This window comes from Janthinobacterium sp. RA13 (genome assembly GCF_000745325.1).
Taxonomy (GTDB): Bacteria; Pseudomonadota; Gammaproteobacteria; order Burkholderiales; family Burkholderiaceae_D; genus Janthinobacterium; species Janthinobacterium rivuli.
In genome coordinates this window covers 5,493,996-5,724,681 of record NZ_JQNP01000001.1, presented here as the reverse complement: position 1 = coordinate 5,724,681, position 230,686 = coordinate 5,493,996, and the positions used below count along the sequence as shown (strand labels likewise).

Annotated in this window: 193 protein-coding genes and 2 tRNA genes (2 of these 195 only partly in view); 79 read left to right on the top strand and 116 right to left on the bottom strand. The window is 61.9% G+C overall.

Annotated elements, in window-relative coordinates:
• Together pncB and FG13_RS25325 are read right to left on the bottom strand one after the other, a co-directional pair.
• Positions 1 to 433: the start of a nicotinate phosphoribosyltransferase gene (pncB, locus tag FG13_RS25330; protein ID WP_035825508.1), read on the bottom strand. Its footprint begins 758 nt before the window's first position; 433 of the gene's 1,191 nt are visible here — the first part of the coding sequence; it begins with the start codon at positions 431 to 433; its stop codon lies beyond the left edge, outside the window.
• Between the two features lie 79 nt (positions 434 to 512).
• Complete coding sequence (locus FG13_RS25325) at positions 513 to 1,376, bottom strand: cysteine hydrolase (protein WP_035825506.1); 864 nt, start codon at positions 1,374 to 1,376, stop codon at positions 513 to 515.
• Between the two features lie 72 nt (positions 1,377 to 1,448).
• On the opposite strand from FG13_RS25325, the gene FG13_RS25320 reads away from it, so the two are divergent.
• A complete protein-coding gene (locus FG13_RS25320) occupies positions 1,449 to 1,688 on the top strand; it encodes a TIGR02450 family Trp-rich protein (RefSeq protein ID WP_035825504.1) in 240 nt (79 codons plus the stop codon).
• Here FG13_RS25320 and FG13_RS31015 read toward each other — a convergent pair.
• The 3 genes from FG13_RS31015 to FG13_RS25310 form a co-directional block, all read right to left on the bottom strand.
• Entirely contained in the window at positions 1,670 to 1,813 is a 144-nt protein-coding gene (locus FG13_RS31015; RefSeq protein ID WP_217916871.1) for a hypothetical protein, read from the bottom strand. The two genes, FG13_RS25320 and FG13_RS31015, sit on opposite strands and share 19 nt — an antisense overlap.
• A 360-nt stretch (positions 1,814 to 2,173) precedes the next feature.
• The gene (locus tag FG13_RS29180) at positions 2,174 to 2,680 is read right to left on the bottom strand and encodes a hypothetical protein (protein WP_161784210.1); all 507 of its coding nucleotides are present in this window, start codon (positions 2,678 to 2,680) and stop codon (positions 2,174 to 2,176) included.
• A 153-nt stretch (positions 2,681 to 2,833) separates the two neighbouring features.
• On the bottom strand, positions 2,834 to 3,439 hold the full coding sequence (locus FG13_RS25310) for an FMN-dependent NADH-azoreductase (protein ID WP_035825501.1): 606 nt from the start codon (positions 3,437 to 3,439) through the stop codon (positions 2,834 to 2,836).
• Positions 3,440 to 3,574: 135 nt separating this feature from the next.
• Between FG13_RS25310 and FG13_RS25305 the strand changes: the two genes are divergently transcribed.
• Together FG13_RS25305 and FG13_RS25300 are read left to right on the top strand one after the other, a co-directional pair.
• Positions 3,575 to 4,489 (top strand): LysR family transcriptional regulator, encoded by a 915-nt coding sequence (locus tag FG13_RS25305; protein ID WP_035825498.1) that lies wholly within the window; start codon positions 3,575 to 3,577, stop codon positions 4,487 to 4,489.
• Between the two features lie 111 nt (positions 4,490 to 4,600).
• A complete protein-coding gene (locus FG13_RS25300; protein ID WP_035825496.1) occupies positions 4,601 to 4,828 on the top strand; it encodes a hypothetical protein in 228 nt (75 codons plus the stop codon).
• Positions 4,829 to 4,831: 3 nt separating this feature from the next.
• Here FG13_RS25300 and FG13_RS25295 read toward each other — a convergent pair whose 3' ends face one another.
• The 5 genes from FG13_RS25295 to FG13_RS25275 form a co-directional block, all read right to left on the bottom strand.
• Complete coding sequence (locus FG13_RS25295) at positions 4,832 to 5,143, bottom strand: MerR family transcriptional regulator (protein ID WP_034759737.1); 312 nt, start codon at positions 5,141 to 5,143, stop codon at positions 4,832 to 4,834.
• A 3-nt stretch (positions 5,144 to 5,146) separates the two neighbouring features.
• Complete coding sequence (locus tag FG13_RS25290; RefSeq protein ID WP_035825494.1) at positions 5,147 to 6,067, bottom strand: DnaJ C-terminal domain-containing protein; 921 nt, start codon at positions 6,065 to 6,067, stop codon at positions 5,147 to 5,149.
• 96 nt (positions 6,068 to 6,163) lie between these two features.
• On the bottom strand, positions 6,164 to 6,844 hold the full coding sequence (locus tag FG13_RS25285; RefSeq protein ID WP_035825493.1) for a beta/gamma crystallin-related protein: 681 nt from the start codon (positions 6,842 to 6,844) through the stop codon (positions 6,164 to 6,166).
• A gap of 159 nt (positions 6,845 to 7,003) precedes the next feature.
• Positions 7,004 to 8,008 (bottom strand): beta/gamma crystallin-related protein, encoded by a 1,005-nt coding sequence (locus FG13_RS29175; RefSeq protein ID WP_051959445.1) that lies wholly within the window; start codon positions 8,006 to 8,008, stop codon positions 7,004 to 7,006.
• A 242-nt stretch (positions 8,009 to 8,250) separates the two neighbouring features.
• The gene (locus FG13_RS25275) at positions 8,251 to 8,916 is read right to left on the bottom strand and encodes a beta/gamma crystallin family protein (protein WP_051959443.1); all 666 of its coding nucleotides are present in this window, start codon (positions 8,914 to 8,916) and stop codon (positions 8,251 to 8,253) included.
• A gap of 189 nt (positions 8,917 to 9,105) precedes the next feature.
• Here FG13_RS25275 and FG13_RS25270 point away from each other — a divergent pair, with 189 nt between their 5' ends.
• The 3 genes from FG13_RS25270 (at position 9,106) to FG13_RS25260 (ending at position 13,756) form a co-directional block, all read left to right on the top strand.
• Positions 9,106 to 10,497, top strand: a complete 1,392-nt coding sequence (locus FG13_RS25270; protein WP_035828726.1) for an MATE family efflux transporter — start codon at positions 9,106 to 9,108, stop codon at positions 10,495 to 10,497.
• 20 nt (positions 10,498 to 10,517) lie between these two features.
• Complete coding sequence (locus FG13_RS25265; RefSeq protein WP_035825491.1) at positions 10,518 to 11,357, top strand: PhzF family phenazine biosynthesis protein; 840 nt, start codon at positions 10,518 to 10,520, stop codon at positions 11,355 to 11,357.
• A gap of 191 nt (positions 11,358 to 11,548) precedes the next feature.
• A complete protein-coding gene (locus FG13_RS25260; RefSeq protein WP_035825489.1) occupies positions 11,549 to 13,756 on the top strand; it encodes a S9 family peptidase in 2,208 nt (735 codons plus the stop codon).
• 68 nt (positions 13,757 to 13,824) lie between these two features.
• Here the strand turns inward: FG13_RS25260 and FG13_RS25255 are convergent, their stop codons facing one another.
• The 3 genes from FG13_RS25255 to FG13_RS25245 form a co-directional block, all read right to left on the bottom strand.
• Positions 13,825 to 14,010 carry a CsbD family protein gene (locus FG13_RS25255; protein WP_035825486.1) on the bottom strand — a complete coding sequence of 62 codons (186 nt, stop codon included), beginning with the start codon at positions 14,008 to 14,010 and terminating at the stop codon, positions 13,825 to 13,827.
• A gap of 184 nt (positions 14,011 to 14,194) precedes the next feature.
• Positions 14,195 to 14,830 carry a class I SAM-dependent methyltransferase gene (locus tag FG13_RS25250; protein WP_035828723.1) on the bottom strand — a complete coding sequence of 212 codons (636 nt, stop codon included), beginning with the start codon at positions 14,828 to 14,830 and terminating at the stop codon, positions 14,195 to 14,197.
• A 68-nt stretch (positions 14,831 to 14,898) separates the two neighbouring features.
• Positions 14,899 to 16,968, bottom strand: coding sequence for a M13 family metallopeptidase (locus FG13_RS25245; RefSeq protein ID WP_051959667.1), 2,070 nt, complete (start codon positions 16,966 to 16,968; stop codon positions 14,899 to 14,901).
• Between the two features lie 138 nt (positions 16,969 to 17,106).
• Here FG13_RS25245 and FG13_RS25240 point away from each other — a divergent pair, with 138 nt between their 5' ends.
• The gene (locus FG13_RS25240; protein WP_035828720.1) at positions 17,107 to 17,934 is read left to right on the top strand and encodes an HDOD domain-containing protein; all 828 of its coding nucleotides are present in this window, start codon (positions 17,107 to 17,109) and stop codon (positions 17,932 to 17,934) included.
• Between the two features lie 223 nt (positions 17,935 to 18,157).
• Positions 18,158 to 18,409, top strand: coding sequence for a flagellar protein FliT (locus tag FG13_RS25235; RefSeq protein ID WP_235211804.1), 252 nt, complete (start codon positions 18,158 to 18,160; stop codon positions 18,407 to 18,409).
• Positions 18,410 to 18,824: 415 nt separating this feature from the next.
• On the opposite strand, the gene FG13_RS30240 is transcribed toward FG13_RS25235, so the two are convergent.
• Positions 18,825 to 19,955 carry a type IV pilus assembly protein FimV gene (locus FG13_RS30240; RefSeq protein WP_152598856.1) on the bottom strand — a complete coding sequence of 377 codons (1,131 nt, stop codon included), beginning with the start codon at positions 19,953 to 19,955 and terminating at the stop codon, positions 18,825 to 18,827.
• A gap of 171 nt (positions 19,956 to 20,126) precedes the next feature.
• On the opposite strand from FG13_RS30240, the gene fumC reads away from it, so the two are divergent.
• The 3 genes from fumC to FG13_RS25215 all read left to right on the top strand — a co-directional run bounded on the left by fumC (position 20,127) and on the right by FG13_RS25215 (position 22,232).
• On the top strand, positions 20,127 to 21,521 hold the full coding sequence (gene fumC, locus FG13_RS25225; RefSeq protein WP_035825479.1) for a class II fumarate hydratase: 1,395 nt from the start codon (positions 20,127 to 20,129) through the stop codon (positions 21,519 to 21,521).
• Between the two features lie 96 nt (positions 21,522 to 21,617).
• Positions 21,618 to 21,839 carry an RNA-binding S4 domain-containing protein gene (locus FG13_RS25220; protein WP_035825476.1) on the top strand — a complete coding sequence of 74 codons (222 nt, stop codon included), beginning with the start codon at positions 21,618 to 21,620 and terminating at the stop codon, positions 21,837 to 21,839.
• Between the two features lie 108 nt (positions 21,840 to 21,947).
• Entirely contained in the window at positions 21,948 to 22,232 is a 285-nt protein-coding gene (locus tag FG13_RS25215; RefSeq protein WP_035825472.1) for a hypothetical protein, read from the top strand.
• Positions 22,233 to 22,236: 4 nt separating this feature from the next.
• Here FG13_RS25215 and bufB read toward each other — a convergent pair whose 3' ends face one another.
• The 9 genes from bufB to FG13_RS25170 form a co-directional block, all read right to left on the bottom strand.
• The gene (gene bufB, locus FG13_RS25210) at positions 22,237 to 23,859 is read right to left on the bottom strand and encodes an MNIO family bufferin maturase (RefSeq protein WP_035825470.1); all 1,623 of its coding nucleotides are present in this window, start codon (positions 23,857 to 23,859) and stop codon (positions 22,237 to 22,239) included.
• Between the two features lie 17 nt (positions 23,860 to 23,876).
• On the bottom strand, positions 23,877 to 24,179 hold the full coding sequence (locus FG13_RS25205) for a BufA1 family periplasmic bufferin-type metallophore (RefSeq protein ID WP_035825469.1): 303 nt from the start codon (positions 24,177 to 24,179) through the stop codon (positions 23,877 to 23,879).
• A 266-nt stretch (positions 24,180 to 24,445) separates the two neighbouring features.
• Positions 24,446 to 24,646: a YjfB family protein gene (locus tag FG13_RS25200; protein WP_034781856.1), complete on the bottom strand. Its 201-nt coding sequence runs from the start codon at positions 24,644 to 24,646 to the stop codon at positions 24,446 to 24,448.
• A 57-nt stretch (positions 24,647 to 24,703) separates the two neighbouring features.
• Entirely contained in the window at positions 24,704 to 25,240 is a 537-nt protein-coding gene (gene mobB / locus FG13_RS25195) for a molybdopterin-guanine dinucleotide biosynthesis protein B (protein WP_035825466.1), read from the bottom strand.
• A 95-nt stretch (positions 25,241 to 25,335) separates the two neighbouring features.
• Positions 25,336 to 26,787, bottom strand: a complete 1,452-nt coding sequence (locus tag FG13_RS25190; RefSeq protein WP_081922708.1) for an alkaline phosphatase family protein — start codon at positions 26,785 to 26,787, stop codon at positions 25,336 to 25,338.
• Positions 26,788 to 26,887: 100 nt separating this feature from the next.
• Positions 26,888 to 27,589: a general secretion pathway protein GspB gene (locus tag FG13_RS25185; protein WP_035825460.1), complete on the bottom strand. Its 702-nt coding sequence runs from the start codon at positions 27,587 to 27,589 to the stop codon at positions 26,888 to 26,890.
• A 1-nt stretch (position 27,590) separates the two neighbouring features.
• Entirely contained in the window at positions 27,591 to 29,222 is a 1,632-nt protein-coding gene (locus FG13_RS25180; protein ID WP_035825458.1) for an AAA family ATPase, read from the bottom strand.
• Positions 29,223 to 29,273: 51 nt separating this feature from the next.
• On the bottom strand, positions 29,274 to 29,798 hold the full coding sequence (locus FG13_RS25175; protein ID WP_035825456.1) for a hypothetical protein: 525 nt from the start codon (positions 29,796 to 29,798) through the stop codon (positions 29,274 to 29,276).
• Positions 29,799 to 30,028: 230 nt separating this feature from the next.
• A complete protein-coding gene (locus FG13_RS25170; RefSeq protein ID WP_035825453.1) occupies positions 30,029 to 30,316 on the bottom strand; it encodes a hypothetical protein in 288 nt (95 codons plus the stop codon).
• Between the two features lie 347 nt (positions 30,317 to 30,663).
• On the opposite strand from FG13_RS25170, the gene FG13_RS25165 reads away from it, so the two are divergent.
• The 11 genes from FG13_RS25165 (at position 30,664) to FG13_RS25115 (ending at position 42,770) form a co-directional block, all read left to right on the top strand.
• On the top strand, positions 30,664 to 31,536 hold the full coding sequence (locus FG13_RS25165) for a BadF/BadG/BcrA/BcrD ATPase family protein (protein ID WP_035825451.1): 873 nt from the start codon (positions 30,664 to 30,666) through the stop codon (positions 31,534 to 31,536).
• Between the two features lie 2 nt (positions 31,537 to 31,538).
• Entirely contained in the window at positions 31,539 to 32,273 is a 735-nt protein-coding gene (locus tag FG13_RS25160) for a GntR family transcriptional regulator (RefSeq protein WP_046685618.1), read from the top strand.
• Positions 32,270 to 33,382 (top strand): N-acetylglucosamine-6-phosphate deacetylase, encoded by a 1,113-nt coding sequence (gene nagA, locus FG13_RS25155; protein ID WP_035825449.1) that lies wholly within the window; start codon positions 32,270 to 32,272, stop codon positions 33,380 to 33,382. The genes FG13_RS25160 and nagA overlap by 4 nt, the downstream gene beginning before the upstream one ends.
• Positions 33,372 to 34,385, top strand: a complete 1,014-nt coding sequence (locus FG13_RS25150; RefSeq protein ID WP_035825448.1) for an SIS domain-containing protein — start codon at positions 33,372 to 33,374, stop codon at positions 34,383 to 34,385. The genes nagA and FG13_RS25150 overlap by 11 nt, the downstream gene beginning before the upstream one ends.
• Positions 34,386 to 34,514: 129 nt before the next feature.
• A complete protein-coding gene (locus FG13_RS25145; RefSeq protein ID WP_035825445.1) occupies positions 34,515 to 35,774 on the top strand; it encodes an ABC transporter substrate-binding protein in 1,260 nt (419 codons plus the stop codon).
• A gap of 7 nt (positions 35,775 to 35,781) precedes the next feature.
• Complete coding sequence (locus FG13_RS25140; protein ID WP_035825441.1) at positions 35,782 to 36,651, top strand: carbohydrate ABC transporter permease; 870 nt, start codon at positions 35,782 to 35,784, stop codon at positions 36,649 to 36,651.
• A 12-nt stretch (positions 36,652 to 36,663) separates the two neighbouring features.
• Positions 36,664 to 37,500, top strand: a complete 837-nt coding sequence (locus tag FG13_RS25135) for a carbohydrate ABC transporter permease (RefSeq protein ID WP_051959441.1) — start codon at positions 36,664 to 36,666, stop codon at positions 37,498 to 37,500.
• Between the two features lie 26 nt (positions 37,501 to 37,526).
• Positions 37,527 to 38,855 carry an MFS transporter gene (locus FG13_RS25130; protein ID WP_051959439.1) on the top strand — a complete coding sequence of 443 codons (1,329 nt, stop codon included), beginning with the start codon at positions 37,527 to 37,529 and terminating at the stop codon, positions 38,853 to 38,855.
• 14 nt (positions 38,856 to 38,869) lie between these two features.
• The gene (locus tag FG13_RS25125; protein WP_035825439.1) at positions 38,870 to 40,015 is read left to right on the top strand and encodes an ABC transporter ATP-binding protein; all 1,146 of its coding nucleotides are present in this window, start codon (positions 38,870 to 38,872) and stop codon (positions 40,013 to 40,015) included.
• A 160-nt stretch (positions 40,016 to 40,175) separates the two neighbouring features.
• Positions 40,176 to 41,486 (top strand): tetratricopeptide repeat protein, encoded by a 1,311-nt coding sequence (locus tag FG13_RS25120; protein WP_035825436.1) that lies wholly within the window; start codon positions 40,176 to 40,178, stop codon positions 41,484 to 41,486.
• 81 nt (positions 41,487 to 41,567) lie between these two features.
• Positions 41,568 to 42,770, top strand: coding sequence for a DUF5009 domain-containing protein (locus FG13_RS25115; RefSeq protein WP_081922707.1), 1,203 nt, complete (start codon positions 41,568 to 41,570; stop codon positions 42,768 to 42,770).
• On the opposite strand, the gene FG13_RS25110 is transcribed toward FG13_RS25115, so the two are convergent.
• The 3 genes from FG13_RS25110 to FG13_RS25100 all read right to left on the bottom strand — a co-directional run bounded on the left by FG13_RS25110 (position 42,767) and on the right by FG13_RS25100 (position 47,984).
• The gene (locus tag FG13_RS25110) at positions 42,767 to 43,879 is read right to left on the bottom strand and encodes an acyltransferase family protein (RefSeq protein ID WP_035825431.1); all 1,113 of its coding nucleotides are present in this window, start codon (positions 43,877 to 43,879) and stop codon (positions 42,767 to 42,769) included. The two genes, FG13_RS25115 and FG13_RS25110, sit on opposite strands and share 4 nt — an antisense overlap.
• Positions 43,876 to 45,201: a glycoside hydrolase family 18 protein gene (locus tag FG13_RS25105; RefSeq protein ID WP_035825429.1), complete on the bottom strand. Its 1,326-nt coding sequence runs from the start codon at positions 45,199 to 45,201 to the stop codon at positions 43,876 to 43,878. Before FG13_RS25105 ends, FG13_RS25110 begins: the two co-directional genes overlap by 4 nt.
• Positions 45,202 to 45,323: 122 nt before the next feature.
• A complete protein-coding gene (locus FG13_RS25100) occupies positions 45,324 to 47,984 on the bottom strand; it encodes a TonB-dependent receptor (RefSeq protein WP_081922706.1) in 2,661 nt (886 codons plus the stop codon).
• A 388-nt stretch (positions 47,985 to 48,372) separates the two neighbouring features.
• On the opposite strand from FG13_RS25100, the gene FG13_RS25095 reads away from it, so the two are divergent.
• The gene (locus FG13_RS25095; protein ID WP_035825427.1) at positions 48,373 to 49,113 is read left to right on the top strand and encodes a GntR family transcriptional regulator; all 741 of its coding nucleotides are present in this window, start codon (positions 48,373 to 48,375) and stop codon (positions 49,111 to 49,113) included.
• A 193-nt stretch (positions 49,114 to 49,306) separates the two neighbouring features.
• Here the strand turns inward: FG13_RS25095 and FG13_RS25090 are convergent, their stop codons facing one another.
• The 10 genes from FG13_RS25090 to rpsP form a co-directional block, all read right to left on the bottom strand.
• The gene (locus tag FG13_RS25090; protein WP_035825426.1) at positions 49,307 to 50,782 is read right to left on the bottom strand and encodes a nitrilase-related carbon-nitrogen hydrolase; all 1,476 of its coding nucleotides are present in this window, start codon (positions 50,780 to 50,782) and stop codon (positions 49,307 to 49,309) included.
• Positions 50,779 to 51,597 carry an AraC family transcriptional regulator gene (locus tag FG13_RS25085; protein WP_035825424.1) on the bottom strand — a complete coding sequence of 273 codons (819 nt, stop codon included), beginning with the start codon at positions 51,595 to 51,597 and terminating at the stop codon, positions 50,779 to 50,781. The genes FG13_RS25090 and FG13_RS25085 overlap by 4 nt, the downstream gene beginning before the upstream one ends.
• 78 nt (positions 51,598 to 51,675) lie before the next feature.
• Positions 51,676 to 52,125 carry a CBS domain-containing protein gene (locus FG13_RS25080; protein ID WP_035825422.1) on the bottom strand — a complete coding sequence of 150 codons (450 nt, stop codon included), beginning with the start codon at positions 52,123 to 52,125 and terminating at the stop codon, positions 51,676 to 51,678.
• An 81-nt stretch (positions 52,126 to 52,206) separates the two neighbouring features.
• A complete protein-coding gene (locus FG13_RS25075; protein ID WP_029496213.1) occupies positions 52,207 to 52,542 on the bottom strand; it encodes a DUF3579 domain-containing protein in 336 nt (111 codons plus the stop codon).
• A gap of 224 nt (positions 52,543 to 52,766) precedes the next feature.
• Entirely contained in the window at positions 52,767 to 53,726 is a 960-nt protein-coding gene (locus FG13_RS25070; protein ID WP_035825418.1) for a CobD/CbiB family protein, read from the bottom strand.
• A 97-nt stretch (positions 53,727 to 53,823) separates the two neighbouring features.
• A complete protein-coding gene (locus FG13_RS25065) occupies positions 53,824 to 54,483 on the bottom strand; it encodes a CoA pyrophosphatase (RefSeq protein ID WP_035825416.1) in 660 nt (219 codons plus the stop codon).
• A 77-nt stretch (positions 54,484 to 54,560) separates the two neighbouring features.
• Positions 54,561 to 54,944: a 50S ribosomal protein L19 gene (rplS, locus tag FG13_RS25060; RefSeq protein ID WP_035825414.1), complete on the bottom strand. Its 384-nt coding sequence runs from the start codon at positions 54,942 to 54,944 to the stop codon at positions 54,561 to 54,563.
• Between the two features lie 131 nt (positions 54,945 to 55,075).
• The gene (gene trmD / locus FG13_RS25055) at positions 55,076 to 55,822 is read right to left on the bottom strand and encodes a tRNA (guanosine(37)-N1)-methyltransferase TrmD (protein ID WP_035825412.1); all 747 of its coding nucleotides are present in this window, start codon (positions 55,820 to 55,822) and stop codon (positions 55,076 to 55,078) included.
• A 50-nt stretch (positions 55,823 to 55,872) separates the two neighbouring features.
• Positions 55,873 to 56,430, bottom strand: a complete 558-nt coding sequence (rimM, locus tag FG13_RS25050; RefSeq protein WP_034759867.1) for a ribosome maturation factor RimM — start codon at positions 56,428 to 56,430, stop codon at positions 55,873 to 55,875.
• Between the two features lie 13 nt (positions 56,431 to 56,443).
• Entirely contained in the window at positions 56,444 to 56,695 is a 252-nt protein-coding gene (rpsP, locus tag FG13_RS29675; RefSeq protein ID WP_010395524.1) for a 30S ribosomal protein S16, read from the bottom strand.
• Between the two features lie 277 nt (positions 56,696 to 56,972).
• Here rpsP and FG13_RS25040 point away from each other — a divergent pair, with 277 nt between their 5' ends.
• Positions 56,973 to 57,407 carry an NINE protein gene (locus tag FG13_RS25040; RefSeq protein WP_035825406.1) on the top strand — a complete coding sequence of 145 codons (435 nt, stop codon included), beginning with the start codon at positions 56,973 to 56,975 and terminating at the stop codon, positions 57,405 to 57,407.
• Positions 57,408 to 57,532: 125 nt separating this feature from the next.
• Positions 57,533 to 58,159 (top strand): glycine zipper 2TM domain-containing protein, encoded by a 627-nt coding sequence (locus FG13_RS25035; RefSeq protein WP_035825403.1) that lies wholly within the window; start codon positions 57,533 to 57,535, stop codon positions 58,157 to 58,159.
• Positions 58,160 to 58,298: 139 nt separating this feature from the next.
• Here FG13_RS25035 and FG13_RS25030 read toward each other — a convergent pair whose 3' ends face one another.
• From FG13_RS25030 to FG13_RS25005, 6 genes are all read right to left on the bottom strand, one after another.
• Positions 58,299 to 60,089 (bottom strand): acyl-CoA dehydrogenase, encoded by a 1,791-nt coding sequence (locus FG13_RS25030; RefSeq protein ID WP_035825400.1) that lies wholly within the window; start codon positions 60,087 to 60,089, stop codon positions 58,299 to 58,301.
• Between the two features lie 92 nt (positions 60,090 to 60,181).
• Complete coding sequence (locus tag FG13_RS25025; RefSeq protein WP_035825398.1) at positions 60,182 to 61,114, bottom strand: electron transfer flavoprotein subunit alpha/FixB family protein; 933 nt, start codon at positions 61,112 to 61,114, stop codon at positions 60,182 to 60,184.
• Between the two features lie 42 nt (positions 61,115 to 61,156).
• Positions 61,157 to 61,906 (bottom strand): electron transfer flavoprotein subunit beta/FixA family protein, encoded by a 750-nt coding sequence (locus tag FG13_RS25020; protein WP_034759884.1) that lies wholly within the window; start codon positions 61,904 to 61,906, stop codon positions 61,157 to 61,159.
• 243 nt (positions 61,907 to 62,149) lie between these two features.
• Entirely contained in the window at positions 62,150 to 62,377 is a 228-nt protein-coding gene (locus FG13_RS25015) for a sulfurtransferase TusA family protein (RefSeq protein ID WP_010395510.1), read from the bottom strand.
• A 237-nt stretch (positions 62,378 to 62,614) separates the two neighbouring features.
• Positions 62,615 to 65,227 (bottom strand): alanine--tRNA ligase, encoded by a 2,613-nt coding sequence (gene alaS, locus FG13_RS25010; protein ID WP_035825396.1) that lies wholly within the window; start codon positions 65,225 to 65,227, stop codon positions 62,615 to 62,617.
• Between the two features lie 121 nt (positions 65,228 to 65,348).
• Positions 65,349 to 65,789 (bottom strand): Fur family transcriptional regulator, encoded by a 441-nt coding sequence (locus FG13_RS25005; RefSeq protein WP_035825393.1) that lies wholly within the window; start codon positions 65,787 to 65,789, stop codon positions 65,349 to 65,351.
• Between the two features lie 158 nt (positions 65,790 to 65,947).
• On the opposite strand from FG13_RS25005, the gene FG13_RS25000 reads away from it, so the two are divergent.
• Positions 65,948 to 68,005 (top strand): TonB-dependent receptor domain-containing protein, encoded by a 2,058-nt coding sequence (locus tag FG13_RS25000; protein WP_035825384.1) that lies wholly within the window; start codon positions 65,948 to 65,950, stop codon positions 68,003 to 68,005.
• A gap of 103 nt (positions 68,006 to 68,108) precedes the next feature.
• On the opposite strand, the gene ugpQ is transcribed toward FG13_RS25000, so the two are convergent.
• Positions 68,109 to 68,852, bottom strand: coding sequence for a glycerophosphodiester phosphodiesterase (ugpQ, locus tag FG13_RS24995; RefSeq protein ID WP_035825382.1), 744 nt, complete (start codon positions 68,850 to 68,852; stop codon positions 68,109 to 68,111).
• A gap of 198 nt (positions 68,853 to 69,050) precedes the next feature.
• Here ugpQ and FG13_RS24990 point away from each other — a divergent pair, with 198 nt between their 5' ends.
• Positions 69,051 to 70,169: a sensor histidine kinase gene (locus tag FG13_RS24990; protein ID WP_035825380.1), complete on the top strand. Its 1,119-nt coding sequence runs from the start codon at positions 69,051 to 69,053 to the stop codon at positions 70,167 to 70,169.
• Positions 70,166 to 71,050 (top strand): LytR/AlgR family response regulator transcription factor, encoded by an 885-nt coding sequence (locus FG13_RS24985; RefSeq protein WP_035825377.1) that lies wholly within the window; start codon positions 70,166 to 70,168, stop codon positions 71,048 to 71,050. The genes FG13_RS24990 and FG13_RS24985 overlap by 4 nt, the downstream gene beginning before the upstream one ends.
• Before the next feature lie 13 nt (positions 71,051 to 71,063).
• Here the strand turns inward: FG13_RS24985 and FG13_RS24980 are convergent, their stop codons facing one another.
• Positions 71,064 to 71,390: a hypothetical protein gene (locus FG13_RS24980; protein ID WP_035825374.1), complete on the bottom strand. Its 327-nt coding sequence runs from the start codon at positions 71,388 to 71,390 to the stop codon at positions 71,064 to 71,066.
• Positions 71,391 to 71,470: 80 nt separating this feature from the next.
• Positions 71,471 to 72,745, bottom strand: a complete 1,275-nt coding sequence (locus FG13_RS24975) for an MFS transporter (RefSeq protein WP_035825372.1) — start codon at positions 72,743 to 72,745, stop codon at positions 71,471 to 71,473.
• Positions 72,746 to 72,853: 108 nt separating this feature from the next.
• Between FG13_RS24975 and FG13_RS24970 the strand changes: the two genes are divergently transcribed.
• A complete protein-coding gene (locus FG13_RS24970) occupies positions 72,854 to 73,756 on the top strand; it encodes a LysR family transcriptional regulator (protein ID WP_035825370.1) in 903 nt (300 codons plus the stop codon).
• A gap of 72 nt (positions 73,757 to 73,828) precedes the next feature.
• On the opposite strand, the gene FG13_RS24965 is transcribed toward FG13_RS24970, so the two are convergent.
• From FG13_RS24965 to FG13_RS24950, 4 genes are all read right to left on the bottom strand, one after another.
• Positions 73,829 to 74,701: a hypothetical protein gene (locus tag FG13_RS24965; protein WP_035825366.1), complete on the bottom strand. Its 873-nt coding sequence runs from the start codon at positions 74,699 to 74,701 to the stop codon at positions 73,829 to 73,831.
• Positions 74,702 to 74,720: 19 nt separating this feature from the next.
• Positions 74,721 to 75,509: a hypothetical protein gene (locus FG13_RS24960; RefSeq protein ID WP_035825364.1), complete on the bottom strand. Its 789-nt coding sequence runs from the start codon at positions 75,507 to 75,509 to the stop codon at positions 74,721 to 74,723.
• Positions 75,499 to 76,011, bottom strand: a complete 513-nt coding sequence (locus tag FG13_RS24955) for a hypothetical protein (RefSeq protein WP_035828715.1) — start codon at positions 76,009 to 76,011, stop codon at positions 75,499 to 75,501. Before FG13_RS24955 ends, FG13_RS24960 begins: the two co-directional genes overlap by 11 nt.
• 94 nt (positions 76,012 to 76,105) lie before the next feature.
• The gene (locus FG13_RS24950; protein ID WP_010395442.1) at positions 76,106 to 76,399 is read right to left on the bottom strand and encodes a DnaJ domain-containing protein; all 294 of its coding nucleotides are present in this window, start codon (positions 76,397 to 76,399) and stop codon (positions 76,106 to 76,108) included.
• A 161-nt stretch (positions 76,400 to 76,560) separates the two neighbouring features.
• Here FG13_RS24950 and FG13_RS24945 point away from each other — a divergent pair, with 161 nt between their 5' ends.
• From FG13_RS24945 to FG13_RS24935, 3 genes are all read left to right on the top strand, one after another.
• The gene (locus FG13_RS24945) at positions 76,561 to 78,327 is read left to right on the top strand and encodes a glutamine--tRNA ligase/YqeY domain fusion protein (RefSeq protein ID WP_035825362.1); all 1,767 of its coding nucleotides are present in this window, start codon (positions 76,561 to 76,563) and stop codon (positions 78,325 to 78,327) included.
• A 217-nt stretch (positions 78,328 to 78,544) separates the two neighbouring features.
• Positions 78,545 to 80,404, top strand: a complete 1,860-nt coding sequence (locus tag FG13_RS24940; protein ID WP_235211803.1) for a CHASE domain-containing protein — start codon at positions 78,545 to 78,547, stop codon at positions 80,402 to 80,404.
• 188 nt (positions 80,405 to 80,592) lie between these two features.
• Positions 80,593 to 81,306, top strand: a complete 714-nt coding sequence (locus FG13_RS24935) for a glycine-rich domain-containing protein (RefSeq protein ID WP_035825357.1) — start codon at positions 80,593 to 80,595, stop codon at positions 81,304 to 81,306.
• Positions 81,307 to 81,393: 87 nt separating this feature from the next.
• Here FG13_RS24935 and FG13_RS24930 read toward each other — a convergent pair whose 3' ends face one another.
• The 4 genes from FG13_RS24930 to FG13_RS24920 all read right to left on the bottom strand — a co-directional run bounded on the left by FG13_RS24930 (position 81,394) and on the right by FG13_RS24920 (position 83,574).
• Positions 81,394 to 81,633 (bottom strand): hypothetical protein, encoded by a 240-nt coding sequence (locus FG13_RS24930; RefSeq protein WP_029496207.1) that lies wholly within the window; start codon positions 81,631 to 81,633, stop codon positions 81,394 to 81,396.
• Positions 81,634 to 81,875: 242 nt separating this feature from the next.
• Complete coding sequence (locus tag FG13_RS30745) at positions 81,876 to 82,145, bottom strand: hypothetical protein (protein WP_081922705.1); 270 nt, start codon at positions 82,143 to 82,145, stop codon at positions 81,876 to 81,878.
• 167 nt (positions 82,146 to 82,312) lie between these two features.
• A complete protein-coding gene (locus FG13_RS24925; protein ID WP_035825355.1) occupies positions 82,313 to 82,573 on the bottom strand; it encodes a hypothetical protein in 261 nt (86 codons plus the stop codon).
• A gap of 83 nt (positions 82,574 to 82,656) precedes the next feature.
• Positions 82,657 to 83,574 (bottom strand): SDR family oxidoreductase, encoded by a 918-nt coding sequence (locus tag FG13_RS24920; RefSeq protein ID WP_035825352.1) that lies wholly within the window; start codon positions 83,572 to 83,574, stop codon positions 82,657 to 82,659.
• 12 nt (positions 83,575 to 83,586) lie between these two features.
• Here FG13_RS24920 and FG13_RS24915 point away from each other — a divergent pair, with 12 nt between their 5' ends.
• The 5 genes from FG13_RS24915 to FG13_RS24895 all read left to right on the top strand — a co-directional run bounded on the left by FG13_RS24915 (position 83,587) and on the right by FG13_RS24895 (position 88,446).
• Positions 83,587 to 84,612 carry a CDP-6-deoxy-delta-3,4-glucoseen reductase gene (locus tag FG13_RS24915; RefSeq protein ID WP_035825350.1) on the top strand — a complete coding sequence of 342 codons (1,026 nt, stop codon included), beginning with the start codon at positions 83,587 to 83,589 and terminating at the stop codon, positions 84,610 to 84,612.
• A gap of 83 nt (positions 84,613 to 84,695) precedes the next feature.
• Positions 84,696 to 85,946: an MFS transporter gene (locus FG13_RS24910; protein ID WP_035825344.1), complete on the top strand. Its 1,251-nt coding sequence runs from the start codon at positions 84,696 to 84,698 to the stop codon at positions 85,944 to 85,946.
• A gap of 38 nt (positions 85,947 to 85,984) precedes the next feature.
• Positions 85,985 to 86,650 (top strand): DUF1345 domain-containing protein, encoded by a 666-nt coding sequence (locus FG13_RS24905; RefSeq protein ID WP_035825341.1) that lies wholly within the window; start codon positions 85,985 to 85,987, stop codon positions 86,648 to 86,650.
• A 190-nt stretch (positions 86,651 to 86,840) separates the two neighbouring features.
• Positions 86,841 to 87,218 carry an HPF/RaiA family ribosome-associated protein gene (locus FG13_RS24900; RefSeq protein ID WP_034781728.1) on the top strand — a complete coding sequence of 126 codons (378 nt, stop codon included), beginning with the start codon at positions 86,841 to 86,843 and terminating at the stop codon, positions 87,216 to 87,218.
• A gap of 262 nt (positions 87,219 to 87,480) precedes the next feature.
• The gene (locus tag FG13_RS24895; RefSeq protein ID WP_035828712.1) at positions 87,481 to 88,446 is read left to right on the top strand and encodes a GGDEF domain-containing protein; all 966 of its coding nucleotides are present in this window, start codon (positions 87,481 to 87,483) and stop codon (positions 88,444 to 88,446) included.
• 1 nt (position 88,447) lies between these two features.
• Here FG13_RS24895 and FG13_RS24890 read toward each other — a convergent pair whose 3' ends face one another.
• Positions 88,448 to 89,077, bottom strand: a complete 630-nt coding sequence (locus tag FG13_RS24890) for a DUF5610 domain-containing protein (RefSeq protein ID WP_235211802.1) — start codon at positions 89,075 to 89,077, stop codon at positions 88,448 to 88,450.
• 147 nt (positions 89,078 to 89,224) lie between these two features.
• On the opposite strand from FG13_RS24890, the gene sbcB reads away from it, so the two are divergent.
• Positions 89,225 to 90,673 (top strand): exodeoxyribonuclease I, encoded by a 1,449-nt coding sequence (sbcB, locus tag FG13_RS24885; RefSeq protein WP_035825340.1) that lies wholly within the window; start codon positions 89,225 to 89,227, stop codon positions 90,671 to 90,673.
• Positions 90,674 to 90,806: 133 nt separating this feature from the next.
• Here sbcB and pyrF read toward each other — a convergent pair whose 3' ends face one another.
• Positions 90,807 to 91,631, bottom strand: coding sequence for an orotidine-5'-phosphate decarboxylase (gene pyrF, locus FG13_RS24880; protein WP_035825338.1), 825 nt, complete (start codon positions 91,629 to 91,631; stop codon positions 90,807 to 90,809).
• 157 nt (positions 91,632 to 91,788) lie between these two features.
• On the opposite strand from pyrF, the gene FG13_RS24875 reads away from it, so the two are divergent.
• From FG13_RS24875 to FG13_RS24855, 5 genes are all read left to right on the top strand, one after another.
• Positions 91,789 to 92,403 carry a LemA family protein gene (locus FG13_RS24875; protein WP_034781723.1) on the top strand — a complete coding sequence of 205 codons (615 nt, stop codon included), beginning with the start codon at positions 91,789 to 91,791 and terminating at the stop codon, positions 92,401 to 92,403.
• A gap of 1 nt (position 92,404) precedes the next feature.
• Positions 92,405 to 93,250, top strand: a complete 846-nt coding sequence (locus tag FG13_RS24870) for a TPM domain-containing protein (RefSeq protein WP_035825337.1) — start codon at positions 92,405 to 92,407, stop codon at positions 93,248 to 93,250.
• Positions 93,250 to 93,771 carry a TPM domain-containing protein gene (locus FG13_RS24865; RefSeq protein ID WP_035825334.1) on the top strand — a complete coding sequence of 174 codons (522 nt, stop codon included), beginning with the start codon at positions 93,250 to 93,252 and terminating at the stop codon, positions 93,769 to 93,771. Before FG13_RS24870 ends, FG13_RS24865 begins: the two co-directional genes overlap by 1 nt.
• Positions 93,772 to 93,842: 71 nt before the next feature.
• The gene (locus FG13_RS24860) at positions 93,843 to 94,607 is read left to right on the top strand and encodes an SDR family NAD(P)-dependent oxidoreductase (RefSeq protein ID WP_035825332.1); all 765 of its coding nucleotides are present in this window, start codon (positions 93,843 to 93,845) and stop codon (positions 94,605 to 94,607) included.
• 548 nt (positions 94,608 to 95,155) lie between these two features.
• Positions 95,156 to 95,569 carry a VanZ family protein gene (locus tag FG13_RS24855; protein WP_035825329.1) on the top strand — a complete coding sequence of 138 codons (414 nt, stop codon included), beginning with the start codon at positions 95,156 to 95,158 and terminating at the stop codon, positions 95,567 to 95,569.
• Here the strand turns inward: FG13_RS24855 and FG13_RS24850 are convergent, their stop codons facing one another.
• Complete coding sequence (locus FG13_RS24850; RefSeq protein ID WP_035825327.1) at positions 95,570 to 95,869, bottom strand: hypothetical protein; 300 nt, start codon at positions 95,867 to 95,869, stop codon at positions 95,570 to 95,572.
• Between the two features lie 445 nt (positions 95,870 to 96,314).
• Between FG13_RS24850 and FG13_RS24845 the strand changes: the two genes are divergently transcribed.
• The gene (locus FG13_RS24845) at positions 96,315 to 96,815 is read left to right on the top strand and encodes a hypothetical protein (RefSeq protein WP_152598855.1); all 501 of its coding nucleotides are present in this window, start codon (positions 96,315 to 96,317) and stop codon (positions 96,813 to 96,815) included.
• A 551-nt stretch (positions 96,816 to 97,366) separates the two neighbouring features.
• On the opposite strand, the gene FG13_RS24840 is transcribed toward FG13_RS24845, so the two are convergent.
• The 5 genes from FG13_RS24840 to galT form a co-directional block, all read right to left on the bottom strand.
• On the bottom strand, positions 97,367 to 101,203 hold the full coding sequence (locus FG13_RS24840; protein WP_035825322.1) for an NAD(P)-binding protein: 3,837 nt from the start codon (positions 101,201 to 101,203) through the stop codon (positions 97,367 to 97,369).
• A 53-nt stretch (positions 101,204 to 101,256) separates the two neighbouring features.
• Positions 101,257 to 102,996 carry a glycoside hydrolase family 2 TIM barrel-domain containing protein gene (locus tag FG13_RS24835; protein ID WP_035828710.1) on the bottom strand — a complete coding sequence of 580 codons (1,740 nt, stop codon included), beginning with the start codon at positions 102,994 to 102,996 and terminating at the stop codon, positions 101,257 to 101,259.
• Positions 102,997 to 103,173: 177 nt separating this feature from the next.
• A complete protein-coding gene (galK, locus tag FG13_RS24830; RefSeq protein WP_035825320.1) occupies positions 103,174 to 104,241 on the bottom strand; it encodes a galactokinase in 1,068 nt (355 codons plus the stop codon).
• Positions 104,238 to 105,353 carry a M24 family metallopeptidase gene (locus FG13_RS24825; RefSeq protein WP_035825317.1) on the bottom strand — a complete coding sequence of 372 codons (1,116 nt, stop codon included), beginning with the start codon at positions 105,351 to 105,353 and terminating at the stop codon, positions 104,238 to 104,240. Before FG13_RS24825 ends, galK begins: the two co-directional genes overlap by 4 nt.
• Entirely contained in the window at positions 105,350 to 106,453 is a 1,104-nt protein-coding gene (galT, locus tag FG13_RS24820) for a galactose-1-phosphate uridylyltransferase (RefSeq protein ID WP_035825315.1), read from the bottom strand. Before galT ends, FG13_RS24825 begins: the two co-directional genes overlap by 4 nt.
• A gap of 260 nt (positions 106,454 to 106,713) precedes the next feature.
• Between galT and FG13_RS24815 the strand changes: the two genes are divergently transcribed.
• Together FG13_RS24815 and FG13_RS24810 are read left to right on the top strand one after the other, a co-directional pair.
• Positions 106,714 to 107,712, top strand: coding sequence for an LLM class flavin-dependent oxidoreductase (locus FG13_RS24815; protein ID WP_035825313.1), 999 nt, complete (start codon positions 106,714 to 106,716; stop codon positions 107,710 to 107,712).
• A gap of 147 nt (positions 107,713 to 107,859) precedes the next feature.
• Positions 107,860 to 109,074: an MFS transporter gene (locus tag FG13_RS24810; RefSeq protein WP_051959429.1), complete on the top strand. Its 1,215-nt coding sequence runs from the start codon at positions 107,860 to 107,862 to the stop codon at positions 109,072 to 109,074.
• A 176-nt stretch (positions 109,075 to 109,250) separates the two neighbouring features.
• Here the strand turns inward: FG13_RS24810 and FG13_RS24805 are convergent, their stop codons facing one another.
• From FG13_RS24805 to FG13_RS24780, 6 genes are all read right to left on the bottom strand, one after another.
• Positions 109,251 to 110,867: a M28 family peptidase gene (locus FG13_RS24805; RefSeq protein WP_035825311.1), complete on the bottom strand. Its 1,617-nt coding sequence runs from the start codon at positions 110,865 to 110,867 to the stop codon at positions 109,251 to 109,253.
• Positions 110,868 to 111,003: 136 nt separating this feature from the next.
• Entirely contained in the window at positions 111,004 to 111,840 is an 837-nt protein-coding gene (locus tag FG13_RS24800) for an HDOD domain-containing protein (RefSeq protein ID WP_035825309.1), read from the bottom strand.
• 121 nt (positions 111,841 to 111,961) lie between these two features.
• Entirely contained in the window at positions 111,962 to 113,038 is a 1,077-nt protein-coding gene (locus tag FG13_RS24795; protein WP_035825306.1) for a BMP family ABC transporter substrate-binding protein, read from the bottom strand.
• A gap of 21 nt (positions 113,039 to 113,059) precedes the next feature.
• Positions 113,060 to 113,989, bottom strand: coding sequence for an ABC transporter permease (locus tag FG13_RS24790; RefSeq protein ID WP_081922703.1), 930 nt, complete (start codon positions 113,987 to 113,989; stop codon positions 113,060 to 113,062).
• Positions 113,982 to 115,058, bottom strand: coding sequence for an ABC transporter permease (locus tag FG13_RS24785; RefSeq protein WP_035825304.1), 1,077 nt, complete (start codon positions 115,056 to 115,058; stop codon positions 113,982 to 113,984). The genes FG13_RS24790 and FG13_RS24785 overlap by 8 nt, the downstream gene beginning before the upstream one ends.
• The gene (locus tag FG13_RS24780) at positions 115,051 to 116,565 is read right to left on the bottom strand and encodes an ABC transporter ATP-binding protein (RefSeq protein ID WP_035825301.1); all 1,515 of its coding nucleotides are present in this window, start codon (positions 116,563 to 116,565) and stop codon (positions 115,051 to 115,053) included. Before FG13_RS24780 ends, FG13_RS24785 begins: the two co-directional genes overlap by 8 nt.
• 389 nt (positions 116,566 to 116,954) lie before the next feature.
• Between FG13_RS24780 and FG13_RS24775 the strand changes: the two genes are divergently transcribed.
• From FG13_RS24775 to gluQRS, 8 genes are all read left to right on the top strand, one after another.
• Complete coding sequence (locus FG13_RS24775; RefSeq protein WP_402720379.1) at positions 116,955 to 117,818, top strand: outer envelope protein; 864 nt, start codon at positions 116,955 to 116,957, stop codon at positions 117,816 to 117,818.
• A 78-nt stretch (positions 117,819 to 117,896) separates the two neighbouring features.
• Positions 117,897 to 119,750 carry a type VI secretion system baseplate subunit TssF gene (tssF, locus tag FG13_RS24770; RefSeq protein ID WP_035825299.1) on the top strand — a complete coding sequence of 618 codons (1,854 nt, stop codon included), beginning with the start codon at positions 117,897 to 117,899 and terminating at the stop codon, positions 119,748 to 119,750.
• Positions 119,714 to 120,760 (top strand): type VI secretion system baseplate subunit TssG, encoded by a 1,047-nt coding sequence (gene tssG, locus FG13_RS24765; RefSeq protein WP_035825296.1) that lies wholly within the window; start codon positions 119,714 to 119,716, stop codon positions 120,758 to 120,760. Before tssF ends, tssG begins: the two co-directional genes overlap by 37 nt.
• 77 nt (positions 120,761 to 120,837) lie before the next feature.
• Entirely contained in the window at positions 120,838 to 122,979 is a 2,142-nt protein-coding gene (locus tag FG13_RS24760) for a type VI secretion system Vgr family protein (protein ID WP_035825293.1), read from the top strand.
• Positions 122,980 to 122,981: 2 nt separating this feature from the next.
• Positions 122,982 to 124,286: a DUF2169 family type VI secretion system accessory protein gene (locus FG13_RS24755; RefSeq protein WP_051959427.1), complete on the top strand. Its 1,305-nt coding sequence runs from the start codon at positions 122,982 to 122,984 to the stop codon at positions 124,284 to 124,286.
• Positions 124,276 to 129,237, top strand: coding sequence for an RHS repeat-associated core domain-containing protein (locus FG13_RS24750; protein WP_035825290.1), 4,962 nt, complete (start codon positions 124,276 to 124,278; stop codon positions 129,235 to 129,237). Before FG13_RS24755 ends, FG13_RS24750 begins: the two co-directional genes overlap by 11 nt.
• Positions 129,234 to 129,863 (top strand): hypothetical protein, encoded by a 630-nt coding sequence (locus tag FG13_RS30235; protein ID WP_152598854.1) that lies wholly within the window; start codon positions 129,234 to 129,236, stop codon positions 129,861 to 129,863. The genes FG13_RS24750 and FG13_RS30235 overlap by 4 nt, the downstream gene beginning before the upstream one ends.
• A 217-nt stretch (positions 129,864 to 130,080) precedes the next feature.
• A complete protein-coding gene (gene gluQRS, locus FG13_RS24740; protein ID WP_035825285.1) occupies positions 130,081 to 131,001 on the top strand; it encodes a tRNA glutamyl-Q(34) synthetase GluQRS in 921 nt (306 codons plus the stop codon).
• A gap of 191 nt (positions 131,002 to 131,192) precedes the next feature.
• On the opposite strand, the gene FG13_RS24735 is transcribed toward gluQRS, so the two are convergent.
• Positions 131,193 to 133,418 (bottom strand): TonB-dependent receptor, encoded by a 2,226-nt coding sequence (locus FG13_RS24735; protein ID WP_051959425.1) that lies wholly within the window; start codon positions 133,416 to 133,418, stop codon positions 131,193 to 131,195.
• Between the two features lie 531 nt (positions 133,419 to 133,949).
• Between FG13_RS24735 and FG13_RS29170 the strand changes: the two genes are divergently transcribed.
• The gene (locus FG13_RS29170; protein ID WP_051959423.1) at positions 133,950 to 136,625 is read left to right on the top strand and encodes a hybrid sensor histidine kinase/response regulator; all 2,676 of its coding nucleotides are present in this window, start codon (positions 133,950 to 133,952) and stop codon (positions 136,623 to 136,625) included.
• Positions 136,618 to 137,511: a class A beta-lactamase gene (gene bla / locus FG13_RS24725; RefSeq protein ID WP_035825283.1), complete on the top strand. Its 894-nt coding sequence runs from the start codon at positions 136,618 to 136,620 to the stop codon at positions 137,509 to 137,511. Before FG13_RS29170 ends, bla begins: the two co-directional genes overlap by 8 nt.
• A 117-nt stretch (positions 137,512 to 137,628) precedes the next feature.
• On the opposite strand, the gene FG13_RS29165 is transcribed toward bla, so the two are convergent.
• The 12 genes from FG13_RS29165 to FG13_RS24665 all read right to left on the bottom strand — a co-directional run bounded on the left by FG13_RS29165 (position 137,629) and on the right by FG13_RS24665 (position 152,649).
• Positions 137,629 to 138,069 (bottom strand): DUF695 domain-containing protein, encoded by a 441-nt coding sequence (locus FG13_RS29165; RefSeq protein WP_051959421.1) that lies wholly within the window; start codon positions 138,067 to 138,069, stop codon positions 137,629 to 137,631.
• 44 nt (positions 138,070 to 138,113) lie between these two features.
• Complete coding sequence (locus FG13_RS24715; protein ID WP_152598853.1) at positions 138,114 to 138,761, bottom strand: hypothetical protein; 648 nt, start codon at positions 138,759 to 138,761, stop codon at positions 138,114 to 138,116.
• Between the two features lie 100 nt (positions 138,762 to 138,861).
• Positions 138,862 to 139,128: a PAAR domain-containing protein gene (locus FG13_RS24710; RefSeq protein ID WP_035825279.1), complete on the bottom strand. Its 267-nt coding sequence runs from the start codon at positions 139,126 to 139,128 to the stop codon at positions 138,862 to 138,864.
• 13 nt (positions 139,129 to 139,141) lie between these two features.
• Positions 139,142 to 140,758 (bottom strand): type VI lipase adapter Tla3 domain-containing protein, encoded by a 1,617-nt coding sequence (locus tag FG13_RS29665; RefSeq protein ID WP_081922701.1) that lies wholly within the window; start codon positions 140,756 to 140,758, stop codon positions 139,142 to 139,144.
• 58 nt (positions 140,759 to 140,816) lie between these two features.
• Positions 140,817 to 143,108, bottom strand: coding sequence for a T6SS effector phospholipase Tle3 domain-containing protein (locus FG13_RS24700; protein ID WP_035825275.1), 2,292 nt, complete (start codon positions 143,106 to 143,108; stop codon positions 140,817 to 140,819).
• A gap of 18 nt (positions 143,109 to 143,126) precedes the next feature.
• Positions 143,127 to 145,922: a type VI secretion system Vgr family protein gene (locus FG13_RS24695; protein WP_035825272.1), complete on the bottom strand. Its 2,796-nt coding sequence runs from the start codon at positions 145,920 to 145,922 to the stop codon at positions 143,127 to 143,129.
• Between the two features lie 199 nt (positions 145,923 to 146,121).
• Positions 146,122 to 147,117, bottom strand: coding sequence for an extracellular catalytic domain type 1 short-chain-length polyhydroxyalkanoate depolymerase (locus FG13_RS24690; protein ID WP_051959419.1), 996 nt, complete (start codon positions 147,115 to 147,117; stop codon positions 146,122 to 146,124).
• Positions 147,118 to 147,201: 84 nt separating this feature from the next.
• A complete protein-coding gene (locus tag FG13_RS24685) occupies positions 147,202 to 149,406 on the bottom strand; it encodes a TonB-dependent receptor (protein WP_035825270.1) in 2,205 nt (734 codons plus the stop codon).
• Positions 149,407 to 149,554: 148 nt separating this feature from the next.
• The gene (locus FG13_RS24680) at positions 149,555 to 150,349 is read right to left on the bottom strand and encodes an alpha/beta fold hydrolase (RefSeq protein WP_035825268.1); all 795 of its coding nucleotides are present in this window, start codon (positions 150,347 to 150,349) and stop codon (positions 149,555 to 149,557) included.
• A gap of 116 nt (positions 150,350 to 150,465) precedes the next feature.
• Positions 150,466 to 151,104 carry a TetR/AcrR family transcriptional regulator gene (locus FG13_RS24675; RefSeq protein WP_035825265.1) on the bottom strand — a complete coding sequence of 213 codons (639 nt, stop codon included), beginning with the start codon at positions 151,102 to 151,104 and terminating at the stop codon, positions 150,466 to 150,468.
• 83 nt (positions 151,105 to 151,187) lie between these two features.
• A complete protein-coding gene (locus FG13_RS24670; protein WP_035825262.1) occupies positions 151,188 to 152,153 on the bottom strand; it encodes a bifunctional helix-turn-helix transcriptional regulator/GNAT family N-acetyltransferase in 966 nt (321 codons plus the stop codon).
• Positions 152,154 to 152,226: 73 nt separating this feature from the next.
• Entirely contained in the window at positions 152,227 to 152,649 is a 423-nt protein-coding gene (locus FG13_RS24665) for a hypothetical protein (protein ID WP_035825260.1), read from the bottom strand.
• Positions 152,650 to 152,783: 134 nt separating this feature from the next.
• Here FG13_RS24665 and FG13_RS24660 point away from each other — a divergent pair, with 134 nt between their 5' ends.
• Positions 152,784 to 153,062, top strand: coding sequence for a DUF1993 family protein (locus FG13_RS24660; RefSeq protein ID WP_051959413.1), 279 nt, complete (start codon positions 152,784 to 152,786; stop codon positions 153,060 to 153,062).
• 3 nt (positions 153,063 to 153,065) lie between these two features.
• Here the strand turns inward: FG13_RS24660 and FG13_RS24655 are convergent, their stop codons facing one another.
• Positions 153,066 to 153,782 carry an SDR family oxidoreductase gene (locus FG13_RS24655; RefSeq protein WP_035825256.1) on the bottom strand — a complete coding sequence of 239 codons (717 nt, stop codon included), beginning with the start codon at positions 153,780 to 153,782 and terminating at the stop codon, positions 153,066 to 153,068.
• Between the two features lie 152 nt (positions 153,783 to 153,934).
• Here FG13_RS24655 and FG13_RS24650 point away from each other — a divergent pair, with 152 nt between their 5' ends.
• The gene (locus tag FG13_RS24650; protein ID WP_035825254.1) at positions 153,935 to 155,239 is read left to right on the top strand and encodes an MFS transporter; all 1,305 of its coding nucleotides are present in this window, start codon (positions 153,935 to 153,937) and stop codon (positions 155,237 to 155,239) included.
• A gap of 53 nt (positions 155,240 to 155,292) precedes the next feature.
• On the opposite strand, the gene FG13_RS24645 is transcribed toward FG13_RS24650, so the two are convergent.
• Positions 155,293 to 155,718, bottom strand: coding sequence for an SMI1/KNR4 family protein (locus FG13_RS24645; protein WP_161784209.1), 426 nt, complete (start codon positions 155,716 to 155,718; stop codon positions 155,293 to 155,295).
• A 376-nt stretch (positions 155,719 to 156,094) separates the two neighbouring features.
• Here FG13_RS24645 and FG13_RS24640 point away from each other — a divergent pair, with 376 nt between their 5' ends.
• Positions 156,095 to 157,675 (top strand): isocitrate lyase, encoded by a 1,581-nt coding sequence (locus FG13_RS24640; RefSeq protein WP_035825249.1) that lies wholly within the window; start codon positions 156,095 to 156,097, stop codon positions 157,673 to 157,675.
• A 327-nt stretch (positions 157,676 to 158,002) separates the two neighbouring features.
• Positions 158,003 to 158,179, top strand: coding sequence for a type II toxin-antitoxin system HicB family antitoxin (locus tag FG13_RS29660; RefSeq protein ID WP_081922699.1), 177 nt, complete (start codon positions 158,003 to 158,005; stop codon positions 158,177 to 158,179).
• Positions 158,180 to 158,225: 46 nt separating this feature from the next.
• Here FG13_RS29660 and FG13_RS24630 read toward each other — a convergent pair whose 3' ends face one another.
• The gene (locus FG13_RS24630) at positions 158,226 to 158,660 is read right to left on the bottom strand and encodes an STY0301 family protein (protein WP_035825247.1); all 435 of its coding nucleotides are present in this window, start codon (positions 158,658 to 158,660) and stop codon (positions 158,226 to 158,228) included.
• Between the two features lie 10 nt (positions 158,661 to 158,670).
• The gene (locus FG13_RS24625; protein WP_035825244.1) at positions 158,671 to 159,057 is read right to left on the bottom strand and encodes a BPSL0067 family protein; all 387 of its coding nucleotides are present in this window, start codon (positions 159,055 to 159,057) and stop codon (positions 158,671 to 158,673) included.
• A gap of 142 nt (positions 159,058 to 159,199) precedes the next feature.
• Between FG13_RS24625 and FG13_RS24620 the strand changes: the two genes are divergently transcribed.
• Positions 159,200 to 159,514 (top strand): type II toxin-antitoxin system RelE/ParE family toxin, encoded by a 315-nt coding sequence (locus FG13_RS24620; protein ID WP_035825241.1) that lies wholly within the window; start codon positions 159,200 to 159,202, stop codon positions 159,512 to 159,514.
• 31 nt (positions 159,515 to 159,545) lie between these two features.
• Positions 159,546 to 159,950, top strand: coding sequence for an addiction module antidote protein (locus FG13_RS24615; protein WP_200880311.1), 405 nt, complete (start codon positions 159,546 to 159,548; stop codon positions 159,948 to 159,950).
• A 369-nt stretch (positions 159,951 to 160,319) separates the two neighbouring features.
• On the opposite strand, the gene FG13_RS29655 is transcribed toward FG13_RS24615, so the two are convergent.
• The 4 genes from FG13_RS29655 to acs all read right to left on the bottom strand — a co-directional run bounded on the left by FG13_RS29655 (position 160,320) and on the right by acs (position 166,340).
• Positions 160,320 to 163,079, bottom strand: a complete 2,760-nt coding sequence (locus tag FG13_RS29655; protein WP_081922698.1) for a KGGVGR-motif variant AAA ATPase — start codon at positions 163,077 to 163,079, stop codon at positions 160,320 to 160,322.
• Complete coding sequence (locus FG13_RS30230; protein ID WP_152598852.1) at positions 163,079 to 163,564, bottom strand: hypothetical protein; 486 nt, start codon at positions 163,562 to 163,564, stop codon at positions 163,079 to 163,081. The genes FG13_RS29655 and FG13_RS30230 overlap by 1 nt, the downstream gene beginning before the upstream one ends.
• A gap of 488 nt (positions 163,565 to 164,052) precedes the next feature.
• Positions 164,053 to 164,143, bottom strand: a tRNA-Ser gene (locus FG13_RS24605).
• 190 nt (positions 164,144 to 164,333) lie between these two features.
• Positions 164,334 to 166,340 (bottom strand): acetate--CoA ligase, encoded by a 2,007-nt coding sequence (acs, locus tag FG13_RS24600; protein ID WP_035825236.1) that lies wholly within the window; start codon positions 166,338 to 166,340, stop codon positions 164,334 to 164,336.
• Positions 166,341 to 166,648: 308 nt separating this feature from the next.
• On the opposite strand from acs, the gene FG13_RS24595 reads away from it, so the two are divergent.
• The 6 genes from FG13_RS24595 (at position 166,649) to FG13_RS24570 (ending at position 170,810) form a co-directional block, all read left to right on the top strand.
• Positions 166,649 to 167,266 carry a YqhA family protein gene (locus FG13_RS24595; RefSeq protein WP_035825234.1) on the top strand — a complete coding sequence of 206 codons (618 nt, stop codon included), beginning with the start codon at positions 166,649 to 166,651 and terminating at the stop codon, positions 167,264 to 167,266.
• Positions 167,267 to 167,337: 71 nt separating this feature from the next.
• A complete protein-coding gene (locus FG13_RS24590; RefSeq protein ID WP_034784516.1) occupies positions 167,338 to 168,879 on the top strand; it encodes a fumarate hydratase in 1,542 nt (513 codons plus the stop codon).
• A gap of 66 nt (positions 168,880 to 168,945) precedes the next feature.
• Positions 168,946 to 169,791 (top strand): glutamate racemase, encoded by an 846-nt coding sequence (murI, locus tag FG13_RS24585; RefSeq protein ID WP_035825232.1) that lies wholly within the window; start codon positions 168,946 to 168,948, stop codon positions 169,789 to 169,791.
• 144 nt (positions 169,792 to 169,935) lie between these two features.
• A tRNA-His gene (locus tag FG13_RS24580) sits at positions 169,936 to 170,011 on the top strand.
• A 203-nt stretch (positions 170,012 to 170,214) separates the two neighbouring features.
• Positions 170,215 to 170,514 (top strand): type II toxin-antitoxin system RelE/ParE family toxin, encoded by a 300-nt coding sequence (locus tag FG13_RS24575; protein WP_035828697.1) that lies wholly within the window; start codon positions 170,215 to 170,217, stop codon positions 170,512 to 170,514.
• Positions 170,514 to 170,810, top strand: a complete 297-nt coding sequence (locus FG13_RS24570) for an addiction module antidote protein (protein WP_035825229.1) — start codon at positions 170,514 to 170,516, stop codon at positions 170,808 to 170,810. The genes FG13_RS24575 and FG13_RS24570 overlap by 1 nt, the downstream gene beginning before the upstream one ends.
• Positions 170,811 to 170,838: 28 nt before the next feature.
• Here FG13_RS24570 and FG13_RS24565 read toward each other — a convergent pair whose 3' ends face one another.
• The gene (locus FG13_RS24565; RefSeq protein WP_081922697.1) at positions 170,839 to 171,285 is read right to left on the bottom strand and encodes a response regulator; all 447 of its coding nucleotides are present in this window, start codon (positions 171,283 to 171,285) and stop codon (positions 170,839 to 170,841) included.
• A gap of 288 nt (positions 171,286 to 171,573) precedes the next feature.
• On the opposite strand from FG13_RS24565, the gene FG13_RS24560 reads away from it, so the two are divergent.
• From FG13_RS24560 to FG13_RS24550, 3 genes are all read left to right on the top strand, one after another.
• Complete coding sequence (locus FG13_RS24560) at positions 171,574 to 173,679, top strand: TonB-dependent receptor family protein (RefSeq protein ID WP_035825226.1); 2,106 nt, start codon at positions 171,574 to 171,576, stop codon at positions 173,677 to 173,679.
• Between the two features lie 299 nt (positions 173,680 to 173,978).
• Positions 173,979 to 174,638, top strand: a complete 660-nt coding sequence (locus FG13_RS24555; RefSeq protein WP_035825223.1) for an FxDxF family PEP-CTERM protein — start codon at positions 173,979 to 173,981, stop codon at positions 174,636 to 174,638.
• A gap of 259 nt (positions 174,639 to 174,897) precedes the next feature.
• On the top strand, positions 174,898 to 175,347 hold the full coding sequence (locus tag FG13_RS24550; protein ID WP_035825219.1) for a hypothetical protein: 450 nt from the start codon (positions 174,898 to 174,900) through the stop codon (positions 175,345 to 175,347).
• Positions 175,348 to 175,664: 317 nt separating this feature from the next.
• Here FG13_RS24550 and FG13_RS24540 read toward each other — a convergent pair whose 3' ends face one another.
• The 20 genes from FG13_RS24540 to FG13_RS24445 all read right to left on the bottom strand — a co-directional run bounded on the left by FG13_RS24540 (position 175,665) and on the right by FG13_RS24445 (position 201,321).
• Positions 175,665 to 176,048, bottom strand: coding sequence for a hypothetical protein (locus tag FG13_RS24540; protein ID WP_035825214.1), 384 nt, complete (start codon positions 176,046 to 176,048; stop codon positions 175,665 to 175,667).
• Between the two features lie 149 nt (positions 176,049 to 176,197).
• On the bottom strand, positions 176,198 to 176,770 hold the full coding sequence (locus FG13_RS24535; RefSeq protein WP_035825212.1) for a hypothetical protein: 573 nt from the start codon (positions 176,768 to 176,770) through the stop codon (positions 176,198 to 176,200).
• Positions 176,771 to 176,937: 167 nt separating this feature from the next.
• Positions 176,938 to 177,285, bottom strand: coding sequence for an energy transducer TonB (locus tag FG13_RS24530; protein WP_035825210.1), 348 nt, complete (start codon positions 177,283 to 177,285; stop codon positions 176,938 to 176,940).
• A gap of 60 nt (positions 177,286 to 177,345) precedes the next feature.
• Positions 177,346 to 179,085: a methyl-accepting chemotaxis protein gene (locus FG13_RS24525; protein ID WP_035825209.1), complete on the bottom strand. Its 1,740-nt coding sequence runs from the start codon at positions 179,083 to 179,085 to the stop codon at positions 177,346 to 177,348.
• Between the two features lie 534 nt (positions 179,086 to 179,619).
• Positions 179,620 to 180,084: a hypothetical protein gene (locus tag FG13_RS24520; RefSeq protein ID WP_035825207.1), complete on the bottom strand. Its 465-nt coding sequence runs from the start codon at positions 180,082 to 180,084 to the stop codon at positions 179,620 to 179,622.
• Positions 180,084 to 181,079, bottom strand: a complete 996-nt coding sequence (gene dusA / locus FG13_RS24515) for a tRNA dihydrouridine(20/20a) synthase DusA (RefSeq protein WP_035825205.1) — start codon at positions 181,077 to 181,079, stop codon at positions 180,084 to 180,086. The genes FG13_RS24520 and dusA overlap by 1 nt, the downstream gene beginning before the upstream one ends.
• Before the next feature lie 118 nt (positions 181,080 to 181,197).
• Positions 181,198 to 183,030 (bottom strand): translational GTPase TypA, encoded by a 1,833-nt coding sequence (typA, locus tag FG13_RS24510; RefSeq protein ID WP_035825203.1) that lies wholly within the window; start codon positions 183,028 to 183,030, stop codon positions 181,198 to 181,200.
• Between the two features lie 207 nt (positions 183,031 to 183,237).
• A complete protein-coding gene (gene truB, locus FG13_RS24505; protein ID WP_051959407.1) occupies positions 183,238 to 184,173 on the bottom strand; it encodes a tRNA pseudouridine(55) synthase TruB in 936 nt (311 codons plus the stop codon).
• A 2-nt stretch (positions 184,174 to 184,175) separates the two neighbouring features.
• Positions 184,176 to 184,592, bottom strand: a complete 417-nt coding sequence (gene rbfA / locus FG13_RS24500) for a 30S ribosome-binding factor RbfA (protein ID WP_035825200.1) — start codon at positions 184,590 to 184,592, stop codon at positions 184,176 to 184,178.
• Positions 184,593 to 184,706: 114 nt separating this feature from the next.
• The gene (gene infB, locus FG13_RS24495) at positions 184,707 to 187,565 is read right to left on the bottom strand and encodes a translation initiation factor IF-2 (RefSeq protein ID WP_035825196.1); all 2,859 of its coding nucleotides are present in this window, start codon (positions 187,563 to 187,565) and stop codon (positions 184,707 to 184,709) included.
• Positions 187,566 to 187,611: 46 nt separating this feature from the next.
• Entirely contained in the window at positions 187,612 to 189,177 is a 1,566-nt protein-coding gene (gene nusA / locus FG13_RS24490) for a transcription termination factor NusA (protein ID WP_035825194.1), read from the bottom strand.
• Positions 189,174 to 189,662 carry a ribosome maturation factor RimP gene (gene rimP / locus FG13_RS24485; protein WP_035828693.1) on the bottom strand — a complete coding sequence of 163 codons (489 nt, stop codon included), beginning with the start codon at positions 189,660 to 189,662 and terminating at the stop codon, positions 189,174 to 189,176. The genes nusA and rimP overlap by 4 nt, the downstream gene beginning before the upstream one ends.
• A gap of 343 nt (positions 189,663 to 190,005) precedes the next feature.
• Positions 190,006 to 192,105, bottom strand: coding sequence for a 23S rRNA pseudouridine(2605) synthase RluB (rluB, locus tag FG13_RS24480; protein WP_035825192.1), 2,100 nt, complete (start codon positions 192,103 to 192,105; stop codon positions 190,006 to 190,008).
• Entirely contained in the window at positions 192,098 to 192,892 is a 795-nt protein-coding gene (gene scpB / locus FG13_RS24475; protein WP_035825189.1) for an SMC-Scp complex subunit ScpB, read from the bottom strand. The genes rluB and scpB overlap by 8 nt, the downstream gene beginning before the upstream one ends.
• Positions 192,893 to 193,304: 412 nt before the next feature.
• Positions 193,305 to 194,324 (bottom strand): glucokinase, encoded by a 1,020-nt coding sequence (locus tag FG13_RS24470; RefSeq protein WP_035825187.1) that lies wholly within the window; start codon positions 194,322 to 194,324, stop codon positions 193,305 to 193,307.
• Between the two features lie 384 nt (positions 194,325 to 194,708).
• A complete protein-coding gene (locus FG13_RS24465) occupies positions 194,709 to 195,671 on the bottom strand; it encodes a VTT domain-containing protein (protein WP_035825185.1) in 963 nt (320 codons plus the stop codon).
• Between the two features lie 27 nt (positions 195,672 to 195,698).
• The gene (locus tag FG13_RS24460) at positions 195,699 to 197,390 is read right to left on the bottom strand and encodes an ABC transporter ATP-binding protein (protein ID WP_035825183.1); all 1,692 of its coding nucleotides are present in this window, start codon (positions 197,388 to 197,390) and stop codon (positions 195,699 to 195,701) included.
• A gap of 9 nt (positions 197,391 to 197,399) precedes the next feature.
• Positions 197,400 to 198,509 carry an ABC transporter permease gene (locus tag FG13_RS24455; protein WP_035825181.1) on the bottom strand — a complete coding sequence of 370 codons (1,110 nt, stop codon included), beginning with the start codon at positions 198,507 to 198,509 and terminating at the stop codon, positions 197,400 to 197,402.
• 9 nt (positions 198,510 to 198,518) lie between these two features.
• Complete coding sequence (locus FG13_RS24450) at positions 198,519 to 199,457, bottom strand: ABC transporter permease (RefSeq protein WP_034782513.1); 939 nt, start codon at positions 199,455 to 199,457, stop codon at positions 198,519 to 198,521.
• 28 nt (positions 199,458 to 199,485) lie between these two features.
• Complete coding sequence (locus tag FG13_RS24445) at positions 199,486 to 201,321, bottom strand: ABC transporter substrate-binding protein (RefSeq protein ID WP_081922696.1); 1,836 nt, start codon at positions 201,319 to 201,321, stop codon at positions 199,486 to 199,488.
• A 696-nt stretch (positions 201,322 to 202,017) separates the two neighbouring features.
• Between FG13_RS24445 and FG13_RS24440 the strand changes: the two genes are divergently transcribed.
• The 3 genes from FG13_RS24440 (at position 202,018) to FG13_RS24430 (ending at position 210,786) form a co-directional block, all read left to right on the top strand.
• Positions 202,018 to 204,729 carry a TonB-dependent receptor gene (locus FG13_RS24440; RefSeq protein WP_235211800.1) on the top strand — a complete coding sequence of 904 codons (2,712 nt, stop codon included), beginning with the start codon at positions 202,018 to 202,020 and terminating at the stop codon, positions 204,727 to 204,729.
• Positions 204,730 to 204,906: 177 nt separating this feature from the next.
• Entirely contained in the window at positions 204,907 to 207,582 is a 2,676-nt protein-coding gene (locus FG13_RS24435; RefSeq protein ID WP_035825175.1) for a TonB-dependent receptor, read from the top strand.
• A 357-nt stretch (positions 207,583 to 207,939) separates the two neighbouring features.
• Entirely contained in the window at positions 207,940 to 210,786 is a 2,847-nt protein-coding gene (locus FG13_RS24430; RefSeq protein WP_035825173.1) for a TonB-dependent receptor, read from the top strand.
• Positions 210,787 to 210,860: 74 nt separating this feature from the next.
• On the opposite strand, the gene aroG is transcribed toward FG13_RS24430, so the two are convergent.
• The gene (gene aroG, locus FG13_RS24425) at positions 210,861 to 211,925 is read right to left on the bottom strand and encodes a 3-deoxy-7-phosphoheptulonate synthase AroG (protein WP_035828690.1); all 1,065 of its coding nucleotides are present in this window, start codon (positions 211,923 to 211,925) and stop codon (positions 210,861 to 210,863) included.
• Between the two features lie 462 nt (positions 211,926 to 212,387).
• Between aroG and FG13_RS24420 the strand changes: the two genes are divergently transcribed.
• Positions 212,388 to 215,270 (top strand): TonB-dependent receptor, encoded by a 2,883-nt coding sequence (locus FG13_RS24420; RefSeq protein WP_235211799.1) that lies wholly within the window; start codon positions 212,388 to 212,390, stop codon positions 215,268 to 215,270.
• Between the two features lie 138 nt (positions 215,271 to 215,408).
• Here the strand turns inward: FG13_RS24420 and tldD are convergent, their stop codons facing one another.
• The 3 genes from tldD to FG13_RS24405 all read right to left on the bottom strand — a co-directional run bounded on the left by tldD (position 215,409) and on the right by FG13_RS24405 (position 222,018).
• On the bottom strand, positions 215,409 to 216,869 hold the full coding sequence (gene tldD, locus FG13_RS24415; protein WP_035825171.1) for a metalloprotease TldD: 1,461 nt from the start codon (positions 216,867 to 216,869) through the stop codon (positions 215,409 to 215,411).
• A gap of 157 nt (positions 216,870 to 217,026) precedes the next feature.
• Positions 217,027 to 217,827 carry a carbon-nitrogen hydrolase family protein gene (locus FG13_RS24410; protein WP_035825169.1) on the bottom strand — a complete coding sequence of 267 codons (801 nt, stop codon included), beginning with the start codon at positions 217,825 to 217,827 and terminating at the stop codon, positions 217,027 to 217,029.
• A 30-nt stretch (positions 217,828 to 217,857) separates the two neighbouring features.
• On the bottom strand, positions 217,858 to 222,018 hold the full coding sequence (locus FG13_RS24405) for a YhdP family protein (RefSeq protein WP_327062517.1): 4,161 nt from the start codon (positions 222,016 to 222,018) through the stop codon (positions 217,858 to 217,860).
• A 259-nt stretch (positions 222,019 to 222,277) separates the two neighbouring features.
• Between FG13_RS24405 and glnE the strand changes: the two genes are divergently transcribed.
• The 3 genes from glnE (at position 222,278) to FG13_RS24390 (ending at position 226,148) form a co-directional block, all read left to right on the top strand.
• Positions 222,278 to 225,031: a bifunctional [glutamate--ammonia ligase]-adenylyl-L-tyrosine phosphorylase/[glutamate--ammonia-ligase] adenylyltransferase gene (gene glnE, locus FG13_RS24400; RefSeq protein WP_035825166.1), complete on the top strand. Its 2,754-nt coding sequence runs from the start codon at positions 222,278 to 222,280 to the stop codon at positions 225,029 to 225,031.
• A 13-nt stretch (positions 225,032 to 225,044) separates the two neighbouring features.
• Entirely contained in the window at positions 225,045 to 225,821 is a 777-nt protein-coding gene (locus FG13_RS24395; protein WP_035828687.1) for a YoaK family protein, read from the top strand.
• Between the two features lie 138 nt (positions 225,822 to 225,959).
• Positions 225,960 to 226,148, top strand: coding sequence for a hypothetical protein (locus tag FG13_RS24390; RefSeq protein WP_035825163.1), 189 nt, complete (start codon positions 225,960 to 225,962; stop codon positions 226,146 to 226,148).
• Between the two features lie 59 nt (positions 226,149 to 226,207).
• Here FG13_RS24390 and gap read toward each other — a convergent pair whose 3' ends face one another.
• On the bottom strand, positions 226,208 to 227,218 hold the full coding sequence (gap, locus tag FG13_RS24385; RefSeq protein WP_010395244.1) for a type I glyceraldehyde-3-phosphate dehydrogenase: 1,011 nt from the start codon (positions 227,216 to 227,218) through the stop codon (positions 226,208 to 226,210).
• A 76-nt stretch (positions 227,219 to 227,294) separates the two neighbouring features.
• A complete protein-coding gene (gene tkt / locus FG13_RS24380) occupies positions 227,295 to 229,292 on the bottom strand; it encodes a transketolase (RefSeq protein WP_035825158.1) in 1,998 nt (665 codons plus the stop codon).
• Between the two features lie 196 nt (positions 229,293 to 229,488).
• Between tkt and FG13_RS24375 the strand changes: the two genes are divergently transcribed.
• Positions 229,489 to 230,214, top strand: a complete 726-nt coding sequence (locus tag FG13_RS24375) for a 16S rRNA (uracil(1498)-N(3))-methyltransferase (RefSeq protein ID WP_035825156.1) — start codon at positions 229,489 to 229,491, stop codon at positions 230,212 to 230,214.
• A gap of 246 nt (positions 230,215 to 230,460) precedes the next feature.
• On the opposite strand, the gene FG13_RS24370 is transcribed toward FG13_RS24375, so the two are convergent.
• Positions 230,461 to 230,686 carry the end of a TonB-dependent receptor gene (locus tag FG13_RS24370; protein ID WP_035825154.1) on the bottom strand. The gene runs 2,831 nt beyond the window's last position, so the window shows 226 of its 3,057 coding nt (coding positions 2,832-3,057); the start codon falls outside the window, past its right edge — the gene reads right to left on this strand; it ends in the stop codon at positions 230,461 to 230,463.

The window sequence follows — 230,686 nt, the reverse complement described above, 5'->3', positions numbered from 1 at the left end:
GCCCTTCGCGCATGGCGGCGTCGAGGTCGAAACGGCGGAAATACAGTTCGTTGATGATGTACAGCACGAAAATCTCAAAGCCCATCACATGCACTTGCGGCCCAGCCGCGTGCACGAGCAAGGTGTCGCCATCGGTGCTCACGTCGATGAACTTGCGCTGGAAGCGGAACACCGTCAGGAAGTCGACGAAGTCGCTCTTCATGAAGCGCAAGGTGCGCAAATAGGCCAGCTCGTCGTCGGCAAACGACATCGAGCACAGGTGGTCGAGCTGCTCTTCCAACTCGCCCTTCAGTTCGGCCAGGGGAAAGGCGGTGGCGTTGCGGCAGACAAATTCGTATTCGGTATGGGTATTCGGATGACCGTGCAGCAAGGCTTGCCACATTGTAAATTTATACAGATCGGTTTCCAGCAAACTGCGCACTATCGGGGTCATGTGTGTTTTCTCCAACTTCCTGAAGCCAGAATAGTACGCCACTGCAAGCATTTCAGCAGGGTCCGCTTGCAGGACAGCATCAATTGCCTGCATTGGCCAACAATTCAGGCAAGACGTCGGCGGACGTGGCCAGCCGCGCGCCGCGCGCATGCATGGCAGCAAGGAAGTCGCGCTGCTGCGCTGCAAAGCCCGTGACGGGGCTCATGCAGTCCGTCAGCAAGACCAGGCGCGACAGGGCCGGCTTGCCTTGCTGCGCTTCCAGATAGTCGGCGATGTGCTCGGTGCTGGCTTTCACGCAATGGCTGCCCGCTTCGCCGCAGATATAAATCTGCTGCGCCGGCAGCAGGGTGGCGAGGAAATCCAGGTTCAGCTGGGTGGCCGCATCCTGCGCATCGGGCACTTCCGCCATGACGGCCGAGTAGTGCTCGGTCCACGGATTGGAACCCTTGCTCAGCTTGGCGACCACTTGCAGGTGATCCACTTCCCAGGCATTGTAGGCGGCGCGCACGGCCGCATGGATATTTTGCCCCCAGCTGCCGATCTCGCAATGCACGGGCCACACCATCAGCTGATAGCGCCCAGCTTGCTGCAAGGCATCAAGGTAAGCCAGTGCGCGCGGCAGAGCATCACTGGCGGCGGGCAGGAACAATCGGTCGCGCACTTGCCGGGCGGTGATCTGCGTAAACGGCGGCACGGCGCCGCCATCGCCCGTGCGCCAGAAGGCCGGGTGGGCGATATCGTAGCGGTGGTGGGCGTCGAGGGTCACGCTGATTTGCGTCAGACCGCCTCCCCCTTCGCGTATCAGCTGCGCCACGCGCAGCATGTCGGCGTGGGCGCCGGGCACGGCCAGCGCCGGTGCGGCGTCTGGCGGCAGCCAGGCGAGAGGTAAATCGCAAAAATCATTTTGCGGATCGATGACGAGCAGGTGCAACTGGCGTTTCATGGCGGTCCTCGTGCGTGGCGGGAACTTGCATGATAATGGCAACATCGCCATCACGCCAATCCGGAACCCGCCATGCATCTTTCAGATCGCAATAACTTGCGTCCAAACAAATTACTCAACAGCAAATGGACGGCCGTGACACCGGCCAACAAGGAGAAGCACTTCCTCGTCATCAAGGTGTGCGCCGCGGCCACGCCGGATGAACCCGTCACGCACGTGGAGCTGGAAGCCGTACATTCGGGCAGAGTGCAGATCCTGCCCTGGCGCGCGCTGCAGGATGCGGCGCAGTGGCATCAGGGGTGGAAGACATAACGGCGCTGGCGCCGCTCGACCAGCTGCAATGCCACCTCGGCCGCTTCGCTGACGGCTTCGGCTTCCGTCGCGAACGGATGGTCGGCCAGCACGCGGTGCTTTTTGACGATATTGTTCCTGTGCATGGGATTGCTCGATGGGGTGTACAGGGACACATAGGCGCCCCACAGTTTGCAACCGCGTAAGGGTTCCGCCGTGTAATTTATTTCATACGTATCAACGTACTTTATCGGCACGATGTTTGCTCCAAAAATGACATCCCCGGGTAGCCTGTCTCAACGGCCCTACCCGGCGTAGGGTTGGAATACATGCAATCGCGCTTGCTCAGGATACTCACCTACTTATCTGCTTTTTATTACGCGGCACAGGGAAAAACTGGAACACCTGCCTCACCTTGAGACATGGCGGCGCGCCCACTGAAAGTATAGACGATGCGAAAAAATTATGAGGAGGCAACTCTGTACTGAACGCCGCAGGCGCCTGCCCTATTTCGCCGCCTCGGCGGCGGCATGCATGGACCAGACGACGCTGAGGATTTTCCATTGACCATCGCGCTTGACCATCTGCCACGCTTCCACGCCATAGTTGGACAATTTATCGCCGACGAGAAATTCGTAGTCGAAGTTGACCCACGCCACATGGCGGTCCTGGGTGATCTTGACGTTGTAGAATTTTTCTTCCGTGCGCAGGGGTTCGCGCTTGATGTAGTTGGCGAAGCCGACGTAGCCGGCCGCCGCGACGCCGTCGAAGTGGACGTCCATCGTGTCGCGCATTTTCTGGATGAAAGCGTCATCGGCCGGCGAGGCGAACAGGATGTTCGTGTGCAGCAGCAGCGACGACAGCAGCTTGACGTCCTTGGCGATCAGGGCCGCCTGGAAGTCGGCGACGACTTTTTCGATGGCGCGGATATCCTCGGGCGTGGAGGCATGGCGGCCCACGTGGGGCGGCGCCACCGGTGCCGTTTGCGCCAGCGCAATGCCTGCTGAAAACAAAGAACATCCGAACAGTACTGCGCTGGCCAACTTGTGCATGAGGGACTTTCATGGCGAACGGCTCGCCGGGCTGGCACTGGGCGTGCCGCCGGCAAGCTTATGCCAACCATATTAGATTGGCAATCCCCCATTGGAACTAGAGCGTCACCAAACTCAGGCCGCCAGGGCTTCGATCGACGCGCGTCCCTTGGCGATCGCGCTGGTGACGGCGTCCTCGCCCATGGCCACGCCTTCGGCTTGCACGAACTCGATGTCGGTGATGCCGATGAAGCCCAGCGCCGTGCGCAGATAGGTGCTCAGGTAGTCATACGCGGCGCCCGGGCCTTCGCTGTAGACGCCGCCGCTGGCCGTGAAAATCACCGCTTTCTTGCCCGTGGCCAGGCCGACCGGGCCCGTCGCCGTGTACTGGAAAGTGCGGCCGGCACGCGCCACGTGGTCGATCCACGCCTTCAAGGTCGATGGCACGGAAAAGTTATACATGGGCGCGGCCAGCACCAGCACGTCGGCGGCCAGCAATTCATCGACCAGGGTATCGGACAATTGCACGGCCGCTGCCGCCTGCGCGCTGCGCTGCTCGGCCGGCGTGAAGAACGCGCCCATCACCTCTTCCGTCAGGTGCGGCACCGGTTGCGCGGCCAGGTCGCGCACGACGATGGTGTCGCCTTGCGCGGCCAGTTTGGCGACGAATTCGCCCGACAACTGGCGCGACAGGGAACCGCTGTTGCGCACGCTGCTATTGATGTGTAGTACGTTTGCCATGATGCACTCCTTCAAGAACGATAGATGGGGGGTGCGGCGTTTGCTGCACTTGCACACATCATAGTTCGGGTCTACTATCGATGAAACCGTGTAAATATAAATGATTAGCATCGAATTTCTAGATATGGAGCCAGCATGAGAGAACCGGGCCAGCCTTCGCTCGACCAGTTGCGCGTGTTCGTCGCCGTCATCGACGCGGGCGGCTTTGCCCACGCGGCGCGCCAGCTGCACCGCACGCAGTCGGTGATCAGCTACACCATCGCCAACCTGGAAGAACAACTGAATGTGGTGCTGCTCGACCGTGGCAAGCGCAAGCCCACCCTGACGGACGCGGGCAAGGCCTTGCTGGCCGACGCGCGCGCCGTGGCCTTGAAGGTCGACGGCATGCGCGCGCGCGCCAAGGCGCTGGCCGGCGGGCTGGAAGCGGAAGTGTCGGTGGTGGTCGACGTGATGTTTCCCACCTGCGTGCTGGTGCGCGTGCTCGAGGCGTTCCAGGCGCAGTTCCCCACCGTCGCCCTGCGCTTGCGCATCGAAGCGATGGGCGCCGTGGCGCAGCTGGTGATGGATGGCAGCTGCCACATCGGCCTCGGTGGCTGGATGACGTCCACTGCCAGCGTCTTCGAGCGCCTGGCCGTCGGCCACGTGCGCCTGATTCCCGTGGCCGCCCCCAGCCACGCGCTGGCGCAGCTGGCCGGGCCAATCGCATCGAACGTGGCGCGCGAACACGTACAGCTGGTGCTCAGCGACCGCAGCGTGCTGACGCAGGGCCAGGATTTCGGCGTGCTGGGATTGCGCAACTGGCGCCTGGGCGACCTCGGCTCCAAGCACGCGCTGCTGCGCGCGGGCCTTGGCTGGGGCAATATGCCCGAGGCGATGGTGCGCGACGACCTGGAAGCAGGTCGCCTGGTGCACCTGCCGCTGGCCGTCGACAATGGCGAGAATTACCCAATTTATCTGATCCAGCGCGCCGACACGCCGCCGGGGCAGGCAGGCAAGTGGCTGACGGAGCGGTTTGCGGAGCAGTTGCCGTTGCTGGTGCAGGGCTTCTAGAAAAAGTGGGCCACAGGTATGATTAGCCCCCCAACGGCAGACACTGGGGTCGGACCCTGAGGGTCCGACCCCGGCCTTACTTGGGTCAACTTTCAATGACAAGGATTTACCATGGCCGGCATCGACGACTTCGTCAACAAACAAAAACCTGGCGCGCGCTTCGTCATCACGGCGCAGATGCTGCGCATGACGCCGCAGCAATTTGATTCACTGGCGCAGGAATGGATGGAAGACGGCGGCCCCGGCTTCGACGTGGCCGGCATCCCGCACCGGGTCGTCGTCGACGGGCAGTTTTATATCGGCAGGCTCACCGTGCAGCGGCACGGCGAGCCTGAGTAAAAGCTACTCCACGCCCAGCACGTGCAGGCGGCGCCGCAAACGCGCCACTTCCTCCGACAGATCGACCACCAGCGCGGCCAGCTCCGCATTCGCGTCGAACACGGATTCGATTTCATGCAGGCGGCGCGCGCGCACCAGATCCAGGCTGGTGAAGCGCCAAGCCGTGAGCTGGCCCGCCGGGGGGCCGTCCTGCAGCAGTACGCCCGTCTGCACGTGCTGCACCACCCAGTCCGGCTCCACGGCGCAGGCGCGCGCCAGTTCTTCCAGGCTCAGGGCACGGTCTTCCAGCAATTCGCCAATTACCTTGTTTGTCATGATTTACCCTCCCAGCTTCTGGCGCGGATTGAAAGCCATTTCGCGCGCCATGGTTGCATACAGTTCGCGCGCCTTGTCGTCGTTCGCCGGCGGCAGCACCACTTCCAGCAGCAGATACAGGTCGCCCGGCTGGGCGGCGGGGATGCCGCGTCCCTTCAGGCGCAGCTTGCGCCCCGTCTGCGAATTGGGCGGCACGGTGACGGACACCGTGCCCGATGGCGTGGGCACGTCGATTGCGCCGCCCAGCGCCGCTTCCCATGGCGTCACGGGTACCGTCTCGAACACGTCGCGCCCCTCCACCTTGTAGCGCGCATCGGGCCGGAAGCGGATCTCCAGGTACAGATCGCCGGCCGGCGCGCCGCCGCTGCCCGGATTGCCCTGCCCCTTCATGCGCAGCTGCTGTCCTTCCGTGACGCCTTTCGGTATCGTCACTTCCAGGGTGCGTTCGCGCGTCAGCACATGGCCTTGCGCATCCGCTTCGGGCACGCGCATGACGATGTGGCGCCTGGCGCCCTGGAAGCTGTCCTGCAGATCGATGGTGATGGCGGCGTGACTATCCTCGCCCTGCATCTGGAAAGTGCTGTTGGCGCGGCGCCGCCCGCCCACGTGGGCGAACAGGTCGGCAAAGAAGTCGCTGTCGTCGGCGCCCGACGATTCGTAGCCCGCCCCCCAGTCCGGCGGTGGGCGGAATGGCTGGCCCTGCGCGCCCTGGTTACGCCCCAGTTCATCGTAGGCGGCGCGCTTTTCCGCGTCGCCCAGCACGCCGTAAGCTTCGTTGAGGGCTTTGGTGCGCTTGTCGGCGTCCGGTTCCTTGCTGACGTCGGGATGGTATTTGCGCACCAGCTTGCGGTACGCCTTCTTGATCTCGGCCTCGGTCGCCGTCTTCTCGACGCCAAGTTCCTTGTAGTAGTCCTTGTATTCCACCGTGCCTGCTCCCCATGGTTGAACTGCCTGTGGGAAGAGTACACGAATTGGGCGCTGGACAGCGTGTGCACAATACAGCGCTGCCCGGCGGCGGAATCAGCGCACGCGGCGCAGCGAGGAAATGCGGCGGTCGAGGCCACCGTGCAGGCGACCGTAGCTGCCCGGACCCATCACCACGCAGCGGCCGCGGAAGTTGGCGTCGACGCAGAATTCCCAACGGCCGTAATTGACGACGAGCGATTCGGCACGGTCGTTGAAACCATAGCGGTTCAAGTCGTGCACCTCGCGGTCCAGGCGCACGGGCCGGCCGCGCATGCCGGCATCGGGGAACAGCAGCACGGCGCCATTCATGTCGGGACGGTGGCCGCCGCCGTGGCCGGGGTAACCGGGATGAGGACGTTCCGGCTCCGGACGCGGCGGGCGTGGCGGGTAGGGACGGTGATCGCCGCCGCCATGGCCCGGGCGGCCCACTTCGCGCACGGAGGAAACGGCGTCGTTCATGCCCGGCATGGTGTCGTAGCGGCCCGGCCCCAGAGTGCGGCAGTTGCCCCGGTAATTGGCGTCCTTGCATACTTCCCAGGTACCCGAGCGCACGATGATGCTCGACGTCTTGTCGTTAAAGCCCATGCGCGACAACTCTGCCGCATCGGAATGCAGGGTGACGGGGCGGCCGCGGAACCCGGCGTCCTGGAACAGGGTGATTTCGCCCGCCGATGCGGCAAGCGGGGCGAGGAAAGTGGCGGCGCACAGCAGCGCGGGGCGGAAAGATCGAACCATGACAACTCCAATACTGAGACATTTTCGCCAGTGTAGTCCAGGCGGCAGGCGGCGAGTGTAACAAAGGGCAAGCAAATGTCATCACACGGCTGGGAATGTAAAAAACCGCCTGGCGGGTATTCCCGGCAGGCGGCCTGTCAACACTGAATCAGGAAGGAATCAGCGCACGCGGCGCAGCGAGGAAATCTGGTTTTCCATGGCGTTCAGTCGGCCATACTCGCCCGGCCCGATCACTTCGCAGCGGCCACGGAAGTTCGAATCGCTGCACACTTCCCACTGGCCTTCATTGACGATGATGGACGAGGCGCGGTCGTTGAAGTTGTAGCGCACCAGGTCTTCCGCGTTGCGCTCCAGCGCCAGCGGTTCGCCGCGCATGCCCGCCTCGGGGAACAGCAGCACGGCGCCGCGCTGCTGGTACTGCGGCTGCTGGTATTGCGGCTGTTGATATTGCGGGTACGGCTGCTCGTACTGCGGCCGCTGGTACTGGTTATCGTACTGCTGCTGGCGGCGCGCTTCGCGCTCGTCGACCATGCGCGCCGACGACACGCGCCCGTCAAGACCGCGCCCCAGGTCGTCGTGGCGGCCGGGGCCGAAAATGCGGCAAGTGCCCTGGTAGTTTGAGTCGCTGCACAGCTGCCAGTAGCCGTTATGGATGACGATGCTCGTGGTGCGGTCATTGAAACCGATGCCGACGAAATCGTCCGTATCGCGGTTCAGGCGCGCCGAGCCGCCATTCTGGCCCGCGCCCGAATACACTTCCAGGCTGCCGCCACGGCCATAGCCGCCATTGCCACGGTCCGGATCGCGCCCCGAGCGTCCCGGATTGTAGCCATCGCCGCGCCCCGTTTCGCGCACTGAACTGATGGCGTCATTCATGCCAGGCATCGAGGCGTACTCGCCCGGCCCCAGGGTCTTGCACCTGCCGCGGAAGCCGGCATCGGTACAGACATCCCAGGTTCCTGAACGCACCACGATGCTCGACACCTTGTCGTTGAAGCCCTGGGGCGACAGGTTATCCGCCGTTTCGCGCAGGGTCACGGCGCGGCCACGGAAATTGTCATCCTGGAACAGGGTGATCTCGCCCGCATGGGCGGCCGCATGGCCCCCCAGCGAGAGCAGCAAGGTCGCCGCGCATGCCAGCGTGTGTTTGAGAGGGCCCGTCATGATTAACTCCATTCTTCATTCTTTGGTGATGATTTGCCTGGCCAAAACGCCAGGATGCCATTGTAACAAGCGCCCTCCCCCACGGAGGGTCGCTCAAGACAAATGATCGACATGACAACTGATGCCAGTGTAACCATCCGCAGAAAAAAACGGTGTAACAAAGTATGGGAAAAGCACAATAAATTGTTACTAAAAGCAATAGCCGGCCCCGGCAGGGACCGGCTACGCTTGCCAGTCTGGCGTCAGCGCACTTCGCGCACCGACGAGATGCGGTTGCTCATGCGTTCCAGGCTCGCGTATTCACCGGGTTCCAGGGTGCGGCAACGGCCGCGGAAGCCCACGTCCTCGCACACTTCCCAATAGCCGGAGCGCACGCGCACGCTTTGCACCGTGTCGTTGAAATCGCGCTCGCGCAAGTCGGCTGAAGAGTTGCGCACGCTCAAGCTGCGGCCGGCGAAATCGTCGCGCGTGTAAAAGGTCAGTTCGCCACCCAGCGAGCGCCCTGGCAAATGGCCATGCTCGCGGTCGCGTTCCCAGCGGCCGTCCCGATCTCGCCCACGGTCGCGATCGCGGCCCGGATGCCCACCCCAGCCGCCGCGCACTTCGCGCAGCGAGGTGATCTTGTTGGCGCGTTCATCGAGCGACGGATACTCGCCCGCCTCGAGCAGGAAGCAATCGCCGCGGAAATCGGCTTCCTCGCACGCTTCCCAGCGGCCCGAGCGCACGCGGATGCTTTGCGTCGTATCGTTGAAACGGACGTCTTCCAGGTCGGCGACCGTATCGCGCACGGTCTGCGAGCGGCCGTGATAATCGTCGCGCGAATACAGGGTCAGTTCGCCGGCGCCGGCCAGTTCGGCCGTCATGGCGGCGCCCAGCAACAGGGCGCAGTTCAGGGTGTGTCTCAGCATGGTCTTGCTCCATAGTCAGGATAGTACGGTGTGACTATTTGGTCATCTTGCCAAATAGAGCACGCAGTCTAGCCGCGACTGGCCCATTTAGCTGTAACAAATGATTACCGCGCCCCGCCCCTCGGGGCGCCACGGCGGACAAGCACGGCGAATGCCGGTAGAATCTTGTGTTTCGTCAAGCTTGCCGCCATGCCACACACCACCTCGTTCACCCTGCCTGCCATTCGCACTGAAGTCTCATCGCTGTGGAAGCTGGCCTGGCCCATCCTGATCGGCCAGCTGGCCACCGTCGGCATGGGCGCGGCCGACGTGGCGATGACGGGGCATACGAATCCCGAGGAACTGGCGGCCGTCTCGCTGGGCGCGGCCATCTGGTCCATCGTGCTCGTCACCGTGAGCGGCATCATGATGGCGATCAATACGCTGGTCGCGCATGAAATCGGCGCCGCGCGCCACGACAAGGTGCCGCGCATCGTGCGCCAGTCGCTGTGGAAGGCGCTGCTCGTGGGCCTGGTGGCTTGCCTGCTGACGAACATGGCGGCGCTGGTGTTCGACCACCTGATGCTGGAACCGGCCGTCGCATCCAAGGCCAAGCTGTTCGTGCACATCATCAGCTGCGCGCTGCCGCCGTTCGCCGCCTACCGCGCGCTGTACGGCTACAGCACCAGCATCAACCAGACCAAGCCCGTGATGGTGATCGCGCTGGCCGCGCTGGGCCTCAATATCCTCGTCAACTATCTGCTGATCTACGGCCACTGGGGCATGCCGAAGATGGGCGGCGTGGGCTGCGCCGTGGCCACCACCTGCTGCGTGTGGATGATGCTGCTGGCCATGCTGGCCTGGATCAAAATCGCGCCCGCCTACCGCGCCACGTATCCGTTTACGCACTGGGAAGGGCCGCAGCTGTCGTCCATCGGCCCCATGCTGCGCCTGGGCCTGCCCATCGGCGTGACCTACTTTGCCGAAGTGAGCGCCTTTGGTGTCATCAGCCTGCTGGTGGCGCGCTTCGGCGTGATCCAGGTGTCGGCGCACCAGATCGCCCTGAATTTCTCGTCCGTCGTCTTCATGGTGCCGCTCACCTTTGGTATCGCGCTCGTCACGCGCGTGGGCCATGCCGTGGGCGAAGCCAATTTGCGCAAGGCCCGCTTCATTTCATGGGTAGGCGTGGCCATGTCGCTGACGGCGGCCATCGTCTCGGCCACCGTCATCACCGTCTTCCGCCACCAGATCGCGCAAGCCTATACGTCCGACCCGCAGGTGCAGGCGCTGTGTGCGCAGCTGCTGCTGTTCGCCGCCCTGTTCCAGCTGTCCGACGCGACGCAGGTGGCCACGTCCTGCGCCATCCGCGGCTACAAGGTGACGCGCCAGCCGATGCTGATACAGCTGCTGGCCTTCTGGGGCTTCTCGCTGCCGATCGGCTACGTGCTGGGCCTCGCGCCGCAAGGCTTCATCTGGTCGCCGGCCGAGCCGATGGCCGCCGCCGGCTTCTGGATCGGCCTGGTGACTGGCTTGACGGTGGCGGCAGTGCTGCTGACCTGGTATTTGAACCGGCTGTCGCTGCAGCGCCTGCGCGCCGCCTGACCCTCCTGCAAGGAACAGCCATGCCACAACCGCGCCCCTTCAAGCAAGTCGATGTCTTCAGCAGCGTGCCCTTCCAGGGCAATCCGCTGGCGGTGGTGCTCGACGCCGACGGCCTGGATGACGCGCAGATGCAGGCGATTGCGCGCTGGACCGGCCTGTCGGAAACCACCTTCGTGCTGGCGGCGCGCGACCCCGCCGCCGACTACCGCGTGCGTATCTTTTCGCCCGAGACGGAATTCCCGTTTGCCGGCCACCCGACCCTGGGCACGGCGCACGCCCTGCTCGATGCGGGCCTGCAGCCGAAAGGCGCGCGCATCGTGCAGGAATGCGGCGTCGGCCTGGTGCACATTGAACAGCAGGCGGGCGGCGTGCTGGCGTTCCAGGCGCCGCCCTGCACGGCGCGCGCGCTCGAACCCACTCTGCTGCCCCTGCTGCAAACAGCGCTGGCCGGCACGCCAGCCGCTGCCGGCACCGTCGTCGACATGGGCATCCGCTGGCTGTGCGTGCCGCTGGCAAGCGCCGCCGTATGCATGGCCGTACGCACCGATATCGCCGCGCTGACGGCCTTGCTGGCCGCCTCCGGGACCGATGGCCTGGCGCTGTACGGCCCGCACGCAGCAGGCGGACCGGCCGACTACGAAGTGCGCGCGCTGCTCAGCGAACATGGCGCGCTGGTGGAAGACCCCGTCACGGGCAGCGCCAATGCCTGCATCGCGCAGCTGCTGGCCGGTGGCGACTACAGCGTCCGCCAGGGCAGCTGCCTGCAACGCGACGGCCGCGTATCCGTCCGCTTCCGCGATGGCCAAGCCTGGATAGGCGGCGCGTGCCTGACCGTGATCGCAGGGTCGATATTGGCCTGAACCGTATAAAGCGCCATGGAATGGGTGGCTATCGGATATTTCCAGCGAAGGAAATACGGCCAGTACGCCCATATTCCGTGGCCGGGGCTATCGCATAAACATGCATGCTCTGGTATCGTCTTACGCTTAGGCAACGCTCAAGTTCGCCTTTGCATGCAGTGCCCTTCATCCTTCCAACTACCGAGACATCCATGCGTTTTATTCTTTGTTTTCTGGCCGCGATGGCCAGCGTTCCCGCATCGGCTGAAAAGCTGACCCTGGAACGCATTCACGCCGATCCGGCGCTGGCCGGCCCCGGCGTGCGCAACCTGAAGGTCTCGCCCGATGGCGAGCGAGTCACGTTCCTGCGCGGCCGCGCGGACAACCAGTTCCAGCTCGACCTGTGGGAATTCAAGCTGAAGGACAAGAGCACGCACCGCCTGATCGACTCGAAGGCGCTGGTGCCGAATGAAACGATTTCGCCCGAAGAGCAGGCGCGCCGCGAACGCGAGCGCACGGCCAGCCTGAACGGCATTCTCAGCTACAGCTGGTCGCCCGATGGCAAGCAGCTGCTGGTGCCGCTGGCCGGCAATCTGTATCTGGTCGACGCGGCCCATCCGGACAAGGCGCGCCTGGTCGCCAAGGGCAATGTGCTCGATCCGAAAATCTCGCCGAAAGGCCGCTACGTCTCGTTCGTGCGCGACCAGAATATCTATGTGATCGACCTGAAGTCGGGCCAGGAACGCCAGCTGACGACCGATGGCAAGGGCACCATCCGCAACGGCGAAGCCGAATTCGTGGCGCAGGAAGAAATGGGCCAGCGCACCGGCTACTACTGGGCCCCTGACGATTCCGCCATCGCGTATAAACGCTATGACGAGGCGCCCGTGCCCGTCGTGCGCCGCTTTGAAATCTTCGCCGACCGCACCGACGTCGTCGAGCAGCGCTACCCTGCCGCCGGCGACCCGAACGTGCTGGTGCAGCTGCTGATCGTCTCGCCGGAAACGGGCGCGCAGCGCCAGGTGGAGCTGGGCACGAACCCGGACATCTACCTGGTGCGCGCCGACTGGAGCGCGGACAGCAAGTCGCTCGTGTACCAGCGCCAGTCGCGCGACCAGAAGACCCTCGACCTGGTGGCCGTCGATGCAAGCACGCTGGCGCAGCGCACCCTGCTGACGGAAACGTCGACAACCTGGGTCAGCATCCATGACGACCTGCGCTTCCTGTCGAACGGCACCTTCCTGTGGTCGTCCGAGCGCACGGGCCGCAACCATCTGTATTTGTACGACATGAGCGGCAAGCTGCTGCACCCGGTCACTTCCGGCGCATGGGGCATCGACGGCGTGCTGGCCGTGAACCAGAAGACGGGTAAAGTGTTCGTCGCGTCGAACCGCGACGCCGTCATCGACAAGCAAACTTACGCCCTGGCCCTCGATGGCAGCACGGCCGACAAACCGCAACGCGTGACGAAAGCCGATGGCTGGCACGACACGACGTTCTCGCGCAATGGCGAAGTCTTCGTCGACACGTATTCCGACCCGGCCACGCCGCCGCAAGTGAGCATCCGCCGCCCGGACGGCGCCATGGTGGGCTGGCTGGAAGAAAACGCGCTGAACGCCAGCCACCCGTACGCCAAATACAAGGCGGACCACCTGCCGACCGAGTACGGCACCCTGAAGGCCAACGATGGCCAGACGCTGTACTACTCCATCGTCAAGCCATCGAACTTCGACGCAAGCAAGCGCTATCCCGTCTACCTGTCGACGTACGGCGGCCCGCACTCGCAGCACGTGGCGCGCCGCTGGGGCAACAACTTCGACCAGTACATGGCGCAGCAGGGCTTCGTCGTCTTCCGCCTCGATAACCGCGGTTCGTCGCGCCGCGAGCGCGCGTTCACGGACGCCATCTACCATAATCTGGGCGCGGCCGAAGTGGCCGACCAGCTGGTCGGCATCGACTGGCTGGGCAAGCAAAGCTTCGTCGACCCGAAACGCATTGGCGTGTTCGGCTGGAGCTACGGCGGCTTCATGACCTTGCGCTTGCTGTCGGCTGCGTCCGACAAGATCGCCATGGGCGTGTCGGTGGCGCCCGTCACCGACTGGTCGCTGTACGACACCCACTACACGGAACAATTCCTCGGCATGCCGAAGGAAAACGTCGATGGCTACAAGGCCAGCACCGTGTTCGCCCACCTCGACGGCTTGAAGTCGCCGCTGCTGCTGGTGCACGGCATGGCCGACGACAACGTCTTGTTCAGCAACAGCACGCGATTGATCGACGCGCTGGTGAACCGCGGCGTGCAGTTCGACCTGATGACGTACCCGGGCGCCAAGCACGGCATCTCGTCGCGCGCGGGCCAGCGCCACGTGTACAAGAAAATTGAAATGTTCTTCAAGCAGAACCTGGGCGTCGCGAAGTAAAGCGCGCCCGCAAATAAAACCGCCGCCTGTCTCGCGACAGGCGGCGGTTTTTTTATGCGTGCGTCAGATTATGGCTTGCGCGTTACGGTCTCGACCGCATCTTTCACATCGCCCACTTTCTTCTGCACTTTGCCTTCGACCTGGTTTGCCAGGCCCTTGGCTTGCTGTTCTTCGCTGCCGACCAGTTTGCCAGCTTGTTCCTGGATTTTACCGCCGACTTCCTTCAGTTTACCTTCGACTTGATCTTTGTTCATGATGGATCCTCACTGTAGTTGGTACATCTGTTGTCCTGCCCCGAAGGGCCGGTACTGCGGCTCACACGCTGCTTGAAGCGGCTTGCGCTGCTTGCTGCGTGTCGATGTGTCCATACTACGCTTGAGGTTGCAAAAACTATGTACGGTCCCTAACACATGCCAAAAATCAGCTAATGACGCATAATCAGCCCGCTTTGCGCCAGACCGTCGCCAGCCACGGCTGCTGCTCGCGCGGCAAGCCGGGCGGACGGTAATACTGCTCGATCAAGGTAAAACCGGCCGCCTGCAGGTAGGCGGCCCACGTCGCTTCGTCGTGGTAGCTGCCGTAGCGGGCGCCATTCCAGCCTTCCTGGTTCTGCCCGCGCGGGTTCGAGCTGAACAGCACACCGCCGGGCTTCAGGCACGCGACCAAAGCGCGCAGCACGCCGGGCAAGGCGGCGCTGGGCACGTGGAACAGCACGGCATTGGCGAACACGCCGTCGAACTGTGCGGCGGGCAGGTCGAGGTCAACGAAATCCTGCTGCCAGACGGTGCAGCCGCTGTAGGCGCGCGCCATCTCGACGAAGCGGGCGCTGCCATCGACACCGGTGGCGTGATGCCCCATGGCCGTGAACGCTTTCAGATCGCGGCCCGGGCCGCAGCCGAGGTCGAGAATCGCCAGCGGCGCCGGCTTGCCGATGGCGGCCAGCAGCGCGCTGATGTTCTGGCTGACGTCGTGGTCGCGCGTGCCTTCGAAAAACTGCTCGGCACTGGCGTCGTAATGGGCCAGGGTGCGGCCCGTGATGGCGTGGATGGGGTCTTGCTGCGGGTTCGGCTTCATGGCGGTCCTGTCGATATGTTCCGCCATTTTACGGTGCCGGCGCGCTAGGCGTGCGGCACCGTCAATGACTACCAGACGCGCACGCGCTGCTCCGGCGCCAGGTACAACTGCTGTCCCGGCTTGACGTCGAAGGCCGGGTACCAGGCGTCAAGATTGCGCACGGTGGCGGCGCGGTATTGCGCCGGCGCATGGCCATCCGTGAGGATTTGCTGGCGCGCCGCCGCTTCGCGCGCCTTGCTGCGCCAGCTCACGCCGTAGCCGATGAAGAAATCACGGTCCGCGCCAGGCTGCAGCGGCTTGCCCTGCTGCGACAGGGTGAACGCGTCATGCGCGGCCGCCACGCCGGCCAGGTCGGCCAGGTTTTCGCTCAGGGTCAGCTGGCCATTCACGGCCAGGTCGGGGAACGGTTTATAGGCCGCGAACTGCGCCACCAGTTGCTTGGATGCTGTCTGGAAATGCGCCAGGTCGGCCGGCGTCCACCAGTCGCGCAGCTTGCCCTGGGCGTCGAACTGCGCGCCCTGGTCGTCAAAACTGTGGCTGATCTCGTGGCCGATGGTGGCGCCGATGCCGCCATAGTTGGCCGCATCGGATGCTTGCGGGTCGAAAAACGGCGGCTGCAGGATGGCGGCCGGGAAGTTCAGCGCATTTTGCAGCGGCAGGTTGACGGCATTGACCAGCTGGGCCGGCATGGCCCAGGCCTTGCGGTCGGGCGACTGGCCCAGCTTGGCCAGCTCCTGGCGATAGTGGAACTGTTCCGCGCGCTGCACATTGCCCAGCGCATCGCCGCGCACCACGCGCAAGCCCGCATAGCTGTCCCAGCGCTCCGGATAGCCCACGCCCACGTACAGGGTCTTGAGCTTTTCCTGCGCCTGCGCCTTGGTGGCCGGCGCCATCCAGTCCAGCTTGTCGATGCGGCGCGAGAAGGCGGCCACGATATTCGTCACCATGTCTTGCACGCGGGCTTTCGATTCAGGTGGGAAATAGCGTTCCACGTACAGCTTGCCGACGGCGTCGCTGAGGGCCGCGTTGGTTGCCGCCAGCGCGCGCTTGCTGCGCGGCGACTGCTGCGGCGTGCCGCTCAGGGCGCTGCCATAGAAGGCGAAGCGCTGCTCGGCGGCCGCCTTCGGCAAAATCGTGCTGAAATGATTGATGGCGTGGAAGGCCAGAAAATCCTTCCACGTGGCCAGCGGCACGCTACCCACCAGGGCCGCGCTGCCCGTCATGGCCGTCGGATGCCAGACGATGAAATCCGTCTGCTGGCCCAGACCGGCCGCCTGGAAGAAGGCTTTCCAGTCCAGTCCAGGCGCCTTGCTGGCGAAGTCGGCGGCGCGCCACGCATTATTGCCCTTGGCGACATCGGCCGAATCCTCGCGGCTGGCGTGGCTGGCGGCAATTTGCTGCTCCAGCGCAAACACGCGCGCGGCGCGGGCCGGCGCATCGCTGTAGCCGGCCTGCTTGAGCATGGCCGCGATATGCGCCTGGTAGCCGGCGCGCAAGCCCTGCATGCGGGCGCTGTCGCCCTGGTAGAACGCGCGGTCAGGCAAGCCCAGCCCGCCCTGCAGCAGATACGCCACATTGCGCGTGGTGTCGTTCAAGTCTTGCGCCACCCACAGGCCGAACAGGTTTTCCGTATAAAAATTGGTGGCGTTGAGCGGGTCGACATCGGCGCGCAAGCTTTCGCCCAGCGCGCGGGCCAGTCCTGCCAGGTCGCGGATGCCATCGATCTTCTTCAGCAACGGCTTGATCGGCGCCCAGCCTTTCGCTTCGATAGCCGATTCATCCATCCAGGAACGGTAAAAATCGCTGACCTGGCGCGCCGAGGCATCGGCCTGCGGCGCCGCCGACAAGCCTTCGACGAGACCGATGATGCGCTCGTTGGTGGCGTTGGCGAGGATGGCGAACGAACCCCAGCTGCTGCGGTCGGCGGGAATCTCCGTCTTGCGCAGCCAGTCGCCATTCACGTAATCGTAGAAATCGTCGCCGGGCAAGGCCGTGGGGGCAGCGGGAACAACGGCGCTGGCGGCCGCCTGCTGGCCATGCGCCTGGGCGGGCAAGCCGGCCAGCGACACGCCGGCCAGGGCGAGGATAATGGCGGCCTGGACTGGCGTCCGGGACCAGGGAAAACGCAAACCGTGCATGGCGATCCTTTCGATGGAATAGTCAAAATCATAGCCTGTTTCCCATGAAAAAAGCGCCCCGGAATTTTTTTGCATGCGGACAAAAAATCGGCCTATAGTTTCACGACCCCGCGCCGCGCGAATGCCAAGGAGATTGCCATGCAACTGGAAGCGCTGTTTCAGCAACCCCACGCCCTGCCTGCCGCCCCGAAGATCGTTGATGAACTGGTGCGCAGTTTCGACAACCCCGCCATCGCCACCGAAGACATCGCCCGGCAGCTGGGAGCGGACCCGGCCTTGAGCGCCAAGCTGCTGCGGCTGGCCAACTCGGCGTATTACCACGTCTCGCGCAGCATCGGCACGGTGGAAGACGCCGTGCTGATGCTCGGCTTTGTTACCGTGCGCACGCTCGTCATCAGCTCGGGCCTGGTCAGCGGCTACAAGAGCGTGCCTGGGCTGAACCTGCCACAATTCTGGCGCTACAGCCTGCACAGCGCCGTGTCGGCCCGCTGGATCGCCAGACAGACGGGCGACAACCAGGATCTGGCGTTCACCATCGGCATGATGCATGCGATCGGTCAACTGGTGATCCATGCGGCCATGCCCGAGCAAGCCATGCAGCTCGACAAGATCGCCCCGCCGCTCGACGCGCGCCGGCTCGACGCGGAGCGGGTTTCCCTGGGCTATGACTATGCGCAGGTGGGCGCCGAACTGGCGCGCCGCTGGAAGTTCCCCCCTGCCTTTGCCGAGGCCATCGCCGCCTTTCCCGATCCGCTGGCCAAGGCGCCGTTGAACCGCCTGGCCGCCATCATCCACTTGGCCGCCTGGCGCGCCCGCGTCGATGAAAACGCGTTGAGCAATGAAGAAATCATCGCCTGCTACCCCAGCAACGTGGCCGAAGCGCTCGGCTTGCCACCCTCGGTGCTGGTCGACAAGATGCCGCCGCCCACCGAACTGAGCGCGGGACTGGAAGAACTCGTCAAATAAATCCATCAGCGCCGGCATCGTCGGCCCAGCATCCATGCGGCTTGGCGGGCGATTTCGGCGGCCCGCCAAAACTATGCAAATTATTTTCACTTTTTTTTCAAAAACACCCTCAAGTTCCGGATAAGCACGCCGTTAATCTAGACAAGCGGTAATCCATTCACTAGTTACGGGTGTGCTCATGACCTCCAACGACGTTCTCTCGATGTACGAAAATATTGCAGGAATGACCAATAAAATGGTCGTGGCCGCACGTTCGAGCGACTGGAATGACTTGGATGCCCTGGAAAACCAGTGCGCCAGCGCTGCCAGCGCGACCATGACAGGCAAGGTGCCTGCCCTGGCCGGCGCCTCGCGCCTGCGCAAGATCGACTTGCTCAAGCAAATTCTGGCAAACGACCGCGAAATCCGCGCCATCACGGAACCGTGGATGACGCAGCTGCCGAGCGCCATGCAGGGCGCCCGCGCCCGCATGTAAGAAGCTGCAACACCAGAAACGACAAAAGCACCCGCGGGTGCTTTTTTACATCTACCGCCTGAGCAAGGAGCGCGGCAGTTGCGGCGCTCGGGAACAAGGAGGGGGAATTTGGAAGGCGAGCCCCAGGTATCTCCTGGCGTCGCCTCGCTGCCGGTTGCATCCGGCGTTCGCGAGCACATCGTCGGCATCGCGAACCGCTTCCAGACCCAGGCGTTTATGCAACGCTACACCTGTTTGCCGCGCCACACTATCGTTGGTGACTGCGCCAGGCTGGGGCTGTTTTGTCGTAGAGCAAGTCCACTGAATTAATCATAACACCATCTTTAAGAAATAGGCAACGCGATTGGCAAGCATATCCATGTCTTTTTTCAATATCTTTTTTTATATCAAATTGTAGCGCAGCCTTGCAGCACGATTAACGCGAGAACGGCTCCGGTTCCGGCTCGGCTACCGTTCCATCCTCCACCGCCTCCGTCAGCACGGGCACATCCTTTTTCTTGCGGCGGAACGGTTTGCGCAGCAAGACCCAGTATTTCGACGGCGCGCCCGGCACTGCCGCCTGCTTGCGCATGCGCACGACATACACGATGAGCGCCGTCAGCAACAGGAAGGCCACGGTGCCGATGCCGAGCCACAGCAAGCCATTGCCGCCCGCCTTCTTGTCAGCGGCTGGCGCCGCGTGCAGGGGCTTGGGCTTGGCATGCGGCGCCGGCGCCTCGGCAGGCGCGGCAGCCGGCGCAGCAATGGCGGCGGCAGCGGGCTGAGCCAGCGCCTTTTGCAAGGCGCCGATCTTGCCCTCCAATTCGCCGAGCTTGTCATTCAGGGCCGCGTTTTTCTCATCCAGCGCCATGCACGCTTGCGCCTGCCCGGCATCCGCCTGCGGTGCGCAAGCGGCCACGGGCGCCGTGGCGCGGCGCAGCGGCGGCGCACGCAGCGCGGGCACAGCCGGTGTGGGTGCGGCGGGCGGCGGCACGAACACGCGCGCCGGGCGCACCAGGCCCTCGGCGCGCGCGCGGGCCGCCAGCGCGGCGGCATCGGGCGATGGCGCGCCAGTTACCGCGCGTGGCAACGGCGCGGGGGCAGGCATGGGCATGAGTACCGGAACGGCGGGCCTGGCTGGCGCACTGACGGCAGCGGCAGCAGGCGGCGCCGGCGTCAGCCACACGGTGCCCAAGCGCACGACGGCGCCATTGCCATTGCCCAGCAATAAATACAGATGCACGTGGCCCGCCTGGATCGCTTGCCGCGTAGTCACGCGCACATAGTGGCGCCCACCGCGTTCCAGCGGGCTGATCGTCAACCCCTGCAGGGCCGGATCCATGCCGATGCCGCCGCCGCGGTACACATCGGGCGAGGCCAGGCGCACGGCCACGCCGTTGGCTTCCTCGGGCGCCAGGGCCGTCAGTTCGATCTCGGCCAGCAAGGGCTGGCCCACGTGCGACAGCACGGCCATCTCGCCCAGTTCGGCCGCCATGACGGGCGGCGAGGCCAGGCTGGCGGCGGCGCACGCGATCAGGGACCAACGGAGAATAATGCTGCTGTGCATGGACTGATCGCTTTGATAACAGGATAAGAAGGGGGACTCGCCTGTCTTTAACGGCAGGAAATCGCAAAAATATAGATGGGCCACGGCAAAAATGATGCAATACAGCATCATCCTGTGCCTTTTTTGCGCCTGGAGTACACTCGATCCACCTCTATCGATGAAAGGGATGTCATGAGTAGCAGAATCGAACGCGACAGTTTCGGCCCGATCGACGTACCCGCCGACCGGCTGTGGGGAGCGCAAACGCAGCGCTCGCTTGAGCACTTCCATATCTCCACGGAAAAGATGCCGCCCGAACTGATCGCCGCCCTGGCCACCGTCAAGCGCGCAGCCGCCCACGTCAACCTGGACTTGGGATTACTAGATGGCAAGAAAGCCATCGCCATCACGCAGGCGGCCGACGAAGTACTGGCCGGCAAGCACGACGCAGAATTCCCGCTGGCCGTCTGGCAGACGGGCTCTGGCACGCAAAGCAATATGAACATGAATGAAGTGCTGGCCAACCGCGGCTCCGAGCTGATCGGCGGCTTGCGTGGCGCCGAGCGCCTGCTGCATCCGAACGACGACGTCAACCTGGGCCAGTCCTCGAACGATATCTTTCCCACCGCCATACACGTGGCGGCCGCCCTGGCCGTCGCCAACACGGTCTTGCCGCCGCTGCGCCAGCTGCGCGCCACCCTGGACGCGAAAGCGACGGAATTTGCCGACATCGTCAAGATCGGCCGCACGCACTTGCAGGATGCGACGCCGCTGACCCTGGGCCAGGAATTCTCGGGCTACGTGGCGCAGCTGGACTTTGCCGAGCACATCATCACGGCATCGTTGCCGCCGCTGCTGCAACTGGCCGCCGGCGGCACGGCCGTCGGCACGGGCCTGAATGCCCACGTGGAATTTGCCGGCCGCATCGCGGCCGAGCTGGCACGCCTGACGGGCCAGCCGTTCGAGACGGCCAGCAACAAGTTTGCCGCCCTGGCCGCCCACGATGCGCTGGTCGCCGCCCATGGCGCGCTGAAAACCCTGGCCACGGCCCTGATGAAAATCGCCAACGACGTGCGCTGGATGGCCTCCGGCCCCCGTTCCGGCCTCGGTGAAATCACGATACCTGAAAACGAGCCGGGCAGCTCCATCATGCCGGGCAAGGTCAATCCTACCCAGTGCGAAGCGCTGACCATGCTGTGCTGCCAGGTGTTCGGCAACGACGTCGCCATCACGGTGGGCGGCGCCTCGGGCAATTTCGAGCTGAACGTCTTCAAGCCCTTGATTGCGCACAACTTCCTGCAAAGCGCGCGCCTGCTGGGCGACGGCATGCGCAGCTTCGACGAGCATTGCGCCCATGGCATCGAACCGAACCGTGCACGCATCGCCGAGCTGATGGAGCGTTCCTTGATGCTGGTCACGGCGCTGGCGCCGCACATCGGCTACGACAAGGCGGCGCAAATCGCCAAGCAGGCCCAGCATGAAGGCACGACCTTGAAGGAAGCGGCGCTGGCCCTGGGCTTTGTGACGGAAGAGCAATTCAGTGCGTGGATCGTGCCCCTGGAGATGACGCGGCCCAACAAAAGTTAAGGCTCAGCCTGCATTCTCCCTCGCTTCATGTAAACTATGATCTTAGTTGACACCGTCATTCAGTGTTGAAAACACATCGTTGCAATAAGGGATACAATGCAAAAAGTAAGCTTTGATTTAACATCCGAGTTCGTCGAGCTGAACCAGCTGTTGAAGCTGGTCGGCCTGTGCGACAGCGGTGGCGCAGGCAAGGTCATGGTCGATAGCGGCGTGGTGAAGGTCGATGGCAAGAAGGAATTGCGCAAGACCGCCAAGATCCGCGCCGGCCAGGTCGTCAGCGTGGGCGATATCCGTATCACGGTCGTCGCTCCTGTCTGATTCCCGCATGGGGTGCGAAAGCGGCCCCATGCGTCCAGCTGGCTGCCTGGATCAAGCTGCAAACACGTCGTTATTGTCAGATAAATATCGATTGCGGAAGGGAGCGCCATGGACCAGCCCGAACAAGGTACGCGCAGCCAGGAACGCCTGATCGGCGACTTGCGCCAGGTAATAGAAAACGCGGAAGAATTGCTGCGTAACACAGACAAATACACCAGCAGCCTGTACCAGAGCGCGCGCGCCAGACTGGAACTGGCCCTCGTCGCGGCCACGGCCGAGCTGGCCCGCTTTGAAGAAGAGCAAGTCACGCGCATGATGGACGCCACCCTGGCCGCGAATGCCCTGTACCGCGATCAGACGGGCGAAGCGCGCCTGCTGCGAGCCTTCGAGTAAACTGTCACGCCGTCAATACCGCATGCGCCAGCCACTGGCGCAAGTGGGCGGCCAGGTCGAATGCCGGGTCCAGCTCGAACGCCGCATCGAGCGCGGCGCCAAACGTCTGCCCCTGCTGCAACATGACCAAGGCCGCATGCGCGGCCGCATCCACTACCAGCACCTGCGCCTTCCAGCGCGTCCGGCATACGAGCGCCCAGCTGGCCACCCGCATCGCCTGCGGAAACTTCCCCTGCTCGTCACCTTCCTGATGCGCCTGCCACAGGGCCGCCACTTGCCAGCTGGACGCCAGCAAGACGCAAGCGGGATGCAAGCGGAAACGCTGTGCTTCCAGTTGATCGGGATGCAGGGCGGCCAGCGACTCGGGCGCCAGGCCCTGCGCATCGGCCGCGTAATGGGCCAGGTGCACGGCCCATTCCAGGCGCGCCATGTCCGGCAGGTAGGGCAAGTCGGCCACAGGCGGGAAACTGGCGAGAAAATCGGCGAAACGGGCGCCAAACTCATTCAAGTCGGCGCTATCGGACGGGTACTGGCGGCCATACGCGCGCGCCAGGCCGCCAAAGAATGCCTCGCCCACCAGCGCCAGCACGACGGGGTAGGCGTGGCCCAGGGTGCGGCGCCAGGTGGTGCTCACGTTGCCGCGGTACAGCGAGAAACGCTGCGGCACGGCTTCTCCCGCGAACGCTGGCAGGGGCGCCACAGCATCGAGCAAGGCCATGGCAAACGCTTGCTGGCCGGCCGCCAGCGCGTCAAGCAACACGGGCGGCGGCGGGGACGGCAGCACCGTTCCCTGCCATGGCGCTTGCGGCGCATGGCGCGCCAGCATGGCTTGCGCCTTGTCCGCCTCGCCCAGCAGGACATCGAGGGCGGGCAAGTCCGTATCCCATTCGACCAGGGTAGGCATGGCGCCAAAGCGCAGCAAGGCGGCCGCATACAAATCCCAGACGGGATCGGCCACGGCGGCGCCATGATGGTCGATCACGGCGTGCGGCGTCAGCAGATGGCCGCCCAGGTGCAGCTCGCCCACGCTGCCTGGGGCGATCGACTGCATGGCCGCCAAAGCGTCTTCGCCGTGGTTGCACTGGTTCACATACAGGTTATTGATATCGAGCAGCAGGCCGCAGCCGCTGCGGCGCGCCAGCTCTGCCAGGAATTGCGCCTCGCTCATGGCATCGTCGGCAAAACGCAGGCAAGTGGAGACATTCTCCAGCAAGATCGGCCTTTTCAGCACGTCCTGTACCCGCCCCACTCGTGCGCATAACAAATCCAGGGCGGCGCCATTCAAGGCCAGCGGTAACAGATCATTGAGTTGCTGCTGCGCCACGGCGCCCCAGCTCAGGTGTTCCGACACGAGGGCCGGTTCGATGCGCTCGACCACGGCGCGCACACGCTGCAAATGGGCTTCGGAAAAGCCCCGCGCGGAACCCAGGCCCAGCCCGACGCCATGCAGGCTGATCGGGTAATCCTGGCGCAGGGCTTGCAGCACATGATTATCCCAGCCCGACGGCTGCAGGTAGTTTTCAGTGTGCACTTCCAGCCAGCCGACCTTGGGCCTGCGCGCCAGGAAGTCGCGGTAATGCGCGGCGCGCAGGCCGACGCCGGCAAGCGCCTGGATGGGCGGCGGCATGGGCAGGCGGCGGACGCTTAGGGCTGCGTGGCCGGTTTGGCAGCCTTGCCGGCCTTGATGGGCTTGACGGAGCCGCCCGCCTGTTCGCACGTGCCCTTGGCAACATAAGTCCATTCGGTCGGCAGGTTGTCCGCCACCGCCTGGCCCGCGCAGGAATGCGCGCCATCGGACGAGGCGCAATCGTTCTGCCCTGCCTTGGCCACGCCATAGCATTTTTCCTTGTCGCCAGGAGCGGGGCCATCGTGCGCGGCCGCGTTGAGAGTGGTGCCGGCACAGATGCCCGCGAGGGCGGCGGCGATGAGAGCTTGACGTTTGTTCATGGAAAATCCTCTTGCATGGGTCAAAGTAATCGATAAGTAATCGCGGCAAATCACGGCACGCCCCGGGCTGCAAGATGGGCAACGCGAGGTGATGGACGTCATTCTACTGAATCGGCCGCGCCATGGCGAACCATCTTCAATCAGTCAATTTTATAGAGGGAGGGGGAAAGCGGAAAGACAGACAAAAACGCCCACTCGCCACCGTTGATGACGGTGGTGTGGGCGTAAAGTAGTGCAAGCGCCAGAGTGGCGCCGCGGGACTGCGCTCAGGCGGTCGTGTTGATGCGGTTACCGAGGTGAGCCGGCAGGCTAGGCGCCGACTGTACCGGTGGCAACGCTGCCAGCAAGGCAGTGGCGGTCGAGCTTTGGATATCCTGGGCTTTTTTCAGGACAGTCAAGCCGACGGCTTGCCGCGTGCCTGTCTCCGCCATCGTGGTTGACAGTTGAGCAATGCTTCCGACGTCCATACGTTTCTCCAATGAGGTTCTACCAGTATTAACGGATGGCCGCGGCAAACCTTTAACTTATTTTTCCAGCTTATTTTCCAACTGCAGCAGCAGCCAGGCCAGCACGTGCTCGCGCGCATTCAAGTCCAACCATTCCACGCCTTCGCGCAAGTCGGCCGGCGCCGGGCTATCGGAGGCCACGGCGATCACATGCGGGTCGTGCGGATACAGGGGTGCCTGTCCCACTTCCGGGCGGAACACTTCCAGCTTGGGAATGGGATCCGTCTTGAAACCTTCGACCAGGGTCAGGTCTGCCGGCCCCATGCGGGACAATTGCTGCGCCAGGCTCGGCTCGGGCGCGCCGCGCAGCTCATGCACGATGGCAAAACGGTACGGCGACGCCACCAGCACTTCCGCCGCCCCGGCCAGGCGCAGGCGGGCACTGTCTTTTTGCGGCGGTTCCAGCGCCAGATCATGGTGGCTGTGCTTGACCAGGTTGACGCGCAAGCCGCGCGCCGCCAGTTCCTTCACCACAAATTCCAGCAGGGTCGTCTTGCCGCTACCGGAACGGCCGATCACACCGAGTACCGGGTGTGTGGGCATCGCATCGTGCATGGTCACTCCTTGATTGAGAAGGAATGATTATACGCAGCCCCACGGACGCGACCATCCGGCACAGGCGCCCTGCATTGCCCCGCGCATCGCCCAAGTCAAGCGCCGCCAGGTTTTCCACCATTCTTCGCGCCGGCGGACACCTGCCGCCGGCGCCTGCCTGTGGACTTCGGCGCTGTCGTTCCCACGGTTTTACTATTCACCGCCTGCGCATTCCTGGCCGTGCGTGCCAATTGCCGGTGGGCGGCGATCGCGCCGGCCTCGGCATCGGACTGGAACGGTACGGCGGCAGCGGCCGCCACTTCGCCATCAGGCTGGCAAGCGGGCGCCAGCGGCGTAAAATCCTGCGCCCGCACGTCCGCCTCCCATGCGGCCCGCTGCGCCAGCACAGCAGCGGGCACGGCGGGCGCCGCGCGCGCTTGCGCCAGGGTCAGCACGGCGCCCAAGCCACTGGCGGCCGCCACGCGCGCGCCCATCTGGGGCAAGGCGCCATCGGCGGCGCGGCAAAAGCGCTGCAAAATGGTTTTGATGATCGACGTGTGATCGACCACCTCGTGGCTGACGCTGCCCGGCGCGATCAGCGGCGACACGAGCAGCATGGGCACGCGCACGCCGTAGCGGCGAAACGCGGGATCGTCATCGATGGCGGGGCCCGGCGGCACATGGTCGAAAAAGCCGCCGTGCTCGTCATAGCTGAGGATGAGCAAGGTGCGTGCCCAGGCCGGTCCGCGCGACAGGGCCTGGTAGACCTGCGCCACCAGCGCCTGGCCGGCGCGGATATCGGCCGGCGGGTGGTCGTCATTGTCAAAGAAATGCGGATCGATCCAGCTGACGGAGGGCAAGGCGCCCGCCAGCGCATCGCCGATGAAGCCATAGCGGCGCGCGCTGGAGCCGAACGGTTCGTACATTTCCGACGAGCGGTAATGGTCGTCCGTCAGCGCCAGGCTCCAGGGCTTCCAGGCGGAATAGAATTTCCAGCTGACCTGGGCACGCTCGAGGTGGCGCACGAAGGACTTGTTCGCATACAGGGGCACGCGCTTGCTGTCGTGGCTGCCGGCCGCCTTGCCGCTGATGGCATACAGGCGGTTGGGCCAGGTGGCGCCCGGCACGGAACTGTAGCAGCGGTCGCAGACGCAGAACTCCCGCGCCAGGAAATCGTACATGGGCAAGTCGGATGCATTGTAGTAGCCCATCACCAGATCGATGTCGGGGTCGCCCGGATGCGTTTGCGCATAGTCGTCGACAAAGCCGCCATTATTGTTTTGCAATTGCTGCGCCACCGACATGCCCGTATGCGACGGGTCTTGCTGCGGGCCAAAGGCCGTGCGCCGCAAATGGTGCACGGGGTAGCTGACGCCCGCATGCACATTGGCATGGCTGGCCTGCAAGCCATCGATATCGGCGCGCCCGCCTTCCAGGCTCAGGTAGCCGAGCATGTGGTCAAACGAGCGGTTTTCCATCATCAGCACGACGATGTGGTCGATGCGCGCCAGGTTTCCAGGCACACCCACATCCAGAACACCCTCACCAGCAGCTGCGGCAGCAATCATCGGACCTCCCCGGCCGCGCACACGGTCGCAGCGACCCTGGTTCGACCAGGCCTGGCCAGTATGGTTCAGCTATGGCGGCCCGGCCTTGATGCACAACAACTCAGTACGGCACGCGGTAGCGATAGCCCTTGAAACTGAAGATGGCCGCCTTCGGCTGCAATTTTTCCAGCACCAGTCCCGGCGCCAGCTCCTCGCCTTCGTGGCGCAAGACCTTGTCGATCAGCAGCAGTCGGTCGGCCGGATTCTTCGAATAGATATAGCCGCCGATGGCGACCGCAGGGATTTGCCGCTGTATCGGCTCTGGCAAGTCGCGCATGCCGGGCACGGTCTCTTCGGCAGCAGGCGCAGGTACGGGCACGGCAGGCGCCGGAGCGGGGACAGACGGCGCGGCCTGACCGGGCGACTCCTGCTTTGGTTCCGCCACAGGCCTGGCATGGTGCACGGGCGCGGCGGTGGCCGCTGGCGGCACGGGCGTGACTTGCGCAACGGGAACTGGCGCAGGCGCGGGGGTCGCCGGTGGCGCAGCTACCGGCATCGGCGCGGGCACAGCCTGGGCCAGCACAGTCGGGACGACAGCAACGGCCGCCGGTGCGGTGGCTGCTGCCTGCCAAGGCTGCCACAGCAGCAATGCGGCCACCACGGCTACCGTCACGCCGCCCAGCGCCAGCCAGACGGGCGCGCGCCGCGCCGCGCCGGACGAGGCGGCATCGTGCAACTGCACTTGCGGTGCGTGGATCGACGGCAACTCGCCAAGTTGGCGCTCGGCTTGCGATTTTTTCAGTGCTTCTAGTATGTAGGACATCTTATTTCCCCGCCACCATCGCCGTCGCAGCGGACGCCGCCACGGCAGGAGCTGCGCTGCTCAGGCGCGGCTCCGAATTGTCACCCAGCTGCATCAGGCGTATATACGTTTTCGGACCCGCCAGGCCATCGGCCCGCAGGTTCTGGCTTTGCTGGAAAGCCCGCAGCTGGCCTTGCATCTCGGCGTCGAGCGGCAGATTGGCGGCCGGCGCCGGCAAGCCCCGCTGTTGCGCGAGGCGCTGCGCCAGCCAGTCCACGTCCGCGCCGCGGGCGCCCAGCGGCACCTCGTCGCGCCAGCTACGCGGGGCGCGCCAGAAGGTCGTGAAACCGCCATCGCTGCGCTGCGCCAGCTGGGACAGCGGCAGGCTTTGCTGCTTACCGTCGAGCATCAAGGTGGCCGTCTCGTCCTGCAAGCGCGTCAGCAGCGCCAGCTGTTCCCTGCCCTCCCCGTCGCGCAAGGCCAGCAGGGCGGGACGGTCCAGCACGCGCAGCTCTGCGATGCCGCCACGGCTGTGCAGGCAGCGCAGGCCGGCGCGCGCGCCCGCCTGGCAAGCGTCGCCGGCCGGCAACTGCTCGCCCCACAGGCTGGCCAGCTGGCGCAGCATGGCGTTGCGGTCCGGCACGCTAGCGGGCGCGGGCGCAGGAACACTTGCCGCAGCGGGCGCTGCCGGCGCCACCACGGCAGGTGCTGTCGCCACGGCCACTGTGGCAGGCGCATGCGGCATGAAATGCCAGGCCAGCGCGGCCGTGACCACGGCGCCAGCCAGCACGCCACCGGCCACGTGGGGCCAGCGCAGGCCCCGTCCGGCAGCCGGCTTGCCCTCTTCCGCAAACACTTCCTCGGCGGCACGGCGCAGGATCTGGCGCGTCACCTGCGGCTGGTTTTCCACGTAAGCGCCCAGCAGCGCGCGGTCGCACAGCAGGTTGATGCGGCGCGGCACGCCGTGGCTCATGGCGTGAATTTGCGCCATCAAACGGGGCGCGAACGGCGTCTGCGCCGTGCTGCCCGCCACGGCCAGGCGGTGGCGGATATAGCTGGCCGTCTCGTCCGCCGTCAGCGAACCGAGGTGATAGCGGGCGATCACGCGCTGCGCCAGCTGCTCCAGTTCCGGCCGGGCCAGCATGGCGCGCAACTCCGGCTGGCCGATGAGGATGATCTGCAGCAGCTTGCGCTCGCTCGTCTCCAGGTTGGTCAGCAAGCGCAATTGCTCCAGCACGGCGGCGGACAGGTTTTGCGCTTCGTCAATGATCAGCACATTGTTCTTGCCCTGCGCATGGCTGGCCAGCAAGTGCGCATTGATGGCGTCGACATAGCCTTTCACGCTGGACACGCCGGGCGCCACGGCGATGCGGAATTCCTCGCAGATCGACAGCAGCAATTCCTCGACGGACAGTTTCGGATTGAAGATATACGCGAGCTGGCAGTTTTCCGGAATCTGCTCCATGAAGCAGCGGCACACGGTGGTCTTGCCGGCGCCGATTTCTCCCGTCAGCAGCACGAAGCCGCCGCCGCTGCCCACGCCATACAGCAAATGCGCCAGCGCTTCGCGGTGGCGTTCGCTCATGAACAGGTAGCGCGGATCGGGGGCGATCGAAAACGGCGATTGATTGAGCTGGAAATAATGCGTGTACATGGAGACCCTGCGGATGAAACGATCAAAATGCGCGGCGGCAAGCCGAACCCCTCATCGGGTGCGGGCGGGCGGCAACGGCTTGTATTTGGCGCAATACACTTTTGCCTTGCTGCGGAAGTAGACGATTTTACTGCCAGGCACGGAACCACGGACAGGAAAGGCGGAATTGTCGAGTTTATTGAAGCGCAGGCCCGACACGCCGCGGATGGCCGGCTCCAGCTTTTCCGGCGTCGAGTCCGCCACCACGCCCATGAAGACGAGGGGACTGGTGTCGTCGCTGACGATCACGTCGGTAATCGGCGCGCCCCACAAGGTGGCATCCGTGCGGAACCAGTAGGCGCCCCCTTCATGCTTGTAGGCGGGGCCGAAAGCCGTCAGCAGATAGGCATAGAAGGCCTTGTTGTCGATCTGGTCGATGCACAGCACGGCATTGCCCACTACTTGCCCGAACGTGGACGGCGGCGGCTTTTGCTGCGCCAGCACGCCGGACACGGGCACGCCAGTGGCCAGCAGGGCGAACGCCGCCAGCAGGGCCGGCGCACGCCACGGGCGCGTCAATGAACGGCGCAGGCGCATGATCAGCGCTTGCGCTCTTCTTTCTTGACCTTCTTGGCTTCCTTCTTTTCCTTCATGGTCTTGGCCGGTTCCTTCTTGGCTTCTTTCTTGCTGTCCTGTGCCTTGCTCATTATCTACTCCATACCTGGGCGAAAATGCCTGGGCCATTATGACACTCCCCCATGAAAATGCCAGCCGAAAAGCAAAACGGCCGCACAGGGCGGCCGTTCCAGTCACGCGTCAGCGCACACTCAGTGCAGGCACAGGCGGCGGCGCGTCTTTTCGATCAGCTCCGCATCGTAGGGATGCAGGTTCTCGATAAAGAACAATTCCGTTTCGGCCTCGTCTTCCAGGCACATTTCGATCATGACCGGACCATCGCTTTCGCGGCCCAGGAAATCCTTCGGCCAGCGGTTCTTGCGGTGCGTGCGCATCATTTCCATGCCCAGCTTGGCCAGCGGCGCCGACACACCGGCGGCCAGCGCCTCTTGCTGCCAGTCGTCCCAGTACTCGCTCTTTGCTGCCTTGTCGTTCATCATGCTCTTCCAACTCAGGTGTAAAAGGCGGACTTTACTCTTCATGGCGTCCCTTGCCAAGCATGCACACAAGCAACACCACAGCGCGCGGCGCAGACCAGTGCGAAAAAATTGGCATTAAACAAGGCCAATTTCAATACCATTCACGTCATACAAAAATTCCTTTACTAACAATGACTTGCAAGCCACCCCTCGGGCAGGCCGTGCCAAGCGCCACACTATTTTACAATACCACTTAAATACCTCTTGACTAGCCATCGGGGCAACAATATAGTGCCTTCAGCTTTTCGCCGCCCGACAAATAAAAGAACCGAGACAGGCGCATTCAACCAAACGCGGGACTGCACAACATGATCGAATACATAATCGGCGTCGACGGCGGGGGCAGCGGAACCCGCGTACGCCTGGCGCGCCTCGATGGCGAGGAACTGGCGCAGGGACAAAGCGGCCCATCCGGCCTGGGACTGGGCATCGAACGGGCCTGGACCTCCGTGGCGCACGCCGTCACCCTGGCCTTCCGCGCGGCCGGCCTGGAACAGCCATCGTTGCAGCGCATGGCCATCGGCCTGGGCCTGGCCGGCGTGCACAACAAGCAGTGGGCCGCCAGCTTCGTCGAACACAATCCCGGCTATGCCTTTGTGGCGCTCGAATCGGATGCCCTGACCACCCTGCTGGGCGCGCACGCGGGCCAGCCGGGCGCCATCGTGGCCATCGGCACGGGCAGCGTGGGCGAAGTGCTGCACGCGGACGGCAGCCGCCATGAAGTGGGCGGCTGGGGCTTCCCTTCCGGCGACGAGGCGGGCGGCGCCTGGATCGGCATGCGCGCCATCAACCACGCGCAGCAAGTGGTCGACGGGCGCGTGCCCGGCAGCGCCTTCGCCACGGCCATCATCGACGCCTGCGGCGGCCAGCGCGACGCCATGCAAGTGTGGCTGGCGGCCGCCAGTCAGACCAATTTCGCGCAACTGGCGCGCCTGGTGCTCGAACACGCGGCCAGCAATGCCGTGGCGCGCACCATCCTGGTCGACGCGGGCCGGCAGATCGCGCTGATCGCCAGGGCCCTCGACCCGGCCGGCGCCTTGCCCGTGGCCCTGTGCGGCGGCCTGGCCGCGCCCTTGTCGGCCTACCTGCCGGCGGAACTGTTGCAACTGGTCGTGCCGGCACAGGGCGACTCGGCCGCAGGCGGTCTGCGCCTGATACGCAAGTACTTGCAGGAGCAATGACCATGCTGGCCAAACTGTCCACCTTCAAACCCAATCCGGCCAGCGACACGCCGCTCTACATGCAGCTGGCGAACATGCTATCGGACGGCATCGCCAGCGGCGACTGGCGCGCCAACCAGGCCTTGCCTTCCGAGCGCGTGCTGTCGGACATCCTGGAAATCTCGCGCGTCACGGCGCGCAAGGCCATCGACATGCTGTGTGACCGGGGCATGCTGACGCGCAAGCGCGGCTCGGGCACCTACATCACGCCCAAGCTGGAACAGCCGCTGTCGCGCCTGACGAGCTTTTCGGAAGAATTGCGCCAGCGGGGCTTTACGGCCGGCTCGCGCTGGCTGCAGCGCGATATCGGCTCGGCCGCGCCGCTGGAACTGCTGTCGCTGGGCCTGTCGCCGCACATGCCGGTGGCGCGCTTGCGCCGCCTGCGCACGGCCGACGAAGTGGTGATGGCGATCGAAACGACCACCATCCCCGCGCTGTACATGCCGGATCCGCAGCAGGTGACCGATTCGCTGTACGGCTACCTGGAGTCGCGCGGCACCATCCCGATGCGCGCGCTGCAGCATATCCGCGCCGTCAACGCCACGGCGGAACAGGCCAAGCTGGCCAATATCAAGACGGGTGAAGCCATGCTGCACATCACCCGTGTCAGTTATCTCGACAACGGCGCAGCGGTGGAACTGACCCACTCGTATTGCCGCAGTGATTATTATGAATTCGTAGCGGAGTCGCGCAGATGAGCAGCACTATCAAAGGCAATATCCTTACCCCCGGCGGCTGGATCCACGGCGCCATCGCCTTCGGCGAGCGCGTCGACAGCATCACCGGCGATTCCCTCCACCCGTCGAGCAACAGCGACGACTATATTTTGCCCGGCTTTATCGACCTGCACGTGCATGGCGGTGCCGGCAAGGACATCATGGAAGGCGGCGAAGCCGTCTACACCATCGCGGCCATCCATGCGCGCCACGGCACCACCAGCCTCTTGGCCACCACCATGACGGCGCCGCCGGAAGACATCGACATGGCCTTGACGGCCATCGGCATCGCCGCCAACCACCGCCGCCCGAACACGGCGCGCGTGCTGGGCGCCCACCTGGAAGGCCCGTACATCAATTCCGGCAAGCTCGGGGCGCAGCCCAACTACGCGCGCGCCGCCACGCTGGCTGAAATCGAACGCCTGCAAACCCTGGCCAAGCTGCGCGTCATCACCGTGGCGCCGGAAATCGCCGGCCACCTGGACCTGGTGCGTGCGCTGGCCGACGCCGGCGTGCGCGTGCAGATCGGCCATACGCTCGGTTCCTATGAAGACGGCGTGGCCGCGCTGGAACACGGCGCCATGGGCTTTACGCATCTGTTCAACGCCATGAGCGGCCTGCACCACCGCGAGCCGGGCATGGTCGGCGCCGCCCTCGCGCACGCCGAATACGCCGAACTGATTCCCGACCTGCTGCACGTGCATCCGGGCGCCATCAAGGTGGCCCTGCGCGCCATCCCGCGCCTGTACTGCGTCACCGATTCGACCGCCGCCACCGGCATGCCGGACGGCGAATACATGCTGGGCCGCCACGCCGTGCAGAAATGCATGGGCGGCGTGCGCCTGCCCGACGGCACCTTGGCGGGCAGCACCCTGACCCTGGACCAGGCGCTGCGCAACCTGGTGGGACTGGGACTGGACCTGGCCGACGCGTCCAAGCGCGTGTCGACCAACGCCGCCGATTACCTGGGCCTGGAAGAACGCGGCCGGCTGGCCCCCGGTACTTACGCCGATCTGGTGGTACTCGATCGCGATCTCAAACTCAAAGCTGTGTATATAGAAGGAGAAATCTGTGACCTCAATGATGCTTAAAGAAGCCATTTCCGCCGCCGAATGCGTCGCCCTGCAACTGGCCAGCGACACGGAACGCTACGCGGAACTGGGCCGCAAATTGAGGAGCACCTCGTTCTCGACCGCGCTGACCATCGCGCGCGGCAGCTCGGACCACGCCTGCAACTACGTCGCTTACCTGATCATGGCGCGCCTGGGCCGCGTCGTCGCGTCCCTGCCGATGTCGCTGGTGACCCTGAACAAGTCGCCGCTGGTGACGCGCGACACCCTGGCCATCTCGATTTCGCAATCGGGCCAGAGTCCCGACGTGGTCGAGCCGATCCGCTACTTCCGCGACGGCGGCGCCACCACCGTGGCCCTCGTCAACGATATCGAGTCGCCGCTGGCGCACGCCGCCGAATGGGCCATGCCCCTGCGCGCCGGCAAGGAACAAAGCGTCGCCGCCACCAAGAGTTTTATTACCAGCCTGGTCGCCGGTGCGCGCATGGTGGCCCAGTGGCAGAATGACCCTGAACTGCAGGCGGGCCTGGAAGCACTGCCTGAAGCGCTGCTCGAAGCGACCCGCGTCGACTGGTCGCCAGCGATCGACGTGCTGGCCCCGGCCCGCAACATCATGGTCGTGGGACGCGGCATCAGCTTCCCCGTGGCGCTGGAAGCGGCGCTGAAATTCAAGGAAACCTCGGCCCTGCAGGCGGAAGCCTTCAGCGGCGCCGAAATCAAGCACGGCCCGATGGCCCTGATCGAAGACGGCTACCCGCTGCTGATTTTTGCAACGCGCGGCCCGACGCAGGCCGGCCTGCTGCAACTGGCCACGGAGATGCGCGGGCGCGGCGCCAAGGTCTTGCTGGCGGCGCCCGCCGACGTGGCCGAGCGCGACCTGACCCTGCCCGTAGCGGCCACGCCGGACCTCGATCCGATCGTCGCCATCCAGTCCTTCTACGTGATGGCGGCCAAGCTGTCGGCCGCGCGCGGCATGGACCCGGATGCGCCGCGCCACTTGAGCAAGGTCACCAAGACCAACTAAGCACTACCCGGCAGCTTCGTCCCCGGCACGGGGCGCGGCTGCCAGCAGTACCCGAATATAAGCGACGGCAAGGGCATGTACCCGCGCCGCGGACTCATGGACATTGGAGCCTCGCGCTCCAGGATAAAAATGACGATCAAGAGACTGTTGGCGGTTGTTGCCTGCGCGGGCATGCTCGCGCCGCAGGCATGGGCTGCCGAGAAAATCGAATTCTGGACCTTCAGCATGAAGCCCAAGTTCACGCCGTATTTCAATGCGGTGGTGGCGCGCTATGAGGCGCAAAATCCCGGCGTCAAGATCGAATGGATCGATTTTCCATGGGACGTCATCCAGACCAAGCTGGTCACGCGCATCGTGGCCGGCACGCCGCCCGCGCTGGTCAGCCTGAACGTGCCCTGGGCCGACGAATTCGCGCGCGACGGCTTGCTCACCCCCGTCGATGGCCTGATCGCGGATGCGCGCGCCAGCTACATTCCCAGCGCCCTGGCGGACTTGCGCTTCAAGGGCGGCACCTACGGTTTTCCCATGTACAGCAATGTCGCGGTGATCGCCTTCAATACCGCCATTTTCAAGCAGGCGGGCCTCACGCGCGGCCCCGCCAGCCTCGATGAACAGCTGGCGTTCGCACGCCAGATCGCGCAACGCACGGGCAAGGCCGGCATCGCCCCCGCCCTCTCCAAAATCGACGGCCTGTTCATGCAGCAGGGCCTGGCCGTCATCACCAACAACCGCGCCGTCTTCAATTCGCCGCAGCATGTGGCGCTGGTGCAAAAGCTGGCCGATACCTACAAGGTCGGCGGCCTGCTGAAGGAAAGCCTGTTCGCCGAAGACAATTTCCCCGCCGTGATCGACGCCTACAAGGGCGGCCGCCTGGGCATGCTGCTGGCGCCGCCGACGGCCATGCAGCGCATCCGCGGCGATGCGAAAGACATCTACGCCATCACCGACGTGGCGCCCGCGCCATTGGGCCCCACCGGCATCGCCGACGGCGGCTGGCTCGTGCACTTCGCCATTCCGAAAGGCGTGCCGGCGCGCCAGTTGCCCTCGGTCGGCAAGTTCGCGCGCTTCCTGACGAACGACGAGAACCAGCTGGCCTTCGCCAAACAGGCCAGCGTCTTTCCCACCACCGTGAAAGCGGCGGCCGACCCGTTCTTTCTCGCCACGCCGCAGAACGCGGGCGCGGCTGAAAAGGCGGTGGCCGCCGGCGCCCTGTCGATGGGCCACTCGCGCACCCTGTACGTGGCCGGCATCGACGACTACGACGAGTTGCGCCGCTCGCTCGTGAAGGCAGTCGAAGCCGGGGTCACGGGCAAGCAGGACGTGCAGCAGGCGCTGGACCAGGCCGTCGCCATCTGGAACCGCAAGCTGGCCACCCTGCCGCGCCACTGAGGACACCATGAAACTCGCCCACCGCCATACCGTGCAAGCCTGGCTGTTCCTCGCCCCCGCCCTGCTGCTGCTGGCCGCCTTTTCCTTCTGGCCCGTCGGCTATGGCTCCGTGCTGGCCTTCACCGACTATAGCCTGATACGCGAGACGCGCTTCGTCGGCCTCGACAACTTCCGCTACATCTTCAACAACGAGATGTTCGTCTCGGGCCTGAAAAACTCGCTGATGTTTTTGCTGATGGTGCCCTTCGTACAGGTGGGCGCCATCACCCTGGCCGTGCTGGTCAACAACCGCCTGCCCGGCATCCGTCTGTTCCGCGCCGCCTTCTACGTGCCCGTGGTGACCACCGTTTCCGTGGTCGGCATCATGTGGGGCTTCATGTTTCATGAACAGGGCGCGCTGAACTACGTGATGATGACCGTAAAACTCGTCAACGCGCCCGTGGGCTGGCTGTCGAACGACAGCCTGGCCCTGTTTGCCGTGATGTTCGTCACCCTGTGGCGCGGCCTGGGCTGGTATATGGTGATGTACCTGGCGGCCCTGCAATCGATACCGTCGGACATGCAGGAAGCGGCCATGCTCGATGGCGCCAACCGCTGGCAGCGCTTCTGGAAGATCACCGTGCCGATGCTGCGCCCGACCATCATGCTGTGCTCCATCCTGTCCGTGCTGGCGGCCCTGAAGGCGTACCAGGAAGTCGACGTGCTGACGCAAGGCGGGCCCATGAACTCCACCTTCACGGCGCTGTACTACGCCTATGACCAGGGCCTCAAGCACTTGAAACTGCCGCGCGCGCTGGCGGCCAGCTTCGTCGTCTCGCTGTTCTGCATAGCCATCGCCCTGCTGTGCCTGCGCTACCTGAAACCGAAGCACCGCTAACCGGGACTGACCATGAAAAAACGCTCCCGCCCCCTGAAAACACGCCTGCACATCCTGGGCCACTATGCCGTGCTGTGCGCGATCGCCGTCGTCTGCGTCTTCCCGTTCTGGTGGACCCTGGTGACGGCCATTTCCACGCAAGGCAATATCTTTGCTTTTCCGCCCACCTTCTGGCCGAAGGCGCCGTCCTTGGCCAACTTCATCGAAGTGTTCAATGCGATCCCGATCTGGTCGTTCTTCAGGAACTCGGTGCTGATCGCCGTGTTTACCGTGTTCTGGAAGCTGCTGCTGTGTTCACTGGCCGCGTATCCGCTGGCGCGCCTGAAATTCCGCGGCCGCAAACTGGTGTTCGGCCTGATCCTGGCCACGCTGGTGCTGCCGTCCGAGGTCAACTTCCTCGTCAACTTCATCACCATCACGCAAATGAGCCTGGTCGACACCTACACGGGCGTAATCCTGCCCAACGTGGTGACGGCCGTGGCCATCTTGCTGCTCAAGCAGGCATTCGAGGAAGTGCCGCAAGACCTGATCGACGCGGCGCGTGTCGATGGCGCGTCCGAGTGGGTCATCTTCAGCCGCATCATGCTGCCCCTGATTACGCCATGGCTGGCCACCGTCGGCATCCTGACGGCCGTCGAATCGTGGAATGAATACATCTGGCCTTCCATCGTCATGAGCAAGCCCGATGAATTCCCGCTTTCTGTCGGCGTGCTGTATTTGCGCGGCACCTTCGGCAGCAGCACGCGCGTGATCGCGGCCGGCACCCTGATCACCATCGTGCCGACCCTGCTCGCCTTCCTGTTTACCCAACGCTTCTTCATGCGCGGCATGGACGGCGCAGTCAAATGAAAACGTCTCTCGATAAGGAAGCCTCCATGCACGACCAGCGCATCAGCATCAGCAAAAAAGTCCGCAGCCCGATTTCCTGGGTGCCCACCTTGTACTTCGCCCAGGGCTTGCCGTTCTACGCCGTGGCCCTGGTGGCCGGCCTGATGTTCAAGAGCATGGGCGTGCCGAACGACCAGATCGCCCGCTGGACGGGCCTGATCGGCTTTGCCTGGGTCTTCAAGTCGCTGTGGAGCCCCTTCATGGAACTGGCCTCGAGCAAGAAGACCATGGTGGTGCTGTTCCAGTTCCTTGGCGGCCTGAGCCTGGGCCTGATCGCGCTGGCCCTGCAAACGCCGCTGTGGTTCGCCGCCTGCATCGCCGTGCTGTTCGTCGCCGCGCTGGCCTCGTCGACGCACGACATCGTCTGCGACGGCCTGTACATCGCCAGCCTGTCGGACAAGCAGCAGGCCGCCTACGCGGGCTGGCAAGGCGCCTTCTTCAATGCGGGCAAGTTCATCTCGCTGGGCGGCCTGGTGATCCTGGCCGGCTACCTGGAGAAAAAAATCGGCATCAAGCCGGCATGGTCGGTGATCTTCCTGATCATCGGCGCCATGATGCTGTCGCTGGCCGCCTACCACCTGTGGGCCCTGCCGCAGGTGCGCAACGCGGCCGTGGCCGACAAGAGCGTGGCAGGCATCAGCCGCACCCTGTGGGACGTGCTGGTGGACTTCCTGAAAAAGCCCGGCATCTGGGGCATGATCGCCTTCATCATCCTGTTCCGCGCGGGCGAAGCGCAAGTGCAGACCATCGGCCCGCTGTTCCTGCGCGAAGCGCGCGAACTGGGCGGCCTGGGCCTGTCGACGACGGAAGTGGGCGCCGTGTACGGCACGGCCGGCACCGTCGCGTTCCTGCTGGGCAGCATCGGCGGCGGCTACTTCACTTCCTGGCTGGGCCTCAAGCGTGCCATGTTCTTCCTGATCCTGGCCATGAACTTGCCGAACCTGGTGTTCTATTACCTGAGCCACAGCATGCCGACCGATCTGACCCTGATCACGGCCGCGCTCAGCGTGGAGATGTTCGGCTATGGCTTCGGCTTCGTCGGCCTGATCCTGTTCATGATGCAGGTGGTCTCCGTCGGCAAGTACCAGACGGCCCACTATGCGTTTGCCACCGGCGTGATGCAGCTCGGTTCCGTTCTGTTCAAGATGATCAGCGGCGACATCCAGACGGCGCTCGGCTACAAGACTTTCTTCCTGTGGGTGCTGGTGTCGGCCGTGCCCGTATTGATCCTGTCGCGCTTCATGCGCATCGGCCCGAAGGAGTCCTCCGACCCATCTGACGCCGGCGCAGCCTCCGCGCCGGCCAGCGCAAGCTAGGAATCGCACAGTCCATGGCACACATCGCATTAAAGAACATCGTCAAGCTGTACGACGACAAGCACCCGGTCATCCACGGCATCGACCTCGATATCCGCGACGGCGAATTCGTCGTCTTCGTGGGGCCGTCCGGTTGCGGCAAATCGACCCTGCTGCGCATGATCGCCGGGCTGGAAGACATCACGGATGGCGAGCTGCATATCGGCGGCCAGCTGGCCAACGACGTCGCGCCGGCCGAACGGGGCCTGGCCATGGTTTTCCAGAGCTACGCCCTGTACCCGCACATGACGGTGTACGAGAACATGGCCTTCGCCCTGAGTCTGGCCGGGCACAAGAAGGCCGAGGTGCGCGCCGCCGTCGAACGCGCGGCCGAGATCCTGCAGATCACGCCACTGTTGAAACGCAAGCCGAAGGATCTGTCGGGCGGCCAGCGCCAGCGCGTGGCCATCGGCCGCGCCATCGTGCGCAAGCCCAAGGTCTTCCTGTTCGACGAGCCGCTGTCGAACCTCGATGCATCGTTGCGCGTGCAGATGCGCGTGGAAATTTCGCGCCTGCACCAGGAACTGAAAACCACCATGATCTACGTCACGCACGACCAGGTCGAGGCGATGACCCTGGGCGAGCGCATCGTCGTCTTCAACGGCGGGCGCATCGAGCAAGTGGGCAGTCCGCACGAGTTGTACAACAATCCCGGCAACCTGTTCGTGGCCGGCTTCCTCGGCGCGCCGAAGATGAACTTCGTCGCTTGCGAGGCCGTCGCCAGCAGCCCCGGCTCGGTGGCCGTGCGCCTGCCCGGCGGCGCCGTCATCGACGTCGAAGCGCAGGGCGGGAGCGTGGCGCCGGGCGACCAGCTGACCCTGGGCATACGCGCCGAGCATGTCAGCCTGCGGCACGCGAACGATGCAGGCGACAACGTGGTCGACGCGGCCGTCAGCCATGTCGAATACCTGGGCGACGTGGCCATCGTGTACGCCAGCATGCCGGGCGTGAACGAGATGCTGGCCGAAATGCTGGCCGTTAAGCTGCCGGCCGAGGAAGGCATGCGCCAGGCGGGCGACGCCATGCGCCTGCATCTGCCGCCGCAGCGCTGCCTGCTGTTCGATGCAAAAGGGCAAGCCCTGGCGCGCACGTTTGCCGCACCCGCTCAGCCGTTTATGTGACAATAGCCGTTTTGTATCATGCCGCTTCTGTTTGACTTGTGCACACAGACTGGCAGAATGATGTTTTTTCGAGCTTCCTTGCCCCTCTGGCAAAGCCACTACCCGATGTTGCGGCTGCCAGTGCAGGTGCGTATTTTTGTTATTGATTGAAGGATAACCCATGTCCCAATTCCGTCTTGCCCGTCTTAGTCTGCTCCTGGCCGCCATCGGCCTCAATGTCCTGCCATCCCTGTCGCATGCGCAGGATGCCAAGCCAGCCGCCGCCGCTGCCGCTCCGGCCGACTCCGTGCGCCCTGAAGTGTTCAAGCTGCTCGATCCGACCGTCGTGAAGGCATCGATGGATGCCAAGAACTACGCCGACGTGCAAAGCCGCATCGACCAGGCTGCCGCCATTCCGGCCCTGACGCCGTATGAAACGTTCGTGCTGAACCGCCTGCGCGTGGCGCTGGCCTCGACCACCAACAATGCACCGATGGCCATGACGGCGCTGGAAGCGGTGATCGAATCGGGCAAGCTGGACAAGAAATCGGAAGGCGACTTCATCCAGGCACTAGCGAACTACCACTACAACGCCAAGGATTACCCGAACGCCATCAAATGGTTCACCCGTTACCAGACGGCAACGGGAGACGTGGCCACCGTGCGTCCCTACATCATCCGCGCCTATTACTTCAGCAACGATTTCGCGCGCGCCAAGCAGGAACTGATGGCCGACGTGACGGCCAAGCAGCAAGCGGGCAAGACGCCGAGCATCGAAGAACTGCAATTGCTGGCCAACACGGGATCGAAAAGCAAGGATCCGGCCACCTATCTGATCGCCATGGAAAACCTGGTGCGCTACTACCCGTCGGACGACTACTGGAGCGACCTGCTGGGCCGCTTGCAAGGCAAGGCCGGTTATTCGGACCGCTTCGCGCTGGACGTGCTGCGCCTGCAATTCCAGGCCGTCGGCACCATGCCGCCACAGGACTACAGCGACATGGCTGAAATCGCCTTGCAGAACGCCTTCCCGACGGAAGCGAAAAAAGTCCTCGACGCCGGCTTTGCCAAAGGCGTGCTGGGCACGGGCGCGAATGCCGCCAAGCACAAGAAACTGCGCGACCAGGCCAGCAAGGCTGCCGCCGACGATGCGAAAAACATCGCCAGCGGCGAAGCCTCGGCCATGAAGAGCAAGGATGGCACGGGCTTGATCAACCTCGGCTACGCCTTCGTGACGATGGACCAGTTCGACAAAGGTATCGACCTGATCCAGAAAGGCATCGCCAAGGGCGGCCTGAAGCGCGTTGAAGACGCCAAGCTGCGCCTCGGCTATTCCTACGCCATGGCCGGCAAGAAAGACGACGCCATTAAGGTGCTGGAAACGGTCAAGGGCGGCGACGGCGTGGGCGACCTGGCCCGTTACTGGATCCTGTGGCTGAACCGTCCTGCCACGGCAGCGGCACCGGCAGCAGCGGCAGCAGCGGCGCAGTAATTCCCGCTCCCGGCAGCACACGCAAGGCGGTTCCCGGCTCAGGCCGGGGCTGCTTTTTTTTCGACCTTTTTTCCTCCTTCCATGCCGCCAGCCACTGTCGCCACTGCCACCGCCGCCGAACGATTGACCAGCCTGGACGCCTTTCGCGGCTTCGTGATCGTCACCATGATCTGGGTCAACTACCTGGCCGGCATGCCCGGCATTGCCTGGTGGCTCGAACATGCGGGGCCGCGCGCGGACGGCATCACCGTGCCCGACCTGGTCTTTCCCGGCTTCCTGTTCATGGTCGGCATGGCCATTCCGCTGGCCTTGCAGCGCCATTGCGGCCACGTCACGCCAGCCTTGCTGGGGCGCCTGCTGTGGCGCTCCGCCAGCCTGATGCTGGCCGGCGTGGTGCTGGCGAATGCCTACCGCTACGATGCGCAGGCGGCGCCGCTGCCGCACGCTGTGTATTTCCTGTTGTTTTATATGGCCATGATCCTGCTGTGGCGCCAGGGCGCGGGCAAGCTGGAACTGGCCGCAGGCGGCATCCTGATGCTGTTCCTGCTGGCGACGTTCCGCGGCGAATTGAATGCGGAATTTTCCAGCACCTGGCTGCAACCGTCATGGTGGGGCATCCTCGGCATGATCGGCTGGGCGTATCTGCTGTGCAGCCTGCTGTACCTGGCGTGCCAGGGCAGCGGCACGGCGCTGATGGGCGTGTTTGCCCTGCTGATCGCGCTGTACATGGGCGGCACGGCGGGCAGCCTGGATTTCCTGCCGGCGGGTATCAACGGGTTTGTCAACGTGCCGCAAGTGCTCGGTTCGACGGCGGCCAATGTGCTGGCCGGCACCCTGGTGGGCCAGCTGTTCCTGCGCGGCGCCGCCCTGAGCCATGCCCAGAGGATACGTTTCATGGCGTGGTTCGCGCTGGGCCTGTTCGCTGCCGGCCTGCTGCTGCGGCCGTATCACCACATCAACAAGATCGCGGCAACGGAATCCTACACGCTCGTGTGCAGCGCCCTCATCCTGGCCCTGTTCCTCGTGTTTTATGTCGTGATCGACGTGTGGCGCTGGCGCGCCTGGGCGGTGGTGCTCTTGCCTGCCGGAACAAATGCCCTGTTCGCCTACATCGTGCCCGACCTGTGGCAGCAACTGGCGGCCGTGCTGCACCTGCCGCGCTTCTGGTGGCCGTATCTTGAAACGGGCGGCACGGCCGGCCTGTGGAATGCCGCCGCCGTCACCGCCCTGATGCTGCTCTTCACCGCCCTGGCCACGCGTTACGGCCTGAAGCTGAAGTTCTAGACTTTGATGTATATCTTGCGCTTGTCCATGCCGTAGGCGATCAGCCAGCACAGCAGCATGAAGCTGACGGCAAACAGCATGGACCCCACGCGCGCCGGCGCCCAGCCCGTAAACCAGTGCGTGTACAGCCACTGGTACAGGTTGCCGCCGCCGATGCGCACGGTAAACGCGATGATCACCAGCACTTCCGACACCAGGTAAATGAAGAGCGTGTTCTTGCCAAAGACTTCAAAGAAATACGTCCAGCCAGTCATTTGACGTACGTCAATGATGTACATCAGCAGCGCCAGCAGCAGCAAGTCCAGGCCGATGCCCAGCATCACGTAAGAGCTGGTCCACAGCTTCTTGTTGATCGGAAACACTTCATTCCAGCACAGGGCCACGGCCACGCAAATGACGCCAGCCACGGCCAGCTGATACAGCGCGGCACGCAGCTGCGCCGGCGCCGTCTGGCGCAGGAAGCTGCCCGCCAGGTAGCCGGCAATCACATTGACAATCGATGGCAAGGTGCCGAGAACACCTTCCGGATCGAAGGCGATGCCTTCGCCGTGGTACAGATGGCTGTCGCCCAGCAAGATCAGGTCCAGCTTGGCGGGCGCGTTGCCGTGCAGGCTGTAATCGCCCCAGGTCGCCAGGATGGCCCAGTAGCCGAGCAAGGCGCAGGCGCTGAACACCAGCGCGCCGCGCGTCTTCCAGTAATGCAGGATCAGGGCGGCGGCCAGGTAGCAGACGGCGATGCGCTGCAGCACGCCGGGGATACGCGTGTGCGACAGCGGCGACCAGGCGAACTGGCCCGCATCGTCGAGCTTGAAGAAGGGGAACCAGTACAGCAGGAAGCCCAGTAAAAAGATCAGCGCGCTGCGCTTGCACAGCCTGGCCAGCACGGCGCCATGGCCCAGATGTTCATATTTCCCCAACGCAAACGCCAGCGCATTGCCGACGACAAACAAAAAGCTGGGGAAGACCAGGTCCGTGAGGGTAAAACCATGCCATTCGGCATGCAGGAACGGCGCATACACGCTGCCCCAGTCGCCCGGCGTATTGACGACGATCATCAGTGCGACGGTCAGGCCGCGCAGGACGTCGAGGGCGAGGTAGCGCTGGTTCATGGCTGCGCCCCCTTCAGGATGGGCGCCATGGCCGTACCCAGCACATGCTGCGCATCACCGCTCAATTCCCAGAACATGCCACCACGCAAGCCCTTGTCGCGGATATAGCGCACTTTATGCGCCACCGATTGCGCATCTTCATAGCTGATGAACACGCCGCTGTCGCGGTTGTACAGATACGGTACTTGCGACGCGGCATTCCAATGGCGCTGGAAGCCGCGCGCGCCCTTGTCCTCGGCCAGGTAGCCTTGCTCCTGCAGATACCGGTAAGTAAATGTCGGCGTACCGTCGTTGCCGCTGGCGGCGCCCTGGCAAGGCTGGTACAAGCCATCGCCGCGGGGACCGGCGGCGCACTGCTTCCAGCCATAGCCATAGAAGGGCACGCCCAGCACCAGCTTGGCGGCAGGCACGCCGGCGCGCAGGAAGCGCGTCACGGTGGCGTCCGCATACAGCTGCTTGTCGCGCTGCGGGTCGGCGGGGTCGGCATGCAGGGGCGCCAGCTGGCCACTCTCGGCATCCCACACGCCGCGGTAGTCATACGTCATCAGGTTGATCCAGTCCAGCTGCGCCGCCAGGCGGACGATCCAGCCGGGCGAAGCGTCGCTGTCGTCGCTCAGGCTGGCATGCGCGCCGGCGGCGATGGTGATCAGGTAATGGCGGCCGGCATCCTGCTTGCCGGCCTGCTCGAAGGCGTTGCGCAGTTCGCTCGCGAGGCGCACATAGTTTTCCTTGTCGTCGGCGCGATGGCAGAGCTTGCCTTCGATACAGGGAATCCCCCCCGTGGCCGGATGTTCCCAGTCGATATCGACGCCATCGAGGCCATGCCGGCGTACCAGTTCCAGCGCGGAGGCGATGAACGCCTGGCGTGCGGCCGGCGTGGCGGCCACGTCCGAAAAGCGGTTCGACCAGATCCAGCCGCCCACCGACAGCAGGACGCGCAACCGCGGATGACTTTGCTTGAGCGCATTGAGCTTGCGCAAGTTGTCGGCATCGGCTTGCGGCGCCGGCAGGACGATGCTGCCATTGGCCGGCCGGGACGGCTGGCCCTGCGCATCCAGGCAGGCGCTCACGCCGCCGCCCTCCGGTGCGGGATTGCCATGTTCGCCATCCCAGCAGATGTCGGCGAACGCGTACTGGATCAGGCTGACATTGCCAGCGCGAATATTGTGCTCGTTAACGGGAAAATCGGCCGATTTCCAGCCGGGATAATACGCCACCACTTCCGGCGCGAAAACCGGCGCGGCAGGAGCGGAAGGACTGGCGGAGGCGGCGGCCAGTGGCAGTGCGCAGGCGAAGCAAGCCAGCATTGCGTGTAATGTCATCGGAGGTATCCCACCCTATAAAAAATCCATCTTGCAATAAAAAAATGGCGGAGCCAGCTGCGCTCCGCCATTGTCATGCCATCCCGGGTGTCCGCCGGGAGGCATTAACCAAGTAAAACGTCTTACATCTTGCCACGCAGGCCAAAGAATACCTGGCGGCCATTCTTGTAGAACGCGCGCGGCTGGTCTTTGGTCGACGCATACGACTTCAACAGCGGATTGTTCAAGTCCTTGCCTTCCAGCGACAGGGTCAGGAACTCGTTGATGTTGTAGTTGACGGAAGCCGAAACGGTGGCGACGTCATCCTGGTAAATGGCGCTCTTGCGATCCAGGCCGTTCAGGAAGGCGGAACGGAAGCTGTAGTTCAGGCGCGCGCTCCATTTGGCATTTTCAAAGAAGCCCGACAGGTTGTACGAGTTCTTCGACGTGCCGACCATATCGCAGTTGCCTTCATCGGCGCACGCCGATTTTGGCGCCGCTTGCGTTTCCTTGCCGTCAGCATAGGTGTAGTTGGCGCTGAAGCCGAAACCATTGCTCAGGTCCTGGGTGTACTGCAGTTCCACGCCACGCACGCGCGCCTTGGTATTGACGGCGGCGCTCATGCTGTAGTCGGTTACGCGGCCGAGAGTCGTGTTGTAGAACTGCGCCACCGACGAACCGTAGGTGACATACGAAGCCAGTTTCATCTGATACAGGTTCACGGCGATCAGCGACTTCGGCATGAAGTACCATTCCACGCCCGCATCGACGTTGTTCGACAAGATCGGCTTCAGGTTCGGATTGCCGCCGGAACCGGACATCGTCAAATCGTTCAGGCTCAAGGCACCCAGTGCGCCAAAGTCAGGACGCGCCATGGTGCGGCTGGCCGCGCCGCGCAACACGACATCCTTCGCCAGGTCCGTGCGCAAGTTCACGCTCGGCAGGAAGTTATTATAGGTGTTCGAGCTGAGGGTCGGTTTCCACACGGTGTTCGGCGATGCATTGGCCACGTCGATCTCGGTCTTGACATAACGCACACCGAAGTTACCTTGCACGTTGGCAAAGTTCAGGTCACCCATGACGTAGGCGGCATTGGCTTTTTCCGTCATCTGGAATTCGCCCTGGTAAGCATGCCTGTCGTACGTCACGTACTTGTCGCCCCACTCCTTCATCGAGGAACCGCTGAAGGTCCAGGGATTTTGCAGCACGTTGGCCAGGGGACTGGTCGGGAAACGCGTCAAGCCTTTCGGCGCATTCTCCAGCAGGCCGGCGCCCGGCGCATAGGTGCCTTCGAGCGCGGTCAGGGAACGGTCATGCTTGGCGGTACGCAGACCAAAACGGATGGTCGGCACGGCATCCCATACGGTGCTGTAGGCACCGTCGACCTGGCCATAGTTTTCCTTGTCACGCGTGGTGGTGTCCGTTGCCCAACCGGTGAAGAACGGGGCGCCGGTGCGTGGATTCAAGGTCGCGGCATTGTCGATGACGACATTGGCCGGCGCATCGATGCCATGCACGGTCAGACTGCTGCCCGAATAAGCCAGCCAGGCTTCATACGCGTAGTCGCGGGCGTGGCCCGTGCCGCGCGTGGTACCGACCTGGCCAGTAAACTTCAGGTTGGCGTTGGCGCGGTACTTGAAGTTAAAGTCGACAAATTTCGAATCGCTGTAGGAACCTGGACGGGCAATGATGTCCTGCACCGAGGCGCCCATTTCCGAGCAATCGGCGACCGGGCACTTCGACGGGAAGGCGATCGACGTAATCGTGTTGCCCTTGAGCGTGTACGACGACGGGACGGCGCCGGGCACGCCCAGGACTTGAAACGGCGCATGCATGAAGTTGGTATTGACGTTGTCCGCATCGAGGCGGGTGTAGAAGCCGTTGACGTTGAAGCTCAGGTCGTTCGATACCTTGTATTCGATGTCCAGCGAGCCGCCCTTGCGCTGGCGCTTTTGCTCAAACAGCGAGGAACCGGTCAGGAACGACAAAGTCTTGCCTGCGACTTCGGGATTGGCGGCAATCCAGGCTTTTGCATTCGTGTCATTAAGCTTTTCCCACCACAGGAATTCCTGGCCCTGGCGGCGCAAGGTGCGTTTCTCGTTAAACACTTGCAACAGAATACCCAGGTCGTTGGTGTCGTTTTTCCAGTTGATCAAGCCGCTGACTTGCGCATCGGTTTTCTTGGCCGATTCCGTGTAAGCGCCTTCAATCGAGCCCATCAGGGTCAGATTCTTCTTGAAGCTCAAGGGCTTGCGGGTTTCGATATTGACATTGCCGGCGGCGCCGCCTTCGATCAGGTCTGCTTGCGAGCTTTTGTGTACGGTGACGCGGCCGATCAGCTCGGACGGGAACATGGAGTAGCTGACGCTGCGGCCACCGCCCGTGATGTTGGCGATATACCAGTCGCCGCTCGACACGGTGTGGCCGTTCAGGGTGGTCAAGGTCAGGTTCGAAGGCGTGCCTTTCAGGCTGACGCGGTCATTGTCGCCAAAGCCACCTTCGGTGCCGCCTGCCGTGGCGACGGACACGCCAGGGATGCGCTGCAGCGAATCGGCAACGCTCTTGTCCGGCATCTTGCCCACGTCTTCGGCCGTGACGACTTCGACCAGGGAGTCGGAATTACGCTTTTGATTGAGCGACTGGGCCATTGCGGCGCGCACGCCGGTTACCACCACAACACTTGAATCCGGCTGCACTGCTTCCTGCGCCTGGGCGGCAAAACTCGCACCCAGTACCATCAACCCCACGGCTGCCGCGATAGGCGTCAGGCGCGTTACACCGCTAGCTGTCAAATTGCGTTTCATGTACTCCCCCTTGATTTAGGCTCCAGGATTGGAACCTTTTCATTTTTAATGTAGGTCTTCTTTCCAGCCCGCCCACTCTCGCCGGCATGCTGCAGACCCTTCGGCACAACCACTTACAAAACCAATTCAACGCCAATATACTACTATCCAATACCAGAACACTACCAGTTGCAACTTTTTTTTTATAACGTTGTTTGAATCACACAGACCACTTTATCCAAATCAATCCGTAGCCCGTATGAGCCGGCTAAATGACTGCGAAGCCAGGCATAAATTGCTGGCCTGATAATTCAAATTGGTTTTATAACGGCCTTTTTTGGTATTATCCAGCGACACAAAACAGATACAGAGCGCGTCTGCAACGCGCCGTAACGGAGACCCTCAGCGTATGACCACCCTGGCTCACATCATGCAAGGCCTGGGGCAGACGAGTAGCCTGCCCCTGTACCAGCAACTGCAGCGCGCGCTGCGCGAAGCGATCGACAAGCGCATCCTCGGCCCCGAGGAAGCCCTGCCGGCCGAGCGCCAGCTGGCCAGTGACCTGTCCGTCTCGCGCATCACCGTGCGCAAGGCCATCGATGGCCTCGTCAACGAGGGCTTGCTGGTGCGGCGCCCCGGCTCGGGCAATTTCATCAATACGCGCATCGAGAAAAACTTCGCCAAGCTGACCTCGTTTTCCGAGGACATGCGGGCGCGCGGACGCACGCCGCGCAGCGTGTGGCTCAAGCGCGCGGAGGGCACCGTCACGCCGGAAGAAGCCTTGCGCCTGCGGCTGTCGCCGGGCGCGCCCGTGTACCGCTTTCACCGCATCCGCTATGCGGACGAGATACCGATGTGCCTGGAGTACGCGACCATCGTCGCCAGTTGCCTGCCGGCGCTCGACGCAGTCGACGTATCGATGTATGACGCGCTGGAACAGGCCGGCAACCGGCCCGTGCGCGCCTTGCAGCGGCTCAGTGCACTTTTGTTGACGGGGGAACAGGCCAGCCTGTTGCAGGCGGAGGAAGGCGACGCGGGCTTGTCGGTGGAAAGGCTGGGCTTTTTGCGCGATGGCCGCGCCGTGGAATTTTGCCGCTCCTACTTCCGCGGCGATATGTATGACTTCGTGGCGGAATTAAGTACCAATTAATACCAGATGGCCGAATTTCTCAATACCAGATAACACCACTTATTGCAGTGCAATATATATGCCGGTATCTCGCCGAATATATGCACGGCGATGGTGCAATCATCGGCGGCGATTATGTGGCTGCCTGCGCGGAATATAAAATAAGGCCGTGCAATACGCTTTTGCGCATTGCAACAAAACAGAGCCTTATGCCTCAGGCAGCGGGCGCGGCGCGGCGGCCCATGCACAGCAGGATCACGCTTAGCGCCACGCACAGCCAGCCGAATAGCGGCCCCAGCCATCCAGCCCAAGTGGCAATAGACGGCTGCGCCGGCAGCGGCGCCAGCAAGGTGCTGCCCGGCATGGCGCTGCTGGCCCGTTCCACCAGTACGCGGCCATACGCATCGCTGACCGTCAGCACGCCCTCGCGCGCCGCGCGCAGCACGGCGTAACCGTTTTCCACGCCGCGCACGACCGTCATGCGCGCGCCCATCCAGGCGTCCAGTTGAAAATCCCAGGCCGGCACCAGCATCGCCTGCGCGCCGGCCGCGCCATACGTCTGCCCCAGGGAGGCAAAATGCATGTCCTTGCAGATGGCCAGGCCCATGGCCTGCCCCGCCACCGGCTGCACGGCATATGCGCTACCGGCAAGAAACTCGCGCTCGGGCGGCGCCAGATGCTGTTTCTGATAGCTGACGGGCACCGCGCCATCGGGCGCGAACAACCAGGCCAGGTTGCGCCGGCCGGCGGCGTCCTGCACGCCAATCCCCACGCTGATCCACGCGCCCGTGCCGCGCGCCAGCCCCTGGAAACGCTGCCGCACGGCGTCCGCCTGCGCGGGGTCCAGCACGGCGATCTTTTCCGGCAGCAGCACCAGCGTGGCACCCTGCCCGGCCAGCGCTTCGACGTGGCGCGCGTACTGGTCCCAGATGGCTTGCGCGCGCGCCGGCGGCGTGGCCGGGCCGATAAAGTCATCGATGGTCACCAGCCCCGCCAGCGGGCCGGACGGCGCAGGGGCGCCGTGCACGCGCCAGGCGCCACCGGCCCACGCGGCCGCCAGCAGCAGCACGGCTGTGCTCGCCGCTGGCACATACGCGCGGCCCCCGGCCAGCAGCAAGGCCAGCGCGGATGGCACCAGGCACAGCAAGAAAAGCAGGCCAGGCACGCCGGCCAGGGCCGCCACCTGCAACACGGCAATATTATCGGCTTGCGAATACGCGAGGCTGCCCCAGTTACCGTCCGGCAGCAATGCGGCCATCAGGGTATCGATGGCGACCCACAGCGCGGGATACGCCAGCACCGTCCAGCTTGCCCTGTAGCGCAGCACGACGCGCCGCGTGGCCAGTACCACCAGCAGCCACAGCAGTGCCTTGACGGCGATCGCGGCCAGCACGGCCGGCAAAGGCATCAGCAGGCGGAAATAGGCAAGGTTCGACGACAAGCCGAGCACGGCGGCCAGGAACGTCATCCAGGCCGCATCGCGGCGCGACGAGCGCAGGGCCAGCCACAGCACGGGCAGCGGCGCGCACCAGGCCAGCGGGCCCAGCGGCTGCGATCCCAGCACCCAGTACAAAGGCACGCCGGCCGCCAGCGCGGCGGCGATTTGCAACAGGCGCTGGCGCAACGCGGTGCCGCCGGCAAACAGGGCCGGCGCAGACAAGGTATTGGACAAGGTATTGAGCATGCTCATGCTTTCAAGGGGAGCCAGATTTCTACGCCGCCGATGCCGCTGGCGGGGTCGAACTGCTGGTCGTAGCGTTCCAAATCGGGCGCGTCGGCCACTTCCAGACCGGACTGGGGCAGCCACTCGTTCCACACCGTATGCCAGGTGGCGCGGATGGTGGAAATGTGGCCGCGGTGATGAAACACGGCATAGCGCCGCGGCGCGATGCGCAGCCGCATCCAGCCCTCGGGGGCCTGGGAAAAGTCGCTCACCGGCATGGCGCACAGGTAATCGAAATTGCCCGCCTCGTCATTATTGCAGCACACGCCATACACCAGCTGGCCGGGCGCCGCATGGGGCAGGAAGCGCTGCCACAGGGCGGGGATGCCGGCAGCCGTTTCGGCGCGATAACGTTCGACGAGGCCGGCCAGCAGCAAGGCGGGCCCCTGCTCGAAACGCGGCGCTTCCAGGGCCACGCCAGGCGCCACATCCATTTTGATGGCGTCCACCAGCGCGAGGTTGGCGACGTGGCGCTGGGCCCGCACCTTTTCCGGCGTGATCTGGAACTGGTCGCGGAAGGCCCGCGTAAATGCCTCGTGGGAACTGTAGCCGGCCTGCAGCGCGACGGCGAGGATGTCTTGCGCGCCCTGCGCCAGCGCGCGGGCCGCCTCGCTGAGCCGGCGCGCCCGCACATAGCGCATCACGGAGTGGCCCGTGGCCAGGCCAAACGCGCGCGTCAGGTGACACGGCGAGGCGCCGCCCACGTGGGCGATATCGCCGAGCGAAATATTTTGCGCATAATGCGATTCGATATACCAGAGTGCCTTGGCCAGAGTGTGCATGGACGCTTCCCGTTGAACGAGCAGCGACTGTAGCATTTTCAGGCAGGCGTGACTTGACCGGAATTGCGCAATACAGGCTTACTTTCTGGTGCGCTTTTCGTACACCAGCTGGCCGCTGCTGATACGGGCCAGCTCGGCCATCTCCTGGGCCAGGAAGGCCAGCAGGTCGTCGATGCTGACGACGCCGGAGAGCGCGCCCAGGCTATTGACCACGGGCAGGCGCCGGATGCCGTTGACGCGCATGCGTTCGATGATGTCGTAGACGTCTTCGTCTTCGCTGGCCGTGAGCAGCTGCGCGCTCATGATGTCGCCCACCAGCAGGCTGGCGGGGTCGAGGCCCAGGGCGATGACGGAAATGACGATGTCGCGGTCGGTGAGGATGCCGATGGGGACGCGCTCGCCGTTCGGCTGTTCGGCCACGATCAGGTCGCCCACGTGGTGCTGGCGCATCAGCAGCGCCGCGTCTTGCACGCTGGTGTCACGCTGGCAATGGATGGTGTGCAGGGTACAGATGTCGCCGATACGCATGTCGCCACTCCGTTTGAGGCAGAGTGTCCACGCTACGCCAGCCCGCCGTGGCGGGTTTGAGGCACATCAATGAAACGAGTCTTACTTTTCTTCGGGGGGCGGCAGGAAGCAGGCTTCGACGATTTGCAGGTCGTTATCCTTGGCAAATTCGCGCACGAAGTGAAACGCCATCGGCTCGATCTCGCGCAACTTCGTGTTGACCACCACCGATTTGACGCCATTGACGACGGTCGGGCGCACGTAGGGCGAATACTGGAGGTGCGCATTGCGCCCGCCACCTTCGGGATTGAAACAGGACATCACTCCACAAAGGCGCTCGGCCCAATCGCTGGGTCGGAATTGCTTGCCATTGCTGGTGAGACCAAGGATGAAGAACTCGTCTGAGAGTTCCCCTGTTTTTTGAGATAACTCGGCCATGTGGCTTGTCGGGACTGGATTGCGTGAATGGCCCCGGCGGGTAAGCCGGGCTGGTAGTCAACTACGTTTGCTGCGGTAAGCCAGTATTATATCTTATAGAAGACTTGGGTTCTACCTCGATCTGCCCTGACGATGTAAACAGGGGCCGGCACGCCTAACGCGCCAGCCCCTATTTTAACCTTGTTCCACGCGCAAGGCGCATGGATGGCGCGTGTGCGCCCGCGTCAGCCGAGGAAAACGGCGCCCGACATCAACAGCAACAGCAGCATCCACAGCAGCAAGGCGCGCCAGACCAGGCCCACCGTGCTCTGCAAGGCGCGCGCGCCCGGCTCTTCGCCTGGCAGGATATCGCTTTCGCTGTCGCTGTCATCGACGGCCATGTCCGGCGTGACGAGCACGCGGGCCGCCGTTTCCGCTGGCGTGCCCAGGCGTACGCCCATGGCGCCGCCGCCGGCCGTCAGGATGATGCCGATGGCCTCGTCCTGCCAGCGCTGGGCGAAATTGCGCCAGGCGTAGATGGCATCCTCGAAATTGCCGACCACGGCAAACGCCACGGCCGTCAGGCGCACGGGGATCCAGTCGATCCAGTAAAAGGCGCGCGCGGCGAACTGGCCGAACGCTTCATTGCGCATGTGCTCGGGCTCGTTCCAGGCGCGCGCCAGGTATTCGGCCACGCGGTACATCACGGCGCAGGCAGGGCCCACCGGCATCAGGAACCAGAAGAACACGCCAAACACATTGCGATGCGTCGTGATCAGGGCTTTTTCCACGGCGATGCGGGCGATCTCGCTCGCTTCCATGCCTACCGTGTCGAGTTTGGTCCACTCGCCCAGCAAGGTGCGCGCGGACGCTTCGTCGCCGGCGCTCAGGGCCAGCTGGATCGAGGTGAAGTAATGGCTGTAATGGCGGAAGCCCAGGGTCAGGTAGACGATGAGGACGTTCCAGACGAAGGCCAGGGGGGTCAGCTGGTAATACCGCAAGAGCCAGTACACGCCTGCCGTCGGCACCATCAACGCGCCGATCATGAGGAACCAGCCCATGCGGCCATGGTTGGCGTGGCCGGCATTGAACCAGGTCTCCATGCGCATTGCCAGGCTCTTGATTTCGGCGTAGATCGGATTGTCCGCGCGCAAAGGTTTGAGCTGCTCGATCAGCAATGCGCAAAGTATGGAGAGAAATGTCATCAAACGTCCTTTTTGTCTTTTTCAGCAATACCGCAATGCCCGCTACGATAGCGCAGTGCCGTGCTGGAATCAAACTTATTACGTGCGCGGCATCATTTTACGCGCGCAAGAGGTGAAACAGATTGCGCAGCATGCCGGCGGTGGCGCCCCAAATATAGAAACGCTCGTAGGGCATGGCGTAGAACGAGCGCCGCCCGCCGGGCAATTCCACCGACAGGCGCTGATGGTTGAGGCCATCCATGAGGAAGGCCAGCGGCACTTCGAAAATTTCCGCCACTTCGGACGGGTCGGCGCGCAGCTCGAACGGCGGCGTCACCAGGCCCACCACGGGCGTGACCTGGTAGCCGGTGCCCGTCAGGTAGTCGGGCAGGCAGCCCAGCACTTCGATATGTTCGCGCGACAAGCCCACTTCTTCTTCCGTTTCGCGCAAGGCCGTGGCGACGGGCGACGCATCGAAGGCTTCGCTGCGCCCGCCGGGAAAGCTGACCTGGCCCGCATGGCTGCTCAGGTGGTCCGTGCGCATGGTCAGCAAGATGGTCAGGCCCTGTGGGCGCTGCACCAGCGGAATGAGCACGGCGGCGCGCACGGGCACGGCGCGGGCGGACAGAAAATCCTGGGTCATCTCGGGCTGCCAGTCAGGCTGTTCGGCCAGGCGCTGGCGCAGCCAGTCCGGCGTCAGGCGCACGGCGTCCAGCGCCGCTTCGCCGGCGATCGAATCGATGGCGAGTTGTTGTGGATCAAATGCGATAGTGGCCATGGCAGCTTGCCTCAACAGCAATTCAGAATAAAAAAAGGGCGCCGCGAGGCACCCTTTTCCCAACGCAGACGCTGATATTACGCGCTTGCTTTCGCCACAACGCGGCGATTTGGCAATTTTTCTTTGATACGCGCCGATTTACCCGAACGCTCACGCAGATAGTACAGCTTGGCGCGGCGAACGTCACCACGGCGTTTCACTTCGATCGAAGCGATCAGCGGCGAGTACAGTTGGAACGTACGCTCAACGCCTTCGCCGGACGAGATCTTGCGAACGATGAAGTTCGAGTTCAGGCCACGGTTACGACGGGAGATAACGACGCCTTCGTAAGCCTGGGCGCGCTTGCGCGTACCTTCGACTACGTTGACGCTGACGATAACGGTATCGCCTGGTGCGAAGTCAGGAATCGATTTACCCAGACGGGCGATCTCTTCTTGCTCTAATTGTTGAATCAAGTCCATTTTATAACTCCGAAAACCATCATGCCGGCGCACTGTGGATAGCAAGTATCCGCCCGGTAGAGGATGGGTATTACCAATTTGGGCAACATGCCCGGCACTACTGGCCACCCTGCCGGCCGTCCGGAGACGGCTTACAGGCTGGCCAAGAATTTTTCGTCGGTCTTGCTGAGCAAGCCGGCGGCGCGCGCACTGACCAGCAGGTCAGGCCGCTTTGTCGCGGTCGCTTCCAGCATGCGCTGGCGGCGCCACTTGACGATCTCGGCATGATTGCCACCCATCAAGACGGGCGGTACGGCCATGCCTTCGTATGTTTCCGGCCGCGTGTAGTGCGGCGAATCGAGCAAGCCATTGACGAAACTGTCCTCGATGGCCGATGCCTCGGTGTTCAAGACACCCGGCAACAAGCGGATCACCGCATCCATCAGCGCCATGGCAGGCAATTCACCGCCCGACAACACGAAGTCGCCGACGCTGATTTCCTCGTCGACGCAACGGTCCAGCAAACGCTGGTCCACGGCTTCGTAGCGGCCACACAGGATCACCAAACCAGGTTCGGCTTTCAGCTGCGTGACGCGCTCGTGCGTCAGCGGACGGCCTTGCGGCGACATGAACACCACGCGGGGCGCCGCCAGGCCCAATTCGGTCTGGCGTTGCTTCGCGGCATTGATTGTCGCTTCGAGGGGACGGGCCATCATCACCATGCCGGGGCCGCCGCCATACGGGCGGTCATCCACGGTACGGTGATTGTCGGTGGTGAAATCCCGGGGATTCCACAGCGACAAGCCACATTTCCCCTGCTCGAAGGCGCGCCGGGTCACACCCGACTGCGTCAGCGCGGCAAACATTTCCGGGAACAGGGTCACGACATCAAATTGCATCGCTCACCACCCTGCAACGTTTGCCCGGCGCATTGTTAAGCGCAGGCGGTTTAATAATCGAGGCCCCAGTCGACCGTGATCTTGCTGGCAGCCTTGTCAACGTTAATGACAAACTGGCCAACAAACGGGATCAGGCGCTCAGGCGCCTTTTCAACGGTCTCATCGGCAGTGGCGACGGGCGTAACGCGCAAGATCGACTGCGGACCATTGCTCATCATGTCGTGCACTGTGCCGAGGCACTCGCCTTGCAAATTCTCGACTGTCAGTCCGATCAGATCGGACCAATAAAATTCATCGGCCGTCAGCGTCGGGAAATGGCTACGCGGAATTTGCACAGAGACGCCTTTCAGCGCTTCTGCGGCATCCCGCCCGACCACACCCACCAGCTGGGCCACGACGTCGCCGCCGTGTAACTTCGCTTGCCTGACTTGAACATCATGCAAGGTCGGTTTATCAAACCACCAGGTTTTGACGCTTAATAATGCATCCGCGTCGTCGGAGAAAGGAGTGATCCTGACTCCGCCAGCAATGCCATAAGCACCGGAGACATAGCCTACCTGTACCAGGTCATCGGGGACTTTCACCCCGGATGCAGTCTTGACCGTCAAACCAGTGATCTAATTAAGCTGCTGCTTTGTTGTTGCTAGCTACCAGGCGAGCAACGGTTGGCGACAATTGTGCGCCAACGCCTTGCCAGTAGGCCAGACGGTCTGCGGTGATACGCAGTGGAACTTCGCCACCTTGCGCCATCGGGTTGTAAAAACCGATACGCTCAATGAAGCGACCATCGCGGCGATTGCGCGAATCAGTAGCGACGATGTTGAAGAACGGGCGCTTCTTGGCGCCTCCACGAGCTAAACGAATAACGACCATAATATTTCCAAAAAGTGTGCTGAGGCGGAAAAAGCCGCAAATTATAGCGCGCTTTACCGCCAGGCAGCAAGCGTTATGATGACGGGCGTGTAATTTGGGCTAATCAAACATTATGACCAGTCATGGCCGAAGACGCAATAGGCGCGTGCGTCTATCGTGCCGGCCATGGCTTGGCATCAGGCGAAATCATTACATAAACGCCACAGGAAAGTGCTATCGTTGTGCGAGACGATGACCGATACTGGCAATCTTTACCGATGAGCAACTCTGGAGTCCCATGACCACCGCTACCATTTTGCAACAGTCGCACAAGAACAAGGCCTTCACGGCACTGCTGGCCTTCCTGCTGGGCATGCTGGGCGCCCACCGCTTCTACCTGCATGGCGCCAAGGACCGCTGGGGATGGCTGCACCTGGCCGCCCTGCCCGCCAGCTTGCTGCTGCGCCAGCTGTTTCCCGATGCCGACTGGTTTTATCAGATATTGCCGCTGACTCTGTCCGCCCTGGGCGGCTTCCTGCAAGCGCTGGTGCTGGGCCTGATGCCGGACGACAAATGGGATGCGCGCTACAACGCCGCCTCCGGCCACCTGTCGGACACGGGCTGGCCCCTGGCCGTCGTGCTGGTCGCTACGTTGATGCTAGGCGCAGGCGTGCTGATCGCCACCATGGCGCGCCTGTTCGACTTGCTGTATACAGGCGGTGCCTACGGTTAATTTCCGCACGGAAACCAGCTCGACTCGCCCACATGTAAGTGTTGGTAAGCAATCATGATTTTCCTCTATACTGCATTCACAATGCCGACATTACTGGCACATTTAACACCCCCTAGGAGAAGATCATGATTCGTCGCCCACTCATCCTCGCAGTCGCCATCACGGCCCTGTTCAGCACTTCCGCCTTCGCGCAAAACCTGTCGCCGAAGGCGCAATACGCCTACGACACGAAGCAGGCCAGCACCCGCTATGCGGACGACAAGAAACTGTGTGCAGAAGAAAGCAGCTCGAAAGCGCGCATGCAATGCCTGCGCGACGCCAAGGGCGAATACGACCAGGCCATCATCAACGCCAAGGCCGCGCAAAAAGCCGGTAATTCCTACGCCAGCCAGCCTTCCAAGCAGCCACAGCACCAGATCTGCGCCGATTGCGGCAAGGTGCTGGCAGTCAACGTCGCTGAAAAGGCCGGTGAAGGCGGTGCGCTGGGCATGATCGGCGGCGGCGTGGCCGGCGCCCTGCTGGGCCGCCAGGTCGGCGGCGGACGCGGCAAGGATCTGGCCACCCTGGCCGGTGCCGCAGGCGGCGCTTTCGCGGGCAAGCAAGTCGAAGGCCACATGAAAAACAGCAAGGTATGGACCGTCACCGTGCAATACGAAACGGGCGCCAAGGCGGACTTCGCGTTTGACCAGGATCCTGGATTGGCGGCTGGCGACCTGGTGCGTAATTCCGGTAATGGTATTGCTAGAAGGTAAGCTGAACCCAAGAGCAAGGACTGGGGTCGGACCCTCAGGGTCCGACCCCGGCACTTACGTTTGGGGTAAAAAAAAGCGCTGGAGAGTGATCTCCAGCGCTTTTTTGCATTCAGCCAGCTTCGGCTGGCCAAGTTTCAACTTAAAACTGCTCCTCCGACAGCGCCATCACGCCGGCGCTGCCGTCGATGATGGTGGCGCGCAGTCCTGGCGCTTGCGACAGGATGTGGTCGGCAAAGAAGCGCGCCGTGGCGATTTTTGCCTTGTAGAACGACGCGTCGCCGCTGCCTTCTCCCAGCCTTTGCTGCGCCACCACGGCCGCGCGCGCCATTTGCCAGCCGCCCAGCACGATGCCGGCCAGCTTCAGATACGGCACGCTGCCCGCGAACACGGCCTTGATGTCCGTCTTCATGTTCGCCACCACATACTCAACTACCGCCTCGAGCGCGGCGCTGCCTTCGGCCAGGTGGCGCTGCATGGCCTGGAAGTCGGCGCCAGTCAGTTCGCCCAGCTGGGCTTCCGTGGCGCGCACCTGGGCGATGATGGCTTTCGCCACGGCACCGCCGTCGCGTACCGTCTTGCGGCCCACGAGGTCGTTGGCCTGGATGGCCGTCGTGCCTTCGTAGATGGTCAGAATCTTGGCGTCGCGGTAATGCTGGGCGGCGCCCGTTTCTTCAATAAAACCCATGCCGCCATGCACTTGCACGCCGTCGCGCGTGACGTCCTGCGACATTTCCGTGGCCCAGCCCTTGATGACGGGCACCAGGTATTCATACGTCGCCAGGCTTTCCGCGCGCACGTCCGCGTCCGGATGGTGGTGCGCCACGTCGCTGATGGCCGCGCCCACGTAGGCCAGCGCGCGCGCCGCCTCCGTTTGCGAGCGCATGGACATCAGCATGCGGCGCACGTCCGGGTGGTGGATGATGGAGACGGGCCCAGGCGAGCCTGCCAGATCGCGCGACTGCACGCGGTCCTTGGCGAACGCCACGGCCTGCTGGTAGGCGCGCTCGGCCAGGCCGATGCCCTGCAGGCCCACGCCGAAGCGGGCCGCGTTCATCATGATGAACATGTATTCGAGACCGCGGTTTTCCTCGCCCACGAGCGTGCCGATGGCGCCGCCGTGGTCGCCGAACTGCAATACGGCCGTCGGGCTGGCCTTGATGCCCAGCTTGTGCTCGATGGAGACGCAGTGCGCGTCGTTGCGCGCGCCCAGGCTGCCATCTGCGTTGACGAGGAACTTCGGCACGATGAACAGGGAAATCCCTTTTACGCCGGCGGGCGCGTCCGGCGTGCGGGCCAGCACCAGGTGGACGATGTTTTCCGCCATGTCGTGTTCGCCGTACGTGATGAAAATCTTCGTGCCGAAGACTTTATACGTGCCATCGCCCTGCGGCACGGCGCGCGTGCGCACGGCGGCCAGGTCGGAACCGGCCTGCGGCTCCGTCAGGTTCATGGTGCCCGTCCATTTGCCCGACACCAGATTTTCCAGGTAAACCGCCTTTTGCTCGTCGCTGCCAGCCGTCAGCAGCGCTTCGATGGCGCCGTCCGACAGCAGGGCCACGAGGGCGAACGAGATGCTGGCCGAGTTGAGCATTTCGATGCAGGGCGTGGCCAGGAGCTTGGGCAAACCCTGGCCGCCGAACTCCGTCGGATGCTGCACGCCCTGCCAGCCCGCTTCGCCGTAGCCCTTGAACGCTTCCTTGAAGCCTTTCGAGGTGGTCACTTGCCCGTCGTGCCAGAAGCTCGGTTCCTTGTCGCTGGGGCCGTTCAAGGGGGCCACCACGCCGCCGCAGAACTTGGCGTTCTCTTCCAGCACGGCTTCGGCCGTGTCGGGCGTGGCGTCTTCGCAGCCAGGTAGCGTATGGATTTCGGCCAGGCCGGCCAGTTCGTTCATCACGAACAACATGTCTTTCAGCGGGGCTTGATAGCTCATCTTCTTTTCTCCAAGAAAAAAGCCACGCGCGGCTCGCCGTGTGGGGCGGGCCGGCGTGGCTTTGTCAGTAACAAAACCGGAAGGGGTGTGACTTAACCCAGTTCTTTGACCAGTTGCGGCACGATCTCGAACAGATCGCCCACGATGCCGTAGTCGGCCACGGCAAAGATCGGCGCTTCCGGATCCTTGTTGATGGCGACGATGGTTTTCGAGTCTTTCATGCCGGCCAGATGCTGGATCGCGCCCGAGATACCGACGGCGATGTACAGCGATGGCGCGACGATCTTGCCCGTCTGGCCCACTTGCCAGTCGTTCGGCACGAAGCCGGCGTCGACGGCGGCGCGCGACGCACCCATGGCGGCGCCCAGCTTGTCGGCCAGCGGCTCCAGGATGTGGAAGTTCTCGGCCGAACCCATGCCACGGCCGCCCGACACGATGATTTTCGCGGCGGTCAGTTCAGGACGGTCGGACTTGGCCAGTTCGCGGCCCACGAAGGCCGATTTGCCATTGTCGGCAACGGCGGCGACGGTTTCCGTGGCAGCCGAACCACCGGTGGCGGCAGCGGCGTCGAAACCGGTGGTGCGCACGGTGATGACCTTGACCTTGTCGCCAGATTGCACGGTGGCAATCGCGTTACCGGCGTAGATCGGGCGCTCGAAGGTGTCAGGGGAATCGACCTTGGTGATTTCCGAGATTTGCGCCACGTCCAGCTTGGCAGCCACGCGCGGCAGGATGTTCTTGCCGTAGGCGGTGGCTGGCGCCAGGATGTGGCTGTAGTTGCCGGCGATGGCCAGTAATTGCTCGGCCACGTTTTCGGCCAGGCCGTCGGCGAAGTATGGCGCGTCGGCAAGGATGACTTTCGTCACGCCGGCGATTTGCGCGGCGGCAGCGGCGGCGGCCGATGCGTTCGAACCTGCGACCAGTACGTGCACGTCGCCGCCGCACTGGGCAGCCGCGGTCACGGTGTGGTGGGTGCTGCCCTTTAAGGTAGCGTTGTCGTGTTCAGCAATAACTAATGCGACCATGATGTGTCCTGTAATTGTTCTGGATAAACGGCGAGGCCGCGCTTAGATGACTTTGGCTTCGGTACGCAGCTTGGCGACCAGCGTAGCGACGTCCGGGACCTTGATGCCGGCCGAGCGCTTGGCTGGTTCGACGACTTTCAGGGTCTTCAGGCGTGGCGCAACATCGACCCCCAGGTCTTCCGGCTTGACGGTCTCGAGCGGCTTTTTCTTTGCCTTCATGATGTTCGGCAAGGTCACATAACGTGGCTCGTTCAAACGCAGGTCGGTGGTGATGATTGCTGGCAAGGTCAATGCCAGGGTTTCCAGGCCGCCGTCGACTTCGCGGGTAACGGTGACTTTACCGTCTTCCAGCACGACTTTCGAAGCGAACGTGGCTTGCGGCCAACCCAGCAGGGCAGCGAGCATCTGGCCGGTCTGGTTGCTGTCGTCATCGATGGCTTGCTTGCCCAGGATGATCAGTTGCGGCTGCTCTTTCTCGGCCAGGGATTTCACCAGCTTGGCCACGGCCAGCGGTTCCAGTTCGGTCGTCGTTTCCACCAGGATGCCGCGGTCGGCGCCGATGGCCATGGCCGTGCGCAGGGTTTCCTGGCACTGCGTCACGCCGCAGGAGATGGCGACCACTTCAGTGACCTTGCCAGCTTCTTTCAGGCGCATCGCTTCTTCCAGCGCGATCTCATCGAAAGGGTTCATCGACATTTTGACGTTGGCGGTATCGACGCCAGTGCCGTCACTCTTGACGCGGACTTTGACGTTATAGTCGACCACGCGTTTGACGGGTACCAAGACTTTCATAGCTATGCCTTTGGGAAATTATAAAAATGACGGATCAAGTGCTGATTGTGCGTTCGATTATAAGAGAAATTTGAATCTTGAACCGAATTTAAGCACGATCGTGCGATTTTTTGTTAGAGCAATCCATCTAAACTGTCCAGCTTCGGGGATTTCAGGGGTGTCCGCCGCTACGCTGCAGGGCAGCAAAAGGGCTGGCTCAGGAAGGAAAACCAGGCCGCGCCACGGCGGCCCCGGCTGGCAGAATTATTTGCGTTGCATCAGGAAGACGAATTCGGTACCCGTCTGCACATGCGACAGCAGGGCATTGCCCGTTTGCTTGGCGAAAGCCTGGAAGTCGCGCACGGAACCGGGATCGGTTGCCATGATGCGCAGCACTTCCCCGCTCTGCAGCTCTGACAAAGCCTTTTTCGCCTTCAGAATCGGCAACGGGCAATTCAAGCCCCGCGCGTCGAGTTCTTTGTGAAATTCCATAATCTCGGTATCAAGTAGTGTGTCGCTCATCATCAATATCCCACCATTGTTTTGTTGTACTGATTTTCGACATACTACTCTAAATCAGGGGCATTGACGCGCTGCACCAAAATAGTTCATCGGCTGTTGTGGTGTCACAACGAGATTCCACACGGCAAAACGGCCCGCAAACACCGTCTGCGGGCCGTTTTCAAGGGGCTGTGGGGCGAAAACCCCGCATGCCCTCTAGCTTACGCCTTATTTTGCGCGCTCGCCGACCCAGGCCGGCACGCCAGCCAGGGCGTTCGCCAGACCGCTAGCATCGGTACCGCCAGCCTGCGCCATATCGGGGCGTCCGCCGCCTTTTCCGCCCACTTGCTGTGCAACGAAGTTCACCAGTTCGCCCGCTTTGACCCTGGAAGTCGCGTCCGCCGTCACGCCGGCGATCAGGCTGACCTTGCCGTCCGCCACGCTGGCCAGCACGATGGCGGCCGTTTTCAGCTTGTCCTTCAGCTTGTCCATGGTTTCGCGCAGACGGGCCACGTCGGCGCCGTCCAGCACGGCCGCGAGCACCTTGATGCCGTTGACATCGACGGCTTGCGTGACCAGTTCATCGCCCTGGCCCGAGGCCAGTTTCGATTTCAGCGCGGCCAGTTCCTTCTCCAGCGCCTTCACATGATCCTGCACCTGGCCGATGCGGGCAGTCAGTTCTTCCGGCTGCGCCTTCAAGGCGTTGGCCGCTTCGACCAGGCGGCGGTTGATGGTTTGCACCAGCGCCAGCGCGCCCTCACCCGTCACGGCTTCGACGCGGCGGATGCCGGCGGCAACACCGCTTTCGCCGATGATCTTGAACAGGCCGATGTCGCCCGTGCGCTGCACGTGGACGCCGCCGCACAGCTCTTTCGAGCTGCCGATATCGAGCACGCGCACTTCGTCGCCGTATTTCTCGCCGAACAAGGCCATCGCGCCATGCTTGACGGCATCGTCAAACGACATCAGATGCGCTTGCGTGGCGCGGTTTTCCAGGATCTCTTTGTTGACGATGGTTTCCACGGCGGCGATCTGCTCGGCAGTCATCGGCGCATTGTGGCTGAAGTCGAAACGGGTCTTGTCCGGGTCGACCAGCGAACCCTTTTGCGCCACGTGGCTGCCCAGCACTTCGCGCAAGGCCTTGTGCATCAAGTGCGTGGCCGAGTGGTTGCGGATCGTGCGCGCGCGCTTGGCCGTGTCGACCTGCGCAGAGACGGCGTCGCCCACTTTCAACACGCCCGACTCGAGCACGCCGTGGTGGCCGAACACGTCAGCCTGGATTTTCAGGGTGTCGCTGACGGCAAAGCTGCCGGCGCCCGAGGAAATCACGCCCTGGTCGCCCACCTGGCCGCCCGATTCCGCGTAGAACGGCGTCGTGTCGAGCACGACGATGCCTTCCTGGCCAGCTTTCAGTTCCGTGACCTGCGTGCCGGCCGCGTACAGCGCGACGACCTTGCCGCTGAACGTCAATTGATCGTAGCCGACGAATGTGTTTTTCTCGCCCGTGTACTCGACCTTGCTGTCCTTGTGCGTCTTGCCGCCCTTGCGCGACAGTTCCTGGCTTTCCTTCAGTGCCGCATCGTAGCCGGCCTGGTCGAAAATGATATTGCGTTCGCGGCAAATGTCGGCCGTCAGGTCTGGCGGGAAGCCGTAGGTTTCGTACAAAGTAAAAGCGGTAGCGCCGTCGATGCCGGTGGCATCCTTGGCCAGCTGCGCTTCCAGCACTTTCATGCCCGTTTCCAAGGTTTCGCCGAAACGCTCTTCTTCGGCTTTGAGCATGTTGGCGACGTTGTCTTTCGCTTCTTCCAGCTCCGGATAGGCGCCGCCCATCTCGATGGCGAGGTCAAACACCAGCTTGTAGAAGAACGGTTTCGTCTGGCCCAGCTTGTGGCCATGGCGCAAGGCGCGGCGGATGATGCGGCGCAAGACGTACGCGCGGCCTTCGCTGCCCGGAATGATGCCGTCGACGATCATGAAGGCGGCGGCGCGGATGTGGTCGGCGATCACGCGCAGCGACTTGTTTTCCAGGTCCGTGGCGCCCGTTTCGCGCGCGGCAGCCTTGATCAGGTGCTGGAACAGGTCGATTTCATAGTTCGAATGCACGTGCTGCAGCACGGCGGCCAGGCGCTCCATGCCCATGCCCGTGTCGACGCATGGCTTCGGCAACTTGTGCATGACGCCCGCTTCGTCGCGGTTGAACTGCATGAACACCAGATTCCAGATTTCAATGAAGCGGTCGCCATCTTCGTCAGGCGAACCCGGCGGGCCGCCAGGAATGTCGGCGCCGTGGTCGTAGAAGATTTCCGTGCACGGACCGCATGGGCCCGTGTCCGCCATCTGCCAGAAATTGTCCGACGCGTAGCGCGAGCCCTTGTTGTCGCCGATGCGGATGATGCGCTCGACGGGCACGCCAATTTCCTTGGCCCAGATATCGTACGCTTCGTCATCTTCGATGTAGACGGTGACGGTCAGCTTGTCGGCCGGCAAGCCATATACCTTGGTCAGCAGTTCCCACGCGTATTGAATCGCGTCGCGCTTGAAATAGTCGCCGAAGCTGAAGTTGCCCAGCATTTCAAAGAAGGTATGGTGGCGCGCCGTGTAGCCGACGTTTTCCAGATCGTTGTGCTTGCCGCCGGCGCGCACGCAGCGCTGCACCGAGGTGGCGCGCGTGTACGGACGGCTGTCCGTGCCCGTAAACACGTCCTTGAATTGCACCATGCCGCTGTTCGTCAACAGCAAGGTCGGATCGTTGCCTGGCACCAGGGAGCTGGAACGGACGATGGAATGGCCCTTGGACTCGAAAAATTTGAGGAACTTGTCGCGGATTTCAGTTGATTTCATGTTTTTTTGGCAAAGAGTGGCGGCAGCTTTAAAGGGAAGATTATACGTGATCTAGGTACGGGAATTGGCGCCGGGCAGGCAGCATTGTTGCAAGCCTGCCCATGGATGCCGCCCTGCCCGCTCAGGCCGGGTCGTGGTGGCTGGCGCAGGCGTGCGGGGCTGTGCCAGCCACACTGGCGCCGGCCGCCGCATTGCAGTCGGCGCAACGGCCGTACAGGGTCAGCTCGTGGCGCTCGACAACAAAGCCTTGCGGCGCCATGCGCTTCAAGTCGCCCGGGCAATCATGCACGTCGAACACGCGCTGGCAGGTGGTGCACTGGAAATGGTGGTGGTGGTGATTGGCGACAGCGTTCGACTCGTAGCGCGGGTTTTCACCCGGCAAGGTCACCACGTGCACTTTTTCTTCCAGCACAAGGGACTTCAAGTTGCGGTAAACGGTGGCAATGCCCAGCTGCGTCACTTGCAAGCTGGCCTGTTCGAGGATTTCCTGCGCCGACAGGGGGCGCTGGGCCGACTCGATGGCGGCTTGAATAGCGGTTTTTTGACGTGTTGTGCGTTCCATAGCCGACAGAATACACCATCCGCCTGTATCTACCGCCCGGAAAAACTGTCACACAGTAATGATAATGGGTTATCATTATCAACTTAGGGCAGGCTATTTCCTTTTCACGCGCTGCCCCAACCCTGCCAACACCGATAGCCGATAAGGAAATCTTGCCCATGTCCGTACGTCCTCACCAACCCACTCCCCTCGCGCTGGCCATCATGCTGGCCTTTGCCGCTCCCGCCAGCGCACTGGCGCAGCAGGCGACAACCTTGCCTGCCGTCACCGTCTCGGCCAGCGCGCTGGCCCTGGGCAGCGACGACATGAGCACGCCCGTCACTGTACTGGAAGGCGAGGCACTGGTGCTGGCAAGGGCAGCGACCCTCGGCGAAACGCTGGCCGGCCAGCCCGGCATCACGTCCAGCCATTTCGGCGCCGGCGCCAGCCGTCCCATCATCCGCGGCATGGATGGCCCGCGCGTGAAAGTGCTGTCCGATGGCGCCGAAGTGCAGGATGCATCGACCATCAGCCCCGACCATGCTGTCGCGGCCGAACCGATGCTGTCGGAACAGATTGAAGTCTTGCGCGGCCCGTCCGCACTGGCGTATGGCGGCGGCGCCGTCGGTGGCGTCGTCAACGTAATCGACAAGAAAATCCCCACGCGCGTGCCGGCAAAGGGCTTGGAAGGCAGCGCGGAAGTGCGCGCCAACTCGGCCGCGCGCGAAAAGGCAGGCGCCTTTGAAGTGACTGGCGGCTCCGGCAACATCGCTTTCCACGCGGAAGGCGTCAAGCGCGACGCGAAAGAATACAAGGTCGGCAGCGGCTGGGAAGGCGGCTCGACAGTAGGCGGCAGCTACAACAAGACGGACACGGGCAGCGTGGGCGTGTCGTGGGTAGGTCAGCGCGGCTTCCTGGGCCTGGCTTTCACCAGCCAGCACGCGGAATACGGCTTGCCTGGCCACAACCACGAATTCGAAAGCTGCCACCCGCACGGCACGCACCTGCATTGCGGCGGCCACGAGGGCCACGGCCATGGCGACGAAGAAGAACATGAGCACGAGCATGAACACGAAAGCGTGCCCTACGTGAAACTGAAGAGCGAACGCTGGGACGTGCGCGGCGAATTGCGCGACCCCGTGCCCGGCTTCGCCAAGCTGCGCCTGCGCGCCGCGTTCACCGATTACAAGCACGATGAAATCGAAGGCACGCAAATCGCCACCACGTTCAAGAACAAGGGCCACGATGCACGCCTGGAAATGGAACACCATCCCGTCTTCGGCTGGCGCGGCGTAGTCGGCCTGCAAACGTCGAAGCGCGATTTCTCGGCCTTGGGCGAGGAAGCGTACGTGGCGCCGACGGTTACGAAGAAACACGCGGCCTTCCTGGTGGAAGAATACAAGCTCGACCAATGGCGCTTCGAAGCGGGCTTGCGCCACGAATGGCAAGACATCACGGTCGACAGCGCCACCTTGCAAGACCGCAGCGCCAAGGGCACCTCGATCTCCCTGGGTGCCGTGTGGAAATTTGCGCCGCAATATTCGCTCGGCTCGACCATTTCCCGCACCCACCGCCTGCCCAGCGCCGAAGAACTGTATGCGCACGGCGTGCACATGGCCACGGCCACGTATGAGCTGGGCAATGAAAACCTGGGCAAGGAAACGTCGAACAATATCGACTTGACCTTGCGCAAATATGCGGGCGCCACGACCTTCTCGGCCAGCGCCTACCGCAACAAGGTCGACAACTACATCTTCGGTTCCACCCTGGACAACCACGAAGGCTTCCAGCTGATCCAGTACGCCCAGCGCGACGCCACGTTCACGGGTGTCGAAGGCCAGATCCGCCAGCAACTGACCCCCATGTTCGGCGCCAGCGTGTTCGGCGACTACGTGCGGGCCAAGCTGGCCGACGGCGGTGGCAACTTGCCGCGCATCCCGGCCCAGCGTTTTGGTGTGAAGTTTGATGCCAACTGGCAGGCGTGGAGTGGCGTGGCCGAGCTCTACCGAGTGGGCAAGCAAGACAAGGTTGCCGCGTTCGAAACGGCAACGCCTGGCTACAACATGCTCAACCTCTCCGCCAACTACGACACGCGCATCGGCACGACGCCAGCCCAGTTCTACATCAAGGCGAACAACCTGACGAATGAGCTGGCGTACAGCCACACCTCGTTCATCAAGAATGCGGCACCGTTGATGGGGCGTAACTTGACGGTCGGCATGCGCGTGACTTTCTAAGCTGTTTGAAACGTAGGTCGGCTTAGCGCGCAAGCGCGTAAGCCGACAACACCAGCGGCGCCAACAATGTTGTCGGATTACGGCGCTGCGCGCCTAATCCGACCTACGCCATGGATGGAATAATATCTATCCTGTCCGTACAAAACCCATCCACGCCCCAGGCCAGCAGCTCGCTGGCCCGCTCCGGTGTGTTGACGGTGTAGCAGAACAGCCCGTATCCCGCCTCCTTGACCTCTCGCGCCAGTTCCGGCGTCAGCTGCTGGTGGTCGCAATGGATGGCCACCACGTCCAGCTCCTTCGCCTTTTTTACCCAATCATCCGGTATCTGTTCGACCAGCCAGCCGCGCGCCAGTTCCGGGGCCGCCTCGCGCGCCGCTTCCAATGCAGCGATGCTGAACGACGATAGCAACGGCAATAACTCTCCTGCAGCAATTTCCTTTGCGAAATAATCGCGCGTGGCGCGTGCCACGGTCTTGCCCGTGGACACGTCGAAGCCGGGCGCCGGCTTGATTTCGATATTCATCCAGATGCGTTGCGCCTTGCAATAGTCCACCACGGCCTCGAACGTGGGCACGCCTTCGCCCGCGAATGCGGGGCCGAACCAGGCGCCCGCTTCCATTTCTCCCAACTGCGCGGCCGTGTAGTCATTGACCTGGCCGCTGCCGGCCACGGTGCGGCCCAGCTCGGGGTCGTGCACGACGACGGGCACGCCGTCGGACGCCAGCATGACGTCGAATTCCACGGCGCGGTAGCCGTAGGCGAGGCCGCAGCGCAGGGCGGCCAGGGTATTTTCAGGCGCCAGGGTGCCGCCGCCGCGGTGCGCCAGGGTGCGTGGATAGGGCCACATGGGATTTCCTTTATCGCAATTTTATGGATGCAAGACTGTCTTGCCATACTATCCCGTGCCAATGCTGAAAAGTAAAGCGGCCCCGTTTGGCGACGCGCCGCGGTGAATGGCGGCGCGCCAGTCCCGTTTCGTCGCAGCTCTGTTGCGCCCTGGCCTGCGCTGGCACACAATGCCCCATCGCTACCAGCAGACACCACCATGAAAACCGACGCTCCCTCCGCCGATACGCCAATAGCCAAGGCCAGGTCTCCGTACTACCGCATGCTGCACGATGCCCGCTACGCGCTGGCGCTGAACGTGATCTGCGCGCTTGTCATCACGTTCATCCTCAATCCGGGCAGCCATTTTGGCCAAAACCTGATCGCCTCGATGTGCATCGGCACGATCGCCTTCCTGCTGATCGACGGTGTGCGCCTGACGTTATGGGGCGCGGACCAGCGGCCCAGATTCCTGCCCTTCATGCTCATCATCCTGATTTCCGTGCCCGTGGCGCAAATATTGGGCTTGGCCCTGTTCAGCTGGCTGACGGGCGTGGACGTGGGGGGCTTTGAAAACCTGCTGCCCACGCAAATGATGGGCACACTCGTATTCACCCTGCTGGCCACGGGAGGCGCCGTGCTGTTTTTCTCCAGCCGCGAAAAGATTGCCCGCCTGCAAATGGCGGCAGCCGAGGAAAAAGCCCGCGCCGAATCCGTGGCGCGCCAGGCCATGCAGGCCCAGCTGCAGCTGCTGCAGGCGCAGATCGAACCGCACATGCTGTTCAATACCCTGGCCAACCTGCAGGGCCTGATCAGCTTTGATCCGGAGCGCGCCCAGTTGCTGCTCGACCAGCTGATCCAGTATTTGCGCGCCACGCTTTCTTCCTCGCGCGCCGAGTCCACCACCCTGGAGCAGGAATTTTCCCTGATGCAAGCCTACCTGGGCCTGATGTCGATACGCATGGGCCCGCGCCTGCGCTTTGCGCTGGAATTGCCCGATGCCTTGCGCCAGGTCAAGGTGCCGCCCATGCTGCTGCAGCCGCTGGTGGAAAACGCCATCCAGCATGGCCTGGAACCGAAGATCGAAGGCGGCCATATCCACGTGCAGGCCGCCACCGACGGCGGCGTGCTGATTCTTACCGTCAGCGACGATGGCCTGGGCCTCGACCATCCGGGCCAGACCAAGGGCACGCACCTGGGCGTGGCGAATATCCGCGAACGCCTGCGCGGCATGCATGGCGATACCGCCAGCCTGTCGCTGGCCGCCAACCATCCGGCGGGCGCGACGGCCCGCCTGACATTCCCCCTTCCATCCACCATCACGAGTCCCCTCGCATGAGCCAATACACTCCACGCGCGCCACGCGCCCTGATCGCCGAAGACGAACCGATACTCGCCGCCGCCCTCGCGCACGCCTTGCAGCGGCTGTGGCCAGAGCTCGACATCGTTGCCACCTGCCCCAATGGCGTGGAAGCCTTGCGGCAAGGCCTGGCGCTGCAACCCGACATCCTCTTTCTCGACATCAAGATGCCAGGCAAGACGGGCCTGGAAGCGGCAGAGGAACTGGCGGAACAGTGGCCCGACGGTGTTGCGTTTCCCCACATCGTGTTTGTGACCGCCTACGACGAATATGCGCTGGCCGCTTTCGAGCACGCGGCCGCCGACTACGTCTTAAAACCCGTCAACGATGCGCGACTGGGCAAGACGGTGGAACGGCTGCAGCAGCGCTTGCGCGACAGCGGCGGTGGCAGCGGCACCGCTGCAACCACAGTAACGGCAGCAGCAACCCCAGCACCGGCGCCAACCACCACGGCAACGCAGGCAGCCGAATCCGCCAGCGACGACAACATGGCCCGCCTGCTGAGCCAGCTGCAAGCCATGCTGCCCCTCGCCCCGCGCCTGCAAATGATACGGGCCGCCGTCGGCAACAGCGTGCGCATGATCGCGCTGGCCGACGTCGTGTATTTCGAAGCGCTGGACAAATACATCAACGTCGTGTGCCAGGACAGCGAAGCGCTGATACGCACGAGCCTGAAGGAACTCTTGCCCCAGCTGGACCCGCAACAATTCTGGCAAATCCACCGGGGCACCATCGTCAACGCCAGCGCCATCGCCACGGCCGTGCGCGACGAGGCCGGCAAGCTGTCGCTGACCCTGCGCCAGCATCCGGCGCAACTGCGCGTCAGCCCTTTATATGCGCATTTGTTCCGCCAGATGTAGCTAATGCAGCTGGTTAATGTAGCTGGTGCTTCAGGTCCGACAACTCATCGTGCACCTTGAGCACGGCGCTCTTCATTTCCGGCGTGACGCTGACCGCCGTGCCGCAGGCCCGCTTGGCGCGGTCGCCCAAGGATTCCATCTGGTCGACGGCTTGCCGGATGCGCGCATCGTCTTGCGTGTCGATGGCTTGCCGTACGGCGCTCTTTTGCTGGTCCAACTGGTTGATGCAATCCTTCAAGTCCATCGGCATGCCCTGCTGCTTGCCGCACAGCTGGGCCGCCTGGCCGATCGCGTGTTCGATGGCGCCAAAGCGCCGTGCCACTTCCTTTACCTGCATCATGATGATCTCCTGTTCGCGTGGTGTCCGGGTTGGATCGCCAAGCTGGCACAGGGTTCCCCGCCACGGCCAAATCGCAGGACTCAGCCCACCGCGTCGCGCGCGCCCAGCGGCTGCAAATGGCGCAGGCGCAAGGCGATCAGCACGCCGCCGCCCAGGCACAGGCCCAGCATAATGATGACGCCCGTCCAGCCGTCGAAGCCCCACATCATGCCCGAGGCGGAGCCGATCAGGCTTGATCCCAAATAATAGAACAGCAGATAGAAGGCCGAGGCCAGCGCCTGCGGCGCGCGGGCGCGGCGGCTGACCCAGCTGCTGGCGATCGAGTGCGAGGCAAAGAAGCCGAAGGTGGCCAGCGCCATGCCGATGACGATCAGCGGCAGCGAATCGAACAGGGTCAATAAAATACCGGACAACATCACCGACAGCATGATCCACAGCACGCCCCGGCGCCCGAGCCGGTCCACCAGCCGGCCCGCCCAGACGGAACTGAAGATGCCGATCAGATACAGAAAGGCCAGCAAGCCGACCGTGCTCTGGCGCAAGCCAAATGGCGCGGCCAGCAGGCGGTAGCCGATGTAGTTATACAGGCTGACGAAACAGCCCATCAGCACGAACGCCAGGCAGAACAGCCACGGCAAGCCCTTATCGGAAAAATGCTGTTTTATCGCGTGCGGCAAGGCATTCCAACCCTTGGTACTGGGCACGAAATTTTTCGATGCGGGCAGGCTGCGCCAGAATTCCATGGCGGCCAGCACGCCGGCCACGCCCAGCACGCCCAGGGCCCAGCGCCACGACAGGAAATCGCTGAGCATGGACGCGATCAGCCGGCCCGACATGCCGCCAAACGCGCTGCCCGCAATATACAAGCCCATCGACAGCCCCAGGGACGGCCCCTCGATTTCCTCGCCCAGATACGCCATGGCCACGGCCGGCATGCCGCCCAGGGCCACGCCCAGCGCGGCGCGGATCGCCAGCAGTTGCGCATAATCCTGCGCGAAGGCGGACAAAATGGTCAAAATCGCGGCGGAAAACATCGACGCCACCATCAAGGGCTTGCGCCCGACCCGGTCCGACACGGCACTGAGCAGTACCAAGGAAATGGCCAGCAAGCCGCTCGACACGGAAAGCGACCAGCTGCTTTGCGCCGGCGTCAGATGAAACTGCTGCGACAGCAGCGGGAACAGGGGCTGTATGCAATACAGCAAGCTGAAGGTGGAAAAGCCGCCGAAGAACAGGGCGCGGTTGCTGCGCTTGAATTCGATGGAACCCTTGGCGATGGCCGTGCGGGGAACGGGTGCAGAAACCGGAATGGCGGATGGGGCAGCGGGGGCAAAGGCAAGCGATGAATCAGACATGGCCGTGTTTCGAAGAAGGAGCGAGTCTTCATCTTAGGATTGCCAACTCATATCGTCCAATATATATTCAAGGCCCAACTCATACTTTAAAACGATTACTGGACGAATATGGAACTGCGCCACCTGCGTTACTTTGTCGCCGTCGCCGAGGAGCTGCACTTCACGCGCGCGGCCGAGCGCCTGCACATCGGCCAGCCGCCGCTGAGCCAGCAAATCCAGGCGCTGGAAGCGGAATTGGGTGCGCAGTTGTTCGAGCGCAACAAGCGCTCCGTGCGGCTGACGGAAGCAGGCCGCCTTTTCCTCGACGATGCGCGGCGCATCCTGGCCCTGTCGGAACAGGCAGCCGTCACGGCGCGCCGGGCACAGCGGGGTGAAGCGGGCGAATTGCGCATCGGTTTTACCTTTTCCACGCCGTTCACGCCCTACTTCGCCACCGTCATCAACCGCTACCGCCAGCAGTTTCCGCACGTCACCTTGACCCTGCACGAAATGGCGACCCTGCATCAGCTCGAAGCGATCAGCGGCCGCACCATGGACCTGGGCTTCGTGCGCCCGCCGGAAACGACGTATCCATCCGATATCAAGCTGACGCAATTGCGCCAGGATCCGCTGTTCCTCGTCTTGCCCGTCGCCCATGCGCTGGCGGCAAAACAGGCCATTGCCATTGCCGACATGGCGGGCGAAGGTTTTGTCATGTACCCCAAGGATGCGGGCACGGGAATTTATCCGCAGATCTTCCGCCTGTGCAAGGCGGCCGGCTTCGTGCCCCAGGTGGCGCAGGAAGCGGGCGAGGCGTCAACCATCATCGGCCTGGTGGCGGCCGGCTGCGGCATTTCCGTGCTGCCCGCCTCGTTCGACCGCATCCGCATGGATGGCGTGTGCTACCGCCCCATCGCCGACCCGCAGGCGACCACCAGCTTATTACTTGCACAAAGGGAAGAAGAGACGTCGCCGCTGGTGGCGGCGTTTGTAAAACTGGCCGAAGAGGCGGCCATGGAAGAGAAAGAATAGGCCGATGAGGTCGGCGTAGGTCGGATTAGGCCGCAGGCCGTAATCCGACAATCGCATGCGTCAAGTCGCAGGTCACGAATAATCCGCATCCAGCTCCGAACCCGCATAATTTTCCAGGTCCTCGAACAGGCTCTTCATGCTGGCCCGCGTGAGGATTTTATGCACGACGGTGCAGCTGCGGCGGTACGACTCTATGCGGTCGAGCAACACGGGATGGTGCTGCACGGGCACCTTGGCCACCAGGGCGGCCCAGCCTTCCTCGAAGTCGGGCTTGTTCTTGCGCACGGAACGCACAAAGCGTTCAAACTCCTTCTGGCCCGTGCGCGCGATGATGCGCCCGCCGCCTTCGATGGCGAAGATGATGGCCAGGGCGATGACGCCCTCGGCATTCAAGTCGCTGTCGCTGACGGGACCGTTGTCATGGTGGCGGCGCAGCCAGCCGGCCAGGCGCACGACGGCTTGCACTTCCTTGCGCTGTTGCAACTGCACCGCATACTTTTCATAGCCGGCCCAGTTCTGGTTCGGGTCGGCCTGGCAAATATCGATGAACAGTTCGCGCAGGCGCCGCTGCAGGTAGACGGGGTCCTGGTCGTATTCACCCACCAGGGCGTCTTCGGGCAGCTGCGACAATTCCTTGATCAGGCGGAAGCCCACCTGGAATGCGTGCTCGGCACCGTGTTCGACGAGGAAGTCGAGGGCCGCCTGGTCGCCTTCATGCGTGACGGCCTGCTCCAGGCCCAGGGACACGCCGCCCACCGTCAGGTACAGCGCTTTCTGGATGCCGTCGGCCGTGCGTTCATTCGTGAACTTCTCGGCCACCATGGCCGTGATGCCCGTCAATTCGTCGGCCAGGTTCAAGGCCGCGTCTTCGCGCGGATCGCCCGGCAACAGTTTGATGGCGCGCACCAGGCGCGGAAGATTCTCTACAACAATTGCTGGCAGCATTAGACGTTCCCTGCTTTCATTACGAGAAAATGCCCGTGCCCAGGCTGCGGCGCGTGCTGGAACGCGGCGCGCTGCGCGTGCTCGGCACTTGCTTGCGCAGGCGGTACAGCAATTCCTTGGTGCTCCGCTGCAACATGGTCGGTTCTTCGTCCGGATCGTCCGAGTATTCCGCGTCAGCCAGGTCGGCGCTGTGGCGGAAGTCAGGGAACAGCTCGAACAGCGAGCGGTCCCAGCCGTCTTCATTCGCTTGCGCCAGCTCGATGGCCAGCGGCACGACGTCGTTGTCGGAAGACGTCACGCCCGTCACGTACGGTCCCTTGATGACGATTTCGCCCGCCACTTCGAGGATTTCCTTCGGCGCCATCGAGAACAAAATGGCGAACGCCGTGGCGCCCCAGTCGGTGGCCGATGCTTCCAGCAGCAGCTCGCGGCGGCGCTCGGCGTCGTCGGTGGAAAACACCACGCCGTGGATGTGCGCGAACAGCGACTCGGCGATGCGTTCCGGATCGTCCTCGATCTGGTCGTCGCTCCACGTGGCGGCGATGAAGGCCAGGCTGTCGGCCCAGGCCTTCGGCGGCACCAGCAGGGTGGCCAGCGACATCTTGCCGCCATCAAAGCCGGCCAGATGCAGGGCCGTCACCTGCGGCGGGATGGCGCTCAGCACTTCCACCACGGCCAGATCGCCATACTGGTCGGCCGCATCGGCAAACGCCTGCTCGGCGTGGCCCAGCGAACCGGACAGCACCAGTTCCGTGACCTGTTTCGTCAGCGCGGGAAGATTGCTCTTTTGTTCCGTGTTATCGGCCATGGTCATCTCCATCCTGGTCAAACATCTGGGCGAAATCGTCGGTGGCTTCGTCTTCGTCGTGATCGTCGTCGCCATCGTCATTGGCGGCCAGCTGGTCGAGCGACTGGTCGTCGTCGTCCCACAGGCGCGGGTTCTTGTGCAGGAAAGCCGTGATGATGGCCTGGCGCGCCAGGTCGGGGAAGCTCTCTTCGATGGCGGCGTACATCTTCGCCGCTTCCGGCGCGGCGCACGCGGCCATGGAAAACACGCGGGCCGTATCGCCGAATTCGTAGTCTTCGCTTTCGGCCAGCAAGCCTTTCGGGTCGCTGAACGTGATGTGATCGACCAGCGCGAAGGCCAGCATGTTCACGTCTTCGATGCCGCCGCCGCTCGCGTATTCGCCCACCAGCGCGTCGACCATGCTTTTGTAGTTCTTGCGGTTCGGCGGGTCGCCGAGGATGCCTTCGATCTGGCCTTCCAGCTCGCGCGACTGATACGCGAATTCAGGGTGTACTCTTCTCATGCTGTGCTTTCCAATGTGATGCGCGGCGCTGATAAAAGCGCCGTTGTTGTTGTTTTTCAAATCATTCGGGCTGGCCGGGCGGCCGCCGGCAGGCTTAGTCTGCTGGCAGAACGGTGCCGTGCAGGCGGAACACGCCGCACCACAGGGCATAGGCTTCCGCTTCCGGGTCGATGATGATGCGGTGGTTCACGCTCTGGTCATATTCGGCGCGCTTGGCCGGGTCGGCCAGGATTTCATATGCCTTGGTCACGCTCTTGAAGCGCGCCTCGGCGCCGGGGGCCTGGTTGCGGTCGGGGTGGAAGCGCATGGCCAGCGAACGGTAAACCTTCTTGATTTCATCGTCGCTGGCATTGGGCGCGACACCGAGGACGTTATATAAATTTTCCATAAAAGGCTCCGGGGTCACGTTTTTCTACTAATTAAAGGCGAATTATCCTATAGAACGGCGTCGGCGTCGCTTGCATGCCGGGAAATGGGGGTAAATACGTGCTTATAAAGCGCTTGCGGTACGGTAAAATGCTTTTTACTGTCACTCTTCCGCATTGATCAATGAGCAACGATAAACCGAATACCGCCGCGCCAGCGCTGGCGCCCAATTTCTTGCGTAACATCATCGAAGCCGACCTGGCCGCCGGCGCCCACGTGCGTCCCGGCCTGCCCCAGGTGATCACGCGTTTCCCGCCGGAGCCGAACGGCTACCTGCACGTGGGCCACGCCAAGTCGATCTGCGTCAACTTCGGCCTGGCGCGCGACTACGCCGGCCAGTGCAACCTGCGCTTCGACGATACCAATCCGGCCAAGGAAGAACAGGAATACGTCGACACCATCATGGACAGCGTGAAATGGCTGGGCTTTGACTGGGAGCCGAAGCAGGCCGATGGCCAGAGCCACCTGCATTACGCGAGCGACTATTTTGACCAGCTGTACGCGATGGCCGAGTACCTGATCACGGCCGGCTTTGCGTATGTCGACAGCCAGAGCGCCGAAGACATGGCCGCCAACCGCGGCAATTTCGGCCAGGCCGGCAAGAATTCGCCATTCCGCGACCGTCCGCGCGACGAATCGCTGGCCCTGTTCCGCGCCATGAAGGCGGGCCAATTCAAGGATGGCGAGCACATCCTGCGCGCGAAGATGAGCGAAGATGCCATGAGTTCGCCGAACATGAACTTGCGCGATCCAGCCATCTACCGCATCCGCCACGCGCATCACCACCGCACGGGCGACGCCTGGTGCATCTATCCGATGTACGACTACACGCACCCGATCTCGGACGCGCTGGAAAACATCACGCATTCGATTTGCACGCTGGAATTCCAGGATCACCGCCCATTCTACGACTGGCTGCTGGAAACCCTGTCGGCCGGCGGCTTCTTCGCCAAGCCCGTGCCGCATCAGTTCGAATTCTCGCGCCTGAACCTGACCTACATCGTCACCAGCAAACGCAAGCTGCGCCAGCTGGTGGAAGAAAAAATCGTCGACGGCTGGGACGACCCGCGCATGCCGACCCTGGTGGGCATGCGCCGCCGCGGCTACACGCCGGAAGCGATTCAGCTGATGTGCGAACGCACGGGCGTTACCAAGTCCGACGGCTGGATCGACTACAGCGTGCTCGAAGGCTGTTTGCGCGAAGATCTGGACCCGAAAGCGCCGCGCACGGTGGCCGTGCTGCGTCCGTTGAAACTGATCATCGACAATTTCCCTGAAAACGACAGTGTGGAATGCACGGCGCCCGTGCATCCGCACTTCCCCGAGCGCGGCCTGCGCACCTTCCCCATCTCGCGCGAGCTGTGGATCGAGGAAGACGACTTCATGGAAGTGCCGAATAAAGGCTATTTCCGTTTGTATCCGCCGATCGACGACAAGCCGGGCAGCAAGGTTCGCCTGCGCTATGGCTATGTGATCGAGTGCACGGGCTTTGACAAGGATGAAAACGGCAAGGTCATCGCCGTGCATTGCACCTACTTCCCGGACAGCAAGTCGGGCACGGAAGGCAGCGCCAATTACAAGGTCAAGGGCAATATGCACTGGGTCAGCGCGCCGACGGCGATTCCCGCCGAAGTGCGCCTGTACGACCGCCTGTTTACAGACCCGCAGCCGGACGCGGGCGGCAAGGACTTCAAGCTGGCCCTGAATCCGCTGGCCAAGGAAGTGGTGCAAGCGTGGCTGGAACCGGGTGCGGAACTGGCCCAGCCGGAACAGCGCTTCCAGTTCGAGCGCCACGGCTACTTTGCGGCCGACCGTGTGGACAGCCAGCCTGGCAAGCCCGTCTTCAACCGCATCGTCACCCTGAAAGACAGCTGGCAGCCCGCCAAATAAGGCGCGCATGCCGCTCACCCCAAAAAACCGCTGCGGCGGTTTTTTTTCGTTTCAACCATATATATCACCTGAGAATATTGCCAGTTGACTATATTCACGATAATTTTGTATATTAGGCAGCTATTGAGCAATTTACAATGTCGATGGCGCTTCTACAACGCAGTCCAGCCTCCGCCGCCCAGGCGGCACCCGATTCCTCTTCCTGATGCGGATGGCGATGTCTTCTACTGCCAGCGAACACCCCTTATCTGTTGAAAAAAGACCGCTGTGGCTGCTCGGCTTTGTGATGTCGATGGTGGTGGGCCTGTTGTTCTACATGGCAGCCTCGCTGTCGATCGAAAGCGATGCCAGCGAACAGTTCAACAATCTGGCGCGCAATACCCAGAAAAGCATCGAATCACGCACCAAATCGTATGCCAACCTGCTGCGCGGCACCGCCAGCCTGTTCCACGCCAATGCGCACGTGAGCCGCGAGCAATTTCACCGCTACGTGGCAAACCTCGCCCTGCAACAGAACTATCCGGGCGTGATGAATCTCAATTACAGCCAGGAACTCGACGAGACGCAGCGCGCCGCCTTCGAAGCGGCCATGCAACACGACTATCCACCCGGGCGCGACGGCTATCCGGCGTTTGCCATCCATCCGCCTGCCCCACGCGCCCATTATTCCGTGCTCGTCTACGTCGAACCGATCGCCAGCGCCCCGGATAAGTATGGCTATGACATCGCCTCGCGCCCCCTGATCGCCGAAACGCTGGCGCAGTCGCGCGATTCCGGGAACGTCAGCAATTCCGGCATGCCCGTGCCGATGCACGGCCGCCCCCAATTGACGGCCATGGCCATGCGCCTGCCCGTGTACCGCTTCGGCATGCCGGTCGCTACGGTGGAGCAGCGGCGCGCCGCTTACCAGGGTTCCGTCGGCATCGGCTACGACCTGGTGTCGATGATGCGCAGCGCCCTGGCCGACATGCCGGTACGCAACGTCCGCCTGACCGTGTTCGATATCGGCCCGCAGGCGCCGGAACAGCCGGACTTGCCACTACAGTTGCCGCACAACATGCGCCCCATCTTCGACAGCACGACGGCGGGCATGCATGCGCCATGGTGGCAGCCCGGCAGCTCGGGCCGCTATCTGAGCAGTACGATGCTGATCGAACACAATGGCCGCGTGTGGCAAGCGCTGTTCAGCGTGCGCAAGAGCGACCTGTATTCACGCTTCGACGCCTTCCTGCCGTGGCTGGCCCTGCTGATCGGCTGTGCCAGCACCATGCTGCTGTATATGCTGTTCCACACGCTGGCGTCGTCGCGCCGGCGCGCCATCCAGATGGCGACGGGCATGACGGAGGAATTGCGCGCCAGCCAGATCCGCCTGCAACTGTCGCACCAGAAACTGCGCCGGCTGGCGGCGCACGCCGACCAGATCAAGGAAGAAGAGCGCAAGCGCATCGCGCGCGAAATCCACGACGACCTGGGACAGAACCTGCTGGTGCTGCGCATCGACGCCGACATGCTGGCCTCGCGCACGCAACGCCGCCATCCGCGCCTGAACGCCCGCGCCCGCTCGACCCTGGAGCAGATCGACGCCACCATCAAGAGCGTGCGGCAAATCATCAACGACTTGCGCCCTACCGTGCTGGACCTGGGCGTGAATGCGGCCGTCGAGTGGCAGGTGGCGCAATTTCGCCAGCGCACGGGCATCGCCTGCGAAGTGAACGAAAGCCATGACGACATTTGCCTCAGCGATCAATGCGCGACGGCCCTGTTCCGCATCCTGCAAGAGTCGCTCAGCAACATTTCCCAGCATGCGAATGCCAGCCGCGTGCAAGTCAAGCTGGAAAAGTGCCGCGATACGGTGTCGATGAGCATCAGCGACAACGGCGTGGGCGCGGCCATCGACGGGCGCAACAAGCTGGGCTCGTTTGGCCTGGTGGGCATCGAGGAACGCATAAAATTGCTGGGCGGCACTTTTTACATCGAAAGCAGCCCCGGCGCCGGCATGAGCGTGCACGTCAGCGTGCCGCTGGGCGCGGACGCCACCGCCTTTCCCTACCAGGAAGAAAGCCGGGCCAGCAGCTGACAGGCGCGCGCCCGCATGAAGCAAGCTCAGCTTGCATATTTCGTAATTAGATGCAATATTGATGTAGAACAACTCAGCGCCCGCCCGCCATGGGCCAGGCATTCCTCGACCACTTGCCAGGAGTACACAGCCGCCGCTTTCCCTTGCTTCACCGTATTTCCCACAACGCTCTTTACAAAAGGACATTCATGGATACGAACGACAGTTTCAAGGCAATTGCAGATTTGAATTTGGACGCGATCAAGGTCAAGCTGATGCACCGTGAGTCAGGCGAAGGATGGAGCCTGGAGAAGGCGAATGCGGTGGAATTCGAATACCGCCGCTTCCTGATCCTGATGAAACAATTTCCACAAGAAGAGACGGCACCGTTGATGGACGTCGATACCTTCTGGCACTACCACATCCTCGACACCCTGAAATATGCGGCGGACTGCGAACAGGTGTTCGGCTACTTCCTCCACCACTTCCCGTACATCGGCTTGCGCGGCGAAGACGACGAAGCGGCGCACCACCGCGTGGGCGAGCGCATGAAGCAATTGTATGAGCAAACGTTCGGGGAAGATTATATCCGCGCAGAAACGGCGTATTCGGGGCGTGCGGTACAGGCGGCGTATTCGGGACGGGCAGTACAAGCGGCGTATTCTGGACGGGCTGTGCAAACAGCATTTTCCAGTGCGGCGGTACAGGCGACGGCTTACTCGGGCCGGGCCGTGCAGACGGCGTTTTCCAGTGCGGCGGTACAGGCGACGGCGTATTCGGGCCGCGCGACCGGGCTTGCCAGCACCGCATTTTCCAGCGCACCAGCCTCATTGACGGCAGCGGTGGTCAAGTCGTCCTCGACTGGCCAGGAAATGGGGCGTTTCTATGTCGATCGTCCGGTACTGAACCGCGACGCGCAATAGAAAAGCGGAAAACAGATGTGGCTGCCGCACGCGGCAAGCCTGACTTACCCAGACGGCACCTCTCAGTTTGCCGTCTGTCAGGCGCTCTTAGGCAGCCATCAACTCGCGCAATTCACGAATGCTGAAATCGCTGATTTCATGCATGCGGATAAGGATCGTGGCGCCGATCGGCAAGGTATTGTGACGAATCTTGCTGATGACCGGTGGCGCCACTTCCAGAGCTCGCGACAAGGCGGCATCGTTTTTCAGTTGCAGCTTGTCGATGATCGCGTCGAGGACGCGATTCGGGTTGTAGGTAGGCAAAGAGGTAATTTGTTTGAGAGACATGATCAAAAATCCGTACTTGTTGTATTAGAGCAATAAGAAACCGAATGTCTCTTCTGCAATAATTCAGGGTAAACACACTAAAAAGCGCCATCACTTATGCGGCTTTTACGCCGCAAACAATATAATACACGCTATTGTTGATTTTTGCGTAACTTAAAGCAAAATTGTGATAATTGAAGAGAATTGACGCACTTGGAATGTGCTAGAGGATAACTCAAATCGGGAAAGTTTGCTGCACGTCATCAGTTTTTACGATGAGCAACACCGCTATGCATGAGCCAGGCTATCGCCATGAGGGTGCTCAGGCGGGCCATTTCCGCGGATAAATGCCAGCCTTGCACGGCCACGCCGGCCGGAGTGGCCGGAACGCAAGTGCATGCGGCATCGTCCACACGGCACCAGGCCAGTTGCCGGCGAATTTCATCGGGTGGTGGCGGCGGCTGCAGCGCACGTTCGCGCCGGCGCATATAGGCGCGCACCTGTTCCTTGCTGGGGTGACTCGTCGTTCGCATGGCTCGCTCCTGCTGACGGGAAACAGCGTCACGCTCTGCAGAGCTCGCCACAAGAGCCCAGACGCGTGACGACATCGCTCACCATATCGCCAGCGCGCCGTGGCGCGTTTGCGCTGCATCAAATGGCAAGGCCCCGGCGTTGCGCCGAAGCCCGTACTGCCCCATCCTTACTTCTTTTGCTGGCGCACGCGCTGCTGCTGTTTTTCCTGCGTTTGCTGGCGATTCTGCTTGCGCTCGAACAGGGTGACCGCATCTTTCTTGGCTTGCTCGGCGGTACGCATTTCTTCATGCGCATCGTGCGGGACAAAAAATTCGGCGTCCTGCGCCGCCACCACCAGCTTGATGGCGGCCTCGTCGTCGAGGTCGTACAGTTCCGTCAGGACGGTGGTGACCTCGTCCAGGTATTCTTCGTAAGTGAGGGTGCTCATGCGGTATTCCTTAAGTGAGTGGCGCAGCGCGGGAACGGCGCGCTGCGCGCCGGCCCAGCAAAGTGCGCAGATAACCGGCCATTTTACCTGATGCCGGCGCCATCGGCTGACAGCGACTGCAAGGCATCGGCCACGCGGGCATAGCGCAGGCGCACGCCCAGTTCGCGCTTGAGGCGCGCATTGTGCAGGCGGCGCGACTCGGACATGAACGACAGCAGCATCGGCGTAACCACTTGCCGCAGCTCGGCACGCGGCAGGCGCGGAGGGCGCGGCAGGCCGAACGTGTCGGCCACGGCGTCGAAATACTCGGCCATTTTGAGTTCGCTGTCATCGCTGGCGTGATACACGCGTCCCGGCTTGCCCCGCCACAAGGCCCGCTCGATGATGCGCGCCAGGTCGTCGGCATGGATATGGTTGGTGTAGACATCATCTTCCGCGGCCAGGGCCGGCGTGCCTTCGCGCAAGCGCTTCAAAGGCAGGCGGTCGTCCGCATAAATGCCGGGCACGCGCAGGATGGCCACCCTGGCGCCGCGGCGCGCGCCCCAGCCGCGCAAGACCTGTTCCGCGTCGACGCGCCGCTTCGCGCGCGCATTGGCCGGCGCCGTCGGCCGTGTTTCATCGACCCAGGCACCGGCGCAATCGCCATACACGCCGCTGGTGCTCACATACACCATGCGGGCATGCTCGGGTAAAATGGCGGCCAGATTGCGCGTGCGCTGGTCCAGCAAGCCCGACGACCGGGGCGGCGCCAGGTGCACGATCATCGTCGCCAGTCCCGCCAGCCGTTTCAGGCTGGCGCGGTCGTCGAGGTTGGCCACGATGGGCACGGCGCCGGCTTCCCGCAACTGCGCGCAGCGCGCCGGCTGGCTGGTGACGGCAAAGACGCGAAAACGCGCCGCTAGCTGCGGCAGCAGCCGCATGCCGACGTCGCCGCAGCCCAGGATCAGCAAGCGCGGCAAGCCTGACGGCTTGCGCAAAGAGTGCATTAACATATTTTTCATCTCAAGGATTGTATGACTTTTCAAATTACTGTTCAGCCCAGCGGCCACCAATTCAGCTGTGAAGCGGACGAAACCGTCCTGTCGGCAGCGATACGCGCCGGCGTCGGCCTGCCGTACAGCTGCAAGAGCGGCGCCTGCAGTTCCTGCAAGGGCAAGATCGTCTCCGGCAACGTACAGCATAAGCCATACCAGGCCCGCTCCCTGACGGAAGATGAAGCGGCCGCTGGCTATTCGCTGCTGTGCTGCGCCGTGCCCCAGGGCGACCTCGTGGTGCAGGCGCGCGAAGTGGCGGGCAGCAGCGACTACCCGATCAAGAAAATGCCGTCGCGCGTGACCACCATCGAGAAAGTCGCTCCCGACGTCGTCGTGCTGACCCTGCAATTGCCAGCCAGCGAGCGCCTGCACTACCGCGCCGGACAGTATATCGAAATCATGCTGCGCGACAACAAGCGCCGCAGCTACAGCATGGCCAGCGCGCCCGTCGAAGGCGGCCCGGTCAGCCTGCACATCCGCCACATGCCCGGCGGCCTGTTCACGGACCAGGTGTTTGGCAGCATGAAAGAGCGCGACATCCTGCGCTTCGAAGGACCCATGGGCACCTTCTTCCTGCGTGAAGATTCCGACAAGCCCATCGTGCTGCTGGCCTCGGGCACGGGCTTTGCCCCGCTGAAAGCCATCGTCGAGCACATGATCAACGAGCAATCGCCGCGCCCGATCACCCTGTACTGGGGCGGCCGCCGTCCGCACGACCTGTACATGGATGCGCTGTGCCGCCAGTGGGCCGCCGACTTGCCGCAGTTCACCTATGTGCCCGTCGTCTCGGACGCCTTGCCGGAAGACGCGTGGGAAGGCCGTACGGGCTTCGTGCACCAGGCCGTCATCGCCGACTTGCCGGACATGTCCGCATACCAGGTGTATGCCTGCGGCGCGCCCATCGTCGTCGAATCGGCCAACCGCGATTTCGTGCAGCTGTGCCAGCTGCCAGCCGACGAGTTTTACGCGGACGCCTTCACCACGGAAGCCGACCTGGCCAAGTAAGCGTCACCGTCCAGACAGCGGGGCGCGGCTGGTGCGGCGCCCGCTGCCATCACCGCCCTACCCCGCTGCTCCCTGGAAATCTCATGTCTTTCGCCATCCTGCGTCACCGCAACTTCGCCTTTTATCTTTCCGCCCGCGTGCTGGGCACGGTGGCCGTGCAGATGCAAAGCGTGGCCATCGGCTGGCAGGTGTACCAGATCACGGGCAGCCTGTTCGACCTGGGCCTGATCGGCCTGGCGCAGTTCGCCCCCTTCCTCGTCTTGATTTTGCCGGCCGGCCACGTGGCCGACCGCTACAACCGCCGCAACATCATCGCCTGGTGCCTGGCGGCACAACTGGCGTGCGCGCTGGCCCTGCTGGCCTTTACCCTGAGCGGACTGTCCATCGTCTGGCCCGTGTTTGCCGTGCTGGTGCTGTTCGGCAGCGCGCGCGCCTTCATGATGCCGGCCACGCAAGCCGTGCTGGTGAACATGGTGCCCACGCAACACTTCAGCCGCGCCGTCGCGCTCAGTTCGTCGAGCTCGCACGTGGCCATCATCCTGGGCCCTACCCTGGGTGGCTTGCTGTATTACTTCGGCCCCAAGGTGGTGTATTTGATCTCGTCCGCGCTGCTGGTCGTGTCCGTCCTGCTGATGCGCGCCACCACGCCGGCGCCGCAAGTGGTCAAGCGCGAACCCGTCAGCTGGCATACCCTGCTCGAAGGCTTGCGCTTCGTCTGGTCGAAACCCATCGTGCTGGGTGCCATTTCACTCGACCTGTTTGCCGTGCTGTTCGGCGGCGCCACGGCCCTGCTGCCGGCGCTCGCGCATGACGTGCTGCATATCGGCCCCAGCGGCCTGGGCCTGCTGCGCACGGCGCCCGGAGCAGGCGCGGCCCTGTGCTCGATCGCGCTGGCCATCTTCCCCATCACGCGCCGCGTGGGCGCCTGGATGTTCGGCGGCGTGGCCGTCTTCGGCCTGGGCACCCTGGTGCTGGGCAGCACCAGTTATTTCCCGCTGGCCCTGGCGGCCCTGTTCCTGATGGGCGCCGGCGACATGGTCAGCGTCTACATCCGCCACCTGCTGGTGCAGTTCGAGACGCCCGACGAGATCCGCGGCCGGGTCAGCGCCGTGAACGCCGTCTTCATCGGCGCCTCAAACGAGCTGGGCGAATTCGAATCGGGCTTGACGGCCGGCTGGTTCGGCCTCGTGCGCGCCGTGCTCTTCGGCGGCGCCGCCACCCTGGCCGTGACGGGCATCTGGGCCGTGCTGTTCCCCGTGCTGTCGCGCATGGACCGCTTCCCCCACCACGAAAAGGAAGCGGCCGCCAGGACGGCCACCACGGCCAGCCCATAAGGTCTAAGATGCGCTATCGCCACTGACCAAGCCGCACCATGAAAATCACGCTTCCATTCCGCAGCTTCATCCGCAGCCGCCCCCACCTGAGCATGGCCTCGGTCATCGGCGTGGCGGCCGGCCTGCTGCTGCCCTCGTCCTGGCAACAGATGACGCGCTTGCTGACGGCGTGGAACGTCGCCGTCTGGTTTTACCTGGCGACGATGGCCTGGATGATGATGCGCGCCAACCATCACAAGGTTAAAGCCATGGCGGCGCGCCAGGACGAGCGGGCGGCCACGGTGCTGTCGGCCCTGTCCGTCGCTTCCGTGATGAGCCTGGTGGCCATCGTCTCGCAACTGTCCTCGATGAAAGACATGGCGCCGGACGAGCGCGCGCTGCATTACGGCCTGACGATCCTCACCCTGGTCGGCTCCTGGTTCCTCGTCGGCACCCTGTTCTGCTTCCACTATGCCCACCTGTATTACCAGGCCGATCCCGCGCTGCGCCCGCTGAAGTTTCCCGACGACGAGCAAAACCCCGATTACTGGGATTTTCTGTATTTCGCCATCACCATCGCCGTGGCCGTGCAAACGTCGGACGTTTCCGTGCAGACGCGCACGATGCGGCAGATCGTGCTGGGGCAATCCGTGCTGAGCTTTTTCTTCAACCTGGTCGTGCTGGGGCTGTCGATCAATATCGCGGCTGGGCTCATCAATGGTTGACGGTAAATAATTTCGTGGCGGAAACTTGACCTGGCTGAAGGGTTAAGCTCATCTTAATCGTGCGCACCCTCTTGAAATACTGGAAAGAGGAGTAAGATAAGTTCCATGCACAGAGGTCATGTGCATGAGGCAGCAACCAGGCCGCAGCACGCCTGAGATGGGTTTTTTTTGAATTGACAGGAGTAAGCATATGCAAATCAATATTCATACCGACAGCACCATCGCCAACACCGCTGGACTGAACGAACATGTGCAATCCGTACTTGAAAGCGCACTGAACCGCTTCCGCGACAATCTGACCCGCATCGAAGTCCACATCAGCGACACGAATGGCCCGAAAGGCGGCGCCGACGATATCCGCTGCGTCATGGAAGCACGCGTTGCTGGCTATCAACCGATCGCCGTGACCGAACAGAACGCCACCGTGCATCAATCCGTTGCCGGCGCCACCGATAAACTGAAACGCGCCATCGATAGCGCCCTGGGCCGCCTGCAAGACAGCAAGCGCCACGCCACCGGCAAGAATGCCGTGATCGATACGGCCGAAGCGGAAGAAACCGCCGAGTAATTCCCCCCCCCTGCAGGATTTTCAGAGACTGAGGCAGCCGTTCAAGGCTGCCTTTGCATATCCAGCCCCGTCTTTCGCGCGCGGCAACAACCATACTAAAACAGCAAGCATTCCCGCGTATTAACGCGGCAATGAAATAATTGTCGTATTTCTCACAGTAAGTGACATCAAGCAAGCCTTTGCCGTTACGGCCAAGGCCGCTTTACGCTATCATGAAGCTACCGGCCCCCTGCTCGCGCGCCGGCTTTTTGAAAGTGTGATTGTGGAACAGATCGGCAACTTCGGCGCTTCAGGCTGCAACATCGGCGATTTACAGCTATTTCGCGATGGGGCGGATAGCCAGACGGCCGCCATGCTGGCGCCCTGCCCCGTCATGCGCCTCGAAGCGGGCGAAGCTATTTCCGACACGCAAGGCGCCAGCCTGTACATCGTCCTGCGCGGTTCGCTGGCCGTGGCCGCCGACACCCACACGGGCATGGATGACGGCACCGTCAGCAAGGTCTTGCCCGGCGAAAGCGTGGGCGAACAATCGGTGCTCGATGAAGCGAGCAACCTGGCCGCCATTTCCGCCCTGGAAGAAACCGACTTGCTGGTGATCGACGCGGCCGTCGTCTGGGAATTGATCGAACAGTCGAACGGTCTGGCGCGCAACCTGCTGCGGCTGCTGTCCTTCCGCATCCGCGCCGCGAATGCGCTGCTGCGCCGGCGCCAGAAACTGGGCGAATTCTACCGCCAGCTATCGATGGTCGACAGCCTGACGGGCTTGTACAACCGCGCCTGGCTGACGGATCTGCTGCCTAACATGATCGTCACGGCCCACGCCAGCGGCTCGCCGCTGTCGCTGGTGATGATAGACCTCGACCATTTCAAGCGTTTCAACGACACGCACGGCCACCAGGCGGGCGACCAGGCGCTGCGCATCGCCGCACAAGTGCTGGGCGCGGCCCTGCGGCCCACGGATTTTGCCGTGCGCTATGGTGGTGAGGAAATGATGGTGATCTTGCCCGATACCAACGAACACGTGGCCCTGCGGGTGGCCGAGCGCCTGTGCGAGCGCATGCAGCTGGCCGTCATCTTCGCCGACATGCGCAGCGCGCTGCCGCACATCACGGGTTCCTTCGGCGTGGCCAGCCTGGCGGCCGAACAGGACGACGAGGCGCTGATCGCGGCCGCCGACGCGGCGCTGTACCGCGCCAAAGCATCGGGCCGCAACCGGGTCATGCTATAGATCAGGCAGCCTTGCTGTCGGCTGGCTTGCTTGCATCCGGCTTGGCGGCGTCATCCTTCTTGCTGCTGTGCGCGGCGATGAAATCGGCATAGCCCTTCTGCACCAGCTCATACGTCTTGTCGATATTGCCAGCGATATCGCCACCCAGCACTTTCAAGCCTTCCAGGATATCGCGCGCTTCCTTGAAGCCTTTTTCCATGCCGCCGCTGATGGTGTCCATGAACTTGGTCAGGGCCGTATCGTCGTCCATGCCGGGATTTTGCTTCTTGTAGGCGTCAAAAAAACCCGTCGACAGCGATACAATGCGGCTCGCCGTCGCTTCGGCGCTGTTATCCTGCGACGCCGCGTTCTGGATCGCATCGTCGCCGTACTGGCTCTTCAGCGCTTCATTGATGTTGGTGATGGCCGTCTTGTACAGCAGCGCCAGCGGTTCGTTCTCGGAACCGATGGACACATTCAGCGACGCCTGCATGATGGAAGCGTTCAATTGCAGCTTGGTGCGGTCATTGACGCTCATTTCAGCGTTGATGCCGTCCTTTTGCTGGACTTTATCGTCCTTGCCGGCAACGCCCGTACTGACGGAAGTCACGGAAGGGTTGGAATTGCCGCTTGCGGCGATGGGAATTGACACGATAGACCTCCTTGAACGGACAATGTATGCCACCATGCGGGAAACGCGATGATGACCATCCTCTCGTGTAGTATCGGCAGGTTTTCAGAAAACTGTAGCAGCGGCCGCTTTTAGCGGCCCGGATAACCAATCAAGCAACGACCATCAATGACTAACCAGACCTTTCTTTGGCACGACTACGAAACCTTTGGCGCCCAGCCGCGCCGCGACCGCCCGGCCCAGTTCGCCGCCATCCGCACGGATGCCGACCTCAACGAGATCGGCGAGCCGATCATGCTGTATTGCCAACCTGCCAATGATTTCCTGCCCGACCCGCAATCGTGCCTGATCACCGGCATCACGCCGCAACAGTGCTTGCAGCTGGGCGTGCCCGAGCACCAGTTCGCCGCCACCATCGAAGCTGCCTTTTCGGAACCGGGCACCATCGGCGTGGGCTACAACACCATCCGTTTCGACGATGAAGTCACGCGTTTCCTGTTCTGGCGCAATCTGATCGACCCGTATGCGCGCGAATGGAAGAACCATTGCGGCCGCTGGGACATCCTCGACGTGGTGCGCATGACGCACGCGCTGCGCCCGGAAGGCATGCAATGGCCGAAGCGCGACGATGGCCAGACCAGTTTTAAGCTGGAACACTTGAGCAAGGCCAATGGCCTGGCCCACGAAGCGGCGCACGATGCGCTGTCCGACGTGCGCGCCACCATCGCCCTGGCGCGCCTGATCCGCGAAAAGCAGCCGAAACTGTTCGAATTTTGCCTGGCCCTGCACAAGAAGGACCGGGTCGCCAGCGAAATGGGCATGCACCTGGCCGCCGCCGAACGCCAGCCCTTCCTGCACGTGTCGGGCATGTTCCCCGCCGAACGGGGCTGCCTGGGCGTCGTCTGGCCGCTGGCCACGCATCCGAGCAACAAAAATGAAATCCTCGTCTGGGATTGCGCCTACGATCCGCGCGAACTGTTCGCGCTGGACGCCGACACCATACGCACGCGTTTGTTTACGCGCAAGGAAGCCATGCCGGAAGGCATGACGCGCCTGCCCGTGAAAAGCGTGCACCTGAACAAGTCGCCCATGCTGGTCGGCAACCTGAAAACCCTGTCGCCGGCCATGGCCGCGCAATGGGGCATCGATCTGGACGCGGCGAAGGTCAACGCGCAACTGGCCGCGACGGCGCCGAACATGGATGCCATCTGGGCCGAAGTGTTCCAGCGTCCGGGCGCGAATGCCGCGCTGGACGTGGATGAGGATTTGTACAATGGTTTCGTCAGCAACGACGACCGCCGCCTGCTCGAATCCTTGCGCCGCGACACGCCGGCCAAGCTGGCCACGGCCCGCCCCTCGTTTGCCGACGAGCGCCTGCAGGAATTGCTGTTCCGCTACCGCGCCCGCAATTTCCCGCAAACCCTGAGCGAAGCGGAAAGCCTGCGCTGGGAACAGCACCGCGCCGCCCGCCTGTTCGACGGTGACGGCGGCGCCCGCACCATCGAAATGTTGTTTACGGAGATCGACGTGCTGTCGGAATCGGTCGATGAGCGGGGAGAAGAGATTTTAGGCGAGCTGTACGACTACGCGGAGATGGTGGCGCCCATGCGCGACTGAAAGAGGGCGCGAGTCGGGTAGGTCGGATTAGCGGGCCGAAGGCCCGCGTAATCCGACAACATTGTTGACGTTACCGGTGTTGTCGGGTTACGGCCGCTGGCCTAACCCGACCTATATTTTTTATGGGTGATGTTTAAACCGAACGATGCTGATTGATCGCATCGCGCGTTTCAATGGCCACGCGGCGCGCCGCGTCGGCGAAATCTTCGCCCGCTTGCGGCGTGGCGTAGATGATGGCGCGCGACGAGCTGATCATCATGCCCATGCCCTTGGCCGTCTGGCCCGCGCCAACTGTCGCCGCGATGTCGCCGCCCTGGGCGCCGATGCCGGGCACCAGCAGCGGCATGTCGCCGACGATGGCGCGCACTTGCGCCAGTTCTTCAGGGAAGGTGGCGCCGACGACAAGCGCGCACTGGCCATTCTTGTTCCATTTATCGGCCACCAGGCGCGCCACGCGCTGGTACAGCGGTTCGCCATCCGTATTCAGGAATTGCAGGTCCGAGCCGCCCGGGTTCGAGGTGCGGCACAGGATGATCACGCCGCGGTCTTTCCACGCCAGGTAGGGGTCGAGCGAATCCTCGCCCATGTACGGGTTCACGGTGACGGCGTCGGCGCCGTAGCGCTCGAACGCTTCGCGCGCGTACTGCGTGGCCGTCGCGCCGATGTCGCCCCGTTTCGCGTCGAGGATCAGCGGGATGTGCGGATAGTGTTCACGCACATAGCGGCAGATGTCTTCCAGCTGCTTTTCCGCGCCCAGCGCGGCAAAATAGGCGATCTGCGGCTTGAAGGCGCAGGCCAGGTCGGCCGTGGCGTCGATGATGCGCGTGCAAAAGGTAGTGATTCCATCAGGCAGGTCGCGCAGTTCGGCCGGCAGTTTCGCCAGGTCGGGGTCCAGGCCCACGCACAGCAGGGAATTATTGGCCGTCCACGCGGCGGATAATTTATTGATGAAATTCACGGTACACCTTCTCTATATTCAGTTGCAAACCCCGTATTGTAACGCGGCGCGGGGTTGCGAAGGCAGGCGGAGGCGGCGACCGGCGCTGATTAAACCGACATGGCGGGCCGTTTCAGGTATATTTGCCGCATCCCTTTTACTCGGCACGGAACCCATCATGCAAATCACCAATCAATTCACCAAATGGCTGCGCCTGGCGCTGAGCGTCACCGTCCTGGCCGGCGTCCTGACGGGCTGCGGCTACAACGACTTCCAGAGCAAGGATGAAGCCACCAAGGCCGCCTGGGGCGAAGTGGTCAACCAGTACCAGCGCCGCGCCGACCTGATCCCCAACCTGGTCAACACCGTCAAGGGCTATGCCACGCACGAGCGCGAAACCCTGGAAGCGGTGACCAAGGCGCGCGCCGCCGCCACCAGTTTCCAGATCACGCCCGAAGTGCTGAACGATCCGGCCGCATTCGAGAAATTCCAGCAAGTGCAGGGCCAGCTGTCGTCGGCCCTGTCGCGCCTGATGGTGGTGTCCGAGAAATACCCGGACCTGAAGGCCGACACCAGCTTCCGCGACCTGCAGTCGCAGCTGGAAGGCACGGAAAACCGCATCACCGTGGCGCGCCAGCGCTACATCGTTGCCGTGCAGGATTACAACGTGCATGCGCGCAGCTTCCCGAACAACCTGACGGCCATGGTCTTCGGCTACAAGGTCAAGCCATCGTTCACGGTGGAAAATGAAAAAGCCATCTCGACCGCACCGACCGTCAACTTTGGCAAATAAGATGAAAGCCTGGTCCTACCTCGCGGCGCTGGCGACGGCGCTGCTGCTGTGGACGATGGCGCCAGCTGGCGCACAGGGCTTGCAGCCCGTGCCGCCGCTGGCGGCGCGCGTGACGGACAACGCCGGCATGCTCGACGCCAAGCAAAAGGCGGCGCTGGAAGGCGTGCTGGCCGATTACGAAGCCAAGACGGGCAGCCAGATCGCCGTGCTGCTGGTCAAGAGCACGGAACCGGAAGCCATCGAGCAATACAGCATCCGCGTGACGGATGCCTGGATGCTGGGCCGCAAGGGCGTCGATGACGGCGTGCTGCTGATGGTGGCGAAGGACAACCCCTCGTCCCTGCGCCGCCTGCGTATCGAAGCGGGCCGCGGCGTGCAGGGCGTGCTGACGGATGCGCAATCGAAACGCATCCTGCAAGACGTGATCGCGCCGCATTTCAAGCAAAACGACTATTACGGCGGCCTGGTGGCCGGTGTGGGGTCGATTGCCACCTTGCTGAACCAGGAGCAATTTCCCGCTCCCGCACAGCAGAAGGCCCCAGCGACGGTGGAAGCGGGCGGCATGACGTTCTGGCTGCCGCTGCTGTTCTTCGGCTTCCTCGTCGTGCTGACCCTGTTCCGCTCACGCGGCGGGCCGACGCGGCTGCAGCGCGGCAGCAACTGGTCCAGCGGCGCCACCGGCGTCGTGCTGGGCAGCATCCTCAGCCAGGCACTGAACAACCGCGGTGGTGGTGGTGGCGGCTTCGGCGGCGGCGGTGGTTTTGGCGGTGGCGGTGGCGGCGGTGGTTTCGGTGGCGGCGGCGGCGGCGGCGGATTTGACGGCGGCGGCGCCTCGGGAGATTGGTAATGACGAAACATCTGACATTTGGCCAGCGCTGCGGACGCGCGTTAAAACATTTGCGGGGCACGCCGGCGACGGCGCGCCAGGCCTTTCCAGAGCGCACCTTGAAAGCCATCGAGACGGCGATTGCCGACGGTGAAGCGATGCACCAGGCGGAAGTGCGCCTGATCGTCGAAGCTGCCCTGACGCCAGGAATGGCTTACCAGGGCGTGAGCAACCGCGAGCGGGCGCGCGAACTGTTCGCCCAGTATGGCGTGTGGGATACGGAAGACAACGTTGGCGTGCTCATCTACATCAACCTGGCCGAGCATCAGGTCGATATCGTGGCCGACCGCAACGTGGGCCGCCGCGTCACGCCGGAGCAATGGCAAGCCGTGTGCCACACCATGACCAAAGGGTTCAGGGATGGCAATTACCACGACAGCACCGTGGAAGCACTGGCGCAGCTGAATACCTTGCTGCAAAGCCACTTCCCTGCCAACGGCACGCGCGGCAACCAGTTGCCGAACGAGCCCATCCTCCTCTGATTCCTGCCCAGGGATTAAAATCCGCCATGGCACCGCAGCATGGCGGCGCCCCCACCCGCCGAGGAGCACACATGAAACTAGTCAATAAAACCGCCATCGTCACGGGCGCCACGCAAGGCATCGGCCTGGCTTGCGCCACCCGCCTGATCGCCGAAGGGGCGCAGGTGATGCTGGTCGACATCAAGGAAGAAGGCGCGCAGGCGGCAGCCGCCCTCGGCCCGCAGGCGCGCTTCTTTTGCGCCGACGTCAGCCAGAAGGCGGACGTCGACGCCATGCTGAAGGAAACCCTGGCGCAGTTCGGCCACATCGATATCCTCGTCAACAATGCGGGCGTCACACACGCGGCCGATTTCCTCGACGTGTGCGAAGACGATTTCGACCGGGTCATGCGCATCAACCTGAAATCGATGTTCCTGTGCGGCCAGGCCGTGGCGCGCGAAATGGTCAAGCGCAACAGCGGCTGCATCATCAATATGTCCAGCGTGAATGCGGAACTGGCGATCCCGAACCAGGTGCCGTACGTGGTGTCGAAGGGCGCCATCAACCAGCTGACCAAGGTCATGGCCCTGAACCTGGCGCCGCACGGCGTGCGCGTGAACGGCATCGGCCCGGGCACCATCCTGACGGAACTGGCCAAACAGGCGGTGCTGTCGAGCCCGCAGGCGCGCCACACGATATTGTCGCGCACGCCGCTGGGCCGCTGCGGCGAACCGGAGGAAGTGGCCGGCATCGCCGCCTTCCTGGCCAGCGACGACGCCACCTACATGACGGGCCAGACCATCTATGTCGATGGCGGACGCATGGCGCTCAACTACACGGTGGCAGTGAAGGAATGAAGACAGACGCAGACAGTTATATCAAAAAAGAATAATGGTTATCTGAAAAGACCATTAGACACATATCGTGCGACGCAGCATAATGCACCTGTCTCCACTATTCTCCTCCAAGAAAATAGTTTTAAGCCCGCTTTCACCAGCGGGCTTTTTTTTCGCTGTCCTTCCTGAAACATGGCCATTCTTGCCATGGCGCACAATCTTTCCGAGAAATGGCCTGGCCGCAAAAAAATGTTGCGGCGTGTCATCAGCCCGTCATCTTCGTCCCCCATACTTGCTTCATCTGCTGTACAGGCAACCGATATGCCTGACTACAGACAGGTGTGCCGCGATGGCACACCACTCCCTTTCATGACCGTGGCGGGCGCCGGCAAGGCGCGCGACATGCTGAGTACCGAGCAACTCTCAACTCTTGACCCATTTCATTTGGGTTTTTGGCCCGCGTCCCCGCGGGCCTTTTTTTTCCCTGCACGGCAAGCTCTTGCGCAAAAACACGGTAGCCCGCCCTGCCCATGATATTGTGACGGCCTTTCCACCTGTCCTGACGCCTCATGCCTGCCCCCCTGCCCGAACTGTGTTTTGCCGACCGCTACGAACGCCTGCGCTACCGCACGGCGCTGGTGCTGTATGCCCTGGTGATCCTGATCGGCGACATTCCCGGTGTGCGCGCGGACGTGGGTCAATATGCGTCGGGCGGCGTGCTGCATTCCGTCGGCTATGGCGTGCTGGCTCTGATCCTGTTCAGCGGCACGGCCGGCGGCATGGCGCGCCGCGCGTTGCTGTCGGTGCTGATGGTGGCGGCCATGGGCGCGCTGGACGAATTCATCCAGAGTTTCCTGCCTTACCGCCGTGGCGCCGTCAGCGACTGGGTGGTCGATATCACGGCCGCGACGGCCGTGGTGCTGCCACTGTACTTTTTCTGGCCTGCCATGGCCGCCGCCGCGCTGAAGAAACAGCGGGGCTGATCACGGCGCGTTGCCATCGCCGGCACCCAGCGCCAGCGACAGCTGCCCCTGGCCGGCTGCCGCCCGGCTGGCGATACGGCGCAAGGCCGTGCGCATTTCCCGCCGGCTGGCCGCTCCCGCTGCGCGCGCCGCATCGCGCTGCATCTCCATCAACTGCTCCGACCGTGACAGCCTCGTCAAGGCATGCAGGGCTTGGGTCAGCGCATAACGGGCGCGCGCGCCGTTCGCAGCGCCCGGGGCACCGTACACCGCAATCACCAGCTCATTGATCAGCTTGACGCTATGGGAATCGGCAGACATTTATTCTCCTGAAGTAAGCAACGGGGAACAAGGGGAAAGCGCGAACGCCGTGCTCGCCCTGCACAAGAATTTCTTTTATACCAAGCTCTACAATTGAAGCGCTTGATGTACCTCAATGTGAAATAACAAGGATCGAACATCTTTCCCGCCCTGCTCTCTTACCAAGTAACCCCCATTAAATTATTGTGATTTCTGACTTCCATAACCGGCACTCTGGAAGGTGGCCGACGAGGCTTGCCAGCTGCTGGCAGTGCTCGCACTGCGGCGCAACTGGCGCCTTGCATCGCATCCGGTTCTGTTCGTCATAAATTGACAATATTTTCCTGAGGATTACTTAGCAGTAGTTGCGGCCATGCTTGGCGTGCCTGGCATGCGCCATTGACGCTGACCTCCGCCACACCCTGGAAACCGGGTTAACACTTTGTCAGACCAAGAGGAGAACAAGATGAGAGTAAAAAAAACCATGGCGCTGGCCGGCCTGCTGTGTACGCTGGCCGCCTGCAGTTCAAATCCGAACAGCACCGGCATGAGCAGCATGAACGGCCGCAGTGGTGAAAGCTACAGCAATACGACCGCGACGGGCAACGCAGCGACCAACACCGGCATCACCGGCAGCACCATGAACGACACCAGCACCGGCAGCGCCGACACGCGTACCTCCACGGCCAACAACGCCATGAGCATGGACGGCAGCCAGTCCGGCGTCAGCATCGCCTCCGCCACGGTGCAATCGATCGAGCCGGTGCCACGTGGCATGGATCAGGGCAGCGGCGACATGCAGTCGGGCAGCTCCGGCACAGCGGGCACCACCTCGGGCAACATGCAGTACCGGGTCACCCTGCGCCTGGACGACGGCAGCACGCGCACCCTCATGCAAAACTCCCAGCCAGGCTACCAGATCGGCGATCGGGTCAAAGTGGTCAACGGATTGCTGCAGCGCTACTAACGATATCCGGGGATCAGCGCGGCATGCGCCGATCCCGCCTGGCCGCTGGCATTTGGGGCGCTGAGCGCCAGCGGTCAGGCACATCAATCGCAGTCAGGCATGCGAGGTATGGCAAGGCGGGACGGGACAGGCATCAGGCCTTTCCTTGCCTTTCCTTGCCTGGCCTTTCCTTGCCTGGCCTTTCCTTGCCTGGCCTGGCCTTTTCCCTGCTGCCATGCTTTGCTTTACTGCTTTGCTTTACCTTTTTCTTGCCATGCTTTGCTTTACCTTTTTCTTGCCATGCTTTGCTTTATGTTTTTATTGCCATGTTTTGCTTTATCTTTTCCTTGCCACTTTTGCTTTATCTTTTCCTTGCCACTTATCCCTGCCATGTCTCCTGACAGCGACACCCGGCCTCCTGCCTTGCCATCGTTTCACCTGGCATGATCTTCGGCAGCGCCCTGCCTCTTCTCATGTTGCGTCTTGGCTGCCTCCTGCCTCGTTTGCCTCTTGAAGACGTCCTTGCTGAATCCGCGCCGGGAGCGCTGATCCCGTGCTCCCGGCGCTAGCGCCTACTCCACCATACCCACCTTGCGCTGGCTTGCCGCCAGCCCGGCGATCAGTTCCGCCGCTTTTTTCCCGGCCAGGAAGGCATGGTCGGAATTGTAGTATTCCCACTCGCTGTAGCGTCCCGCCAGCACGATGTCCTGCGTGGACAGCCATGCTTTCACCAGCGCCACGTTGGCGGCCCGCGCATGGTCGTACACCACGTAGGCGTACGGCATGTCTACCTGGTTGGCGACCAGCAGGCGGTCATCGTCGCGCAGCAAACCCACCGCGATGCAGTCGGCCATGCAGCGGTCGATCAGGGCCTGTTCATCGAGCGGCAACGGTTTCCAGGGCGAATAACTGATCTCGCACGTCAGGCCGAAACCACCCGGCGCGTTGCAGTGGGGGCTGGCATTCCCTTGCAGGAAAATACGGTGGAATATCGTCTCTTCCGGATAGTAAATCCAGTGTTTCTCGCTGATGTTTTCGCGCGCCACGCCCAGGTTGACGCAGCGCACGGAAATATGCCGCAAGGCGCGCGCTGCCGCCTGTACCTGCGGCGGCGCCTGCTCGCCGATCAGGCGCACCAGTTGCGGCAGGGGCATGGTGCTCAGCAAGTGCTGATAGCGGAAACGGCGGCCATCGCCCAGCACGATCACGTGCTGGCGCGGCAAGACCTGCACCACATCGGCATTGAGTTCCAGCTTGCCTTGCAGGTGCGGCAGGAAGCCCGACATCAAGGCCTGGAAACCGCCGCGCAAGGGATAGCCGAAGCACGCATTCGGGCCCATCGGCCTGGCCACCGGTTCCAGCGCGCCCTCGATGATTTCTTCCAGGTTCGGCAAGGGCACCCGCCCGCCCAGCCACGACGTTTCCATCTCGGCCAGGGGGACGGTCCACAATTTCTTGTTGTAGGGAATCGCAAAATGGCGGGCGATGCCGCTGCCCCACACCTGATGGATAAATTGCTCGAAATTGGGCGCGCCCTGGGCCTGGGCTTGGGCCGGCGCCGCCACGGCATCGTGCAGCTGTTCCAGCCCCGTGCCGCCGTCGGCGCAGCAGTCCTCCACGGCGCAGGCCGCAGCCGTTTCAGGGCTTGGCGCGGCCGGTGCCTTGCCGTATCGCGCCTCGATGGCGCCGACGATGCATTCCTTGATGACGGCTGGCGGCAAGCCGTACAGCGCCCCCTGGAAAGGATAGCGCGTGTAGACCTGCTTGCTGTAGACCCAGGCTTCGCGGTTTTGCCAGTGCAGATTGGTCCCCAGCAAGGTGCGGTACATGTCGAGCACATAGTCATCGTTGGAAAACATGATGTGGCCCGCGTGATCGAAAGTAAAACCGCGATCCTGGATGGAGCGGCACCAGCCGCCCACGGCGGCATTTTTATCCAGCAGCAAAGTATCGGCACCCAGGTGATAGGCGGCGCTCAAGCCCGTCGGACCGGCGCCAATGATGGCGCAGGCCACGGCTTGCGGCGCACCGGGGGGATGCAGCAAATTGACATCGGCGCCGGCGCCCGGTGCGGCGGCCTGTGTCGTGCCGGCGGCGGACACGGCCTGGCGGGCGCCCTGCCCCGGCGGCGTCGTGTCAAGCAAGTTGCGCATCTGCTCCACCGTGGCATCCCAGGAGGTGGCCTCGACGATGGCGCGCATGTTCGCGGCCATGGCCGCGCGCTGTTCCGGCGTCGCGGCCAGCGCCGCCTCGCAGGCGGCGACAAAGGCGTCGGGTGTATCGGCGATGGCCACGATGTCGCCATACGGCACGGCCACATCGGCGATCGGCGTGCTGACGATGGGCAGTTGCGCCGCCATGTATTCCAGTACCTTGGTGGGACTGATGAAGCGGGTCGCCTCATTGCTGGCAAACGGCAGCAGGCACACGTCCCAGCCGGCCAGGAAGTGCGGCAGGGCCTGATAGGGCTGCTGGCCCAGGTAATGAATATTCTGGCGCTGCGGCAGGCTGGCCGGGTCGATCTTGAGGATGGGTCCAACCAGCACGATTTGCCAGTCGGGATGGGCGTCGGCCAGCGCCGCCACCAGGGCCGGCTCGAAACGCTCGTCGATCACGCCGTAATAGCCGAGCCTGGGCCGGCCGATCTCCGCCTGCGCGGGATGACCGTTGTGGCGGTCCAGCGCCTGTTCGAAGTGCACGGTATCGACGCTGCTGGCGAAGCAATGGACGTTGGCGTGGCGCGTGCGCTTCGCCTCGAACAGGCTGGGGCCGCCCGCAAACACCAGGTCCGCGCGCGCCAGCAAGGCCGTTTCGCGCTGCAATAACTGACGCGGCGCATTCTTGAATGCGGCCAGTTCATCCATGCAGTCATACACGACCAGGCCCGCGTGCAGGGCTGGCAGCAGTGGCAGCGCCATCGGCGTATAGAACCACACGATGGGGTCGTCGGCAGGCGTGATCTGGCTCAGCAGGGGCTGCAGCACGGCCAGTTGGTCGTCGTGAAAACCGCACGCCTGTACGGGCGTGCGGGGCTGGCACACGGTCACGTTCGGCGCCGGCGTGGACAGCTCCAGCCTGCTGGCTCCATCGTCCCAGACGGGCTCCTCGACAAAGACCACGCGGTAGAATTGCGCCAGCCGCGACAGCAGCTGTTGCGGACGCTGATACACGAAATTCCAGCGCAAATGGGAAAAAACGATGATGGTTCGCATGCCAGTTCCTTTCTGCCCCGCCGGGGCAAACGTTGAACAAAGGTGTGCCGTCAGGCGCTGTGCCTGCCGTAGTGCCGCCGCGTAGGGGGGGACGAGGATGCGCCGCAGCCGCTCGCCCCCCTCGCCTTCCAGGCCGACCTCCCACAGGCCGCTGCGGTGCCAGTGGCTGGCATCGTCCCAGTCTGGACGGTCGATGACGGGATAGATGCAGATGCCGCGCAGCGCGGTGCCATGCTGGACGGCCAGCGCCGCCTCGGCGGCCACGTCGCGTATCCACGCACCGCGCCCGCTGCCTACGTGGCTCGTTTCCGCCAGCAGCAAAGGCCGCTGATAGCGCGCCTGTACTTCCAGCAGCAGCTGGTGCAGGGGCATGCGGCGCGGTTCGCCCAGGTGCCACCACAGGCGCAGGTTGCTGCCGCATTCCCACTGGTTGCTGTGGTAATAGTTCAGGCCGATCAAGTCCAGGTAGCGCGGCGCGCCGCCCAGTTCCGGCGCTTGCCGGCCGCACAGCATGTCCCACGCTTCGAACTGCGAGGCGCGCCAGGCCGCCGCCTGGTCGACCCAGTCCGTGCGTCCGGGCGGCGCGATCACGTGGATCAGGGGATCGCATTGCAGGAAACGCGCCTGCGGGCTGACGTCACGGATCGCATCGCAGCCGGCGATGCTGGCGCGCACCAGCTGCCGCTTTCCTTCCGCTCCCGCATCGGGCCGGTACATATTCAGGCACTGGAACATGTGCACCGACAAGCCCCAGCTGGTAAACGAGATTTCATTGATGGGTGAGTACACGGGCGCGCTACCCGCATACGGCGCGAGGAACTGCGCTGCTGCCCGACAATAGCGGGCAAAGCGCGGCACGAAGTCGGGTGAAAACAGGTCGAGCCCGGCCGGCCAGCCGTAGTGGCAGAAAGTCCAGTTGATCTGCAGCCCCAACTCCTGCGCCACGGCGGCGCGCTCTTCGATACAGGAAAAATCGAACTGACCATCGCGCTCGGCCAGGCGCCAGCCTATGCTTTCGCGCACGTTGCGGATGCCGAACTGGCGCAGCAGCAGGTAGTCTTCGCGCACCCTGTCCAGGTGGCCCGTGGCGCGGTTCATGTCCAGCGCCTGGCCGCCATGGGTGACGTGGTCGGCGCCTTCGTAGCCGGCCTGCCAGTAAGTAAGGAACGGCGCTGCCGCGCCATCGGTATCGGCCATGCCTGCCCCTTTGAAATCTGAACCAGATGAAACTTGCCAGGTCCGGCTTGCGTTCAATTGAGCCGGATGTTGCGGGTGGCCGCGCTGAGCAGTTCCAGCGCGGCCTTCGGCGTTCGGTCCGCCGTCAGCAAGCCATTGGCTTCCTGGAAGGTGTCGGCGAACTGCGTGTAGCAAAAGCCGCTGAACATCTGCGCCGTATTGACGACCGTCATCAGGCGCCGGTAAATATCGAGGAAGGCCGCCTCGTTGCCCACGCGCGCATAGCCCCAGGTTTCCGCCGATTCGCCCTGTTCCCGGTCGAAGGCGATGCCGCCAAACTCCGTCAGGACGATGGGCTGGCCCCGGTGCGGGAAGCCGTCGAGTGTGAGGATGCGCCCGCCCGGACGGCGCTGGTCGAACAGGGTGGTGCGGGCCGAGTCGCTGATCGCATAGCGCGCCTGCAGGCGTTCCGGATCGCAGTCGTAATCGTGGATGCCGAGGATGTCGGTGGCCGACGCTTCCCAGCCGTCATTGCCGATCACGGGGCGCGTGGGGTCGAGCGTGCGCGTCAGGTGGTACAGCGCTTCGACGGCGTTGCGGTGCGCCTGGATGGCCGTCAGGTTGGGTACGCCCCACGACTCGTTGAACGGCACCCAGACGAGAATGCACGGATGGCTGTAGTCGCGCTCGATCACGTCCGTCCATTCACGCACCATGCGCGTGATGGCCTTGCTGGAAAAGCGGTACGTCGATGGCATTTCTTCCCAGACGAGCAAGCCCAGGCGGTCGGCCCAGTACAGGTAGCGCGGATCCTCGATCTTCTGGTGCTTGCGCACGCCGTTGAAACCCAGGGCCTTGGCCAGTTCCACGTCGCGCCGCAAGGCATCGTCGGAAGGCGCCGCCAGCAGGGTGTCGGGCCAGTAGCCCTGGTCGAGCACCAGGCGCAGCGGATACGGCCGGCCATTGAGCATGAAGCGGTCGCGGTTGATGGCCACCGAGCGCAGCGCCGTGTACGACTTGACGGTATCGAGCAGCTCGCCGTCATGCCACAAGGTCACTTCGGCATCGAGCAAAATGGGACGTTCGGGGCTCCACAGCAGTTCGTTGCGCGAATCGTCGATGCCGGGGTCGGACAGGGCGATCTTGCGGCTCGCTTCGTTTTCGATCAGCTTGTACTGGTCGTCGGCCAGCAGGTTGCTGCCATGCCAGATGCGCACGGCCACGGTGAGGTCATCCTGCAGGTCGCCCATGGCGAACACTTCGCAGCCGATCTCGTAGCCTTCGAACACGGGTGTCCAGCGCAGCTTGCCGATGTAGGTGGCCGCCACGCGCTCGATCCACACGCTTTGCCAGATGCCCGTGGTACGCGGATACCAGATGGAATGGGGCAGCAGCTGCCAGTCCTGCTTGCCGCGCGGCTTGGCCAGGTCGTGCGGATCATCCTCGACGCGCACCGTCAGCACCTGCGGCCCGTCGGGCAGCAGCGCATGGCTGATGTCGGCGACAAACGGCGTGTGCCCACCCTCATGGTCGGCCACCACGTGCCCGTTCAGCCACACCTTGGCATGGTAGTCGACGGCGCCGAAATGCAGCAGCACGCAGGGGCCGCCCGGCTGCAGCAGGAAGTCGCGCTGGTACCAGCAAACGCGGTGAAAGCCACGGTCGCCCACGCCGCTGGCCTGCGATTCCGGCGGAAACGGCACGATGATCTCGTGCGTCCAGCCGATGCCGCCGTCGGGCAGGCGGTAGCGCCGCTCATTGTCAAACGTAAAGCGCCAGGCGCCGTTCAGCGATTGCCAGTTCTCGCGCACCATCTGCGGCCGGGGATAGGCAAAGGCGCCCGCGCCCGGCAGGACGGTTTCAGCCTGGCCGTCATGCGTATTCGGTGGGGAGAGATGGTCATTGAGCATGCGTGTTGGATGCTTGCCGCAGGGAGCAAGTTCCGGCGTATGGGACTTGCGCCGCAACGCATGAGCAAGATCAAACCACGCTCATGCCAAGGGAACCACCATGCGTGCGCTGTGTCCGGCAGCGTTAAAGCGCTGTACCACCGCGCGCCCCGCGCTGGCGGCGCAGTGCTTGCGGCACAGGGCCACGCAAGCGCCGCCAAAACCGGCGCCCGTCAGGCGCGCGCCGTACACGGCGGACTGCGCCGACAGCAGGGCCACCAGCGCATCGAGCGCCGGCAGCGACACTTCATAATCGTCGCGCAGGCTGGCGTGCGACAGCGTCATCAACTGGCCGAAAAGCACGGGACCATGCTGGCCGCACGCTTGCAGCACGCGCCGGTTTTCGCTGACCACATGGCGTGCGCGGCGGCGGTACGGTTCGGGCAAGCCTTCCACCATGGACGGCTCGCGCACGTCGCGCAGCGCCGCCACGCCCAGCAGGCGCGCCGCCTGTTCGCACTCGGCGCGCCGCTCGTTGTACTTGCTGCCGGCCAGGGTGCGCGGCATGCCGCTGTCGATGACCAGCACCTCGCTGTCGCCAGGCAAGTCGAGCAATTCATGCTGCAAGGTACGCGCATCGAGCAGCAGCATGTGGCGCTCGTCGGCCAGGCTGGACGCCATCTGGTCCATCACGCCGCAGTTGACCTGCGCATAGCGGATTTCCGCCTGCTGCCCCATCAGCGCCAGCGACACGTCGTCAATCTGCAGACCCAGCAGCTGGCGCAGCGCGCGCAGCATGGCGATCTCCAGCGCCGCGCTGCTCGACAGGCCGGCGCCCGGCGGCACGTCCGAATCGATGTGGGCGCGCACGGCCGGCACCGCCACGCCGCGCTCTTCGAGCAGGCGGATGCAGCCTTCCAGGTAGCGGCCGAAGCCGGGCGGCGCGGCGCACTGGTCCTCGAAACGCACGAGCTCATCAAGGGTTGCCGAATAGAACTGATGGTGTCCGTCGGCGGCCAGCGCCAGCCTCACCCGCGTGCGTTGCGGCGTGGCGCACGGCAGCATGTAGCCATCGTTGTAGTCCGTATGCTCGCCCAGCAGGTTGACCCTGCCGGGCGCCGAGGCATCCACCACGGGGCTGGCGCCGAAATACGCCTCGGGGGTGATCATGGCAACTCCAGGGTCAGTGGACGCAGCCGCCCCTGCACGGAGGTGGCCGGCCAGTCCGGGTCGCAAGTCAGGTTGTGCAGGTGCCCGCCGCTGAGCAGGAAAGTGTCTTCCACCATGCTGCCGGGCAAGGTGGGATGGAAGGCCAGGGCCATGCCCTCCTTCAGGGCGATTTCCGTGTGCGCGCCAGCAGCCACTTCGGGCGAGCGGTAGCCGGCGATGCCGCCCTGCCGGTATTCGTGCACCGTATCGGGCTGGCCCGCATACGCATAGGCGCTGTCGAGCGCGTGATACACCATGCTCAGCGCGTGGCCCACTTCGCAGGCATCGAGCGCCACCGCTTCCAGCGCCAGGATGGCCGCGTCCGCTTCGCCGATGCCGTCGCGCGCGGGGTGGACGGGACGGAAGCGGCGCTGGCGGCTCAGGCTGGCGCACAGGCCGAAACGCTGCGCGCACAGCGCCAGCACGGCCAGTTCACCCAGCGGCGACGCGGCCGGCGGCGCGCGCCGGTAGCGCACGAAGCGCTCGGCGCCCGCCGCCAGCACGTACACGGCGTGCAGGCCGCGCGACCACAGGGCGCGGGCGCACGCGCCGGCCAGCTCCTGCTCGCTCCAGTCCGGGCGCGCGGCGCGCAGCGCTTCGCTGGCGGCAGCGGCGGCCAGGCGCCCCACTTCGCGGTAGCGCACCTGTTCCGAGGCCAGCAAGGGCAAGCGCTCTTCGCGCAGCACAACGGGCAGGCTGCGTTCATGCAGGCCAGGCCGGTCGCACAGCACGGGCCGCCCGCCCGCCGCATGCTGCACGAAATGCTCGCGCAATTCAGCCATCCGCGGCTGCATCCACGGCGTCACTTGCCAGGTCCAGCTGCCGCGCACTTCTTCCTGGCGCAGCCGCTGCGCCTCGGCCGCATCCGTCAGGATGTAGGCCGCGTCGCGCGTGACGAGCACCTCTGCACAGCCGCACTCGGCCGTCTGGCAGGCGCTGCCCGACGCACCCGCCGTGGCCCAGGCGAACCAGTCCACGCCGCGCAGGCGCAGCGCGCCAGCCCGCTCCTGCTCCAGCCAGCCGCGCATCTGCGCCAGTTTATGTGCAATTTCCAGTTCAACATTCCAATTCATGCGATCTCTCCTGCCATTTCCCATGCCACGCGCACTTCCTGCAACTGCCGCGCCGATTCCTCGGGCAAGGCATCCATGGCGTACATGCCGGCGGCCAGCTCCGTGCCGGCCAGGTATTTGAGCCGTTCGCGCGTGCGGTACGGCGGATAAAACTGCGCGTGCAGCTGCGTTTCCGGATGCGCGCACCCGTCCGGCGGCGCCTGGTACCAGGCCATCAGATAGGGCATCTCGCGCTGCCACAGGCCGTCGTATTTCAGCAAGACGGCTTTCAGCGCGCGTGCCAGATCCTCGCGCTGCCCGGCCGACAAGGCCATAAAACTGTCCGTCTGCCGCCGCGGCATCACCCACGCTTCATACGGGTAGCGGGCGCAGGCGGGAACAAAGGCGATGGCTTCCGGTCCCAGATACAGCAGGCGCGCGCCGCAATCTGCTTCGCGCCGCGCCATGTCCACCAGCAAGGCCTGGCCATGCTCGGCAAAATACGCGCTTTCCTGCGCCAGCATGCGTGCCGGCACCGGTGGAACAAAGGGATAGGCGTAGATCTGGCCATGCGGATGGTGCAGGGTCACGCCCACTTCCGCGCCACGGTTTTCGAACGGCAGCACGTAGGCGATGCCGGGTCGCTTGGCAAGCTCTTGCGTGCGTTCGGCCCACGCTTGCAGCAGCAAGACGATGTGACTGACAGGCAAGGTACCCAGCGAGGCGCCGGCATCCTGGGCAAACACCACCACTTCGCAATGGCCGCCAGCGGGCGCCGTGGCGACAGTCAAGGCGGGCGGGTCGTGGGCGCTCAGCGCCAGGGTGGGAAAGCGGTTGTCGAAGACGGCGATATCGTAGTCGCCGGCAGGCAACTCCGTCGGATGCGCGGGATCGCGCGTGGGCGCCAGCGGGTTGTACTGCGCCGGCGGCAGGAAGGTGCGGCCCTGGCGATAGGCTGCGTACGCCACCCACTCGCCGCGCAAGGGGTGCCAGCGCAAGTGCGGATTGGCTTCCTGCGGCAAGGGGAAAGGGCTCGGTGCAAGGCCAGCGACGACGATGGGACGCCTACTGTAAAGGGTCAGTTGGCGCCCGTCGGGTTTGACGAGTTGCTCGCAATACATGATGTTTCACAATCTTAAGGCACGAATTCTTAAGACTGGGGCTGGCAAGGAAAGTTCCAGAGTTTGCGGCGATTTCACCAGTTCAAGCAGCACCGGCCCCAGCCGGCACGAGTTTTTTACCGATCAGTACGCAAATTCCCGATTCGCATTATCATGTGTCCAGCCTGTCATCCCTGCCGCTTTCAAGGCCGACCCTATTGTCGTCAGGGGATAGACAAATCGTCCATTGTGATTTTCAACCACGTCCCGATATCGCTACCATGACTCCATTTTCCATACTCGACCTGGCCCCCATCGCCGAAGGCAGCGACGCCAGCCAGTCGTTCAAGAACACGCTCGACCTGGCGCAGCACGGCGAACGCTGGGGCTATAACCGCTACTGGCTGGCCGAACACCACGGCATGCCCGGCATCGCCAGCGCCGCCACGGCCGTCGTCATCGCCCATGTGGCGGCCGGCACGAAAACCATCCGCGTGGGCGCCGGCGGCGTGATGCTGCCGAACCACTCGCCGCTCGTCATCGCGGAACAGTTCGGCACCCTGGAAGCGCTGTATCCGGGCCGCATCGACCTGGGCCTGGGCCGCGCGCCCGGCTCCGACCAGACGACGGCGCGCGCCCTGCGCCGCGACCTGCAATCGGACGCGGAGCAGTTCCCGCAGGACGTGCAGGAATTGATCGACTATATGTCCGACGAGCCGCGCCAGCGCGTGCTGGCCGTGCCCGGCAAGGGCGCGAAAGTGCCCGTGTGGATACTCGGGTCGAGCCTGTTTGGCGCCCAGCTGGCCGCCCACCTGGGCTTGCCGTATGCCTTCGCCTCGCACTTCGCGCCGCAAATGATGATGCAAGCCGTGGCCTACTACCGCGAACACTTCAAGCCGTCCAAACAATTGGCGAAACCGTACGTGATGCTGGGCTTTAACGTCTTTGCCGCCGACACGGATGCCGAGGCGCACCTGCGCGCCACGTCGATGCAGCAAGCGTTCGTCAACCTGCGCACGGGCCGCCCGTCGCGTTTGCAGCCGCCCGTGCCCGGCTACCTGGAGCAACTGGGCCCGCAGGAACGCGCCATGCTCGATTCCGTCCTGTCCTGCACGGCCATCGGCGCGCCAGACACCGTCAAGGCGAAGATGGCCGCCTTCATCGCCGAAACGGGCGCCGACGAACTGATGATCACGTCGCAGATCTTCGACCACCAGCACCGGCTGCGCTCGTATGAAATCACAGCGCAGGTGCATGCGGAGCTGGCACGCGCTGCTTAAGTTTTAACTCTCCTCGGTATATCCCCCTATACCCTTTTCCCGGCCGTCGGCAACGATCGCCGGGATTTTTTTGCCTGCCCGGCAAGAAATGCGCAGCCCCGCTATCATGTCCATCCAAAAGCATCATTCCAAGAAAGTTGTAAGCGCATGAAATCCGCACCATCGAATGTTGACGCCAGCGCCCTGCTGACGTCGACCCGCATCCTGTTGTTCGCCCTGTCCGCCGGCGTGCTCGTCGCCAGCCTCTATTACGTGCAGCCGCTCACGTCCATGCTGGCCGCCTCGTTTGGCGTCAGCGTGCCGCAAGCCGGCTACCTGGTCACGGCCACGCAAATCGGCTATGTGCTGGGCATCGTGTTTCTGGTGCCGCTCAGCGACGTGCTGAACCGCCGCCAGTTACTGACGTGGATGCTGATCGCCAAGATAGGCGCCCTGCTGCTGGCTGCCACCAGCCAGAACATCATCGTCTTTGCCATCGCCAGCGTCTTGATGGGGATCACGTCCAGCGCCTTGATGGTCGTCACGGCCATGGTGGCCTCGTACGCGCCGGATCACAGCCGGGGCCGCATGGTGGGCACCGTGATGACGGGCTTGTTGTTGGGCATCTTGCTGGCGCGTACCGTCTCCGGCACGGTGTCGCAGATCAGCGGAGGCTGGCGCAGCGTCTACGTGCTGGCCGCCATCGTCGTCGCTGCCCTGCTCGTCATGCTGCGCCGCATCCTGCCAAACGAAGCGGCACGCGGCAAGCTGCAATACGGCAAGCTGTTGGCCTCCCTGGCCGACATCATCCGCCAGGAACCGTTGCTGCGCCAGCGCGCCCTGTTCTCGGGCCTGGGCCTGGGCACCTTCAGCGTATTCTGGACGGGCCTGACCTTCTTGCTCAGCGGCGCGCCCTACCACTACTCGGAAATGCAGATCGGCCTGTTCGGCCTGGCGGGCGCCACGGGCGCCTTTGCCGCCAACACGGCGGGCCGCATGGCCGACCGCGGCTATGCGCGCCAGGCCACCTGGCTGCTGGCCGTCGCCTCGATCGCTGGCTGGGCCCTGATCAGTTTTGGCGCCCATTCGCTGGTGCTGCTGTTGATCGGCATCGTCCTGCTGGACATGGGCGTGATGGGCTTGCAAGTGACGCACCAGTCGATCATCTATAAACTGGCGCCGCATGCGCGGGCAAGGGTCACCACGGTCTTCATCGCTGGCGGCTTCATCGGCGCCTCCGCTGGCTCGGCCCTGGCCAGCGCCAGCTTTGCCGCCGGCGGTTGGCCCGCCCTGTGCATGGTGGGCGGCGCCATGCCGCTGTTGCTGCTGCTGGTGTGGAGCAAGTACCGGCACACGCAGCGGCGGCTGGAGCGGGCTGCCTGATCCGACGCTGCGGCGCCAACACTATGGGGCCAACAATACTGTCGGATTACGCACGGCTTCGCCGCGCTAATCCGACCTACGCCTGATGCTGATAGAAACAAGTCACGTAGGTCGGGTTAGCGCGCCAGCGCGTAAGCCGACACTGCCGCGCCAACACTGTTGGCACAAACCACCCCTTACTTTGCGGCCTGCTCGCGCGCCTTGCCAAACGCATCGCCCGCCTTCCAGGCCGGCATCTTCGCCGCGTTGGCCACGGCTTGCCCCAGGTTCAGCGTAAATTGCGCCTGCTGCGTCATGCCCGATAAATCCCAGCTGGCGTCGTACTCATCGGTGACTTGATGGTAGCGGGGACCGTAGGCGGCCGCCTTGGCTTTCGATGCGGCCACGTCCTTGATGTACTCGCGTCCGCCATTGATGGAAAACGCGGGCACACCCGCCTTGGCAAAGCTGAAATGGTCGCTGCGGAAGTAGCCGCCCGCCAGGTCGGGACGCGCTTGCGCGATGTGCATGCCCATGGCTTTGGCGGTTGTTGCCGCCATGGCCCCCAGTTCCGTGCGCTCGCTGCCTTGCGCGCCGATGTCGTGCGTGGCACCGACAAAGTTCAGGCTGTCCAGGTTCAGCGCGGCAGCCGTCTTGTTCAGGGGCCACAGCGGATCGGCCGCATACGCAGCGCTGCCCAGCAAGCCTTGTTCCTCGGCCGCCACCCACAGGAAGATCTGCGTGCGCTTCGCCGGCTTTTTCACGGCTTCCTGCGCCATGGCCAGCAAGCCGGCCGTACCCGAGGCATTGTCGACGGCGCCGTTGTAGATGGTATCGCCAGTATCTCCCTGCTTGCCCAGGTGGTCCCAGTGGCCGCTGTAAATGACGGCTTCCTCTTTCAGTGTCGGGTCGGTACCCGGCACCATGCCGGCGATATTGAACTGTTCAACCTTGCGCACGGCCGACTTCATTTCACCGCTCAGCTTGGCGTTCAAGGCGACGGCCTTGAAGTCCTTGCTTTCCGCTTGCACTCGCAAGGCGTCCAGGTCCTGCCCACCGGCCGCGAACAGGCGGCGCGCCGCGTCTTCCGCGATCCAGCCCTGCAGCGGCGTGCCGGCAGTGCGGTCAGCCAGTTGAAAGCGCTCGCTGCCGCTCCAGCTGTTCTGCACCACGCTCCAGTCGTACGAGGCCGACGGTTTCGTGTGAATCAGCAAGACGCCGGCCGCGCCCTGGCGTTTGGCTTCCTCGAATTTGTAGGTCCAGCGGCCGTAATAAGTCAGCGCCTTGCCAGCGAAACGGTTTGGTTCGGCAGCGGTCGGCTGCGGGTCGTTGACCATCATGACGACGATCTTGTTTTTGACATCGACACCCTTGAAATCGTTCCAGCCCTCTTCCGGCGCCGTGATGCCGTAGCCGACGAAGACGAGCGGCGCATCGAAGGTGTGCGCGGCAACGGAGTCGCCCGTGGCCCAGACCCAGTCCGGGCCGAACGCCAGTGGCACGGCCTTGCCACCACCCGCCACCGCCTGCAGGCTGCTATCTTGCGGCAAGGATTTCACGCCGGCGATCTGCACGCTCTGGCGATAGCTGTTGCCGCGCACGGGTTGCAAGCCGGCCATCTGCGCCTGGGTTTCCAGGTAAGCCACCGTCAGGTCGGCGCCGCGCTGGCCCGTGCCGCGGCCTTCCAGCAAATCGTTCGACAGGAAGGCCAGGTGGGCGCGCAAGGGCGCTTCCTGCACCACGGGCATGCCGGTAGCGGCTTGGGCGGAAAACGCCAGCGCAGTCAAGGCGAGGGAAGAAAACAGCTTCTGCATAATATCCTTTGGGTAAGAGGAGGAAAGCGGTCCGGCGGATGGCCGAGCCGGCGATTGTATGCCATGGAGAAAGATGGATCAAAATGCGGACGAAAAAAATCCCCGCGGCAAGGCGGGGATGTCATGGCCGAGTAATTTACACGAGCAAGGCGGCCGCCAGGGATTCGATCTCTTCGGCCGATTCCTCGAGGATGGTGTGCAAGGTGCTGCCGCCGATGCCGAAGTCGATCTTCGCCGCCGCCTGGCGCCGCGCGGCGCTTTCCGGCGGGTGCAAAGGCGAACCGACGGGCGACAGATCGTTGGCCAGCACCAGGGTCGCGCCCAGGGTGCGGGGCGGGAACGGGCTGCCGCCATGCCACATGCCTTCCACAGCCTGCAAGACCATGTCGGGCACTTGCAGCTGGCGCAGCACGCCGCGGCCGATCAGCTTTTCACCGTATTCGATCCAGTCTTCGGTATTGTCGTCGAGCAAGCCCGGATACTCCTCGGCGCGCGACAGCAGATAAAAGCCGCCCACTTCGTGCACGATGGCGGCGAACATGGCCGTTTCCACGTCCACGTGCGTGACTTTCCGCGCGATCACCTGACTCAGCGCGGCCACGTGGGCCGTGTGCTCCCACAGCTTGGCCGCCTTGGCGCGCAATTGCGGGTCGGTAATCTGGCTGCCCAGCTGGCGCACGATGACGGACGCCACCATCGATTTCAGGGTAGCAAAACCCAGGCGCGAGACGGCCGCGCGCACGTTGGCGATTTCATTGCCGGAACGGTTATAGGCGGCCGAGTTGGCCAAGGCCACGACCCGGGCCGACAGCAGCGGCTCGGCCATGACCATGCGGGCGGCCGCTTCGATATGGCAATCGGGGTCGTCCAGCGCTTCCTGCAGCTTCAAGGTGGCCTTGACGTTGGAGGGGAACGTCAGCTCGCCCTTGCTCGCTTGCAACGCGATAATCTTGAATACTTCCAGTCTGTCCATGGGTCAATCTCCGGTACGGGCCTGTTCAGGCTCTGCTGTGTGGATGGGCCGGGAATGCGCATGTATCCCCGGCCTGGCTCCCGTTTCCGGCAATATTACAGCAAGTTCAAACTCAAACCTATTACTTTCCGGAAACTTTCCCTGCCACGCCTTCGACAAAATAATCCATCTTCGTCAGCGCCGCATCGTCCAGCACGCCTTTGTCCAGGCGCACCTTGCCGTCGTTATCCTTGATCGGCGCGCTGAACGGATTGAGCTTGCCAGCAACCAAGTCTTTCTCGCGCGCCAATACAAACTGTTTCACGTCGGCCGGCACGGCGGCGTTGATGCCTTCCAGCTTGACCATGCCATCCTTGATGCCGCCCCAGGTGCTGCTGGTTTTCCACGTGCCGTCCAGCACGGCTTGCGCCTGCTTCGTATAGTAGTCGCCCCAATGGTGGGTGACGGCGGCCAGCTGCGCCTTCGGACCATACTTTTTCATGTCAGAGTGGTAGGCGATCGCATACTTGCCCTTTTCTTCCGCCGCCTGCACCACGGCGGTCGAGTCCGTGTGATGGGTGACCACGTCGGCGCCCTGGCCGATCAGGGTGATGGCCGCGTCGCGCTCCTTGCCCGGATCGAACCAGCTATTGACCCACACCACCTTTACTTCCGCCTTGGGGTCGACGCTGCGCATGCCGCGCGTAAAGGCGTTAACGCCCTGCAACACTTCCGGGATCGGGAATGCCGCCACGTAGCCAGCCACATGCGTCTTGCTCATCTTGCCCGCCAGCACGCCGGCCAGGTAGCGGCCCTCGTAGAAACGGGCATTCGTGTTGGCCACGTTGACGGCCGTCTTGTAGCCAGTCAAATGAATGAACTTCACATTAGGAAATTGTTTCGCCACTTTCAAGGTGGGGTTCATGTAGCCGAACGAGGTCGTGATGACCAGCTTGCTGCCCGTTTGCGCCAGGTCGCGGATGACCCGTTCCGCATCGGCGCTTTCCGGCACGTTTTCCACGTACTTGGTGGTGATCTTGCTGCCCAGCGCCTTTTCCATTTCCTTGCGCGCCTGGTCATGCTGGGTGGTCCAGCCCGCGTCGCCGATGGGGCTGATATACACGAAGCCGACATTCAGCGGCGCGGCGGCGGGCGCGGCGGCCATGGCGGGCATCAAAACCGCACTGCAGACGGCGGCGCACAACAATTTCTTGGACATGGTTTTCCTTGTGGTCAGTGATTAATTTCCGGGATTGAAATTTTTCCCCAGCGAAGCGGGCATGTTGAGCTTGATGTAATTGGCATTGCTGGAGATCAGCACCAGCACGACGATGGCCGCCAGGTAGGGCAGCATCGACAGCAGTTGCGACGCAATCGGCACGCCCAGCGCCTGCGCGTGGAACGTCAGAATCGTGATGCCGCCGAACAGGTAGGCGCCGCCCACCACGCGCGCCGGGCGCCAGGTGGCAAACGTGGTCAGCGCCAGCGCGATCCATCCCCGTCCCGCCACCATGCCCTCGACCCACAGCGGCGTGTACACGAGCGATAGAAACGCGCCGGCCAGGCCGCAGCAGGCGCCGCCGAACAGCACGGCCGCCAGGCGGATGCGGCGCACGGGGTAGCCGAGCGCATGCGCGGACGCGGGCGATTCGCCCACGGCGCGCAGCACCAGTCCCGCCCGCGTGCGGTACAAAAACCAGGCGATGGCCAGACACAGCAGCAAGGACAGATACACCATCGGATGCTGGCGGAACAGGGCCGGCCCCAGCACGGGAATGTCTTCCAATAAAGGGATGCCGAAGCGGCCATTCTGCAAGCTGTTGCCCACGTACTTCAAGCCGATATACGTGGACGCGCCGGCGCCGAACAGAGATAAAGCCAGGCCCGTCGCGTACTGGTTCGTGCCCAGCCACACGGTCAGCCAGGCAAAGAAGCCGGACAGCACCATGCTGGCGCCCGCCCCCGCGAGAAAGCCCAAGGTGGCGCTGCCCGTGTTGACGGCCACGGCGAAGCCCGTGATGGCCGAGACCAGCATCATGCCTTCCGCGCCCAGGTTGACCACGCCCGCCTTTTCATTCACCAACAAACCGAGGGCGGCCAGCATCAGCGGCGTGCCCGCATTGATGCTGGCCGCGACCAGCGGTGCGATGGTCAGCAGCAGGTTATCCATGTTTTCTCCAGCGCAATTTGTATTGAATCAGCACGTCGCAAGCGAGCAAGGCGAACAGCAAGATGCCCTGGAACACGCCCGTGATGGCGCTGGGCAGGCCAAGGCGCGACTGCGCCAGTTCGCCGCCGATATAAAACAGGGCCATGACGAAGCTGGAAAAAATCACGCCCACCGGATGCAAGCGTCCGACGAAAGCGACGATGATGGCGGCAAAGCCGTAGCCGGGCGAGACGGTGGGCGTCAGCTGCCCCATCGGCCCCAGCACTTCGCAGGCGCCCGCCAGGCCGGACAGGGCGCCGCAAATCAGCAGGGACGACCATAAAGTCTTGCGCGAGGAAAAGCCCGCATAGCGGGCGGCGGCCGGCGCCATGCCGCCCACGCGCAGGCGGAAACCGGCAATGCTTCTGGATAAGTACAGCCAGCCGCCCAGCGAGGCCAGCAAGGCAAAGACGATGCCCACGTGCAAGCGCGTATCGCTGATGACCATCGGCAACAGCAAGCCGTCGGACAGCAGTTTCGACTGGGGAAAATTGAACCCTTCCGGGTCGCGCAGCACGCCGTATACGAGATAGCTGAGCAGCAATTGGGCGATATAGACGAGCATCAGCGAGACGAGGATTTCGCTGGCGTTGTAGCGGTCGCGCAGCCACGCCACTAGGCCCGCCCACGCCATGCCGCCCGCCATGCCGGCCAGCAGGGACACGCTGATGATGGCCGCGCCGCCGACGCCGTCATCGAGGTGCAAGGCGGCCGCGCCGCCGCAGATGGCGCCTAGGGTCAGTTGCCCTTCCGCACCGATGTTATAGATGTTGGCGCGAAAGCAGATGGCCAGGCCCACGGCAATCAACAGCAAAGGGGCGACTTTAAGACCCAGCTCGGACCAGCCGTGCGCGTCGCGCAAAGGTTCGACAAAGAAGACGGCCAGGCCCGCCAGCGGATCGTGTCCCAGCGCAAGAAATAGCAGCGCGCCGCACAGCACGGTCAGCAGCACGGCCAGCACGGGCGACAGCCACGACATCAGCCGCGACGGAGTCGGCCGGGCTTCCAGGCGCAAGGCAAATTTAGCCATGGGCTGCCTCCTGCGGCCACAGCCCGCTCATCCATTGCCCCACCTGCGCCACGCTGGCCTCGGCCACGTCCAGCGATGGCGAGATTTTTCCCTTCGCCATCACCAGCAAACGGTCGCTGATGTCGAACAATTCATCGAGCTCTTCCGACACGACCAGCAGCGCGCAACCGGCATCGCGCAAGGCCAGCAATTCAGCGCGGATTTGCGCGGCCGCGCCCACATCCACGCCCCAGGTCGGCTGCGCCACCACCAGCACCGTGGGTTCACGCATGACTTCGCGGCCGACTATGTATTTCTGCAAGTTGCCGCCAGACAGGCTGCGCGCCAGCGCCTGCGGCCCGCCCGCCTTCACCTGGAAGCGGGCGATGATGGCGGCCGCCCGCTGCGCGATGACGTTATGGCGCACGAAGCCGTGGCGGATGGTGGCCGGTGTCTGCAAGCTCAATAACACGTTGTCGGCCAGCCCCATGTCGGGCACGGCGCCGCGCCCCAGCCTTTCTTCCGGCACAAAGCCGAAGCCCAGCGCGCGGCGGCGGCCTGGCGGCAAGCGTCCCGCCGGGATGCCGTTCAGGACGATGCTGGCAGGGGCTGCGCGCATGTCCTCGCCCGACAGGGCCGCCAGCAATTCCTGCTGGCCATTGCCGGACACGCCCGCGATGCCGACGATCTCGCCCGCGCGCACGTCGAAATGGATATCGATCAATTGCGTGGCGAACGGGTGGCTCTTCGGCAAGTTCAAATTCTTGACGCTCAGCATGGCCGCACCGGGCGTGCGCGCCACGCGCGTGACGGCGGGCGGCTCGGCGCCGATCATCATGCGCGACAGACTGGCCGCCGACTCTTGCGAGGGGTCGCATACGCCCGCGTTCTTGCCGGCGCGCACCACCGTGCACGTATGGCACAGGGCGCGGATCTCGTCGAGCTTGTGGCTGATGTAGAGGATGCTGCAGCCTTCGGCCGCCAGCTGGCGCAAGGTGGTAAACAGTTTTTCCACGGCGCCCGGCGTCAGCACGGACGTCGGCTCATCGAGGATCAGCAGTTGCGGCTTGGCCAGCAAGGCGCGCACGATTTCCACGCGCTGGCATTCACCGACGGAAAGCGTGTGCACGTGGCGCTGCGGTTCCAGGTCCAGGCCGTACTGACGCGCCGTGGCTTCGATGCGCTGCGCCAGCTCCGCCATGTTGGTGCCGGCGGGCAAACCGAGGGCGATGTTTTCCGTCACGGTCAAGGTGTCGAACAGGGAAAAGTGCTGGAACACCATGGCGATGCCCAGCGCGCGCGCGGCCGACGGGTTGGCGATCTCGACTTCGCGGCCATTCCACAGGATGCGGCCGCCATCGGGCTGCACGGCGCCGTAGATGATTTTCATCAAGGTCGATTTGCCGGCGCCGTTTTCACCGAGCACGGCGTGGATTTGCCCGGGCGCGACGGTGAGACAGATGCCGTCATTGGCCACCACGGCCGGATAGCGCTTGCTGATTTCGAGTAATTCCAGGCGTGCCGTCATTGTTTTTTTCGTGCCTCGCTGCAGGGTCGCCGGCATCGTCGCCGGTGGAGAAATTCAAGCTCTTGTCTCTATCGTATCGGCATCCGCGGCGCTTGGGGGATGACGCGGCGGCGCGCATTTCTATTTCCGCAAAAAAACAACACCTGTATACAATTTTGAAAAAAATTATCAGCTTTACAGCGGCCGCCTTGCCCCGCAAGGGCGAGAAGGTGCGATGATTATATGCAAGAAATGATAGTAAGTATGCAGACAAGACATATCGCCCAACGCGGCGCTTCTCGCATCATGGATTGAACGGCGCGTAATTATCCCCATCGCAGCGCTTCATGCGGGCTACGCCCCCTGCTATTTCATTTCCCGTTTCCCCACACCGCCATCAGGAGCCGAAAGTGCCAAAAACCATACCGTGTCTGTTGCTCTGCCTCACTACCACCCTCGGCGTGGGCGCAACCGCCCAGGCTGCCGAATGGAGCGATACCGCGCTGAGCTGGCGCGCCGGCAATGATTACCGCGAGCCGTTCAATCCGGACGACATCAAGAAAAACATCTTCGCCATCACGCACGCCAGCGGCTACAAATACGGCAGCAATTTCGTCAACCTCGATTTCCTCATGTCCGACAGCAAGGACCCTGGCGCGCTCGGCAAGACGTCCGGCGCGCAGGAAGCGTACCTGGTGTACCGCAACACCATCGACATCGGCAAGGTGCGCGGCAGCGACATCAAGTTCGGCCCAGTGCGCGGCGTCGGCGTCACCCTGGGCTTCGACGTCAACACGAAAAATGACGTCGGCTACAATTCACGCAAGCGCATGCTGGTGGCCGGCCCCACCCTGATGTGGGACGTGCCCGGTTTCTTCAACACCAGCCTGCTGTTGCTGCGTGAAAGCAACGCCCCCAGCGGCGCCTTCCCGCCCATCTCGCAAGTGACGGGCCGCTACACGTATAAAACGCACGCCATGCTGACGGGCGCCTGGGGCATCCCGCTGTCGCCGCTGTTCTCGTTCGAAGGCTTCTTTAACCTCATCGATTCAAAAGGCAACGATGAAGTGGGCCGCAAGACGGCCGTGGAAACGAATATCGACATGCAAGTGATGTTCGACGTGGGCGCGGCCCTGGGCAGCGCCAAGAACACCTTCCGCGTGGGTCTGGAATACCAGTACTGGAAGAACAAGTTCGGCAACTCGCCCGCCACCACGGGCAACGTGGGGCAAACGGCGAAGACGCCGATGATACGCGCGGAGTACCATTTCTAAAATTCATTGTTACGCATCAACACTCACGGTCGCGCCTGATGCCAGCATGAAGCTTTCCTGCTGGCGGAGAGCGCGACCGTGGAACAACTACTGCCGTATTACGAGCGCGAGCTGGGCCTGTTCCGCCAGTACACGCGCGAATTTTCCAGCCGCTATCCGAAAGCGGCCGGGCGCCTGCTGATCGCCGGAGACACCTGCGAAGACCCGCACATCGAGCGCCTGATCCAGTCCGTTGCCCTGCTGACAGCCAGGGTCGCCAAGCGCCTCGACGACGCCTATCCGCAATTTACCAACTCCTTGCTGGAAACCCTGTACCCGCACTACCTGCGGCCGTTTCCGTCTTGCTCCATCGTGCGCATCGCAGCAGACGAAGCGCCCGCTGGCGGTCAGCTGGCCCAGGTGGCGCATGTCCCACGCGGCACCGTGCTGCGCTCGCAACCGGTACAGGGCGTCGCCTGCAAGTTCACCAGCGCGTATGACGTGAGCCTGGCGCCGCTGGCGATCACGCAGCTGCATTTCTCGCCCATCATCGACGCCCCGCCCGGCCTGCGCCTGCCCGCCGGCGCCAGCGCCTTGCTCAGCATGCAGTTCACCAGCAGCAGTGACAACTACTACCTGGACCAGGCCGGCTTTGCCAGCCTGCGCCTGTTTGCCGATGGCGAACCATCCGTGCGCGCGGCCCTGCTCGACGCCCTGTTCCTGCACGGCGCGGGCGCGTACGTGGCGCTGGACGAACACGGCCCGTGGCAAGCCGTCGACGGCGCCTTGCTGGCGCCGGCAGGCTATGTGGACGACGACGCGCTGATCCCCATTTCCGCCCGCTCGCACCCGGCCTTGCGCCTGCTGACCGAGTATTTCGCGTTTCCGGAAAAATTTCATTTCATCGATATCGCATGGTCCCTGCTGGCTCCCTTGCTACCGAAACAGTGCCGCCAGTTCACCCTGCACCTGCCGCTCAAGGGCGTGCGCAGCGACAGCCACGAGGCGCGGCTCTTGTCCGGCGTCAGCCCCGATAATCTTTTGCTCGGCTGCACGCCCGTCGTCAACCTGTTTGCCAAGTCCGGCGTGCCCATCCGCCTCACGCATACCGAGCCCGACTACGCGCTGGTGGCCGATGCCACGCATGCGTTTGCCTACGACATCCACAGCATCGAGGCCGTCACCGTGGTGCGCAAGGACGAGGCCGGCGAGCGTCTGAGCACTTTCTTGCCCCTATATGCCTCGCTGCAGGGTTCTCAGGTAGATCAGGGCCAGGAGCATGGCCAATACTGGCTGGCGCGCCGCGACGAAGCCGTGGCCGCCATCAGCCCCGGCCATGAAACGCGGTTGAGCCTGATCGACCCGCAATTTTCACCGGCCAGCGCAGCCTGCGCCACCGTCTCGACGCAGCTGCTGTGCAGCAACCGCGACTTGCCCACGCAGTTGCACTACGGCTTGCCCGGCGGCGACTTGCTGGCCGAAGACGTGCCCGACGGTATCCCCGCGCGCTTCCTGCGCAAGCCCACGCCCAGCGTGCGTTTCTTGGCGGACACCCACTGGCGCCTGATTGCGCACCTGTCGCTCAATTACTCGGGCCTGACGCAGGCAGGCCTGGGCGAATTCCAGAAAATGCTGGGCCTGTACGACCTGCCCCGCTCGCCCACCACGCAGCGGTTGATTCAGGGCATCGTCACGCTCGAACACGGCAGCACACGCGCGTGGATGCCCACCGTGCCGTTTCCCACCCTGATGCCCGGCATCGCCATCCGCCTGGGCATCGACGAGCAAGCCTTCGTCGGCTGCAGTATCCATATTTTTGCCCAGGTGCTGCAGCGTTATTTCGCCCTGAACAGCCAACTCAACTGCTTTAGCCAACTGACGCTGCTGTCGCACCGCAGCGGCGAGGAACTCCTGCGATGCCCGGAACGCAGCGCCGACGCCACCCCAGCGTGATCCAGCAATTGCTCGACGCGCCGCAGCGCTTCGAGTGCTTCCAGGCCCTGCGCCTGCTGCTGGCGTGGCTGGCCGAACACGGCATCGACGAACACACGGCGCTGGCAAAGCTCGTGCGCTTCGACAATAGCGTCTCGCTGCGCTTTCCCGCCAGTCAGGTCGAGACGCTCGCGACGGGCGGCATCGACGATGCGGATGCCCTGCTGCAGGCGCTGCTGTCCGGCCACGGCCAGGCCATCCACCTTACGCCTGCCTTCATGGGCCTGCTGGGTTGCCAGGGCAGCTTGCCCAGCCATTATTCCGAACGCATCGCCGCGCACCAGCATAGCGAACGCGACACCGGCCCGCGCGCTTTTCTCGACCTGTTTTCCAGCCGCGCCGTGGCCCTGTTTTACCAGGCCTGGCAAAAATACCGCATCGAGCAAGCCGGCCATGACGGGGACTTCCTGTCGCGCCTGCTGGCCCTGACCGCATGTCAGCCGGGCCAGGGCCAGAACGAGGCGGCCGCCGGCCTGTACAGCGGCTTGCTGCAGCAGCGCAACATCTCGTCCATCGTCATGGCGAGCATCCTCACCGACCACTTCGGCGTGCCCTGCCATATCGACGAGGCGACGGGAGCCATGGACGTGCTGGCGCCGCGCGAACAAACGGCGCTGGGCATGGCCAATGCCGTGCTGGGCCAGCATGCCACCATCGGCGAGCGCTGCCGCCGTCCCGACCTGGCCGTGCGCCTGTGCCTCGGCCCGCTCACTGCCAAGCAGCACGCCAGCTTCTTGCCGCGCGCCCCTGGCAGCCAGGCGCTGCGGCACATGCTGATGCTGTTCGGCCAGCCGCTCGTGCGCTACGACATCGTGCTGGTGCTGCGCGCCAGCGATGTGCAAGGGACAACATTGGCGGCAGCGCCACAAGGCGGCCTCGGCTGCAACAGTTTCCTTGGCGATGCGGCAACGCCGCGCCACCGCGATGACAAACATTACGAAATGCACTTAATGCCCTCGTTCAACGATTGATCCTTGCGACCGCGCAAAACGCTTGTGTTCGCTATTGCTACAGTCGGCCAACGATCCCTACCGTGAAGCGATGCGCGATGAGCGAATTCCCCGATACGACGGCGGCATGGACGGCATTGACGGGCGACATGCAGGGTCAGCGCCTGCTGCGCCTGCGCTTTCCGCATGGCGACGGCCCCGCCGGCATCCGCTTCCTCGCCAACAGCCTGTCCGCCAGCGAAAGCCTGTCGCGCGACTTTTCCTGTGTTGTGGAAGTGCTGTCCGACGATGCCAGCATCGCCCTCGACAAAGTGATGGGCAAGATGGTGACCATCGAACTGGTGCGCGAAGACGGCACCTTGCGCTACTTCAATGGCTATGTCTTCGAGTTCCGCTTCCTGCGCACGGACGGCGGTTTCGCCTTCTATGAAATGGTGCTGGAACCGTGGCTGTCGCACTTGCACTTGCGGCAAAACAATGTCGCCTTCCACGGCTTGACGGTGGCGGCGCTGACGGACAAGGTCTTCGATGATTACCAGATGCGCGACTACAAGCTGGCCGCCAGCGGAGCCGATCCCGCCATCACCTACACGTGCCAGCACAACGAGAGCGACCATAACCTGCTGCACCGCCACTGGGAGCAACTGGGCTGGCACTACCGCTACGAACACCGCCTTGACGGCCACACCTTGTGGCTGTCCGACGACAGCACCACCGGCAAGCCCATCGATGGCGATCTGAGCGAAATCCCCTTCCAGCACCAGGCAGGCTCCCAGGAAGACGATGGCGTGCACCAGTGGAGCACGGTGCGGCGCATGGCGCCAAGCCAGATGACGGTGGCCAGCTTCAACTTTAAAAATCCACGCAGCGCCCGCGCCAGCCGTGATTCCCTGAACAAACAGGGAGCCGTACCCTCGCTGGAAATTTATGAAAACACGGGCAGCTACGGTTTTAAAAACATCGACGATGGCGAAGCGCTGGCCCAGCGCCGCATGGAAGAACGCGACGCGCAGGGGCAGCTGTTCGAAGCGCAAGGCAACGACCGCACGGCGCAACCAGGGCGCTGGTTCACCCTGGGCGGACATTTCGACAGCGCCGCCGGCGAATACCTGATCCTGTCCGTGCACCACTACGCCAGCAACAACTATCAGCAAGGACACGGCGCCACCTCGCACTACAGCAACACGTTCACCTGCATCCCCCGCGCCATCCCTTGGCGGCCGGGCCGCCATTTTCATAGCCGCGAACCGAAGATCTACGGCGTGCAGACGGCCACCGTCGTCGGGCCGCCCGGCGAGGAAATCCACACGGACGGCTATGGACGAGTGAAAGTGCAATTCCACTGGGACCGCCTGGGCACCTTCGACGACAAGAGTTCACCGTGGATACGGGTGATATCGAACTGGGCCGGCCCGAATTTCGGCCACATCAGCCTGCCCCGGGTGGGCATGGAAGTGGCCGTGCAATTTCTCGACGGTAACGTCGCCATGCCCCTCATCATCGGCTGCGTCTACAACGCGCGCAATATGCCGCCGTGGGATTTACCGGCCAACAAGACGCAGAGCGGGATGCTGAGCCGCTCCTCAAAAAAAGGTTCCGCCGCGCACGCCAATGCCTTGCGCTTCGAAGACCGCAAGGACGCGGAAGAGCTGTGGCTGCACGCGGAAAAAGACCAGCGCATCGAAGTCGAGCACGACGAATCGCACTGGGTCGGCAACGACCGGCGCAAAACCGTCGACCGCGATGAAACCGTGCACGTCAAGCGCGACCGCACGGAAACGGTGGACCACGATGAAGACATCACCGTGCACAACAACCGCCGCGAGCGCGTCGACCATGACGAACACATCGACATCGGCGACAACCGCCGCGAACACGTGGGCGGCAACGAGCAGGTGCAGATCGACGGCCACCGTTCGGAACGGGTGACCCTGGCCAAGGACGAAACGATCGGACTGGCCAAGGTGCTGACCATCGGCGCCGCCTACCAGACCACCGTCATCGGCGCCATGAACACCACCGTGGTGCTGGCGCAGGCCGAGCAAGTCGGACTGACGAAAAGCGTCATCGTCGGCGCCGACAGCACGCTCACGGCCACCGATTCGCACACGATGACGGTAGGCACGTCGAGCATCACCATCACGCCGGGACGCATCGAACTGGTTGCCGATGAAATCATCATCCGCGGCAGGTCGAAGGTGCAGATCCATGGCGACGACATCGACAACAATCCGGGCTGACGATGAACGACGCCGGCTCAGCCCATTTCAACATCCCCAACCTGCTGTTCGACAACCGCACGCCGCACGCGGCCAGCCAGTTCGACATGGTCGACCAGTTTGGCCAGGCCTTTCATGTGGTGGTGGCACGCATGGGCTACACCCTGGGCCCCTGCGGCGCGGACGGCCTGGCCAGCCTGCTGCCCATGGCACGGCAATCTCCGCTGGCAACGGAGGACCGGCACCTGGACGGCGACACGCAGGCGGGCACGCTGCAGGAAAGCGACTTCGCGCCCTATAAACCGCGCTGCGACGTGATCGTCAATGGCGTGGCGCACGCGCCGCGCGGGCAGGCGATGCCGCAATTTCTCGTCAACCTGAAGGTGCGATCGGAAAAGAAGACCCTGATCGACAAGACCCTGCAAGTGAGTGGCGAGCGCGCCTTCCGCAAGAAAGCCGTCCTCACGCGTCTGGCGCAAGGCTGCGCCCGCATTGTCACCGTGGGCTTGCTGCGGCCCAACCCCTGGCAGTTGTCGGCGCCGGAAGCGTTCCTGCAATTGCCGCTGCACTATGCCTACGCATATGGCGGGCAATGCCGCATCGAGGCCGATGACTGCAACGCGGCGGCGCACGACTCTTGCCAGGCCAATCCCCTGGGACGCGGTTTTGCGCGCCACTGGTACTTGGATGCGCAACACATCAATGAGGTGCCCGCGCCGCGCATCACACCGCCATCGCAGCCGTGCACAGCCGCCCAGTTCTGGCAAGGCGCGGGCGGCAAGGAACTTCCCGCGCCGGCGGGGCTGGCCGCTGTCGGCCGTGGCTGGCTGCCGCGCCGCGCGCTGGCGGGCCACATCGTCATCAAGGATAAATGGGATGCCGACGAGGTCCCCGCCCTGCCGAAAGACTTCGATTTCGCGTACTGGAACAGCACGCCACCCGACCAGCAATGCCCGTACCTGGCGGGACTGGAACAATTCACCTTGACCAATCTGTGCCGCCACGACCATCCCTCGGCCCGCATCGACCCGCGCGGCAACACGGTGCTGCGCTTCGCCCTGCCGCAACAGGTGCTGTGCCTGCTGCTGGCGGACAAGAACGACCAGTTTCTCGTCTGGCGCCTGGCCATCGATACGGTGCTGGTCGATCCCGATGCGGCCAGCGTGGAGCTGGTCTGGCGTGCCATCGTGCCGGCCGACACGGGCCAGGTCGCGTCGCGTCTGCTGCACCTGATGGAGCCGGCGCAGATCGCCCGCATCGAACTGCTGGAACAGGCGCAGGAAGCGCTCGGCAAGGCGGCCGAGCAAGGTAAAAATAATGACAAATGAAACCGTCACCAAATCGGGGCGTTTCTATTGCGTCAGCCTCAGCCCCGACATTTGCAAGACGCCCGTCGGCTCGAGCACGCCCCCTATTCCCTACAGCATCACAGGCGAATTTTCGGAAGCGCAAAATGCCTCGCCCAACGTCAAATCGCACAGCGAGCCCGTCATCCTGCACCAGCACAGCATCATTCCCACCGTCAAAGGCGACGCGGCCGGCAAGGCGGGCGGCGTCAAGAGCGGCACCGTCGGCAAGCAGGTCGACACCAAGGTCGCCAGCAGCATCCACCGCGCCAACGGCGCCAGCCTGGTGCAGATGGGGCGCGAAGTATGGATGAATTCGCGCAATACCGTGGGCAAGATTTATGAACGGGGCGGGGAGGCCGCCAAGCCCGTGCTCAAGGAACTGACGGCGGCGATACGGGAAGTGGCACAGGATTACAAGGAGCATGGCTCCAGGAAAATGCATGGCGCCGCCGAAGACCTGGTGGACGCGGGTGGCACCGTCCTGACAGGTAGCGCTGTGCTGGGAGTCGCCGGGGTGGGCGTTGCGGCGACGGGAGTCGGCGCCCCCGTTGCCGCCGCGATGGAAGCGGGGGCGGCAACGGGCGCTGTGGCCGGCACGGCGACCGTTGCAACAGGCACGGCAATGAAAGCATCGGCCACGGTGCTCGACCAGGCGGCCGACTACATCTTGACAGGCAAGACACCAGATTTGCTCAATACCGCCTCAGACATCGTCATGAATGCGGCAGGCACATTATTGCAAACGGCAGTGTTCAGCAAGGTTCCAGGCGGAAAAATACTGAGCAAGTTCCTCGGCAAGAAAACGGCGCCAACCATCAACAAGGTCAAGGACAAGCTGGTCGGCAAGAAACCGGACAAGCCGCCCCCAAAACTCGACAAACCGCCCCCAAAAAACGGCGGCGACGACGGCAAGAGCCGCGGCAAGAAAGAACCAAAATCGGAAGCACCGTCCGACTGCTGCCCCAAAGATAGCGGCCCAGCGAAAAAACCCGTCAAGGGCCGCAAGCCCGTGCATTTCGGCACGGGCCAGGAAATCCTGTACCAGACGGATTTCGCGCTCGAGCGCAGCATTCCCATCGTCTGGACGCGCTGCTACCGTTCCGGCGCCGAATGCGAAGACTGGGGCTTGCTGGGCGCGCGCTGGTCCACGCCCTACACCACCAGCCTGTCGCTATGCGATGCCGGCATCGTCTACCACGACGACAGCGGCCGCGCCCTGCGCCTGCCTGGCCTGGAACCGGGCCAGCAGCACGACAGCCGCAAGGAAGGTTTTACGCTCACGCGCGACGGCGCCGACACCTTCACTTTGCTGTGGCGCGACGGCAGCAGCGACCGCTACGCGCGCGCTGAAGACGACTGGCTGCCGCACGGCTACGACGGCGTCAACGCCATGCTGGCTCCGTCCGCGCCCGTCGCTACGCAGCGCTTTGCACTCGTGCGTAGCGAAGCGCGCGATGGACGCGGCGTCAGCATCGAGCGATTGATCGATGCCAGGCCGGGCGAAGTGCTGTTGCGCCTGCGCAGCGACGATGGCAGCGTGCTCGAAGCCATGCGCGCGGAGATGGAAAAGGCCATCCACATCGGGAGAATCGACGAGGTATTACCCGACGGCAGCCGACTCTGCCACGTCCGCTACCAATACGCGGCCGAAACAAACGAAACGCAGCCGCCGTTCGCGCCCCGCTACAACCTGGTCAGCCAGTCGAATGCGCTGGGCAACACGCGCCACTATGCCTATCGTCACCAGCTCCTCACCTCATGCAGCAGCTACACGGGTTTTAGCTACGAACTGGAATGGATCAGCCTGGACGCCCTGCGCGCCCGCTGGAGCGGATCACCGTTGAGCCAGCAGGAACTGGCGCAGCACTATCCAATCACCGTGGCCAACAGCTACCAGGCGCGTGCCACCGCTACCCGGGCGTGCGATGGCAGCGAGCACACGCGCATCGATTACGTGGACAACGACACCAGCAGAGTCATGGAAAACGGCGGCGTCCTCGAATACACATTCGACGCCAACTGGCTGGTGACCGAAGTGCGCCGCGTGATCGACGGCAAGGCCGCCTCGCTGGGCCGGCGCGAGTGGGACCGCGATGGCATGCTGCTGGCCGATATCGATGCCAACGGCGCCGCCGCGCGCTACGCTTACGATGCGGCTGGCAACCTGATCCGCAGCACCGATGCCAAGGGGCACAGCAACAGCATCGACTACGACGACCGGAACCAGCCTGTCGCCTTCACGGATCCGCTGGGCAACACCACCTTGCGCGAATACGATGCGGCAGGCCGCCCCCTCAGCATCACGGATGCCCTGGGCCACGTCACGCGCTACCGCTACGACCAGCGCGGCCAGCTGGTGGAACTGATCGACGCCAAGGGCGGCAGCAAACATTTCCAGTACAACCGCCAGGGCTGGCTGACCAGCTACACGGATTGCTCCGGCCACACCAGCGAATTCGCCTACGATGCGCTGGGCCGGCTGGAAGCGGCCCGCGATGCGCTCGGCCATGCCACCCGCTACGAATACGACGCGCTGGGCCGCCTGATCCGCCTCACGGCGCCCGATCAGACCCGGGAGCAATATGCCTACGATGGGGACGGCAATCTGGTCTTGCACGTCGATGCGGCCGGTCAGCAGACACGCTACCGCTACAACGGCCAGGGCTTGCCCGTGGAGCGCACGGACGCCATCGGCCAGACCTTGCAGTATCGCTACGACGCTGCGCTGCAACTGACAGAATTGATCAACGTCAAAGGCGAAAGCTACCGGCTCGCATATCATGCGGAAGGCTGGCTGTCGTCGGAAACGGGCTTCGACGGCAAGCGCACGCACTACAGCTATGACCCTGCCGGCAACCTCACTGCCACCGAGTGCGGCAGCCAGCGCACGCAGTTGCTGCGCGACGCGCTCGGTTTGTTGCAAGTCAAGACCACGGCGGACGGTGCGGTTCGCTACGCCTACGATGCGCTGGGTCGCCTGACGGCCGTCTCCGCGCCACAAGCCGAACAGCGTTTCTTCCATGATGCGCTGGGCCAACTGATCGAAGAACGCAGCGCCTGCTTCCTGCAAACGCTGCCCGAAGCGGCCAGGCTGCCGAATACCCCGCGCGCGCCGGACGCCAGCTTTGTCATGACGCACTCTTATGACGAACTGGGCAACCGTATCCAAACCGTCCTGCCGAATGGACGCCGCGTCGACACCCTGCGCTACGGCTCCGGCCACTGGCACGGCGTGCTGTGGCATGGCAAGACCGTGGTCGATGTCGAACGCGACAAACTGCACCGCGAAAAGCAGCGGCAGCTGGGCACCAGCGGCTTGCTCGCCACGCGCCAGTACGACCCGCAATCGCGCCTCACCCGGCTGACCCTGGCACGCGGCGCCGACGCGCCCGTTCCCGTGCGCGAGCGCCGTTTCGAATACGATGCCCAGGGAAACTTGCGCACCATCGTGCAGACGGGCACCACCACTGCAGGGCCGCTTGGCAAACTCAGTTATACCTATGATCCCGTCGGGCAATTGCTGTCCGCCGTGCAGCCGGGCCTGGCCGAACACTTCGCCTTCGACCCAGCCGGCAATCTGGTCGATACCGCCCCCGCCTCCGGCAACGTACTGAAACGCTACGCCGATAACGAATACGACTACGACGAGCAGGGCAATGCCACCAGCAAGCGCTTCCATCCGCCGGGCAGGGAGTCGACCTGGAGCGATATGGCGCTGCGCTACGACGCCGAAAACCGCCTCAGCCACGCCACCAGGACGGAACGCCAGTCACGCCACCGCGCCCATTATTTTTATGACGCCTTCAGCCGCCGCATCGCCAAACGCGTCGATGAGGCGCGTTGGACCAGCCAGCAAGACATCACAATAGACCAGCCCGCCCGCACGAACGCCAGCACCACCTTCTTCGTCTGGGATGGCGACACGCTGGCGCAGGAACTTGGGCAAGATGAAACTGTCACATACCTGTACGAGCCGGACAGCTTCGTGCCGCTGGCCAAAATTAGTTCGCCAGCCTGTCTTCAGGCAAGCGCCGTGCACCTGCCGCGCGTGGCCCAATGGGATTTGCCTGCCATCCGGGACGACGCCGAACTGCAGGCCCCGATTGCGCAAGAACAAGCGGACACTGAAACGCTGCATGTATCGGCATGGCAAGGTACCCAGGCGGCAGCCGATGACGCGGCAGCACACGATAGCATCACCCACTACCACTGCGACCACCTGGGCACGCCGCGCGAGCTGACGGATGCGCAAGGGAACGTAGTCTGGAGCGGGCGCTACAAAGCCTGGGGGCATTTGTTGCAGGTAGAGGGAGAAATCGACCAGCCGCTGCGGTTTCAGGGGCAGTATGAGGATCAAGAGACTGGACTGTTTTATAACCGTTACCGCTACTATGAGCCTGATTGCGGACACTATCTTAGTCAAGATCCTATCGGCATTCTAGGCGGACTGAATGGCTATGCATATGTAACAAATCCCATTCAGTGGAGCGACCCATTAGGACTGGCAAAATGCAGACTCATCATTTCCAGTGCCGTGGACGAAATAAAGAACTTACCTGCATTGAATAATATGCTTCCAAGTGATATCAGAAAAATTTTGCGGAGAAGAGGTTACACCATGGTAGGTTCCAGAACTAACCCTTCTGGATCCAATAAACGAGGGCAAGTCTGGACTAAAAACTTACCAGATGGGAACACAGCAGCGGTACGCATTGATCCAGCTGAAAAACGCACCATACCACTAGGAAATGCAGATGAAGTGCCACACGCCCACAAGGAAATTGTTCCAACATCTAGCGTAGCCAACGGAAATTATGCACCTCCAAAAATCTCTGGAGCAAAGTTATGCGATGACACTGGAAAACTAGCCTCAGCCGGTGACTATAAAGCAATGCACATTGAAATTAAAAATGGAATACTGGGAAAATGAAAAAATCTATAAATTCAAACATTCTAGACATAATAAAAAAAGGAAGAATAATTGAACTAGAGAATCTTTCAAAACCATCCAGAGAAAGGATATTAGAAAAAGAACATTTGGATGAAATATTAAAACAACTAAACCAGAAAAATTCAAGCGAAAGAAAAAAAGAATTACTGTGGCTGATCGCTTTAAAAGGAGATAAAAGTAGTGAGATACTAAGATTAGCCAAGAGAAAAATATATTCCATAAGAAATTTCGGAGAATACCCGATCATTTCACGCAGTTTAAATTATGCAATATATTACGCACTTTGCAAAACAGAAAATAATGACATGAAAAATATTGCCAATTCATTACTTGAAAATAAATCAGGCGAAATTAGACTATTAGTTGCTGAATTCTATTTACACAAAAAACAAATTGAAAAATCAATAGAAATAATAATTAAAATATTAGATGAAATTAACATTGACCACAATATTGCAAATGCAATTGACATGGACGTAGCTAGCTGTGCAGATATTGAAATATTGAAAATTATCAAGGACAAATACATCAACAGCAACTCAATTATCACCGACGGGATAAAACATGTAATTTCCGTCATGGAAACCGCCATTTCAAACAAATGACTCCGTGATCCTTATCAAAAAATTGCAACCAACATGGCGCCTTATTCGCCTTTACAACATCTAAAAATTATAAAAACATTAATTTAAATAGTAAAAACCAGCAACGAATTGACTTGATTTATATTCTGAACGATACTTGCCACTGCCTGAATTGCAGCCAATCACACGTTATCCAGAAAAACCGCGCCAAGCCTATACATAATCAACAGTTCTCTGCATGCCCGTTCCCACCGCCCCCTACATCGGCCGCTTCGCCCCCTCCCCCTCCGGTCCCCTGCACATGGGCTCACTCGTTGCCGCCATGGCCAGTTATCTTGACGCGAAGGTGCATCGGGGCACGTGGCTGTTGCGTATCGAGGATCTGGACTATGACCGCAATGTCGAGGGCGCCGATCTCGGCATCCTGGCCAGCCTGCAGCGCTGCGGCATGCAGTGGGATGGCGAGGCGACGTGGCAGAGCCGGCGGCTGCCGCTGTACCAGGCGGCGCTGAAGCAATTGCAGGACGATGGCCTCGTGTATGTGTGCGGCTGTTCGCGCAAGGAGATCCAGGATTCGAATTTGCTGGCGGGCGCGCCGAAGAATGGGGCCGCCGTGTATCCGGGCACCTGCCGCCACGGCTTGGCGCCGGGCAAGGCGGCGCGGGCCTTGCGGCTGCGCGTGCCGCAGGGGGCCGATGCCGTATACGCTTTTGCCGACCGCTGGGCCGGTCCGCAGCGGCAGGATCTGGCCAGCGACGTGGGCGACTTCATCGTGCTGCGCGGCGATGGTTACTGGGCGTATCAGCTGGCCGTCGTCGTCGACGATGGCGCGCAGGGCATCACGCAGGTGGTGCGTGGCGCGGACTTGCTCGATTCCACGCCGCGCCAACTGTATCTGCAGGATGTGCTGGGCTTGCCGCATCCCGGCTTCCTGCACGTGCCTGTCGTCACGAACGACAGCGGCGAAAAGCTGTCCAAGCAGACGGGTGCCCTCGCCTTCGATACAGGAACACAAGCCACCGAACTGCTGGCGTCAGCGCTACTGCCGGCGGCCCGCTTCCTTGGCCTCGACGTGCGCGCCGAGAACGTGGAAGAGTTCTGGCGGCAAGCCATTCCCGCCTGGGCGCAGCGGCTGGCACGCCTTCCCGAACGGGCATAAAAAAACCCGCCGCGGCGAACCGGGCAGGTAGCAATGCAGGCGCCAGCAGCTAGGGCCGGCCCTGGAACCGAACACTTAAGAAAACCGTAGCGAGCGGCAGTGAGTTGCGGCTGAGAAGCGCAGCTGTGCTTTAGCACAGTGAGCATCGCAGGCCGCAAATCACGACGCGCAGTAGGTTTGCTTATGTGTTCTTAGAAGTTGCCTTTGAACTGCACCCCAAACTGACGTGGCTCATTGATGAAGCCCGTGCGGTTGTTGAAGTCGATGGCGCCCGTGATACGCTGGGTGTCGGTGATGTTGCGGCCAAAAACGGCCATTTCATACTTGCCAGCATCCCAGGTGTAGCCCACGCGCAAGCCACCTTCGACCATCGGCTTGCCGGTGAACTCGGTGGACTCGTACAGGAAGAAGTTGATCTTGCTGCGATAAGCCCAGTCCGTGAAGACGAAGAATTCGCCGTTTTCCATCGGGATCGAATAGCGGCCAGTGGCGGTGACCGTCCACTTCGGCGCTTGCGGCAATGGGTTGCCGTTGATAACAGCACGGTTAGCGGCGTTGATCGGATCGGTCACGGTGCAGCTGCGGCATGTGGCCACCGACAGGGATGGATCCTTGATTTCCGTGAAGTTGTAGCTGCCGCCCAGCGACATCTTCAGGCTAGGCGTGACAAACCCTTCCAGTTCCAGTTCCGCGCCGCGGCCATTCGTCTTGGCCGCATTGATCAAACGCGTCACGTTCGAGGTGCCGCCAACGACCGTCAATTGCTGGTTTTTCACCTGGTAGTTGTACAGGCTGAAGGCGACACGAGCGCGGCGCTCGAACAGGTCGGCCTTGATGCCCGCTTCGAACGAGGTGATCGTTTCGGCATCGGCCACGGTCACGGACACATCCTTGCTGGCTGGCGCGATACTTGGTGCGCGGAAACCGGTGGCGACACGGCCGTAGAAGTTCACGTCCTTGTTGTACTTGTAGGTACCGCTCAGGTCCCAGTTGACCTTGGCTTTGCTGACATCGGCGCTGGTCGGGTTGATTTGCGGGACGTTGTTCGCTACTACCGTGTTGAAATCCTTCTTGTCCTTGGTGTAGCGCAAGCCGGCACGCAACATGAAGTCATCGTTGACGGCATAGTTGACGGAACCAAAGGTGGCCCAGGCCGTGTTTTTCTGGCGGCTGGCCAGGTGCGAAACGAGCGCATGGTCGCTACCGCCGAAGTTATCCGTATAGCCGTTGGCGTCCTCATTGAAGTAGTACACGCCAGCCTGCCAATTCAGCGGACCGGCACTTTTCGATTCGGCGCGGAATTCTTGCGAGTACTGTTTCACGCTGCTGATGCCGCCAGCAGTTTCCACCGGGAATGGAATCGCTGGCACCATGCCTGGTGCGCCACCGTCGATGTCGCCATGCGACACATACTTGCCCACGCGTTCGAAACCGGTGATCGAGTACAGCTTGACGCCGTCGAGTTCCCAGCTCAGGCGAGCGCTGGCGCCATTGGTGCGCAGCTCCTGGAAGTTCAGGGCATCGGTGTAAGATTTGGTCGGATCGAAACCGTCGACCAGGTCATTCGTGCCAAGCTTGATGGCGTTGGCGAAGAACACGCGCGCGCTGCCCGTGGTGCTGCGCTGATGCACATTGAACAGGGCGTTGAACGTGCCGTTCGGCGCATACATCAATTGCACGCGTTCGGCATGTTCGTTGTAGCCGTCCAGCGCGTTTTTCTTGCCTGTAAACGTGTTGTCGACGTAGTCGTCGCGGTGCTGGCGCAAGGTCGAGACACGCATGGCCCATTCTTTGCTCAGCGGCACGTTGACGGCGCCATCGAAATTGGTCGTGTTGTGCGTGGCGGCGGAGACGTTGTAATAGCCTTCAACCTTGTCCAGGTTCGGCTTGACGGATTCGAACTTGACCACGCCGGCAGGGGTGTTGCGGCCGAACAAGGTGCCTTGCGGGCCGCGCAGCACTTCCACGCCAGCCACGTCGAAAATCGGATAGCCCTTGAGGATAGGATTTTCTTGCACGACATCGTCGTAAATCAGGGAAACAGGTTGCGATGCAAAGATGTTGAAGTCGGTATTGCCGTAGCCGCGGATGTAGAAGCGGGGAAAGGTGCGGCCATTCGACGATTCCACGTTCAGGCTCGGCACTTTGCCGGCCAGCACGCGAATGTCTTGTCCGCCGGATACCAGCACGTCGAGCTTTTCGTCGCGCAGCAGCGACACGGAGACGGGCACGTCGCGGATATTTTCCTTGCGGCGCTGCGCCGTCACGGTCACGGTTTCCAGCTGGCTGGCGGCAGGGGTCGTATCAGCAGCGACTTCATCAGCGTAAGCCGAGCCGATAGGCAAGGCAGCGGACAGTGCCAGCATAGCAGCGCTTTTGGCGCACAAACGCTTGTGCATCTTGGACATCTTGATCATGTTGTTTCCCAGAAGTTTAAAAAAGAATTGCGAAACCTGTCTCCGGCTTATGTACGGCGCTGGATGATCGTCTGCACCATCACGGTGCAGCAGCGCGAGCGGATGTCTCTCCACTCCTGGCGTCACTGGCTCTGCCCTGGCTGTCGTGCTAGCTGACAGCGGTAGCGGCCGCATCTCTGGGATGTCTGATGAACACCAACTTTTGAGTAAGGCGCCAATTTAATTCAAGCGCCTTGTGCGCTGCAAGAATATTGTTATGTAAAATATTCATTCATCAACATAATGGGCCGACTAGTGGTTATTCAGCCACAATACCGCCTCTATCTTGCTATTTCCTTGCTATTTCATTGCTATTTCCCCCGGTCACCTGCCGCAGGGCGCGACTTTTTTTGCCTGGCCCGCGAAAGCGGAATTGGCGTCCAGCAAGACAGCCCCGGCGGTAAAAATAGTTGTAATATCGCCAGAATTGAGTTGCCAAGCCGCCCCATTCCAGTGCGGCGGCAGCCCCCTGCACCATCGTCGATCGCCTCCATGCCAGAATCCAGCCAACCCAGCAACGCCGTCCCGTCCGCCACCGTCGCCGCCCAGGCGGCGCATTTACTGCTGAGCGCCCATTGCGACATCGTCTGGAGCACGAAAACCTTCGGCCAGTTCGATGCCGACCAGCCATCCTGGCGCGCCTTCACGGGCCAGACCGAGGCCGAACTGCTGGGCCGTGGCTGGGTCAATGCCCTGCATCCGGACGACCGCAACTTGCCTTACGTCATGCCATCGCACCTGACCAGCGTGTTCGAAGCGGAATACCGGCTGCGCCACGTCAGCGGCGCCTACCGCAACATGCTCGTGCGCATGCTGCCCGTGCTGGCGCCCGACGGCAGCATCGTTGAATGGCTGGGCTCGCATTGCGACGTGACGCAGCAACGGCAGACGGAACAGCGGCTGCGCCTGGCCATGCAGGGCGGCCGCATGGGCACGTGGGAGATCGACCTGGGCAGCGGCAGCATGGCCGGTTCGGATGCCTTCAAGGGCAACCTGGGCCTGCCGCCTGACAGCCACATCGATTACGCGCAGCTGACGGGCGCCATGCTCGACGGCGACCTGCAACACTGGCAAACGGTAGTGCACGCGGCCATCGCCAGCGCCAGCGATTTCGAAGTCGATATCCGTGTGCGCTGGCCCGATGGGTCGCTGCACTGGGCGCACATGCGCGGCACCTGCGCCAGCGACGGCGCTGGCAACGTGATCGGCCTGTCCGGCATCTCGCTCGACCTGACGGCCAGCAAACAGAACGAGGAAACCTTGCGCCTGACCCTGGCGGCCGGCGAAGTGGCCACCTGGAACTGGGACATCGTGGCCGACCGGGTCACGGCCGACAGCAATATGGCGCGCTTGTTCCCCGTCAATGCCGATGCGGCGACGGCGGCGCCGCTGGCGCGCTATCTGGACATCATCCACCCCGATGACCGCGAGCAAGTCAGCACGCAGATTGCCCAGGCGCTGCAGGCGCACACGCCGTTCGAGGCCAGCTACCGCGTCGGCGCCGGCGATGGCCAGTACCGTTCGGTCATCGCGCGGGGCCGCGCGGAATACGCGCCCGATGGCACGCCCTTGCAATTGCCCGGCGTCCTGCTCGACATCACGCGCCAGAAACAGGTGGAAGATGCGCTGCGCCGAAGCGAGGAACGCTACCGTACCCTGATCGAGCTGATGGACCAAGCATTTTGCGTCATCGAAATGCTGTACGACGAGCAAGGCCGCCCCGTGGATTTCCGCTACCTGGAAGGCAATCCCGCTTTCGTCAAGCAGTCGGGGCTGGAAAACGCCATCGGCAAGACCATCCGCAGCTTCGTGCCCGACCACGACCAGCACTGGTTCGACCTGTACGACCAGGTCGTCAAGACCGGCGAGCCCGTGCGCTACGAAAACGAAGCCGTGGCCATGGAGCGCTGGTTCGAAGTCTTCGCCGCGCGCCTGGGCGGCCCCGGCAGCCGCCTGCTGACGGTATTGTTCAGCGACATCAGCGAACGCAAGCGATCTGAACAGCAATTGCGCCAACTGGCCGACAACCTGTCCGAAATGGACCGGCGCAAGACGGAATTCCTGGCCACCCTGGCGCACGAACTGCGCAACCCGCTGGCGCCCATCCGCAACGGCTTGCAGATCATGCGCCTGGCCGCCGACAAGCCCGCCACCGTGGCGCGGGTGCGCGACGTGATGGAGCGGCAAGTCAATCAGATGGTGCATCTGGTCAATGATTTACTCGACGTGGCCCGCATCACGCGGGGCCAGATCGAACTCAAGCCCGAGCGCACGGACTTGAAAACCATCATCGCCGGCGCCGTGGAAACGAGCATGCCGCTGATCGAGGCGGGCCGCCACCAATTGCAAGTGGAACTCGACGAGCAGCCGCTGCCACTCGAGGCCGATCCCACGCGCCTGGCGCAAGTGCTGGGCAATTTGCTCAACAATGCCGCCAAGTACACGCCGGCGGGCGGCCAGATCAGCTTGCGTGCATTACGCGATGGCAACGAGGCCTTGATCGAAGTCAAAGACAGCGGCGTCGGCATCCCCGCCGAATCGATCGCCACCGTGTTTGACATGTTTACGCAAGTGGGACAAAACATGGGCAGAGCGCAGGGCGGCCTGGGCATCGGCCTGTCGCTGGTGCGGCGCCTGGCCGAGCTGCATGGCGGCAGCGCCACGGTGGCCAGTCCAGGCGCCGGCCTGGGCAGCACCTTCAGCGTGCGTCTGCCGCTGCTGACGGTGGAACCCAAGGCACCCACCGAACCGGCCATCGCCGCCAGCTCCGCCAGCAGCCGCCATTTCCGCGTGCTGGTGGTCGACGACAATGTCGATGCGGCCGACACCCTCGCCGCCGTGCTCGACATGATGGGCCACGCCACGCAAGTGGCCCACGACGGCGCACAGGCCCTGGCCGTGGCGCCGCAATTCCTGCCGGACGTTATCTTCCTCGACATCGGCCTGCCCGGCATGAACGGCTATGAAGTGGCGCGTGCGCTGCGCCGGATACCGGCCGGCGCCAACGTCGTGCTTGTGGCCTTGACGGGCTGGGGCGCCGAAAACGACCGCAGCCAATCGAGCGCGGCCGGCTTCGACCACCATCTGACCAAACCGGCCAACCTGCTCGCCATCGGCGAACTGCTGGCCACTCTTTCCACTCCAACAACACTGACAGACCATGACTGAATCCACGAACCACATCCGCCGCAACCTCCTGCTGGCTGGCGGCGCCGCCCTGCTGTGCCCGACACCGATGTTGTTTGCCGCGCCCGCCACCAGCATCGCCGCCGCCCAAGCGCAACTGGCCGCGCTGGAACAAGCGGCAGGCGGGCGCCTCGGCGTTGCCGCCTGGCGCCAGGGCAGCGAGCTGCGCGTGGCCTACCGCGCCGACGAACGTTTTCCCCTGGCCAGCACCTTCAAGGCCATGCTGGCGGGTGCCGTGCTGGCCCGCAGCGTCAGCCAGCCGGGCCTGCTGGATCAGCATGTGCGTTACGAGAAAAAGGAACTGGTCACCTATTCGCCCATCACGGAAAAGCATCTGGCCGACGGCATGACGGTCGCCGACCTGTGTGCCGCCACCTTGCAGTACAGCGACAATAGCGCGGCCAATTTCTTGATGACATTATTAGGCGGGCCGCAAGCCGTGACGGCGTTTGCGCGCAGCATCGGCAACACCATGTTCCAGCTGGAACGCTGGGAAACGGAATTGAACAGCGCCATCCCCGGCGAAGTGCGCGACACTGCCAGCCCTGCGTCGATGGCGCACAGCTTGCAGCAATTGTTGTTGGGAAATAGCTTGCCGGCGCCGCAGCGCCAGCAACTCGATGCCTGGATGCGCGGCAACACGACGGGTGACAAGCGCATCCGCGCCGGCGTGCCTGCCGGCTGGCAGGTGGCCGATAAAACCGGCTCGGGCGCGTATGGCAGCGTCAACGACATCGGCGTGGCCTACCCGCCCAGCGGCGCGCCACTGGTCATCGCCGTGTACTACACGCGCGAACAGAAAAAAGCGGACACGAATCAGGACATCATCACGGCCGCCACGCGTATCGTGACGGCCGCGCTGGTCTGATTAGATCCAACCCTGATAAAACCGTCGCGAGCGGAAGAGAGCTGTCGCCGAGAGCGGAACTGTGCTTCAGCACAGTGAGCATCGCAGGCGGCAGATCACGACGCGCAGCAGGTTTGATCAGGTCGTTGGGGGCAAAGCGGCCATGAAACCGGCGTACGTGGACCATGCGGGGTCGGCCGCGCTGCGGATTTCAATCGGGAACTTTGGACGCGGCGCCAGCGCCGTGTTGAGGCGGTTGAAAAACTCTTCGCCCGACTGCGTGTAATAAATCCATTCGCGCAGGTTTTCGCCCGTGGACACCAGCGCCAAGGTGGCGAAACCGTCTTCTTCCACCACGGGCGCCAGCGCCGCTTCCAGCTCTTCCATGTGCTCGCGTTCGTTCGGCGCGGGCATGCCCGTTTCGTCTTCATAACGCCAGGCGATGATGATGCGGTCCGGCTGCGACGACAGGTCCCAGTCGTCATGGAAAGTATCGACATAGCGGTAGATGATGGCCATCTCGTCGCTATGCGTGACGATGGTGCCCCAGCTGCGGGCGGAAGTGGAATTTTCATTCATGGTTGCAACAGTCAAAAAGTAAAATCGGGCAAAGGGCGAGCAGTCTACAGTACTGGCGGGCAAGTCACATTCCACGCGTCATACTGGGCGCCGCTCTTGCGCAGCCAGACACGGGCGTAGCTGTCGCGGTCGCTCTTGAACACCAGCGCATAACGCTCTTCGGCACGCGGTGCGGCCGTGCCCACGTCGACAGCCGCCAGCGCAAATTTCAGCGCCCGCAAGGGGGCGCAGGCCGTATTGCCCGCCATCAATAATCGCGCCCGCTCCAGCAACGGTTTCTGGTACAGCAAGACGCCTTCCAGCTCCACATCGGGGATGCGCTGCAGCATGCGCACGGGTTCGGCCACCGCGCGGCAGGTGCCACGGTCGAGCCAGGCGTAATACTCCATGCCCGCCTCCTGCCAGCGCGCCTGCTTGCCCTCGCCGTGCAGCACGAACTTGGTGCGCTGCGTCCGGCACAGCGCGCCATGGCCCCGATACGGCGACGTTTCCACGCTGCCCACTACTTCGCTGCCACGGCCGCCTACCACGGGCACGCTCTCGAACACGGTGCGCGCAGCCGGCTCGCCCGGATATTGCTGTGCATAAAATTCCAGCAAGGACGCGCGCTGCTGCGCATCCACTGCCACCACCTCGGCGGCACTGGCTGAGATGCACACGGCCGATAGGGTAAAGAGCGCTACAGAGCGCATGAAATATCCTGGCATGGCATTCCTTCAATCGACGTTCAGGGGCGGATATCGCCCAAGCGCAGATTATATAGTTACCAGGAAATACAAGGAGCGTACGGCGTCAGGACGTGCGGAAGTTGACACCACCAGCGAGCAGCCTGGCACCGCAGGTGGTAGTATCGCCTTCAAAGGCGATGGCGATGCCGTTGATGGTGTGCCGCGACGAGCCGCTGGCGATCTTGCAGCCTTGATGCCCCTTGACGGGGCAGCTGCACAAGTCCCCGACGCAGGCCACGGCAATGCCATTGACCGTAAAATGCGTGGCGGCACAACTGAGCACCTTGCCGCCATGCGACGTGGCGTCGCCCAAACGGATGACTTTACGCATGCTGCCTCCCGTTCTACTTGCCCACCGAGCTTTCCAGGATGGCTTCCACCGATGGCGCCGCATAATTGCCCGGATCGACGGACGGGGTGACGCGGCTGCGGAAGATATCGCCATTGGCATCCTGCTGCTGGCGTTTGGCGTCCGATGGCGGCGTGATGAAGATGATGCTGGCCTCATTGCCGTCACGCAAATTAATCGCGGCAGTGGCGCCGCCATCGCGATAGCTGCCCATCACGCCAATGGCCATCTGCATGAACCAGGTGGCGGCACCGGTATTGCCCAGGCGAAGATCGGTATTGATGAACTGTGCGCTCTTGCTGCTGTCGATTTCCGGCCCGCCTTGTGACGCATAGTCATGCAACATGCCTTCGAGCATCAGCACCTGCTCCGGCTGATTTCCCGTACCGGCCACGATGCGTGCTGGCCCCTTGCCGCGCTCCGCCACCGGCAAGGTTTGCAGCGCCTGCTGCCAGCCCGCATTGAACATCTTCTGGCGCTGGTCACGCCGCGTGACGGGCTTGCCCTCTTCATCCGCAAATTTGACGAATACGGGCCGATGCACGAAACCGAACGAGGGCAAGCGGTCGAAGGTTTCCATCTGTTCCCGGTTCCATGGAATGGGAAACCACGGCGTCGGCTTCCAGTCGCGCGGGGGGCGATTTTCCCAGGGATTGAGTTTGTCAAAAGTATGCAAACCCACGCCGCGGATATCGGGCCGCTGGGCGAAGGCGGCGGCAGCGGCGAGCCATTCTGCGACGGTGGGTTGGCGAGACATGCTAAAACTGGACCATATTGATTTGACTGGTTTGGCCAATGAACTCTTCAAATCGTAATACATGGCCTTGAAGTGCCCCTGAACAAACTTATTCTCGGGATCCTCCCATACATAAGGGCGCAAAGGATCTATTCTGTCGCGGCGCGCCAGCACAAATACGGCAGTGGTATCGGGCATCTCGGGGATATAGTAGCCATCCTTTAATCTCATCGCATCACCCGGCTTGCGATTTCCATCGCGCGTACCCACACTATCTTCGGAATGTACGACAACATAAGGCAGCTCTGGATGTTGGTCAAAAAATTCAAAGACTTCAATCAACAAGCGATCCGGTCTCTCATCCAATTTCCAAGGACCTATCGAAAATAAATGTGCCGGCAGACCAATTGTCGATGCACCAGCTACCAATCCGGCCATCGGCGCGTATAAACTGGGCTGCTCATCAGGATCAAGAATCGGAGAACCAGCATAAAACGATGGTAAGCCCCAATACATGGGCGTGAAATTAACGCCGTTTTCCAATGCGTCGCAGGCTCGGCCTCCCCCCTGCCCATCTTTATCCATTCCTTTCCACGGATACTTCATCGGATCCTGCTCACGTATGCTGGTATAAGCACTTCCTTTTTGTAAGGCTTCCCACAATTTACCCTGCCGATATTTATCCAACGTCACGCCAAATCCGATCACTTCCAGCACATACTCTCGTCCTAGTTCCAAAGGCAGCTTTTTCTGTTGCGCCTGCAACTGTGACGCAATTTCACGTGCTTGGCTCTTAGATGCGGCGCCTAGCCATAACCAGCCAGTAAATAAAATTACAACAACTATCGATATCCCCAACCAACGAAGCATCATCATAGTTCTCACCTTTTAGGTCTGCAATTCCGAAGGATGCACAATCAGTCCAAGTAAGCTGTTATCGATGCGTCTTGGACACGCTACTTACCTTTTCTTCAGCCACTACTTTCATATTTTTTGTTTGCGATACGACAATCTTCCATAAGGCGCCCGACAGCAATGGAAGTCCTGCAGGTAAACTTCCGCTGTTGTAATAGCCAATATTTCCTTCAATAATGGATTGCCGCCATGCTGGCTCAACATCCAGATAAGAAGAATACAAAGCACGAAATCGATGCATTAATAGTATTCCGTCTCTCGGTTGCTCACCTTTCTTCAGAATCTTCACCCGCCAATCCGCCACCGCGCACAGATACGCATAAAACTGTGGATCCGACGACGCCTTGCCGCTGCCAATCGCCACGTCATACGCGGTCACCTGGCTATGATTTTTCGCGCTACCGATAATGGAACTGTGGAAAGACTTGGCACTGACTTCCCGCTGCCAGCGCAAGCGCGCCTCGTTCGGGCTTTCCTGAATTTTCGCCACGACATTGCTGTCAGGGTAGCGTTGCGCCGAGACAATTTCGCGTTGATCCAGCTTGTCTTTCACGTCCAGTCCTTTTTCCTTGTTGTAGCTTGCCGTCATCAATGCCAGCTCTCGTAGATTCAGGTGTTCTGCCCGTTCGGGAAACTTTTGATAACCGCCAGGATCAGGACGAAATTCGCTGCGTAGCTGCATGCCGCTCCCGCTGGTCGGTGCCACTGACGCATCGCAAGGATCGACTTCTTCCGCTGGTCCCTGATCGGCAACAGGACGATTTCTCATCATGGACGTAGCCGGGATATTCTCCGGATCGATTTGCGATGTGCCGCGCAAGTCGGCGGCTACGGGCAGCTTCAATGCTTCGCCCGTGATAGTTCGAATGCCATTGCGCTGCTCCGTCTTGCTCAACCGGGTATTGACAGGCCAGGCCACCGCTTGATGTTGTGCGCGGTGTTTTCGCAGAGAAACCTCCACGTGCGATTGCTCCGTTTCCGTCGACAGGCGCAACGGAAAGTCAAACGGTGGCGGCTTGCCTACCAACGACACCGTGGTCTTTCCCGTGGCCGGATCCAGCCGGATCTTGTTGCTGAATACCCGCTGATAAAATCTGCCACCCAGTTCCACCAGAGCGCCGCGTACCTGCTTGTGTTCCACCATCTTGGTATGACCGGAGGAAATACTGTACCCATCAAGACTGGATGTCTCCTCTTCTTCCACCAATTCACTTCCCGGTGCATGATCGGGCACGCCATCCCACCCTATGCCCTGGATGTTATCGAGTGCCACCGTCATGTCTTCAGGACAAAAATACAGATAAACCTTGCGGCGGTTGTCGCGGTCGTCGGCGCTCTGCCAGCGGCTGCCGACCATACCGCGATGTTCGTCCTTCTTCAGCTCGGCAAACGGCGGCTGGCAAGCCTGGCCGTTGCCCTTCGCCACGCCGGAAACTATGTTCACCAATGTCTTCAGGCGCGCTCCCATGGTCTGCGCACCACTGAGCAAATGGTAATAGGGCTTCATCGCCGCATCCTCACCGCCATCGAACCAGGCAGCACCTCGCATCAACAGAGGCAGGCTATCCACCAGGCTGTACGGCGGATGCGTGAGTATCAAATTATCGGCTGGCGCCAACCCTTTCTCCATCAGCATGGCTTGCGCCAGCAGCGACAGCAGGCAACCCTGGCTGTGCGCAACGATGCTGACGGTATCATCCGCGTCGTAATCGCGGATCATGGAAATCAGTGCGGCCAGCCGCTGCGCCGCCAGCACCATATACATGCGCCCGGGCGCCGTTTTCAGTGGCCGCAAGGCATCGCCCATGGGGTCCGCAGGCGCATACATGCCCGGACGCCACATGTCGGGCAAGCTGCTGGTGGCGTTGCCGAACGGCCCACCTTCCTTCGACAGATCCTTGTCCAGCCGGTTGCCGTAACGGTCAACGAACTGACCATGGATGGTAGTCGTCTTACCTTCAACTTCGCGGTAGCCCCAATAGAAGGGAATCACGGGGCTGTTGGTGTCCTTGGCGATCGTGCGCTTGAAGAAAACGGCATCGGGGTCATCTTCCAGCTTGTCCTTGTCCGCTGCCACAGGCATGCGGTAAGAAGCTGGCGTAAAGCCGCGTCCCAGCCTTTTCGTCAAGCCCTCGCACAAGCCATGCTCCACCGCCTTGTAGCTGACGCCCACATCGTTGACGCCATGGATGACGATGATATTGCCCGGCAGGTTGCGGCGTATTTTCACCTTCTTGCACACGCTGCGTTCGCAATGCAGGAGCGCCACTTCCTCGCCCACCACGTACGGTACTTTCGGATAGCTGCCCATCGCACTCTCCTGGCGTCATCAATCCTTGTTGTTGAAAACTTCGATGGCGGCCAGGTGCATCGCTGCGCGCTCCAGCACGTCCGTCTTGCCGCCTCCATCGCTGCGCCCATTGGCCGACGAGCCATCGCCCAGCTCCACGGCAAAGTGCGCCTGCGGTGCCAACTGCGGTTGTTGCGGCACGCCATCGACGGCGCTGTCGTCGCCTTCATATTGAAAGATGAATTGCTGGTCGGCCTTGCCCTCGGCAAAGCTTGGCAATTGCACCTCCATGCTTTGCGGGTCATTGAAGATGAAATTGGGCGCATTGAAGTTCAGCGGCGACTTGCTGCCGAAGGTGATGCCGTCGGCGATGCGGATGAAAGCGCCGTGCTTGGAGATCAATACGATTTCATCGGCCATGCCCGTCAGCTTGCCTTCGCTGGCGGTGAGCTTCAAATTTTTCGCCGCGTTGAGGTCCATGTCGTCATGCTGGCTTTGCAGCAGGAACTTGCCATGATGGGCGATGGCGCGGATGCCATCCGCATGGGCAAACAACGAGATGCCCTTGCCCGCATTCACGCTGTAGCGCTGGCCTGCCACCGCTTGCAGGTGCTGCTGCGCCACGGTATCGATATTGCTGACGGCATAGCTGACGATAGCTTTCGAGCTGGCAAAGCTGATGCCGGCAGGCGCCGTGACGGCAATCGCCGCCGCACCGCCTAGTTCGGCACGGGGCTGCGTATTGCTGCCGCCCTCCCAGCCTTTCAAGCTGTGCTGCAATTCCTGCTGCGCCTGGTCTTCCTGCTCCAGTGCCTGATGCGTGGCGGCATAGCTGCCCAGCGAGCGGAACAATTCCAGGCAGTTTTCCATCAGGCCCAGATATTCGCTGCGCGCCATGTGGCTACCCTCGCCATTCAGGCGCTTCCAGGCCGAAATCAGCATGCCCTTGCCCGCCCGCATGGCCAGCTGCTCATCGGTGCGCAGCTCGGCGCCCTCGCCGCGCGCATCGCCCTGGCCGTTGCGCCGGTCCTGCGTCAGCCAGCCCAGATTGAGCTGGGTGGAACCATGATCGCTGGCAAGCTGGGCATTGATTTGCCCGTGCACATCGTCAAAGCGCAGCTGGTTGCCACGCGTGCCCTTGATCTCACAGCTCTTGATGCCGGACAAATAACGGTTGCCGGGCAGGTCGCCCACCTTGCTCAAGGCAACCGGCTGCGCATTATGGTTGTACAACTGTCCCGCGATGATGGGCCGGTCCGGATCTCCGCCCAGAAAGGCCAGCAAAACTTCGCTGCCGACGCGGGGCAAACCCAGATAGCCGCATTGCTGCATACTGCCAGGTCCGTTTCCCGCCCAGCTCGACGCGACGCGCACCCAGGCCGAATCGGCATCCGTGTCGGAGGCGCCCGTGCCGCCTGCATGCTCGTGGTCCAGCTTGCGCGTGGCGGGAAAGCGCACCTTGACCCGGCCCATCGCGTCGCAATGGACTTCCTCATTCGCCGGCCCCACCACCATGGCACTTTGCATGGTGACTGGCGGCAAATCACTGCGCGTGTCGTAGGCCGGCACGATGGCCACGCCGCGCCGCACTGCCGTCAGTTCGATATGCATGCGCAAGGGGCCACCGTCCACGGCAGCCGCCAGTTCGCGCTGCGGCAGCGATGCCTCATCGGCCAGCCAGCGGTTACGCGCAAACAAACGCGCCACCCGGGCGGCCAGCTCCCTGGGTAAATTGTTTTGCGCCGCCACGTGCAGCGACGTGACGACAAAATCGCGCGCGGCCGCTGGCAAGGCGTCAACGTCCGGATGCTCGGTCAGCGTAAAATATTCACCCGGACACAGGTCGCGTACGCTGCCTTCGGCATGAAAACAATGGCTCTCGTAATCGTGTTGCTGCATGGCCAGCATGCCCAGCTGACACAAGGCATCATGATCCATGCCCGCGCGCGGCGGGAGCACGCGGTAATCATCGAGCGTGGCGGCAATCGCATTACCATGCATGCCCTGCGTCCCCCGTCCCAGGGCATCGGCGGTCATGAACGGCCGCGCGCGCGGATGTTCTTCATTCCAGCTATGGCGCGTCACCTTGCCCGCCTGCAGCTTGCGCACTTCGCTCCACGACGTCAAGGTGTCACGCTGTTCCGTCGCGCGGTCCGCGTGATAGCGCACGGTATCGGCCATGTTTTTCCGCAAGCCATCGGCATGGTTGAACAGCACCAGGGTATGCGCCGGCTCGGTATGTACATCCGTATTGCCCTCGGCTCGAAAAAACCAGGCGACGCCATTGCGCTTGAGCAGGCGCCGTACGAAGGCCGCATCGGACTCATTGTGCTGCATGACAAATTCGCGCTGCGGATATGTCTGCGCCTCAAAGAAATCGGCAAACGCATACTGGAAGGCGTGCGCCAGCACGGTATTGCTGCGTATCCATTCGTCGAGCAAGGTCTTGACGATCTCGATATCCGTCAGGCGCCGGAAGACGCGCGTATTGCAGCGCTTTTCCATGATGGCGAAGGCGTCCGTCAGCGCCAGCTGGTAGCTGGCCAGCGCGCCGTCGCTGTCGCCGGCACTGGCTTGCGTGACGATGCCGCAGATACTGCGCAGCTGCCCCTGATCGGTGACGATATCGATAGCCGCGGGCAAGGCAATCAAACTACTGAGCGGCAAGTCGGCATGCGTCGAGACACACAAGATGCGGTATTCGATGCCGCCACAGATGGCCTCGCTGCCGGCGATACGCTGCGGTATCAGCACGCCGGCAGGCACCTTGGGCGAAACACCCAGGCGCAGGCGCAGCGGTCGCTCGGCACCCGATATCGACTCGTCACCGTCCATGGCATTCTCCTCGTTCGCACTTGCATCGAATCAAGCTGGAGAACCGACAATGCCATGGGATGGCAGGGAAATACTTGATATTTAGTAAGAACCCGCCAAGGTTCCCACTACTTCCGTCAACCTTTGCCGCCTGGCCAGCAGGGCGGGTCTTGAACAGCATAATAGGTGCTTTGTCCAAGCTGCAAATTCCCTAACGCCATCAGCGCTGGTAATTCCTGAAGAAATTCCAGCTGATCACAGTCGCGTCCGGGCCCAGCTCATCGCTGAATGGCCAGCCGGGCGGGCCGCCGCTCCACGCGTGGTTCATGCCCTCGACCGTGTATTTTTGCGCGATGACGGCGCCGTTGTGCAGATAGGTGTCGATGGCGTAACTGCGGCCGTAGGGCACCGTCTGGCGCACGATGCTGTCGGCACGGTAGCGCACGCTGTCATTGTCGAGGCCATCGTCGCCATAGTCGTTGGTCTGCAGGAATTGCTCGATGGTTTGCTCGCCGTTGACGGGATTGACGACGATGTCGGACGTGCCGTGAAACACCATCGTCGGCATCAGGCGGCGCGGCGAGCCGGAGCAGCGCCACGCATCCTTGCCGCGCACTTTCGGATCGAACGAGCTGCCGTTGAGCAGCGAATCGGCGGCCGTGAGCATGCCGATGGCGCCCTTGTACATGCCGCCCGAATGCACCATCACGGCGGCGAACACGTCGGAATAACAGGCGGCCATGATGGACGCCATGGCGCCGCCCGCCGAGATGCCCGTCACATACACGCGGCTGTCCTGCACCGCATACTTGCTCTTGACCTTGTTCAAGATGCCCATCAGCACGGCCGGCTCGCCCGTGCCCCGTTCCTGGTTCAGCGGCAACATGAAATTCCAGCAGCGCATGGGGTTGGCCGTGGCGTTCTGGCGCGGATAGACGACGATGAAATTTTCGCTGTCCGCCAGCTGGTTATAGCGGCTGACGGCAGCCATGCTGTTGGGCTCGGAACCGCAGCCGTGCAGCATCAGCACGACAGGCAGCGGCGTGTTGGCGTTGTAATTGCTCGGTAACCAGACCTGGTATTCGCGGGTCCCCCACAGGCTCGCGTACAGGCCGAAGTCCCACTGTCCGGCTGCGGCCGGCAGCGCGGCCAGCAAGCCGCAGGCGGCGATGAGTGCAGATAAGAAGTGACGCAGTTGATGATGCAGATGTGCCATGCCAGTCTCCTGATTGTTATTAAGGACGAAAACAGCGACAACAAACCAGCCTGGCGCTAACCAGGCTGGCACTTCAACAACCTTTTAGAACTTGTAGCCAGCCTTGGCGATGATCTGGCGCGGCGGGCCGTAGAAACCGTCGAGGATGAACACGGCCGGAATGTTGTAGCCATCCGTGCGGTAGCGTTTATTGCCCAGGTTGCTGCCATGCAGACTGAAGGTCCAGTTCTTCGGCGCTTCCCACACGACGCCAGCCGTCCAGATGCTGTAGCCGCCCTGCGCCAGCGTTTCGCTCAAGTCCGTGGTCGGATAGACCTTGCTGCGGTAGCCATAGCCGACCATGCTGCGCAAGGCGCCGCCGAACACGTCGCGGTCCGTGCGTGTCAGGTTCAAGCCCACTTGCCGGGCTGGCGTATTGCTGAACTTTTGCGTATCCGCAATGTTCTTGCCGCCGCTCATGAACTCGTCATAGCTGGCATTGAGCAGCGCGAGGAAGCCGTTGACTTCCCACTGGCGGTTGGGCCGCCACGAAAATTCGAACTCGGCGCCTTTCACGGTCGCCTTGCCCGCGTTCGTGAAGTCGCCATAGAAGCCCGGCACGCCGCCCGGCTGCACATAGCTGGTGAATACCGACAACTGGATATCCTTGTAGCGGTTGTAGAACAGGGCCACGTTGGCGTCAAACGTGTCGTCTGGCGCCGCGTACTTCATGCCCACTTCCAGCGCGTCAAGTTTTTCATCCTTGTATGGCCGCGCCGAGTCCGGCACCACCAGGTTGTTGGCACGTACGTTGTAGCCGCCCGACTTGAAGCCGCGCGACAGGTTGCTGTAGAAATTCGTCGTCTTCGACGCTTCGTAGCGCACGGACAATTTCGGCGAGGTATTGCTGACCGACAAGGACTTGTCGAAGTCGGCCGCCGTCTGGATGGGCCGCGTAAAGCCCACGTCGGCAAAGGCGCGGTTGAGCACGATGGCGCGTTTCTCCTCGCGCGTATGGCGCAAGCCCGCATTGATGCTCCACACCTTGCCCAGCGGCCAGGTCCAGTCCGTGTACAGCGCCGTGCTGTCCGTTTCCACCGTGCTGACGGCGGCCGTGAACTGGCGCCCCAGGAAGTTGTTGTAGATGCCGCCGCCGGCCGTGCCTTCGAAGCGGTACAGTCCGATCACGCCGGCGCCATAGTCGCCGCTGTACGAGGCCTGCAATTCCAGGCTCTTCTGTTCGTCGCGCGAGTCGCCGAACACGTCGGCAATCGGTTGCGGCAAGCCGTCGAAGTCGATGGTTTGCTCGGACGTGCTGCGCCGCTTGGCGCCGATCACTTTGACAGACCAGTCATTCGACAAGGTGTAATTGGCCACCAGCGAGCCGCCCCGGTTGTGCGTGAAATTGTTGCCCGGCATGCCGCTCTGGATGTCATACGCATCCGTGCTGGCGGGCCGCTTGAGCGGGTCGAAGGCGCTCACGCCCATGCGCTGGAAACCGCGCACGCCGGACTTGTCGTCCGTGGCGTCCAGGCTCAGCACGACGGTCAAGGGGATGTCTTGCGGAAAGTAGCCGACGGACAGGCGCGCGGCCGTGCTGTCCTGGTCGCTGACCTGTTCGCCATTAAACGTGTTGCGGCCGAAACCGTCGCGGTCCAGCTTGGCGGCGGCCAGGCGCGCGCGCCAGGTGCCGCTCTCGTTGGCCAGGTTGAAGGCGGCCTTGAAGTTGCGCTGCTTGTAGTTGCCGATACCAACTTCCGCCGAGGCGCCGTTTTCCTTCGCGAGCGGACGCGAGATGTACTTGATGGCGCCGCCGATGGTGTTCTTGCCGTACAGGGTGCCTTGCGGGCCGCGCAGCACTTCGATGCGTTGCACGTCGAACACATCGAGCAGTGCGCCTTGCGGCCTGGCCATGTAGACGTCGTCAAAATAAATGCCCACGCCCGGGTCCACGCCCCAGACGGGGTCAGCCTGGCCCACGCCGCGGATAAACGCCGTCAGGGTGGTGTTCGTGCCGCGCGAGGCGTACACGGTCAGGTTCGGTACGCGCTCCTGCAAGTCGGCCAGGTTCTGGATATTCGCCCGCTCCAGTGCCTTGGCGGAAAACGCCGTGACGGCCAGCGGCACGTCCTGCAGGCGCTCTTCGCGGCGGCGGGCAGAGACCGTCACGGTTTCCATGCGTTCTTTCGCGTCGCTGGCTTCCTGGGCGCTGACAGCAGTGGCCGGGATGGCTTCCTGCGCCTGGGCCTGGGTGGCAAAGGCGCCGGCAACGGCGAGGGCGGCGGGCATCAATTTCAAAGCAAGTTTCATAGCGTCTCCAATGTCAGGCTTGCTGACCGCCAGGGAAGACGACCGGTTTACAGATTCGCAAGACGTCACGGTACCGGCGCGCGCAATGCGAGCACCTGCCCTGCGATGACTGTTTCCCGGCCCTCGTCCCGTGCGGCGAGTGGCCTGTTTATTTTGAATTTATGGTAAGGAAGGACTGCAACAAGGTATTCACACGCTGCGCCTGGTCCAGGGGCGTGGCATGGCGCGAGTTCGCGATGATCTCGATCTCGCACTGCTGAAACTGTGCGGCAAAAGCCCGCTTGCTGGCGACGGGCGTGTAATCCTGCTCGGCCGCCATGATGAGGACGGGCATGGCCAGGGCCTGGAAGTGAATATCGATATCCCAGTGGAAAATGGCGTCCAGCGCGGCCAGGTAGGCGCGCTTGTCCATGCCGGCCATCTGCGTGGCGAAGCGCTCGACGAGCGCCTGCTGTGCAGGATCGGGAAACAATTTCTTGCCGATGATCTTGCCCATGGCTTTCAGGCCGAAGGTGGCGATCACCGTGCGGCGCAGCCAGTAGGCAAACAGCAGCGCGGCCGGCTTGCTGCCCTGGAACGGCTGGGAATTGATCAGGCACAAGCTGGCCACCCTGCCCGGTGCGCGGTTGGCCATTTCCAAGCCCACCATGCCGCCCAGGGAAAAGCCGACGATGTGCGCGCGCGGCACGTCGAGCTGATCCATCAAATTGAAGAGGTCGTTGGCGAAGTCGCCGATCTGCCAGTCGCCGTTGGGCGCGGGACTGGCGCCATGGCCGCGCAGGTCGGGCACGATCAGGCGATAGCTGCTGCCGAGAGCGTCGATCTGCGGGCGCCAGTCTTCGGCGCAGGAGCCGAGGCCGTGCAGCAAAAACACGGGCTCGCCCTGCTGCTTGCCGAGGTCGAGGTAATGCAATGGAACATCGGATGTCGTGTGACGCCGCATTCTGTCTCCTTGCTGTTGAACATGCTTTGTGTTCAGGTGCAGGAATATGTTTTCCTGCTGTTGGAAAACATAATACGGAATCCGAATTCCGATTTCAAGTTAAATCGCTAAATAGTTCAAGTCAGGTAATTTAAAGCAACACGCACCAGTTCATCCTCGAGCGCCGCGCCCGACAAAAAGGACAGCGAACCCGTCAGGGTGTGCTGGTTGAGGATGCCCAGCAGCACGGGCGGCACCACCATCATCGCCTGCGTGGGATTCGGGTGACGGATGCTCGACGACTTGCTGGCCAGTACGGCCACCGTGCGTTGCGAGATCAGATGATTGATCTGGTGCACCCTGTCGCGAAATTGCGCATCCTGCGACGCGCGCGTGATCAAGGCCCGCAAGACGCCGCTGCGCCCGCCATTCACGGCCACGAACATGGCCACCATGGCGCGGATGAACTCTTCCAGGCTGCGCCCTTCCCACTGGCGCAGCTCCGTCAGGGTCTCGACCTTTTCCACCATGTCGGAAAAAAAGCGCTGCAGCAGCAAACGGCTCAGGGTGTCCTTGTCGCCCAACAAACGGTAAAACGTGCCCACCGAGGTTTCCGCCAGTTTCGCCAGGTCAGCCACGCCGATTTCATCGAAACGGTTTTCCGCCAGCAACTGTTCACCGACCTGCAGCAGGCGCTCGAACGCCTGCTTGCTGCGCGCCTGGGTGGGTTCCGGGGGAACGATCATCTGCGGGAAGGGCATCGGGAAGGAAGGCATGCGGCGGCGGCGTCTCGAATAGTGGAACCTAAGTTCCGTTATGGGTGCGCGTATTGTAACGCGGGAGACGGCCGATGGGGTGTTCAACTACGCGACCTGCCCTGCCATTCCATGTAGACGTCGGCGCGCTGATAATGCGCGTCGCCGGCCGGCCGCGCCACGTGGACAAAGCCGCTGCTTTCATACAGGCGGATGGCAGGCGCCAGCTTGCTGTTCGACTCCAGGAACAGCAGTTGCGCGCCGCTGGCCTCGAAGGCGTCGAAGGCCCGTTCGATCAGGCGGCGCGCGATGCCCAGGCCCTGGCATTCTGGCGTGACGGCCATCTTCGACAATTCGATGCTGGCGTCATCGGCGCGGATCAGCGCGCAAGTGCCGACGATTTTTCCATCGAGGCGCGCCAGGAAGATCTGCCCGCCGTCATCGAGGATCGAGCGTTGCGGATCGGACAGCACCTTGTCGTCGAGCGCCTCGACATAGAAATAGCGCTCCAGCCATGCGATATTCAGGCGCTTGAAGTCGGGTGCATATGGGTCGGCGTAATCGATGATCTCCACGGCGGCCCGCTCGCGCTGGCGCCGGCAGGCGGCGATCGTTTCGCCAAAGCCTTGCGCCTGCAAACGCGCTTCCGCCCGGTCCAGGCTGGCCATCAACTGCGGCGTGCCTTGCTCGAAGACCATATCGACGGCCGCACGCACATCGTCCCACAGCGGCGCCATGTCGCGCAGCAAGGCTTGCCCCGCGTCGGACAGCGCCAGCAGACGGCGACGCTCATCCTTGGCGTCCGGCATCTCCGTTACCACGCCCGCATCGAGCAGCTTGCGCCCCAGCTGTACCACTACCGGATGCGTCTGCCCGATCTGCGCGGCCAGGGCCGTGATCGCCGTGGGACCGTTGTCGCGTAGCAGCAATAACAAGGGGAAACAGCGCGACGTCAGTTCGACGCCGGCAGCCAGATAGCTGGTATCGACGCCGGCATACAGTTGATCGGAAAGACGACGCAGGCGGCTGGCCAGCATCAGGGAGCCGTAGGTTTGCAAGTTGGAGGACATGAGATCGGGATATGTGTAAGTAGTTACGTATACCCTAACGCAAACCCGCTTTCCAGGTCAAGCACCAGCTTGCTTAGTCTTCCGCCAGCGCCTCCTGCAACCTGGCCTGAAACACGGCCTCGACCATCTCCCCCAGTCCCGGCCACACCTGCGTCAGCCAGCGCCTGCCCTCTGCGCTTACCTCCACATACGGCACGTCGCGCGTGGCGCAGGCCAGGCCGATTGCGATGACTTGCCCTGCATCCTCCAGGCCGCCCGCGATCATGGCGTCGATGGGGAAAGCGATCAGCTCGGCGGTCAGATGCGGACGCAGCAGACAGGCGGGCGCGATGATGGCAAACGATGCTTCCACGTAACTCCAGCAATTGGTGGGCCAGTGGGCGCTTTTCACATTGTCCAGGAAGACAGCATCACTGAGCGTTTCAGGACGGGCTTGCGCCTGCGCATAAAAGGCGGCCAGGGCGACGAGTTGGGGAGGGGAAGTCCAGGTAGGCATCAATCTTGATCCAGGGAGCGCCGCACTGGGCTGGCGGCAATGGCGGACTGTAGCATGGTCAAGCGGCACGCTGAAACCCGGCTGGCACGGGCATCATGCCAGTATTGCTCTCGCCCCTTTACTTGAGGAGGTCCATGTCGGTCTACGCCATCACCATCCCCTGCTTTGCACAGATGCTGCGCTCCCTGACGACGCTGCTAATTAAAGGCGAAGAACGCGCCCAGGCGCTGAGTTTCGATGCGCAAAACCTGCTCGTATCACGGCTGGCGCCCGACATGCACACCCTGGCGCGGCAGGTGGAATTCACGTGCACCCAGGCGCAGGAAGCACTGTACCGGCTGACGCGGCAAGCGCTGCCCCAGCTCGCCACGCCCGCCAACATGCGACAAGCCGGGGCGCTGTTTCCGGCGTAAAGCCTAAAAGCGCTCGTCGCGCAGCGCCGGCATCACCAGTTCGCGCACGAACGAGGCATTCGACAGGCTCAGCAGCATGCGCACGACGGCAACGACGTCATGCACGGGTATCAGCTCGCCTTCGCCCCGCGCGGCGGCGTCCGCCAGCGGCACGGACAAGCCATCGTAGGTATTCAGGTAGCCCAGTTGCAGCGCCGTGACAGCCAGTCCCTGTTCGCGGAAACCTTCGCGCAAGGCGTCGGCGATGCCGTTCAGGGCGAATTTCGAGGCGCTGAACGTCACTTCCGGGCGGCCGCTCTGGCGCAGGCCGGACGTCGACCCCGTGAGTATCAGCTGCGGCTTGCCGCTGGCCAGCAAGCGCGGCACCAGGCGCTTGAGCAGCAATATCGTTGCCGTGATGTTGGTATTGACCATGTCGACGATGGTGTCGTCCGCATCGTCGAGGAAAGCGTACTCGTCGCTGAACGCCTTTTCTTCCCACACGCCCAGGTTATAGATGACCGCGTCCAATGCTGCCGGTGCTTCGCGCGCGATGCGTTCAACGGCCTCGGCCGGTGCCGCCAGGTCAGCCTCTATCCATTGCAGCTGGGTACCTTGGCCGGTGGGCAAGTCGGCAGGTCGCTGGCGCGATACGCCGATGACGGCATGGCCGTCAGCGAGCAAACCATCCACCAGCGCGCGTCCCAGGCCCCGGCTGGCGCCCACGATCATGATGTGCATTGTGTGTCCTTTCCAATGAAGTCAACGCTGATGATAGCGGCGTTGTATTAAGCACAGCTGAGGCGGCTGCCCGTATCCCCCGCATTTACTCACGCGGCGGAAATGCGTATGCTAGGTCTGGCAATCTCCGATAACACACAAGAACGAGACACATGCCTACTTCCGACACCGCCGCCATCAACGCCGCAAGCCGTCCCCTCACCCAACAAGACTACAAGACCCTGTCGCTGGCCGCCCTCGGCGGCGCGCTGGAATTCTACGATTTCATCATCTTCGTCTTCTTTGCCAACGCCATCGGCCAGTTGTTCTTCCCGCCGGAAATGCCGGAATGGCTGCGCTTGCTGCAAACCTTCGGCATCTTCGCCGCCGGCTACGTCGTGCGGCCGCTGGGCGGCATCGTCATGGCCCACTTTGGCGACTTGCTCGGCCGCAAGCGCATGTTCACCCTGTCGATCCTGATGATGGCCGTGCCGACATTGCTGATCGGCCTGCTGCCGACGTATGCCACCATCGGCCTGGCCGCCCCGCTGCTGTTGCTGTTGATGCGCATCTTCCAGGGCGCGGCCGTGGGCGGCGAAGTGCCGGGCGCCTGGGTGTTTGTCTCCGAACACGTACCCAGCCGTTTCACGGGCTTTGCCTGCGGCGTGCTGACGGCTGGCCTGACCGTGGGCATCCTGCTCGGTTCGCTGGTGGCGACGGGCTTGAACACCGTCTACACGCCGGCAGAAATCACCGAGGGCGCCTGGCGCTATCCATTCCTGCTGGGCGGCATCTTCGGTTTTGGCGCCATGTATCTGCGCCGCTGGCTGCATGAAACCCCGGTGTTTGCGGAAATGCAGCAGCGCAAGGCGCTGGCCACGGAAATGCCGTTGAAATCCGTGCTGCGCAGCCACCGCGGCGCCGTCGTCGTATCGATGCTGCTGACCTGGATGCTGTCGGCCGGCATCGTCGTCGTCATTTTAATGACGCCGGCCCTGCTGCAAAAGATCCACCACATCGCGCCGCGCACCACCCTCGTCGCCAATACCGTGGCCACGCTGTGCCTGGCTTTCGGCTGCATCATCGCCGGCATGCTGGCCGACCGCCTGGGCGGCAAGCGCGTGATCTTCGTCGGTTCCGTGCTGCTGGCCATTTCCACCTATCTCTTCTACACCACCGTCGGCAGCCGCCCCGACCTGCTGCTGCCCCTGTACGCAATGACGGGCCTGTTCGTCGGCGTCGTCGGCGCCGTGCCCTACGTGCTGGTGCAAGCGTTTCCGGCGCAGGTGCGCTTCTCGGGACTGTCGTTTTCCTACAACTTGTCGTACGCGATTTTCGGCGGCTTGACACCCGTGGTCGTGACCCTGATGCTGAAGAACAACGTGCTGGGTCCCGCCTATTACGTGATCGGCGTGTGCGTGGTGGGCATGCTGACGGCGCTGTTCATCAAGGATCAGCGGCAGACCGTGGGACGCTAGATCCGCGCAGCGCACGGGCTTGCCTCGTGCGCTGCGGCAACTGCCCCGGTAAGCTATCTAGAAAATAGCAACAGGAAGTCTTCAAAGGAGTTTGCAATCTTTCGCCAGTAGTCATCGTCCCACAAGATGACAGAGGGCGCGCTGCGGCCCCCTCTGTAGTCGAAACAGAATGGACTCCCGTCACCGGCCATGCCGAAACAGATGATTTCTGTAAAATCAATAATGTCCGGCATGGCTCCCGGCTCAGCACTGACACTTCCAGGCTCCCCATAGCAGCCATCACCTACGAAACACACGCCAAGCTTCGCTGTCTGGGCACTCAATTCGACGACATCCGTATAGATGTGAGCCAATTCCGCCTGCAAGACGTTACCGAAAGAATCGAGCTCTTCCTTCAGTCTCAAATTGCAAAATCCTTCCGCCTCCCGATATATTGCTGCAAAAGCAACATACTCGACGGGCAGATCCATACCGTTCATCTGCATTGCTGACTTTACCTTTCACAATCGGAACATAATATTAAAACAAAATTGCTTCTGCGCCACCTTCGGGTGGTTTTTTTCGTCCCGATTTGTCGCGCTGCACCAAATTCTGAAAAGACGTTTCACATCGCGGAATTTCAGGCGCCGGACTCAGCAATTACTTCTCTCACTTTTTGAAAATTCATTTCATATCCTGAAAAATATAAATTAAGTCGTTGTAAAACAAAGACTTAATTTAAGTTATATGTCTTATATAAGACTTGAACATCGTCGCCAATCGGCCTACTATTTAGTCATGCAGTTTGCTTCGACAAGACGTTGTGGCGCACTCGGCGATTTTCTCAAACATTGCTTTTCTTTTTAGGAGATTCACATGTCCCAATATCAAGACGACATCAAAGCTGTTGCCGGTTTGAAAGACCAACAAGGCAGCGCCTGGAACGCCATCAATCCCGAGTCCGCCGCCCGCATGCGCGCCCAGAACAAGTTCAAGACCGGCCTGGACATCGCCCGCTACACGGCGAAGATCATGCGCAACGACATGGCCGCCTACGATGCGGACCCATCCAAGTACACCCAGTCGCTGGGCTGCTGGCATGGTTTCATCGGTCAACAGAAGATGATCTCGATCAAGAAGCACTTCAACAGCACCGACCGCCGCTACCTCTACCTGTCCGGCTGGATGGTCGCCGCCCTGCGCTCCGAGTTCGGCCCGCTGCCTGACCAGTCGATGCACGAGAAAACCGCCGTCTCGGCCTTGATCAAAGAGCTGTACACCTTCCTGCGCCAGGCCGATGCCCGCGAACTGGGCGGCCTGTTCCGCCAGTTGGACGCTGCGCAAGGTGCTGACAAGCAAGCCATCCAGGCCAAGATCGACGGCCACGTCACCCACGTCGTGCCCATCATCGCCGACATCGACGCCGGTTTCGGCAATGCCGAAGCAACCTATTTGCTGGCAAAACAGTTCATTGAAGCGGGCGCCTGCTGCATCCAGATCGAAAACCAGGTGTCCGACGAGAAACAATGTGGCCACCAGGACGGTAAAGTCACGGTGCCGCACGAAGACTTCCTGGCCAAGATCCGCGCCATCCGCTACGCCTTCCTGGAACTGGGCGTGGACGACGGCATCATCGTCGCCCGCACGGACTCCTTGGGCGCCGGCCTGACCAAGCAGATCGCCGTCACGAATGAACCAGGCGACCTGGGCGACCAATACAACTCCTTCCTCGACTGCGAAGAAGTGTCGGCCGACGCGCTGGGCAATGGCGACGTCATCATCAAGCGCGAAGGCAAGCTGCTGCGTCCAAAACGCCTGCCTAGCAACCTGTTCCAGTTCCGCGCCGGTTCCGGCGAAGAGCGTTGCGTGCTCGACTGCATCACCTCCTTGCAAAACGGCGCCGACCTGCTGTGGATCGAAACGGAAAAACCGCATATCGCGCAGATCGGCGGCATGGTCAGTGAAATCCGCAAGGTCATCCCGAACGCCAAGCTGGTGTACAACAACAGCCCGTCGTTCAACTGGACCCTGAACTTCCGCCAGCAAATCTTCGACGGCATGAAAGCGGCAGGCAAGGACGTGTCCGCCTACGACCGCGCCCAGCTGATGAGCGTGGAATACGACCAGACGGAACTGGCGATCGCCGCCGACGAGAAGATCCGCACCTTCCAGGCCGACTCGGCCCGCGAAGCCGGCATCTTCCACCACCTGATCACCCTGCCGACGTATCACACGGCAGCCTTGTCGACAGACAACCTGGCCAAGGAATACTTCGGCGACCAAGGCATGCTGGGCTACGTGGCCGGCGTGCAGCGCAAGGAAATCCGCCAGGGCATCGCCTGCGTGAAACATCAAAACATGTCCGGCTCGGACATCGGCGACGATCACAAGGATTACTTCAGCGGCGAAGCGGCGCTGAAGGCGGCTGGCAAAGACAACACCATGAACCAGTTTTAAGCTTTTGGCTTGACTGTAGAGTGAGAAAGCCCGCTTCGGCGGGTTTTTTGCGTCTGGACGTTGCGTAATGTCAGCTTCGTAGGTCGGCTTAGCGGAACGCGTAAGCCGACATGCATGGCCGCTGGCGCGAATTGGCGGGTTGCTTGTTAAGTACAAAAACCGCTTCCGCGATCTTTATTGCATTTGAACCCTGGTCTCGCAAGGACTATGCTGAACTACACGCTCAACTCAATCACAGGGAGCAGTCATGCATATCCCCGTTGTCATTTTCAAAGATGCCGCTAGCGGGTACGGCGTGAACGTCCCCGGCATCCAAGGCGTCCACTCGTGCTCAACAACGTCCGGGCAGCCATCACCAGCCACATCGAGACACTGCTGGAACTGGGCGAACCCGTGGATATCACGCAAAGCAAGATTGTAGCCCTGCAGGCAAATCCTGAGCATGCGGGGGGCATCTGGGCATTGGTTCAGCTCGACCTTGAAAAGCTCGATAGCAAATCGTAAGGATGCCTGCATCTGCGCCAGGCGATAGCGCCGCTACCAAAATCACTTACCGGCAATCGATATCGATCTCGTTCTGCCCGGCCTTGCTACCTTTCCTGTAGGTGAATTCGCAAAGGCTGACACTGTCGTCCATGCGTCTCGACAGCGTTATCTCACCATGCGCGCCGTAGCTGCATTGCAACCATTTACCGTCTGGATAGCGGCCTTGCAGACGGTAGCTGAGCGCCGTGTGCCCTTTCTTCTTGCGCTCCCCGCTCGGTACCAGCTGCCCCCTGCGCTCCGGGGCGCCATCGATGGGCGCTGCAGCGCTCAGATAGAGCGGACTGTCGATATACGGCGTCCAGCCAGCCGGTACGGCATTCAAGCTGATCGATGTCGCAGGCACGCTCTCCGGGCAGGCGAGCGAAGTGGCCATGGTACCCTGCGCGAACAAAGAAAAAATACAGCAGGCGGCACCGCTCAACAAACGTTTAAGTTGCATGAGCACTCCGCTATTCGATGACGAAAAAAGCATCGGCATTGTTGCTGGGATCGACATACAAGCCATTCTTGTACTGGCCTTTGGAGCGCAAGGTGCGCGAAGTCACGATGCCCGGGCGCTTGCCCGTCCACTGATCCATGACGAGGATACCGTCCAGGGTCTGTCCCATATACAGGGCTGCGTGATTGCCTTGCTGATGATTCGCATACTTACCGTTGATAAACGTGGCAATGGCTGTGCCCTTGCGCAGCAAGCGATTTCCCAGCACTGCCTCACCCTGCTTCCAGGCCGATGTGGCAGGCGCGCCACCGTAGTGGCGGACCAGCGCGACGCATTGATGGTTGCCGACCATGGTGGTTTTTTCCAGGTCGGTGACTTTGCTGTAGGCGTAGGACATGGGGTTCTCCGGGGGTTGGTGGGAGAGGCTTACGATACATGGGGGAAACTATGAGGCAGTTGAGATGGGATAAGGTTTGAGGGGGAATAATGGTTACGCAAATTTGATTGCGTATCTGTATTCGAATGAATACAATGATTCCATGAAGACGGTCAAGAAAACCAGGAACTTCAGCAACTGGCTGTCCGAGATCAAGGACGACAGGACAAGGGCAATCATTGCCCAGCACATTGTCCGGCTGGAAAATGGCTTGGGTGACGTGAAGCCGGTGGGTGGCGGCGTCCGTGAACTACGCATTGATGTAGGGCCAGGCTGGCGCGTCTACTTCATTGAAGTTGAAGGGTACGTGATCGTGTTGCTCGTAGGAGGCAACAAGAGTAGGCAGACTGCCGACATCAAGAAGGCCAGGCAGATGGTCACAGAACTGAAGAAGTCTGCCGCAGTCCCGAAAAAATAATGGCAGCCCGAAGAAATACAGGAGGTGCATCATGACTGAGCACAACATCACATTGTCCGACCTTGAAGGGCTGGATCTGGAGGACTTCGATCCAGCGGAATACATCACCAGCGATGAAGCGGCGGCCGCCTACATCACGCAAGCGCTGGCAACGAACGACGCCGCCATATTTGCCGCCGCCATTGGCGATATCGCCCGCGCGCGCGGCATGAGCGAAATTGCCAAGGCGGCGGGCTTGGGGCGCGAGAGTCTGTACAAGGCGCTGCGCCCGAATAGTCAGCCGCGCATGGAGACCATGACCCGCGTTCTGGGGGCTCTTGGGGTGCGGCTGGTGGCGGAGGTTGTTGGGTCTGGGAAGGGGGAGGCGGTGGGTGGGGCTTCAAAAAAAGCAGTGGCTGCGAAACCGCGCTCGCGGGGCAAGTCGGCGGTGGCCTAGTCTGCGGCCAGGGTCCGGACTACCATTGGGGGCACGGACTGATGTTTGGGTGCCGTAGAAGCCTTTATATTTTTGTCGGCATGAGTTCATAGCCTATCTGGGATTCGAAGGGTCGGACCTGCCGGCCCGGCCCTCTTCGAATCGACCAACTGCTGCTTGCTGCGCGTGCCGCTTCGCACGCCGTGGGCGTGCGTTCTTGGTTTTAACAAGGCTCTCGACTGAGCGGGCATCTACCGTTCCCAATGCCGCAGCCCGTATACGAATGGCGGATCTGACTTCAGCGTCGCTATTGATGAATATTTGAACTCGTGGCGATGGGAGTCGCGCTAACGTAAGTCTTGAAATTTGCTCTATGTAGCCTTACTTCATTTAAGCCTTAGCTCTCTCTCGTGCCTTGCGAGTTAAACTAATGATATTTGGCCGGGCGCCTTTACGTTTCATATTGAGGCCAATCCTAAATAATTCAGGCACTTCAAAGCTTCCTTCTTCGGAGTATGCAACCCCGTATTTCTCAAGTATATCCAACTCATGAGGTTCAATTCCATTCGACGAAGCCTCCATTCTATCAAATGGGGTCGTAAGATTTTGAATTGCCTTGAGTTTATTAAAGATTGGCAAAAGCTCCCGAACTTCTTTTGGATACTCATCAACTTTTTGTTTGCTGGTGTACTCAACTGCTTTTCTCATTGCCCCTGGAGTTAATAATCTATTTTCAGCTTGCTGATCACGGGACCCCAATGCAGCTTCGTTTATAAATCTAACTAAATCTCGCGCAGTTAATCGACCAGTTAAATCTGTAAGAACAGCGATCACCCATTCTGTCGAACGCGCTTCCTTACTAACATCACTGCCCAATTTCAAACCCCAAATTTTCTGCAAGTCCATCTCACGCTCCGCGTCGGAACGTTGGCGCCAATCAGGAGACCATAATCCAGGAATTGCTTGACTATTACTTACAAGCCAAACAGCCAATTCTTGGATGTCAAGGTCCAGCCAAGTCAACGCATAACTGCGATATGAAGCACGAAATTGCTGAACGTTTTGTTCGATAACGGCTTCAACCATATCACTACGAGCAAAAATTAAGAGGCCAATAGGACGCCCAGCTTCTTCCCTTAAGCGAATTGGTACTTCACGCAAAAGTGATCGTAATGCATCTGCCTGAACGACCTCAGTGTAGGGGTTAGCAAAAACCTCTTCGAGTCCTTCAAACAAAGCAATGGGGCGAGTAGTTGGAGCCCCCTTAACGGCCGTTAAAAATAATTCCCAATTGTTAAATCCTGCAGAACTAGCTATGGAATCAAGCCAAAAATTGGTCCATTGATTAATATCGAATTTGGCATTTATCCCGTCTCGTATAGCACTTGTAGTTGTAGAAAATGTGGTCACTACTGAACTTTTCAATGCAAAAGCTACGCGCTTCCGCCCATCTGCTACTAACTTCTGCATACCATCTGAACTGTTAATCGAACCAAGAATTGGAAGCAAAAGACCTTCAAAAGTAGCGTCAGAATCATCTAGAGTAACTGCGGCGGCATTGCGCCAAGATTGATTTTCGAGCAAATACCGAAAACTGAGTGTTTTGCCAGTACCCTTAGTCCCCTCGATAACCGCAATCGGAGGTTGATGCACAAAGTCACTTAATAGCCTCTGCAATGGCGGAGTAATCAGCGGGCGTTCAAAATTGGCCGCAGTCTCTGCGAACTCCAACTTACTTGCGAATTTAGCAAGCAATGAACAAGCTTCTGATCGCTCAGGCCGCGCTACGGAAATTGGACTAATATCTTTCAAACTTACTATGTTTATTTGACGGCTTTCTAGCCATCCTGCCATCTCATCCTTCAAAGATTGAGAGAAGCCTGTTTTTTTAAGATCATTTAAATAAGAGTTCCAGTCATTCGCCGATGCGACCAATTCTGCAACATGATAGTGAAAACCAAACGCAAGTGAGCTTTCACGGGCAGGAGTTACATCTACTCCATCTTCCAACGAACCTAGCTTAGGCGGTAGAAAAACAACGTCTGCCTGTGCTTCCAACTGGGCCTGAAGTTGCCCACGGAAAACCGGATCATCGTATTGAGAACGCGGAACCTGATTAATAAGAACAAATGGCTGACGCCCTGCCTCACCTGTTTGTCTTTCAGTCAGACCAATTGTTCGCAACATACCTTTTAATGCATTAATTGATTGTCCACTAGATGTTGTAACGAAAACCCGTTCAACTGTAGGATCAGTCAAAAAATGAATTGCTATATCAACCAGTCCTGCTCGCAAATCAACGACAGCTACTTGACATTTCAATTTTTCGGCAAGTTTTCTAACAAGATCAACAATAAGAAAAGGTTGATTACGGCGAGCATTTACAAGATGTTCAGGTCTAATTGCAAACCCAGTAAGATCATCAAGCAACCGTTTAACTGGCAACACAAAAATGTCGTCGATACGCTGATCTAACATTTGTGTAGCAACAAAATCAATAGTTTCATTCATATCATCAGAGGCATCAGCGTGGGCAATTGCCATTAGATCCTCAAGAGAAATATTAATATCTGGTTTACGTGTTTGATATAGGTAGCTTGCACCGGGAGCTTCAAAATCTGCATCGACCAGCAACACTCTCCCTTTAGACGGCAAACTTGTAGCTATGTTATGGGCAAATGCCATAGCAGTTGTGGTACGCCCAACACCCCCTTTCACACTATGAAATGCCACAACTGTCGGAGATGAATCATTCCTCTCAGGAAAATCGACTGAATACGATCGGTTTGCCTCAAGAGACGCCTGTGGTCGAAATATTTTTTTGGATCGGATAGGACCAGAAATATCATAATTTACATTTAAAAATGATCTCGAATTAGGACCAGCCAATCGAATTAATGGTTTTCCACTCTGAAAATCTATCCACGTACCAAATACAATTTTCAGCCAATCATTAATTAAAGGAATACTTTCTGCTGTTTCCACAGTAAGTGTCAGACCTGTCCAGAATACTTCGGAAGCAATAAGTTCGGGAGGAGGCGTGTTACGCAAAGAATTACCTAAAGTACTTTGCATTGGAATTTCAGCCAGCCGTCTTGCAACATCAATCCATGAAATAATTGGAAAAATTGATAAATCAGTCGTATTCATTATATTTCGCCTTCAATATACAGGATAATTTTTTGCAAAAACTCCTCAAGCGCTGCTTGATCTGATGGATCTGTATTGAGCCCATATCGCCATGCTTCGTGAGCGCCTTTTATCTCAAATTCTTGTCCGCCATTGTAGCCTCCAATAACTTTGAATGGCCCCGATGGAATAGGGATAGTTGCCGCAGATACTTTTAGCCTCGACAACATCCGAACTAGATCATGCGAATAGCTTTCGACTTTTGCCGGGAACCCTGGAGTTGCATCTAATATGGCACCATGCTCGCTTACCTCGTAGGTAAATGGTACTTTCTCAACCCTATTAAGCAAGAATTTCAAACCAGACTCTACCGCGTAAAACCGTAGCAATGATGGTCCGAATTCAGGGAAAGAGGATGCGGGCGGTAGTGCTGCTGCTAAGGCAATGGCAAGATCGCGTGTTCGAGAAAAATTACGTTTGTGATCATCACGCTGACTAACTAGCATTTGAATCCATCCTTAATCTAATCTTTATCTTCAGTAGCTAAGATTTATTGTGACAATTGTACTTTATATGAGCGGATTTCCAATCATCCCAGATAATTAATTGTAGCCACAACGTGCAACATGAAACATCGATCTAGTGCCTATTGGTGAAGTCCTATGTTAAATAATCGTTTTTTCTGAATTAATGTATCAAAATGGCAATTTTTTCAAATATTCCCACCTACCGGAATCTGATCCGCCATTTGTACACGAATTGATGCGCTAGGCGCTGTAGAGGCTTGCTCAGCCGAAACCTAATTAGAACCACGAACGCGCGCCGTAGGCGCGCGGGGCTGCCGCGCAGCGGCAGCAGTCAGTAGATTCGGAGAGGGCCGGGCCGGTAGGCCCGACCCTTCGAATCCCCCGCGCACGCCCCGCAGGGGGCGTGCTTCTCTCCGCCTACAGACGAAAAAAAAGCTACCCGAGGGTAGCTTTTTCTTTTTCGTCTTTGGCGGAGAGAGGGGGATTCGAACCCCCGATAGAGTATTACCCTATACACGCTTTCCAGGCGTGCGCCTTCAGCCGCTCAGCCATCTCTCCTGAAGGCAATGCGCGCGTCTTGCTTGCTCACATTGTGTACTGCATATCGCTTGTCGCGAAGCCGCAGATTATAGCAAAGATTCTACGGACTGCCAAAGTTATTTACCCAGGGGTAAAAGTTTGAAACACCCAACCCAGTAACTGCTGGGGTCAGACCCGGCGGGTCTGACCCCGGATGTTGCTTGGGCTATTACGACGCTTCCTTTAGCTGATCCAGGATGGCCGGGTTTTCCAGGGTCGACACGTCTTGCGTGATCGTCTCGCCCTTGGCCAGCACGCGCAGCAGGCGGCGCATGATTTTGCCGGAGCGGGTTTTGGGCAGGTTGTCGCCGAAACGGATTTCCTTCGGTTTCGCGATCGGGCCGATTTCCTTGCCGACCCAGTTGCGCAGCTCCAGCGCCAGTCGTTTCGCTTCCTCGCCCGTCGGACGCGCTTGCTTGAGCACCACGAAGGCGCAGATCGATTCGCCTGTCGTGTCGTCCGGGCGGCCCACCACGGCGGCTTCGGCCACCAGCGGGTTGGCCACCAGGGCCGATTCGATTTCCATCGTGCCCATGCGGTGGCCCGACACGTTCAGCACGTCATCGATACGGCCCGTGATGGTGAAGTAGCCGGTGTCCTTGTTGCGGATGGCGCCGTCGCCTGCCAGGTACATCTTGCCGCCCAGTTCTTCCGGGAAATAGCTGGACTTGAAACGCTCGGGGTTGTTCCAGATCGTGCGGATCATCGATGGCCATGGGCGTTTCACCACCAGAATGCCACCCTGGCCGTTCGGCACGTCCTGGCCCGCTTCGTCGACGATGGCGGCCATGATGCCTGGCAATGGCAGGGTGCAGGAACCTGGCACCATCGGCGTGGCGCCAGGCAATGGGGTGATCATGTGACCGCCCGTTTCCGTTTGCCAGAAGGTATCGACGATCGGGCATTTCTCGCTGCCGATGTTTTTGTAGTACCACATCCACGCTTCTGGATTGATCGGCTCACCGACCGTGCCCAGCAGGCGCAAGCTGGTCAGGTCGTAGTTGCTTGGATGGACTTTCGGATCCACATCGGCTGCCTTGATCAGCGAACGGATGGCCGTTGGCGCCGTGTAGAAAATGCTGACGTTGTGCTTCTTGATGGTTTCCCAGAAACGGCCCGCGTTCGGATAGGTCGGGATGCCTTCGAACACCACTTGCGTGGCGCCCACGGCCATCGGGCCATACGCGATGTAGCTGTGGCCCGTCACCCAGCCGATGTCGGCCGTGCACCAGAACACGTCGTCGGGCTTGATGTCGAAGCTCCACTTCATCGTCAGCGCGGCCCACAGCAGGTAGCCGCCGCTCGAGTGCTGCACGCCCTTCGGCGTGCCCGTCGAACCGGAGGTGTACAAGATAAACAGTGGATGCTCGGCATCAACCCATTCCGGCTCGCATTGCGCGCTCTGGCCTGCGACCAGGTCGTGCAGCCATGTGTCGCGGCCGGCCACCATCGGCAAGTCGCTGCCCGTGCGTTTATAAACGATGACGTTTTTCACGCAGTCGCAGCCGCCCAGCGCCAGCGCTTCGTCGACGATGGATTTCAATGGCAGTTTTTTGCCGCCGCGCAATTGCTCGTCGCCCGTGATGACGGCCACGGCGCCCGCGTCGATGATGCGTTCCTGCAGGGATTTCGCAGAGAAACCGCCAAAGACCACGGAGTGGGTGGCGCCGATGCGCGCGCAGGCTTGCATTGCAGCAACACCTTCGACGGACATCGACATATAGATGATCACGCGGTCGCCCTTGGCGATGCCCTTGGCTTTCAGGCCGTTGGCGAACTTGCAGACTTTTTCGTGCAATTCTTTATATGTTGCCTTGGTAACGGTGCCGTCGTCCGCTTCGAAGATGATGGCCGTCTTGTCGCCCAGGCCATTTTCGATATTGCGGTCCAGGCAGTTGTAGGACACGTTCAGCTGGCCGTCTTCGAACCATTTGTAGAATGGGGCATTGTCTTCGTTCAGGGTGCGGGTGAACGGCTTTTTCCAGCTCAGGTTTTCACGTGCCAGCTTGGCCCAGAAGCCTTCGTAGTCGCGTTCGGCGTCGGCCACCATGGCGCGGTAGGCGTCCATGCCGGAAATCGTTGCCTGTGCGGCAAACGCTGCCGATGGGTCAAATACGCGCGACTCTCCTGGTCCCTGCTGTTCCGTGCCCTGCCCTTGGTTTTCTGTAGCGCTCATGCTTGTCTCCAGTGTAGTAATTGTTTGCTAACACAATAGACCCCGTGTCTTACGGACGCCTTACATGTCGCGTTTATGCAGCGTTTTACCCCTATCAAGGCTAACCATAAGCGCCTTCGGCAATGGGAGTCAAGGGGACGCCGTACAGTATTTTCACTGGGAAAATGCACGCTGCGCCGAAGGTTCAATACCACTTCCTGTTTCATCAAACCTAATAATCAGAAGCAAGGCCATGCGCAGTAATCAGCAGCAAGTGTAAAATGTCGGGCATACCAAAAATTGGTATTTACTCCCCCAGGAAACCCCACATGATCGACCACCTACCACCGTCATCCAAACATACCAAGCTGCACCCGCTGTCCTCCTTCATCTTCATGTCGCGCTGGCTGCAGTTGCCGCTGTACCTGGGCCTGATCCTCGCACAATGCGTGTATGTCTTCCATTTCTGGGTGGAATTGTCCGACCTGATCGGCGCCGTGTTCGGCAATGATGCAGCCCTGCAGCACGTGCTGACGGCCGTTGCCGTGCCGGGCAGCGCCCTGCCGACCAAGCTGAACGAAGCGACCATCATGCTGGTGGTATTAGGCCTGATCGACGTGGTGATGATTTCGAACCTGCTGATCATGGTCATTATTGGCGGCTACGAAACCTTCGTTTCACGCATGCACCTCGATGACCACCCAGACCAGCCGGAATGGTTGTCGCACGTAAATGCTTCCGTGCTGAAGACGAAACTGGCGATGGCCATCATCGGCATCTCGTCCATCCACCTGTTGAAGACATTTATCAATGCCAATTCCTACAAGATGGAAGTGATCATTGCGCAAACGGTAATCCACATGGTCTTCATCATTTCGGCCATGGCCATTGCGTACACCGACCGCATCATGACGGTGACCCAGAACCAAGCCAGGGCGCCCCACTAAATTCCGGCGCTCCTATACTGATTAGCAAACAGCATCAAAGTCTTACCCTTCTTATCCACCGCGAGAACACCATGACTGTCATAAAGCAAGAAGACCTGATCGAATCCGTCGCCGCAGCGTTGCAGTACATTAGCTACTACCACCCTGCTGATTACATCGAGCACCTGGCGCGCGCCTACGCGGCCGAGCAAAGCCCGGCGGCAAAAGATGCGATCGCGCAAATCCTGACCAACTCGCGCATGTGCGCGGAAGGCAAGCGCCCTATCTGCCAGGACACGGGTATCGTCAACGTCTTCCTGAAAATCGGCATGGGCGTGCGCTTCGAAGGCTTCTCCGGCACTGTTACCGACGCCGTCAACGAAGGCGTGCGCCGCGCATACAACTTCGACGACAACAAACTGCGCGCTTCCATCGTGGCCGACCCGCACTTCGACCGCAAGAACACCAAGGACAACACGCCAGCCGTCGTGCACATGGAATTGGTCGAAGGCAATACCGTCGACGTGAAAGTCGCTGCCAAGGGCGGCGGTTCGGAAAACAAATCCAAGATGATCATGATGAACCCATCCGACTCGCTGGTCGACTGGGTCATGAAGACCGTGCCAACCATGGGCGCCGGCTGGTGCCCGCCTGGCATGCTGGGCATCGGCATCGGCGGCACGGCTGAAAAAGCCATGCTGATGGCCAAGGAAGTGTTGATGGAAGACATCGACATGTTTGAGCTGAAACAACGCGGCCCGCAAAACAAGCTGGAAGAGCTGCGTATCGAGCTGTGCGACAAGATCAACTCGCTGGGCATCGGCGCGCAAGGCCTGGGCGGCCTGACGACCGTGCTCGACGTGAAAATCATGATGCACCCGACACACGCTGCGTCGAAGCCTGTCGCCATGATCCCCAACTGCGCCGCCACGCGCCACGGCCACTTCGTGCTGGACGGCTCGGGCCCGGCCTACATGGAACCGCCATCGCTGTCGTCGTGGCCGGAAGTACACTGGACGCCGGACACGGAAAAATCCAAGCGCGTCGACCTGAACACCCTGACGAAAGAAGAAGTCGCTTCGTGGACGCCGGGCCAGACCTTGCTGCTGAACGGCAAGATGCTGACGGGCCGCGACGCCGCGCACAAGCGCATCCAGGACATGCTGGCCAAGGGCGAAGAATTGCCGGTCGATTTCAAGAACCGCGTGATCTACTACGTCGGCCCCGTCGACCCGGTGCGCGACGAAGCCGTCGGCCCGGCCGGTCCAACGACCGCCACCCGCATGGATAAATTCACCGACATGATGCTGGAAAAAACCGGCCTGATCGCCATGATCGGCAAGGCCGAACGGGGCCCGGTCGCCATCGAATCGATCCAGAAGCACCAGTCGGCCTATTTGATGGCCGTCGGCGGCGCCGCCTACCTGGTGTCGAAAGCCATCAAGCACGCCAAGGTGCTGGGCTTTGCCGACATGGGCATGGAAGCGATCTACGAATTCGACGTGGTCGACATGCCGGTGACGGTGGCCGTGGATGCGAAAGGCACCTCGGTGCACAACACGGGCCCGAAAGAGTGGCAGGCGAAGATCGAGCAACTCAATAGCGTCAGCAAGATTCCCGTGACGGTTGCTTAAACAAGCTCTACCATTAACGCCGCGCGGCATTCCAGCGCGGCGTTTTTTTATCTACTCCGGTTCCCCATGACTTCTATTGCAAGCAATGCCCACCCCGACGCGCCCATCGGCATTTTTGACTCCGGCGTGGGCGGCCTGTCGGTGCTGCGCCATATCCGCGCGCAGCTGCCGCAGGAAGACCTGATTTACTTTGCCGATTCCGGCCATGCACCGTATGGCGACAAGACGGAACAGCAGGTGATCGACCGTTCACTGGCAGTGGCCAGCTACCTGCTGCAGCAAGGCGCGAAAGCACTGGTCGTTGCCTGCAACACGGCCACCATCGCCGCCATCAAGGCGCTGCGCGCGCGCTACCCGGACCTGCCCATCGTCGGCGTCGAACCGGGTCTGAAACCGGCGGCCGCCATCAGCCGCAACGGCAAGATCGGCGTGCTGGCCACCGAGCGCACCTTGCGCGGCGACAAGCTGCTGGCCTTGCGCGAACAAGTCAGCAGCGCGACCGGTGCCACGTTCATCTTGCAGCCCTGCGTCGGCCTGGTCGAACGCATCGAACAGTCCGCGATGGGCAGCGACCCGCTCGATGCCACCAGCGCCATGCTCGACCGCTATATCGTCCCCCTGCTGGCGCAAGGCGTCGATACCCTCGTGCTCGGCTGCACCCACTACCCCTTCGTGCAAGACGCCATTGAACGCACGGTGCGCGCGCATACGTCGAAACCTGTCACGCTGGTCGACACCGGCGACGCCGTGGCGCGCCAGCTGGCCCGTTTGCTCGACGCGGCCAGCCTGCGCCGCAGCGGCAACGACGCGCCACGGCTGCTGGGCTACACGACGGCCAAGGTCGAAGCCCTGGCGCAAGCCTTCGCCGGTTTGCTGGACTTGCAGCCGCCTGTCGAACACCTGTCCGTGTGAGCGGTGTGAGAGCAAAAGCGACCGTTTTCATGCAATCTTTCGATTCTTTAAAAAAGACTGCATTTAGATTTGCCACTTTGCCGAGTTCTTTGTATAATTCGGCACCTGTTCAGCAAAACAGCTAAACAGGTAAGTAAGACAGTGGTGGCTGTAGCTCAGTTGGTAGAGTCCAGGATTGTGATTCCTGTTGTCGTGGGTTCGAGCCCCATCAGCCACCCCACAGAATTAGCAGGAAAATCAAAGGGTTACATGCTTCGGCTTGTAACCCTTTTTTCATTTCCGAACACATGCATGAGGCAACATCAGCCGCCCTTCCACAACATGTCAGGCGAGCGCATCAGCGAACGAAGCTGGTCGGCGCACAACAATCAAACTTGATGCATACGCTTGATTTATCGTATCCCAAAGAATACACTTGTATGCGTGAAAAGCATCCATACCACCGCCACGTTCGATGACTGGTTCAGCCAGTTGAAGGATCGGAAAGCTTTTTTCCGCATCCAGGCCCGTATTGACCGTGCCGAAGACGGCAACTTTGGCGATTGCAAACCTGTCGGTGGCGGCGTTTCGGAAATGCGAATTGATTGTGGTCCCGGTTACCGCGTTTATTTCACCCAGCGCGGCATGGAAATAATCATCCTGCTCGCTGGCGGCGACAAATCAACGCAAGCAAAAGATATCAAAACGGCGCAGCGGCTCGCGCAAATACTCCAGGAGGTCTGATGATACAAAAACTCAACAAGTGGGATAGCGCGCAGCACCTCAAAACCGAAGAGGATATCGTCGCCTACTTTGAAGCTTGCCTGGAAGAAGCGGGCGACGACGCATCCTTCATCGCCAAAGCGCTCGGCAACATTGCCAAGGCGCGCGGCATGACGCAACTTGCCAAGGATACCGGATTGGGACGGGAAAGTTTGTACAAGGCCTTGTCCGGCGAAGGCAATCCAAGCTTCGACACCATTTTGAAGGTGACGCATGCACTCGGCTTGCAATTTCGCGCCGCAGCGCTGAACACCTGACCACCGATCAGGCGTGGCAGCGAAAAGACTACCCCGCCAGCACCGACTGCACCGTCGTTGCCAAATCCTCCAGGCGCACGGGCTTGACGAGGAAGTGACGGAAGCCCACGGCCAGCGCGTCGTCCATGTACATGGGCAGGCTGTGGCCGGTGACGGCGATCAGCACGGCGTTGGCCGTGTCGGGATTGTTATGCAGGCGGCGGCCGATTTCGATGCCGCTGATGCCGGGCATTTCGATGTCGAGGTAGACGGCGTCGGGCACGCACAGCTTGACTTGCTCGACGGCCATCTGCCAGTTGCGCACCACCACGGCGTGGTGGCCCAGCGCTTCGAGCAGCATGGCCAGCGATTCGCCCACTTCCTGGTTGTCGTCGACCACCAGGAGATTTAATTTGCGCGCAGCACTTGCCGGCTGGTCGCCCTGACGGCGTTCCACGGAGGAATTGCCTGGTGTCGTTTCAGTTGTCTGGCTCATTGTACGTTCACGTCTGACGGCTGCAAAAACGCGAGTATACAAGAAGCGCGCACAATGCCGCCGCACCCGAGCAATGGTGCCACGCGGCAATCGAAGCCACCCGCTGTACCGCGCCAGCAACACTTTCCCACCTCGCAAGCGGTCATGCCTCCACTACGCAATACTCGCAATTGACGGATAAAATGAGAATCATTATCATTATCATCCCCTTGCGCCGGATGTCCACGCCACGATGTTGTCGCGCCGCCCGATTGCCCGCGCAAACATTGTCATTACGGAGATCCATGCATGGCTGCCACACCTTTCACACTGCCCTTTTCGCTGCGCCCATGCGCGCTGGCCATCGCCCTCGCCTGCCTGAACGCGCCCATCGCCGCGCAGGCACAGCAAGCTAATACTGCCGATAACGCCGGTCCCATCCTGGAATCGATCCAGGTCAGCAGCAACCTGCTGGGCACCAGCATGGCCGCCAGCACGAAAAATTTCGCCGGCGCGCGCACCGTGGTGCAAAAAGACGATATCGAGAACTCGGGCGCAACCAGCCTCAGCGACGTGATGCGCCGCATTCCCGGCGTGCAGATCAGCGACAACTCGGGCAGCGCCGGCAGCGCCATCTCCCTCAATATCGGCGTGCGCGGCCTGGCTGGGCGCTATTCGCCGCGCAGCACGGTGTTGCTGGACGGCATCCCGATGTCGGTGGCGCCATATGGCCAGCCGCAACTGTCGTTCGCGCCCGTCAGCCTGGCCAATGTCGAGACGGTCGACGTGGTGCGCGGCGGCGGCGCCGTGCGCTTCGGCCCGCAAAACGTGGGCGGCATCATCAACTTCAAGACGCGCCGCGTGCCCACCACGCCAGGCATCACGGGCGACGCCACCGTGCGCTACAACTCGTACAGCGAAGTGGGCCACAACACGCAAGCCAGCGTCTTTGCCGGTACCCAGCTCGACAGCGGCCTGGGCCTGGCGGTGCTGTACTCGGGCATTCGCGGCAGCGACTGGCGCGTGGGCAGCGATGAAAAGGTCAACGACTTCGCTCTCAAATTCCGCTACGACCTGAGCCCCACGGCCGAGGTGTACGGCAAGCTGTCCTACTATGACGTGACGTCGCGCACGCCGGGCGGTTTGAGCGCCGCGCAATACAAGGCTGACCCATTCCAGAACACGCGCCCGACCGACTTCTGGAGCGGCGAGCGCAAGGCCTTCGACATCGGCTACCTGAACGCCCTGTCCGGCACGCAGGAATTCGAGGTGCGCGGCTACTACTACAAGAGCTCGCGCGAAAGCACCCTGATCAGCAAAGACAACCTGGGCCACCAGCCGCGCAACTATGAGACGACGGCCATCGAACCGCGCTACACGCAGCGTTTTACGACCGGCAAGGTGTCGCAGGACGTCACCGTCGGCTACCGCTACCTGGCCGAACGGGCCGATGAGACCATCTACAACGTCGTCATCGCCACCGGCGTGCAACAAAAGCCGACGCGCTTCGCCGACAATTCGACCGATGCGCAAGCCGTGTATATCGACGACAAGATCGCCATCGACGCGTGGCGCATCACGCCCGGCGTGCGCTACGAGCACATCAAGACGGAACGCTTCAACCACTTGCCGACCGACCAGAAGATCGATCTGCTCAACAACAAGGCCCTGCCCTCGCTGAACGTGGCCTACTTGCTCAATAACAACGTCACCCTGTTCGGCAATTACAACAGCTCGTTTGGCGCCGTGCAAAATACGCAGCTCAATGCGCAATCGAGCAAGAACCCGCTGCAGCCGGAACTGGCGAAAACAGCCGAACTGGGCGCGCGCTGGAAGAGCGGCCAGCTATCGGCCGAAGCGACCTTGTTCAACATCAAGTTCGACAACCAGATCCAGTCCGTCGGCAGCGGCGAAAACGTGGTCTTCTACAACGTGGGCGCCACGCACCACCGGGGCCTGGAATCGGCCATCGACTACCACTTCGACCAGTCCGGCCCGCTGGCCGGCTTGAGTGCCTACGCCACCTACACTTACACCAAGGCCACCTTGCAGGATGGCGCGAACGCGGGCAACGACGTGCCCTTCTATTCGCGCACCACGGACACCGTCGGCGCCCACTACCAGCTGGGCGCCTGGGGTTTTGATTTGTCGAGCAGCCACCAGAGCCGCCAGTTCGCCGACGAAGCCAACACCGTGGCGGAAAATCCGACTGGCAGCCTGGGCGTGATTCCCGGCTTCCGTACCTGGAACACGCAAGTGAAATGGAAAGTGCCGGGCCAGAACGGCCTGGAACTGGTCGCCGGCGTCAACAACCTCGCCGACAAGCGCTACTTCACGCGCACCTCGGACGGCAATCTGGGCAAGCTAGTGGGCGCGCCGCGCATGGTCTACCTGCAGGGTCGCCTGGCATTCTGATCCGGCAGCGTGCCTGGCGCGCGCACCCTGTAAAACCTGCACCGTTGTGTTTTCGATGCAGGTTTTTTTTCGCCCCCTGATGTCACAAAGATGCTGTGATGCAAGCAGAAGCATGGCCGCGCCCCCTTGGACGTACGCGCAACAAGTTCGCCATGGAAATTATTTTCATTTTAAACACAAATGATTTCACAATTACAAAATTTTTAGCGAAAAATCTCTACTTCCGGTGAGTTTTAGTGATATTCTTTAATATCATTTAGGAAATTAAATTAATCATTAGATAAGAAAGCGGACCTTACATGAACATGCCTGCCACCCTCTTCAAGATTGCCGCGTTCACCTCGCTGATCACTGCCGGCGCCGCCAATGCCGCGACCGAACTGGTCATCAACGGTAGCTTCGAAAGCAACGCCATCAGCACGCCGTTCGCGCAATTGAGCGCCGTAACGGGCTGGACCTCGTCCGTCAGCGGCAACACTGCGTTTGAAATCCAGAAGGGAGCCACGCAAGGCGGTCAGAGCGGCTTCAACCCCGTCGCCGCTGCCGGCACGCAATACCTGGAACTCAATGCCGAGCGCCTGACTTCCGTCTCGCAGTCGATCGCCACCACGGCCGGCGGCACGTATGCGTTGTCGTTCGCCTACTCGGGCCGCCCGAATACGCCAGGCGGCGCGAGCAGCCTGATGAACGTCTACTGGGGTTCGACCCTGCTGACGCCAACGGCCTTGGTCGGCACGACCACCGGCGTGTGGCAAACCTACAGCCAGAACGTGACGGCGCTCGGCTCGTCGAGCCTGCTGCGCTTCGAATCGATCGGCCCCGTCTCCGCGCCGACCTATGGTTCCTATCTGGATAATGTGTCGGTGATGGCTGCCGTGCCGGAACCGGAAACCTACGCCATGATGCTGCTGGGCCTGGGTTTGCTGGGTTTTGTGGTGCGCCGCAAGAACGCCGCCTGAGCCTGATCTAGCGTCGCACATCAGCCGCCCCGCCGCCATGGCCGGGCGGCTTTTTCATGGAAAGACGGGAGCATAATTTTCAGGAAATGTTGCCAAGAAGAATTAAATTGACGCTACAATAGCGGGGTATCAAGCAATGCCAAGCATCGCTCCGCCAGGGCCCCTACCCCGCCCTGATCATCAGCACGCATTTTTTGAACAGGAAGGCTGGCACCACCGGGCCCGATAGCGCTCCCGGCACGGCCACCGCACACGCACCATGTCCGCAGAAAAAACCATTACCGAAACGAGTTCCTACGGCAAGGAAACGCCCGTGGGACGTCCCGACATCGACGGCCGCGCCGGCATTTTCGTGCCGACGGCGGAATTTGATATCGACAACACCACCACCATCCGCAAGGGCGCGGGCATTGTCGGCTTCGGCAACCTCGATGGCACCCTGACCGTGTACTTCGAAGCGAACCGCTTCGACGAAAGCAATCTGCACAAGTGGGAACACAAGGCGCGCAAGGCGTATGACCGCATGGTCATGGGCGCGCCCACGGTGTCGAAAGCGAAAATCGATGCGCGCATGCTGGAACAGGTCGGCATCATCGATGGCATGGGCATCAATCTCAAACACCCGGAACGCCTGACGCACTGGCTGGCGATCTCGAACGTGCCGGACACGGCGCCGGAAGAGCCCGTCGTGCGCTGGAAAAACCGCTAGCCTTCCGGAGAGCGAGGCGGGGCGCCAGGCACGAGGTGTTGTCCTACACGGTAGCGGACATTCATCCGATGCCCAAAGGCATCAACTCATCCTATGATGAAAGCCTGACCACATTCCACACCACTCAGGAGTACGACATGTCCCGCCTCATCCCGATCAGCTTTGGCGCCTTGCAAATAGGTCTGGCAGCGGCGGCGATGTACATCTTGTGCTCGGCGGACGTATTGCACCAGGGTTCGGTGTATTTCCACTAGTAAAATGACAAAGCCGGGCAAGCAACGCTTGTCCGGCTTTGTCCTGCATGCAAGCACGCTACATTAGCGGCGGCCGTGATAGCGGCCATGTCCGCCCCAGCCGCCGCGGTGTCCACCGTAGCGCCCAAAGCCAAACATGAAGTCCAGCCCGATCGATACGGGCGGATTGTAATAATACGGTTGCGGCGCGTAGACTGGCGCCGGCACATACACGGGCTGCTGCACGTACACCGGCTGCTGCTGCACATACACGGGCTCATTCGTATATTCCACGCGCGGCGCGCTCATCACGCGGCCCGACTGCACCGGCTCGGACGAGACCGTATGCCAGTCGTAAGGATTGTAGGCTCCCTGCGGCGCGCGCGAACCGTAATACGCAGGACCGGGGGGCGCCACGACGCAGCCACCCAGGGCGGCCAGCGAGATTACTGCCAACAGGGTTTTCATCGCAATTCTCCTAATGTGTACTGCTTAATTAAGTACTATAAGAAATTACGCGGTGCTTTGCTGTGCTTTTACCGATTGTTACACGCCGACGCACGCCGCAACATGAAATGTAGCAATCGCGCCACAAGCGGCCCATGCCGCATGTTTCCTCAAATAAACGGAATCGCGCAGGTATCGATGGCCTTGCCGGCCGCATCGTAGCGCTGCACGCACACCTGGTAGCGCACGCCGTAATCGAGCTCGACCTGCTCGACCTTGCCATACTTCAATTTCCAGCTGGGTTGCACTTGTTGCCGGCCAGCCAGCGCGGCCACATCCTGCGGAATCGCCATCGCCGTTTGCGTCTCGCCCTGGCGCGCATCCTGGCGCCGCGCCACGTCGATGGCCACGCTCACGGCCAGGTCGATGCCGCCGTCCGCATAGCTCAGCGTGGGTGCGCCGCGCTGCGCCCGCATCACGCCCCAGGCGCAAGGCTTGCCGCCGGCTTCGCACTGCTTCAGCTGCGCCAGTGGAAAATATTCAGGGGCGATCTTGCCATCCTTGATGGGCCAGCTGGTGCGCACGCCGTCGCGCTTGCCCGTCAGGGGATTGTCCCAGCTCAGGCTATTGACGACGGCCACGGTCTGCCCCGCCTGCAAGCCCACGGGCGTGCCCAGCGATGCGCAGGCGGAAAGCAGCAAGCCGCTGGCGGCCAGGGAGGAAAGTGTCAGGATGCGCTGCATGGTAGGCCTCTTGTAATGGGAGATCCCGAAGGTATGTTTCGAGGGTAACAGAATCGGCGGCGACAGTGCCGTTGGCTGGCGCACATAACAGTACGGGCGGCACCCTTGCAGGCGCCGCCCGTAGCGGAGTCGGCCATGCCGGGAGCGCCGCTCCCGGCAAATATGGATCAGTCCAGCTTCCAGGCGTAGTCGACCTTGGTCCAGGTTTGCGCCGCGGCGCCATCCTTGGTACCCGGCTTGAACTTGCATGCGGACAGGGCCTTGATGGCGGCCTTGTCCAGGTTCTTGAAGCCGCTGCTCTTGTCGACTTTCGAATCGGCAACGCTACCATCGGCGTTGACCAGGAAGGACATCGACACGGTGCCCTGCTCTTCGTTCATCAGCGAGGCTTTCGGATAGTCGGCCTTGCAGTTCTTGGCATCGAACGATGCCGGTACCTCGGCCGCGAAGGCGGTGGAAGAAACGGATACCAGCAAGGCTGCTGCAACACTCATCAAACGCTTATTCTCAAACATGTGCTTCCCCATGATTATCAGATACGGTAATTACAACTTCCGGTGCGCTGTTGGCCGCGCTTAAAACTCTTCCCACTCGTCATTGCTGCCGGCGCCTGCCGCCTTGCGTGGCGCTGCAGCCGCCACGGGAGCGGCTGCTTCGGTCTTGCGGGTCAGCGACTTGACCGGACGCAATGCCGGCGCCGGCTTGCGCACGGCCACTGGCGCGGCAGCCACGGGGGCCGGCACATACGCCGCCGGCTTCTCTTCGCCGTCGACCAGTTTGAAGATGCTGACCACGTGGGCCAGTTCGGCCGCCTGGTCCTGCAGGCTTTGCGCCGCGGCGGCTGCCTGTTCGACCAGGGCCGCATTTTGCTGCGTCATGCCATCCATCTCGATGATCGACAAGTTGACCTGTTCGATGCCGGCGCTTTGTTCCTGGCTGGCACTGGCGATCTCGCTCATGATGTCGGTCACGCGGCGCACGCTGTCGACCACTTCGCCCATCGTCACGCCAGCCTGGCCGACCAGTCGCGTACCGCGTTCCGTCTTCTCGGCCGAATCGTCGATGAGGATCTTGATTTCCTTCGCCGCGCCAGCGGAGCGCTGGGCCAGGTTGCGCACTTCCGACGCCACCACGGCAAAGCCGCGGCCTTGTTCGCCGGCACGTGCCGCTTCCACGGCCGCGTTCAGCGCCAGGATGTTGGTCTGGAAGGCGATGCCATCGATCACGCCGATGATGTCGACAATTTTCTTCGCCGATTCATTGATCGAGCTCATGGTGTCTACCACTTGCGACACGACGGAACCGCCCTTCAGGGCCACGTCCGAAGCAGTGGCGGCCAGCTTGTTGGCTTCGCGCGCATTGTCCGCATTCTGTTTCACGGTCGAGGTCAGCTCTTCCATGGCCGATGCCGTCTTTTCCAGCGCGCTGGCCTGCATTTCCGTGCGCGACGACAGGTCGATATTGCCGTCGGCAATTTCGCGTGACGCCGTGCCGATGGTTTCCGTACCGACGCGCACCTGGCCGACGATGCCCACCAGGCTGTTGCGCATTTCCTTCATTTCCGCCAGCAGGCTGGACGTATCGGAAGGCTGCGTATGGATGCCGATCGACAGGTCGCCATTGGCGATGCTGCCGGCGATCGATGCCGTGTAGTCAGGCTCGCCGCCCAGCTGTTTCAGCAAGCCGCGGGTAATCACCAGTGCCGCCGCCACGCCCATCGCCACGGCCAGTACGCCGAGGATGATCATGAACAGGCGCGCGCTGTCGAAGGCCTTGCGGGCGTCCGATTGCATCTGCTCGTTAAGCTTGTCTTCCAGCACGGCCAGTTGCTCCAGCGCTTCCATCCATTTTTTCTGTACCGGGCGGATTTCCTTGATCATCACGCGCGTGGCGCCTTCCGCATCGTTGGCCATCCACAGCGCCGACGCCTTGGCGATGGCTGGCATGGCGGCCGCTTCGTATTCCTTGATCGAGGTCAGCAGGGCTTTTTCTTCCGGAGTCGACTCGACGGCGAATTTCTCTTCGAGCTTCTTCTGCGTTTCCTGATAGGTGCTCGTCTGCGTCTTGATACGCGCCATTTCAGGTTCCATATCGCCCGCGTCCGTCATCAGGGTCAGGATGCGCAGCGAAGTGATGCGGTCGCTGACGTTGCCACGCATGTCGATCACCAGGCGGGTGACGACGTTGTTGACATTGATCACGTGATCGAGACGTTCCTGGATTTGCGCCATGCGCGCGATGCCGAGGACGGTCACGGCCACCAGCAGAACCAGTACCAGGGCGAAACCCAGGCCCAGGCGGGTACCAACCTTCATTTTTGCTAAATTCATTTCGGCTCTTCGTAAATGAAACTATTGATAAGGATTTTTGCCCGGCACGACAAGACGAAGGCTGCGCAACACCGGCATCCGCCCTTACCCATTGGTATGCTGGCGGTCTCCGGCCGCACGCAGCCTGGGGTACTTCCTGATCTACAACAGCCCTGAAAACGCCAGTGACTGCGAATGCAAATTTGTTCTACACACTGAATTTTTGACACAGATGATGCGAGATCAACATCAAACATTCATATGAGAAATATTTGTCTATAATCAATTATAGGTGTAAATTTTGCCTCAAAGCAAGCAATAAGTACCCGAATAAATGGCTGATTAACTTTCTTCGGGGAAATGGCAACAACGCCGTTTCTTGCCCCATAGAAATGCCCCACGACAGTGCGGGCGTGCGCCGAAACAGCGCATTTACAACACATGGCATAGCCATATGACATCGTTTGGGGAGAGGGACTCAGAGGAGGGGGTAGTGCGGACAATACCAGTGCGCAAGGGCACCGGTATAGACAAGTTGGATTAGCGGTCCCAGCTGCAATGCATCACATAGGCGTGGCCGTCTGTGCCGAAGACAAAGATGCTCCAGATGGCGCCCAATCGACCAGCCAGGCTGCCCTGACCCGATGATACCAGTTGATACCAGTGCGGCTCGCTACCGAACAGTTCGGCCAGTTCGGCCTCGAAACCATCATATAAACGGGCGTCGAGCGGCTCGCGGTCCGCCTCGCTCATCGGCAGCAAGCGTTCGAGCAGCCACTGGCGCGGCGTGCACAAGGCGCCGCTGCAGTCCATGCTCTCGATCGGCTGCAGGCGCATGCCGTCCGGCTCCAGCTTCAGCGTGCGGCACAGCGCGTCGAGCGATGCCTGCGGCGCGACGGGCCCCAGATACTCGCACAGAAACAGACTGCCATCATCCTTCAATGCTGTGACAGCCTGCAGGTAGCCATGCAACTGCTGTGCATGGACATGGACGTCGCCGCGCATCAGGCAGGCAAGGACAAGCGCGCCGCCGCTTCCAGCAGCAAGCGCGGATCACCCGAGGCCAGCTTCTTGGAATCGGACAAGGTCTGGCGGAAGCCGCGCGCGCCGGGCAGGTTTTGCATCAGGCCCAGCATGTGGCGCGTGACGCTGTTCAGTTTTAATCGCCCCGCTTCTTTTTCCAGCTGCGCGCTGATATACGGAATCATCGCTTCGAGCACCTGTTCACGCGTTTTGACGGGCGTGTCGTCGCCGTAATAGCGCTGGTCGAACTGCGCCATCACGTAGGGGTTGTGATAGGCCTCGCGGCCCAGCATGACGCCGTCCAGGTGCTGCAGGTGCAGGTCGATTTCCTCCAGCGTCTTGATGCCGCCATTGATGATGAACTCGAACTGGGGAAAATCACGCTTCAAGCGGTAGGCATAGTCATACTTGAGTGGCGGCACTTCGCGGTTTTCCTTCGGGCTCAGGCCTTTCAGGATGGCATTGCGCGCATGCACGATAAACGTCTTGCAGCCGGCATCGGCCACGGTACCGACGAAATCGCGCACGAAGTCATACGACTCGCTGTCATCGATGCCGATACGGTGCTTGACGGTGACGTCGATGTCGACCACGTCGCGCATGGCTTTCACGCAGTCGGCCACCAGTTGCGGCTCGGCCATCAGGCAGGCGCCGAATGCGCCCTTCTGCACGCGCTCGGACGGGCAACCGCAATTGAGGTTGACCTCGTCGTAGCCCCACTGCTGACCCAGCCTGGCGCTGGTGGCCAGGTCCTTCGGATCGCTGCCGCCCAGCTGCAGCGCCACCGGATGCTCTTCCTCGTTGAAGCGCAAATGGCGCTCCACGTCGCCGTACACCAGCGCGCCCGTCGTCACCATCTCGGTGTAGAGCCAGGTGTGGCGCGTGATTTCGCGGTGGAACTTGCGGCAATGGCGGTCGGTCCAGTCCATCATCGGGGCGACGGACAGGCGGCGGGAAGGCAAAGAAGAGGAAGTCATGGTGTCTACAAAAACAGGAGCTGCAAATGACAAACCCGCTGCGCGCCTCACCGGTGAAGGATAGGCGGAGCAACGGGCTTGAGCGTGGCATGGCCCGCAGGCCATGCGCTACAACAGATTACGCATCGCGCGACGCTTTTTTACGCTCGTGCTCTTTCAGGAAGCGCTTGCGCAGACGGATCGATTTAGGCGTGATTTCCACCAGTTCGTCGTCCTCGATGAATTCGACTGCGTATTCCAGCGACATCTGAATTGGTGGTACCAGGCGCACCGCTTCGTCGGTACCCGACGAACGCACGTTGGTCAGCTGCTTGCCCTTGATCGGGTTGACGACCAGGTCGTTGTCGCGCGAGTGGATACCGATGACCATGCCTTCGTAGACTGGGTCATTGTGCGACACGAACATGCGGCCGCGGTCTTGCAGTTTCCAGATCGCGTAAGCAACAGCGGCGCCGTCATCTTGCGAGATCAGCACGCCGTTACGACGGCCAGCCATTTCGCCACGGGTGTTGTCGACTGGCGCGTATTCGTGGAATACGTGGCTCATCAGGCCGGTGCCGCGGGTCAGGGTCATGAATTCGCCCTGGAAGCCGATCAGGCCACGCGCCGGGATCAGGTACTCGAGACGCACGCGGCCCTTGCCATCCGATTCCATGTTTTGCAGGTCGCCACGACGACGGCCCAGTTCTTCCATGACGCCGCCCTGGTTGACTTCTTCCACGTCAACCGACAGGTTTTCAAACGGCTCGTGGCGCACGCCATCAACCATTTTGAAGACCACGCGTGGACGCGATACGGCCAGCTCGAAGCCTTCGCGACGCATGTTTTCGATCAGAATCGTCAGGTGCAGCTCGCCGCGGCCCGATACTTCGAAGATCGTGTCGTCGTCGGTTGGCGAAACGCGCAGAGCAACGTTGGCTTTCAGTTCGCGGTCCAGACGGTCACGCAGTTGGCGCGAGGTAACGAACTTGCCTTCGCGGCCAGCCAGTGGCGAATTGTTGACCATGAAGTTCATGGTCAGGGTCGGCTCGTCGACGGTCAGCATCGGCAGCGGATCCGGGGTATCGACTGCGCACAGGGTCGAACCGATGCCGATTTCGTCGATACCGTTGATCAGGCAGATGTCGCCGGCGACGGCTTCGTCAACCAGCACGCGCTCCAGGCCCTTGAAGTTCAGCACCTGGTTGATGCGGCCTTTGATAGGCGTGGCGCCTGGACCATTGATGACCAGCACGTCCTGACCAACTTTGACGGTACCGCGGTTGACGCGGCCAATGCCGATCTTGCCGACGTACGACGAGTAGTCCAGCGAGGTGATCTGCATTTGCAGCGGGCCTTCAGGATTGTCGTCACGCACTGGAACGTGTTCCAGGATGGCGTCAAACATTGGCTTCATGTCGCCGCTGCGCACGTCTTCGGTCAGGCCGGCATAGCCGTTCAGGCCCGAAGCGTAAATGATAGGGAAATCCAGTTGTTCGTCGGTCGCGCCCAGCTTGTCGAACAGTTCGAACGTCTGGTTAATGGCCCAGTCCGGGCGCGCGCCTGGACGGTCGACCTTGTTGACGATAACGATAGGCTTCAGACCCAGTGCCAGCGCTTTGCGCGTGACGAAACGGGTTTGCGGCATCGGGCCTTCCTGTGCATCGACCAGCAGCAGAACCGAGTCCACCATCGACAGAACACGTTCCACTTCGCCGCCGAAGTCGGCGTGGCCTGGGGTGTCGACGATGTTGATGTGGGTGCCTTCGTACTCAACAGCGCAGTTCTTCGACAGAATCGTAATGCCGCGCTCCTTTTCCAGGTCGTTCGAGTCCATGACTCGGGTGTCGACCGCTTGGTTTTCACGGAAGGTGCCGGACTGGCGCAGCAGCTGATCCACCAGCGTGGTTTTGCCGTGGTCAACGTGGGCGATAATGGCGATATTACGAATTGCGCGTTTTGTATTTGACATGGTCGTAGTAGTTACTGAAAAACTGCGGAGTGCGTACAAGGTGTACGAGATACCCGAATGCTAATCTATTTCCGGAACCGCGTAGTATAGCATGTTGCGTTGCAACGCTATCTAAAAATGCTGGCGGCTCCCGCAGTCGGGGACGGTTTGTTTAAAAAAGCGACACTGTTTAACGAGTGTCGCTGGGTAATATGACGTTGCTGTGACTTATTGATGCGCTGTGGCAATCAAGCGTTCCGGCGCCAGGATGCTGTATTCCTGCAACTGGCCGGTGCCCAGCAGCTTGCTGTCGTGATACACGCGCACCCTGCCCGGCTCGCTTGGCACGGCGACGTCTTCCTTGCCCAGCGCGATGCGCTGGCCATGCAGGAAACGCTTGGCCAATTCTTCCGTCAGCTGGACGGCGGGGAAACTCGACAGCAAGGCATCGACGGGCGCCAGCAGGCTCAACGGCGCGGCATGCGCAGTCAACTCATCGAGCGTGACGACGCCGTCCAAGGTCAGGCTGCCCACCTGCGTGCGGCGCAAGGCGTTCAGATGGCCACCGCAACCCAAGGCATGGCCGATATCTTCGCCCAGCACGCGGATATACGTGCCCTTGCTGCACATCACGGACAATTTCAGGAACGGGGCGTCATAGCCGAGGAACTCGAGCTTGTGGATGGTCACGGGGCGCGCTTCGCGCTCCAGGGTGATGCCTGCCCTTGCATACTCATACAAGGGCTTGCCATCCCGTTTCAAGGCCGAGTACATCGGCGGCGTCTGCAAAATCGGCCCGCGGAACTGCGCCAGCACGGCTTCGATCTGCTCTTCGGTGACGTTGACGTCGCGCGTTTCCAGCACTTCGCCTTCCGTATCGCCCGTATCCGTCGTCTGCCCCAGGTGCACCAGGGTTTCGTAGGTTTTGTCGGCTTCCAGCAAGTCCTGCGAGAACTTGGTCGCTTCGCCAAAGCACAGCGGCAGCAAGCCCGTGGCGAACGGATCCAGGGTACCCGTATGGCCCGCTTTTTTCGCGTTCAGGACGCGCTTGGCCTTGATCAGGGCGTCATTGCTGGACCAGCCTACAGGCTTATCCAACAGCAAGACGCCGTCGACCAGGTCGCGCACCCGCTTGATGCCGGGCGGTTTCTTCGGACCCGCCACTGTTATTGCTCGTCCGCTTCTGGTTTGACATCCGGCTCGGCGTCAGCCGCGCGCGTGGCGTTGGCCTTGTCGATCAGCAAGGACATTTCCATGCCGCGCGAAGTCGAGCTGTCGTGCACGAAATGCAGCATCGGCAGGGTGTGGATGTGCAGGCGCTTGCCCAGCAAGCCACGGATGAAACCGGACGCGGCCATCAGGCCTTCGGTGGTGTTCTTGATGGCTTCCTTGCTGTCTTTCAACATCGTGAAAAACACCTTGGCGTGCGCATAATCGGGCGTGATCTGTACTTCGGTGATGGTGATCATCGTGCCGACGCGTGGATCCTTCAATTCGTAGGCGACGATTTCAGCCAGATCGCGCTGGATCTGGTCGGCCACGCGCAAGCCGCGCGCTGGCATGGTTTTGCTATGTTTAGCCATGATTTTATGCTGTCCTAAGTGCCGCAGGGCGCATGAGTCAAACGGTTGCCCGTTGACCAATGCGCCCCACGTGTTTGCGCGGACAACGATATGTCCGCGCCATTACTTCTGTGATTACAGGGTACGAGCGATTTCCTGGACTTCGAACACTTCCAGGGTGTCGCCAACCTGAATGTCGTTGTAGTTCTTCAGCGACAGGCCGCACTCCAGACCGGCGCGAACTTCTTTCGCATCGTCCTTGAAGCGTTTCAGGGAGTCGATCTCGCCGCTCCACACCACGATGTTGTTGCGCAACAGGCGGACGGAAGAAGCACGCTTGACCACGCCATCGGTGACCAGGCAACCGGCAATCGCGCCCACTTTCGAGACCAGGATAACCTGGCGGATCTCGACCTGGCCGATGACGGTTTCGCGTTTCTCTGGTGCCAACATGCCCGACAACGCCGATTTGATCTCGTCGATCGCATCGTAAATGATGTTGTAGTAGCGAATGTCCACGCCATTCGACTCGGCCAGCTTGCGTGCCTGGGCATCAGCACGGGCGTTAAAGCCGATGATGACCGCTTTCGAGGCGACTGCCAGGTTGACGTCCGATTCCGTGATGCCGCCGACGGCTGCGTGCACAACTTGTACGCGCACTTCGGAGGTCGACAGTTTCTGCAACGAACCGACCAGCGCTTCTTGCGAACCTTGCACGTCGGTTTTGATGATCAGCGGCAAGTTTTTCACTTCGCCTTCGGCCATCTGGTCGAACATGTTTTCCAGTTTCGCAGCTTGCTGTTTCGCCAGTTTCACGTCGCGGAACTTACCTTGACGGAACAAACCGATTTCACGCGCTTTGCGCTCGTCAGCCATGACGACGACTTCTTCACCGGCAACCGGCACTTCCGTCAAGCCCTGGATTTCGACCGGAATCGAAGGACCGGCTTCAGCGATCGACTTGCCGTTCTCGTCCAGCATGGCGCGAACACGGCCATACGAAGAGCCAGCCAGGATCACGTCGCCGCGGCGCAAGGTACCGGACTGCACCAGGATCGTCGCGACAGGACCACGGCCCTTGTCCAGACGCGCCTCGACTACCAGGCCGCGCGCAGGCGCATCGACCGGTGCCGTCAGTTCCAGCACTTCGGCTTGCAACAGCACTTGTTCCAGCAGGTCGTCGATACCTTGACCCGTTTTGGCCGAGACCGGCACGAATGGCGATTCGCCACCGTATTCTTCCGGTACGACTTGTTCTGCGACCAGTTCCTGCGTCACGCGGTCAACGTTGCCGCCTGGTTTGTCGACCTTGTTGATCGCCACCACCAGCGGTACGCCAGCTGCTTTCGCATGGGCAATCGCTTCTTTCGTTTGCGGCATCACGCCATCGTCGGCGGCAACCACCAGAATCACGATGTCGGTTGCCTTGGCGCCACGGGCACGCATCGCGGTAAACGCTTCGTGGCCCGGGGTGTCGAGGAAGGTGATCATGCCGCGTGGCGTATCGACGTGGTAAGCACCGATATGCTGCGTAATGCCGCCCGCTTCGCCGGATGCAACCTTGGCGCGACGAATATAGTCCAGCAGCGAGGTCTTGCCGTGGTCGACGTGACCCATGACGGTGACCACCGGTGCGCGTGGCTTGGTTTCGAAGTGCGCGTGTTCGCCCACATCGGCCAGCAACGCTTCCGGATCGTCCAGTTCGGCGGCGAACGCCTTGTGGCCCATTTCTTCCACCAGAATCATGGCGGTTTCCTGGTCCAGCACCTGGTTGATCGTGCACATCTGGCCCAATTTCATCAAATGCTTGATGACTTCGGATGCCTTGACGGACATTTTGTGCGCCAGTTCGGCCACGGTGATCGTTTCCGGTACGTGCACGTCTTTGACGACGGCTTCCGTAGGAGCCTGGAAGTTCGATTCACGGTCGTCATGGTGCGTCGGGCGACGGCCCTTCGCGCCACCGCGCCAGCTGTCACGGCCGCCTGGGCCGCTGTTGCCGCGTGGCTTGGGACCACCGGTGGTGCCGCGTTTTTTCGCGTCATCGGACCAGGTGGACGACACATTGGCCGACTTGATGGATTTCTTGTCTGCAACAGCAGGCTTCTTGTCGCCCGGCTTGTCGCCAGGTTTCTTGTCAGCAGGCTTGTGCAGGGTGCCTTCCGGCGCCTTCGGCTTGACGGGAACCGGTACGGGTTCCGGTGCCTTGATGGCGCGGCGTGGCGCGTTCATCATGGCCTTGATCTGGGCAACTTCGTCGGCAACGGCCTTGCGTGCACGCTCGGTGGCTTCCGCTTTGTCAGCGGCTTCCTTGGCGGCAACAGCAGCGGCAGCCGCTTTCTTCTTCGCTTCTTCAGCGGCAGCAGCTTTTTTCGCTTCGGCGGCGGCGTCGTCAACGACAGGCGCAGCGGCGCTGGCGGCAGGCGCGGCAGCAGCCTTGGCGGCGGCTTTCTTCGCTTCCGCTTCAGCTTCTTTCTTCGCAGCCAGTTCAGCCTGTTGCGTGGCTTTCGCCTGGGCTTCTTTTTCCGCGTCGAGCTTGGCCAGACGTTCTTGCTTTTCGCGCAGATCGGCTTCCTGGCGGGCGATCAGTTCAGCCTGTTTACGGGCTTCTTCTTCACGGCGCGCCACGTCGGCGGGATCGATCACCGGTGCGGCAGGCGCGACCGGTTCAGCGGCGACCGGCGCAGCTTCGTCACGCTGGACGAAAGTGCGTTTCTTGCGCACTTCCACCTGGATGGTGCGCGATTTGCCGGTTGCGTCAGCTTGCTTGATCTCAGTCGTTTCCTTGCGGGTCACGGTGATTTTTTTCTTTTCTGTGTCAGCCGCTGCGCCGTGTGTGCGGCGCAGATGATCCAAAAGCTTGTCCTTATCATCTTTCGACAATGGATCTGACGTCGAACTTTTCTCGACGCCGGCAGAACGCAGCTGCGTCAGCAGCAAATCTGCAGGCATCTTCAGTTCGGTGGCAAATTGGGCTACGTTGTTACTCGCCATTCAGTCCTCTTTTCTATGTGTCGCGGAGATGATAAAGATACTCAAATTAAGCCTTTGCGGATTCGGCCAGACTCCATGCCTTGGCTTGCAACGCCTTGGCACGATCGTCGTATTTCGAGTCAACCAACTTCATCTCATCGTCGGTCACATCTTTAAATTCACTTGTAATCAGTTCACGCGCACGGTCCGCAGACAAGGCCAGGATTGCGCCAAATTCGTCGTATGCCAGTGCTGCAAATGCTTCAACGGTCTTGATACCAGCCAGACCCAGCTTGCCGGCGGTAATGCGGTCCATGCCTTCCAGACCCACCAACGCCTCGTCCATGCCTTCCAGACCCTCTTCCGAAGCAATCGCTTCGGTAACGAGCGCATCACGCGCACGGGTACGGAGTTCATTGACGGTATCTTCGTCAAACGATTCGATTTCCAGCATTTCGGAAATTGGCACGTAAGCGATTTCTTCCAGACTGGCGAAACCTTCTTCCACCAGAATATCGGCCACTTCCTGGTCGACATCGAGCTTTTCCATGAACAGGATGCGCACGGCAGCCGTTTCCTGGGCAGCTTTGTCAGCCGATTCTTCGGCCGTCATGATGTTGATCTTCCAGCCGGTCAGGTCAGAGGCCAGGCGCACGTTCTGGCCGGAACGGCCGATCGCGATTGCCAGGTTTTCTTCGTCCACGACGACATCCATCGCGTGTTTTTCTTCATCGACCATGATCGACGACACGTTCGCCGGCGCCAGGGCGCCGATGACGAACTGCGCCGGATCTTCCGACCACAGCACGATGTCGACGCGTTCGCCACCGAGTTCACCGGTGACAGCCTGCACGCGCGAACCGCGCATGCCAACGCAAGTACCGATCGGGTCGATGCGCTTGTCGGCCGTGTAGACGGCGATCTTGGCGCGCACGCCGGCATCGCGGGCAGCGGATTTGATTTCCAGCATGCCTTGCTCGATTTCCGGCACTTCCAGCTCAAACAGCTTCATGATGAAGTCTGGCGCGGTGCGCGACAGAATCACTTGCGGGCCGCGCATATTGCGGTCGATGCGCAAGATGAAAGCACGCACGCGGTCGCCGATACGCAGATTCTCTTTCGGGATCATCTGGTCGCGTGGCAAACGTGCTTCGATCTTGCCCGATTCGACGATGGCGTCGCCGCGTTCCATGCGCTTGATGGTGCCGGTGACGAGCGAGTCGCCGCGTTCCAGGAAGTCGACCAGGATCTGTTCGCGTTCGGCGTCACGCACGCGCTGCAGGACAACCTGTTTGGTATCCTGGGCGAAACGGCGGCCGAATTCAACGGATTCGATCGGTTCTTCGATGTGGTCATCGACTTCGATATCGGAAATCTGTTCTTTTGCCTCGAAATGCAGGATCTCCTGATCCGGCAATTGCAGGCCCGCTTCATCGGGCACGACGTGCCAGCGGCGGAACGATTCGAATTCGCCCGTTTCGCGGTCGATCGAAACGCGGATGTCTACCTCACCCTCATACCGTTTCTTCGTGGCTTGCGCCAACGCGAATTCGAGGGCGCCGAAGACGACATCTTTATCGACGTTTTTTTCGCGCGCCAGCGCGTCAACCAATAATAAAACTTCGCGGCTCATGCTTTGCGTCCCTTAAAAACCACCTGCGGCACCAAGCGTGCCTTATCCACATCCGCGAGCGTAAACTCCAACATCGCCGGACCATCCTTACCTTCAAATTCCAACGACAATTTATCGCCCACGGGTTCTTGCAAGATCCCCTGGAACGATTTCCGGTTGTTCGTACCCGGCATCGCCACCATCAGCTTGACGATGATTTCCTGGCCTGCGAAACGGACAAAGTCTTCCAGCTTGCGCACCGGACGATCGAGACCCGGGGAAGAAATCTCGAGACGCTCGTAAGGAACGTTCTCTACCGTCAACACATGCGATAACTGGTGACTCACCGTGGCACAGTCTTCGACCGTGATCGGACCTTTTTCAGCGGCATCGGCGGCGCTGAAATCAATAAAGACGCGCAGCAGTCCGCGCTCGGCACGTTCGACATCAACGAGCTCATAGCCCAGACCAGTAACTGTCTTTTCAATTAATCCCAACTGCTGCAAGAAATTCTCCAGAAATAAGGCCCGTTTTCGGCATGACAGCACCACTTGGGCGCCGACAACATGCAAAAACACGCATTCAAGTCATATATGGCCCCTTGCGGAGCCATTACAAACGGTTCAACAAAAAAAAAATGGGCATCTGCCCATCTTCTTGTATTTCCCCAACCAGATGAAAGCACTCCCCACCAAACAACCCTGCGGAGAACTTTTATTAGGCTGCAGATTATAACCTCTTATTAACTTCGCCGCAATGCCGCACACGAGGAGCGGCCCGGCTTACAACAGTTACAAGAGCGCGCACCCGCCGCAGATCGGCGGGTGCGCAAGAAGAAACTCTTCCCGATTAACCTTTGCTGCGGCGGCGCGGCATGCCATCCATGCCGCCGCGATCCATGCCGCCACGCGGCTGGCCACCGGAACGCGCTTGCCCACCGGCACCACCGCCCGTATTGCGGCGCGGACCCGTGTTGGCGAAGCCGAAGGCCGTTTGCAGCGGATCGGGCTGGCGCGGACCGCGCTGCGGCGCGCGGCCTTCGCCGCCACCTGCCGGACGGCCCTGACCCTGGCCTGCCGCACGCGGCGGACGGCCCTGGCCTTGGCCTTGGCCTTGCGCACCGTCGAACGATGCCGACGAGCGGGGCTGGCCACCCTGGAACGGACCTTGCGGCTGGCCGCGGCCAGGACCACGCGCTTCGCCTGGACGGCCGGCGCCGCCTGGACGGCCCTGGCCTTGCGGACGGGCAAACTGGCCTTGCGGCTGACCACGACGCGGCGCGACCGGGAACGGATCGGCGTTGCGGTTGCTCACATCGATGCGGTTGCCATTCGGCTCGTCATCGCGGTCCTTGCGTTCGACCTTGCGCGCTTCGCGGCCCTTGGCCGCGCCAGCGGCACGGGGGTCGCCCGATGCCGGCATTTTCTTTTCGATGCCGTAGGCGGTCAGCAGATCGCGCACGGTGTTTTCATCCATCTCTTCCCAGCGGCCGCGCTTCAGGCCGCTTGGCAGTGTCATGGCGCCGTAGCGGGTACGGATCAGGCGCGAGACGGTCAGGCCGATCGCTTCGAACATGCGGCGCACTTCGCGGTTACGGCCTTCGCCGATCACCACGCGGTACCACTTGTTGATGCCTTCGCCGCCGCCATCGGCGATCTTCGAGAACTGCGCCAGACCGTCTTCCAGCTCGACGCCGGCCAGCAGCTTCTGGCGCATGCCCTCTTCCAGCTCGCCCAGCGTACGCACGGCGTATTCGCGGTCGATGCCGTAGCGCGGGTGCATCAAACGGTTGGCCAGGTCACCGGAGGTGGTAAACAGCAGCAAGCCTTCCGTGTTGAAGTCGAGGCGGCCAACGGCCAGCCACTTGCCTGCCTTCATGGTCGGCAGGCGGTCGAACACGGATGGACGGCCGTCCGGGTCGTTGTGGCTGACGATTTCGCCGGCCGGCTTGTGGTACACCAGGACGCGCGGCGGCTTCTTGCTGACGCGGCGCTGGATCAACTTGCCGTTGATGCGCACGTGGTCGCTCGGCAAGATGCGCTGGCCGATGTGGGCCGGCTCGCCATTCACGGACACGCGGCCCGAAATGATCAGGTCTTCCATGTCGCGGCGCGAACCGAGACCGGCTTCGGCCAGCACCTTGTGCAGCTTCGGCGCATCGTCGTCGGACGTCAGGTCGCGGCGCACGGCCACTTTCTGTACGCGGCCCGTGCCGCCTTCTTCGCTGTCGAACGCGTCGGAGGTGACGAACGAGAAGACAGCATCAGCGTCGCTGAGTTTGCCTGGCGCAGCCTGGCGGCCTTTGCCCTTTTTACGGCTCTTGCCGGCATTCTTGCCAGCGCCCGGTACGTCGTTGCGCGGACCGCGCGGCAGGCGCGGGCCGGAAACGAGGTTGCCTTCGGCATCGAACACGTCGGCGACAGACGCGGCGGCTTGCTCTGCGGCAGGCGCGGCTGCAACGGCTTCGGCGGCCTGCGGTGCTTCCGCGCGCGGCGGCTGGCGCAGCGCGCGTTCCGCCTGCACGCCACGCATCTGGCGCGGACCGCGGGTCGGACGTGCTTCGGCCGGCTTGTCGGCGACGGCTTCGGGCGCCGTTTCAGCGACGGCGGCAGCAGCCTTGGCGGCGGCGCGGGCGCGCGGCGGACGCGGTGCAGGTGCGGCAACCGCTTCAGCAGCCGCTTCGGCGGCGTCGGCCACGGCTTTCAGGGCTGGCTTGGCGCGGGTTTTCTTGACGGCTGGGGCGGCTTCAACTTCAGCAGCGGCGACGGGCGCATCAGCGGCCACGTCGGCTTTCGTGCGGCGCTTCGGCTTGGCTGGGACAGCGTCGCCAGCAGCGGTAGTTGCAGCAGCGGCATCGGCTTCGATCTGAGCCTTGGTGCGGCGCTTGGGCTTGGCAACGATGGCTTCGTCGCTGGCGGTTACTGTCTCGGGTGTGTTCGGATTATTCATTCTTCGTTTCTTGGCTGTGCTGACCTGGCGCAGCGTCAACCGTTAGTTCTGGCGCAGGGTCGTGAGTGTAGGCTTCGTCCGTGGGCGAAGCATCGGGGCCGGCATCAAGGCTTGCTGTCACATCTATATCTGTCACAGCCGTATTGCTACCTGCACCAAGCTGGGGGACAAGCTCATTGCTTGCCTTGTCAAAATTTTCTTGCAGGGCCGCTTCCAGGGCTTCGAGCCCATTGCCCTGCATCTCGCTGATTTGCTGCAAAGGCGGCAGCTGGGACAGCGATTGCAAACCCAGGTCATCCAAAAACTGCTTGGTGGTGGCCAGCAAGGCCGGCCGCCCCACCACGTCGCGGTAGCCGATGGCGTCGACCCAGCCACGGTCTTCCAGCATCTTGATCGTCTGCGAATTGACGGCAACGCCGCGGATTTCCTCGATATCGCCGCGCGTCACCGGCTGGCGGTAGGCGATGATGGCGAGGGTTTCCAGGGTCGCCCGCGAATACTTGGGCGGCCGCTCGGGCGTCATGCGATCGAGATACATCTTCATTTCCGGGCGGCTTTGAAAGCGCCAGCCCGACGCCAGACTGACGATCTCGATGCCGCGCCCTTCCCACTCATCGCGCAACTCTTCCAGCAATTGCTTGATAGTATCGGCGCCAACGCCGACGCCGCGCACGCGGCCATTCTCGTCCGCATCGACGAACAGCTTCTTCAAGCTGTGGATCGTCAGCGATTCACGAGCGCACAGCAACGCGGTTTCGAGGACTTTTTTAGCCTCAATTGTATTCATAGCAATTCTGTGCGGATGTGTGTTGCAATTCGTATGCAGAGAAAGAAATCAAAAACGTTCATTTCAACGTAACAGAGGGCAGACATCGATGATGACGCCGTGCTGGGTTACTAGTTGAGGCTGTTTTTCCGACGCCTTGGCCGATGCGCGCAAAGCGGGATTAAAGCGGATGCAGTGAAAGTCCTGCCATCCATGGTGCTGGCCTTAATTAACCTTCACTAAGTAACCAGCAATGAAACGATCTCCGGAGCAGCTGCTTTTCCCGTGGCGACAAACCAGCCAGACAGGAGAGCGACAGTCGTCGTTTCATCCAACGATGCCAATTGTACCTGATAAAAAGCGGAAAAGCGCAAAACCGGGCAAAACACGCGTTTTACCCGGTTCTGGCGCGACATATCGCCCGCTGCCCGCATCACAGGGAGGCGAGTTTCTCCGACAGAATGGCCGATGCACCCAGGAAAGCTGGGTACTGCGCCGTGATGACGAAGGTCGGCACTTGCGAGACATAATTGGCGAAGCGGCCCTTGCGCTCGAAGCGGGCACGGAAGCCGGAGCGGTCGAAACGCGCGCCCAGGCGTGGCACGATGCCGCCTCCGATATAAATGCCGCCCAGCGCGCCCAGAGTGACGGCAACGTTGCCCGCCACGGTGCCGAGCATGCAGCAGAACGCTTCGATGACGTCGTCGCACAGCTGGGATTCACCAGCCAGCGCGCGGCGCGTGATTTCCGCCGCCGGCAAGTCTTCGGCCGGCACGCCCGCGCGGTCGGCCAGGGCGCGGTAGATCAATTCCAGACCATCGCCGGAAATCAGGCGTTCGGCCGAGACATGCTCGTATTCGCGCCAGGCAAATTGCAGAATGCTCACTTCCACTTCGTTGAACGGCGCAAAGCTGACGTGGCCGCCCTCGCTTTGCAGGGCGATCCAGCCGCCATGCGAAGGAATCAGGCCCGACACGCCCAGGCCCGTGCCGGCGCCGATCAGGCCGATGGCCGTGTTTGGACGGGCCGTGCCCGCGCCCACCTGGTGCTTTTGCTCGTTCGACAACTGCGGCAAGGCGCGCGCCAGGGCCGTGAAATCGTTGACCACGTCCAGGGTCGTGAAACCGCACTCTTCGCGCATGGCGCGGATCGAGAACGACCAGTGGTGGTTCGTCATGCTGAGGAAATCGCCGTCGACCGGGTTGGCGATGGCGATCACGGCATGGCGTACGGCTTGCCCGCCGGCGGCTGCGATATGCGGCAGGGCCAAATAGGCTTGCAAGGCGGCGGACAGGCTCGGGTAATCGGCACAGGGCAACACTTCCACCAGGGTGATGTGGCCGGCGGCCACTTCCAAGGCGAAACGGGCATTGGTGCCGCCCACGTCGGCCAGCAGGCGCGGTCCATCGGCGAAGGCGGAAGTCGGCAGTACGGGAGAAGACGAAGCGCTCATGATTTTAAATGATGAAGTGGGACGCATGGGACGCCAAGCTTAAAGGATGAATGCGCCCGGAGGCAAGCAAAGTTTGTAGTTTAAGTACATCAAAACGAGCCTTTATTGGTAGTTCCACTCCAAATGCAACAGGCAGCGCAAGAATTGCTTGAAAACAATGATTTATAGTAAGTGCTTGCACTCGACAGACGCACGAAAAGCATGTTGCATAGCAGCAGGAATCGCCTTGAAAACACAGTATGCCGGAGTTTGCGCAAAGCCGCTTTGTATGGAACGGCGCAGGTGCGGCGCTCCCGTCCTGGCGGCGCTGCAACGGTGTTTTCGTATTATTACTACCGACTTGCGTGCTACCAAGCAACAGCTATCGGCCAGCAATCAGGCGGATCAGGAAGGCAAACCTTCGCCCAGCAGGCTGGCAGGCGCCGGCTCGTCCGAGCGGTAGGCAGCATTCCAGGCGTCCAGGCCGCCATGCAGGGGCTTGGCCCGGTGAAAGCCGTGCTGGTGCAGCAGCTTGGCCACTTGCGCGGCCGTCACGTCGTTGGGACAGCTGCAATACACGATGATGTGGCGGTCCTTGTCCATGGCGATCATGGCGGGCACCGGTTCCTTGCCGTTGAAGAACAAGGCGCCCGGCACGGCCGGCTCCAGCGCCTGCGCCGTGGCGCTGCGCGCGTCGACCATCAGCGGCTCCTCACCCTGCTCTATGAGTTCGAGCAATTCATCGATGCCGATGCGCTCGATCTGCAAGGCCTGGCGAAAACGCCGGCGTTCGAGGAATTTGTACAGCAGGAACAAGCCCAGCAAGGTGGCCAGCATCAGCAAGGCCGTGCTGCCCATGGTGCTGAGCAAGTCGAGCACCTGCTGCACGCTGGCATGGAAAATCACGCCGACGACGATGCCCGTGCCGCTCCACAGCAAGGCGCCCAGGCCCGCGTACAGAAAGAACAGTCCCGGCGGCGTGCCCAGCGCGCCCGACATGGGCGCGGCCACGGTATTAAAACCCGGCACGAATTTGGAAACGATCAAGGCTTTCGGACCCCAGCGCTTGAATTTGTCTTCCGTCTGGCTGACGCAGTAATCGGGCGACAGCGAGATACGGCACAGCAGCCGCAGGATGCGCTTGCCGAAATGGCGGCCCGCGCGGAACCACGTGAAGTCGCTGATCAGGCAGGCGCTTAGCGCGGCGGCCAGCACCAGTCCCCCATTCATGTCGCCATCGACGGCCAGCGCCCCCGCCACCACGAGGATGGGAAAGGCGGGAATCGGCAGGCCGAGCTGCTCCACCAGCACGATGCCAAAGACAATCAGGACACCGTAATGTTCGAGCAGATAAATGAGGTTGGGCATGGCCGCTATCTTACCGTAAAAAATCCCTTACAACTGCACGCCCTTGGGTATGGCGCTGAGCAGGGTGCGCGTGTACGGATGCACGGGGTTGCGGTACAGCTCATCCGAATCGGCCAGCTCCACCACTTGCCCCTTGTGCATCACCAGCACCTGGTCGGCGATGTATTTCACCACCGACAAATCGTGCGAAATGAAGATGTAGGACAGGCCGAATTCATCCTGCAAGTCCTGCAGCAAATTGAGTACCTGCGCCTGCACCGACACGTCCAGCGCCGACACGGATTCATCGCACACGAGGATTTCCGGCTGCATGGTCAGGCAGCGGGCAATGGCGATGCGCTGGCGTTGTCCACCGGAAAACTCGTGCGGATAGCGGTGGAAGGCCTGTTCCGGCAAGCCGACTTTATCGAGCAGCCAGTAGGCCTTGGCGATGCGTTCCTGGTCGGTCGCGCCGATCTTGTGAATGCGCATCGGTTCCAGCAAAATCTGCCCCACCGTAAAGCGCGGGTTCAAGGACGCGTATGGATTCTGGAAGATGATCTGGATGCGGCGTTTATACGGCAAATATTCCTTGTTCGGCATGGCGATCAGATCCTTGCCGTGGAACATGGCCGTGCCGCCCGTTGCCTGGTGCAGGCGCAGCAGGGTCAAGCCCACCGTCGTCTTGCCGGAGCCGGACTCGCCCACCACGCCCAGGGTCTTTCCGCGTGGCAAAGTGAACGATACATCCTTGACGGCCTGGAACTCGCGCTTGCCGAACAAGCCTACGCGCGTATAAAAGCTTTTACTGAGATTATTCACCACCAGCACGGGCTCGTCACCGGGCGTGTAGCCGCGCGTGCGCTGCTGCATTTCAATACCGGGGCCGGCCTTGCCGTCCATGTAATCGGCAATGACGGGCAAGCGCCACGGGCGCTCATCCAGCGAGGGGCGGCAATGCAGCAGGGCTTTGGTATAAGCGTCGGTCGGTGCTTCAAAGACCTGGCGCACCTCGCCCGTCTCGCGCACTTCGCCGTGGCGCATGACGATCACCTGGTCGGCGATCTCCCCCACCAGGCCCAGATCGTGGGTAATGAACAGCACGGACATCTGATGCTTCTTTTGCAGCGCCGCGATCAGGTCCATGATCTGCTTCTGGATCGTCACGTCGAGCGCCGTCGTCGGTTCGTCCGCGATCAGCAGTTTCGGTTCGCAGGCGATCGCCATGGCGATCATCACGCGCTGCTGCTGGCCGCCCGACATCTGGCTCGGGTAGGCGTCGATCTTGGTGGCCGGGTCGGGAATGCCCACTTCTTCCAGCAGCGCCAGCGTACGCGCGCGCGCCTGCTTGCGGTTCATGCCCATGTGCTGGCGCAGCACTTCGGCGATCTGGAATCCGACCGTAAACACGGGGTTCAGGGACGACATCGGCTCCTGGAAGATCATCGAGATATCCTTGCCGCACATGGTGCGCCGCTCGGCGATCGACAATTTGAGCAGGTCGCGCCCGCCGAAGTGGATGCTCGAGGCGGGGGCTATGATGGTGTTATCCGGCGGCAGCAAGCCCATCACGGCCAGCGAGCTGACGGACTTGCCGCTGCCCGATTCGCCCACCAGCGCGACGGTGCTGTTGCGCGGCACATTGAACGAGATGCCCTTGACGGCTTCGAACGTGGTCTTCTTGTCCAGGCGGAAGGTGACGCGCAGGTCGCGCACTTCCAACAGGTTATTCTGGTCCATGAGCAACTCCTATTTCACTTTGGGGTCGAGCGCATCGCGCAAGGCATCGGTAAACAGCGAGAACGCCGTCACCAGCACGGCCATCGCCGTGGCGGCGGCGGTCAGCTGCCACCATTTGCCCAGGATCAGTTCATTTTGTGCCTCGTTGAGCATGCTGCCCCACGAGACGGTCCCCACCGGCACGCCAAAGCCGAGGAAGCTCAAAATCACTTCCGCCTTGATGAAGCCCACGACCAGAATCGACATTTGCACCAAGGCAACGTGGCTCACGTTCGGGAAGATGTGGGAAAACATCTTGCGCCAGTGCGAGGCGCCTATCGCGTCTGCCGCCATCACGTATTCGCGCGCCTTGTGCTTGATGTATTCGGCGCGTATCAAACGGTACGGCCCCGTCCAGCCCGTCAGCCCCAGGATCAGCACGATGGTCAGCACGCCCTTCTGTTGCAGCACGGCCGCCACCGTCAAGATCATCAGGATCGATGGGATCGACGTGAAAATGCTGTAGAACCAGTTGAAAAAGTCATCGACGACGCCGCCGAAGTAGCCGGACACGGCGCCAAAGATGGTGCCCAGCACCACGGCCAGCAAGGCCGCCACCAGGCCCACGACGATCGACGTTTCGCCGCCCTTGATGGTTTTCTGCAGGATGTCGTGACCCCACTTGTCGGCGCCGAACGGCAGGGTTGCCGCCTTGTGCGTGACGAGTTTCTTGGCCTTGCCCATGCCGGCGCGCAAGGCCGTCAAGTCGTCGGCCAGCGGGTCCGTGACGCCGTACATCTCGACGCCGGCCGATGGATTACTGCCCATCTGGGCCCGCAGTTCGGCGATATCGTCGGCCAGCGGATCGAGCACGTTGACGGGCGTCGGCGCGCTGCGCTCGTCCGTCACGGGCATCGCGCCATCGGCGGCGACGTCCTTGTCGGCGCCCACGAAGGTCGGCGGCGCATAGCTGACGGCCACTTCGTCTTCCCAGTTCGAGGCCACCAGGCCGCTGGCGGACGCCAGCACCAGCAGGAAAAAGGCGCCGACCACGGCCAGCGATACCATTGCAATCTTGTCGCCGCGCAAACGGCGCCACGCCAGGGCCCACAGGCCGGGCGATGTATGAGGTTTCGACATCGTCTCTTTCTACTTCAGTTGTACGCGAGGATCGACCGCCTGGTACAGCAGGTCGGTGAGCAGGTTGAAGAGCATGGTGGCGGCGGCAACATACACGGTGATCGCCTTGATCACCGGAAAGTCGCTGCGCTCGACGGCCAGAATCACTTCACGCCCGATGCCGGGGATGCCGAAGAAGCGCTCGAGCAGGAAAGCGCCGATCAGCAGGGCCGGCAAGTTCGACATCACATAGGTAATGATGGGAATGCCGGCATTGCGCAGCACGTGCACCCACATGATGCGGCCTTCCTTGAGGCCCTTGGCGCGCGCCGTGCGCACGTAATCCTGGTTCGCCTCGTCCAGCACGAAGGTGCGGAACAGGCGCAGGGTCGGTGCGATGGAGACGGCCAGGCCGATCAGGATCGGCAGGGTGGAATAGCGCAGCAGGTTTTCCCAGAAGCTGTCGCCCCAGCCCTGCACGGGGAACAGGCCCAGTTTATAGGCGAAGCCGTACTGGAAGACGATGATGTAGACGAGGATGGAAATCGACATGCCCACCGTGCAGGCGATCATGACGGCGCGGTCCGTCAGCGAACCGCGGACAAACGCGATGGCCAGCGCCAGCGCCACGCCAAAAAACGTTTCCAGCACGGTCAGCGGAATCAAGACCATCATCGACGGCCCCAGGCGCGAGGTGATGATGTGCGACACGGATTCCCCCGTGGCCCAGCTCTGGCCGAAGTCGAACGTGACGATCTGCTTGATGAAGATCCACAGTTGCACGTAATACGGCTGGTCGACCCCGAGCTGGCGGCGGATGTTGGCGATGCTTTCGGCACTCGACATCTTGCCGGCCAAAATGTAGGCGGGGTCACCGCCGACCCAGTTGAACAGGATAAACACCAGCAGGACCACGCCCAGCATGGTGGGCAGCATCTGCCACAGGCGGCGCAGGATATAAGCAAACATAATGATTCCTTGTCGTTATAAGCTGCGCTTATTTAGTGGCGGGAGCCGGAGTAGCCACTGGCGCACCGCTGCTGTCGATATCCATGTACGCCCATTCCTGGAACAGGATCGGGTGCTTCTTGTAGCCTTGCACCGACTTTTGCGCCAGCATGTTGCGGTAGCGCGCATAGCCGATCAGGGCGCCCGCATTGACTTCCAGGCGGCGCGCCATCTTGTGGAACAGCTCGTCGCGCTCGGGGCTGGCCGGCATGGCCTGGCTGGCCGCGTACCATTTATCGTATTCGGGATCCTGGTAGCAGCCATTGTTGTTCTGGTGCGTGTTCGGGCCGTAGAACAGCTGCATGAAGTTGTCGCCGTCCGGATAGTCGGCCAGCCAGGGCGCCGTGCGCGTCTGCATCTTGCACTGCTTTTCCGTCTTTAAAATGTCGGAAAAGATCATGCGGTCGTTTTCCATGCGGATGCCCAGCGAGTTGTAGGTCTTGCGCCACATTTCCGCCTGCAGCACGCCATTGGCTTCGTTGCGCGAAGCGTAGCGGATCAGCAGCGGCTTGCCGTCCGGCAAAGTACGCCAGCCATCGGCGCCCTTCTTGTAACCGAATTTATCCAGCAATTTGTTGGCCAGCACGGGATCGTATTGCAGCAGGGATTTGTAGTGGGGATCGTAGCCTACGACACCGGGCGGTATCGGATAGTCGAGACGCTTGGCCTGGCCATTCCAGATGATGCGGATTTCCTCGTCGATATTGTGCGCCATGGCGATGGCGCGGCGCAGGGCGATCTTTTCCTTGCTGAAGCCGCCCAGGGTCGGGTCTTCCATATTCCAGTAGTAATAGCTGATTTCAGGATCGAGCAGGCGCGACAGTTGCACGCCCTTCTCCGCCAGCTCGGGACGCAGCTTGCCGTTGAGCAGCGCTTTCGGCGCCAGCGGGCCATCGAGCCAGAACACGTCCGTGCCGCCGCTCTGGAACGACAGCCAGCGCGACTGGTCTTCGATCATCACGGAAATTTCGATGCGGTCGATGGCGGGAATGCGTTTACCCTGCATCTGGCGCACGATGCGCTGGTCGTCCGGATCGTCGCCGGCCATGAAGTTCCACGTCTCGGGCAAGTGCTGCGGGTTGCGGTTCAGGACGATGCGGTTGCCGCGCGTCCACTCACCGAGGGTGTAATAGCCGGTGCCGACGGGATTCGAACCCACTTCGCCCTTCACGTCGCCGTATTTGTCCACCACTTCGCGCGCCACGGCGGCTGTCGGCACGTAGGCGAGGATCATGGGGAAATTGAAATCGGTCTTGGTCAGCGTGATGCGCAAGGTGTACGGGTCGAGGATTTCCAGGCCGGCCACCTTCTTGTTGAAGTCGAGCTTGTTCGACTTGGCCGCTTCCTTGGCCAGATCATCGAGGCCCACCACCTTGCCTTCGAACAGCCAGCTGTGCGGCGAAGCCAGGCGCGGGTCGAACAGGCGCTTCCACGAATACACGTAATCGGCCATCGTCAGTTCGCGGCGCTTGCCGCCGAACGCGGCGTCCGGCGTGAACAGGATGCCTTTTTTCAGGCGGATGGTGTAGGTCTTGCCGTCGGCGGACACTTCCGGCATGGCGGCGGCCGCGCCGGGCACCACCTTCACGGGACGCGCCAGGTAATCATAGGTGTACAGGGTGTCGAAGACGGCCTGCGTGATGTGGTTCGAATACAGGTCGCGCGCGGTGGCCGGATCGAAGCCCGTCTCGGCGGCCGGCAGGATATAGCGCAAGGTTTTCACCGGCGCGCCCGCGGCAGGGGCGGCATCGGCGGCAACGGCCGCCAGCGGCAGGGTGGCCAGGCAGGCGAGCAGCGCCACGCGCCGCATCCATGGTGACTTCATGTAATACCCTTCATCTCGATTATCTGTCGCACCGCATTGGTGCGCCTGTACTGGCTTCCCCCTGGGATACAGGATTCCACCGCCAAAACCAGTCCATCCACGCAAGATCTATGCCTTGCTCATCGCCAGCCCCGTCCGCATGCAGGCGCGCTGGAAAAAGGCGTAACGATAACGCATATTTTGTCCGCCGGGCGAAAAGCCGCAGTGTTGGCGTGGCACGCAGCCACGGCTGCCCGATCACGGGGAGAATCTTCCGCAGCGCAACAAAGGCAGCTCGCCACCATGACAAAACGCCTTGGTAATAACCCTTACGGCCCCGAATGACAGCTGTTTTTATGGCAGTACGGAAAATATGCGGCGCAGTGCAACATTGAAATAATTGCAAATATTGAAACAAGTCGACATTATAAAAAACACTGTTGTTTCCATGCCGAAAAAGCATGTGTGCGCGTTGACAGGGTTTCCCGTCAAATGGTCTTATCAATCACGGCAACGCACGATATGCCGTTTGACCCACAGCGATTGCCGACGCAGCAATCTTTATCACCCTGGCAAAGCTGTGCCGCACACAGGCCGGCCGAGCACACTTTCGGAGTTCTGAGAATGATGATGGAAACAGTGATATCCCGCTCCGTACGCCTGATTTTTTCGGGTAGCGTGGCAGCGCTCAGCCTTGGCATCATGGCTGCGCCGGCAATGGCACAAGACGCCAATGTGCAACGTGTGGAAATTACAGGCTCGAGCATCAAACGGGCAACGGCCGAGACCGCATCGCCGGTACAGCTCATCACCCGCGACGACTTGATGAAATCGGGCAAGGCCACCGTGGCCGAATACCTGCAAACCCTGACCGCCGACGGCGCCGGCTCCCTGCCGACGGGCTTCGGCAACGGTTTTGCCGCCGGTTCCACGGCCATCTCGCTGCGCGGCCTGGGCGCCACCTCGACCCTGGTCTTGCTCAATGGCCGCCGCATGGCGCCGTTCGCGCGCGCCGATGACGGCCAGAAGAGCTTTACCGACCTGTCCACCGTGCCGATGCAGATCGTCGAGCGCATCGAAATCCTCAAGGACGGCGCCTCGTCGACGTATGGCGCGGACGCCATCGCCGGCGTCGTCAACATCATCCTGCGCAAGGATTTCGAAGGCCTGACCCTGAAGGCCGACACGGGTATCTCCGGCGACAGCGACGCCAAGCAGCACCGCGCCTCGCTGACCTTCGGCAAGGGCAACCTCGACACGGATAAATTCAATGTCGTCGTCAATGCCGAATACAGCAAATCGGACATGCTGATGAACAGCGACCGCGCCGGGCGCAAATGGATAGGCAAGGGCGACCTGCGCCCGTATGGCTATGCGATCAACACCCAGTTCGCCGGAGGCTACATCAACAGCAACAACGATGCGAATCCCTCGCCGACAGGCCTGATCCGCGACCCCGTCACCAACAACTATGTCTCCCTGCCCGGCTGCTCCACCTTGTCAGTGTCTTCACCGCAAGATCCGAAAGGCGGCTGCGTGTGGCACCACGACCAGTTCCGCTCGATGCAGCCGAAGATCGAATCGGTCAACCTGTACACGCGCGGCACCTGGCAAGTCAATGCCGACACCCAGGTATACGCGGAAGCGGGCTACTCGAAACGCGACACGGCCTTTACCCTGATACCGCCATCGGTCACGCCCACGGTCGCCTTCCCGCCGAACGCCACCAGCCCGACTGGCGTCGTCAACTACGGTTCCGGTGCCGGCACCACCATTGTGCTGGCCGCCAAGCACCCGCAAAATCCGTACGGCGTGCCGGTGCGCGTGCGCTACCAGGCTTTCGACGTCGGCCCCAGCACGCGCCAGGCCAACAACGAGTTCAACCGCATCGTGCTCGGCGTCAAGGGCAATGCCATGGGCTGGGACTACGATGCCGGCTACACGCATTCGGAATCGAAGCTGCACCTCGATTACAGCAACATGCTGAACATGAACGTCGTCAGGGATGCCCTGGGCGATTCCAGTCCGGCCAGCAAGCATTTCCCCTACTACATCGGTGCACAGGCGGGCAAGAATCCGGCCTCGCTGTACGCGGCCATGGTCACCAACGCCACCTCCGATTCGACGACCAAGCTCGACATCATCGACGTCAAGGCCTCGCGCGAGCTGATGCAGTTGCCGGGCGGCGCCCTGGGCCTGGCCGTGGGCGCGGAACACCGCCGCGACAAGCTCGACAATCCATCGCTGACTGGCACGGAAGACGGTTCCATCAACGCCAGTTACGTGGCGGCCAAGGGTGACAGCAAGGTGTCGGCCGTGTTCCTGGAAGTGCTGGCGCCCGTCTTCAAGACGGTGGAACTGTCGGGCGCCTTGCGTTACGACAAATACGACCGTTTCTCGTCGACCACGCCGAAACTGGGCGCCAAGTGGACGCCACTGAAAACCTTCGCCGTGCGCGGCACGTATTCGGAAGGTTTCCGCGCGCCGGGCCCGGCCGAAAGCAATGCCGATTCGCAATCGACGGGCACCGCGACCGTAAGCGATCCCGTGCGCTGCCCGGGCGGCACCCGCCTGCCGGGCGCCAATGCCAGCGACTGCGAACTGCAGGTGGCGGCCGTCAAGGTCGGCGACCCCAGCCTCAAGCCGGAAAAATCCAAGGGCTACACCCTGGGCATCGTGTGGGATCCGTTCAACGATACCAGCCTGTCGCTCGATGGCTGGAAGATCAAGCGCGAAAACGAGATCAATCCCCTGCCGTACAACGAAGCGGCCGCCCTGCCGACCGCCATCCGTTCCGACAGCAACCTGACCATCAATGGCGTGGTGGTGCCGAACACGGGCGTCTTGCTGATCACCAAGGCGCCGTACCGCAACTCCAGCTTCACGGAGATCAAGGGTATCGACCTGGACATCAAGCAGCGCGTGCGCCTGGGCGACTACGGCCGCGCCACGTTCGGCCTGACCTGGACCCACATCGCCTCGTGGGTGCGGGCCGAATCGTCCACCGTGCGCTACCAGTTCGCCGGCACGCATGGCAATTGCGATACCTCCAACTGCGCCGGCACGCCGAAGGACAAGATCAATCTCACCGGCTCGTGGGACCTGGGCAACTGGAACGTCAGCGGCGTGCTGAACTATCGTTCAGACATGAAAAATATCAAGTTTGAGGGCATTCCTTGCTCCTCCAAACTGGCCGACGGCACCCCGGCGCCGAACGGTTGCAAGCTCGCCTCGTTCACCACGCTCGACCTGTCTAGCCGTTGGAACGTCAACAAACAGTTGCAATTGTTTGCCTCGATCAACAACGTGACCGACAAGATCGCCCCGCTCGACCCGCTGACCTATGGCGGCATGAGCTACAACCCGATGGATGCCAGCGGCGCCATCGGCCGCTACTTCAAACTGGGCGCCAGCTACAAGTTCTTCTAAGCTGACGCAGGCATCCTGACGCGAGGCGGTGAGCAATCACCGCCTTTTTTTTGTTCCGACTGTGGCGCGCGGACACGCATCCACATGCCTATTGCGCAAACGCAAACCTTAGCTCCCGCGCGCCTGTAAAACTCCCTTGCAGGCCACTTGGCCAAACCCACGCCACAGGAGTGTCAGATGATGCCAACCCGCAGTCCCTTCCCTGCCTTGCGCCTGCTGTGCGCAGCCTTGCTCGGTGTTTATGGCCATGCGGCCATGGCGCAGGACACCGACACAGCCGGCACGCCCGCCATGCAAAGAGTCGAAGTCACCGGTTCCTCCATCAAGCGCCTCGTCGCGGAAACGGCAACGCCCTTGTCCATCTTCAAGGCCGAGGACTTCGCCAGGCAGGGCTTGACGACGGCCCAGGAAGTGCTCAGTAAAATTCCCGCGAACGCGTCGAGCATGGGCAGCGGCAATGCCGTCGGCGGCAATACCAGCGGCTTGCCCACGGGCGGCCAGGCCAGCGCCGACTTGCGCGGACTGGGCGGCGACAAGACGCTGGTGCTGCTCAATGGCCGGCGCATCGCCAACCATCCGTATGACGGCGCCAGCGTCGACCTGAACATCATTCCCATCGCCGCCCTGGAAAGAGTCGAAGTGCTGCGCGACGGCGCCTCGGCCATCTACGGCACGGACGCCATCGGCGGCGTCATCAACTTCATCACGAAGCGCTCCGTCAACGTCACGAACATCACGGCCGAAATCATCGCCCCCCAGCACAAGGGCGACGACGAGCACCGCCTCAACCTGTCGACGGGCTTTGGCGAGCTCGACACGGACGGCTACAATATTTTTGGCGTGCTCGACTACCACAAGCAAGAAGTGCTGACCTCGCAGGACCGCGCCTTCTCGGCCACCGGCATCATCCCCTCGCGCGGCCTGTCCATTACCAGCGGCACGACCTTCCCCGGCAATTACTTCGATGCGGCGGCCAACGGCGGCAAGGGCCTGGCCGGCAATCCGTATGCGGCCAGCGGCTGCCTGCCGCCGCTGTCGGTGCCGGCCGTGCCGGCGAACGGCACTTGCCGCCAGGATTACACGCGCCAGATCGACGACCTGCCGGCGCAGGAACAGCTGGCCTTCTTCGGCAAGGGCGCCTTCAAGCTGGGCGGCGGCCACCTGGCCACGGTGGAATATCTGCATTCGGAAAACAAGGTGAAGGCACGCACGGCGCCGCCGCCGCAAACAGGCTTGATCCTGCCCAGCACCAGCCGATACTATCCGGGCAATGCGGGCGGCGTGCCGGCCCAGCCGGGCTTGTCGGGCCAGCCCCTGAGCGTCAACTGGCGCCCCGTGGAAGCGGGCCAGCGGCAGATCGATTCCACCGGCAAAGCCGACCGCCTGGTGCTGGCGCTGGAAGGGGAACTGGCGGGTTGGGATTACAAGACGGGACTGAGCCATGCGATCAGCAAGTCGTCGGAGAAATTTACCAACGGCTATGTGCAGGATGCGAGCTTTGCCGCTGGCGTGCTGAACGGCATCCTGAACCCGTTTGGCGTGCAGGATGCCCCCGGCAAGGCTTACCTCGACAGCACGGCCCTGCGCGGCGAAGTGCAGAACGCCAGGGTCACCACCACGGGCTTCGACCTCAAGGGCAGCCGCGAGCTGATGCAACTGGCCGGCGGCCCGCTGGCCATCGCTTTGGGCGGCGAAGTGCGGCGCGAAAAGGCCGACTTCAACGTCAACCGCGACATCGCCGGCCAAGCCACCAGTTCCGGCTTGTCGGGCTCGCTGTCGAAGCGCGGCTCGCGCACCATCCAGGCCGTCTTCGGCGAAATCAACTTACCGCTGATCAAGGACCTGGAAGTGCAGCTGGCCACCCGCTTCGACCATTACAGCGATGTGGGTAGCACCACCAATCCGAAGCTGGCCCTGCGCTACCAGGCCAGCAGCGCGCTGGTGCTGCGCGGCTCGGCCAGCACGGGTTTCCGCGCCCCCACCCTGTTTGAAAAGAATGCGCCGCCGTCGAAGAACGATACCAACGACAGCTATGACGACCCGATTTTGTGCCCCGGTGGCGTGCCGCAACCCGGTGCCAATCCCTTGCGCGATTGCGACTTGCAGCAGTTCAAGCTACAAGGCGGCAATGAAAACCTGAAACCGGAAAAATCCACGACTTTCGCCTTCGGCCTGGTGCTCGAGCCGATCAAAGAAGTGACCGTCGCCATCGACTACTGGAACATCCATTTGAAGGACAAGATTGGCTCCTTGCCCGAGCAATCGATCTTCGGCAACTACGAGAAATACAAGGCCTTGTTCCTGCGCAATCCCGATGGTTCGCCGTACGCCATTCTCGACCTGAACGATAACATCGGTGAAGTGAAAACCGACGGCATCGACGTCAGCCTGAATGCGCGCCTGGCACGCGGCGCGTATGGCGATGTCAGCGTCACGGTCGATGGCACGTGGACCCACAAGTACGACTACCAGAACGAACGCAATGGCGCCTTCATCGCCAACGTGGGCCGCTATGCCGACAACAATCCGGTATTCCGCTGGAAGCACACGGCCACGCTGAACTGGCGCAAGGGCAACTGGGGCGCCACCCTGTCGCAATCGTTCAAGTCGCGCTACACGGACCAGAACCTGGTCGAGCCGCCATACCGGCACGATGTGTCGTCGTACAGCCTGCTGGGACTGTCGGGCAGCTATGCGTGGAAGGGCTTGCTGCTGACGGCCGGCGTGAAGAACCTGCTGGACAGGGAGCCGCCGTTCTCGAACCAGGGCACCCTGTTCCAGAAAGGCTATGACCCGCGCTACACGGACCCGGTCGGGCGGGCGTATTACCTGCGCGGCAGCTATACGTTTTAAGGGGAAAAGTTCAGGTCGACAGCTAAAACAGGCAGCGCTGGCAACAGCGTGCCAGCGACAGAAAAGCGGCGCCATCAGCGATGATGTACGCCGTATTATTTTACGCATCTGAGCAGGACTGACAAGGGTTCACGATACTTTATTGCTGAAGGATTATAAAAAAAACAGGAAAATGTTGCATTTTGTCCAAAAAGTCCGCGCGAAATTGACAATCTGAATGGTGAATGTTTTGATGAGGGCCCTGAAAATTTACAGAATTTTCATTGGTAGATTTGTAAAAAGGCAAATAAATTGTTGGCAAGCAACAAGTTATTTCAAAATAATTGCCGCCTTTATCACAATAACAAGGAATTTCAGATGATGATAGAAAATGTAATATCGCGGTCGCTGCGCCTGATGTTTGCAGGCGGCATGGCCCTGAGCATGCACGCCGCGTATGCGCAAGAAACAACAGATGGCACCATGCAACGCGTGGAAGTCACGGGTTCGAGCATCAAGCGCATCGCTTCCGAAGCGTCGCTGCCGGTGCAGTCGTTCAACCAGAAAGACATCAAGAAAACCGGCGTCACCACGGTGACCGATTTCATTCAGCAGATTCCTGCGATGCAGGGCTTCTCCGTGGCCGCCGATTCGGTTGGCGGCGGCGGCGGCGGCGTCACCACGGCCTCGATCCACGATATCGGCGCAGCCTACACGCTGGTGCTGCTGAACGGCCGCCGCGTGGCGCCATCCAATTCCGGCACCACCATCGACCTGAACTCGATCCCGCTGTCGGCCATCGAGCGCGTGGAAGTGCTGACGGACGGCGCCTCGGCACTGTATGGCGCCGACGCCATCGCCGGCGTAGTCAACTTCATCCTGAAAAAAGGCGCTGCGCCGCTGGAAATCAATGCCAAGTACTCGCGTCCTGAAGAATCGGGCGGCGCCAGCAACTCGATTTCGATCAGCAAGGGCTTCGGCGACATCGACGACGATGGCTACAGCATCTTCGTGTCGGCCAGCCATGACGAACAAAAATCGCTGAAAGCATCGCAGCGCAGCTTCGCGAAAAGCGGCATCATCAATTTCAACGATCCGAAGACCGGCAAGGCGCTGCAATTCATCAACGGTTCCTCGCGTTCGGCCCCTGGCAACGCCACTGTCGATTACAACCGCACCGATCCGCTGACTGGCGCCGTGGTCATCAATCCGAAGACCGGCACGCCCTTCGTCGATAGCGTCAACCTGAACCCGTACGCATTGGCCCATGGCGGCAAATGCGCCGCCAGCAACATGGACTTCTATGGCGACGGCAACTGCTATTTCGATTCGCCATCGACCATCGAGATCAATCCTGAATCGAAGCGTGACGCCATCTTCAGCTCGGGTACCGTCAAACTGGGCAAAACCGGCTTCCAGGGTTTCTATGACCTCGCCTACACCGAAGCGCGCGTCATCGCCAGCATTGCGCCATACCCGGCCGATTTCTCCGTCGACGTCGGCTCGCCGCTGTTCAACAAATACCTGGCGCCGAACCTGACGCCAACGCAATTGGCCAACGCCACGGGCGCCGTCGCCAAATACCGCCTGTCGGAAATGGGCAACCGCGTCTACAACTACGGCACCAAAGCCACCCATATCGTCGCCGGCGTCGATGGCAATGCATTCGGCTGGGACATCAATTCCGCCGTGACCTACTCGAAAAACAAGCAGACGCAACAATACGTCAGCGGTTTCCCCCTGTCGGACAAATTCGATGCGCAATTGGCTGATGGCAACATCGACCCGTTCGCCTACCCTGTGGGCTCGATGCCGGACGCCATGCGCCAGGCACTGATGGGCACGGGCTTCAGCGGCACCTACAACACGCAAACCGTGGAAATGAAGGGCGTCGATGGCCGCGCTTCGCGTCCCGTGTTCTCGCTGCCGGGCGGCACGGCCATGCTGGGCGTGGGCGCCGACTACCGCAACACCTCGTACAAGGTGCAACAGGCGGATGTGGCCAAGCAGGCGCAGATCCTGTTTGACAATGTACAAGTCGACAGCGAATACGCGCGCGACAATGCGGGCGCGTATGCCGAACTGATGCTGCCGATTTCGAAGAAACTGGAAATGACCGGCTCGCTGCGTTATGACCAGATCGGCGCCATCGACAACAAGCTGACGGGCAAGACGGTAGGCAAGAAAGAAAACGCCACCACCTGGAAAGTCAGCGGCAAGTATTCCGCGACCAAGAGCCTGATGTTCCGCGCCGCTGCCGGCACCGGCTTCCGCGCCGCCAGCATGCAGGAAATCGCCGGTCCGCTGGAAGACTGGGGCGTTACCGGTGGTAACTATCAATGCCCATTGACGGCAGCGAACGGCATGGGCGGTCACCCGCTGGCCAACTATTGCGAAGGCGTGGTACGCCAGCAGTTCGAAGCCTTCCAGAGCGGCAATCCGGAATTGAAACCGGAAACGTCGAAGCAATGGAGCATCGGCACCGTGTTCGAGCCGATCGACAGCCTGTCGATGTCGTTCGACCTGTGGAACGTGCAGATCAACGATCAGGTGACACCGGTCTCCGAAGGCTTGATCTTCAGCAATCCAGCCAAGTACGCCGACCTGTTCACTACCAAGCACATCACCTCGACGGGCAAGGACGTGCTGGCCGTCAAACTGCTGCCAATCAACATTGGTAAAGTGGAAAACCGCGGTATCGACTACGACTTCACCCACAAGATGAAGCTGCTGGACGGCCGCCTGACGAGCCGCCTGATGGGTACCTACCTGCTGCGCTCGCGCTACACGACGCCAGGCACGAATGATCAATGGGAAACCAGCCTGAATCGTTACGGTTCGAACGACAAGGTCAGCTTCCGCAACATCATCCGCGCCACCACCACGTTTGAGACAGCCAAGTTCACGCATACGCTGAGCGCCAGCTATCGCAATGGCTACACCGACAAGGAACAGACTGAAAAAGGCTGCGCCGTGATCGTCGCCGGCAGCCCAGGCGAATGCTATGGCATCCAGCTGGAAGTGCCGAGCTACACCACCTTCGACTTCCAGACGGCTTACCGTCCGCTGAAGAACGTGGAAGTCACGGCTGGCATCCTGAACCTGTTCGACCGCGATCCGCCGTTCACCCTGCGTAACACGGGTTCGCATCAAGTGGGCTACAACCCATCGTACTCGAGCGCCCTGGGCCGCCAGTTCTATCTGAGCGGTTCCTACAAGTTCTAAGCTCAACGTGAGCTGAAAACTGAAAAGCCCGGAAAGCTTAGCTTTCCGGGCTTTTTTTCATGCTGCGCGGCGCTTTATTCCGCGTCGCCCTGCAAGCGGCGCTGCTTCACTGCCGCGGCCAGGTTTTCCAGCACGGCCACGCTGGCGCTCCAGTCGATGCAGCCGTCCGTGACGGACTGGCCATAGATCAATTCCTTGCCCGGGATCAGATCCTGGCGCCCCGCCACCAAGTGCGATTCCACCATCACGCCAACGATGCGGCCATCGCCGCCGGCCACCTGGCTGGCGATGTCGGCGCACACGGGGATCTGGTTTTCCGGTTTTTTCGAGCTGTTCGCATGCGAAGCGTCGATCATCAGGCGCGCCGCCAAGCCTTGCGCCCCGATGGCCTTGCACGCCTCGTCCACGCTGGCCGCGTCATAGTTCGGGGTTTTCCCGCCGCGCAAGATGATGTGGCAATCCTCGTTGCCGTTGGTCGAGACGATGGCCGAGTGGCCGCCCTTCGTGACGGACAAGAAATGGTGCGGCTGCGAGGCGGCCTTGATGGCTTCCACGGCGATTTTCACATTGCCGTCCGTGCCATTCTTGAAGCCGACGGGACACGACAATCCCGACGCCAGCTCGCGGTGCACCTGCGACTCCGTCGTGCGTGCGCCGATGGCGCCCCAGCTGATCAGGTCGGCGATGTATTGCGGGCTGATGACGTCGAGGAATTCGGTGCCGGCCGGCAAGCCCAGCTCATTGATGTCGCGCAACAGCTCGCGCGCCATGCGCAAGCCGTCGTTGATGCGGAAGCTGTTGTCCATGTACGGGTCGTTGATCAGGCCCTTCCAGCCCACCGTGGTGCGCGGCTTCTCGAAGTAGACGCGCATGACGATTTCCAGTTCGCCAGCGAAACGCGCACGCTCCTTGACGAGCAGGCGCGCATATTCCATCGCCGCCTTGGTGTCGTGGATGGAGCAAGGGCCGATCACCACCATCAGGCGGTCGTCCTGGCCATGCAGGATACGGTGCAGGGCAATGCGGGCGCTGGCGGCGGTCTGTTCGGCTTGCTCCGAGCAGGCGAATTCGCGGATCAGGTGGGACGGCGGAGTCAATTCCTTCATTTCGCGAATACGCAAATCATCGGTGCGGGGCATCATTTTCTCCAAAATTTAAGGAAGGGTAAAACATCTGGGTAAAAAAAAACCGCCATCAGTGGCGGTTTTTTAGAATTTGCTGGGATCTCGTGTTGCTGCTACGTGAACCGACCGCTACTCCACCGCCTTTGGGTTGGAATTGCTAAAGTAAAAATAAGCGGTAAAAAAGTGGCGAGCGAACATGCGAGTCATCCGTAAGTGATGAAAGACTATAAACCTAAATTGCAAGGGTTGGCAAGCATATTTGTCGGCAAAGCCGCACGCCGCCGCCGTTTTACACTGCACAACACGCAAAAAAGCATAAAAAGTTGCGCGCTGCCGATACCCGCCTGTTCGCCCCTACCGCTGTGCTCGTCGTGGCAACCACGCCACGCCGGCCATTCTATCGACGACAAGCGGGGCACTACTTGATCTAGATCTAGTCCCGGCGTCGCCGCACGGACAAAACTCAAGGACGTATCGATGACCTTTGACCGCCTGACCTTTCCGGAGAACCGCATGATCCCTACATCATCCCTACAGTCCGCCGCCTTTTCACCACCCAGACTGGGCCTGGCACTGGCCAGTGCGCTGCTGAGTCTACCCGTCCTGGCACAGGACGCCGCGCCGATTGCCCGCGTGGAAATCACCGGCTCGAACATCCGCCGCGCGCAAGCAGAAACGGCTTCGGCCGTACAAACCCTGAACGCAGCCGACATTGAAAAGTCGGGCAAGTCCAGCGTGGCCGAACTGCTGCAGACCCTGGCCGTCGACAACCAGGGTTCCGTCCCCACCACCTTCGGCAACGGCTTTGCCGCCGGCGCTTCCGGCGTGTCGCTGCGCGGTCTCGGCACGGCCTCGACCCTGGTGCTGCTGAATGGCCGCCGCGTCGCGCCGTATGGCCTGGCAGATGATGGCCAGAAAGTATTTGCCGACCTCAACATCATTCCCCTGGAAGCGGTGGAACGGGTGGAAATTCTCAAGGATGGCGCCTCGGCCATCTATGGCTCCGACGCCATCGCCGGCGTCGTCAACGTGATCCTGCGGCGCGACTATCAGGGCACGGCCATCAAGGGCAACTACGGCAAGACGAAGGAGTGGGACGGGCGCGATGCGCGCGCCGCCATCACGCACGGCTTCGGCGACATCGACAGCGACCGCTACAACGTGCTGCTGAACCTCGAATACAGCGAAAAGGCCGCCATCTGGAACCGCAACCGGGCCGGGCGCGGCGCCATCGGGCGCAGCGACTTGCGCGACCTGGGCTTCAGCGCGCAGGAGTCGCTGAGCGGCGCGGGCGCCATCACCACCAACAATGCGGCCGGCAGCGCCGTCAACGGCAATGTGCGCAATCCCGACACGCTCGACTACTACAACCGCGGCAACCTGGCCGGCGCGGATTTTACGCGCACCTTCCCCGGCGCCGCCTGCGGCAACTTCACCACGCATCCGCAAGGTGATCCGGGCGGCGGTTGCCTGACCGATGCCGCCCAACAATACGGCCAGATCCAGCCCAAGCAAAAGAACATCAATTTCTTCGGCCGCGCCGCCTGGCAATTGACGCCAGCGCTGCAAACGTATGCCGAATTGAACCTGTATCACAGCAAGTCGAACTCGGCCACCACGCCATCGACGGTCAGCGGCTCGGTCGGCTACCCGGGCGGCCCTGTCAGCAATGCGGGCGTGTCGCTGGGCGCGGCCCATCCGGACAACCCGTATTTCGGCACGGCGGCGCGGCTGCGCTACCTGGCGGCCGACGTGGGGCCGCGCCTGTCGGAAGTCAACTCCACCTTCACGCGTTTTGTCGCCGGCATCAAGGGCAGCGTGGCGGGCTGGGATATCGACAGCGCCCTGCTGTACTCGCAGAACAAGGTGTCAAACGACCTGGACGGCTACCTGCAGCGCGACGTGGCCTTCGCCCTGCTCAACCCGACTGCCGCCAATGTGGCGGCGGCCAGCCTGAACCCCGCGTATGCGGCCCTGCCAGCCGGCAGCCTGTGGCGCATCGCGGAAAACGCGGGCCTCAATTCCGCCGAGCTATACGCGGCCCTGTCGCCGCGCATCTCGAATGACGCCAAAACGCATATCGCGCAGATCGATTTCAAGGCCAGCCGCGAATTGGGCAAGCTCGACGGCGGCAGCCTGGGCGTGGCCGTGGGCGCGGAATTCCGCCACGAATCGACGGAACTCAAGCCCACCACGGGCACGGAACGGGGCAATATCATCGGCCTCGGCTATTCCGCCTACAAAGGCAGCCGCAATGCCTCGGCCATCTATGCCGAGGTGCTGGCGCCCGTGCTGAAGACCGTGGAACTGTCGGGCGCCCTGCGCGCCGACCATTTCACCGACGTGGGCAATTCCTACACGCCGAAAGTAGGCGTGAAATGGACACCCGTGCGCGAACTGGCCCTGCGCGGTACCTTCGCCAAGGGTTTCCGCGCTCCCAGCGCGGCAGAAAACGGCGTCGGCGGCCTTGCAGCATTCTCCACCGCCAGCGATCCGCTGCGCTGCGCGCTGGGTGTGGAAGTGGCGTGCGATCCAGCGGCAATCGCCGTCATCACCTCGCCCAATCCGAACCTGTCGCCCGAGCGTTCGCGCAGCTATTCCGTGGGCGCCATCTGGGACCCTCTGCCGCGTACCAGCATTTCCGTCGACCTGTGGCAAATCCGCCGCAAGAATGAAATCAACCAGGAGCAAACGGATGCGGCCATTGCCGCCGGCAACGTGGCGCGCGACCCCACGACGGCCACCGGCATTCCCGGCGATCCGGGCGCCATTACGGCCGTGCTGGCCAACTATGTGAATTCGGCGCAAACGACGGTGCGCGGCATCGATATCGACGCGCGCCAGCGCTTCAGCCTGGGCAGCGACTATGGCAGCCTGGTGTTCGACGTGAAATGGACGCATCTGTACAAATGGCTGCGCACGGAGCAGGACGGCACGCAGCGCGATTTTGCCGGCACGCATGGTAATTGCGACGTGTCCAACTGCATGGGCACGCCGGACGACCGCATCAACCTGGGCGCCACCTGGGAACGCCAGAACTGGCGCGTCACGGCCAACGTCAATTACCGTGCACCGCTCGACAACGTGCGGTTCAAGAATGACCCGGACGGCTGCGCCACGCATTTCGCCGACGGCACGGATGCCCCACACGGTTGCCGCATCGCCTCGTTCACGACGGTGGACCTGACGGCCCGCTGGCTGGCCACGCCCAAGCTGGAAGTGTTTGCGACGGTGCAAAATCTGTTCGACAAGATCGCCCCGCTCGATCCGCTCACGTATGGCGCCACGGGCTACAACCCGCTCGACTATGCGGGCGCGGCAGGACGGTTTGTCAGCGCGGGGGTGAAGTACAAGTTCTGAGAAATAGCGGTGGTGCCGGGTTACGCGCTTTGCGCTAACCCGACCTACACGAGCAGCATGCCAGAAATGTAGGTCGGATTAGCGGGGCGCAGCCGCGCGTAATCCGACAACCATGTTGGCCTCACAGTGCCCGAAAAATCAGGCCGTGCCGCCAACCGTGATGCCATCGAGGCGCAAGGTCGGTTGCCCCACGCCCACGGGCACACTTTGCCCCTCCTTGCCGCACACGCCCACGCCCGAGTCCAGGCGCATGTCGTTGCCGATCATGGAAACGCGGTTGAGTACGTCCGGGCCGTTGCCGATCAGGGTCGCGCCCTTCACCGGGTAGCTGAGCTTGCCGTTTTCAATCATGTACGCTTCGCTGGCCGAAAAGACGAACTTGCCATTCGTGATGTCGACCTGGCCGCCGCCGAAGTTGACGGCATACAAACCGTTTTTGACGGAGGCGAGGATCTCGCCCGGGTCCTTGTCGCCACCGAGCATGTACGTATTCGTCATGCGCGGCATGGGCAGGTGGGCAAACGATTCGCGGCGCGCATTGCCCGTCACGGGCATTTTCATCAGGCGCGCATTCATGGTGTCCTGGATGTAACCCTTCAGGATGCCATCCTCGATCAGGGTCGTGCACTGCGTGGGGTTGCCCTCGTCATCGATATTCAGCGAACCTCGGCGACCGGCCAGGGTGCCGTCGTCGACCACGGTGACACCCTTGGCCGCCACGCGCTCGCCGATGCACCCGGAAAACGCGGACGAGCCCTTGCGGTTGAAATCGCCTTCCAGGCCATGGCCGATCGCTTCGTGCAGCAGGATGCCGGGCCAGCCAGGCCCCAGCACGATGGTCATGGGGCCGGCGGGCGCCGGGCGCGCGTCCAGGTTCACGAGCGCTGAATTGACGGCGTCCGTCGCGTATTGTTCCAGCACGGCATCACTGAAATAGTCATAGCTGAAACGCCCGCCGCCACCGGCCGAGCCCGTTTCGCGGCGGCCATTCTGTTCCGCGATCACGGTCAGCGAGACGCGCACGAGAGGGCGGATGTCGGCCGCCAGCACGCCATCGCTGCGCAGCACCAGCACCACGTCGTATTCGCCGGCCAGGCCCGCCATCACTTGCACCACCCGGGGATCTTTCGCCCGCGCCATCTTTTCCACGCGCTCGAGCAATTGCACCTTGGCCGTGGCATCCAGCGATGCGAGCGGATCGTTGGGCAGGTACAAGGAACGTCCACCCTGCGCAAGCATCTGGCCCGCGATCTTGATTTTTCCGGCGCCGGCGCGCGCAATGGTGCGCGTGGCCGCCGCCGCTTCCAGCAGGGCCCGCTCGGAAATGTCGTCGGAATACGCAAACGCCGTCTTGTCGCCGGACACGGCGCGCACGCCCACGCCCTGGTCGATGGAAAAACTGCCCGTCTTGACGATGCCCTCTTCCAGGCTCCAGCCTTCGCTCTTGGTCGACTGGAAATACAGGTCGGCATAGTCGACCTTGTGCGTAAACATCGTGCCCAGGGCTTTGAGCAGCTTGTCTTCATCGAGGCCAAACGGCGTGAGCAGGATATCGCGCGCCACGGCCAGGCTGGACAGATTGGGTTCAAATGGCTTCATAACTTTGCACTCGCTAATTATATTCAACTCATTCTCAGTACCTGACAGAAGCGTAGCGAGCGGCAGTGATTTGTGGCCGAGAAGCGCAGCCGTGCTTGAGCACGGTGAGCATCGCAGGCCGCAAAGCGCGACGCGCAGTAGCTTATGTCAGGTACCCTCACATAGTGCGGTGCGCCAGGGCTGGCAGCGACTCGCGCACGCCGGCCAAAAACAGCAGGTCGATCTCGCCGCTGACCACGCCCTCGCCTTCGGGCAACACAGCTTTCACTTCGCCCCACGGGTCGATCAGCATGCTGTGGCCCCAGGTGCGGCGGCCGTTCGGATGCAGCCCGCCCTGCGCCGAGGCCAGCACATAGCACTGGTTTTCGATGGCGCGCGCGCGCAGCAGCACTTCCCAGTGGGCGCTGCCCGTCGTATGGGTAAACGCGGCCGGCACGACGATCAGCGCGCAATCGCCCATGGCGCGGTACAGCTCTGGAAAGCGCAGGTCATAGCAGATGGACAGGCCGACCCGGCCGAACGGCGTCTCGATCGAGCGCACCTGCGCGCCCGGCACGATGGTGCGCGATTCGTTGTACGACTCGGTGCCGCGCGTAAAACCAAACAGGTGGATCTTGTCGTAGCGGCCGGCAGGCGCGCCTTGCGGGTCGTACACCAGCGTGGTATTGAGGACCTTGCCCTCCTCGCCGGAAATCAGGGGCAAGGTGCCGCCGATCAGCCAGATGCCGTGCTGGCGCGCCATCTGCGCCATGCCATCCTGGATCGGGCCGCTGCCGGGCTGTTCCGCATGGGCCAGCTTGTCCGTTTCCTGCTTGCCCATGATGGCCCAGTATTCGGGCAGCACCACCAGCTGCGCGCCAGCGGCGGCGGCCTGCGCCACCAGGCGCCGCGCCGTGGCCAGGTTGTCGACCACGGATGGCGAGGAAATCATTTGTACTGCTGCGACTGTATGCATCATTGCCACCTTTTCTCCATTCGAACGCCTCGCCTATTTCGCCACGGCCTCCACGGCTGCGGCGGCAGGCACGGCGACAGGATCCAATTTACCACCATCGAGCTTGGTTACGACGGGCGATTTCCACGGGCCGGCGATCTGCATGTGGTAGGTGAGCGCCTTCATCACGGGTGCGCGCAGGAACAATTGCGCGAGGAAACTACCCAGGCCGATGACGGGGTTGACGGCCAGCGCGTAGACGAGCGGCCCCGTGCCCAGGTTAAATTCCGGGATCACCACCACGTGCAGATTCGTCGTTTCATTGGCGATATCGGCCGTGCCATCCATCAGCACGGTGGCCGCCACGCCGTGCATCTTGAGGTTGTCGGTGGTGACGACGCCGCGTTTGATGCTGGCATTGGCCGTGATGCCGTCGAAGGCCAGGCCTTCGGAAAACACGTCGTGGAAATCGAGTTTCAGCAAGCGGGGCAAGGCTTGCAGGCTGAGCACGCCCAACAGCTTGGCCGCGCCCGGATCCTGCTTGAGAAACTGGCCCGATTCCACGTTCATCTCGATCTGTCCCGACAAGGTGGGGATATCGAGCGAATACGGCAAACCGTTCCAGGCGATGTCGCCGCTCAGGCGGCCCTTGCCGCGGCGCACCGTGTCGGCAAAGCCGAAACGGTCGAGCAGTTTGCCCGCGTCGACGATATCGAGGCCGAAACGCAGGCTGGTCGTGCTTTGCCCATCCTTGATGACCCATTTGCCATTGCCGCTCAGGGCGCCATCGGGATTCGACAGTTGCAGCTTGCCCACGCGCCACTCGCGCCCGCCCGCCGCCATGGTGTTATAGGCTTGCAACTCCAGCCGGCCGATCTTCTTGTTGAACAATTCAAATTGCTCGGCGACGATATCGAGCGAAGGAATCGACTGGGCGCCGCTCTTTCCCTCCAGCAAATTCTTCACGTCGTTGGCGGCCGACTCCGGAATGATCAGCGACGACAGGCGCGCCGTCATCTTGCCCAGGCCGGACGGCGTTTCCAGCCACGTCACATAGCCCGACACTTGTTTCGCGTCAATATTGGCTTGCCACACATCTTTTTGATGCGTGGCGCCCACCACCACGTTTTCCAGCTTGCGCTCGCCCAGCATCAATTCGCTGGCACGGGCCGCCATCATGTCCGGCACCACATATTGCGCGATATCGGGCGCATCGTCGGCGGCGCCGCTGTCGGCGGGCGTCGTGGCGCTGCCGGCGATCTCGCTGCCGGCGGCGATCCAGCTGTCCACGTCCAGGGTTTTCATGTTGACGTTGAACATCATGCCGCTGTCCGGCTCTGGCGCCGGCACGTTCACGCCGATGCCGCCGCGCACCAGGCGCCAGGCGTCCTTGCCCTGCTTCTGGCGCTGGTAGCGCGCAGCGATTCCGGATCCCAGCGCGATGCGGATATCGTCCGTGCGCAGACCCGCGCCATTGGCCGCATTGCCCGTCAGGGTAAATTTCACGGGCAGGCTGTCGCCGGCCGGTTTTTTCAGGGGGGCGGGGAAATCCAGGCCCAGGCCCGTCAGCGGCGACTCGACATTGACCACCACCTGGTGGTCGCGCGCCGTGATCAGGCCGCTGTAACGGGCGCCGCCATTCAAATGTTTCGCCAGGCGCTGCAGCACGGGCGCCGGATACGTCTTGCGCAAGCCGTCGATGGTCATGTTGCCGGCAATCTTGACCTGGATGGTATCGTCCGCCTGCGTGCCGCCCGAAATGGCCAGCGGCCCGCCCAGCAGGCTGCCGTTCAAGCCATTCAGGTTGACGCCCTTTTCAGTGAATTCGATCTTGCCCTGCGTGCCCAGCACGGGCGGCATGTCGTGGAACAGCACCACGTCGTTGCCCGCCAGCTGCAAGCTGCCCTGCACGGTCGATTCGAGCATGCGCTCTGTCGGCAAGTGCAATTTGAGCGCCAATTTGGCGTTGCCCGTCGCCGTCGTTTCATCCGTGAAATGTTCGATCCAGCCCAGCACAGGGCTGGCCGTCACGTACTTGAGAAATTCCTGCATCGGGCCAGCTGCGTTGCCTTCAATATCGAGCAGGGTGTCGAAGACGGTCAGGTCGGGGATCACGGCTTTGACATTCGTCAGGGCCACGCCGCCCGTGGTGGCCGTGTCGCCGCGAATTTCCATGCGCGCCCGTTCAAACACGAAACTGCCCTTGATCTTTTCCGCCTGCGGCCACAGGGGCGCCTTGCCGGCCAGCGGGCCGCTTTCCGCGAATTCACCGGGCGCGTAGTTCAGGCTGCCATTCTCGATCTTGCCGGCCACGCGGAAGTCGCCGCGATTGCGCTGGGCCGGCGTATCGCCCTTGAAGGGGAAATGCTCGAGTTCACCGCGCAGGCGCAGGCTGACATCGCTCGCCACGCCGCCTTCCAGAGCGCCCGTCAGCCAGTGGCGCAGGTGCTCGGGCGTTTGCAGGGGCAGGTAGCGGCCGATGGTGTTGATCTGGAAATTGTCGATGCTGCCCGTCAAGTCGACCTGGCCCAGATTCTTGCCATCGAGCGGCAAACGCTGCGAGCCATGCAAGGCGACTCGCATGCCTTGTTGATTTAAATCAAGCCTGTCCAGGTCGACTTGCAGCATATTGTCTGCTTGGAAAGCCCAGCGTGCCTCCATTTCGAATTGTTCGAACGGCAAGGCGGGTTCACTCAAATAGGAGGCCAGTTGCAATACCAGTCCCTGTGCATCGATATCGATCTTGCCGCCCTTGTCACTGGCGTCGAGACTGCCAGTCAAATGATCGAAACCGGGGATAGCCGGTGCAGCCGCCTGTGCGGGGCTGGTCGCCGTCTTCGCCACAGCCAGGCGCGCCGGCTGCGCATTCAGCCCAAGATCGATGAGCTTGCCGCGCAAGCGGTAGCTGGCCGGCGTCGCCATCTCGCCTTCCCATTGCGCCGAGAAATCCTGCAAACGCCCGCGCGGCGCCAGGGCGTCGAGGCGCTGGCGCTGCTGTTCGCCCAGCGGCAGCTTATCGGCCAGCGCGGCCAGGGTGTGCAGATCGAGCGACTTGGCCGTGATTTCCGTGCGCGCTGGCTTGCGTTTGGTGGCGGCAACAAAGCGTTCGGACAGGGTCGTGGGCGGCAGGCTGAGGCCATCTCGGGTTTCCACCGCGAAATTCGTCAACTCGACCTGGTGCCCATACGCGCCAAACGTCGGCTTGCCGTCGGGCACCTGCGCCGACAGTTCTTCTTTTGCCGAAATGCGTCCGCTGACGGACAACAGGTCGAGCGGCGCGATATGCTCGCCCAGCTGCGCCGTCACATCCGTCAAGCCGACATCGGCCGTGAAGCCGGCCAGGCGCGCGTGATCCAGGCTCAACCAGGCGCGCAAGGCGCCCTTGCCCTGCCTCAGTTCAAACGGGTAATCGAGGTAGCGGCGCCAGGCGGCCAGGTCGGCATTTTTCAGGTCGGCGTACAGCTCGCCTTTCCACATCGACACGTCGGAGATGCGCGTACTGAAAGGCGGGTGCGTGAAGTGAGCGCGCACATCGATGGGCGCGGCCAGGCTGGCCGGTGGCGTGGCTTGCAAGCCCAGTCGGTGGCTGCGCCAGCGGTTGCGCAGCAGCACGTTGACCTGCGATAAAGCCAGCTCGGGGGTGCCGCGCGCTTCATCCGTCCAGCGCACCTTGCCGTCGCGAATGATGATGTCATGCTGCGACAGCAGCCAGTCGGCGCCCTTGCCATCGCTGCCTTGCGTGCTGTCGATCAACACCCCGGCCACGTACAGCTTGCCATCCTTGCTGCGCCGCACGTCCAGGTCGGGCCGCGTGATTTCCAGGGTTGTAAAACGCACGGAACCGAGCACGCTCCACCACGACACGGTGGCCGAAATGCTCGGCAGGCTTAGCGCCTGGCGCCCCGCCTGGTCGCGCAGGGTCACGTCGCCGAGGAAAAGATTCGGCCGCACGCCATGCCACGAGGCATAAATACGCGCAATGCTGACAGGGTTGCCCAGCGCGCGGCTGGCCGCCCGCTCGATATCGCCTTTGTAATAATCGATATTCGGCAAGATGGCGTAGCGCAGGAACAGGAATAGCACGGCGAAGGCGAAATACGCCAGCAGCACCAGTTTGATGGTAAAACCCAACACATGATGGGTAGCCAGATTGGCCATGCGATAGGCGGCACGCAGCCGCTGCCAGCGCAGGGCCAATGGCACATGTTCTGTCACGCTTGCTTCTGGCGGTTTTTGCATCAATAAGCTAATAAACTGGCCCGGCGTCAAATAATGGCAAAAATCGTCTGCATTCGTGGTACGCACCCACATCCCCGCGCTTGCGTCTGAGCAAAGCCTCCCTTACCATCGTCCGGAAGAGCACGTACTGCCGGCGGTATGCTGCCAGCGGCACAATTTTACCGCATCCCCCGCCATTCGCAGCCAAGTTAAACAAGAACATGCACGCCGCATCCACGAGACAGTTACCGATACCATGAGTACACAGCCTTTGATTTCCGCCTCCCGTTTCTACCAGCGCTGGCTGGACGCCGCCCCCGAGCGCGCCGCGCAGGTAGCGCAACTGGTGCGCGCGCCGCTGGACAAGCTCGACTTTGCCGCCGAGCTGGCCGCCCAGGCGAACGCCGCCACGCCGCCGCTGCCGCCCGAGCGGGCCATGCGCCGCCTGCGCAACCTGCTCGTCTGCGGCCTGATCGCGCGCGATCTTGGCGGCCAGGCAGACTTGCACGAAGTCGTCACGGCCATGACGGGCTTTGCCGATTTCGCCATCCGCACGCATGTGGACGCCATCATGGCCGAGATGGTGGCCCTGCACGGCATGCCTGTCGGCGAGGAATCGGGCGAGGAACAGGCCTTGATGGTGTTGGCGATGGGCAAGCAGGGCGGCGGCGAACTGAATGTATCGTCGGACATCGACCTGATCTTTGTCTACCCGGAAGACGGCGACACGCACGTCACCGTACCGGGTCAGCGCAGCCTGTCCAACCACGAGTTTTTCATTCGCATGGGCAAGAAACTGATCGCCGCCCTGGCCGAGATCACACAGGATGGTTTTACTTTCCGCGTGGATATGGCACTGCGTCCGAACGGCAACTCGGGGCCGCTGGCCGCTAGCCTCAGCATGGTGGAGCAATACCTGATCGTGCAAGGCCGCGAATGGGAACGCTACGCCTGGGTCAAGGCGCGCGCCGTGACGGGCAAGCCGGAAGACATTGCCTCGCTCGACGCCATCGTGCGCCCGTTCGTCTTTCGCCGCTACCTCGATTTCGGCGTCATCGACGCCATCCGCACCATGCACGGCCAGATCCGCGCCGAGGTCAACCGCCAGGAGCGCTTGCACCCGGACCGCAGCAACAACGTCAAGCTGGGCCGTGGCGGCATCCGCGAAATCGAATTCCTCGCGCAAGTGTTTCAGTTGATACGCGGCGGGCGCGACGCCGAACTGCGCGAGCGCTCCACGCGCGCCACCCTGCGCACGGTGGCCGACAAGGGTTTGCTGGAACCGGCCATCGTGGAACAACTGCTCGGCTCCTACACTTTCCTGCGCAACCTCGAACACCGGCTGCAGTATCTTGACGATGCGCAAACCCACACCCTGCCCGCGAATGACGCCGACCGCCTGACCGTGGCGCAGATGATGGGCTTGCCTGACACGGCCACCTTGCTGGCCCAGTTGGAAGCGCACCGCGTATTTGTCGCCGGGCAATTCGACGAAATGTTCAGCGACAAGAGCAGCGGCACGCCGCCGGCCGACACGGGCATCGACCCGCAGACGTCGAACGACTGCGCCGCCTCGGACCAGCAGGAAGCCATCGAAGCGCGCTTTGCCGCCCTGGGTTTCCATGAGCCGGCAGCCTGCGCGCGCCGCCTGCTGGCCACGTGGCAGGCGCCACGTTTGCAATCGTTGCCCGAGGCGAGCCGCACGCGACTGGTGGCCCTCGTCAATTCCGCCCTGCCCCTGATCACCGATTGCTCCGTTTCCAATGGTAACGCCAGCCAGCTGGCCACCTTGGGCCGGCTGCTCGATTTCCTGGAAGCGATCGCGCGCCGCTCGGCCTATCTGTCGCTGCTGACGGAATACCCGCATACGCTCGAGCGCGTCGTGCGCATGGTGTGCGCCAGCGGCTGGGCCGCCACCTTCCTCACGCAGCACCCGATCCTGCTCGATGAACTGCTGGACGAACGCATCCGCAACACGGTGCCCGATCCGGCCGCGCTGGCGCTGGATCTGCAGCGCCAGCTCGACGACGCGCCCGGCGACACGGAGCGGCAAATGGATATCCTGCGCGAAATGCACCATGCGCAGCTGTTCCAGTGCCTGGCGCAAGACCTGGCAGGCGACCTGAGCGTGGAAAAGCTGGCCGACTACCTGTCGCAGCTGGCCGACATCATCGTCGCCGCCACCGTGCAAGCCGTCTGGCAAACCTTGCCCACACGCCATCGCGACGTGCCGAAATTCGCCGTCATCGCGTACGGCAAGCTGGGCGGCAAGGAACTCGGTTATGTCTCCGATCTCGACGTCATTTTCCTCTTCGATGACGACGACCAGGAAGCGCCCGGCCTGTACGCCAAGCTGGCGCAGCGCTTCATTACCTGGATGACGTCGCACACCTCGGCCGGCATTTTGTTCGACATCGACATCGCCCTGCGCCCCGACGGCGCCTCGGGCATGCTGGTCTCCAGCGTGCAGGCGTTCGAGCGCTACCAGGGCAGCGCGGCCTGGGTGTGGGAACACCAGGCGCTCACGCGCGCGCGCTTTTGCGCCGGAGATACCACCATCGGCAAGCATTTCGAACGCATCCGCGACACGATCCTGCGCAAGGAACGGCCGGAAAACGGCCCGCTCAAGGGCGAAGTGGTGGCCATGCGCAAGAAAATGCTGGACGCGCATCCGCCCCGCCCCGGCAGCTTTGATCTGAAACAGGATCCGGGCGGCATGATCGACATCGAATTCATGGTGCAATACCTGGTGCTCCAGCATGCGGCGCAGTATCCGCAGTTGACGGCGAATTCGGGCAATATCGCCCTGCTGCGCCTGTGCGGCGAACTGGGGTTGATCGACGCCCAGCTGGCCGCCCTCGTCGCCGACGCCTACCGCGCGCTGCGCAAGCTGCAGCACCAGTTACGCCTGCAGGGCCAGGACCTGGCCCGCGTGGAACCGGAGCGCGTGCGCGTGCATGCGGACAACGTGATGCGCCTGTGGCAAGCCATCTTCGGCGCCGTTGCCTGAGGCCGGCCCGGGCATGCCACTTCATTACCTGTCCCGGCTGAGCGGATCGGCGCGCGATACGCAAGCCAATCTGCAGCTGGGCTGCGTGCTGGCGCTGGTGGCCGGCGCCGTGAATGCGGGCGGCTTTCTTGCCATCGGCGGCTATACCTCGCACATGACGGGCATCGTTTCCGGCATGGCGGACGACCTGGCGCTGGGCAATATCACCGTGGCCCTGGCCGCGCTGGGCGCGTGGCTGGCCTTTGTCAGCGGCGCGGCAGTCACGGCCATCATGGTGAACTGGGGCAAGCGGCGCCGGCTGCACAGCCAGTTTGCCGCCAGCCTGCTGCTGGAAGCAGCCTTGCTGCTGCTGTTCGGCTTGACGGGCAATTACCTGGCCACCATGCCCGACGTGCTGGGCCCCGTCACCATCTTGCTGCTGTGCTTTGTGATGGGCTTGCAGAATGCCATCATCACCAAGATTTCGGGCGCCGTCATCCGCACCACGCACGTGACGGGCCTGTCGACCGACATCGGCATCGAACTGGGCAAGATGGCGTATTACAACCGGCGCCACCTGCCGGACCGCATGGTAAAGGTGAACCGCGGCAAGCTGAGAACGCACAGCCTGCTGATCGCCTGCTTCTTCATCGGCGGCGTCAGCGGCGCCCTGGCCTTCAAGCACATCGGCTTTCCTGCCGCCACCATCCTGCTGGCCGGCGTGCTGACCCTGCTGTCAGGCGTGCCCGTGCTGCGCGACCTGCGCCTGCTGTGGCGTTTTTATAGGCGCCGCCTGCACGCCTGGCGTTAGCAGGAATATTTTTCTTTATAGCAATAAATTACTGATTTTAATGCTAATATTTTTCTGCGTCTGGCCGGTTCACCATGCCTGCCGTGGCGGCCTTTTGATTTGACACCCTACCGTTGTCCAATTGTGAAAGCGAGAAAAATGATTTCCATTAAAAAAGCCCTGTTTGTCTTTGCCATCGCCGTGGGCGCCGCCGCCTCGTTCTCCAGCACGGCCGCCGTGCGCGCGTGGATTCCATCGGAAAACTGCGACTACATCCTCAACATGTGCTACCAGGGCGTCGAGGCGTCGTGCGAGCAGTGGCGCAACCAGTGCGAACCCAATGAATAGTCAGCAATAGACGAAAAAAAAACGCCCCGAAGGGCGTTTTTTTGTATGCTAGTCAGAAATTACTTAGCCGACATCAGCGCAACGGTGGTGTCGAGCATGCGGTTCGAGAAACCCCACTCGTTGTCGTACCACGACGATACTTTCACCAGGCGGCCCGACACTTTGGTCAGGGTCGAATCGAAGTTCGACGAAGCCGGGTTGTGGTTGAAGTCGATCGAGACCAGTGGTTCGGTCTGGTACGTCAGGATGCCTTCCAGGGCGCCTTCCGACGCGGCTTTCATCAGGGCGTTGACTTCTTCCACGGTGGTGTCGCGCTTGGCGATGAACGACAGGTCGACCAGCGACACGTTGATGGTCGGCACGCGGATGGCGAAACCGTCCAGTTTGCCATTCAGCTCAGGCAGCACCAGGCCCACGGCGGCAGCGGCGCCCGTCTTGGTCGGGATCATGCTCATGGTGGCCGAACGGGCGCGGCGCAGGTCTTCATGCATCACGTCGGACAGCACCTGGTCGTTGGTGTAGGCGTGCACGGTGGTCATCAGGCCCGTTTCGATGCCGATGGCGTCGTTCAATGGCTTGACCAGCGGTGCCAGGCAGTTGGTGGTGCACGACGCGTTCGAGATGACGGTGTCGGTCGATTTCAATACCGAGTGGTTCACGCCGAACACGACGGTCGCATCGACGTCCTTGCCGCCGGGTGCCGAAATGATGACTTTTTTCGCGCCGCCCTTCAAGTGAGCCGAAGCTTTCTCTTTGGTGGTGAAGAAGCCCGTGCATTCCAGCACGACGTCCACGCCCAGCTCGCCCCATGGGATTTCAGCCGGGTTGCGCTGTGCGAATACACGGATCGGATCGCCATTGACGATCATGTTGTCGCCTTCGACGGTGACCGTGCCTGGGAACTTGCCGTGCGCGGTGTCGTAGCGGGTCAGGTGGGCGTTCGATTTGGCATCGCCCAGGTCGTTGATGGCAACGATCTGGATATCCTGTTTCTTGCCGCCTTCGTAGAAAGCGCGCAATACATTACGGCCGATGCGGCCGTAGCCATTGATTGCAACTTTGATCGTCATACTCTGCTCCTGATTAAAAAAGAAGGTACATGCACGGCCCCGGCGAGCACATCGCCAGGGCCGTTAAAAATCAATATTAGCCAGCGATAACGGCTTTGACCTTGGCCACGACGTTGTCGACCGTGAAGCCGAAGTGCTTGAACAGCACGCCAGCCGGAGCCGATTCGCCAAACGTGTCGATACCGACCACGGCGCCTTCCAGGCCCACATATTTGTACCAGAAGCTGGTCACGCCCGCTTCGATGGCCACGCGCGGCACGCCTTTCGTCAGCACGCTGGCCTTGTAGGCGGCGTCCTGGCGGTCGTACACGTCGGTCGATGGCATCGACACCACGCGCACGTTGATGCCTTCGGCAGCCAGCGCGCTGGCGGCGGCGACGGCCAGTTCCACTTCGGAACCGGTGGCGATCAGGATCGCCTTGGCGTCCGCCACGTCGTTCAGCACATAGCCGCCGCGGTAGATGTTCTCGATCTGTTCGGCGCTACGTTCTTGATATGGCAGGTTCTGGCGCGAGAAGATCAGGGTCGACGGGCCATCCTTGCGGCGCACGGCGGCGCCCCAGGCAGCGGCCGACTCGACGGTGTCGCATGGACGCCAGTTGTCCAGGTTCGGGATCAGACGCATCGACGAGACGTGCTCGACCGATTGGTGCGTCGGACCGTCTTCGCCCAGACCGATCGAGTCGTGGGTGAACACGAAGATCGAACGCAGCTTCATCAGGGCGGCCATGCGCAGGGCATTGCGGCTGTAGTCGGAGAACGTCAGGAACGTGGCGCCGAACGGGATGTAGCCGCCGTGCAAGGTGATGCCGTTCATGATGGCGCTCATGCCGAATTCGCGCACGCCATAGTTGATATGGTTGCCAGGCTGGCCCGAACGCACGGCCACGCACTCTTTCCAGTTGGTCAGGTTCGAACCGGTCAGGTCGGCCGAGCCGCCCAAAAATTCCGGCAGCGACGAAGCCAGCGCCTGGATGGCGTTCTGGCTGGCCTTGCGGGTGGCGATGTTTTCTTTCTTTTCGACGCAGGAAGCGATGGCGGCGCTCAGGGCCGCTTCGAATGCCTGCGGCAGGTCGCCCTGCATGCGGCGCGACAATTCAGCGGCTTGCTGCGGGAATTCCTTGCCGTAGGCGGCAAAGCGCTCGTTCCAGTCTTTTTCCAGCAGGGCGCCCTGCTCTTTCGCATCCCAGGCCGCGTACACGTCGGCCGGCATCTCGAACGGAGCGGCATCCCAGCCGATGTATTCGCGCACGGCAGCGATTTCCTTGTCGCCCAGCGCGGCGCCGTGGACCTTGTCGCCGCCTTGCAGGTTAGGCGAGCCCTTGCCGATGATGGTCTTGCAGCAGATCAGGGTAGGCTTCGATGCGGTCTTGGCGGCGGCGATGGCAGCAGCCACGGCGGCAACATCGTGGCCGTCGACGGCGCGGATGACGTTCCAGCCGTACGCTTCAAAGCGGGCCGGGGTGTCGTCCGTGAACCAGCCTTCGACTTTGCCGTCGATGGAGATGCCATTGTCGTCGTACAGGGCGATCAGTTTGTTCAGGCCCAGGGTGCCGGCCAGCGCGCATACTTCGTGCGAAATACCTTCCATCAGGCAACCATCGCCCACGAAAGCGTAGGTGTAGTGGTTGACGATGTCGTGACCTGGCTTGTTGAATTCGGCAGCCAGCAATTGCTCCGACAGGGCCATGCCGACGGCGTTGGCGATGCCCTGGCCCAGCGGGCCGGTAGTCGTTTCAATGCCTGGCGTGATATCGACTTCCGGGTGGCCAGGGGTTTTCGAATGCATCTGGCGGAAGGCCTTGATGTCTTCCATCGACAGCTCGTAACCGGTCAGGTGCAGCAGCGCGTAGTGCAGCATCGAGCCATGGCCGTTCGACAACAGGAAACGGTCGCGGTTCTGCCATTTTGGATTCGCGGGATTGTGGCGGTAGTGACCACTCCACAGGGCAACTGCGATCTCGGCCATGCCCATCGGCATGCCTGGATGGCCGGAGTTGGCCTTTTGTACAGCGTCCATTGCCAGTGCGCGGATCGCATTGGCCATTTTGGTAGTCGGGAGCGTAGTTGTCATGATGGTGTGGGTCAGTCGCGAGTTTGGGATTCGTTTGCAACAGCACGGACAAGAAAGAACCCAGGCCGGCCGCTTTATGTAGTCAACTATTTTACCAGACTAGGGGGCCGCAAATTAGAATTGCGGCGTACTGGCCAGCCAAATGGCTATACTTTGACGTCTTTCCACCCTACATATACCCCCGTTGAGGATTTGCATGCCGCGTTTTTTCTGCCCCCAGCCGCTCGTTGCCGGCACCACCATCGCCCTGCCGGAGGCTGTCGCCCATCATATCCAGGTCGTGCGCCTGGCGCCGGGCGACGTCATCACCCTGTTCAATGGCGAAGGCGGCGAAGTGCAGGCGAGCCTGGTGGCGATTGCCAAGCGCAGCGTGACGGCGGACATCCAGACGCACGTAGTGCGCGAAGCGGAGCTGCCCTACGCCGTGACCCTGGCGCAGGCGCTGCCGGAAGCGTCCAAAATGGACTGGATCATCGAAAAAGCCATCGAACTGGGCGCGGCGGGCATCGTGCCGCTGTCGGCGCAGCGCTGCGTCGTGCGCTTGTCCGCCGAGCGGGCCGAGAAAAAACTCGCGCATTGGCAAGGCATTATCGTTTCCGCTTCGGAACAAAGCGGACGCAACCGCCTGGCGCAGCTGGCGCCATTGCAAGATTTTAATAGCTGGAGCCGCCAGCAAGACTTACACAAACGCATCATCCTGACGCCGCGCGCGGAGCAGTCGCTGGCCGACTGGGCCCGCCACCAGCCGCCGCAAGCCATCACCGTGATGGTGGGCCCGGAAGGCGGGTTTTCGGAAGCGGAAGAAAAGGCGGCCCTGGCCGCCGGCGCCATCGGCTTGAGCATGGGCCCGCGCATCCTGCGCACGGAAACGGCGGGTCTGACGGCGCTGGCCACCTTGGCGGCATTGTGGGGCGGGATGTAGAAACAAGCCGTACCTGCGTTTTTCTGGCTGCGGCAAGCATTTGCCTCTCTGCCTCATTGACGCAGCATCTCCGTACCTCGTCAGCCCGGCCCCCATGGCAGGCGGCGGCACAAAGCGCATGCAAAAAAACACCCCGCAAGTGTCGCCACTTTGCGGGGTGTTTTATTTTGCCATCGAACCGCTTGCGCAGGACGCTGGCTGAACAGTCAAGCCAACCAAAAGGTCAACTCAAGCTGTCGGATTGCATCAGAACTTGTGGTTGTACTCGACCGACAATTTGACCGTGCGTGCTGCTTGCAGGGTACGGTATTCGTCGTAGTTAGCCAGAATGCCGGTACCGCTGCCATCATCGTAGGTTTCTTGACGAGCCGTTGCCGTTTGCGAGTTGGTCACGTTGAACACGTCAACTTTGAACTCGACACCTTTCAGTATCGATGGCTTGTAGGCCACGTTCATGTCCAGGCGTTTCTCG

Coding starts and splice junctions, on each gene's coding strand:
- FG13_RS24710 (WP_035825279.1), bottom strand. CDS start 139,128: ATGCGTAAAGTCATCCGTTTGGGCGACGCCACGTCGCATGGCGGCAAG.
- FG13_RS24870 (WP_035825337.1), top strand. CDS start 92,405: ATGAAAGCCTGGTCCTACCTCGCGGCGCTGGCGACGGCGCTGCTGCTG.
- scpB (WP_035825189.1), bottom strand. CDS start 192,892: ATGAATACAATTGAGGCTAAAAAAGTCCTCGAAACCGCGTTGCTGTGC.
- FG13_RS24810 (WP_051959429.1), top strand. CDS start 107,860: ATGAAATCCGCACCATCGAATGTTGACGCCAGCGCCCTGCTGACGTCG.
- FG13_RS25075 (WP_029496213.1), bottom strand. CDS start 52,542: ATGGCCGAGTTATCTCAAAAAACAGGGGAACTCTCAGACGAGTTCTTC.
- FG13_RS24965 (WP_035825366.1), bottom strand. CDS start 74,701: ATGCTGCCAGCAATTGTTGTAGAGAATCTTCCGCGCCTGGTGCGCGCC.
- FG13_RS25165 (WP_035825451.1), top strand. CDS start 30,664: ATGATCGAATACATAATCGGCGTCGACGGCGGGGGCAGCGGAACCCGC.
- FG13_RS24935 (WP_035825357.1), top strand. CDS start 80,593: ATGGATACGAACGACAGTTTCAAGGCAATTGCAGATTTGAATTTGGAC.
- FG13_RS25180 (WP_035825458.1), bottom strand. CDS start 29,222: ATGTACACGCATTATTTCCAGCTCAATCAATCGCCGTTTTCGATCGCC.
- FG13_RS24525 (WP_035825209.1), bottom strand. CDS start 179,085: ATGAAGGTTGGTACCCGCCTGGGCCTGGGTTTCGCCCTGGTACTGGTT.
- FG13_RS25175 (WP_035825456.1), bottom strand. CDS start 29,798: ATGCGCCTGCGCCGTTCATTGACGCGCCCGTGGCGTGCGCCGGCCCTG.
- FG13_RS25030 (WP_035825400.1), bottom strand. CDS start 60,089: ATGAGCTATCAAGCCCCGCTGAAAGACATGTTGTTCGTGATGAACGAA.
- FG13_RS25170 (WP_035825453.1), bottom strand. CDS start 30,316: ATGATGAACGACAAGGCAGCAAAGAGCGAGTACTGGGACGACTGGCAG.
- FG13_RS25270 (WP_035828726.1), top strand. CDS start 9,106: ATGCCACACACCACCTCGTTCACCCTGCCTGCCATTCGCACTGAAGTC.
- FG13_RS25310 (WP_035825501.1), bottom strand. CDS start 3,439: ATGGCAAACGTACTACACATCAATAGCAGCGTGCGCAACAGCGGTTCC.
- FG13_RS24535 (WP_035825212.1), bottom strand. CDS start 176,770: ATGCAGCGCATCCTGACACTTTCCTCCCTGGCCGCCAGCGGCTTGCTG.
- aroG (WP_035828690.1), bottom strand. CDS start 211,925: ATGCCCCGCACCGATGATTTGCGTATTCGCGAAATGAAGGAATTGACT.
- FG13_RS24700 (WP_035825275.1), bottom strand. CDS start 143,108: ATGGGCAGCTATCCGAAAGTACCGTACGTGGTGGGCGAGGAAGTGGCG.
- FG13_RS25105 (WP_035825429.1), bottom strand. CDS start 45,201: ATGACATTACACGCAATGCTGGCTTGCTTCGCCTGCGCACTGCCACTG.
- FG13_RS24650 (WP_035825254.1), top strand. CDS start 153,935: ATGCCTACTTCCGACACCGCCGCCATCAACGCCGCAAGCCGTCCCCTC.
- FG13_RS30240 (WP_152598856.1), bottom strand. CDS start 19,955: ATGCACAGCAGCATTATTCTCCGTTGGTCCCTGATCGCGTGCGCCGCC.
- bufB (WP_035825470.1), bottom strand. CDS start 23,859: ATGCCGCCGCCCATCCAGGCGCTTGCCGGCGTCGGCCTGCGCGCCGCG.
- FG13_RS24930 (WP_029496207.1), bottom strand. CDS start 81,633: ATGTCTCTCAAACAAATTACCTCTTTGCCTACCTACAACCCGAATCGC.
- bla (WP_035825283.1), top strand. CDS start 136,618: ATGACTGAATCCACGAACCACATCCGCCGCAACCTCCTGCTGGCTGGC.
- FG13_RS24960 (WP_035825364.1), bottom strand. CDS start 75,509: ATGGCCGATAACACGGAACAAAAGAGCAATCTTCCCGCGCTGACGAAA.
- FG13_RS24445 (WP_081922696.1), bottom strand. CDS start 201,321: ATGAAGTCACCATGGATGCGGCGCGTGGCGCTGCTCGCCTGCCTGGCC.
- FG13_RS24840 (WP_035825322.1), bottom strand. CDS start 101,203: ATGGCCGATACCGATGGCGCGGCAGCGCCGTTCCTTACTTACTGGCAG.
- FG13_RS24570 (WP_035825229.1), top strand. CDS start 170,514: ATGATACAAAAACTCAACAAGTGGGATAGCGCGCAGCACCTCAAAACC.
- FG13_RS24835 (WP_035828710.1), bottom strand. CDS start 102,996: ATGGTGCGCGAGAACTGGCAATCGCTGAACGGCGCCTGGCGCTTTACG.
- FG13_RS24410 (WP_035825169.1), bottom strand. CDS start 217,827: ATGATGCATACAGTCGCAGCAGTACAAATGATTTCCTCGCCATCCGTG.
- FG13_RS25285 (WP_035825493.1), bottom strand. CDS start 6,844: ATGGTTCGATCTTTCCGCCCCGCGCTGCTGTGCGCCGCCACTTTCCTC.
- FG13_RS25250 (WP_035828723.1), bottom strand. CDS start 14,830: ATGAAGCCGAACCCGCAGCAAGACCCCATCCACGCCATCACGGGCCGC.
- FG13_RS24630 (WP_035825247.1), bottom strand. CDS start 158,660: ATGCAACTTAAACGTTTGTTGAGCGGTGCCGCCTGCTGTATTTTTTCT.
- FG13_RS25000 (WP_035825384.1), top strand. CDS start 65,948: ATGTCCGTACGTCCTCACCAACCCACTCCCCTCGCGCTGGCCATCATG.
- FG13_RS24760 (WP_035825293.1), top strand. CDS start 120,838: ATGAGCGAATTCCCCGATACGACGGCGGCATGGACGGCATTGACGGGC.
- FG13_RS24875 (WP_034781723.1), top strand. CDS start 91,789: ATGCAAATCACCAATCAATTCACCAAATGGCTGCGCCTGGCGCTGAGC.
- FG13_RS29165 (WP_051959421.1), bottom strand. CDS start 138,069: ATGAATGAAAATTCCACTTCCGCCCGCAGCTGGGGCACCATCGTCACG.
- FG13_RS24950 (WP_010395442.1), bottom strand. CDS start 76,399: ATGGAAAATTTATATAACGTCCTCGGTGTCGCGCCCAATGCCAGCGAC.
- tldD (WP_035825171.1), bottom strand. CDS start 216,869: ATGAAGCCATTTGAACCCAATCTGTCCAGCCTGGCCGTGGCGCGCGAT.
- FG13_RS24690 (WP_051959419.1), bottom strand. CDS start 147,117: ATGGCACATCTGCATCATCAACTGCGTCACTTCTTATCTGCACTCATC.
- FG13_RS24815 (WP_035825313.1), top strand. CDS start 106,714: ATGACTCCATTTTCCATACTCGACCTGGCCCCCATCGCCGAAGGCAGC.
- FG13_RS25110 (WP_035825431.1), bottom strand. CDS start 43,879: ATGAACCAGCGCTACCTCGCCCTCGACGTCCTGCGCGGCCTGACCGTC.
- FG13_RS24420 (WP_235211799.1), top strand. CDS start 212,388: ATGACCTTTGACCGCCTGACCTTTCCGGAGAACCGCATGATCCCTACA.
- FG13_RS24990 (WP_035825380.1), top strand. CDS start 69,051: ATGAAAACCGACGCTCCCTCCGCCGATACGCCAATAGCCAAGGCCAGG.
- FG13_RS30230 (WP_152598852.1), bottom strand. CDS start 163,564: ATGCTAGTTAGTCAGCGTGATGATCACAAACGTAATTTTTCTCGAACA.
- FG13_RS24750 (WP_035825290.1), top strand. CDS start 124,276: ATGACAAATGAAACCGTCACCAAATCGGGGCGTTTCTATTGCGTCAGC.
- FG13_RS24555 (WP_035825223.1), top strand. CDS start 173,979: ATGAACATGCCTGCCACCCTCTTCAAGATTGCCGCGTTCACCTCGCTG.
- FG13_RS24460 (WP_035825183.1), bottom strand. CDS start 197,390: ATGGACCAGAATAACCTGTTGGAAGTGCGCGACCTGCGCGTCACCTTC.
- FG13_RS25095 (WP_035825427.1), top strand. CDS start 48,373: ATGACCACCCTGGCTCACATCATGCAAGGCCTGGGGCAGACGAGTAGC.
- FG13_RS25295 (WP_034759737.1), bottom strand. CDS start 5,143: ATGACAAACAAGGTAATTGGCGAATTGCTGGAAGACCGTGCCCTGAGC.
- FG13_RS24780 (WP_035825301.1), bottom strand. CDS start 116,565: ATGACGGCACGCCTGGAATTACTCGAAATCAGCAAGCGCTATCCGGCC.
- FG13_RS24665 (WP_035825260.1), bottom strand. CDS start 152,649: ATGCCTACCTGGACTTCCCCTCCCCAACTCGTCGCCCTGGCCGCCTTT.
- FG13_RS24615 (WP_200880311.1), top strand. CDS start 159,546: ATGACTGAGCACAACATCACATTGTCCGACCTTGAAGGGCTGGATCTG.
- FG13_RS25265 (WP_035825491.1), top strand. CDS start 10,518: ATGCCACAACCGCGCCCCTTCAAGCAAGTCGATGTCTTCAGCAGCGTG.
- murI (WP_035825232.1), top strand. CDS start 168,946: ATGACTTCTATTGCAAGCAATGCCCACCCCGACGCGCCCATCGGCATT.
- FG13_RS24980 (WP_035825374.1), bottom strand. CDS start 71,390: ATGATGCAGGTAAAGGAAGTGGCACGGCGCTTTGGCGCCATCGAACAC.
- FG13_RS29665 (WP_081922701.1), bottom strand. CDS start 140,758: ATGATGATGCTTCGTTGGTTGGGGATATCGATAGTTGTTGTAATTTTA.
- nusA (WP_035825194.1), bottom strand. CDS start 189,177: ATGAGCCGCGAAGTTTTATTATTGGTTGACGCGCTGGCGCGCGAAAAA.
- FG13_RS24940 (WP_235211803.1), top strand. CDS start 78,545: ATGTCTTCTACTGCCAGCGAACACCCCTTATCTGTTGAAAAAAGACCG.
- FG13_RS25005 (WP_035825393.1), bottom strand. CDS start 65,789: ATGGAACGCACAACACGTCAAAAAACCGCTATTCAAGCCGCCATCGAG.
- FG13_RS25145 (WP_035825445.1), top strand. CDS start 34,515: ATGACGATCAAGAGACTGTTGGCGGTTGTTGCCTGCGCGGGCATGCTC.
- typA (WP_035825203.1), bottom strand. CDS start 183,030: ATGTCAAATACAAAACGCGCAATTCGTAATATCGCCATTATCGCCCAC.
- FG13_RS24440 (WP_235211800.1), top strand. CDS start 202,018: ATGGCACAAGACGCCAATGTGCAACGTGTGGAAATTACAGGCTCGAGC.
- FG13_RS31015 (WP_217916871.1), bottom strand. CDS start 1,813: ATGCACAGGAACAATATCGTCAAAAAGCACCGCGTGCTGGCCGACCAT.
- FG13_RS24675 (WP_035825265.1), bottom strand. CDS start 151,104: ATGCCTTCCTTCCCGATGCCCTTCCCGCAGATGATCGTTCCCCCGGAA.
- FG13_RS30235 (WP_152598854.1), top strand. CDS start 129,234: ATGAAAAAATCTATAAATTCAAACATTCTAGACATAATAAAAAAAGGA.
- sbcB (WP_035825340.1), top strand. CDS start 89,225: ATGACTAACCAGACCTTTCTTTGGCACGACTACGAAACCTTTGGCGCC.
- FG13_RS25190 (WP_081922708.1), bottom strand. CDS start 26,787: ATGATTGCTGCCGCAGCTGCTGGTGAGGGTGTTCTGGATGTGGGTGTG.
- fumC (WP_035825479.1), top strand. CDS start 20,127: ATGAGTAGCAGAATCGAACGCGACAGTTTCGGCCCGATCGACGTACCC.
- FG13_RS24755 (WP_051959427.1), top strand. CDS start 122,982: ATGAACGACGCCGGCTCAGCCCATTTCAACATCCCCAACCTGCTGTTC.
- FG13_RS24640 (WP_035825249.1), top strand. CDS start 156,095: ATGTCCCAATATCAAGACGACATCAAAGCTGTTGCCGGTTTGAAAGAC.
- FG13_RS25160 (WP_046685618.1), top strand. CDS start 31,539: ATGCTGGCCAAACTGTCCACCTTCAAACCCAATCCGGCCAGCGACACG.
- FG13_RS24430 (WP_035825173.1), top strand. CDS start 207,940: ATGATGATAGAAAATGTAATATCGCGGTCGCTGCGCCTGATGTTTGCA.
- FG13_RS24715 (WP_152598853.1), bottom strand. CDS start 138,761: ATGCGCTCTGTAGCGCTCTTTACCCTATCGGCCGTGTGCATCTCAGCC.
- FG13_RS24790 (WP_081922703.1), bottom strand. CDS start 113,989: ATGGATAACCTGCTGCTGACCATCGCACCGCTGGTCGCGGCCAGCATC.
- tssG (WP_035825296.1), top strand. CDS start 119,714: ATGCCCGGAACGCAGCGCCGACGCCACCCCAGCGTGATCCAGCAATTG.
- FG13_RS24925 (WP_035825355.1), bottom strand. CDS start 82,573: ATGAGCACCCTCACTTACGAAGAATACCTGGACGAGGTCACCACCGTC.
- FG13_RS25150 (WP_035825448.1), top strand. CDS start 33,372: ATGATGCTTAAAGAAGCCATTTCCGCCGCCGAATGCGTCGCCCTGCAA.
- gluQRS (WP_035825285.1), top strand. CDS start 130,081: ATGCCCGTTCCCACCGCCCCCTACATCGGCCGCTTCGCCCCCTCCCCC.
- FG13_RS24550 (WP_035825219.1), top strand. CDS start 174,898: ATGTCCGCAGAAAAAACCATTACCGAAACGAGTTCCTACGGCAAGGAA.
- FG13_RS25205 (WP_035825469.1), bottom strand. CDS start 24,179: ATGAACAAACGTCAAGCTCTCATCGCCGCCGCCCTCGCGGGCATCTGT.
- FG13_RS25125 (WP_035825439.1), top strand. CDS start 38,870: ATGGCACACATCGCATTAAAGAACATCGTCAAGCTGTACGACGACAAG.
- FG13_RS24465 (WP_035825185.1), bottom strand. CDS start 195,671: ATGCCCAACCTCATTTATCTGCTCGAACATTACGGTGTCCTGATTGTC.
- acs (WP_035825236.1), bottom strand. CDS start 166,340: ATGAGCGCTACAGAAAACCAAGGGCAGGGCACGGAACAGCAGGGACCA.
- FG13_RS24395 (WP_035828687.1), top strand. CDS start 225,045: ATGCCACTTCATTACCTGTCCCGGCTGAGCGGATCGGCGCGCGATACG.
- FG13_RS24375 (WP_035825156.1), top strand. CDS start 229,489: ATGCCGCGTTTTTTCTGCCCCCAGCCGCTCGTTGCCGGCACCACCATC.
- FG13_RS25025 (WP_035825398.1), bottom strand. CDS start 61,114: ATGGTCGCATTAGTTATTGCTGAACACGACAACGCTACCTTAAAGGGC.
- galT (WP_035825315.1), bottom strand. CDS start 106,453: ATGTATTGCGAGCAACTCGTCAAACCCGACGGGCGCCAACTGACCCTT.
- FG13_RS24865 (WP_035825334.1), top strand. CDS start 93,250: ATGACGAAACATCTGACATTTGGCCAGCGCTGCGGACGCGCGTTAAAA.
- FG13_RS24660 (WP_051959413.1), top strand. CDS start 152,784: ATGTCGGTCTACGCCATCACCATCCCCTGCTTTGCACAGATGCTGCGC.
- FG13_RS25135 (WP_051959441.1), top strand. CDS start 36,664: ATGAAAAAACGCTCCCGCCCCCTGAAAACACGCCTGCACATCCTGGGC.
- rpsP (WP_010395524.1), bottom strand. CDS start 56,695: ATGGTCGTTATTCGTTTAGCTCGTGGAGGCGCCAAGAAGCGCCCGTTC.
- FG13_RS25235 (WP_235211804.1), top strand. CDS start 18,158: ATGACCAATAAAATGGTCGTGGCCGCACGTTCGAGCGACTGGAATGAC.
- rluB (WP_035825192.1), bottom strand. CDS start 192,105: ATGAATAATCCGAACACACCCGAGACAGTAACCGCCAGCGACGAAGCC.
- FG13_RS24735 (WP_051959425.1), bottom strand. CDS start 133,418: ATGATCAAGATGTCCAAGATGCACAAGCGTTTGTGCGCCAAAAGCGCT.
- FG13_RS25020 (WP_034759884.1), bottom strand. CDS start 61,906: ATGAAAGTCTTGGTACCCGTCAAACGCGTGGTCGACTATAACGTCAAA.
- FG13_RS24625 (WP_035825244.1), bottom strand. CDS start 159,057: ATGTCCTACGCCTACAGCAAAGTCACCGACCTGGAAAAAACCACCATG.
- FG13_RS24565 (WP_081922697.1), bottom strand. CDS start 171,285: ATGAGCCAGACAACTGAAACGACACCAGGCAATTCCTCCGTGGAACGC.
- FG13_RS25320 (WP_035825504.1), top strand. CDS start 1,449: ATGCATCTTTCAGATCGCAATAACTTGCGTCCAAACAAATTACTCAAC.
- FG13_RS24435 (WP_035825175.1), top strand. CDS start 204,907: ATGATGCCAACCCGCAGTCCCTTCCCTGCCTTGCGCCTGCTGTGCGCA.
- FG13_RS25015 (WP_010395510.1), bottom strand. CDS start 62,377: ATGGAATTTCACAAAGAACTCGACGCGCGGGGCTTGAATTGCCCGTTG.
- FG13_RS24470 (WP_035825187.1), bottom strand. CDS start 194,324: ATGAGCGCTTCGTCTTCTCCCGTACTGCCGACTTCCGCCTTCGCCGAT.
- galK (WP_035825320.1), bottom strand. CDS start 104,241: ATGATCACCCCCGAGGCGTATTTCGGCGCCAGCCCCGTGGTGGATGCC.
- FG13_RS24855 (WP_035825329.1), top strand. CDS start 95,156: ATGCCTGCCCCCCTGCCCGAACTGTGTTTTGCCGACCGCTACGAACGC.
- FG13_RS24450 (WP_034782513.1), bottom strand. CDS start 199,457: ATGTTTGCTTATATCCTGCGCCGCCTGTGGCAGATGCTGCCCACCATG.
- FG13_RS25070 (WP_035825418.1), bottom strand. CDS start 53,726: ATGACATTTCTCTCCATACTTTGCGCATTGCTGATCGAGCAGCTCAAA.
- FG13_RS25240 (WP_035828720.1), top strand. CDS start 17,107: ATGCAACTGGAAGCGCTGTTTCAGCAACCCCACGCCCTGCCTGCCGCC.
- FG13_RS29170 (WP_051959423.1), top strand. CDS start 133,950: ATGCCAGAATCCAGCCAACCCAGCAACGCCGTCCCGTCCGCCACCGTC.
- FG13_RS24455 (WP_035825181.1), bottom strand. CDS start 198,509: ATGTCGAAACCTCATACATCGCCCGGCCTGTGGGCCCTGGCGTGGCGC.
- FG13_RS25275 (WP_051959443.1), bottom strand. CDS start 8,916: ATGCTGAGACACACCCTGAACTGCGCCCTGTTGCTGGGCGCCGCCATG.
- FG13_RS29175 (WP_051959445.1), bottom strand. CDS start 8,008: ATGACGGGCCCTCTCAAACACACGCTGGCATGCGCGGCGACCTTGCTG.
- nagA (WP_035825449.1), top strand. CDS start 32,270: ATGAGCAGCACTATCAAAGGCAATATCCTTACCCCCGGCGGCTGGATC.
- FG13_RS24670 (WP_035825262.1), bottom strand. CDS start 152,153: ATGTCCTCCAACTTGCAAACCTACGGCTCCCTGATGCTGGCCAGCCGC.
- FG13_RS25115 (WP_081922707.1), top strand. CDS start 41,568: ATGCCGCCAGCCACTGTCGCCACTGCCACCGCCGCCGAACGATTGACC.
- FG13_RS25100 (WP_081922706.1), bottom strand. CDS start 47,984: ATGAAACGCAATTTGACAGCTAGCGGTGTAACGCGCCTGACGCCTATC.
- FG13_RS29655 (WP_081922698.1), bottom strand. CDS start 163,079: ATGAATACGACTGATTTATCAATTTTTCCAATTATTTCATGGATTGAT.
- FG13_RS24620 (WP_035825241.1), top strand. CDS start 159,200: ATGAAGACGGTCAAGAAAACCAGGAACTTCAGCAACTGGCTGTCCGAG.
- FG13_RS24850 (WP_035825327.1), bottom strand. CDS start 95,869: ATGTCTGCCGATTCCCATAGCGTCAAGCTGATCAATGAGCTGGTGATT.
- FG13_RS25090 (WP_035825426.1), bottom strand. CDS start 50,782: ATGAGCATGCTCAATACCTTGTCCAATACCTTGTCTGCGCCGGCCCTG.
- rbfA (WP_035825200.1), bottom strand. CDS start 184,592: ATGGCTAAACATAGCAAAACCATGCCAGCGCGCGGCTTGCGCGTGGCC.
- FG13_RS24785 (WP_035825304.1), bottom strand. CDS start 115,058: ATGGCTAAATTTGCCTTGCGCCTGGAAGCCCGGCCGACTCCGTCGCGG.
- FG13_RS25130 (WP_051959439.1), top strand. CDS start 37,527: ATGCACGACCAGCGCATCAGCATCAGCAAAAAAGTCCGCAGCCCGATT.
- FG13_RS24845 (WP_152598855.1), top strand. CDS start 96,315: ATGAGAGTAAAAAAAACCATGGCGCTGGCCGGCCTGCTGTGTACGCTG.
- infB (WP_035825196.1), bottom strand. CDS start 187,565: ATGGCGAGTAACAACGTAGCCCAATTTGCCACCGAACTGAAGATGCCT.
- ugpQ (WP_035825382.1), bottom strand. CDS start 68,852: ATGTGGCCCTATCCACGCACCCTGGCGCACCGCGGCGGCGGCACCCTG.
- FG13_RS24540 (WP_035825214.1), bottom strand. CDS start 176,048: ATGAAAACCCTGTTGGCAGTAATCTCGCTGGCCGCCCTGGGTGGCTGC.
- FG13_RS25255 (WP_035825486.1), bottom strand. CDS start 14,010: ATGAACAAAGATCAAGTCGAAGGTAAACTGAAGGAAGTCGGCGGTAAA.
- FG13_RS24595 (WP_035825234.1), top strand. CDS start 166,649: ATGATCGACCACCTACCACCGTCATCCAAACATACCAAGCTGCACCCG.
- FG13_RS24975 (WP_035825372.1), bottom strand. CDS start 72,745: ATGTCTGATTCATCGCTTGCCTTTGCCCCCGCTGCCCCATCCGCCATT.
- rplS (WP_035825414.1), bottom strand. CDS start 54,944: ATGGACTTGATTCAACAATTAGAGCAAGAAGAGATCGCCCGTCTGGGT.
- FG13_RS24860 (WP_035825332.1), top strand. CDS start 93,843: ATGAAACTAGTCAATAAAACCGCCATCGTCACGGGCGCCACGCAAGGC.
- FG13_RS24655 (WP_035825256.1), bottom strand. CDS start 153,782: ATGCACATCATGATCGTGGGCGCCAGCCGGGGCCTGGGACGCGCGCTG.
- FG13_RS25080 (WP_035825422.1), bottom strand. CDS start 52,125: ATGCGTATCGGCGACATCTGTACCCTGCACACCATCCATTGCCAGCGT.
- FG13_RS24945 (WP_035825362.1), top strand. CDS start 76,561: ATGAGCAACGATAAACCGAATACCGCCGCGCCAGCGCTGGCGCCCAAT.
- gap (WP_010395244.1), bottom strand. CDS start 227,218: ATGACGATCAAAGTTGCAATCAATGGCTACGGCCGCATCGGCCGTAAT.
- FG13_RS24645 (WP_161784209.1), bottom strand. CDS start 155,718: ATGAACGGTATGGATCTGCCCGTCGAGTATGTTGCTTTTGCAGCAATA.
- FG13_RS24520 (WP_035825207.1), bottom strand. CDS start 180,084: ATGCGCGGCGACGTCCATGTCCATGCACAGCAGTTGCATGGCTACCTG.
- dusA (WP_035825205.1), bottom strand. CDS start 181,079: ATGACTTCCTCTTCTTTGCCTTCCCGCCGCCTGTCCGTCGCCCCGATG.
- FG13_RS25140 (WP_035825441.1), top strand. CDS start 35,782: ATGAAACTCGCCCACCGCCATACCGTGCAAGCCTGGCTGTTCCTCGCC.
- FG13_RS30745 (WP_081922705.1), bottom strand. CDS start 82,145: ATGCGAACGACGAGTCACCCCAGCAAGGAACAGGTGCGCGCCTATATG.
- FG13_RS25200 (WP_034781856.1), bottom strand. CDS start 24,646: ATGGACGTCGGAAGCATTGCTCAACTGTCAACCACGATGGCGGAGACA.
- FG13_RS25260 (WP_035825489.1), top strand. CDS start 11,549: ATGCGTTTTATTCTTTGTTTTCTGGCCGCGATGGCCAGCGTTCCCGCA.
- FG13_RS25245 (WP_051959667.1), bottom strand. CDS start 16,968: ATGCACGGTTTGCGTTTTCCCTGGTCCCGGACGCCAGTCCAGGCCGCC.
- FG13_RS24985 (WP_035825377.1), top strand. CDS start 70,166: ATGAGCCAATACACTCCACGCGCGCCACGCGCCCTGATCGCCGAAGAC.
- FG13_RS25325 (WP_035825506.1), bottom strand. CDS start 1,376: ATGAAACGCCAGTTGCACCTGCTCGTCATCGATCCGCAAAATGATTTT.
- FG13_RS24905 (WP_035825341.1), top strand. CDS start 85,985: ATGAAAATCACGCTTCCATTCCGCAGCTTCATCCGCAGCCGCCCCCAC.
- mobB (WP_035825466.1), bottom strand. CDS start 25,240: ATGCACGATGCGATGCCCACACACCCGGTACTCGGTGTGATCGGCCGT.
- FG13_RS25120 (WP_035825436.1), top strand. CDS start 40,176: ATGTCCCAATTCCGTCTTGCCCGTCTTAGTCTGCTCCTGGCCGCCATC.
- FG13_RS24955 (WP_035828715.1), bottom strand. CDS start 76,011: ATGAGAAGAGTACACCCTGAATTCGCGTATCAGTCGCGCGAGCTGGAA.
- FG13_RS24590 (WP_034784516.1), top strand. CDS start 167,338: ATGACTGTCATAAAGCAAGAAGACCTGATCGAATCCGTCGCCGCAGCG.
- FG13_RS24825 (WP_035825317.1), bottom strand. CDS start 105,353: ATGAATTGGAATGTTGAACTGGAAATTGCACATAAACTGGCGCAGATG.
- FG13_RS24695 (WP_035825272.1), bottom strand. CDS start 145,922: ATGGACGGTGACGAGTCGATATCGGGTGCCGAGCGACCGCTGCGCCTG.
- FG13_RS25305 (WP_035825498.1), top strand. CDS start 3,575: ATGAGAGAACCGGGCCAGCCTTCGCTCGACCAGTTGCGCGTGTTCGTC.
- FG13_RS25215 (WP_035825472.1), top strand. CDS start 21,948: ATGGACCAGCCCGAACAAGGTACGCGCAGCCAGGAACGCCTGATCGGC.
- FG13_RS24900 (WP_034781728.1), top strand. CDS start 86,841: ATGCAAATCAATATTCATACCGACAGCACCATCGCCAACACCGCTGGA.
- alaS (WP_035825396.1), bottom strand. CDS start 65,227: ATGAAATCAACTGAAATCCGCGACAAGTTCCTCAAATTTTTCGAGTCC.
- FG13_RS24685 (WP_035825270.1), bottom strand. CDS start 149,406: ATGAAACTTGCTTTGAAATTGATGCCCGCCGCCCTCGCCGTTGCCGGC.
- FG13_RS24680 (WP_035825268.1), bottom strand. CDS start 150,349: ATGCGGCGTCACACGACATCCGATGTTCCATTGCATTACCTCGACCTC.
- FG13_RS24530 (WP_035825210.1), bottom strand. CDS start 177,285: ATGTTTGAGAATAAGCGTTTGATGAGTGTTGCAGCAGCCTTGCTGGTA.
- FG13_RS25220 (WP_035825476.1), top strand. CDS start 21,618: ATGCAAAAAGTAAGCTTTGATTTAACATCCGAGTTCGTCGAGCTGAAC.
- FG13_RS24805 (WP_035825311.1), bottom strand. CDS start 110,867: ATGCAGAAGCTGTTTTCTTCCCTCGCCTTGACTGCGCTGGCGTTTTCC.
- FG13_RS25035 (WP_035825403.1), top strand. CDS start 57,533: ATGATTCGTCGCCCACTCATCCTCGCAGTCGCCATCACGGCCCTGTTC.
- trmD (WP_035825412.1), bottom strand. CDS start 55,822: ATGCAATTTGATGTCGTGACCCTGTTCCCGGAAATGTTTGCCGCGCTG.
- FG13_RS24560 (WP_035825226.1), top strand. CDS start 171,574: ATGGCTGCCACACCTTTCACACTGCCCTTTTCGCTGCGCCCATGCGCG.
- FG13_RS24800 (WP_035825309.1), bottom strand. CDS start 111,840: ATGGACAGACTGGAAGTATTCAAGATTATCGCGTTGCAAGCGAGCAAG.
- FG13_RS24910 (WP_035825344.1), top strand. CDS start 84,696: ATGTCTTTCGCCATCCTGCGTCACCGCAACTTCGCCTTTTATCTTTCC.
- tkt (WP_035825158.1), bottom strand. CDS start 229,292: ATGACAACTACGCTCCCGACTACCAAAATGGCCAATGCGATCCGCGCA.
- FG13_RS24795 (WP_035825306.1), bottom strand. CDS start 113,038: ATGTCCAAGAAATTGTTGTGCGCCGCCGTCTGCAGTGCGGTTTTGATG.
- FG13_RS24920 (WP_035825352.1), bottom strand. CDS start 83,574: ATGAAAAATATGTTAATGCACTCTTTGCGCAAGCCGTCAGGCTTGCCG.
- FG13_RS25085 (WP_035825424.1), bottom strand. CDS start 51,597: ATGCACACTCTGGCCAAGGCACTCTGGTATATCGAATCGCATTATGCG.
- FG13_RS25065 (WP_035825416.1), bottom strand. CDS start 54,483: ATGGCCACTATCGCATTTGATCCACAACAACTCGCCATCGATTCGATC.
- FG13_RS25040 (WP_035825406.1), top strand. CDS start 56,973: ATGACCACCGCTACCATTTTGCAACAGTCGCACAAGAACAAGGCCTTC.
- FG13_RS25185 (WP_035825460.1), bottom strand. CDS start 27,589: ATGTCCTACATACTAGAAGCACTGAAAAAATCGCAAGCCGAGCGCCAA.
- FG13_RS24915 (WP_035825350.1), top strand. CDS start 83,587: ATGACTTTTCAAATTACTGTTCAGCCCAGCGGCCACCAATTCAGCTGT.
- FG13_RS24390 (WP_035825163.1), top strand. CDS start 225,960: ATGATTTCCATTAAAAAAGCCCTGTTTGTCTTTGCCATCGCCGTGGGC.
- FG13_RS24970 (WP_035825370.1), top strand. CDS start 72,854: ATGGAACTGCGCCACCTGCGTTACTTTGTCGCCGTCGCCGAGGAGCTG.
- FG13_RS25300 (WP_035825496.1), top strand. CDS start 4,601: ATGGCCGGCATCGACGACTTCGTCAACAAACAAAAACCTGGCGCGCGC.
- glnE (WP_035825166.1), top strand. CDS start 222,278: ATGAGTACACAGCCTTTGATTTCCGCCTCCCGTTTCTACCAGCGCTGG.